This is a genomic window from Streptococcus sp. HCA-5024, from assembly GCF_037890265.1.
GTDB classification, from domain to species: domain Bacteria; phylum Bacillota; class Bacilli; order Lactobacillales; family Streptococcaceae; genus Streptococcus; species Streptococcus lingualis.
Map to the genome: position 1 here is coordinate 1 of NZ_JBBKBR010000002.1, position 230,686 is coordinate 230,686.

217 protein-coding genes, 3 pseudogenes and 1 other annotated feature (1 of these 221 cut by a window edge) are annotated in these 230,686 nt (G+C 42.3%); of the genes and pseudogenes, 188 read left to right on the plus strand and 32 right to left on the minus strand.

Annotated features, from left to right (window positions below):
* Positions 1-94: 94 nt before the first annotated feature.
* Positions 95-628 carry a nucleoside tri-diphosphate phosphatase gene (gene ntdP / locus WKT08_RS03610; RefSeq protein ID WP_118396820.1) on the minus strand — a complete coding sequence of 178 codons (534 nt, stop codon included), beginning with the start codon at positions 626-628 and terminating at the stop codon, positions 95-97.
* Between the two features lie 95 nt (positions 629-723).
* Positions 724-1,506 (minus strand): recombination regulator RecX, encoded by a 783-nt coding sequence (recX, locus tag WKT08_RS03615; RefSeq protein WP_340280119.1) that lies wholly within the window; start codon positions 1,504-1,506, stop codon positions 724-726.
* Between the two features lie 37 nt (positions 1,507-1,543).
* Between recX and rlmD the strand changes: the two genes are divergently transcribed.
* The 10 genes from rlmD (at position 1,544) to WKT08_RS03665 (ending at position 10,339) form a co-directional block, all read left to right on the plus strand.
* Positions 1,544-2,896 (plus strand): 23S rRNA (uracil(1939)-C(5))-methyltransferase RlmD, encoded by a 1,353-nt coding sequence (rlmD, locus tag WKT08_RS03620; RefSeq protein WP_315378432.1) that lies wholly within the window; start codon positions 1,544-1,546, stop codon positions 2,894-2,896.
* Between the two features lie 7 nt (positions 2,897-2,903).
* On the plus strand, positions 2,904-3,347 hold the full coding sequence (locus WKT08_RS03625) for a cytidine deaminase family protein (protein ID WP_021152718.1): 444 nt from the start codon (positions 2,904-2,906) through the stop codon (positions 3,345-3,347).
* 13 nt (positions 3,348-3,360) lie between these two features.
* Positions 3,361-3,597: a DUF1858 domain-containing protein gene (locus tag WKT08_RS03630; RefSeq protein WP_003014300.1), complete on the plus strand. Its 237-nt coding sequence runs from the start codon at positions 3,361-3,363 to the stop codon at positions 3,595-3,597.
* Positions 3,594-4,940, plus strand: a complete 1,347-nt coding sequence (locus WKT08_RS03635; protein WP_340280125.1) for a DUF438 domain-containing protein — start codon at positions 3,594-3,596, stop codon at positions 4,938-4,940. Before WKT08_RS03630 ends, WKT08_RS03635 begins: the two co-directional genes overlap by 4 nt.
* A 2-nt stretch (positions 4,941-4,942) precedes the next feature.
* The gene (locus tag WKT08_RS03640; RefSeq protein WP_013903179.1) at positions 4,943-5,197 is read left to right on the plus strand and encodes a DUF1912 family protein; all 255 of its coding nucleotides are present in this window, start codon (positions 4,943-4,945) and stop codon (positions 5,195-5,197) included.
* A 179-nt stretch (positions 5,198-5,376) separates the two neighbouring features.
* The gene (locus tag WKT08_RS03645) at positions 5,377-5,724 is read left to right on the plus strand and encodes a helix-hairpin-helix domain-containing protein (RefSeq protein WP_003011968.1); all 348 of its coding nucleotides are present in this window, start codon (positions 5,377-5,379) and stop codon (positions 5,722-5,724) included.
* A gap of 267 nt (positions 5,725-5,991) precedes the next feature.
* Complete coding sequence (locus WKT08_RS03650) at positions 5,992-6,570, plus strand: flavin reductase family protein (RefSeq protein ID WP_340280129.1); 579 nt, start codon at positions 5,992-5,994, stop codon at positions 6,568-6,570.
* A complete protein-coding gene (locus tag WKT08_RS03655; protein WP_340280131.1) occupies positions 6,557-7,117 on the plus strand; it encodes a GNAT family N-acetyltransferase in 561 nt (186 codons plus the stop codon). The genes WKT08_RS03650 and WKT08_RS03655 overlap by 14 nt, the downstream gene beginning before the upstream one ends.
* Complete coding sequence (locus tag WKT08_RS03660; RefSeq protein WP_041826242.1) at positions 7,117-7,695, plus strand: AAA family ATPase; 579 nt, start codon at positions 7,117-7,119, stop codon at positions 7,693-7,695. The genes WKT08_RS03655 and WKT08_RS03660 overlap by 1 nt, the downstream gene beginning before the upstream one ends.
* Positions 7,688-10,339, plus strand: a complete 2,652-nt coding sequence (locus WKT08_RS03665) for a valine--tRNA ligase (RefSeq protein WP_340280133.1) — start codon at positions 7,688-7,690, stop codon at positions 10,337-10,339. The genes WKT08_RS03660 and WKT08_RS03665 overlap by 8 nt, the downstream gene beginning before the upstream one ends.
* A 71-nt stretch (positions 10,340-10,410) precedes the next feature.
* Here WKT08_RS03665 and WKT08_RS03670 read toward each other — a convergent pair whose 3' ends face one another.
* Positions 10,411-11,025, minus strand: coding sequence for a TVP38/TMEM64 family protein (locus tag WKT08_RS03670; RefSeq protein WP_340280135.1), 615 nt, complete (start codon positions 11,023-11,025; stop codon positions 10,411-10,413).
* Between the two features lie 182 nt (positions 11,026-11,207).
* Here WKT08_RS03670 and WKT08_RS03675 point away from each other — a divergent pair, with 182 nt between their 5' ends.
* The 10 genes from WKT08_RS03675 to WKT08_RS03720 all read left to right on the plus strand — a co-directional run bounded on the left by WKT08_RS03675 (position 11,208) and on the right by WKT08_RS03720 (position 18,498).
* Positions 11,208-11,735: a YqeG family HAD IIIA-type phosphatase gene (locus WKT08_RS03675; protein ID WP_045759146.1), complete on the plus strand. Its 528-nt coding sequence runs from the start codon at positions 11,208-11,210 to the stop codon at positions 11,733-11,735.
* A 2-nt stretch (positions 11,736-11,737) separates the two neighbouring features.
* A complete protein-coding gene (gene yqeH / locus WKT08_RS03680; RefSeq protein WP_340280137.1) occupies positions 11,738-12,844 on the plus strand; it encodes a ribosome biogenesis GTPase YqeH in 1,107 nt (368 codons plus the stop codon).
* 222 nt (positions 12,845-13,066) lie between these two features.
* The gene (gene yhbY, locus WKT08_RS03685; protein WP_003005853.1) at positions 13,067-13,378 is read left to right on the plus strand and encodes a ribosome assembly RNA-binding protein YhbY; all 312 of its coding nucleotides are present in this window, start codon (positions 13,067-13,069) and stop codon (positions 13,376-13,378) included.
* A 21-nt stretch (positions 13,379-13,399) separates the two neighbouring features.
* The gene (locus tag WKT08_RS03690; protein WP_003012335.1) at positions 13,400-14,032 is read left to right on the plus strand and encodes a nicotinate-nucleotide adenylyltransferase; all 633 of its coding nucleotides are present in this window, start codon (positions 13,400-13,402) and stop codon (positions 14,030-14,032) included.
* Positions 14,029-14,625 carry a bis(5'-nucleosyl)-tetraphosphatase (symmetrical) YqeK gene (gene yqeK / locus WKT08_RS03695; RefSeq protein WP_013903187.1) on the plus strand — a complete coding sequence of 199 codons (597 nt, stop codon included), beginning with the start codon at positions 14,029-14,031 and terminating at the stop codon, positions 14,623-14,625. Before WKT08_RS03690 ends, yqeK begins: the two co-directional genes overlap by 4 nt.
* A complete protein-coding gene (locus tag WKT08_RS03700) occupies positions 14,626-15,126 on the plus strand; it encodes a cysteine hydrolase family protein (RefSeq protein WP_340280141.1) in 501 nt (166 codons plus the stop codon).
* Between the two features lie 14 nt (positions 15,127-15,140).
* Positions 15,141-15,494, plus strand: coding sequence for a ribosome silencing factor (rsfS, locus tag WKT08_RS03705; RefSeq protein WP_021152739.1), 354 nt, complete (start codon positions 15,141-15,143; stop codon positions 15,492-15,494).
* Between the two features lie 322 nt (positions 15,495-15,816).
* Positions 15,817-16,557, plus strand: a complete 741-nt coding sequence (locus WKT08_RS03710) for a class I SAM-dependent DNA methyltransferase (protein WP_340280709.1) — start codon at positions 15,817-15,819, stop codon at positions 16,555-16,557.
* Between the two features lie 6 nt (positions 16,558-16,563).
* Positions 16,564-17,661, plus strand: a complete 1,098-nt coding sequence (locus tag WKT08_RS03715) for a nucleotidyltransferase (protein WP_340280144.1) — start codon at positions 16,564-16,566, stop codon at positions 17,659-17,661.
* Between the two features lie 120 nt (positions 17,662-17,781).
* Positions 17,782-18,498, plus strand: coding sequence for a YebC/PmpR family DNA-binding transcriptional regulator (locus tag WKT08_RS03720; RefSeq protein ID WP_003005873.1), 717 nt, complete (start codon positions 17,782-17,784; stop codon positions 18,496-18,498).
* Between the two features lie 52 nt (positions 18,499-18,550).
* Here the strand turns inward: WKT08_RS03720 and WKT08_RS03725 are convergent, their stop codons facing one another.
* Genes WKT08_RS03725 through WKT08_RS03740 form a run of 4 tightly spaced genes read right to left on the minus strand, consistent with a single transcriptional unit; the run spans position 18,551 to position 21,318 of the window.
* Positions 18,551-18,877: a DUF5960 family protein gene (locus tag WKT08_RS03725; RefSeq protein WP_031575871.1), complete on the minus strand. Its 327-nt coding sequence runs from the start codon at positions 18,875-18,877 to the stop codon at positions 18,551-18,553.
* Positions 18,858-19,229, minus strand: a complete 372-nt coding sequence (locus WKT08_RS03730; RefSeq protein WP_031575874.1) for a hypothetical protein — start codon at positions 19,227-19,229, stop codon at positions 18,858-18,860. Before WKT08_RS03730 ends, WKT08_RS03725 begins: the two co-directional genes overlap by 20 nt.
* Entirely contained in the window at positions 19,226-20,638 is a 1,413-nt protein-coding gene (locus tag WKT08_RS03735; RefSeq protein ID WP_118095823.1) for a Y-family DNA polymerase, read from the minus strand. Before WKT08_RS03735 ends, WKT08_RS03730 begins: the two co-directional genes overlap by 4 nt.
* A 2-nt stretch (positions 20,639-20,640) precedes the next feature.
* The gene (locus tag WKT08_RS03740; RefSeq protein WP_003011690.1) at positions 20,641-21,318 is read right to left on the minus strand and encodes a helix-turn-helix domain-containing protein; all 678 of its coding nucleotides are present in this window, start codon (positions 21,316-21,318) and stop codon (positions 20,641-20,643) included.
* Positions 21,319-21,478: 160 nt separating this feature from the next.
* On the opposite strand from WKT08_RS03740, the gene asnA reads away from it, so the two are divergent.
* From asnA to trpB, 14 genes are all read left to right on the plus strand, one after another.
* Positions 21,479-22,471 (plus strand): aspartate--ammonia ligase, encoded by a 993-nt coding sequence (gene asnA, locus WKT08_RS03745; protein ID WP_003005888.1) that lies wholly within the window; start codon positions 21,479-21,481, stop codon positions 22,469-22,471.
* 247 nt (positions 22,472-22,718) lie between these two features.
* A complete protein-coding gene (rsmD, locus tag WKT08_RS03750; protein ID WP_201090038.1) occupies positions 22,719-23,258 on the plus strand; it encodes a 16S rRNA (guanine(966)-N(2))-methyltransferase RsmD in 540 nt (179 codons plus the stop codon).
* A complete protein-coding gene (coaD, locus tag WKT08_RS03755) occupies positions 23,248-23,736 on the plus strand; it encodes a pantetheine-phosphate adenylyltransferase (RefSeq protein ID WP_340280159.1) in 489 nt (162 codons plus the stop codon). The genes rsmD and coaD overlap by 11 nt, the downstream gene beginning before the upstream one ends.
* Positions 23,720-24,802, plus strand: coding sequence for a SepM family pheromone-processing serine protease (locus WKT08_RS03760; protein ID WP_340280161.1), 1,083 nt, complete (start codon positions 23,720-23,722; stop codon positions 24,800-24,802). Before coaD ends, WKT08_RS03760 begins: the two co-directional genes overlap by 17 nt.
* 162 nt (positions 24,803-24,964) lie before the next feature.
* Positions 24,965-25,675, plus strand: a complete 711-nt coding sequence (gene ccdA2, locus WKT08_RS03765) for a thiol-disulfide oxidoreductase-associated membrane protein CcdA2 (RefSeq protein ID WP_004219721.1) — start codon at positions 24,965-24,967, stop codon at positions 25,673-25,675.
* Positions 25,676-25,701: 26 nt separating this feature from the next.
* Positions 25,702-26,025, plus strand: coding sequence for a hypothetical protein (locus WKT08_RS03770; protein ID WP_049485523.1), 324 nt, complete (start codon positions 25,702-25,704; stop codon positions 26,023-26,025).
* A 56-nt stretch (positions 26,026-26,081) separates the two neighbouring features.
* The gene (locus WKT08_RS03775; RefSeq protein WP_037599416.1) at positions 26,082-26,642 is read left to right on the plus strand and encodes a redoxin family protein; all 561 of its coding nucleotides are present in this window, start codon (positions 26,082-26,084) and stop codon (positions 26,640-26,642) included.
* 11 nt (positions 26,643-26,653) lie between these two features.
* Complete coding sequence (gene msrB, locus WKT08_RS03780) at positions 26,654-27,766, plus strand: peptide-methionine (R)-S-oxide reductase MsrB (protein ID WP_340280164.1); 1,113 nt, start codon at positions 26,654-26,656, stop codon at positions 27,764-27,766.
* Between the two features lie 58 nt (positions 27,767-27,824).
* A complete protein-coding gene (locus WKT08_RS03785; RefSeq protein WP_340280166.1) occupies positions 27,825-28,559 on the plus strand; it encodes a response regulator transcription factor in 735 nt (244 codons plus the stop codon).
* A complete protein-coding gene (locus tag WKT08_RS03790; RefSeq protein ID WP_340280168.1) occupies positions 28,556-30,268 on the plus strand; it encodes a cache domain-containing sensor histidine kinase in 1,713 nt (570 codons plus the stop codon). The genes WKT08_RS03785 and WKT08_RS03790 overlap by 4 nt, the downstream gene beginning before the upstream one ends.
* 284 nt (positions 30,269-30,552) lie before the next feature.
* Complete coding sequence (locus WKT08_RS03795; RefSeq protein WP_049483935.1) at positions 30,553-31,128, plus strand: YutD family protein; 576 nt, start codon at positions 30,553-30,555, stop codon at positions 31,126-31,128.
* Positions 31,129-31,134: 6 nt separating this feature from the next.
* A complete protein-coding gene (gene rlmN / locus WKT08_RS03800; RefSeq protein ID WP_049523092.1) occupies positions 31,135-32,223 on the plus strand; it encodes a 23S rRNA (adenine(2503)-C(2))-methyltransferase RlmN in 1,089 nt (362 codons plus the stop codon).
* On the plus strand, positions 32,210-32,737 hold the full coding sequence (locus WKT08_RS03805; RefSeq protein ID WP_340280712.1) for a VanZ family protein: 528 nt from the start codon (positions 32,210-32,212) through the stop codon (positions 32,735-32,737). Before rlmN ends, WKT08_RS03805 begins: the two co-directional genes overlap by 14 nt.
* Positions 32,738-32,804: 67 nt before the next feature.
* Positions 32,805-33,040 (plus strand) — a binding site (T-box leader).
* Positions 33,041-33,161: 121 nt separating this feature from the next.
* A complete protein-coding gene (trpB, locus tag WKT08_RS03810) occupies positions 33,162-34,349 on the plus strand; it encodes a tryptophan synthase subunit beta (RefSeq protein ID WP_340280172.1) in 1,188 nt (395 codons plus the stop codon).
* 7 nt (positions 34,350-34,356) lie between these two features.
* Here trpB and WKT08_RS03815 read toward each other — a convergent pair whose 3' ends face one another.
* Entirely contained in the window at positions 34,357-35,016 is a 660-nt protein-coding gene (locus WKT08_RS03815; RefSeq protein ID WP_340280174.1) for a prepilin peptidase, read from the minus strand.
* A gap of 87 nt (positions 35,017-35,103) precedes the next feature.
* On the opposite strand from WKT08_RS03815, the gene WKT08_RS03820 reads away from it, so the two are divergent.
* Both WKT08_RS03820 and WKT08_RS03825 read left to right on the plus strand, forming a co-directional pair.
* Positions 35,104-35,322 carry a YqgQ family protein gene (locus WKT08_RS03820; protein ID WP_003017930.1) on the plus strand — a complete coding sequence of 73 codons (219 nt, stop codon included), beginning with the start codon at positions 35,104-35,106 and terminating at the stop codon, positions 35,320-35,322.
* The gene (locus WKT08_RS03825) at positions 35,322-35,705 is read left to right on the plus strand and encodes a rhodanese-like domain-containing protein (protein WP_070666476.1); all 384 of its coding nucleotides are present in this window, start codon (positions 35,322-35,324) and stop codon (positions 35,703-35,705) included. The genes WKT08_RS03820 and WKT08_RS03825 overlap by 1 nt, the downstream gene beginning before the upstream one ends.
* Positions 35,706-35,747: 42 nt before the next feature.
* On the opposite strand, the gene WKT08_RS03830 is transcribed toward WKT08_RS03825, so the two are convergent.
* Positions 35,748-36,473 (minus strand): 16S rRNA pseudouridine(516) synthase, encoded by a 726-nt coding sequence (locus tag WKT08_RS03830; RefSeq protein WP_340280179.1) that lies wholly within the window; start codon positions 36,471-36,473, stop codon positions 35,748-35,750.
* A 178-nt stretch (positions 36,474-36,651) separates the two neighbouring features.
* Here WKT08_RS03830 and typA point away from each other — a divergent pair, with 178 nt between their 5' ends.
* The 13 genes from typA to ileS all read left to right on the plus strand — a co-directional run bounded on the left by typA (position 36,652) and on the right by ileS (position 51,579).
* Entirely contained in the window at positions 36,652-38,499 is a 1,848-nt protein-coding gene (typA, locus tag WKT08_RS03835; protein WP_049474409.1) for a translational GTPase TypA, read from the plus strand.
* Positions 38,500-38,522: 23 nt separating this feature from the next.
* The gene (locus tag WKT08_RS03840; RefSeq protein ID WP_004219693.1) at positions 38,523-38,771 is read left to right on the plus strand and encodes a DUF3165 family protein; all 249 of its coding nucleotides are present in this window, start codon (positions 38,523-38,525) and stop codon (positions 38,769-38,771) included.
* Positions 38,772-38,861: 90 nt separating this feature from the next.
* Positions 38,862-40,211, plus strand: a complete 1,350-nt coding sequence (gene murD, locus WKT08_RS03845; RefSeq protein ID WP_340280182.1) for a UDP-N-acetylmuramoyl-L-alanine--D-glutamate ligase — start codon at positions 38,862-38,864, stop codon at positions 40,209-40,211.
* A 1-nt stretch (position 40,212) separates the two neighbouring features.
* A complete protein-coding gene (locus WKT08_RS03850; RefSeq protein ID WP_150905496.1) occupies positions 40,213-41,295 on the plus strand; it encodes a UDP-N-acetylglucosamine--N-acetylmuramyl-(pentapeptide) pyrophosphoryl-undecaprenol N-acetylglucosamine transferase in 1,083 nt (360 codons plus the stop codon).
* A complete protein-coding gene (locus tag WKT08_RS03855) occupies positions 41,279-42,505 on the plus strand; it encodes a cell division protein FtsQ/DivIB (RefSeq protein ID WP_049523016.1) in 1,227 nt (408 codons plus the stop codon). Before WKT08_RS03850 ends, WKT08_RS03855 begins: the two co-directional genes overlap by 17 nt.
* A gap of 142 nt (positions 42,506-42,647) precedes the next feature.
* On the plus strand, positions 42,648-44,036 hold the full coding sequence (gene ftsA / locus WKT08_RS03860) for a cell division protein FtsA (RefSeq protein WP_049523017.1): 1,389 nt from the start codon (positions 42,648-42,650) through the stop codon (positions 44,034-44,036).
* Positions 44,037-44,051: 15 nt separating this feature from the next.
* Positions 44,052-45,317, plus strand: coding sequence for a cell division protein FtsZ (gene ftsZ / locus WKT08_RS03865; protein WP_003005955.1), 1,266 nt, complete (start codon positions 44,052-44,054; stop codon positions 45,315-45,317).
* A 2-nt stretch (positions 45,318-45,319) separates the two neighbouring features.
* On the plus strand, positions 45,320-45,988 hold the full coding sequence (locus WKT08_RS03870; protein WP_340280189.1) for a YggS family pyridoxal phosphate-dependent enzyme: 669 nt from the start codon (positions 45,320-45,322) through the stop codon (positions 45,986-45,988).
* Between the two features lie 9 nt (positions 45,989-45,997).
* Complete coding sequence (locus WKT08_RS03875) at positions 45,998-46,633, plus strand: cell division protein SepF (protein WP_155168817.1); 636 nt, start codon at positions 45,998-46,000, stop codon at positions 46,631-46,633.
* Between the two features lies 1 nt (position 46,634).
* On the plus strand, positions 46,635-46,898 hold the full coding sequence (locus WKT08_RS03880; protein ID WP_049491323.1) for a YggT family protein: 264 nt from the start codon (positions 46,635-46,637) through the stop codon (positions 46,896-46,898).
* Between the two features lie 6 nt (positions 46,899-46,904).
* Entirely contained in the window at positions 46,905-47,696 is a 792-nt protein-coding gene (locus WKT08_RS03885; RefSeq protein ID WP_155169230.1) for a YlmH family RNA-binding protein, read from the plus strand.
* A 9-nt stretch (positions 47,697-47,705) separates the two neighbouring features.
* Positions 47,706-48,533, plus strand: coding sequence for a DivIVA domain-containing protein (locus tag WKT08_RS03890; protein ID WP_340280196.1), 828 nt, complete (start codon positions 47,706-47,708; stop codon positions 48,531-48,533).
* Between the two features lie 253 nt (positions 48,534-48,786).
* Entirely contained in the window at positions 48,787-51,579 is a 2,793-nt protein-coding gene (ileS, locus tag WKT08_RS03895; protein ID WP_070465424.1) for an isoleucine--tRNA ligase, read from the plus strand.
* Positions 51,580-51,680: 101 nt separating this feature from the next.
* On the opposite strand, the gene WKT08_RS03900 is transcribed toward ileS, so the two are convergent.
* The 3 genes from WKT08_RS03900 to WKT08_RS03910 form a co-directional block, all read right to left on the minus strand.
* On the minus strand, positions 51,681-51,983 hold the full coding sequence (locus WKT08_RS03900; RefSeq protein WP_003012157.1) for a DUF1827 family protein: 303 nt from the start codon (positions 51,981-51,983) through the stop codon (positions 51,681-51,683).
* Positions 51,984-52,050: 67 nt separating this feature from the next.
* Positions 52,051-52,500 (minus strand): NUDIX hydrolase, encoded by a 450-nt coding sequence (locus WKT08_RS03905; protein ID WP_070465426.1) that lies wholly within the window; start codon positions 52,498-52,500, stop codon positions 52,051-52,053.
* Positions 52,501-52,812: 312 nt separating this feature from the next.
* Positions 52,813-55,068, minus strand: a complete 2,256-nt coding sequence (locus WKT08_RS03910) for an ATP-dependent Clp protease ATP-binding subunit (RefSeq protein ID WP_070466677.1) — start codon at positions 55,066-55,068, stop codon at positions 52,813-52,815.
* A gap of 248 nt (positions 55,069-55,316) precedes the next feature.
* Between WKT08_RS03910 and WKT08_RS03915 the strand changes: the two genes are divergently transcribed.
* The 5 genes from WKT08_RS03915 (at position 55,317) to WKT08_RS03935 (ending at position 59,746) form a co-directional block, all read left to right on the plus strand.
* Positions 55,317-55,547 carry a DUF1797 family protein gene (locus WKT08_RS03915; protein WP_003005989.1) on the plus strand — a complete coding sequence of 77 codons (231 nt, stop codon included), beginning with the start codon at positions 55,317-55,319 and terminating at the stop codon, positions 55,545-55,547.
* A 165-nt stretch (positions 55,548-55,712) separates the two neighbouring features.
* Positions 55,713-56,567, plus strand: a complete 855-nt coding sequence (locus WKT08_RS03920; RefSeq protein ID WP_041826248.1) for a bifunctional methylenetetrahydrofolate dehydrogenase/methenyltetrahydrofolate cyclohydrolase — start codon at positions 55,713-55,715, stop codon at positions 56,565-56,567.
* A gap of 13 nt (positions 56,568-56,580) precedes the next feature.
* Positions 56,581-57,354: an HAD-IIB family hydrolase gene (locus WKT08_RS03925; RefSeq protein ID WP_049487481.1), complete on the plus strand. Its 774-nt coding sequence runs from the start codon at positions 56,581-56,583 to the stop codon at positions 57,352-57,354.
* A gap of 52 nt (positions 57,355-57,406) precedes the next feature.
* Positions 57,407-58,282 carry an NAD(P)H-hydrate dehydratase gene (locus WKT08_RS03930; RefSeq protein ID WP_340280210.1) on the plus strand — a complete coding sequence of 292 codons (876 nt, stop codon included), beginning with the start codon at positions 57,407-57,409 and terminating at the stop codon, positions 58,280-58,282.
* Between the two features lie 9 nt (positions 58,283-58,291).
* Positions 58,292-59,746: a glycoside hydrolase family 32 protein gene (locus WKT08_RS03935; RefSeq protein WP_340280213.1), complete on the plus strand. Its 1,455-nt coding sequence runs from the start codon at positions 58,292-58,294 to the stop codon at positions 59,744-59,746.
* Between the two features lie 56 nt (positions 59,747-59,802).
* On the opposite strand, the gene WKT08_RS03940 is transcribed toward WKT08_RS03935, so the two are convergent.
* Positions 59,803-61,077 (minus strand): 2-hydroxycarboxylate transporter family protein, encoded by a 1,275-nt coding sequence (locus WKT08_RS03940; protein ID WP_340280216.1) that lies wholly within the window; start codon positions 61,075-61,077, stop codon positions 59,803-59,805.
* Between the two features lie 21 nt (positions 61,078-61,098).
* Positions 61,099-62,721: a malolactic enzyme gene (locus WKT08_RS03945; protein ID WP_340280219.1), complete on the minus strand. Its 1,623-nt coding sequence runs from the start codon at positions 62,719-62,721 to the stop codon at positions 61,099-61,101.
* Positions 62,722-62,893: 172 nt separating this feature from the next.
* Between WKT08_RS03945 and WKT08_RS03950 the strand changes: the two genes are divergently transcribed.
* The 14 genes from WKT08_RS03950 to WKT08_RS04015 all read left to right on the plus strand — a co-directional run bounded on the left by WKT08_RS03950 (position 62,894) and on the right by WKT08_RS04015 (position 76,562).
* On the plus strand, positions 62,894-63,778 hold the full coding sequence (locus WKT08_RS03950; protein ID WP_049522599.1) for a LysR family transcriptional regulator: 885 nt from the start codon (positions 62,894-62,896) through the stop codon (positions 63,776-63,778).
* Between the two features lie 152 nt (positions 63,779-63,930).
* Positions 63,931-65,271, plus strand: a complete 1,341-nt coding sequence (xseA, locus tag WKT08_RS03955; protein ID WP_340280224.1) for an exodeoxyribonuclease VII large subunit — start codon at positions 63,931-63,933, stop codon at positions 65,269-65,271.
* Positions 65,249-65,461: an exodeoxyribonuclease VII small subunit gene (locus tag WKT08_RS03960; RefSeq protein ID WP_003006013.1), complete on the plus strand. Its 213-nt coding sequence runs from the start codon at positions 65,249-65,251 to the stop codon at positions 65,459-65,461. Before xseA ends, WKT08_RS03960 begins: the two co-directional genes overlap by 23 nt.
* Complete coding sequence (locus WKT08_RS03965) at positions 65,458-66,333, plus strand: polyprenyl synthetase family protein (RefSeq protein WP_340280229.1); 876 nt, start codon at positions 65,458-65,460, stop codon at positions 66,331-66,333. Before WKT08_RS03960 ends, WKT08_RS03965 begins: the two co-directional genes overlap by 4 nt.
* Positions 66,326-67,144 carry a TlyA family RNA methyltransferase gene (locus WKT08_RS03970; RefSeq protein ID WP_013903231.1) on the plus strand — a complete coding sequence of 273 codons (819 nt, stop codon included), beginning with the start codon at positions 66,326-66,328 and terminating at the stop codon, positions 67,142-67,144. Before WKT08_RS03965 ends, WKT08_RS03970 begins: the two co-directional genes overlap by 8 nt.
* A complete protein-coding gene (locus WKT08_RS03975) occupies positions 67,134-67,568 on the plus strand; it encodes an arginine repressor (RefSeq protein WP_003006022.1) in 435 nt (144 codons plus the stop codon). Before WKT08_RS03970 ends, WKT08_RS03975 begins: the two co-directional genes overlap by 11 nt.
* A 6-nt stretch (positions 67,569-67,574) precedes the next feature.
* The gene (gene recN / locus WKT08_RS03980) at positions 67,575-69,233 is read left to right on the plus strand and encodes a DNA repair protein RecN (protein WP_340280233.1); all 1,659 of its coding nucleotides are present in this window, start codon (positions 67,575-67,577) and stop codon (positions 69,231-69,233) included.
* 20 nt (positions 69,234-69,253) lie between these two features.
* Entirely contained in the window at positions 69,254-69,982 is a 729-nt protein-coding gene (locus WKT08_RS03985; RefSeq protein ID WP_340280235.1) for a metallophosphoesterase, read from the plus strand.
* An 89-nt stretch (positions 69,983-70,071) separates the two neighbouring features.
* Positions 70,072-70,905 (plus strand): DegV family protein, encoded by an 834-nt coding sequence (locus WKT08_RS03990; protein WP_045759182.1) that lies wholly within the window; start codon positions 70,072-70,074, stop codon positions 70,903-70,905.
* A 110-nt stretch (positions 70,906-71,015) separates the two neighbouring features.
* Positions 71,016-71,291, plus strand: coding sequence for an HU family DNA-binding protein (locus WKT08_RS03995; RefSeq protein WP_003006038.1), 276 nt, complete (start codon positions 71,016-71,018; stop codon positions 71,289-71,291).
* 603 nt (positions 71,292-71,894) lie between these two features.
* A complete protein-coding gene (locus WKT08_RS04000) occupies positions 71,895-72,341 on the plus strand; it encodes a Fur family transcriptional regulator (RefSeq protein ID WP_003006041.1) in 447 nt (148 codons plus the stop codon).
* A gap of 144 nt (positions 72,342-72,485) precedes the next feature.
* Complete coding sequence (locus WKT08_RS04005; protein WP_003012031.1) at positions 72,486-73,178, plus strand: phosphoglycerate mutase; 693 nt, start codon at positions 72,486-72,488, stop codon at positions 73,176-73,178.
* 160 nt (positions 73,179-73,338) lie between these two features.
* Positions 73,339-75,330: a methionine--tRNA ligase gene (gene metG / locus WKT08_RS04010; protein WP_340280240.1), complete on the plus strand. Its 1,992-nt coding sequence runs from the start codon at positions 73,339-73,341 to the stop codon at positions 75,328-75,330.
* Between the two features lie 470 nt (positions 75,331-75,800).
* A complete protein-coding gene (locus WKT08_RS04015; RefSeq protein WP_037614230.1) occupies positions 75,801-76,562 on the plus strand; it encodes a hypothetical protein in 762 nt (253 codons plus the stop codon).
* A 130-nt stretch (positions 76,563-76,692) separates the two neighbouring features.
* Here the strand turns inward: WKT08_RS04015 and WKT08_RS04020 are convergent, their stop codons facing one another.
* Both WKT08_RS04020 and WKT08_RS04025 read right to left on the minus strand, forming a co-directional pair.
* Entirely contained in the window at positions 76,693-76,899 is a 207-nt protein-coding gene (locus tag WKT08_RS04020) for a helix-turn-helix domain-containing protein (RefSeq protein WP_003006064.1), read from the minus strand.
* A gap of 10 nt (positions 76,900-76,909) precedes the next feature.
* On the minus strand, positions 76,910-77,431 hold the full coding sequence (locus tag WKT08_RS04025; RefSeq protein WP_340280243.1) for a DUF2975 domain-containing protein: 522 nt from the start codon (positions 77,429-77,431) through the stop codon (positions 76,910-76,912).
* 231 nt (positions 77,432-77,662) lie between these two features.
* Here WKT08_RS04025 and WKT08_RS04030 point away from each other — a divergent pair, with 231 nt between their 5' ends.
* From WKT08_RS04030 to WKT08_RS04095, 14 genes are all read left to right on the plus strand, one after another.
* Complete coding sequence (locus WKT08_RS04030; protein WP_070659967.1) at positions 77,663-78,958, plus strand: ABC transporter substrate-binding protein; 1,296 nt, start codon at positions 77,663-77,665, stop codon at positions 78,956-78,958.
* 72 nt (positions 78,959-79,030) lie between these two features.
* Positions 79,031-79,909, plus strand: a complete 879-nt coding sequence (locus tag WKT08_RS04035; protein ID WP_070659970.1) for a carbohydrate ABC transporter permease — start codon at positions 79,031-79,033, stop codon at positions 79,907-79,909.
* Positions 79,910-79,912: 3 nt separating this feature from the next.
* Positions 79,913-80,737 carry a carbohydrate ABC transporter permease gene (locus WKT08_RS04040; RefSeq protein WP_070659973.1) on the plus strand — a complete coding sequence of 275 codons (825 nt, stop codon included), beginning with the start codon at positions 79,913-79,915 and terminating at the stop codon, positions 80,735-80,737.
* A gap of 32 nt (positions 80,738-80,769) precedes the next feature.
* Positions 80,770-81,333, plus strand: a complete 564-nt coding sequence (locus tag WKT08_RS04045; protein WP_070659976.1) for a hypothetical protein — start codon at positions 80,770-80,772, stop codon at positions 81,331-81,333.
* Between the two features lies 1 nt (position 81,334).
* Positions 81,335-83,563: an alpha-galactosidase gene (locus WKT08_RS04050; RefSeq protein WP_070659980.1), complete on the plus strand. Its 2,229-nt coding sequence runs from the start codon at positions 81,335-81,337 to the stop codon at positions 83,561-83,563.
* Between the two features lie 37 nt (positions 83,564-83,600).
* A complete protein-coding gene (locus WKT08_RS04055) occupies positions 83,601-84,311 on the plus strand; it encodes a GntR family transcriptional regulator (RefSeq protein ID WP_195487015.1) in 711 nt (236 codons plus the stop codon).
* 12 nt (positions 84,312-84,323) lie between these two features.
* Complete coding sequence (locus WKT08_RS04060) at positions 84,324-85,190, plus strand: ROK family protein (RefSeq protein WP_340280251.1); 867 nt, start codon at positions 84,324-84,326, stop codon at positions 85,188-85,190.
* 1 nt (position 85,191) lies between these two features.
* Positions 85,192-85,824 carry an SGNH/GDSL hydrolase family protein gene (locus WKT08_RS04065; RefSeq protein WP_070659988.1) on the plus strand — a complete coding sequence of 211 codons (633 nt, stop codon included), beginning with the start codon at positions 85,192-85,194 and terminating at the stop codon, positions 85,822-85,824.
* Positions 85,824-86,780 carry an acetylxylan esterase gene (locus WKT08_RS04070; protein WP_411198126.1) on the plus strand — a complete coding sequence of 319 codons (957 nt, stop codon included), beginning with the start codon at positions 85,824-85,826 and terminating at the stop codon, positions 86,778-86,780. Before WKT08_RS04065 ends, WKT08_RS04070 begins: the two co-directional genes overlap by 1 nt.
* 16 nt (positions 86,781-86,796) lie before the next feature.
* Positions 86,797-88,188, plus strand: coding sequence for a glycoside hydrolase family 1 protein (locus WKT08_RS04075; RefSeq protein ID WP_340280255.1), 1,392 nt, complete (start codon positions 86,797-86,799; stop codon positions 88,186-88,188).
* Positions 88,189-88,280: 92 nt separating this feature from the next.
* Positions 88,281-91,325 (plus strand): glycosyl hydrolase, encoded by a 3,045-nt coding sequence (locus WKT08_RS04080; protein ID WP_195412507.1) that lies wholly within the window; start codon positions 88,281-88,283, stop codon positions 91,323-91,325.
* Between the two features lie 110 nt (positions 91,326-91,435).
* Positions 91,436-92,698: a DUF6287 domain-containing protein gene (locus WKT08_RS04085; protein ID WP_340280259.1), complete on the plus strand. Its 1,263-nt coding sequence runs from the start codon at positions 91,436-91,438 to the stop codon at positions 92,696-92,698.
* Positions 92,699-92,892: 194 nt separating this feature from the next.
* On the plus strand, positions 92,893-93,828 hold the full coding sequence (locus tag WKT08_RS04090) for a metal ABC transporter solute-binding protein, Zn/Mn family (protein WP_148130445.1): 936 nt from the start codon (positions 92,893-92,895) through the stop codon (positions 93,826-93,828).
* Positions 93,829-93,835: 7 nt separating this feature from the next.
* The gene (locus tag WKT08_RS04095) at positions 93,836-97,066 is read left to right on the plus strand and encodes a pneumococcal-type histidine triad protein (protein ID WP_340280264.1); all 3,231 of its coding nucleotides are present in this window, start codon (positions 93,836-93,838) and stop codon (positions 97,064-97,066) included.
* 239 nt (positions 97,067-97,305) lie between these two features.
* On the opposite strand, the gene WKT08_RS04100 is transcribed toward WKT08_RS04095, so the two are convergent.
* Positions 97,306-98,490 (minus strand): DUF2974 domain-containing protein, encoded by a 1,185-nt coding sequence (locus WKT08_RS04100; protein ID WP_340280266.1) that lies wholly within the window; start codon positions 98,488-98,490, stop codon positions 97,306-97,308.
* A 169-nt stretch (positions 98,491-98,659) separates the two neighbouring features.
* Here WKT08_RS04100 and WKT08_RS04105 point away from each other — a divergent pair, with 169 nt between their 5' ends.
* The 5 genes from WKT08_RS04105 to WKT08_RS04125 all read left to right on the plus strand — a co-directional run bounded on the left by WKT08_RS04105 (position 98,660) and on the right by WKT08_RS04125 (position 103,308).
* Positions 98,660-99,337: a response regulator transcription factor gene (locus WKT08_RS04105; RefSeq protein WP_003006080.1), complete on the plus strand. Its 678-nt coding sequence runs from the start codon at positions 98,660-98,662 to the stop codon at positions 99,335-99,337.
* A complete protein-coding gene (locus tag WKT08_RS04110) occupies positions 99,330-100,304 on the plus strand; it encodes a sensor histidine kinase (RefSeq protein ID WP_340280269.1) in 975 nt (324 codons plus the stop codon). Before WKT08_RS04105 ends, WKT08_RS04110 begins: the two co-directional genes overlap by 8 nt.
* 115 nt (positions 100,305-100,419) lie before the next feature.
* Positions 100,420-100,548: a hypothetical protein gene (locus WKT08_RS04115; protein ID WP_023917509.1), complete on the plus strand. Its 129-nt coding sequence runs from the start codon at positions 100,420-100,422 to the stop codon at positions 100,546-100,548.
* 15 nt (positions 100,549-100,563) lie between these two features.
* Positions 100,564-101,322, plus strand: a complete 759-nt coding sequence (locus WKT08_RS04120) for an ABC transporter ATP-binding protein (RefSeq protein ID WP_340280272.1) — start codon at positions 100,564-100,566, stop codon at positions 101,320-101,322.
* The gene (locus WKT08_RS04125) at positions 101,323-103,308 is read left to right on the plus strand and encodes an FtsX-like permease family protein (RefSeq protein WP_340280274.1); all 1,986 of its coding nucleotides are present in this window, start codon (positions 101,323-101,325) and stop codon (positions 103,306-103,308) included.
* A gap of 367 nt (positions 103,309-103,675) precedes the next feature.
* On the opposite strand, the gene WKT08_RS04130 is transcribed toward WKT08_RS04125, so the two are convergent.
* Complete coding sequence (locus WKT08_RS04130) at positions 103,676-103,939, minus strand: SemiSWEET family transporter (protein ID WP_003012241.1); 264 nt, start codon at positions 103,937-103,939, stop codon at positions 103,676-103,678.
* A gap of 286 nt (positions 103,940-104,225) precedes the next feature.
* Here WKT08_RS04130 and WKT08_RS04135 point away from each other — a divergent pair, with 286 nt between their 5' ends.
* The 15 genes and pseudogenes from WKT08_RS04135 to WKT08_RS04205 all read left to right on the plus strand — a co-directional run bounded on the left by WKT08_RS04135 (position 104,226) and on the right by WKT08_RS04205 (position 118,989).
* The gene (locus WKT08_RS04135) at positions 104,226-104,483 is read left to right on the plus strand and encodes a SemiSWEET family transporter (RefSeq protein ID WP_003011864.1); all 258 of its coding nucleotides are present in this window, start codon (positions 104,226-104,228) and stop codon (positions 104,481-104,483) included.
* 258 nt (positions 104,484-104,741) lie between these two features.
* A complete protein-coding gene (locus tag WKT08_RS04140) occupies positions 104,742-105,119 on the plus strand; it encodes a YbgA family protein (RefSeq protein ID WP_024055771.1) in 378 nt (125 codons plus the stop codon).
* A pseudogene (locus WKT08_RS04145) lies at positions 105,120-105,484 on the plus strand (TIGR02328 family protein). It abuts the gene before it with no gap.
* A gap of 126 nt (positions 105,485-105,610) precedes the next feature.
* Complete coding sequence (locus WKT08_RS04150; RefSeq protein WP_340280278.1) at positions 105,611-108,604, plus strand: type I restriction endonuclease subunit R; 2,994 nt, start codon at positions 105,611-105,613, stop codon at positions 108,602-108,604.
* A gap of 395 nt (positions 108,605-108,999) precedes the next feature.
* Entirely contained in the window at positions 109,000-109,896 is an 897-nt protein-coding gene (locus tag WKT08_RS04155; RefSeq protein ID WP_340280280.1) for a hypothetical protein, read from the plus strand.
* 130 nt (positions 109,897-110,026) lie between these two features.
* The gene (locus tag WKT08_RS04160; protein ID WP_445330259.1) at positions 110,027-111,232 is read left to right on the plus strand and encodes a restriction endonuclease subunit S; all 1,206 of its coding nucleotides are present in this window, start codon (positions 110,027-110,029) and stop codon (positions 111,230-111,232) included.
* A 9-nt stretch (positions 111,233-111,241) separates the two neighbouring features.
* Positions 111,242-111,781, plus strand: coding sequence for a hypothetical protein (locus WKT08_RS04165; RefSeq protein ID WP_340280284.1), 540 nt, complete (start codon positions 111,242-111,244; stop codon positions 111,779-111,781).
* 1 nt (position 111,782) lies between these two features.
* Positions 111,783-112,616 carry a hypothetical protein gene (locus WKT08_RS04170; protein ID WP_340280286.1) on the plus strand — a complete coding sequence of 278 codons (834 nt, stop codon included), beginning with the start codon at positions 111,783-111,785 and terminating at the stop codon, positions 112,614-112,616.
* 117 nt (positions 112,617-112,733) lie between these two features.
* Positions 112,734-112,829: pseudogene (locus WKT08_RS04175) on the plus strand (type II toxin-antitoxin system RelE/ParE family toxin); the annotation flags it as partial.
* Positions 112,819-113,112, plus strand: coding sequence for a helix-turn-helix domain-containing protein (locus tag WKT08_RS04180; protein WP_340280288.1), 294 nt, complete (start codon positions 112,819-112,821; stop codon positions 113,110-113,112). The pseudogene WKT08_RS04175 and the gene WKT08_RS04180, both read left to right, overlap by 11 nt.
* Before the next feature lie 21 nt (positions 113,113-113,133).
* Positions 113,134-114,735, plus strand: coding sequence for a type I restriction-modification system subunit M (locus WKT08_RS04185; protein WP_340280290.1), 1,602 nt, complete (start codon positions 113,134-113,136; stop codon positions 114,733-114,735).
* A gap of 115 nt (positions 114,736-114,850) precedes the next feature.
* Complete coding sequence (locus WKT08_RS04190; RefSeq protein ID WP_340280292.1) at positions 114,851-115,726, plus strand: Rpn family recombination-promoting nuclease/putative transposase; 876 nt, start codon at positions 114,851-114,853, stop codon at positions 115,724-115,726.
* Between the two features lie 153 nt (positions 115,727-115,879).
* Positions 115,880-116,803, plus strand: coding sequence for an L-lactate dehydrogenase (locus WKT08_RS04195; RefSeq protein WP_340280294.1), 924 nt, complete (start codon positions 115,880-115,882; stop codon positions 116,801-116,803).
* Positions 116,804-117,052: 249 nt separating this feature from the next.
* Positions 117,053-118,135, plus strand: coding sequence for a PD-(D/E)XK nuclease family transposase (locus WKT08_RS04200; RefSeq protein ID WP_150905648.1), 1,083 nt, complete (start codon positions 117,053-117,055; stop codon positions 118,133-118,135).
* Positions 118,136-118,449: 314 nt separating this feature from the next.
* Positions 118,450-118,989, plus strand: coding sequence for an NADPH-dependent FMN reductase (locus WKT08_RS04205; protein ID WP_003006128.1), 540 nt, complete (start codon positions 118,450-118,452; stop codon positions 118,987-118,989).
* A gap of 28 nt (positions 118,990-119,017) precedes the next feature.
* On the opposite strand, the gene WKT08_RS04210 is transcribed toward WKT08_RS04205, so the two are convergent.
* A complete protein-coding gene (locus tag WKT08_RS04210; protein WP_003006131.1) occupies positions 119,018-119,713 on the minus strand; it encodes a VIT1/CCC1 transporter family protein in 696 nt (231 codons plus the stop codon).
* A 503-nt stretch (positions 119,714-120,216) separates the two neighbouring features.
* Entirely contained in the window at positions 120,217-121,611 is a 1,395-nt protein-coding gene (locus tag WKT08_RS04215; RefSeq protein ID WP_340280299.1) for an MFS transporter, read from the minus strand.
* 320 nt (positions 121,612-121,931) lie between these two features.
* Between WKT08_RS04215 and WKT08_RS04220 the strand changes: the two genes are divergently transcribed.
* The 6 genes from WKT08_RS04220 to WKT08_RS04245 all read left to right on the plus strand — a co-directional run bounded on the left by WKT08_RS04220 (position 121,932) and on the right by WKT08_RS04245 (position 128,995).
* Positions 121,932-123,224 (plus strand): PTS transporter subunit EIIC, encoded by a 1,293-nt coding sequence (locus WKT08_RS04220; protein WP_298617671.1) that lies wholly within the window; start codon positions 121,932-121,934, stop codon positions 123,222-123,224.
* Positions 123,211-124,068, plus strand: a complete 858-nt coding sequence (locus WKT08_RS04225) for an alpha/beta hydrolase (RefSeq protein WP_031576721.1) — start codon at positions 123,211-123,213, stop codon at positions 124,066-124,068. The genes WKT08_RS04220 and WKT08_RS04225 overlap by 14 nt, the downstream gene beginning before the upstream one ends.
* A gap of 83 nt (positions 124,069-124,151) precedes the next feature.
* Positions 124,152-125,270 (plus strand): DUF4767 domain-containing protein, encoded by a 1,119-nt coding sequence (locus WKT08_RS04230; protein ID WP_340280305.1) that lies wholly within the window; start codon positions 124,152-124,154, stop codon positions 125,268-125,270.
* A gap of 214 nt (positions 125,271-125,484) precedes the next feature.
* The gene (locus WKT08_RS04235) at positions 125,485-126,054 is read left to right on the plus strand and encodes a hypothetical protein (protein ID WP_049483418.1); all 570 of its coding nucleotides are present in this window, start codon (positions 125,485-125,487) and stop codon (positions 126,052-126,054) included.
* 177 nt (positions 126,055-126,231) lie between these two features.
* Entirely contained in the window at positions 126,232-126,999 is a 768-nt protein-coding gene (locus WKT08_RS04240; RefSeq protein ID WP_031576714.1) for an ABC transporter ATP-binding protein, read from the plus strand.
* Positions 126,992-128,995, plus strand: a complete 2,004-nt coding sequence (locus WKT08_RS04245; RefSeq protein WP_340280308.1) for an FtsX-like permease family protein — start codon at positions 126,992-126,994, stop codon at positions 128,993-128,995. Before WKT08_RS04240 ends, WKT08_RS04245 begins: the two co-directional genes overlap by 8 nt.
* 99 nt (positions 128,996-129,094) lie before the next feature.
* Here the strand turns inward: WKT08_RS04245 and WKT08_RS04250 are convergent, their stop codons facing one another.
* A complete protein-coding gene (locus WKT08_RS04250) occupies positions 129,095-131,059 on the minus strand; it encodes a peptide ABC transporter substrate-binding protein (protein ID WP_150905657.1) in 1,965 nt (654 codons plus the stop codon).
* 261 nt (positions 131,060-131,320) lie between these two features.
* Here WKT08_RS04250 and WKT08_RS04255 point away from each other — a divergent pair, with 261 nt between their 5' ends.
* The 18 genes from WKT08_RS04255 (at position 131,321) to WKT08_RS04340 (ending at position 146,259) form a co-directional block, all read left to right on the plus strand.
* The gene (locus WKT08_RS04255) at positions 131,321-131,647 is read left to right on the plus strand and encodes a PadR family transcriptional regulator (protein WP_070673795.1); all 327 of its coding nucleotides are present in this window, start codon (positions 131,321-131,323) and stop codon (positions 131,645-131,647) included.
* Positions 131,644-132,474 (plus strand): hypothetical protein, encoded by an 831-nt coding sequence (locus WKT08_RS04260; RefSeq protein ID WP_155125155.1) that lies wholly within the window; start codon positions 131,644-131,646, stop codon positions 132,472-132,474. The genes WKT08_RS04255 and WKT08_RS04260 overlap by 4 nt, the downstream gene beginning before the upstream one ends.
* Positions 132,475-132,551: 77 nt before the next feature.
* Positions 132,552-133,943 carry an APC family permease gene (locus WKT08_RS04265; RefSeq protein WP_070465515.1) on the plus strand — a complete coding sequence of 464 codons (1,392 nt, stop codon included), beginning with the start codon at positions 132,552-132,554 and terminating at the stop codon, positions 133,941-133,943.
* 105 nt (positions 133,944-134,048) lie between these two features.
* A complete protein-coding gene (locus WKT08_RS04270; RefSeq protein WP_000141913.1) occupies positions 134,049-134,285 on the plus strand; it encodes a DUF2829 domain-containing protein in 237 nt (78 codons plus the stop codon).
* On the plus strand, positions 134,278-134,976 hold the full coding sequence (locus WKT08_RS04275) for a 3-oxoacyl-ACP reductase (protein ID WP_049474267.1): 699 nt from the start codon (positions 134,278-134,280) through the stop codon (positions 134,974-134,976). Before WKT08_RS04270 ends, WKT08_RS04275 begins: the two co-directional genes overlap by 8 nt.
* 383 nt (positions 134,977-135,359) lie before the next feature.
* Positions 135,360-136,019 carry an ABC transporter ATP-binding protein gene (locus WKT08_RS04280; RefSeq protein ID WP_340280316.1) on the plus strand — a complete coding sequence of 220 codons (660 nt, stop codon included), beginning with the start codon at positions 135,360-135,362 and terminating at the stop codon, positions 136,017-136,019.
* Positions 136,020-136,023: 4 nt separating this feature from the next.
* A complete protein-coding gene (locus tag WKT08_RS04285; RefSeq protein WP_049486388.1) occupies positions 136,024-137,226 on the plus strand; it encodes an ABC transporter permease in 1,203 nt (400 codons plus the stop codon).
* Between the two features lie 98 nt (positions 137,227-137,324).
* The gene (locus WKT08_RS04290; RefSeq protein WP_070666343.1) at positions 137,325-137,804 is read left to right on the plus strand and encodes an NUDIX hydrolase; all 480 of its coding nucleotides are present in this window, start codon (positions 137,325-137,327) and stop codon (positions 137,802-137,804) included.
* Positions 137,805-137,811: 7 nt separating this feature from the next.
* Complete coding sequence (locus WKT08_RS04295; RefSeq protein ID WP_070666340.1) at positions 137,812-138,540, plus strand: GNAT family N-acetyltransferase; 729 nt, start codon at positions 137,812-137,814, stop codon at positions 138,538-138,540.
* A gap of 41 nt (positions 138,541-138,581) precedes the next feature.
* Positions 138,582-139,484: a putative PEP-binding protein gene (locus tag WKT08_RS04300; RefSeq protein WP_118396971.1), complete on the plus strand. Its 903-nt coding sequence runs from the start codon at positions 138,582-138,584 to the stop codon at positions 139,482-139,484.
* Complete coding sequence (locus tag WKT08_RS04305) at positions 139,426-139,866, plus strand: ASCH domain-containing protein (RefSeq protein WP_118396974.1); 441 nt, start codon at positions 139,426-139,428, stop codon at positions 139,864-139,866. The genes WKT08_RS04300 and WKT08_RS04305 overlap by 59 nt, the downstream gene beginning before the upstream one ends.
* A 103-nt stretch (positions 139,867-139,969) precedes the next feature.
* Positions 139,970-141,349, plus strand: coding sequence for a bifunctional UDP-N-acetylglucosamine diphosphorylase/glucosamine-1-phosphate N-acetyltransferase GlmU (glmU, locus tag WKT08_RS04310; RefSeq protein ID WP_118396977.1), 1,380 nt, complete (start codon positions 139,970-139,972; stop codon positions 141,347-141,349).
* A gap of 9 nt (positions 141,350-141,358) precedes the next feature.
* Positions 141,359-141,904 carry an NUDIX hydrolase gene (locus WKT08_RS04315; protein WP_003006238.1) on the plus strand — a complete coding sequence of 182 codons (546 nt, stop codon included), beginning with the start codon at positions 141,359-141,361 and terminating at the stop codon, positions 141,902-141,904.
* Between the two features lie 11 nt (positions 141,905-141,915).
* On the plus strand, positions 141,916-142,251 hold the full coding sequence (gene macP, locus WKT08_RS04320; RefSeq protein WP_155168893.1) for a cell wall synthase accessory phosphoprotein MacP: 336 nt from the start codon (positions 141,916-141,918) through the stop codon (positions 142,249-142,251).
* 24 nt (positions 142,252-142,275) lie between these two features.
* Positions 142,276-142,968, plus strand: a complete 693-nt coding sequence (locus WKT08_RS04325) for a 5'-methylthioadenosine/adenosylhomocysteine nucleosidase (RefSeq protein ID WP_021152843.1) — start codon at positions 142,276-142,278, stop codon at positions 142,966-142,968.
* 22 nt (positions 142,969-142,990) lie between these two features.
* A complete protein-coding gene (locus tag WKT08_RS04330; protein ID WP_151191351.1) occupies positions 142,991-143,299 on the plus strand; it encodes a DUF898 domain-containing protein in 309 nt (102 codons plus the stop codon).
* 104 nt (positions 143,300-143,403) lie between these two features.
* Positions 143,404-144,027 (plus strand): endonuclease III, encoded by a 624-nt coding sequence (gene nth / locus WKT08_RS04335; protein WP_003006251.1) that lies wholly within the window; start codon positions 143,404-143,406, stop codon positions 144,025-144,027.
* 264 nt (positions 144,028-144,291) lie between these two features.
* Positions 144,292-146,259 (plus strand): peptide ABC transporter substrate-binding protein, encoded by a 1,968-nt coding sequence (locus WKT08_RS04340; protein ID WP_340280327.1) that lies wholly within the window; start codon positions 144,292-144,294, stop codon positions 146,257-146,259.
* 98 nt (positions 146,260-146,357) lie between these two features.
* On the opposite strand, the pseudogene WKT08_RS04345 reads toward WKT08_RS04340, so the two are convergent.
* A pseudogene (locus WKT08_RS04345) lies at positions 146,358-146,450 on the minus strand (bleomycin resistance protein); the annotation flags it as partial.
* Between the two features lie 101 nt (positions 146,451-146,551).
* On the opposite strand from WKT08_RS04345, the gene WKT08_RS04350 reads away from it, so the two are divergent.
* Positions 146,552-147,190, plus strand: coding sequence for a hypothetical protein (locus WKT08_RS04350; protein ID WP_129299565.1), 639 nt, complete (start codon positions 146,552-146,554; stop codon positions 147,188-147,190).
* 234 nt (positions 147,191-147,424) lie between these two features.
* Here the strand turns inward: WKT08_RS04350 and WKT08_RS04355 are convergent, their stop codons facing one another.
* Entirely contained in the window at positions 147,425-147,811 is a 387-nt protein-coding gene (locus WKT08_RS04355) for a bleomycin resistance protein (RefSeq protein WP_003014423.1), read from the minus strand.
* 11 nt (positions 147,812-147,822) lie between these two features.
* Complete coding sequence (locus WKT08_RS04360) at positions 147,823-148,650, minus strand: exodeoxyribonuclease III (protein ID WP_129299564.1); 828 nt, start codon at positions 148,648-148,650, stop codon at positions 147,823-147,825.
* Between the two features lie 135 nt (positions 148,651-148,785).
* Here WKT08_RS04360 and WKT08_RS04365 point away from each other — a divergent pair, with 135 nt between their 5' ends.
* The 16 genes from WKT08_RS04365 to WKT08_RS04440 all read left to right on the plus strand — a co-directional run bounded on the left by WKT08_RS04365 (position 148,786) and on the right by WKT08_RS04440 (position 166,745).
* Positions 148,786-149,238, plus strand: a complete 453-nt coding sequence (locus WKT08_RS04365; protein ID WP_340280332.1) for a DUF3290 family protein — start codon at positions 148,786-148,788, stop codon at positions 149,236-149,238.
* Positions 149,235-149,867: a DUF421 domain-containing protein gene (locus WKT08_RS04370; RefSeq protein WP_070465538.1), complete on the plus strand. Its 633-nt coding sequence runs from the start codon at positions 149,235-149,237 to the stop codon at positions 149,865-149,867. The genes WKT08_RS04365 and WKT08_RS04370 overlap by 4 nt, the downstream gene beginning before the upstream one ends.
* Before the next feature lie 140 nt (positions 149,868-150,007).
* A complete protein-coding gene (gene pbp2b, locus WKT08_RS04375; protein WP_340280334.1) occupies positions 150,008-152,059 on the plus strand; it encodes a penicillin-binding protein PBP2B in 2,052 nt (683 codons plus the stop codon).
* Between the two features lie 10 nt (positions 152,060-152,069).
* A complete protein-coding gene (gene recR, locus WKT08_RS04380; RefSeq protein WP_003002450.1) occupies positions 152,070-152,666 on the plus strand; it encodes a recombination mediator RecR in 597 nt (198 codons plus the stop codon).
* Between the two features lie 76 nt (positions 152,667-152,742).
* Positions 152,743-153,789, plus strand: a complete 1,047-nt coding sequence (locus WKT08_RS04385; protein ID WP_340280337.1) for a D-alanine--D-alanine ligase — start codon at positions 152,743-152,745, stop codon at positions 153,787-153,789.
* A gap of 118 nt (positions 153,790-153,907) precedes the next feature.
* On the plus strand, positions 153,908-155,278 hold the full coding sequence (locus tag WKT08_RS04390; protein WP_340280339.1) for a UDP-N-acetylmuramoyl-tripeptide--D-alanyl-D-alanine ligase: 1,371 nt from the start codon (positions 153,908-153,910) through the stop codon (positions 155,276-155,278).
* The gene (locus tag WKT08_RS04395; RefSeq protein WP_003015213.1) at positions 155,268-155,879 is read left to right on the plus strand and encodes an NUDIX hydrolase; all 612 of its coding nucleotides are present in this window, start codon (positions 155,268-155,270) and stop codon (positions 155,877-155,879) included. Before WKT08_RS04390 ends, WKT08_RS04395 begins: the two co-directional genes overlap by 11 nt.
* 30 nt (positions 155,880-155,909) lie before the next feature.
* Positions 155,910-156,611 (plus strand): YwaF family protein, encoded by a 702-nt coding sequence (locus WKT08_RS04400; RefSeq protein ID WP_049474285.1) that lies wholly within the window; start codon positions 155,910-155,912, stop codon positions 156,609-156,611.
* A gap of 25 nt (positions 156,612-156,636) precedes the next feature.
* Complete coding sequence (locus tag WKT08_RS04405) at positions 156,637-157,323, plus strand: YwaF family protein (RefSeq protein ID WP_340280345.1); 687 nt, start codon at positions 156,637-156,639, stop codon at positions 157,321-157,323.
* Between the two features lie 13 nt (positions 157,324-157,336).
* Positions 157,337-158,017, plus strand: coding sequence for a YwaF family protein (locus tag WKT08_RS04410; protein WP_003006294.1), 681 nt, complete (start codon positions 157,337-157,339; stop codon positions 158,015-158,017).
* 58 nt (positions 158,018-158,075) lie between these two features.
* Positions 158,076-160,001 carry a DUF2207 family protein gene (locus WKT08_RS04415; protein ID WP_340280348.1) on the plus strand — a complete coding sequence of 642 codons (1,926 nt, stop codon included), beginning with the start codon at positions 158,076-158,078 and terminating at the stop codon, positions 159,999-160,001.
* A 184-nt stretch (positions 160,002-160,185) separates the two neighbouring features.
* The gene (locus tag WKT08_RS04420; protein WP_003012237.1) at positions 160,186-161,733 is read left to right on the plus strand and encodes a peptide chain release factor 3; all 1,548 of its coding nucleotides are present in this window, start codon (positions 160,186-160,188) and stop codon (positions 161,731-161,733) included.
* A gap of 78 nt (positions 161,734-161,811) precedes the next feature.
* Complete coding sequence (locus WKT08_RS04425; protein WP_004219989.1) at positions 161,812-162,192, plus strand: PH domain-containing protein; 381 nt, start codon at positions 161,812-161,814, stop codon at positions 162,190-162,192.
* 41 nt (positions 162,193-162,233) lie between these two features.
* A complete protein-coding gene (locus tag WKT08_RS04430; protein ID WP_340280350.1) occupies positions 162,234-163,142 on the plus strand; it encodes a magnesium transporter CorA family protein in 909 nt (302 codons plus the stop codon).
* Between the two features lie 786 nt (positions 163,143-163,928).
* Complete coding sequence (locus tag WKT08_RS04435) at positions 163,929-165,500, plus strand: DEAD/DEAH box helicase (protein ID WP_277838913.1); 1,572 nt, start codon at positions 163,929-163,931, stop codon at positions 165,498-165,500.
* Between the two features lie 351 nt (positions 165,501-165,851).
* Positions 165,852-166,745 (plus strand): aldose 1-epimerase family protein, encoded by an 894-nt coding sequence (locus WKT08_RS04440; protein WP_340280353.1) that lies wholly within the window; start codon positions 165,852-165,854, stop codon positions 166,743-166,745.
* 16 nt (positions 166,746-166,761) lie between these two features.
* Here WKT08_RS04440 and WKT08_RS04445 read toward each other — a convergent pair whose 3' ends face one another.
* Positions 166,762-167,025 (minus strand): GIY-YIG nuclease family protein, encoded by a 264-nt coding sequence (locus tag WKT08_RS04445; RefSeq protein ID WP_049472126.1) that lies wholly within the window; start codon positions 167,023-167,025, stop codon positions 166,762-166,764.
* A complete protein-coding gene (locus WKT08_RS04450; RefSeq protein WP_021152863.1) occupies positions 167,015-167,761 on the minus strand; it encodes a tRNA1(Val) (adenine(37)-N6)-methyltransferase in 747 nt (248 codons plus the stop codon). The genes WKT08_RS04445 and WKT08_RS04450 overlap by 11 nt, the downstream gene beginning before the upstream one ends.
* Positions 167,762-167,900: 139 nt before the next feature.
* Between WKT08_RS04450 and WKT08_RS04455 the strand changes: the two genes are divergently transcribed.
* Positions 167,901-168,431: a DUF4352 domain-containing protein gene (locus tag WKT08_RS04455; RefSeq protein WP_021152864.1), complete on the plus strand. Its 531-nt coding sequence runs from the start codon at positions 167,901-167,903 to the stop codon at positions 168,429-168,431.
* 31 nt (positions 168,432-168,462) lie between these two features.
* Here the strand turns inward: WKT08_RS04455 and WKT08_RS04460 are convergent, their stop codons facing one another.
* Positions 168,463-170,802 carry a cation-translocating P-type ATPase gene (locus WKT08_RS04460; protein ID WP_340280357.1) on the minus strand — a complete coding sequence of 780 codons (2,340 nt, stop codon included), beginning with the start codon at positions 170,800-170,802 and terminating at the stop codon, positions 168,463-168,465.
* 175 nt (positions 170,803-170,977) lie between these two features.
* On the opposite strand from WKT08_RS04460, the gene WKT08_RS04465 reads away from it, so the two are divergent.
* From WKT08_RS04465 to WKT08_RS04530, 14 genes are all read left to right on the plus strand, one after another.
* Positions 170,978-171,724 (plus strand): lysophospholipid acyltransferase family protein, encoded by a 747-nt coding sequence (locus WKT08_RS04465; RefSeq protein ID WP_003006324.1) that lies wholly within the window; start codon positions 170,978-170,980, stop codon positions 171,722-171,724.
* Between the two features lie 66 nt (positions 171,725-171,790).
* The gene (locus tag WKT08_RS04470; RefSeq protein WP_150905697.1) at positions 171,791-172,459 is read left to right on the plus strand and encodes a helix-hairpin-helix domain-containing protein; all 669 of its coding nucleotides are present in this window, start codon (positions 171,791-171,793) and stop codon (positions 172,457-172,459) included.
* The gene (locus tag WKT08_RS04475; protein WP_340280361.1) at positions 172,440-174,686 is read left to right on the plus strand and encodes a DNA internalization-related competence protein ComEC/Rec2; all 2,247 of its coding nucleotides are present in this window, start codon (positions 172,440-172,442) and stop codon (positions 174,684-174,686) included. The genes WKT08_RS04470 and WKT08_RS04475 overlap by 20 nt, the downstream gene beginning before the upstream one ends.
* A 75-nt stretch (positions 174,687-174,761) precedes the next feature.
* Complete coding sequence (locus WKT08_RS04480; protein WP_023917645.1) at positions 174,762-175,364, plus strand: DUF805 domain-containing protein; 603 nt, start codon at positions 174,762-174,764, stop codon at positions 175,362-175,364.
* 23 nt (positions 175,365-175,387) lie between these two features.
* Positions 175,388-176,422: a DNA polymerase III subunit delta gene (gene holA / locus WKT08_RS04485; RefSeq protein ID WP_340280365.1), complete on the plus strand. Its 1,035-nt coding sequence runs from the start codon at positions 175,388-175,390 to the stop codon at positions 176,420-176,422.
* 88 nt (positions 176,423-176,510) lie between these two features.
* Positions 176,511-177,116: a superoxide dismutase SodA gene (sodA, locus tag WKT08_RS04490; RefSeq protein ID WP_003006336.1), complete on the plus strand. Its 606-nt coding sequence runs from the start codon at positions 176,511-176,513 to the stop codon at positions 177,114-177,116.
* Between the two features lie 209 nt (positions 177,117-177,325).
* Complete coding sequence (locus WKT08_RS04495; RefSeq protein WP_340280367.1) at positions 177,326-178,798, plus strand: helicase HerA-like domain-containing protein; 1,473 nt, start codon at positions 177,326-177,328, stop codon at positions 178,796-178,798.
* A 98-nt stretch (positions 178,799-178,896) separates the two neighbouring features.
* A complete protein-coding gene (locus WKT08_RS04500; protein WP_061591110.1) occupies positions 178,897-179,964 on the plus strand; it encodes a serine hydrolase in 1,068 nt (355 codons plus the stop codon).
* A 159-nt stretch (positions 179,965-180,123) separates the two neighbouring features.
* Positions 180,124-180,813, plus strand: coding sequence for a Crp/Fnr family transcriptional regulator (locus tag WKT08_RS04505; RefSeq protein WP_024056304.1), 690 nt, complete (start codon positions 180,124-180,126; stop codon positions 180,811-180,813).
* Between the two features lie 237 nt (positions 180,814-181,050).
* Entirely contained in the window at positions 181,051-182,280 is a 1,230-nt protein-coding gene (gene arcA / locus WKT08_RS04510; protein ID WP_049486411.1) for an arginine deiminase, read from the plus strand.
* 84 nt (positions 182,281-182,364) lie between these two features.
* Entirely contained in the window at positions 182,365-183,381 is a 1,017-nt protein-coding gene (gene argF / locus WKT08_RS04515; RefSeq protein ID WP_049486412.1) for an ornithine carbamoyltransferase, read from the plus strand.
* An 85-nt stretch (positions 183,382-183,466) separates the two neighbouring features.
* Entirely contained in the window at positions 183,467-184,411 is a 945-nt protein-coding gene (arcC, locus tag WKT08_RS04520; RefSeq protein ID WP_061591112.1) for a carbamate kinase, read from the plus strand.
* A gap of 124 nt (positions 184,412-184,535) precedes the next feature.
* The gene (locus WKT08_RS04525) at positions 184,536-186,047 is read left to right on the plus strand and encodes a YfcC family protein (RefSeq protein ID WP_049486413.1); all 1,512 of its coding nucleotides are present in this window, start codon (positions 184,536-184,538) and stop codon (positions 186,045-186,047) included.
* Positions 186,048-186,064: 17 nt separating this feature from the next.
* On the plus strand, positions 186,065-187,399 hold the full coding sequence (locus WKT08_RS04530; protein WP_061591113.1) for a dipeptidase: 1,335 nt from the start codon (positions 186,065-186,067) through the stop codon (positions 187,397-187,399).
* 479 nt (positions 187,400-187,878) lie between these two features.
* Here WKT08_RS04530 and WKT08_RS04535 read toward each other — a convergent pair whose 3' ends face one another.
* Positions 187,879-188,349, minus strand: coding sequence for an arginine repressor (locus WKT08_RS04535; RefSeq protein ID WP_061591114.1), 471 nt, complete (start codon positions 188,347-188,349; stop codon positions 187,879-187,881).
* 11 nt (positions 188,350-188,360) lie between these two features.
* Entirely contained in the window at positions 188,361-189,389 is a 1,029-nt protein-coding gene (queA, locus tag WKT08_RS04540; protein ID WP_003006367.1) for a tRNA preQ1(34) S-adenosylmethionine ribosyltransferase-isomerase QueA, read from the minus strand.
* A 307-nt stretch (positions 189,390-189,696) separates the two neighbouring features.
* On the opposite strand from queA, the gene WKT08_RS04545 reads away from it, so the two are divergent.
* From WKT08_RS04545 to alaS, 10 genes are all read left to right on the plus strand, one after another.
* Entirely contained in the window at positions 189,697-190,404 is a 708-nt protein-coding gene (locus WKT08_RS04545) for a glucosamine-6-phosphate deaminase (RefSeq protein ID WP_045759243.1), read from the plus strand.
* A 188-nt stretch (positions 190,405-190,592) separates the two neighbouring features.
* The gene (locus WKT08_RS04550; RefSeq protein ID WP_049490513.1) at positions 190,593-191,939 is read left to right on the plus strand and encodes a DUF1958 domain-containing protein; all 1,347 of its coding nucleotides are present in this window, start codon (positions 190,593-190,595) and stop codon (positions 191,937-191,939) included.
* Between the two features lie 70 nt (positions 191,940-192,009).
* Positions 192,010-193,182, plus strand: coding sequence for an MFS transporter (locus tag WKT08_RS04555; protein ID WP_061591115.1), 1,173 nt, complete (start codon positions 192,010-192,012; stop codon positions 193,180-193,182).
* Between the two features lie 175 nt (positions 193,183-193,357).
* Complete coding sequence (locus WKT08_RS04560) at positions 193,358-193,930, plus strand: hypothetical protein (protein WP_049523685.1); 573 nt, start codon at positions 193,358-193,360, stop codon at positions 193,928-193,930.
* Between the two features lie 73 nt (positions 193,931-194,003).
* Positions 194,004-194,954, plus strand: a complete 951-nt coding sequence (locus WKT08_RS04565; protein WP_049523684.1) for a competence protein CoiA family protein — start codon at positions 194,004-194,006, stop codon at positions 194,952-194,954.
* A 72-nt stretch (positions 194,955-195,026) separates the two neighbouring features.
* Entirely contained in the window at positions 195,027-196,829 is a 1,803-nt protein-coding gene (pepF, locus tag WKT08_RS04570) for an oligoendopeptidase F (protein ID WP_049496751.1), read from the plus strand.
* Position 196,830: 1 nt separating this feature from the next.
* Positions 196,831-197,550 (plus strand): O-methyltransferase, encoded by a 720-nt coding sequence (locus tag WKT08_RS04575; RefSeq protein ID WP_340280382.1) that lies wholly within the window; start codon positions 196,831-196,833, stop codon positions 197,548-197,550.
* A gap of 72 nt (positions 197,551-197,622) precedes the next feature.
* Positions 197,623-198,567, plus strand: coding sequence for a peptidylprolyl isomerase PrsA (gene prsA / locus WKT08_RS04580; protein WP_340280384.1), 945 nt, complete (start codon positions 197,623-197,625; stop codon positions 198,565-198,567).
* 253 nt (positions 198,568-198,820) lie between these two features.
* Positions 198,821-199,306: an LURP-one-related/scramblase family protein gene (locus WKT08_RS04585; protein WP_070589439.1), complete on the plus strand. Its 486-nt coding sequence runs from the start codon at positions 198,821-198,823 to the stop codon at positions 199,304-199,306.
* Between the two features lie 24 nt (positions 199,307-199,330).
* On the plus strand, positions 199,331-201,949 hold the full coding sequence (gene alaS, locus WKT08_RS04590) for an alanine--tRNA ligase (RefSeq protein ID WP_004219906.1): 2,619 nt from the start codon (positions 199,331-199,333) through the stop codon (positions 201,947-201,949).
* Between the two features lie 374 nt (positions 201,950-202,323).
* Here alaS and nrdF read toward each other — a convergent pair whose 3' ends face one another.
* From nrdF to nrdH, 3 genes are all read right to left on the minus strand, one after another.
* Positions 202,324-203,283, minus strand: coding sequence for a class 1b ribonucleoside-diphosphate reductase subunit beta (nrdF, locus tag WKT08_RS04595; RefSeq protein ID WP_031573445.1), 960 nt, complete (start codon positions 203,281-203,283; stop codon positions 202,324-202,326).
* A 113-nt stretch (positions 203,284-203,396) separates the two neighbouring features.
* Positions 203,397-205,556 carry a class 1b ribonucleoside-diphosphate reductase subunit alpha gene (gene nrdE, locus WKT08_RS04600; protein ID WP_031573442.1) on the minus strand — a complete coding sequence of 720 codons (2,160 nt, stop codon included), beginning with the start codon at positions 205,554-205,556 and terminating at the stop codon, positions 203,397-203,399.
* A gap of 114 nt (positions 205,557-205,670) precedes the next feature.
* The gene (gene nrdH / locus WKT08_RS04605) at positions 205,671-205,889 is read right to left on the minus strand and encodes a glutaredoxin-like protein NrdH (RefSeq protein ID WP_003006408.1); all 219 of its coding nucleotides are present in this window, start codon (positions 205,887-205,889) and stop codon (positions 205,671-205,673) included.
* A gap of 476 nt (positions 205,890-206,365) precedes the next feature.
* Here nrdH and WKT08_RS04610 point away from each other — a divergent pair, with 476 nt between their 5' ends.
* The 20 genes from WKT08_RS04610 to WKT08_RS04705 all read left to right on the plus strand — a co-directional run.
* Positions 206,366-206,629 carry a phosphocarrier protein HPr gene (locus WKT08_RS04610; protein ID WP_003006411.1) on the plus strand — a complete coding sequence of 88 codons (264 nt, stop codon included), beginning with the start codon at positions 206,366-206,368 and terminating at the stop codon, positions 206,627-206,629.
* Positions 206,630-206,633: 4 nt separating this feature from the next.
* A complete protein-coding gene (gene ptsP / locus WKT08_RS04615) occupies positions 206,634-208,367 on the plus strand; it encodes a phosphoenolpyruvate--protein phosphotransferase (protein ID WP_049474827.1) in 1,734 nt (577 codons plus the stop codon).
* Positions 208,368-208,695: 328 nt separating this feature from the next.
* Positions 208,696-210,603: a 1,4-alpha-glucan branching protein GlgB gene (gene glgB / locus WKT08_RS04620; protein ID WP_049506438.1), complete on the plus strand. Its 1,908-nt coding sequence runs from the start codon at positions 208,696-208,698 to the stop codon at positions 210,601-210,603.
* A gap of 50 nt (positions 210,604-210,653) precedes the next feature.
* Positions 210,654-211,796 carry a glucose-1-phosphate adenylyltransferase gene (locus tag WKT08_RS04625; RefSeq protein WP_003012110.1) on the plus strand — a complete coding sequence of 381 codons (1,143 nt, stop codon included), beginning with the start codon at positions 210,654-210,656 and terminating at the stop codon, positions 211,794-211,796.
* Complete coding sequence (gene glgD, locus WKT08_RS04630; RefSeq protein ID WP_340280393.1) at positions 211,786-212,922, plus strand: glucose-1-phosphate adenylyltransferase subunit GlgD; 1,137 nt, start codon at positions 211,786-211,788, stop codon at positions 212,920-212,922. The genes WKT08_RS04625 and glgD overlap by 11 nt, the downstream gene beginning before the upstream one ends.
* The gene (gene glgA, locus WKT08_RS04635; protein WP_003006424.1) at positions 212,922-214,349 is read left to right on the plus strand and encodes a glycogen synthase GlgA; all 1,428 of its coding nucleotides are present in this window, start codon (positions 212,922-212,924) and stop codon (positions 214,347-214,349) included. The genes glgD and glgA overlap by 1 nt, the downstream gene beginning before the upstream one ends.
* A gap of 233 nt (positions 214,350-214,582) precedes the next feature.
* A complete protein-coding gene (locus WKT08_RS04640; protein WP_340280396.1) occupies positions 214,583-220,537 on the plus strand; it encodes a ZmpA/ZmpB/ZmpC family metallo-endopeptidase in 5,955 nt (1,984 codons plus the stop codon).
* A 228-nt stretch (positions 220,538-220,765) separates the two neighbouring features.
* Complete coding sequence (locus tag WKT08_RS04645) at positions 220,766-220,966, plus strand: F0F1 ATP synthase subunit C (RefSeq protein ID WP_003006433.1); 201 nt, start codon at positions 220,766-220,768, stop codon at positions 220,964-220,966.
* 33 nt (positions 220,967-220,999) lie between these two features.
* Positions 221,000-221,713, plus strand: coding sequence for a F0F1 ATP synthase subunit A (atpB, locus tag WKT08_RS04650; RefSeq protein ID WP_118397048.1), 714 nt, complete (start codon positions 221,000-221,002; stop codon positions 221,711-221,713).
* A gap of 19 nt (positions 221,714-221,732) precedes the next feature.
* Entirely contained in the window at positions 221,733-222,227 is a 495-nt protein-coding gene (atpF, locus tag WKT08_RS04655; RefSeq protein WP_118397051.1) for a F0F1 ATP synthase subunit B, read from the plus strand.
* Positions 222,227-222,763 carry a F0F1 ATP synthase subunit delta gene (locus tag WKT08_RS04660; RefSeq protein WP_118397054.1) on the plus strand — a complete coding sequence of 179 codons (537 nt, stop codon included), beginning with the start codon at positions 222,227-222,229 and terminating at the stop codon, positions 222,761-222,763. The genes atpF and WKT08_RS04660 overlap by 1 nt, the downstream gene beginning before the upstream one ends.
* Positions 222,764-222,778: 15 nt before the next feature.
* On the plus strand, positions 222,779-224,284 hold the full coding sequence (atpA, locus tag WKT08_RS04665; RefSeq protein WP_009732555.1) for a F0F1 ATP synthase subunit alpha: 1,506 nt from the start codon (positions 222,779-222,781) through the stop codon (positions 224,282-224,284).
* Positions 224,285-224,299: 15 nt separating this feature from the next.
* Positions 224,300-225,181 carry a F0F1 ATP synthase subunit gamma gene (locus tag WKT08_RS04670; RefSeq protein ID WP_014713090.1) on the plus strand — a complete coding sequence of 294 codons (882 nt, stop codon included), beginning with the start codon at positions 224,300-224,302 and terminating at the stop codon, positions 225,179-225,181.
* An 85-nt stretch (positions 225,182-225,266) separates the two neighbouring features.
* On the plus strand, positions 225,267-226,673 hold the full coding sequence (gene atpD, locus WKT08_RS04675) for a F0F1 ATP synthase subunit beta (protein ID WP_003006453.1): 1,407 nt from the start codon (positions 225,267-225,269) through the stop codon (positions 226,671-226,673).
* 13 nt (positions 226,674-226,686) lie between these two features.
* Positions 226,687-227,106: a F0F1 ATP synthase subunit epsilon gene (locus WKT08_RS04680; RefSeq protein ID WP_003002471.1), complete on the plus strand. Its 420-nt coding sequence runs from the start codon at positions 226,687-226,689 to the stop codon at positions 227,104-227,106.
* 97 nt (positions 227,107-227,203) lie between these two features.
* On the plus strand, positions 227,204-227,434 hold the full coding sequence (locus tag WKT08_RS04685) for a DUF1146 family protein (protein ID WP_340280403.1): 231 nt from the start codon (positions 227,204-227,206) through the stop codon (positions 227,432-227,434).
* Positions 227,435-227,500: 66 nt separating this feature from the next.
* Positions 227,501-228,784: a UDP-N-acetylglucosamine 1-carboxyvinyltransferase gene (murA, locus tag WKT08_RS04690; RefSeq protein ID WP_045759256.1), complete on the plus strand. Its 1,284-nt coding sequence runs from the start codon at positions 227,501-227,503 to the stop codon at positions 228,782-228,784.
* On the plus strand, positions 228,774-228,962 hold the full coding sequence (locus WKT08_RS04695; protein WP_003006464.1) for a DNA-directed RNA polymerase subunit beta: 189 nt from the start codon (positions 228,774-228,776) through the stop codon (positions 228,960-228,962). The genes murA and WKT08_RS04695 overlap by 11 nt, the downstream gene beginning before the upstream one ends.
* A gap of 83 nt (positions 228,963-229,045) precedes the next feature.
* Positions 229,046-229,882 (plus strand): DNA/RNA non-specific endonuclease, encoded by an 837-nt coding sequence (locus WKT08_RS04700; protein ID WP_340280409.1) that lies wholly within the window; start codon positions 229,046-229,048, stop codon positions 229,880-229,882.
* Between the two features lie 84 nt (positions 229,883-229,966).
* Positions 229,967-230,686, plus strand: partial view of a M57 family metalloprotease gene (locus tag WKT08_RS04705; protein WP_009732560.1) — the 5' portion only. 3 nt of this gene lie beyond the right edge of the window; only the first 720 of its 723 coding nucleotides appear in the window; the start codon lies at positions 229,967-229,969; its stop codon lies beyond the right edge, outside the window.

The window sequence follows — 230,686 nt, forward strand, 5'->3', positions numbered from 1 at the left end:
GTGTGTCGAAAAAGTCTAATGGTTGTCATTAGACTTTTTTTGTAGTTATTTTTTATTAATTTACAAGAAAAAAGAGCTTGCGCTCTTTCCAACTTTATTTATTTCGCAGTTCAACATAACGGTTATACCAAATTTTGATATATTCCTCAGAAAAAGGACCTTTGCTTTGGTTTATCCAATCTACTAGAACCTTAACATTTTCCTTTAAAATAAAGTCAATGTCATCTGAATAGTGCATTTTTTCTTTGTGCTGCTCGTATTCTTCAACATCTAACAATTTTTTTTCACCATTGGTAAAGACCTTGACATCGAGATCATAGTCGATATATTTTAAGGCTTCTTGGTCAATGTGAAAAGGACTTGCTAGGTTACAGTAGTAAGACACACCATTGTCACGGATCATGGCGATGATGTTAAACCAATATTTTTTATGGAAATATACGATCGCTGGTTCACGTGTAATCCAACGTCTACCATCACTTTCAGTAACAAGTGTATGATCATTTACTCCAATAATTGCATTTTCGGTTATCTTTAATACCATGGTGTCACGCCATGTTCGGTGTAAACTGCCATCATGTTTATAACTTTGAATTGTAATAAAGTCGCCTTCTTTAGGTAGTTTCATAACTTACCAACTTTCTACAATCTAAGTATATCCTCTATATTGTATCATATTTTTTCAAATTTTTTCTTATTTTTCTATTTAATTTTCAATTTGGTTTATGAATCTAAGTATTCTCTAATGGCTGACGTTATATCACTATAATCGTAGCCTTTTCTGGCTAGTGCCTGAGTCAAGCGTTGTTTGAGGTCATAGCCTTCATATTTTTTACTGTATTTACGGTATTGTTTTTCTAACTCTTTTAGAATGAGCTCATTGGTTGTTTCTTCATCTGTTTCGAGCTCGAGATATTGGAATGCTATCTTTGCTTGATTGTAAGCAAAACCTTTTGAAATGAGTGCTTGGATGATTTTCGTTTCAATGGATTTTAATGGATATTTTCCTTGGTATTTTTTTTGGAGTTTTATTGCGGTACGGTTGATCACTTCTGTAAAATCATAGCCTGCAAGAATCTCTTGAAGGATAGATTTTGGGATTCCTTTTTGTTGAATTTTTTGTTGTAATAAGGCTGGGCCCTTATCGCCAGTGTGGAGGTTGGCCTCTATCAGGTTTCTTGCATATTGACGATCATCTAACCACTTTTCTTCTTTTAGGTGGTGGACCACTTTATCAATAATGCCACTTTCAATCTCATATTTTGTCAGGTAGTCTCGGACTTCTTTTGTTGTTCGAGCTTTAAAAGAAAGATGGTAAAGGGCCAGGTTTTTACCATAGGAGTATTGAGCAAACTCTTGGATTTCTTTTAGTTCCTCTTCACTGATTTCTTTATCTTTGGAAAGGAAATATTTGACGATGGTGTCTTCTGTAATATAAAGTTTTTGATCATTGTCTAATTCCAGGAGGTAGAGTCTTTTTTTCTTTTCTAGTTTTGTAATTTTCATGTTTTTATTATACCGAAAAATGTGTTAAGATAGGGATATGAACGTTAAAGTAAAACAAAAAATTCCTTTGAAAATTAAACGAATGGGAATTAACGGAGAAGGGATTGGCTTTTATAAAAAAACACTTGTCTTTGTGCCAGGTGCTCTGAAGGGGGAAGATATCTTCTGCCAAATTACAAGTGTCAAGAAAAATTTTGCGGAAGCTAAACTCCTATCTGTGAATAAGGCGTCTAAGTTTCGTGTGACGCCCATGTGTGATATCTATGAGACCTGTGGTGGCTGTCAAATCATGCATTTGAAGTATGATAAGCAGCTGGAGTTTAAGACAGATTTATTGCAACAGGCCTTGAAGAAGTTCTCACCTGAAGGATTTGAACAGTATGATATTCGGCCGACAATCGGAATGCAGGAACCTCTTTACTATCGGGCAAAATTGCAATTTCAAACAAGGAAATTCAAGGGCCAGGTGAAGGCAGGACTCTATGCTCAAAATTCACATTATTTAGTTGAATTAAAAGATTGTTTGGTTCAAGATCCGGTTATTCAAGCGATTGCCAATGACCTTGCGGATTTATTGACCTATTATCAGATTCCGATTGCTGATGAGCGTAAAGAACTGGGTGTCAGAACCATGATGGTTCGACGGGCTCGGAAGTCTGGGCAGGTTCAGATCATTGTGGTCACCAGTCGTCAGATTAACCTAAATAATTTGGTGGAAGACTTGGTCACAAAACACCCTGAGATTGTCACAGTTGCTGTTAACAAAAATACGTCTCGTTCCAGTGAGATTTATGGGGAACAAACGCAGATTATTTGGGGAGAAGAGGCAATTTTGGAAGGTGTTTTGGATTATGAATTTTCTCTTTCTCCTCGAGCCTTTTACCAGTTGAATCCGGAACAAACTGAAGTATTGTATAGTGAGGCTGTCAAGGCTCTAGATGTTTCTCCAGAGGATCATTTGATAGATGCCTATTGTGGGGTTGGAACGATTGGGTTTGCTTTTGCTAATAGAGTGAAAAGTGTTCGGGGGATGGATATTATTCCTGAAGCAATTGAAGATGCCAAATACAATGCTAAACGGATGGGATTTGAGAATACCCACTATGAGGCTGGTACAGCAGAAGAGATCATTCCTCGCTGGTACCAAGAAGGCTATCGGGCTAATGCTGTGATTGTGGATCCACCTCGTACGGGCTTGGGGACAAAATTAATCGAGACCTTGTTGCACTATGCACCTGAAAAGATGGTCTATGTCTCTTGTAATGTCTCTACTTTGGCAAGGGATCTAGTGGCTTTGACGAAGGTTTATCAGGTTGAATACATTCAATCAGTGGACATGTTCCCCCATACAGCACGGACAGAAGCAGTTGTGAAATTAGTGAAGAAGTGAAAGAAGAATGGATATTTGGGAAAAACTTTATCTTGAGGCGAAAGCTCTCTATGCGCCTCAAGAGGTTTCAGATTTTGTCTATGCTCGACATGTGGTTGCTGCTGTTGAGGCTGCAGATGGTCAGATTTTTACGGGCTTTTGTATGGAAGGAACCTGTGGCGTCTTTCATTTATGTGCCGAACGAGCGGCCCTCTTCAACATGTATCAACAATCAGGACAGACCAAGGTCAAGCGCATTATTGCTTTTCGAGACAAGCCTCCTTATGGAGAAGGCTCAGGGATGCCTTGTGGGGCCTGTCGTGAATTTCTCCTTGAGCTAGATGCAGAGAATCGTCATCTAGAATTTATGGTGGATTATGAGAGCCGCAAGACCATTACTTTAGGAGAACTGATGCCTCTTTGGTGGGGCGAAGAACGGGCTCGTCAAAGAGAAAATAAAGGGAATGAGTAAAGGAAATAAATAAATGGACAATGTTATTGATGTATCGATTCCAGTTGCTCAAGTTATTGATCAACATCCGGAAGTATTGGATTTGTTGGTGGAGTTGGGCTTTAAACCCTTAGCCAATCCGATCATGCGCAATACAGTTGGGCGCAAGGTTTCCTTGAAACAAGGATCAAAATTAGAAGGTACCCCTATGGAGAAGATTGTGCGAACCCTAGAGGCTAACGGCTATGAAGTAGTGGGGCTAGACCAATGAGTGATGAACGAATTCACGTCTTAAGAGATATCTTATTAGAGCTTCATCATGGAGCCTCTCCTGAGTCGGTTCAGGAACGGTTTGATGCGACCTTTGCAGGGGTTTCTGCGATTGAGATCTCTCTTATGGAGCATGAACTGATGAACTCCGATGCAGGGGTCACTTTTGAAGATGTTATGGAGCTTTGTGATGTCCATGCCAATCTCTTTAAGAATGCGGTTCAAGGGGTCGAAGTTGCAGATACTGACCATCCAGGTCATCCTGTTCAAATCTTTAAACAGGAGAATCTAGCCCTTCGTGCGGCTATGATGCGGGTACGCCGCTTGCTAGACAATTATGAGACAACCGAGGATCCTGAGATGATTCAGGAGATTCATAAGGGCTTGTTACGTCAGCTGGGCTTGGTGGGTCAATTTGACCGGCATTACCGTCGTAAGGAAGAGTTGATGTTTCCGATTATGGAAAAATATGGGCATGATTCCCCGCCAAAAGTGATGTGGGGAGTGGATGACCAGATTCGGGAACTCTTTGCGAAAGTTTTGGATGCGGCCAAGAAATTACCGGATTCTAGTATCTTAGAAGTCAAAGAGCTCTTTGAAGCCTTTGCGCAAGAGTTTGAGGGCATGATCTTCAAGGAAGAGTCGATCCTCTTGATGATTTTGCTGGAGGCCTTTACCCAGGATGACTGGCTCTCCATTGCAGAAGAAAGTGATGCTTATGGTTATGCCATTATTCTCCCAAGTGAGAAATGGGTGCCGAAACGCGTAGACTTCAAGGAGGAAGCGTCTGAAGAGTCAGAAGGTTCAACTGAACCACTTCCTTCTTCAAAAGGAGATGAGCACCGTCAGGTCATTGAGACTCCTGAGGGGCAATTGACCATTACCTTCACGCCTAAGAAAAAAGAAGAGAGCTTCGATCGCAACCAACCTCAACCGTTTGGTAATGGCTATTTGTCAGTGGAGCAAGCGAATTTGATCTTGAATCATCTGCCGATGGAGATCACCTTTGTCAATAAGGATGATATTTTCCAATATTACAATGATGCTGCGCCTTTTGAAGAAATGATTTTTAAGAGGACGCCATCGCAGGTAGGACGCAATGTTGAGCTGTGTCACCCACCGAAATATTTGGAGAAGGTCAAAGCCATCATGCAGGGGCTTCGTGAAGGGAAAAAAGACAAGTATGAAATGTGGTTCAAATCCGAATCGCGTGGGAAATTTGTCCATGTCACCTATGCAGCCGTGCGTGATGAAGCTGGAGACTTTCAAGGCGTCTTGGAATATGTTCAGGACATTCAACCTTATCGGGAGATCGATACGGATTTTTATAGAGGAATGGAGTAAAGATGAGTTACGAAACAGAGTTTATGAAGGAGTTTGAGGAGTGGATCAAGACCCAGGTCATGATCAATGAAATGGCTCTCGAAGAAAGTAAGAAGGTTTTTGATGAAGACCAGGATGAACGAGCTAAAATCGCTATGATTCGCTATGAAAGCCGTTTGGACGCTTATCAGTTCTTGCAAGGGAAGTTTGAAAATTTCCATGCTGGAAAAGGATTTCATGATTTACCAGATGGCCTCTTTGGTGAAAGAAAATATTAAATGGCCTTATTGAAGGCGTTTTACTAGCTAGATTTACCTGAAAATTAAGCAATGACTTGATTTTTTAGGGGATTGTGATACAATAAAAAAGTTGAAATGACATCAACGGATTTTTGAATGGAATGATAGTGATGAAACCTTGTTGCCTTAGGAATTGATCACTGAATTTAGGAGGAAAAATGGCAAAGAAGAACGTAAACCGTGCGAAACAATACAAGCATCAAAATAGACATCTTTTGAAAAAAGCTGTCGCAACTGTAACTGCAGCTGTGAAAGAAGCACCTAAAAAGGTTGAGAAAGCTACAAAAGCAGTGGCGAAAGAAGTGAAACAAGCGGCTTCTTCAGTGGAAGAATTTGCTGCAAGTTTGGAAGGTGTGGCACTTGATCGTGCGCAAACATTCTATGATGAAGGTATTCGCTCTGTTGCGGACTTCGCAAACTGGACAGAAAAAGAGTTGTTGGCCCTTAAAGGAATCGGCCCAGCTACAATCAAGAAATTGAAAGAACTAGGCGTTAAATTTAAATAATTGCTTTTATGATTTCTTGCTATTTCCAGGAAAACTTGCTAAAATGAACCTATTAGAGGTGTTTTGAATTCCACATTTTACAGAAAGTGGCGGTGCTGAGAAGTCCACAAATGTGTCAAAACTGGTTGCTAATGGATGAAAATGAAATAAATAAAGTTGCGGGCATTGCCCGAAATTGGGTGGTACCGCGGATCAACATATTCGTCCCTGTCAGATTGATGACAGGGGCGATTTTTCTTTTTGCAACCCTGGCTGAAGGAGCTTGTCATGAAACAATCTTTTAACACTAGTAAACTCTACTATGGCTTTCCTATCTTCATCTTGGGGTATCAGGACCAGAACTTTGGGAACAATATCACGACCTGCAGTTCCTCTTATAGCTTGGGAGATTGGCTGGTCATCGGAGTTGGTGCTGAGGAAAATGCGGCTGATCAGATTAAGCATTATCAACAGTTCACTGTCAATATCCCTGATGAACATCTCATGCTTGAGATGGAGCAGGCTGGGTTTATCAGCCATCGGGAGAAATTGAAACTCCTAGGGCTAGACTACGAAATTTCTGAACGGACTCAGGCTCCGATTTTGGAGGCCTGTCCAGTCGTATTGGATTGCCAGGTAGATCGGATTATCGAGGAAGATGGCATCTGCCATATCTTTGCTAAGATTCTTGAGCGACTGACTGATCCAGAGCTCTTAGATGATAAGGGGCATTTTAAAAATGACCGTTTTGCACCGACTTACTTTATGGGGGACGGCCATCAGCGCGTTTATCGTTATCTGGACGACCGAGTCGACCCCATGGGAAGCTTTATGAAGAAAGCGAGGAAGAAGAATGACAAGAGCTGAACTGCCAGAACGAATCGAAACGGAGCGTCTAGTCTTACGAGTCCGAACAGTGGCGGATGCTGAGGATATCCATGCCTACGCTAGTCTTCCAGAGGTTTCTTACCCAGCAGGCTTTCCACCCGTTAAGACCTTGGAAGATGAGATTTATTATCTAGAGCATATCCTTCCCGAGCGCAATGAAAAGGACAATCTCCCAGCAGGCTATGGAATTGTGGTCAAAGGAACCGATAAAATCATTGGCTCTGTTGACTTCAACCATCGCCACGAAGACGATGTGCTGGAGATTGGCTATACCTTGCACCCAGACTATTGGGGGAGAAGCTATGTGCCTGAAGCGGCGCGTGCTTTGATTGATCTAGCTTTTAAAGAATTGAACCTTCACAAGATAGAATTGTCTTGCTTTGGTTACAACCTTCAAAGTCAACGAGTCGCTGAGAAACTTGGTTTTACCCTCGAAGCTCGCATAAGAGACCGCAAAGATGCTCAAGGCAACCGCTGTGATGATTTGAGATATGGCTTGCTAAAGAGTGAGTGGGAGGTGGATTGATGCATGTTTTCATCATTGGAGCTCCAGCTGCAGGGAAAATGACCATTGGTCAGGAACTTTCGAAACTCACCGGTGCGACTCTCTTTTTCAACCATCAACCAATTGATTTCGCACTCGAAATCTATCAGGATTTTACGGAAGAAATGTGGGAATTTGTTCGTAGCGTTAACTTTTCTTTTCTTGGAACAAGCGCCAGGCATCATCGGTCGGTGATTTTAACAGGTGTAACTGATTTTTCAAATCAATACCATCTGATGTATTTGAAGAATATTCAAGATTTGTTAAATGAGTATCATCAAGAGATTCTCTTTGTTGAATTAGAAACGTCTCTTGAGGAGCGCTTACGTCGCAATCGAACGGAGAATCGGTTGAAATACAAACCCTTGAAACGGAATTTTGAGGTATCTGAAAGAGAAATTTTAGAGACTGATAAAACAGATCAACTTAATTCTCAAAAGCAACCGAGTGGCCTTCACCACTACCTGAAAATTAATAATACGAATCTGTCTGCAGAAGAAGTCGCAAAGCAGATTCAAGAAAAAATGAAAACAATAGAGAAAGGACACACACATGTCTAAAGAACTTTCACCTAAATACAATCCAGCCGAGGTTGAGGCTGGTCGTTACCAAAAATGGCTTGACGAAGATGTTTTCAAGCCTTCAGGCGATAAAAAGGCGAACCCTTATTCAATCGTTATTCCACCACCAAACGTAACTGGGAAACTTCACCTTGGTCACGCTTGGGATACAACTTTGCAAGATATCATCATCCGTCAAAAACGGATGCAAGGTTTTGATACGCTTTGGCTTCCAGGTATGGACCATGCTGGGATTGCCACTCAAGCTAAAGTAGAAGCGCGTTTGGCTGAAGAGGGCATCTCTCGTTATGACCTTGGTCGTGAAAAATTCCTTGATAAAGTCTGGGAATGGAAAGACGAGTATGCGACGACTATCAAGCAACAATGGGGCAAGATGGGGCTCTCTGTAGACTACTCTCGTGAGCGTTTTACCCTTGATGAAGGGTTGTCAAAAGCGGTTCGTAAGGTCTTTGTAGAGCTTTACAAAAAAGGTTGGATTTACCGTGGTGAATTTATCATCAACTGGGATCCAAAAGCCCGTACAGCCCTTTCTGATATCGAGGTGATTCACAAGGAAGTCGAGGGTGCCTTCTACCACATGAACTACATGTTGGAAGACGGTTCACGTGCCCTTGAAGTAGCAACAACTCGTCCTGAGACTATGTTTGGGGATACTGCCGTAGCGGTTAACCCAAATGATGATCGTTATAAAGACTTGATTGGTCAAAATGTTATCTTGCCAATCTTGAACAAGCCAATCCCAATCGTTGGAGACGAACACGCAGACCCTGAGTTTGGTACTGGTGTGGTGAAGATCACACCTGCCCACGACCCTAATGACTTCTTGGTTGGTCAACGTCATAATCTTCCGCAAGTCAACGTTATGAACGATGATGGTACCATGAATGAATTGGCTGGCGAATTCAACGGCATGGACCGCTTTGAAGCTCGTAAGGCTGTTATCAAGAAGTTAGAAGAAATTGGTGCCCTTGTTAAGATTGAGAAGATGACCCACTCAGTTGGTCACTCAGAGCGTACAGGGGTTATGGTTGAGCCACGTTTGTCTACGCAATGGTTCGTGAAGATGGATCAATTGGCTAAGAATGCCATTGCCAACCAAGACACAGACGATAAGGTAGAATTCTACCCACCTCGTTTCAATGATACCTTCCTCCAATGGATGGAAAATGTCCATGACTGGGTAATCTCACGTCAGCTCTGGTGGGGTCACCAAATCCCTGCTTGGTACAATGCTGAGGGTGAAATGTACGTTGGTGAAGAAGCACCAGAAGGTGACGGATGGAAACAAGACGAAGATGTCTTGGATACGTGGTTTAGTTCAGCCCTTTGGCCATTCTCAACTATGGGCTGGCCGGATGTCGACTCAGAAGACTTCAAACGTTACTTCCCTACATCAACCTTGGTAACAGGATACGACATCATCTTCTTCTGGGTATCTCGTATGATCTTCCAATCATTGGAATTCACAGGCCGTCAGCCATTCCAAAACGTTCTGATTCACGGTCTCATTCGTGACGAGCAAGGACGCAAGATGTCTAAGTCACTCGGTAACGGGATTGACCCAATGGATGTTATCGAGAAATACGGTGCCGATGCCCTTCGTTGGTTCCTTTCAAACGGTTCTGCACCAGGGCAAGACGTGCGTTTCTCTTACGAGAAAATGGATGCGTCATGGAACTTCATTAACAAGATCTGGAACATCTCTCGCTATATCCTTATGAACAATGAAGGGTTGACCTTGGATGTGGCTCGTGAAAATGTGGCTAAAGTGGCTGCTGGTCAAGCAGGTAACGTGACAGACCGCTGGATTCTCCACAACCTCAACGAAACGATCGGTAAGGTCACTGAAAACTTCGATAAGTTTGAGTTTGGTGTGGCTGGTCACATCCTCTACAACTTCATCTGGGACGAGTTTGCGGACTGGTATGTTGAGTTGACTAAGGAAGTGCTTTACAGTGATAACGAGGACGAAAAAGTCATTACTCGTTCAGTTCTTCTTTACACCTTGGATCAAATCTTGCGTCTCCTTCACCCAATCATGCCATTTGTGACTGAAGAAATTTATGGCCAAATCTCTGAAGGAACGATCGTGACTGCGGAATACCCAGTGGTTCGTCCAGAGTTTGAAAATGAAGAAGCAGCAGCTGGTGTAGAAGCTCTTAAAGATGTGATTCGCTCCGTTCGTAACTCACGTGCAGAAGTGAACGTAGCGCCAAGTAAGCCAATCACTATCTTGATCAAGACAAGCGACAGCAAGCTCGATACCTTCTTCAATGATAACGTCAACTACATCAAACGCTTCACAAACCCAGAACACTTGGAAATTGCAGCAGATGTCGAAGTACCTGACTTGGTTATGTCAAGCATTATCACAGGCGCAGAAATCTACTTGCCACTCGCTGATCTTCTCAATGTTGAAGAAGAATTGGCTCGTCTTGAAAAAGAATTAGCCAAATGGCAAAAAGAACTGGATATGGTCGGTAAGAAGCTCTCTAACGAACGCTTCGTAGCCAATGCCAAACCAGAAGTCGTCCAAAAAGAACGCGACAAACAAGAAGATTACCAAGCGAAATACGATGCGACCGTAGCACGGATTGATGAGATGAAGAAACTCGTTAAATAAACACAGAAACACGGTGGAATGCCGTGTTTTTTGTATGATTCTGTAAGAGAAAAAGTTTAAGTAACCTATTTTTAGACCATTTTCCAGAAATAATCGATGATATAGGTGAGACCGTAAGTGTAGATGACGAGGGTGATAGGTTTGCAGAGGATGATGATGGTCATGTAGCGTTTGAAGGTCATCTTCGTCAGACCTGCCAGCATACAGATGAAGTCAGCGGGACTAACCGGCCAGATCATCATGAAGATAAAGAAGCGATCGAACCGCTTGCCTTCATTGAGCCAGCCAATGTACTTGTCGTAGGTCTTCTGACTGACCATAGATTGGACGAACTTAGGCCCGTACATTCTGGCTAGGTGGAAGATAATGGCACAGCCAATCACTATCCCGATGTAGTTGTAGATGGTACCAATGATGTGGCCATAGATAAAGACACCAGCGACAGATGTCAGGGCGCCAGGAATAATAGGGACCACTGTTTGAAGGATCTGAAGAAAGATAAAGAGAGGTGGTCCAAAGATGCCTGCTTGGAGAATAAAAGCTGACAAGGTTTCTTTGGATTGAAGGATGCCAGCAAAGTAGGCCCAGATACAAAAGGCCAAGGTCCCAAGAGCACCAATGATAGACGACCAATTAATGATGCGCTGGAGAAGAGGAGAGACCTCTTTTAAGCTTGTTTGTTTCATAAAAAATTCCGAGTTCTTTTTCTTCTACTATACCATGTTTTTGGAACTTTGTAAGGATTTTGTCTATTTTTTGAGTAGTGAAAGCGACCTGATTGGAGTCTGTCGCTGTTTTAGTCGTGAAGCGGGTGCAAAATGGGCCTTTTTATGCTACAATGAAAGGAGTATAAAAAATGGAGAAAAACGTGTCAATCGAAAATTACAAACCAGATTTTGCGGTGGAAGCAGCCTATGATCTCACCGTTGCAGACTTGAAAAAACAGGGTATCAAGGCGGTCCTTGTGGATTTGGATAATACCTTGATTGCTTGGAATAATCCGGATGGAACTCCTGAGATGCGCCAGTGGTTGCATGACCTTCGTGATGGAGGGATTCGGGTTATTGTGGTGTCTAATAATAGTCCCAAACGGGTCAAGCGCGCTGTTGAGAAATTTGATATTGACTATGAAGCGTGGTCACTCAAGCCCTTTACTTTTGGGATTGATCGTGCCCTCAAACGTTTCCACTATGAGAAAAATGAAGTGGTCATGGTCGGGGATCAACTGATGACGGATATCCGGGCTGCCCATCGTGCAGGCATTCGTTCGATTTTGGTCAAGCCTTTGGTTGAGCATGACTCCATCAAGACGCAGATCAACCGGGCGCGTGAACGCCGTGTCATGAAGCAAATGGCCGAAAAATATGGTCCGATTGTATACAAAAAAGGAATTTAAGAATGGAAGAATTATTCTGTATTGGTTGTGGAGCCCCCATTCAGACAGAAAACAAAGAGGGGCTAGGCTATACTCCCCAATCAGCTCTTGAAAAGGGCCTGGAAACAGGTGAAGTTTATTGCCAACGCTGTTTCCGTCTGCGTCACTACAATGAAATCACAGATGTGCATCTGACAGATGATGATTTCCTAAAACTCCTTCACGAAGTAGGTGATAGTGATGCTCTCGTGGTCAATGTAGTGGATATTTTTGACTTTAATGGATCCGTTATCCCTGGCCTACCACGCTTTGTAGCAGGAAATGATGTCCTCTTGGTCGGAAACAAAAAAGACATATTGCCTAAGTCTGTCAAGGACAGCAAGGTGACCCATTGGTTGATGGAGCGGGCCCACGAAGAAGGCATGCGTCCTGTCGATGTGGTCCTCACCTCTGCTCAAAACAAGAGTGCGATCAAGGACTTGATGGAAAAGATCGAACAGTACCGCAAGGGCCGTGATGTCTATGTGGTGGGGGTGACCAACGTTGGGAAATCGACCCTCATCAATGCAATCATCCAAGAAATCACAGGCGACAAGGATATCATCACGACCTCTCGCTTCCCGGGGACGACACTGGACAAGATCGAAATCCCACTGGACGATGGATCCTACATCTACGATACACCGGGGATTATCCATCGCTACCAGATGGCTCACTACTTGACGGCGAAAAACCTCAAGTATGTCAGCCCTAAAAAGGAAATCAAGCCCAAGACCTATCAGCTCAATCCAGAGCAAACCCTCTTCTTGGGTGGCTTGGGACGTTTTGACTTTATTAAGGGAGAAAAGCAAGGTTTCACCGCCTTCTTTGACAACGAACTCAAGCTTCACCGAACCAAGCTAGAAGGAGCGACGGCCTTTTATGACAAGCATGTCGGTGGCTTACTAACTCCTCCTAACAGCAAGGAAAAAGAAGAGTTCCCACCCTTGGTTTCTCATGAGTTTACCATCAAGGACAAGACAGACCTGGTCATCTCAGGACTGGGCTGGATCCGCGTCAATGGAGAAGCCAAAGTAGCCGTCTGGGCACCAGAAGGCGTCGCCGTCGTTACCCGCAAAGCTATTATTTAAAAAAACAGGAAAAAATATATCTGAAGAGCGAACAAAGTGAGCTCATAAAGAGATCGTTATTGCCGTGGTGTAGTTGCCAATCGTGAGATTGGCAAGGGCAAAATGGAGACCAAGGCTCCATTTTGAGGTGAGGAAATCCATTTTTCAAAGATGAGATCTTTGAAAAATTAGTTCCGGCCGTCCCCACCACTTAAAATAACGATCAAAAAAGGAAGTAAAAATATGACATTAACATCTAAACAACGGGCTTTCCTCAATAGCCAAGCCCACAGCCTCAAACCCATTATCCAAATCGGGAAAAACGGGCTCAATGACCAAATTAAAACCAGTGTGCGCCAAGCACTTGATGCGCGCGAACTGATCAAGGTAACTCTTCTTCAAAATACGGATGAGAATATCCATGAAGTAGCAGAAATCTTGGAAGAGGAAATCGGTGTGGAAACGGTCCAAAAGATTGGTCGGATTCTCATCTTGTTCAAACAATCGAGCAAAAAAGAAAATCGTAAAATTTCAGCGAAGGTAAAAGAAATTTAAGACATCGAGGAGAACAAACCTATGGCAATTGAACTATTGACTCCCTTTACCAAGGTAGAGTTAGAGCCAGAGATCAAAGACAAGAAACGCAAACAAGTTGGTATTTTGGGTGGAAATTTCAATCCGGTCCACAATGCCCATTTGGTCGTTGCGGATCAAGTGCGCCAACAATTAGGGTTAGATAAGGTGCTCTTGATGCCCGAGTATGAGCCGCCGCATGTCGATGCCAAGGGGACGATTGCAGAGCATCATCGCCTTAAGATGCTGGAATTAGCCATTGAAGGCATTGAAGGTCTGGAGATCGAGACGATTGAACTCGAGCGGAAAGGGATTTCCTATACCTACGACACCATGCTCTTGCTCAATGAACGGGATCCAGACACAGATTATTACTTCATCATTGGTGCAGATATGGTGGATTATTTACCAAAATGGCACCGAATCGATGAATTGGTGGAGATTGTGCAATTTGTCGGGGTCCAACGACCACGCTATAAGGCAGGGACTTCTTATCCGGTGATCTGGGTGGATGTTCCTCTAATGGACATCTCCTCTAGTATGGTGCGCGATTTTGTAGCTAAAGGCCGGACGCCGAATTTTATGTTGCCAAAACCAGTCTTAGACTACATCAAGAAAGAAGGATTGTATCAATGACCTATGAAAACTATCTAGGCTTTTCTCGTGAGGTCTTGCTTGAAAAAATGCGTCAAATCCTGCCAGAAAAGCGACTAACCCACTGTTTAGGGGTTGAGAAGGCTGCGCGTGACTTGGCCAAACGCTATGGGGCTGACGAAGAGCAGGCTGGCCTAGCAGGTTTGTTACATGACTACGCTAAGAAATTATCGGATCAGGAATTTCTGGACTTGATCGATCGCTATGAGCTAGATCCAGCGTTAAAAAACTGGGGCAACAATGTCTGGCATGGGATGGTCGGGATTTACAAGATCCAAGAAGACCTCGGACTGACAGATCCAGCCATTCTTCGCAGTATTGAGATTCACACCGTGGGGAGTGGACAGATGTCAACCTTAGACAAGATTGTCTATGTGGCAGATTACATTGAGCACAACCGGGCCTTCCCGGGAGTGGATCAAGCACGTGATATCGCCCAAGTCTCCTTGGATCGTGCCGTGGCCTATGAGACGGCTCGCACAGTCGAACACCTAGCCCACCAAGGATTGCCCATTTATCCCCAAACCCTTGAAACCTATAACGCCTTTGTGAAGTATTTGAAAGAGGAGCAGTGAGTGAAGACAGCTTTTATCATTATTGATGTACAAAATATCTTAGTGGAAACAGGTTTTGAGACAGATAAGCTCCTAGAGAAGATCGCTTATTTGCAAGATCAGGCTAGAAAAGAGCAGATTGAAATCATCTACATGCAGCATATTGAAACGCCAGAGGCTTTAACTTCTGAAGATTGGCAATTATCGCCCCTGTTGAAAAGACAGACGAATGAAAAGGTATTTCAGAAGCGATACAATAGCATGTTTAAGGAGACAGGATTAAAAGAATACTTGGATCAACAAGGGATTGAGCAACTGGTCCTGTGTGGTATGCAGACAGAATATTGTGTCGATACATCCGTCAAAGTGGGGTTTGAATACGGCTACAAGCTGGTCATTCCAGAAGGAGCTGTCACAACCTTTGATGGAGAGGATATTCCGGCAGAAACGCTTAATGAATTTTATGAAAATATTTGGGCAGAACGTTTTGCGGATGTCTTAGATTACAAATCAATTTTTTAAGGAAAGAGGATTACATGAAAGAAAAAGAACTACTTGAACTAGTTGTCAAAGCAGCAGATGAAAAGCGTGCAGAAGACATTGTCGCTTTGGATGTTCAAAGCTTGACCAGCGTGACAGACTACTTTGTCATCGCAAGCTCTATGAACAGCCGTCAGTTGGAAGCTATTGCTGAAAATATTCGCGAGAAGGTCGTTGAAGCTGGTGGCAATGCCAGCCACGTCGAAGGTGATTCAGCTGGAGGTTGGGTCCTTCTTGACTTAGGTAGTGTGGTGGTCCATGTCTTCTCAGAAGAAATGCGTACTCACTATAACCTAGAAAAGCTATGGCATGAAGCAAGTGCTGTCGATCTTTCAGCAGCCCTAGCATAAGCAGGTAAACTCAGTTGGTAGCAACTGAGTTTTGTTGGTTAAATTGAAATTCTATGGAAAGAAAGGATGGGGCCTCGTGTTTGGTTAATTTGATAATTGAACACGAGCTAAAAGCTGTGAGAAAAAGAGTAACTTCCTTTGTATCTGACGATACGGCAGAAAGTTTCCTATTTTCTCTTTGCTTTTAAGGCTCTTTGTATCTTAGAAAGGGTTTGAACCCGTCCTGTAATCCTCGGAAAATAGATAGCTCTCCTTGGAGCTTAGCTCCATCGTCGTGCTCCTAATTTTCTATCGGATTACGGGCGGACTTGGTATCATGAATATGGCGACTTATGAAACGTTTGCGGCGGTCTACGATGCGGTCATGGATGATAGTCTGTATGACTTATGGACGGATTTTTCCCTCCGCCATCTCCCAAAGACAAAAAATAAGAAAAAATTACTGGAATTGGCTTGTGGGACAGGGATTCAGTCTGTTCGCTTTTCCCAAGCTGGTTTTGATGTGACAGGATTAGACCTGAGTGCTGACATGCTGAAAATTGCTGAAAAAAGAGCTGCTTCAGCCAAGCAGAAGATTGATTTTATCGAGGGCAATATGCTGGACCTGTCGCAAGCAGGCACTTATGATTTCGTGACCTGCTACTCGGATTCTATCTGCTATATGCAGGACGAGGTAGAAGTAGGGGATGTCTTCAGAGAAGTCTATAATGCCCTTAATGAAGATGGTGTTTTTATCTTTGATGTCCATTCGACCTATCAGACGGATGAGGTTTTCCCAGGCTATTCCTACCACGAAAATGCCGAAGACTTTGCCATGCTCTGGGATACCTATGAGGATGCGGCACCTCACTCGATCGTCCATGAGCTGACCTTCTTTGTCCAAGAAGAGGATGGCTCCTTTAGTCGGCACGATGAAGTCCATGAAGAGCGTACCTATGAAGTTTTAACCTATGACATCTTATTGGAGCAGGCTGGCTTTAAATCTTTCAAATTGTACGCAGACTTTGAAGACAAAGAGCCAACAAAGACCAGCAAACGTTGGTTTTTTGTAGCGCAGAAGTAGGATAGTATGACAGTTACAGGTATTATTGCAGAATTTAATCCCTTTCATAATGGACACAAGTACCTGCTGGAACAGGCAGAAGGGCTGAAAATCGTCGCTATGTCTGGGAATTTTGTTCAACGTGGCGAACCTGCTATTGTAGACAAGTGGATTCGTGCGCAGATGGCTTTGGATAATGGAGCGGATCTAGTGGTCGAGCTCCCCTTTCTCGTGGCTGTTCAGTCGGCTGACCATTTTGCCAAGGGAGCGGTAGAGATCTTGTCCCGTCTGGGAATTGACCAATTAACCTTTGGGACAGAAGAAGTCTTGGATTACCAAGCGATTGCGACAGTCTACTCGGAGAATGAGGCGGAAATGGAAGCTTTCCTGCGAAGTCTTCCAGACGATTTATCTTATCCACAAAAGACCCAAAAAATGTGGGAAACCTTTGCTGGAGTGGAGTTCACAGGAGATACTCCCAATCATATCCTGGGCTTGGCCTATGCCAAGGCTTGTGCTGGGAAGGGGATTGCGCTCAAGCCCGTCCAACGGCAAGGTGCGGGTTACCATTCAGAAGAAAAAGAAGTGGCCTATGCTTCTGCGACTAGTCTACGCCTGCACAAGGAAGATCAGGACTTTGTAGCTAGATTCATGCCCAATAGCCAACTCTTTCAGTCGGCTCCACAGGTATCTTGGGAGGATTATGACCAACTGCTCCGTTATCAAATCCTAACCCATCCAGATCTGACACAGATTTTTCAGGTCAATGAGGAACTGGCCAATCGGATAAAGGATGCGGTTCGAAGTGCTAGCTCTGTGGAAGACCTGGTGGAGAAAGTCGCAACCAAGCGCTATACCAAGGCGCGCGTGCGCCGCATCTTGACCTACATCTTGGTAGGGGCGATGGATCAAGCTCTTCCCGATGCCATTCATGTCTTAGGATTTTCCGCAAAGGGACAAGCTCACCTCAAAGGCTTGAAAAAATCAGTAGAAATCGTGACTCGAATCGGTAAGGAACCTTGGGATGACTTGACCCAGCAAGCCGATCAGGTGTATCAGCTAGGCCATCCCCAATTGCCAGAACAGATCTGGGGTCGAGTGCCCGTGAGAGTGGAAGATCAATAAAGGGTGAATAGCCGAGCAACTCCAATTGGAAGGATACGCAAAAAACTCTTCCAAGTCTTGTGATTTGTGATATAATATAAAAGATTGAAAATAATTTGAAAAAATTTAAGGAGAATCCTCATGGGACGTAAATGGGCCAATATTGTTGCCAAGAAAACTGCCAAAGATGGTGCCAACTCAAAAGTGTATGCCAAATTTGGTGTGGAGATCTATGTAGCTGCTAAAAAGGGTGAACCAGATCCAGAACTAAATACTGCTTTGAGATTCGTTATTGACCGTGCCAAACAAGCGCAAGTGCCAAAACACGTGATTGATAAAGCGATCGATAAGGCAAAAGGAAACACTGACGAAACCTTTACAGAAGGACGTTACGAAGGATTTGGACCAAATGGTTCGATGTTGATCGTTGATACTTTGACTTCAAACGTTAACCGTACAGCTGCCAATGTCCGTGCTGCTTTTGGTAAAAACGGTGGGAACATGGGAGCTTCAGGTTCTGTATCTTACCTCTTTGACAACAAAGGTGTTATCGTCTTTGCTGGTGATGATGCTGATGCGATCTTTGAACTTTTGCTTGAAGCAGATGTGGATGTAGATGATGTCGAAGCAGAAGAAGGAACGATCACAGTCTACACTGCTCCAACTGATCTTCACAAAGCAATCGTTGCTTTGCGTGAATCAGGTGTCGAAGAATTCCAAGTAACAGAATTGGAAATGATTCCTCAATCAGAAGTTGAGTTGTCAGGTGAAGATTTGGAAACATTTGAAAAACTTTACAGCGTTCTTGAAGACGACGAGGACGTACAAAAAATCTACACAAACGTAGATGGATTCTAATCACTCGTAAGGACTGTAGTGAATCCCATAAATCAAGAAAAAGGATAGCTTCTTAGATCAAGCTATCCTTTTTCTCTGTCTGATGAGGATCTATCTTTTGTAAGTGATGTCCTGTATAAGCGTAAATACGGGTCAGGGGTGATTGGGAGAGTGTGGAAACTTTAAAATAGAAATAATGGTCTCGATGATCCCGACTTTTGGTGTGGTGAAGACGAAAGTAGTTTCGCTGGCCTGCTGCCATAGAGTGGAGAATATCGTCTTCTAAAAAGACGAGCGGCGTAGAAGTAGCGGCCCACTTGTAAAAGTCCATCTCAAATTGGTGGTAATTCTCCGAAAAATAATCAAATTGTAATTCGTGTTTATTCTGAATAGGTTTCATAGGGTGTTTCCTCAGATTCAATAAAAATGATAGAGTCCACGAGGAGACGGTGGTAGTGGCCATCGCTTTTGAGAAGAACCTCAGAAGCAGATAAGGTGTGAATCGAACCTGTGTAGGTAGCAAATTGATTCCCCTCAAGAGTTGTGATCGAGATCGTCGTTTGTTGTTGAAAGGCCTGCTCCAGGAGCTGGATCTGTTCAGTAAGTGGAAGAACCATGAGCTGACTGCGGTCAATTTCTTTTGTCTGCAGGGCGGTTGTGTGCTCGGATAAAAAGAAGCCAGCCCATTTGGCCATGCCACGATCTTGAAATTCTCGGGCGGATTGATAAGGGAGATAAGAACGGTCGATCATGTTAATCCATCTAAGCCTCCTGCGGAATGTCCGCCTGTTAGTTTACTGCGTGCAATGGCGCGTGAGTTTTCTAGTAATGAGGAGCCTTTCTGAAGAGAGGTAAAGCCAAATTGGTCCCGAATGCGGTCGATCGTCTGTTGAAGTTTCTCCTCTTTTTCTAGGGCTACTGGGTCATCGAAGAGAGAAAAGAGTTGAAGAGACTCCTCGACAAGTTCTCCATAAAAAACACCAATCTGCCGAATGGCTCCTCCTTCGTACTTGGAGCGAAAGAGCCGCAGAACCGTATCGGATAAAACCTTAGTGGATTGGGTGGGCTCAATCTTTTGCTGGCAGTGAATGGACGGAAGTCCCTCGATTTTGGAGTAGGAGGCATGAATAGAGACCAGCTGGGTCTTCTTTTTTTTCCGTCGCAAGCGAATAGCCACCTGTTCAGCCATCTCCCGAAACACCAGTTCAATGTCGGCTTGTAGATGGTAGTCATAGGGCAAGATTTGAGAGTTACCAATGCCTCGTGACTTCGGACGATAAGGCTTGTGGACATTGCTTTCATCAATACCATGAGCATGGAACCAAAGTTGCAGACCCATGACTCCGAATTCTTTCTTTAAGAGATCTGGGTGAGCCTGAGCCAGTTCAGCAATCGACGTGATCCCGATCTTTTGCAATCGTTTTTCAGTACGACGTCCAATGCCCCAAAAATCAGTGAGCTGGGGCAGTTTCCAGACCTTACTTTCTACATCTTCATAAGACCAATTGGAGCGCATATTTCGGCAATGCTTGGCTTCATTGTCCAAGGCTAGCTTGGCAAGAAGGGGATTGGCATTGCTGAGGCCGATGGTAGAGTAGATGCCAGTTTCCTGCCAGATCCTTTTTTGGATCCTGGCAGAAAGGAGATCCAGTTTTTCCTTTCGAGAGAGGGAGGGATCTGGAATAAAATAATTTAAGGAAGAGGTCAGATCGATAAAGCCTTCGTCAATCGAGTAAGGGAAAATATCATCTGGTGCCGCAAATTCCTGAAAGACTTTTTGAATCTCCATATTGACCTGAATATAGGCATTCATCCGTGGAGGGACAATCAGGGTCCTCTTGGCCCAGGATTCAATGGATGCAATAAAGGCTGGATCTGTGGGCAATCCTTGTTTTTTGGCGGCGTAGCTATTAAATTTTCTGGTTTTGAGGTCAAAAGGTAGGTCGTAGCTACGGCTGACATTTTTCTTGCCGAAGACTTGTTTGAAAACGGGAGAGCTCGCCAAAATCAGGCCAGCAGAATTGTCGCTTCGACTCATGACGCAAAGGGAAGTCGTCAAGGGGTTGAGCCCCAGACGGACACATTCACAGCTAGCATAAAAACTTTTCATATCCACAAAAGCAATATCAGAATGAGGCTCACGTGAATAATCAAATAGCATATTTAAACCTCGAGTGGGAGAAAATGCCCGACCACAATGCCGACGATTTTGGGCTCGTCTTCATAGGGAGCAAATAAATCATCGTAGTCAGGGTTGATGGATTCTAAGCGCAAGCCTTCAGCCTCCCGATAGACTTTCTTGATATAGGTCTTTCCATTCCAGATGAGGGCGTAGACAGCCCCATCATAGTCAAAGCCAGTCTGCTTCATGAGGGCAACAGAGCCGTTGGGATAGAGAGGTTCCATCGAATCACCTGATACCCAAGAAGCGAAATCGTGCTGGATCTCTTGGTCAAAATAGACAGTTTCATAGTCCGTTTCGTTGTCATAAAAGGTGTGTCCTAAACCGGCTGCCAACTCAATCGAAAGAACCTTATAAGCAGTCAAGGAAACAACTTTTTGCTGCTGTTCAAATAACTGGCTGGCCAACTGGTCGACTTTCTTTTGATGAGGTGGGGTTAATAAAGGGTAGGTGTAGAGTGCGGAGTCTTTGTTAATAAAGTAGTCCTCTTTAACGGAGAGGCGCTTGGCCAACCTCCTGAGATTTTTTTCGTGCGGCTCCGCTAAGCCATTCTCCCAACTGGAGTAAGTCTTGCGAGAAATCTTGAGATCCTCGTAGACATCTGCTTGGGTCAAGCCTTTTTCCAGGCGTCTTTCTTTTAGTTTTTTTGCATCAAACATATCGCTTCTCCTATGTAACGTTTCAAAGGTTACATATAGTTTATCAAAAATGAATCCTTTTTGCAAGAGAAAAATTCAGTTGAAAACGAATGAAAAGGCTTGGATTTTGAATGAAAAAGGAGTATAATCAGTTTTACAACTTCTAACAACGAGGAATTATATGAAAAAAAGTTTTATCCATCAACAAAAAGAAATTTCGTTTGTTAAAACGACGTTTACACAATATTTAAAAGATAAATTGGACATCATTGAAGTCCAAGGACCAATTTTGAGCAAGGTCGGAGACGGGATGCAGGATAACCTTTCTGGGATTGAACATCCGGTATCTGTCAAGGTCCTTCAAATTCCTGATGAGACTTATGAAGTCGTGCATTCACTCGCAAAATGGAAACGCCATACCTTGGCACGTTTTGGTTTTGGCGAAGGAGAAGGTCTCTTTGTCCATATGAAGGCTCTTCGTCCAGATGAAGATTCGCTAGACGCTATCCACTCTGTTTATGTAGACCAATGGGACTGGGAAAAAGTCATCCCCAATGGTCAACGCAACATCGCCTACCTTAAAGAAACGGTTGAAAAAATCTACAAGGCCATTCGTTTGACAGAACTAGCAGTAGAAGCGCGCTATGATATTGAGTCAGTTCTTCCAAAACAAATTACCTTCGTTCACACAGAAGAGTTGGTGGAACGCTATCCAGATTTAACTCCAAAAGAGCGTGAAAATGCCATTGCCAAAGAATTCGGAGCCGTTTTCTTGATCGGTATTGGTGGAGAGCTTGCAGATGGCAAACCACACGATGGACGTGCGCCTGACTACGATGACTGGACAACAGAGTCTGAAAATGGCTACAAGGGCTTGAATGGTGATATCCTCGTCTGGAATGACGTTCTAGGTTCAGCCTTTGAGTTGTCTTCAATGGGGATCCGTGTCGATGAAGATACGCTTCGCCGTCAAGTTGCGATTACAGGGGACGAGGATCGTCTTCAATTAGAGTGGCACAAGGCCTTGTTAAACGGTCTCTTCCCACTCACGATTGGTGGAGGGATCGGACAATCTCGTTTGGCTATGTTCTTACTTCGTAAGAAACATATCGGTGAAGTCCAAACCAGTGTCTGGCCTCAATCTGTCCGCGATGAATATGAAAATATCCTATAAGGAAGAAAGAGAGTGGGACAGAAATCGGTAATTCGTTAGAATTCGATTTCGTCGTCCCACCTCCGCACAGTTGAGTAGGGCTGTAAAAGCTGATGAAATCAGCGTAGTAGAGCCCACTCAACCACTGCGTCTTGCTCGACAATCCAAAAATAATTGAGAGGCTAGGACTTTTGTCCCAGCCTCTTTTAATTGTCGCTTGACCATATCAAATCGCAATTTTCTGATTTTTTTTGGTATAATGGTCCCTATGAAAATAGTATCTGGAACCTATGGGGGACGCCCCCTCAAAACACTTGAAGGAAAAACAACCAGGCCGACTTCTGATAAGGTCAGAGGGGCTATGTTCAATATGATTGGTCCTTACTTTGACGGTGGAAGAGTGCTGGATCTCTATGCAGGAAGCGGTGGGCTCTCTATCGAGGCCGTCTCTCGAGGTATGTCAGAGGCCATTTTAGTGGAAAGAGATCGTAGAGCGCAGGAGATTGTAGCAGCCAATATTGCCATGACCAAGGAAAAGGAACGGTTTCAACTGCTAAAAATGGAGGCCAAGCAGGCATTAGGGCTTTTAACGGGCACCTTTGATTTGGTGTTCTTAGATCCTCCTTATGCTAAGGAAGAGATTGTTCACGATATCGAAATCTTGTGCGAGCGCCATCTCTTGTCAGAGGACATCATGATTGTGTGCGAAACTGATAAACACGTAGAACTTCCTGAGGAAATCGGACAAGTGGGAATCTGGAAAGAAAAAATCTATGGAATTAGTAAGGTAACAGTATATGTCAGATAGAAATGGATTGTTTACAGGATCGTTTGATCCGATTACCATTGGGCATGTGCAATTGATCGAGCGAGCTAGTCGCTTGTTTGACCGTGTCTATGTCGGAATTTTTTATAATCCGGAAAAAGTCGGACTCTTTTCCATTGAGCAGCGCGTGCGCATGGTGAAAGGGGCCTTGGCTCATTTAGAAAATGTTGAAATTGTGACGTCAACTCAAGAGTTAGCTGTGACAGTGGCGCGCAATCTTGGGGCTATCACCTTGATCCGGGGCTTGCGCAATGCACAGGATCTGGTATACGAAGCCAATATGGATTATTTTAATCACCAGTTGGCGCCTGAATTGGAGACGGTTTATCTTTATGCCCAGCCTCCTTACCAGGCCATTAGTTCAACACGTATTCGAGAGTTGCTAGCTTTTCAGCAAGATATCTCACCTTATGTACCAAAGAGTGTAATGGAGGAAATCAAAGATGACACAAGCGAATAAAACAAGCTTGCCTACAAAAAAGAAAAAAGGACGATTGAAAGAATACCGATGGCCGATTGCAGGCGTTCTTTTCTTGCTCCTCTTGCTAGCTGCCTTTGTGATTCGCCTTCCCTATTATATTGAGATGCCAGGAACGGCAGAAGACATTCGATCGGTCATGACAGTCGATGGAAAAGCGGATACCAAGTCAGGGTCTTATGACTTTGTAACCGTAGCAGTGAAAGAAGCGACGCCGGCTGATTTGATCTATGCTTGGGCGACCCCTTTTACAGATATCTACTCTGCCAAGGATATGACAGGTGGTAGTTCGAGCCAAGAATTTACGCGGATTAACCAATTCTATATGGAAACCTCGCAAAATATGGCCATCTACCAAGGGTTAAAGACAGCTGGAAAAGAAACCCAGATGGACTTTCTAGGTGTTTATGTTATGCAAGTGGCAGATGACTCGACCTTTAAGGGAATCTTGAATATTGCGGATACCGTCACCGGTGTGAATGGCAAGACCTTTAAGAGTTCCAAAGAATTGATTGATTATGTTGGTTCTCAAAAAATTGGCGATCCTGTTTCAGTGACCTATATTGAGGATGGACAAACCAAGACCGCAGATGGAAAGATCATCAAATTGTCCAACGGGAAAAACGGAATCGGAATTAGCCTGATCGACCGGACTGAAGCCAAAGGCGATGTTCCTGTCCAATTTGCGACCCAAGGGATTGGTGGACCAAGTGCCGGTATGATGTTTAGCCTAGCCATCTACACCCAAGTGGCTGATCCAGATCTTCGTCAGGGACGCCATATTGCAGGGACAGGAACCATTAACCAAGATGGAACGGTTGGCGATATCGGTGGGATTGACAAGAAAGTCGTCGCAGCCGATAAAGAAGGAGCAGAAATTTTCTTTGCCCCTAATAATCCAGTTTCCAAAGAAGAAAAGAAAGCCAATCCCAAGGCCAAATCAAACTATGAAACAGCTAAAGAAGCAGCGAAACAAATTCATTCGAAGATGAAAATTGTCCCCGTCAAAACCCTTCAAGATGCTATTGATTATTTGAAGAAGAAGTAGAAGTATCTTGTTAGATCAGTCTCGTACTTGAAAGTACGAGATAGAGTTGGCAGATAGGAAGATTCACCTTCTAATCAAATTCAAGTTTTTGCTTATCAATCTCTCTATTTTTAGAGGGATTTTTTCTTTATACTGGTATCAGAAAGAAAGGGAGGTAGTGAAATGATTCAAACCAGTTTGTTTTCCATTTCAGTATTCTTAGCGGGAGTTCTATCCTTTTTCTCCCCATGTATTTTACCACTGATGCCAGTCTATGTAGGGATTCTATTGGATTCTGAACGTGTGAAAACTGTTCGGATTTTTGGAAGAGATATTTCTTGGTACGGCTTGGTGAAGACTCTTTGTTTTATCGCAGGTCTATCAACTGTTTTCCTGATTCTAGGATACGGTGCAGGGGCCCTTGGCCAGGTGCTTTATGCTCCATGGTTTCGCTATCTGCTAGGAGGGATTGTGATCCTATTAGGGATTCACCAAATGGAAGTGATCAATCTGAGACAACTCCAAAAGCAAAAGACTATCCAACTCAAAAAGAATCGGGAGCGCAATGAATTCTTCAATGCTTTTCTGATAGGGGTCACCTTCAGTTTTGGTTGGACCCCTTGTGTCGGACCAGTTTTGAGTTCGGTTCTAGCCATTGCCGCTTCTGGAGGAGATGGTGCTTTACAAGGTGCTCTCCTGATGCTGGTCTATACATTAGGTTTGGCTCTGCCTTTCTTGCTTTTGGCCTTGGCTTCTAGCTGGGTTCTACAACATTTTGCTAAACTCAAGCCCCATATGGGAACCTTGAAAAAAATTGGTGGTGCCCTCATCATCTTGATGGGCATCTTGCTGATGCTAGGAAATCTTAATAGCCTCGCATCCCTGTTTCACTAATCTTGAATGATTAAAGGAGAAAAATCATGAAAAAAATTCTTGCACTTTCTATTGCTACACTTAGCATCGTCACTTTAGCAGCTTGTTCTGGACAGAAATCAGATTCAGATATGAAAAAAACGGACGATAGTAGTATGATGAAGAAGGACGATATGAAGAAGGATGACATGAAGGATTCATCCATGTCCGATGATAAAATGAAAAAAGAAGACATGAAAGATTCATCTATGATGTCTGACAGCAGTTCGGAAATGAAGGACGATATGAAAAAAGATGAGATGAAATCTAGCGATTCAGAAATGAAAAATGAAAAGAGTGAATCATCTGATATGAAATCAGACAAGGAATGAAAGAAGGGAGAGGTCATCTGAGGATGACTTTCTCCTTGTTTAAAGAGGTAATAATGATGAAGAAATTAGCTTTAGTAGCTGCAGGATTTTTGTGTACTGGACTTTTGGGGGCTTGTTCGAGTCAAGGAATGGCTACTTCCAATAAGGACATGAGCCAACAAACAGCCAAAGCTGGGGCTAGGCAACCATCTGGCAAGAAAGTGAAGGATTTTAGCTTGCAAGGAGTGGATGGCAAGACCTACCGCTTATCTGATTACAAAGGGAAGAAAGTTTACCTCAAATTTTGGGCTTCCTGGTGCTCTATTTGCCTGTCGACATTAGAGGATACCAATGAGTTGGCAAAAGAAGAGGCAGGTAAGGATTACGTGGTTTTATCTGTTGTAGCTCCAACCTTTAATGGCGAAAAATCAGCAGCAGATTTCAAAAACTGGTACCAGTCTTTGGATTACAAGGATTTCCCAGTCTTGCTAGATAGTAAAGGGGAACTGCTCAAAGAATATGGGATTCGTTCTTATCCATCGGCACTTTTTATCAATAGTGATGGGACTTTATCGAAGAGTCATATTGGCTATATGAATAAAGAGGATATCCTCAAGACCTTAGAGAACATGCAGTAAGGAGATAGACAATGGAAACAAAATGGAAAGTTTTTGCTATCCTTCTCATTGGCTTGCTATCGATTGGTTTCTTTTTCTTTAGTAAGGGAGCAAACGGAATGGATCAATCAGAAACAAGCACTGAGATGATTAAAAAAGCATCGATGAGTCAGACTCCAGTAGCTAAAAAGGAAACGGTTGATCCAAAGGATCAGCGTGAAATTTATTTGGCTGGTGGTTGCTTCTGGGGCGTAGAGGAATATTTCTCACGTGTTCCAGGTGTGATTGATGCCGTATCAGGCTATGCCAATGGAAAGGGAGAAACGACCAAGTATGAATTGGTCCCTCAAACAGGCCATGCTGAAACAGTTCATATCACTTACAATGTCAAGAAGGTGTCTCTGAAAGAATTGCTCCTGCATTATTTCCGGATTATCGACCCAACGTCGAAGAATCGTCAAGGAAATGATCAAGGGACTCAATACCGAACAGGTGTCTATTATGTCTCTCAAGAAGATCTTCCAACCATTAATCAAGTTTTTGAAGAAGAAGCAAAAAAATACGACAAACCGTTAGCAGTGGAAAAAGAGCCACTAACCAATTTCATCAAGGCTGAAGACTACCACCAGGATTATCTAAAGAAACATCCAAATGGGTACTGCCATATTGATGTCAATCAGGCATCTTATCCTGTTATAGATGCTAGTCGCTACTCTAAGCCAAGCGATGAGGAGATCAAAAAGAAGTTATCTCCTGAAGAGTATGCGGTGACACAAAAAAATGATACTGAACGAGCCTTCTCCAATCGTTACTGGGATCAGTTTGATGCCGGTATTTATGTAGATGTCGTGACCGGTGAGCCACTCTTCTCCTCTAAGGATAAATTTGATTCGGGTTGTGGTTGGCCAAGTTTCAGTCGGCCTATTAGTCCTGATGTGGCCATCTATAAGGAGGATAAGAGTTTCAATATGACCCGGACAGAAGTTCGGAGCCGTGTAGGAAATTCTCATCTGGGCCATGTTTTTACCGATGGTCCCAAGGAAAAAGGCGGTCTTCGCTATTGCATCAATAGTTTGTCTATTACCTTCATTCCCAAAGCAGAAATGAAAGAAAAGGGCTACGGTTATTTATTGGACTATGTCTGAGACAATTCAGTCTATAATTTGCTATAATAAGTATAGCAAAAACAAGTAGGTGAAAGACATGTATGCGATCATGATTGTGGAAGATGAAGAGCTTATCCGGCAGGGACTGACTTCCTTAGTGGATTATGAACAGTTTGGAATGACCGTTATCAACCAGGCAGAAAATGGCCGTGAGGCCTGGGAGAAGTTTCAAGAGCAACCAGCCGATATCCTTCTAACCGATATCAATATGCCACAAATGAATGGCTTGGATCTGGCCCATCTCGTCAAAGAGCAGTCTCCGTCTTGTCATATCATTTTTTTAACAGGTTATGATGACTTTGAGTTTGCGAGAAAAGCCATCAAGTTAGGTGCAGATGATTATTTGCTGAAGCCTTTTTCAAAAGATGATATTGAAGAGATGTTAGCCAAGGTGAAAGGAAAACTTGATCAAGAGCGAAAAAAGGCGCAAGTCGAAGATTTGGTCAGTCATGGTTATTCGACAGACTTGGAAGAAGCTATTCATGCTCGTTTAGCAGATTCCCAGTTAACCCTGAAGGATCTGGCCTATCAACTTGGTTTCAGTCCCTCTTATCTAAGCGTATTGATCAAGAAAAAATTGGGACTCCCCTTCCAAGACTACCTCATTCAAGAGCGAATGAAGAAGGCTCAACTCTTGCTTCTCACGACAGATCTAAAGATTTATGAGATCGCCGATCAGGTGGGTTTTGAAGATATGAACTATTTTTCTCAACGCTTTAAGCAGGTTGTTGGGGTGACACCAAGGCAGTACAAAAAAGGAGAGCATGAATGAAACGATATCCCTTGCTGATCCAGCTGATCCTCTACTTTTTTCTCTTCATTCTCTTGCTGTTTGGTCTTATCGGTAGCCTCTATTATCAAACGAGTTCAGGGACGATCCGGCAGCTAACGGAGCGGACGACAAGAAATAGTATCGATCAAAGCAGTCAGTTTATCACCTCCTATCTAAAAAAATTAAAGCAGACCACAACGGTTCTTAGCAAGGAACAGGCTGTTCGCCAATTTGCCCAAGACAAGAGTGCGAATCAAGAAACGGTTCAACACCTGATGCGAACGATGATTGAAACAGATCCGGACCTGGTCTCAGCAGTCCTGGTGACTAAGGACGGACGTCTGGTAGCGACAGATACCAAAATCAGCATGCAGACTTCTTCAGATATGATGAATGAAAGTTGGTATCAAGAGGCGATTAAGGAAAGAGCCATGCCAGTCTTGACGCCAGCTCGAAAGGAATCCTTGACCTCGGAAAAAGAAAAATGGGTGGTTTCTATTACCCAAGAAGTGGTCGATCAGACTGGCCAAAATCTCGGAGTAGTACGCTTGGATATTGGCTACGATAGCCTTCAGGCTTACTTGGATCACCTTCAACTAGGGAAACAAGGCTTTAGTTTTATCATTAATCAAAAGCATGAGTTTGTCTACCATCCCAAAAAAGCGGTCTATTCTTCCAGTCAAGAAATGCAGGCTATGCAGCCCTATATTGCTGTGAAAGATGGCTATGCTAAAGGAGGACAGAATTTTATCTATCAGGTTCCGATTCCAGATAGCGATTGGACCTTGATTGGAGTGGCTTCACTTGAAGGACTTCAGATGCTGCAGTCGCAGCTCCTGTACTCTTTCATTGGTCTTGGATTACTAGCTTTGATCATGTGTTTGATAGGGATCGGCTTTGTTCTGCGTTTGTGGATCAAACCCTTACGAGACCTTCAAACTATCATTTTGAGGATTGGAGCAGGAGATGCTCACGTGAGAGCTGCAACCAAAGGATCTCCAGAATTGGTGGACCTCGCTCAAGCTTTTAATGCCATGTTGGACCAAATCGATCACCTTATGCAACAGGTCAAGGAAGAGGAGCAGAACGCACGGCGTTACGAGTTGCGGGCACTTTCGGCTCAGATTAATCCGCATTTCCTCTACAATACCTTGGATACGATTGTCTGGATGGCGGAGTTTAATGATAGTCGGCGCGTGGTCAACATCACTAAGTCTCTGGCTCAATATTTTCGACTAGCTCTCAACCAAGGCCAGGAACAAATCCTACTGAGAGATGAAATTGACCATGTCCGCCAGTATCTTTTCATTCAAAAGCAACGTTATGGTGAAAAGCTCAACTATGAAATTCTAGAAGATGAACGGTTAAGCGACTATCAGCTCCCCAAATTAGTGCTTCAACCCTTAGTGGAAAATGCGATTTACCATGGCATTAAAGAGATCGATCGGCCAGGTCTCATTCGAGTGACAACTGAAGTCAGTGGAGACTACGCCTGCGTATCGATTTTTGACAATGGACGAGGCTTTGACCGATCAGGATCAACAGACCAAACCCTTCTTCGTTTAGGAGGTGTTGGCTTGAAAAATGTGGACCAACGATTGCATCTTCAATTTGGCGAAGCCTATCATATGGAGATTGATTCTAAGGCAAATAGCTATACAAAAATCACTCTTTATTTGCCCCTTTCATCCGGCAATGAATATTCATAGAGGCTGGGACAAAAGTCCTAGCCTCTCAATTATTTTTGGATTGTCGAGCAAGACGCAGTGGCTGAGTGGGCTCTACTACGCTGATTTCATCAGCTTTTACAGCCCTACTCAACTGTGCGGAGGTGGGACGACGAAATCGAATTCTAACGAATTACCGATTTCTGTCCCACTCTCTTTTTGTTCTCAAAGGAATTTCAACTCTTTTCTAGTCAAATCTGACGCAAGTCATCAAATTTGTGATAAAATAAAGTGTTACAGTAAATAGATTTTGATGAAGGAACACTATGCGAAAAGAGATTGACCCTGAATTATATAATTACAATAAATTTCCTGGACCTGTGTTTCGTCAGGTAGGAGACCAGATCCTTTCAGAAAACCTCTCCTTTGAACTGTTGAAAAATGAGAAGGAAGCATTTGATGCGACCGTTTTTGGTCAGCGATTTTCTGAGATTTTAACCAAGTTTGATTACATTGTTGGTGATTGGAGCAATGAGCAGTTGCGCTTGCGTGGCTTTTATAAGGAAGAGCGCGATGTTGCAACGATGGATAAACTAAGTCGCTTAGACGATTATTTGTTAGAATATTGTAGCTATGGTTGTGCTTATTTTGTCCTTGAAAATAAGGAGCCTCATCGTGCTTCTTTTGATAAGAAATCACCGGTCAAAAAAGCTCAATCAGAAGAAAGAGAACCTAAAAAGCGTTCGCGTAATCGCAAACAAAAAGATCGTTTCCAAAAACGAGAACGCGACAAGGGACAACCAGCCAAAAACTCGAAAAAAACAAGACCGTCTGCTGAGACTAAAAAGACAACGAAGACAGACAACAAACGTCATTTTGTGATTCGACAAAAAGAGGAGTAAGAAAGAATGAAACCATCCATTTATAGTTTAACACGCCAGGATATGATTGATTGGGCGGAAGAAAACGGCGAAAAGAAATTCCGTGCAGCACAAATCTGGGAATGGCTCTATCGCAAACGCGTCCAGTCTTTCGAAGAAATGACCAACCTTTCTAAGGACTTGATTGCGAAGTTAAATGATCAATTCGTCGTCAACCCACTCAAGCAACGGATTGTGCAAGAGTCAGCAGATGGAACGGTCAAGTATCTTTTTGAATTGCCAGACGGCATGTTGATTGAAACCGTCTTGATGCGTCAGCACTATGGATTATCTGTCTGTGTAACGACTCAAGTAGGATGCAATATCGGTTGTACCTTCTGTGCTTCTGGTTTGATCAAAAAACAACGCGATTTGAACAATGGTGAAATCGTGTCTCAAATCATGTTGGTCCAAAAATACTTTGACGAACGTGGCCAAGATGAACGGGTCAGCCATATCGTTGTCATGGGGATCGGAGAACCATTTGACAACTATAACAATGTCTTGAAATTTATCCGGACGGTCAACGATGAGAAGGGATTAGCGATTGGTGCTCGCCATATTACAGTGTCAACTTCTGGTTTGGCTCATAAAATTCGTGACTTTGCAAATGAAGGTGTGCAGGTCAATTTGGCAGTGTCTCTTCATGCTCCAAACAATGATTTGCGCTCTAGCATCATGAAGATCAACCGCGCTTTCCCAATTGAAAAATTGTTTGCGGCGATTGAATACTATATTGAGACTACGAACCGTCGGGTGACCTTTGAGTACATCATGCTCAATGAAGTCAATGACGGGGTCGAGCAAGCCTTAGAGTTGGCAGAATTGCTCAAGAATATCAAGAAATTGTCTTATGTTAACTTGATTCCTTATAATCCTGTCAGTGAGCATGACCAATATAGCCGGAGTCCAAAAGAACGGGTCATGGCCTTCTATGATACCTTGAAAAAACAAGGTGTTAACTGTGTAGTGCGTCAAGAGCACGGTACAGATATTGATGCAGCCTGTGGCCAATTGCGTTCAAATACCATGAAACGGGATCGGGAGAAAGCGATTGTTGAACATGCGCAACCTTAAACAAGGGCTGATCGATCATACAGAACTAACAAAAAGAGGAAGAAGGCTGTTACGGAGTGGCAGCTTCTTCTATTTTATCCTTTTGTGTCTGATGTGTTTTTTGCCCCAACAGCCAGAGCCGGGTATGGAAACACCGGGTATTCAACATTTCGGTCGCATCGTCGTCCTGCTGGTTCCTCTTAATTCGGTGATGAATCTTGGCCAGATCACCAGTGTCCTCCAACTTATGAAGGTCATTCTCCAAAACATAGCCAATATCTTTTTGTTAAGCCCGCTGGTCTTTCAGCTCCTCTGGCTATGGCCCTGGTTGAGGAGTCGCAAACGGGTCTTGTGCTTCGGCTTTGCGATGAGCTTGTGGATTGAATGCAGCCAAGTTCTGTTAGATCTCTTGTTTGATGCCAATCGTGTCTTTGAGCTAGATGATTTGTGGACCAATACCTTAGGGGCTTACTTGGCTTATCTAGTATTTCAGTATCTCCGAGCACGATTGCTAGCAGAAGATGGAAAAATATAAAATCCGAACATTTTAGCGCCTTTTTAAAATTTTTGTTGACAAAATCAGAAGCGGGAGCTATAATAGCTTCAAGACATCAGAAAAGTAGAGATTTTTCTCACTTCCAGGGAGCTTGTGGTGATTGCGAACAAGCAGTGGTAAATCTTGAAATGGGCTGATGCGTTTATGATGATGAATTTGAAACAATAAAAATTCGGTGAGCACACCTTATCGTGCACCCTGTTGTTAGACAGGTCAGAGATGTAGGAGAAAGACTATCTTCCTACAATGGAGGTGGCACCGCGGTATCGAATCGTCCTCACACAGATTTTTCTGTGTGAGGTTTTTTGTATCTCAAAGGAACCCAGTGAGACTGCAGCTCAAAGGGCCAGCGAGAGAAAAGGATCATAAACAGGATTGAAGATATAGAAAAGAGGACACAATCATGACAGAAACAAAAGGCTATTTCGGACAATTTGGTGGATCTTTCGTACCAGAACCCATTCAAAACTTGCTCAATCAATTAGAGGAAACCTTTGAACAGTATAAAAATGACCCAGAATTTATTGCAGAATACAAACATTATTTGAAAGACTATTCTGGACGCGAAACACCACTCTACTTTGCAGAAAGTTTAACAGAGCATTTAGGTGGGGCAAAAATTTATTTGAAGCGCGAAGACTTGAATCACCTAGGTTCGCACAAATTGAATAACGTCTTGGGGCAAATTCTCTTGGCTAAGCGCATGGGCAAAACACGCGTGATTGCTGAAACAGGAGCTGGTCAACACGGTGTAGCTACAGCAGCTGCGGCAGCTAAATTTGGTATGGCCTGTGATGTCTACATGGGGGCAGAAGACGTGGAGCGTCAACGTCTCAATGTCTTCCGCATGGAAATGATGGGGGCAACCGTTCATGCGGTTGAAACAGGAACCAAGACCTTGAAAGACGCCGTTGATGCTGCGTTTGGAGCATGGATGGCAGACCTCGATGCCTTTTACGTTTTGGGTTCTGCTGTTGGACCTCACCCTTACCCAACCATTGTGCATGAATTCCAAAAAGTGATCAGCGAAGAGTCTAAACGTCAAATCTTGGAAAAAGAAGGTCGTTTGCCAGACTATGTGATTGCCTGTGTTGGTGGTGGCTCCAATGCCATCGGTGCCTTTTCTGAATATGTCGCAGAAGAGGAAGTCGGTTTGGTTGGGGTAGAAGCTGCTGGTCATGGCTTGGATACCGATCAGCACGCCGCTACCATGACCAAAGGGACTATCGGTGTGGTTGATGGCATGAAGACTTATGCTGTCTTTGGCGAAGATGGAAAAGTAGCGCCAGTTTACTCGATTTCTGCTGGTTTGGATTACCCAGGGGTTGGTCCAGAGCATGCTTTCTTTAAAGATTCTGGTCGTGTAGAATATGTAGCAGCGACAGATGATGAAGCGGTTCAAGCTCTTCTTCTTCTCAGTAAGACAGAAGGGATCCTTCCAGCCATTGAAAGCTCACACGCGATTGCAGAAGCGGTCAAACGTGCTCCAAAACTGGATAAAGACAAGATCATCATCATCAATGTTTCCGGACGTGGGGATAAGGATGTGGCTGCCATCGCCGATTATCTAGAAGCGAAGGCTGCAAAATAAAAAGAATTTATCTGCAAAACATCGTATAAAGCAGTAAAGCGTGATAACTGAGAAAGAGACAGGGAACAAAGGGAATCCGGTCTCTCTCTTTTTTGATAGCAAAGACGAGGATGCCTAAGATGGATGCGATCTGAATGAGAATGAGGATCTTGGTAGAGGAAAAGGTCAGCGAGAAGGTGGCGAGTAAGAGGAAATCTCCTGCTCCCATTCCGATAAAGAAAAAGTGAGCTCCTGTCGCAAGGAGTAAAAAGACTAGCATGAGGAGATTACTACCGGATAAAAAGAGGAGCAAGGCATGGAGACAGCACCAGATGAATAAAGGGTATTCCATAAAGCGAAGGTCATAGATGGCTAAAACGGCAGCTCCCAGTAGTGTTAGAAGTTGAGGCAGGGAAAGGTAACCATTGGCGCAGGCTAAAAAGAGCAGGCCACTCCAGACCTCAAAAAGGCAGTACCAAAATGGGTAGGGCTGATGACAATAGCGACAGCGAAAGCGATGCAGTAGTTGCGAGATAATGGGGATGAGGTCCCAAACTCCAAGGATGTGCTGGCAGTGATCACAATGACTGCGAGGAGCGAGAATGGATTGGTTTGGGAAACGGTCGACAACTAGTCCCAAAAAAGAGGCGATACAAGTACCGATGGTAAAAAAATAAAAGTTGATCATACTTATTTATTCGTAAAGCAAGCGGAAAATTTCATCATTTGCTTGAAAATCTTGTAAAGCCTTTCTAAATTTGATACAATAATGAACATGAAAAACCTGTATGATGTTCAACAATTTTTAAAACGTTTTGGAATCATCATTTACGTAGGGAAGCGCCTCTATGACATCGAATTGATGAAAATTGAGCTTCAACGTCTTTATGATGCAGGCCTGATGGAGCGGCTCGATTATTTAGAAGCCGATACCGTTTTAAGAAGAGAACACAAGCAAGAATTAGAATTTTTGAAAAAGAGTGAGGTAGAGTAATGGGAAATATCATTGTTTGGTTGGCTATTTTAGGAGTATTTGGATGGATGGCATTTAATTATTTCCGCATCCGTAAAGCTGCTAAATTTGTGGACAATGCTACTTTTGAAGAGCTGATTCGTCAAGGGCAGTTGATTGACTTGCGAGAGCCAGCTGAGTTTCATGCCAAGCATATTTTAGGAGCTCGTAACATTCCTTCTACTCAGTTGAAGTTGAGTCTTGCAGCCTTGCGCAAAGACAAACCAATTTTGCTCTATGAAAATAGCCGTAGTTCGCGTGTAACCAATGCGGCTCTCTATCTTAAGAAACAGGGCTATACAGACATTTATGTCTTGTCTTATGGTCTTGATTCTTGGAATGGGAAAGTGAAAAAAGACGCCTAATAAAAAGAGCTCTAACTGCACAATGTGTGTGGTTAGAGCTTTTTATCTCGTTTTTTCAAGGAAATCTTTGACCCATGTGAGCTCTACCTCATTTAAAGGTCGGCTTTCGCCAGGTGCTAACTGAGGATCCAAGGTGAAGGGACCAAAAGACAAGCGTTTTAAGGATATTACTTTGACCCCAATGGCTAAAAACATCTTTTTCACTTGGTGGTATTTTCCTTCCGAGATTCGGACCTGGGCCTTGCTGTAGCTGGGGGTACTTTCTAGAATGGTCAAGGAGGCAGGCTTACAGATAGGACCGTCTGTGAATGAAATCCCATTCTGAAATTGCTCGATGTGGGCTGTATAGAGCGGACCATTGACTTCTACCTCATAGACCTTTTCCACATGGTATTGAGGATGGAGCAGTTGAAAGCCTAAGGGACCATTATCTGTGATGAGGAGCAGACCACTGGTGTCGCGATCAAGGCGACCAAGAGGATAGAGGTCTGGGTACTCTTGCTGGGGATCCACTAGCTCGATCACCGTTGGATGGTGGGCGTCTCTTTTGGCGGTCACGGCCCCGATTGGTTTATGGAGCATGTAGTAGTGGTGACGTGGTTCTTGAATGATTCGTTCCCCGATTTGAATCTGTTGGAGTCCAGGGTCGATGTTTTGGAATAGCTTTTGAGCTGGTAGGTGATCGACCAAGATTTGCCTTCGGGCCAGAAGTTGTTTGATGTCTTTGCGAGCGTACTGATGGTTTGCCATCAATTGATCTAATCTCATGGAAGCCTCTTTTTCTGAAATTCTTATCATCAGTGTATCATGAAAAGAAAAGGAAATCGAGTCGGAGAAAAGAAATGAAGATGAAAACATTTACAACTAGCTGAACTGTGTTTTTTAGATAGGACTGTGGTATAATTGTTCAGTTAGAAATATTATTTAAAATTTTATAGAGGAAATCATGACAAAATTAAGAGAAGATATTCGTAACGTTGCGATCATTGCCCACGTTGACCATGGGAAAACAACCTTGGTAGACGAATTGTTGAAACAATCGCACACCTTGGATGAACGTAAAGAATTGCAAGAACGTGCAATGGACTCAAACGATCTTGAAAAAGAACGTGGGATCACGATCCTTGCTAAAAATACAGCCGTTGCTTATAACGGAACTCGAATCAATATCATGGACACACCAGGACACGCAGACTTCGGTGGAGAAGTGGAACGGATCATGAAAATGGTTGATGGGGTTGTATTGGTCGTAGATGCCTACGAAGGAACCATGCCTCAGACTCGTTTCGTATTGAAAAAAGCCTTGGAACAAGATCTTGTTCCGATCGTTGTAGTCAACAAAATCGATAAACCATCTGCTCGTCCAGAAGAAGTTGTAGATGAAGTTCTTGAACTCTTCATCGAATTGGGTGCGGATGATGACCAATTGGAATTCCCAGTTGTATATGCATCAGCGATCAACGGAACCTCTTCACTTTCAGATGATCCAGCTGATCAAGAGCACACAATGGCACCGATTTTTGATACCATCATTGATCACATCCCAGCTCCAGTTGATAACTCAGATGAACCCCTTCAATTCCAAGTATCCCTGCTTGATTATAACGACTTCGTTGGACGTATCGGTATCGGACGTGTCTTCCGTGGTACTGTAAAAGTTGGGGACCAAGTAACCCTTTCTAAATTGGATGGAACGACTAAGAACTTCCGTGTTACCAAACTCTTTGGTTTCTTTGGTTTGGAACGTCGTGAAATTCAAGAAGCCAAAGCTGGAGACTTGATCGCTATTTCTGGTATGGAAGATATCTTCGTTGGAGAAACCATCACACCGACAGACGCAGTTGAAGCTCTTCCAATCCTTCACATCGATGAACCAACGCTTCAAATGACCTTCTTGGTTAACAACTCACCATTTGCTGGTCGCGAAGGAAAATGGGTAACCTCTCGTAAAGTCGAAGAACGCTTGCAAGCGGAATTACAAACAGACGTCTCTCTTCGTGTTGACCCAACTGATTCACCTGATAAATGGACAGTTTCAGGTCGTGGGGAATTGCACTTGTCTATCTTGATCGAAACCATGCGTCGTGAAGGATACGAGCTTCAAGTATCTCGTCCAGAAGTTATTATCAAGGAAATTGATGGTGTCCAATGTGAACCATTTGAGCGCGTACAAATCGACACACCAGAAGAATACCAAGGATCTGTTATTCAAAGCCTTTCTGAGCGTAAGGGTGAAATGTTGGATATGGTTGCAACAGGTAACGGTCAAACTCGTTTGGTCTTCCTTGTTCCAGCGCGTGGGTTGATTGGATACTCAACAGAGTTCTTGTCAATGACACGTGGTTACGGAATCATGAACCACACCTTTGATCAATACTTGCCAGTGATTCCAGGAGAAATCGGTGGACGTCACCGTGGTGCTCTTGTTTCAATCGATAACGGAAAAGCCACCACTTACTCTATCATGTCTATCGAAGAACGTGGTACGATCTTTGTCAATCCAGGTACAGAAGTTTACGAAGGAATGATCATCGGGGAAAACTCTCGTGAGAACGACTTGACCGTAAACATTACGAAAGCAAAACAAATGACCAACGTTCGTTCAGCTACTAAGGACCAAACAGCGGTTATCAAGACTCCTCGTATCTTGACCTTGGAAGAATCTCTTGAGTTCTTGAACGACGATGAGTACATGGAAGTAACGCCTGAATCTATCCGTCTACGTAAACAAATCTTGAACAAAGCAGAACGCGAAAAAGCAAATAAAAAGAAAAAATCAGCAGCTGCTGAATAATACGGAAAGAAAGGAGAAACAAAATGGTCTATTTTATCTTAGGGATTTTGATTCTCCTTTTTTACCTTTTTATGACCCCAAAAAGTATTCGTGGTACCTTAAACAGTGTCACAATGGTGGTCTTAATTGTCTCCATTATCGTACTGACTTGTCTCGCCATTTTTCAGATATTCCAACTACCGTCTGAGTTTTTTGTCGGTGCCTTTCTCGCCTTTGTTGGCTACCTGGCTTTGGTGGATATTTCCAAAATGACGACCAAACAGAAAAAATAAACGCTGACGTGATTTTTAAAGCCCTTTGGGCTTTTTAATTTTGTTAAAAAAAGGTAAAATAGAGAGTGATAAAAATGGAGCGAAGAAATCATGAAATTTGTGAAACAATTTGAAAATAAAAAGGTTCTTGTATTAGGTTTGGCGAAGTCAGGCGAGTCAGCTGCCCGTTTGTTGGATCGCTTAGGAGCGATTGTGACCGTCAATGATGGCAAACCTTTTGAAGAAAATCCAGCAGCACAAAGTTTACTGGAAGAAGGGATTAAAGTTGTGACAGGAGGTCACCCTTTGGAATTGTTGGATGAAGACTTTGCGGTCATGGTCAAAAATCCAGGAATCCCTTATTCCAATCCAATGGTTGAAAAAGCGCTTGAAAAGGGCATTCCCGTCCTCACTGAGGTGGAATTGGCCTATCTGATTTCGGATGCGCCAATTATTGGGATTACAGGATCAAACGGAAAAACGACAACGACAACCATGATCGGGGAAGTCTTGACGGCTGCCGGCCAAGGTGGTCTATTGTCTGGGAATATCGGTTTTCCAGCTAGTCAAGTTGCACAAACAGCAACAGAAAAGGATGTTCTGGTCATGGAATTGTCTTCTTTCCAATTGATGGGAATTGAAGCCTTCCATCCAGAGATTGCAGTGATTACCAACCTCATGCCAACCCATATCGACTATCATGGTTCTTTTGAAAATTATGTAGCTGCCAAATGGAATCTTCAAAAGAATATGACAGAAAAAGATGTCATTGTCTTGAACTTCAATCAAGACTTGGCCAAGGAACTCGCTACAAAAACCAAGGCAAGGGTCCTTCCATTTTCAACGGTTGAAAAAGTGGACGGGGCTTATTTGGAAGATGGACTTCTCAAGTTTAAGGGAGAAGTTGTTATGCGTGCAGATGAACTGGGCGTTCCAGGTAGTCACAATGTAGAGAATGCCTTGGCAACGATTGCGGTTGCAATAGTCCGGGGTGTGGAGAATGAGGTCATTAAAGAAACCTTGTCAGCCTTTGGAGGTGTCAAACACCGCCTTCAATATGTGGATGAAATTCAAGGTGTCAAATTCTATAATGATAGTAAATCGACTAATATTTTAGCAACACAAAAAGCCCTTTCTGGTTTTGATAACAACAAGGTGATCTTGATTGCAGGGGGGCTCGATCGTGGCAATGAATTTGATGAATTGGTGCCTCACATTACTGGCTTAAAGGAAATGGTGATTCTAGGGGAATCAGCTCCTCGAGTGAAACGCGCAGCCGATAAAGCAGGCGTCTCTTATGTTGATGCGGCAGATGTAGCAGATGCTACAAAGAAAGCCTTCGACTTGGCTAGCCCTGGCGATGTTGTACTACTAAGTCCTGCCAATGCCAGCTGGGATATGTATCCGAATTTTGAAGTGCGTGGGGATGAATTCCTTGCTACAGTAAAAGGGTTGAAATAAGATGAAAAAAATAATGTTTACTGGTGGGGGAACCGTGGGACATGTGACCCTTAATCTCCTCTTGATTCCAAAATTTATCGAAGATGGATGGGAAGTCCATTATATTGGAGACAAAAAAGGAATCGAATACCAAGAGATCAAAAAGTCTGGCTTAGACGTACGCTTCCATTCAATTGCAACGGGGAAATTGCGCCGCTATTTCTCTTTCCAAAATATGATGGATGTGTTCAAGGTAGCTTGGGGAACGCTCCAGTCCATTGCAATCCTGCTTCGTGTGCGCCCACAAGTTCTCTTCTCAAAAGGGGGATTTGTCTCTGTGCCACCAGTGATTGCGGCCCGACTCACGCGTGTTCCTGTCTATATCCATGAGTCCGATCTCTCGATGGGATTGGCCAATAAAATTGCTTATAAATTTGCTACCAAGATGTACACGACTTTTGAGCAAGCACATGGTTTGACAAAGAGTGAGCATATCGGTGCGGTAACCAAGGTCACAGATCATATACCGCCAACTTCAGAAGTTTTAGAAGAAAAAACAAAAGGTTTCCGAAAAGACTTGCCGACCCTTCTCTTTGTCGGAGGATCAGCCGGTGCGCGTGTCTTTAATGAATTTGTGACAGAGCACAAAGCAGAGCTCTTGCAGCACTACAATATCATCAATTTGACGGGCGATTCAACATTGAATCAGGCTGAGGGTGGCTTGTATCGAGTGGATTATGTAACCGATCAGTATTTACCAATGCTCCAAAAGGCTGATTTAGTGGTGACTAGGGGTGGAGCCAATACCTTATTTGAGCTCTTAGCTATGAACAAACTCCATTTGATTGTACCGCTAGGAAAAGAAGCCAGCCGTGGCGATCAGATTGAAAATGCCCAATATTTTGTGGATAAAGGTTATGCAGAGCAATTGCAGGAAGATCAATTGACGCTCGAAACCTTTAATGAAACCATTCAAGAAATGTTGAAGCAAAGCCAAGTCTACCACCAAGCAATGGAAAAATCGACAGAACTCCTTTCACTAGACGATTTTTATGGCCTGCTTCAAAAAGATATCAGTAAGGGAAAAGATGACGGACGACAATAAAAAAACGCCAACGGATGACAAAATTACAGAATTGTCAGCCTGGCAAAAAAGAAACAAAGAATATTTAGAAAAAAAAGCGCTTGAAAAAGCGGAAGAAGCTGAAACAGAGGAAACTGAAAGCGAAGAAGCAAAAGAAGACGAAGACCTTTCAGAAAAAGAAACAGCTTCCGTCTCAGAGGAAGAATCTGAAGAAGAAATAGAAGAGTCTGAAGAGGAAAATGAATCTGAGGTCGAAGAGGATCCAGAAGCAGATGGAGAAAGTTCAGAAGGAGAAAAGGATGATCCGGCTATAGAGGAGCTAGATCCTTCAGAGAAGCAAGAGAAAAAGCCTTCATTTTTTAAAGGCTTAAAGACGAAAAAACCAAAGAAGGAACCGACAGTGGCAAAACGCCATATCTATCGTGCCCTTCCGGTTATCGGAATCAGCTCGATTGTCGCCCTTCTCTCAATCTACTTTTTAAGCCCCTTGTCCACACAGAAAGTGATTGAATTTTCAGGGAATAAAGCGGTTGATCAGCAACTTTTGTATGAAAAAAGTCGCATCAAAGAAGAAGATTATACTCTGACGACCTTCCTTCATAAATCGGTCTATGAACAAAATATGAAAACGGCTAGTCCATGGATCAAAGAGGTTCACATGCATTATCAATTCCCGGTGACCTTTAAAGTCAATATCGTGGAACACAAAGTGGTTGCCTATTATGTGACCGGAGAAGACCACTATCCAGTATTGGAAAATGGAGAAGTCGTTGAGACAGTAACTCCAGCTTCGGAATTGCCGTCCTCCTATATTAGCTTAAAATTCTCAGATCGAGAATTGGTTAGACAATTTGTCCAAGAAATGAAGTCTATATCTTCTTCCATTACGGATAAAATTGTTTCGGTAGATCTGACTCCTAGCAAGGTCACCAAGGATCTGGTGACCATCACTATGAAAAACGATAATAAAATCTTGGTGCCTGTTTCCCAAATTACCCGCAAGCTTCCTTATTATAAAGCCATTAGTAAGCAATTAGACGATGATTCCACCATTGATATGGAGGCTGGAGTTTTCAGCTATAGTGAACAATCCATCGCAGATGCCAAAGAGCAAGCTGAAAAAGAAAAGGCTGAAAGTACAGAAAAGCAAGAAGAACATTCTGAGGAAGCAAGCCAAGAACAGAATCAAGAACAGAATCCGGAAGGAGAAAATTCTTCTGGGAATGAGTAAAGCCCATAAATTATCTCAAATAATTGAAGAAAAAATGTCCATTTTAGGCTTCTTTGTGATATAATGAAGTTTGGATAGTTCCAACTAAAAGGGCTATAAATAGATGTAAAGTGAAAACAAATAAAGAGAGAGGACTGGTGTAATGGCTAGAGACGGCTTTTTTACAGGTTTAGATATCGGTACTAGTTCAATAAAAGTATTGGTGGCAGAACATGTCAATGGAGAAATGAATGTAATTGGAGTCAGCAATGCAAAAAGTGCTGGCGTCAAAGATGGAATTATAGTAGATATCGAAGCTGCTTCAAATGCAATTAAAAATGCAATCAGCCAAGCTGAAGAAAAAGCAGGGATTTCAATCAATCTAGTCAATGTTGGGTTGCCTGCAAATTTACTACAAATCGAAGCAACTCAAGGAATGATTCCAGTCACAAGTGATTCGAAAGAAATCACAGATGCAGATGTTGAAAATGTTGTCAAATCTGCACTCACAAAAAGTATGACACCGGATCGTGAAGTAATCACCTTCATTCCTGAAGAATTCACAGTAGATGGTTTCCAAGGAATCCGCGATCCACGCGGAATGATGGGGATCCGACTTGAAATGCGTGGCCTTCTTTATACAGGACCTCGTACAATCTTGCACAATTTGCGTAAAACCGTTGAACGTGCAGGCTTACAAGTTGAAAACATCATCATTTCACCGCTTGCGATGATCAAAACAGTCTTGAATGAAGGCGAACGTGAATTCGGAGCAACGGTGATCGATATGGGTGGTGGCCAAACAACGGTGGCATCTGTTCGTAGCCAAGAACTTCAATTTACAAATATCTACCAAGAAGGTGGCGATTATGTTACCAAAGATATTTCTAAAGTATTGAAAACTTCTCAAAAATTGGCAGAAGGCTTGAAGTTCAACTATGGTGAAGCCTATGTGCCGTCTGCTGGAAACGAAGTCTTCCATGTAGAAGTCATCGGTGAAGTAGAGCCAGTTGAAGTGACTGAGAAGTACTTAGCTGAAATCATTTCAGCACGTATCAAACACATCTTTGAGCAAATCAAACAAGACCTTGAGAGAAGACATTTGTTGGATCTTCCTGGTGGTATTGTGATCATCGGTGGAGGTGCGATCCTTCCTGGTGTTGAAGAATTGGCTCAAGAAGTCTTTGGTGTAAATGTGAAATTGTTTGTTCCAAATCAAATTGGAATTCGCAATCCAGCTTTTGCCCATGTGATTAGCTTGTCTGAATATGCAGGCAATTTGACAGATGTGGATATTATTGCTCAAACTGCGGTTCATGGAGACGAAGTCTTGCGTCAACAACCGATTCAATTTGATCGTCCAGTGCAATCACAAGTACAACCACAACCTGCTGCTCCAGCACAACCGGTAGTACCTGCATACAATGCTGAGAAGATTGAATCTCCAGTGGATGCTCAAGAAATTCCAGCAGCAAGCAATGATAGCAAACAAGAACCAAAAACTACATTCACAGACCGAATGAAAAATTTGATCGGTAATATGTTTGATTAAGGAGTGTAAGTATTTATGACATTTTCATTTGACACAGCAGCGGCACAAGGTGCAGTAATTAAAGTAATCGGTGTCGGTGGCGGTGGCGGAAACGCCATCAATCGTATGATTGACGAAGGCGTTGCCGGTGTAGAATTCATCGCAGCTAATACAGATGTTCAAGCACTTTCAAGTGCAAAAGCTGAAACAGTTATCCAATTGGGTCCAAAATTGACTCGTGGATTGGGTGCTGGAGGTCAACCTGAAGTTGGTCGTAAGGCAGCTGAAGAAAGCGAAGAAGTGTTAACAGAAGCTTTGCAAGGTGCAGACATGGTCTTCATCACTGCAGGGATGGGTGGAGGATCTGGTACAGGTGCTGCACCAGTCATCGCTCGTATTGCTAAAGCTGTAGGTGCTTTGACAGTAGCCGTTGTGACTCGTCCATTCGGGTTTGAAGGTTCAAAACGTGGCAACTTCGCTATTGAAGGGATCAACGAACTTCGCGAACATGTAGATACATTGTTGATTATTTCTAATAACAACTTGCTTGAAATTGTAGACAAGAAGACACCGCTTCTTGAAGCCTTGAGTGAAGCAGATAACGTTCTTCGTCAAGGTGTTCAAGGGATCACTGACTTGATCACAAGTCCTGGATTGATCAACCTTGACTTTGCAGACGTGAAGACTGTTATGGAAAACAAAGGAAATGCCCTCATGGGTATTGGTGTTGGTAGTGGTGAAGAACGCGTTATCGAAGCGGCTCGTAAAGCCATTTACTCTCCACTTCTTGAAACTACAATTGATGGTGCAGAAGACGTGATCGTCAACGTAACAGGTGGTTTGGATATGACATTGATCGAAGCTGAAGAAGCTTCAGAAATTGTAAACCAAGCTGCAGGTCACGGAGTGAACATCTGGTTGGGTACATCTATTGATGAATCTCTTAAAGATGAAATCCGCGTGACGGTTGTTGCAACTGGTGTCCGTCAAGACAAGGTAGAACGCGTTAGCGGAATTGCTTCCTCACAACGTCCTTATAAAACAGGACCACGTGAACAACGCCCACAAGCTGCACCATTTGACCGTGAATTTGATTTGAAACAAGATGTTGAATTGCCAACAACTCCAAGTCGTCCAGCGGTAGAACCAAACCGTGGCTCAGCCTTTGGTGATTGGGATATTCGTCGTGAGAATATCGTTCGCCAAACTGAACCAACATCAACACATCAAGTTGATCGTTACGTAGATTCATCTTCAGATGATGATGAATTGGAAACACCACCATTCTTCCGGAATCGTTAATCATGAATCTGGTAGGGAATGCGGATCTTGTTCGGCAACAAGTAGAAACAGCAAGAAACAAAGCTAACCGTCAAGATCAAGTTAATGTGATAGCTGTCACCAAGTATGTGGATGTTGTTACAACAGAAGCAATGGTGAAAACAGGTATCCAACATATCGGTGAAAATCGTGTCGATAAATTCCTAGAAAAGTATCAAGCTCTAAAAGGGTATGATCTCACTTGGCACTTGATTGGGAGCCTCCAACGGCGGAAAGTAAAAGACGTGATTAATCTCGTCGATTACTTTCATGCCTTGGATTCGGTGAAACTGGCTCAAGAAATTCAAAAGCGAGCAGAACACCCGATCAAGTGTTTCCTCCAAGTGAACATTTCTGGTGAAGAAAGTAAGCACGGATTTGCACCCGATGAACTGGATGATGTTTTAGCGGAAATCGCACAGCTGGACAAAATTGAAATTGTTGGTTTAATGACGATGGCTCCCTTTGAGGCTAGTCAAGAAGAGTTGCAGGATATTTTTTCAAAAACTCACCAACTTCAGAAACAACTAGAAAAGAAACAATTAAAAAATATGCCTTTTTCAGAACTAAGTATGGGTATGAGTCGTGACTTTGAAGTAGCCGTTGCGAACGGAGCGACTTATGTTAGAATTGGGACATCATTTTTTAAATAGGAAAGAACTATGTCATTAAAAGATAAATTTAACAACTTTATTGACTACTTCACAGAAGACGGTGAAGAAGTAGAAGTTAGCGAGGCAAAAGCAGCTGGTGCGGAAACACAACCAGTTCCACAGCCACAGCCAACTCCTCAAGTGACTTCTCCACGTCCACAGATTAGTCAAAAAGAACCGGTAAAACCAAAACCAAAACCGACTCCTGTCGCACCTGTTACAACTCCTGTATCTACAGCAGCTGTGAAGGAATCTGTGCCTACAACGAAAAATACATCTGAAAATATCACTCGCTTGCATGAACGTCAACGTGAATTGGCTGCTAATCGTGCAAATACAGATGAAAAGATTACCATTGATGTACGCTATCCCCGTAAATACGAGGAAGCGACTGAAATTGTCGATCTATTACTATCTAATGAGAGTATCTTGATTGATTTCCAATATATGACAGAGGTACAAGCCCGTCGTTGTTTGGATTATTTGGATGGAGCTCGTTATGTTTTGGCAGGAAATCTTCGTCGTGTGGCAAGTACCATGTACTTGTTGACTCCAATTAATGTAGTCGTTAATGTGGAAGATATTCGCCTTCCAAATGATGTGGAAGTAACAGAATTTGACTACGATATGAAACGTAATCGTTAAAATGATTATTTTTCAATATCTATCAAATATCATTCAAATCTATTCCATCATTCTAGTCATCTATGCCTTGCTTGCTTGGTTCCCTGGGGCGCCTCAGAGTACTCTCGGACAAATGGTTCACCGCCTAGTTGAACCATTTTTGAGCCTTTTTAGAAAGTTACCCTTGCAGGTGGGAGGTTTAGATTTCACAGTTTGGATAGCACTTTTGGTTTTGAACCTGATGAATCAGTTATTAGCCCGCTTGTTCCTACTTTTGATTGGATAGAATATGATGGGACAGAAAGAGATTTACCAACATTTCAATCGCGAAGATCACGAATTTATTGATCGTTGTATTGAATTGTCTGAAAGAGTGGTGGAACGCTATTCTGTTGAGGTGACGGGTTTTTTAAACCCTCATCAGGTCACTATTTTACGAAATGTCGCGGCAAGCTACCAATTACAGGTCTTTGCTTCCAGTGATGAGCAGAAAATGGAGTATGCCAAGGTCATTGTGGCTCCGGATTATTATCAATTGGATCCAAGTGACTTTGATCTGGCATTAATAGAGATGGTCTATGCTTCCAAATTTCATCACTTGACCCATTCCCAGGTTCTGGGGACCATTGTTCACCAATTAGGAGTGGAGCGCAAGTCCTTTGGAGATATTCTGACAAGTGATGGAAAGATCCAAGTATTTGTTGAACAGCGTTTTGTTCCCTATTTCATGGATCACATCCAGAAAATTTCTCGGGTACCTGTTAAGCTTAGGGAAGTTTCTCTATCTGAACAGATTGTTGTAGAGGAAGAAAGCCAACAGCGAGATATTCTCGTGTCGAGTTTTCGGTTAGACAAGGTGATTGCTGGGACTTTCAAGCTTTCACGCTCACAAGCCAGTCAGTTGATTAGTTCTGGCTTGGTGAAAGTTAATTATGCGACAACTTCCAATGTTAGCTATACTGTAGGTTTGAATGATTTAGTCAGTGTTCGACGCTTTGGGCGTCTTAAAATTGTTTCTGAAAATGGTATTTCAAAGAGTGGAAAATATAAAGTAACTGTTGAAGTACTCTTAAGTAAAAAATGAGGAGGAGTTATGGCTCTTACTGCTTTAGAAATTAAAGATAAAACTTTTGGCGTTAAATTTAGAGGGTATGATGCGAACGAAGTAGAAGAATTTCTAGATATCGTTGTTCGCGATTATGAAGATCTTGTTCGTTTAAATCATGATCAAGAAGCAAAAATTCAAGCTCTTGAAGAACGCTTAAACTATTTTGATGAAATGAAAGATTCATTGAGTCAATCTGTTTTGATTGCACAAGATACTGCGGAACGTGTCAAACAAGCCGCTAACGAACGTTCTGAAAATATTGTTCGTCAAGCTGAACAAGATGCACAGCACTTAGTGGATGAAGCAAAACAAAAAGCAAATGAAATCCTTCGTCATGCAACGGATAATGCCAAGAAGGTTGCCGTTGAAACAGAGGAATTGAAGAACAAGACACGCGTCTTCCATCAACGTTTGAAATCAACCATCGAAAGCCAATTGAGCATTATCGATACACCTGAATGGGATGAAATTCTTCGTCCAACAGCTATGTACATTCAAACAAGTGATGAAGCTTTCCGTGAAATTGTGGAGAAAGCTTTGGGTGAATCTGTTCACCATCATCATGCAGAAGATGAGAACATTGATTTGACTCGTCAATTCTCTCCAGCTGAAATCGAAGAATTGCAAAAACGCATCGAAGCTGCTAATTTAGAATTGGGTGCAACACAAGCATTTGAAGGTTTGAATGAAAAAGTTCAATCCGCTTTAGAAGAAGCAGAGCACGCTCGTCATGAAAATGAAGAAGTTGTTGAGGTTGAAGAAACTATTCAACCTGAAGATGATGCAAATCGTGAATCTGTCAATATTTTATAATTTTGTAAAAACAGGTCCATTAATGATAGGTCTAGCGAGCAGATGATGGTGGAAGATCTGCACTCCCTCTTAATGGATGATCCTTTTACAGTATTCGTTCTGAACCATTGAGTAAGAACGGACGTTTCCCTCGTTACGGGATGAGAGGAGAAAGTCGTTTGCGACTTCTCGAACAAAGGTGGTACCACGAGCAATCGTCCTTTTTAGGATGCTCGTGTTTTTTTATAGCTTTTTAAATCAATAAGGAGACACAATGAAACTTAAAGAAACATTGAATCTTGGGAAAACAGCTTTTCCAATGCGGGCTGGGCTTCCAACGAAAGAACCAGTTTGGCAAAAAGAATGGGAAGATGCAAAATTGTATCAACGCCGTCAAGAGTTGAATGAAGGAAAACCGCATTTTACCCTTCATGATGGCCCTCCCTATGCCAACGGAAATATTCACGTAGGGCATGCCATGAACAAGATCTCAAAAGATATCATTGTTCGTTCTAAGTCTATGTCAGGATTTTACGCCCCTTATATTCCAGGTTGGGATACTCATGGTTTGCCAATTGAGCAAGTCTTGGCCAAACAAGGCGTGAAACGTAAAGAAATGGACTTGGTTGAGTATTTGAAACTCTGCCGTGAATATGCGCTTTCTCAAGTAGATAAACAACGCGAAGACTTCAAACGCTTAGGTGTTTCAGGTGATTGGGATCATCCTTATGTAACCTTGACGCCTGACTATGAAGCAGCACAGATCCGAGTCTTTGGTGAAATGGCCAATAAAGGCTATATCTACCGTGGGGCTAAGCCAGTTTACTGGTCTTGGTCTTCTGAATCAGCCCTCGCTGAAGCAGAGATTGAATACCATGATTTGGTATCAACGTCTCTTTACTATGCGAACAAAGTTAAAGATGGTAAGGGTGTCCTAGATACAGACACTTACATCGTTGTCTGGACAACAACTCCATTTACGGTTACAGCTTCTCGTGGATTGACGGTGGGTGCAGAGTTTGATTATGTCGTAGTGAAGCCTGCTGGATCTGACCGCAAGTATGTCGTAGCATCTGAGCTCTTGCCAAGCCTTTCTGAAAAATTCGGTTGGGAAAATGCTGAAGTCCTTGCGACTTACCAAGGGAAAGAATTGAACCATATCGTGACAGAACATCCATGGGATCCGGAAGTGGATGAATTGGTGATCCTTGGTGAGCATGTAACCCTTGATTCAGGTACTGGTATCGTCCATACTGCTCCTGGTTTTGGTGAGGATGACTACAATGTAGGGATTGCCAATGGCCTCGAAGTTGCTGTTACTGTTAATGAACGCGGAATCATGATGGAGAATGCTGGTCCTGACTTTGCAGGTCAGTTCTATGACAAGGTTGTTCCAACGGTTATCGAAAAACTTGGAGATTTGCTCCTTGCTCAAGAAGAAATCTCTCACTCTTACCCATTTGACTGGCGTACGAAAAAACCAATCATCTGGCGTGCCGTGCCACAGTGGTTCGCTTCTGTATCAAAATTCCGTCAAGATATCTTGGACGAAATTGAAAAAGTGAAATTCCACTCAGAATGGGGGAAAGTGCGTCTTTATAACATGATTCGTGACCGTGGTGACTGGGTCATCTCTCGTCAGCGTGCCTGGGGTGTGCCCCTTCCAATCTTCTATGCAGAAGACGGAACACCAATCATGACAGCTGAAACCATCGAACATGTAGCGCAACTCTTTGAAGAACATGGTTCCATCATCTGGTGGCAACGTGAAGCGAAAGACCTCTTGCCAGAAGGATTTACGCATCCTGGTTCACCAAATGGGGAATTTACAAAAGAAACAGATATCATGGACGTCTGGTTTGACTCGGGTTCATCATGGAATGGGGTTGTAGTTAACCGTCCAGAACTCAAATATCCAGCTGATCTTTACCTGGAAGGTTCAGACCAATACCGTGGTTGGTTCAACTCATCTCTTATCACTTCTGTGGCGAACCATGGTGTAGCGCCTTATAAACAAATCTTGTCTCAAGGTTTCGCCTTGGATGGTAAAGGTGAGAAGATGTCTAAATCTCTTGGAAATACCATCGCTCCAAGTGATGTTGAAAAGCAATTTGGTGCTGAAATCTTGCGTCTCTGGGTAACCAGTGTAGACTCAAGCAATGACGTGCGTATCTCAATGGATATCTTGAGCCAAGTGTCTGAGACTTACCGTAAGATCCGGAATACCCTTCGTTTCTTGATTGCCAATACTTCTGACTTTAACCCAGCTGAGGATGCAGTCGCTTACGAAGAACTTCGTTCTGTTGATAAGTACATGACCATTCGCTTTAACCAACTTGTTAAGACGATTCGTGATGCTTATACCAACTTCGAATTCTTGACGATCTACAAAGCGCTAGTCAACTTTATCAACGTTGATTTGTCTGCCTTCTACCTGGATTTTGCCAAAGATGTTGTCTATATTGAAGGTGCAAAATCCCTTGAACGTCGTCAAATGCAAACAGTCTTCTATGATATCCTTGTGAAAATCACGAAACTCTTAACTCCAATTCTTCCTCACACTGCTGAAGAAATCTGGTCTTATCTTGAGTTTGAAGCAGAAGACTTCGTTCAATTGTCAGAATTGCCAGAAGCAGAAACGTTTGCCAACCAAGAAGAAATCTTGGATACATGGTCAGCCTTCATGGACTTCCGTGGTCAAGCGCAAAAGGCCTTGGAAGAAGCACGGAATGAAAAAGTGATTGGTAAATCACTTGAAGCTCACTTGACAGTTTATCCAAACGAAGTCGTGAAAACACTTCTTGGAGCTGTTGATAGCAATGTTGCTCAACTCTTGATTGTTTCTGAATTGACGATCGCAGAAGGACCAGCTCCAGAAGATGCAGTGACCTTTGAAGATGTAGCCTTCACAGTTGAACGTGCCGCTGGTGAAGTTTGTGACCGTTGCCGTCGCATCGATCCAACAACGGCTGAACGTCACTACCACGCAACCATCTGTGATCACTGTGCAAGCATCGTCGAAGAGAACTTTGCGGATGCAGTCGCAGAAGGATTTGAAGCTAAATAAAAGCCATTAAAAGAAGTTCCATAAAGGAACTTCTTTTTTAATGGCTAGAATAGTGTAGAGATTCATGCATTAAGGAAAGAAAAAAGTAAGGCAAATTGGCCTTACTTAGTAATTGGAAAGGAAATTTCAATTAGTTTATCGGAGTAGAGGGTTTTAATAGCGGATTGGTCAATGATTTGAAGATCAATCTTACGTTTTAAAAAGAACTCACGAATTTTTTCTACTTCAGTTTCACGAATAGCTCGGTGTTTGTTACTGATCAATAATTCATAGTGTGTTGGGGCCTGTGTAAAAACGACATCGGTATTGCCCGCGGAATAAACCTCGACAAGCAAGGCATCAGTGCTGGCAAGTTGGCTTTTGACCAGTGCAGCATGACTATTTGTGGTATTAATGAGCTTCATATGAGTTCCTCCTAACCTCTATCTTCATTTATTATAGCACTTTTTTATTATTTGTGAAAGAATTCCTTTATTTTTTGTGGGTATTTTTCCACTGTTCAATGCCCCATTTGTGACTGCCACGTTTGAGTTTTTTAATAGCTTCATCTACAGGAAACCAAGCAAGATTGTTAAAATCTTCCAGTGGTTTTTGAGCTTCTGTATAGTCTAGCACTTCATAAATATAGGCAGGATTGTAGTAGTAGGTGTCGCGATGACTGGAATAGAAATACTCATCTGCTTGGCCATAGTATTGCCCTAAAACAGCGGTAAAGCCTAATTCTTCGATCAGTTCCCGTTTCAGAGCTTGTAAGTGATCTTCACCTGCCTCAATTTCCCCGCCTGGTAAGAACCAAGCCCCATTTGGAGCTTGAACGAGGATGATCTGATCCTTGTCCTTATTGGGAATAACAGCGTAGACACCATAGCGATTGACGTAGGTCACATCTTGTTTCTTTTCACCAAAACTTGGAATGGTCATGGTTTTCTCTTTTCTTATTTTTTCATCATTATATCATATTTTTTAGCAAAAATCTGGAGGGAAAAAAGAAAGAGACTGGGACAAAAGTCCTAGCCTCTCAATTGTTTTTGGATTGTCGAGCAAGACGCAGTGGTTGAGTGGGCTCTACTACGCTGATTTCATCATCTTTTACAGCCCTACTCAACTGTGCGGAGGTGGGACGACGAAATCGAATTCTAACGAATTACCGATTTCTGTCCCACTCTCTGAATGTACATTTACTGATTATGATTCTGACTTCTTTTCAGCCTCATTCTTTCATAATTTGGATGATTATTCTTTTGTCTTTTCAACTGTCTTAGAAACCGATTTAATACTAATATTTCCATTGCTGGTCAAGACGGCTTTGAGTTGTTTTTCACTTGGATGTTCCAGGTAATAATCGGTAATAGCATCTTCGATATAGTCTTGGATGGTACGACGGAGTGGGCGGGCCCCCATTTTTGGATCGTATCCCAGATCGACCAATTTTTCTTTCACCTTCTCTGTCACGTCCAGATGAATCTCATTTTGTGCGAGACGTTGATTGACTTCATCGAGCATGAGGGTAACGATTTGAAGCAGGTTTTCTTTTGATAGAGGTTGGAATTCAATGATGCCATCAAAACGGTTCATGAATTCGGGGCTAAAGAAGTTACCGAGTTCTCCAAGTACAGAGTTGGTGCGTCCTTCTCGAGCTGCTCCAAAACCAACATTGGCCTCAGCTTTGCCAGTTCCAGCATTAGAGGTCATGATGATAATGGTATCTTTAAAGCTGACAGTGCGGCCTTGACCATCTGTCAGACGGCCATCATCCAAGACTTGCAAGAACATGTGCATGACGTCTGGATGGGCTTTTTCAACTTCATCCAGCAAAACGAGAGAGTATGGATTGCGGCGGACCTTTTCAGTTAGTTGTCCAGCTTCATCGTAGCCCACATAGCCCGGAGGAGCTCCGACTAGTTTCGCTACGCTGTGTTTTTCCATGTATTCGCTCATATCAAAGCGGATCATATTGTCTGCAGAACCAAAGAGTTCAATCGCCAATTGTTTAGACAATTCGGTCTTCCCGACACCGGTTGGTCCGACAAAAAGGAAGCTTCCGATTGGACGATTTGGCGATCCTAGGCCGACACGATTGCGTCGAATGGCTTTCGCGATTTTATCTACTGCATCATCTTGACCGATCACATGAGCTTTCAAATCAGAAGCCAGATTGATCAATTGAGACTGTTCTTTTTCTTTCAAATCACCAACAGGAATATTGGTCTTTTGTTCAACTATGTGTTCAATAGTTTTTTCACTGATGACAGGGGTTTCCTGATCGGTGACATGTTGACCTTGCATTTCCTTGTATTTCGCGATTTGGTCGCGGAAGTAGGCTGCTTTTTCAAAGTCTTCTTCGCGTGTCGCTTGAGCTTTGAGGTTTTCCGCTTCAATCAAGCGCTGGTCGATCACTTTTGGATCCACAAAGTTTAGGGTCAGGTTCATCTTAGATCCCGCTTCATCCAACAAATCAATGGCCTTGTCTGGCAGGAAGCGATCTTGGATGTAGCGGTTTGAAAGAATAGCTGCCGCTTCGATGGCCCCGTCTGTATAGTGGACGTGGTGGTAGTCTTCGTATTTTTTCTGGATGCCCTTGAGGATGGTAATGGTTTCTTCAACCGTTGGCTCATCGACCTTAACGGGCTGCATCCGACGTTCCAAGGCTGCATCTTTTTCAATAATACGGTATTCATTGAGGGTAGTAGCACCGACTAATTGGAGTTCTCCACGCGCCAAGGCTGGTTTGAGGATATTTCCAGCGTCCATATTGCCCTCACCAGCTGATCCTGCGCCAACAATTTCATGGATTTCGTCGATGAACAGAATCACATCTTCACGTTGACGAATTTCATCCATTAATTTTTGCATGCGTTCTTCGAATTGACCACGGATGCCTGTGCCCTGAACGAGGCTGACGACGTCTAGGCGGATGACTTCTTTTCCTTGCAATTTATGTGGAACGTCGCCATCGACGATTTTTTGAGCCAGGCCTTCCACTACGGCAGTTTTTCCGACCCCAGGCTCTCCAATCAGAACCGGATTGTTCTTGGTTCGACGGTTGAGGATTTCGATGACACGGATAATCTCCTCGTCACGGCCAATGACAGGGTCAATATCCCCTTTGCGGGCAATTTCTGTGACATTGATGCCGAACTCTTCTAACAGTCCTTTTGGCTTTTGAGGGCGTGCTTGACGAGGGTCTTGACCACCACCACGGTTATTGTTTTGGCCGTAGCCGCCACCTCCATAACTGCCTCCGGATTGAGTTGGAGGGGTTTGAGGTTCTTGCGGACTTTGGAAGTTTCCAAGGTTATTGAAGAAATCTTCAAAAGGATCTCCAGTGAGTTGGCTCCGTTGGGTCATGCCTTTCAAGAAGCTGTTATTAGGGTCTGTTTTCATAATTTTATAGCAATTTTGACAGAGGTCTACTTGCTGCTGACGTCCATTTACATTTGTATATAAATGGATGGTTGATTCATTTATTTTACAATTTTGACAAAGCATATACATACCTCACAGTAGGTTTTTGATGGTTTTCCATCAAGAGACGAGCCTATTTTTGAAAGGTCAAAAATAGTCAAAGATTTATAGTTTCATTATATCAGTATTCTAGAAGTTTGCAAGAATTTGCTACGGAATGTCGCTAAGGAGTGAAGAAGAGAGCAAATCAATGGAAAAATGTGAATTTTTATTGGAAGAGCTTTCTCTTTTATGATAAAATAGGAGAGTAGAAAGTAAAGAGGAGAAATAAAATGGAATCACATTTAGTACGGATTATTAACCGTTTGGAGACGATGACAAAAGACGGTGGAAACTTAAAACGTAATTTTGAACGTGACGGTGTTGTTGTCGCTGAAGTAGCCTACAACCACAATGAAGAAGAAGGTTCAACCTTTACACTTCGTGATGTTGAAGCGCGTGAAACCTATACATTTGATAGCATTGATTTAATTGCAATGGAAATTTATGAATTGCTTTACTAAGCAGCTGTGTGGATGAGTTTGGGGTGGTCTCAAGCTCATTTTTTGTCCATCTGGCTATAGTTTTCGTCTATAAGAAATTCTAAATAGGAACAGTTAGGTTTGAGAGTTGAAATCTGCTATAATAGAGAGGACTATTTTCATTACTTGACTAGAAAGAGAATTGATATGACGACACTCATTGATGGGAAGGCGCTCGCTACAAAATTACAGGGTGAGATTGCAGAGAAAACAGCACGATTAAAAGAAGAGACAGGAGTTGTGCCTGGCCTCGTTGTCATCGTGGTAGGAGATAATCCAGCTAGCAAAATCTATGTAAGAAATAAAGAGCGTTCTGCTATTGCGGCAGGCTTTCGGAGTGAAGTGAGACGACTTCCTGAAAGCATCAGCCAAGCTGAATTATTAGAAGTGATCGAACACTACAATCAGGATCCCCTTTGGCATGGGATTTTGGTGCAGTTGCCACTGCCTAAGCATATCGATGCGGATGCAGTCCTTTTAGCGATTGACCCGGCAAAAGATGTGGATGGCTTTCATCCATTGAATATGGGACGCTTGTGGGCTGGAAATCCTATTATGGTGCCATCGACGCCTGCTGGGATCATGGAGATGTTCAAAGAGTACGGGATTGATCTAGAAGGGAAGCGAGCAGTCGTGATTGGTCGTTCCAATATCGTTGGAAAACCAATGGCGCAGTTGCTCCTCGCCAAAAATGCGACGGTAACCTTGACCCATTCCCGGACCCATCATCTGCCTAAAATTGCTAGAAGAGCAGATATCTTGGTTGTTGCGATCGGTCGTGCGAAATTTGTAACAGCAGACTTCGTGAAAGAAGGCGCCGTCGTTATTGACGTCGGAATGAATCGAGATGAGAATGGCAAATTGTGTGGGGATGTCGATTTTGACTCCGTTGCCCCTTTGGCCAGTCATATTACCCCGGTACCAGGAGGGGTTGGGCCTATGACCGTCACCATGCTGATGGAGCAGACCTACGAAGCAGCTGTTCGTGCCTTAAAAAAATGAAAGTGTGAACAAGATGAAGTTTGTATTTGATTTAGATGGAACCCTGTCATTCGATGGTGTCACAATCGATGATGAAATCAAACAGGTCTTATTGAGAGCAGAAGAATTTGGTCATGAAGTCGCCTTTGCTTCTGCACGTTCTTACCGGGACTGCTTGGGTCTTTTAGGGGACCCATTGAGTCAGCAACTCGTGATAGGCTTAAATGGTGGATTGGCCTATCGCCAGGGGCAATTGGTATATGAGGAACAATTGGACAAGGATGTGTATCGGGAAGTCCTTGGCTTTTGCCGCCATTACAATCTACCATTTTTTGTGGATGATACCTTTGATTATAGCGGACAGATTTTGGAAAAAATTCCTTTTGTTGCTAATGTAGATCCCCTCAAGAAAGCCCAGTATCGTTCGTTAGAGGAGCTGACAGATCCGATTAAGGTTGTGATCTATATGGGTGGCCATGAGGAGCTCGTGGATGAGATCATCGAGCGAATCGAAAAGACAGACAAGGCCCATATCCGCTATCATGCGCATGAAAAATGCATCTATCTCAATCCAGCAGATACGCATAAAGCAACAACCGTAGAAGAACTCTGTGGAGAGAATTTCGTGGCTTTTGGCAATGATCAAAATGATATCGAGCTCTTTGAAAAAGCTCTTTATGCAGTTCAGATTGGTGATTTTCCAGCCCTTCAGCCTTATGCGGATGATCAATTGGTAGCCAAACAAAATCAACCACAAGCTGTAGCTGCTAAGATCTTGCAAGTCTTTGCAGAATTCAGAGGAAAATAAAAGAAGGAGGGGGAGTCGTGGCTTCTCCTTTTTCGCTAGAAATGAGGAAGGTATGAGAATAGTTCAGAAAGAAGAGATTCAGCGTGTCATTGCAAAGCGAGAGGCGAATTCTTATAAGGGCGATTTTGGTCGCCTGCTCTTGATTGGAGGGACTTACCCTTATGGGGGAGCCATCATTATGGCGGCGCTTGCTGCGGTTCACAGTGGAGCAGGGCTGGTTACTGTCGCAACAGATCCTGATAATCTTACAGCCCTTCATAGCCATCTTCCTGAAGCCATGGGCTTTGATTTGGCAGATCACGAACTCCTTTGTGAGCAGCTCCAAAAAGCTAGCGTGATTCTCGTAGGACCGGGCTTAAATGAAGCAAGAGAAAACCAAGCAATCTTGCACATGATTTTTGAACAAGTCTCTAGCCAGCAGGTCTTGATCTTAGATGGAGGAGCTATTAGTCTTTTTGCAGCCTCTCAGTTTGAATTGCCAAAGGCTCTGTTGGTCTTTACCCCCCATCAAAAAGAATGGGAAAAACTGTCAGGGCTTGATCTAGCAAGCCAGACAGAAGGCAAGAGTCGAAGAGCAGTGCAGAACTTTCCTCAAGGGACTGTCATTGTAGAAAAAGGGCCACACACCCGCATTTGGACAAGTGGGCAAGATGAGGGCTATCAGCTAGATGTTGGTGGTCCCTATCAAGCAACAGGGGGTATGGGAGATACCTTGGCAGGGATGATCGCAGGATTTGCGGGTCAATTCCCACAGGTCAGTCTCTATGAGCGTGTGGTGGTTGCGACCTATCTCCATTCAGCCATTGCAGAAGACTTGAGCAAGGAGGTTTATGTGGTTCTACCGACGACCATTAGCCAGGAAATCCCAAAATGGATGAAGAAGTGGAGTGACCAAGACCAGGTTGCCAGCACTGAAAATAGAAAATAGGTAAAAAAGATGAAGGAAAGCATTCGGAAAGCAAATCAGTATATCGATGAAAACAGGGAGAAGGTCAACCAGCAATATCGAGGAGCATTTCATTTGTTACCTCCAATCGGCTGGATGAACGATCCAAATGGCTTTGTTTATTTCCGTGGGGAATACCATTTGTTTTACCAATTCTATCCCTATGATAGTGTTTGGGGTCCCATGCATTGGGGGCATGCCAAATCAAAAGATCTTCTCCATTGGGAAGAACTGCCAGTAGCTTTAGCACCAAGTGAAAGCTATGATAAGGATGGTTGTTTCTCGGGTAGTGCTATCGTGAAAGATGACAAGCTCTATTTGCTGTATACGGGTCATGTAGACGATGAGGAAAAGCGCGAGGAGACTCAGTGTCTTGCGGTGTCGACAGACGGCATTACCTTTGAAAAATTGCCTACTAATCCAGTGATCCATGCTCAACATATTGAGGGGATCGCAGATATTGCAGATTTTCGTGATCCTAAAGTATTTGAATACCAAGGAAGCTATTACGCTGTCGTTGCTTCTAAGACACCGGATGACAGAGGTCAAATTCTCCTATTTGCATCAAGTAATCTAGTAGATTGGACTTTTACATCAGTTCTTTTAAAAGGTGAAAAAGGGCAAGGAATTATGTGGGAGTGTCCTGATTTCTTCCCTTTAGATGGCAAATGGGTCTTGATCCTGTCTCCCATTGAAATGGAAAGGCAGCAAGAAAAATACTGGAACTTAAATTCGACGGTTTCCTTTATCGGTGACATGAATTGGGAAACGGGGCACTTTCGTGTTGATTCCTATGATGAAATGGATGGTGGTATGGATTTCTATGCCCCTCAAACTTGTCAAGGACCAAATGGCGAACGATACATGGTTGCCTGGATGCAAATGTGGCACCGTTCCATCCCTAGTCATGATTTAGCTCATAGGTGGGCAGGTAGTATGACTCTTCCAAGAAAATTGTCCTTGAAAGACGGACGATTGGTTCAGGAGTTACCTGAGTCAGTGAAAGAACACTTTCTTGTAAAGCATTTTCCAGAAACCATTGTTAAGGGAAATCAGATCACGATCCCAGCTAGAGAGAAACAAACCTTGTTTGAACTAGATGCCAAACCGGGTCGCTCCTTTATCCTTGGATATGGTGATGAAACTGATCCTGATTGTGTCTTGCAATTGATTTACGACGCCTCTCAAAAACGCTTTAGCTTGAGTCGAGACCAATTTGGGCACCCCATTTCTGGAAAAGAAGATCCAGCATTTCAATCGAGATGGATTCAGTTGGATGCTGAAAAGGATCATCATTTTTCAATCATTCGCGATACCAACTCCATCGAAGTATTCGTGGATGGTAAAACTCTCTCGATGACTTTTTATGAAACGAGTCAAAATCCCGTCTATACCCTCACGGCAGATGAAGGGGTTGATTGGGTCGTGAAAACCTATCAAAAATAGGATACAAAAGCCTCCTAAAGAAAAAAAGACAAGTTCTATGACTTGTCTTTTTTTCTTTACGAGAGGACAGAAGCGAGGAGTCCTCCCAGAATGAGGATGATAGCCCCGCTCAGTCGGTTGGCCATTTGGGCGAAGGCGATCATTTCCATACGATCAGATGCGGAGAGAACAGCGATATTTCCGGTTCCTCCCATCGAGTTATTGATCATACCAGATCCGATAGCAGTCTCCACTGGATACAATCCAACCAGTTTTCCGATCACAGCAGATGCAAGCCCCATAGCTAGAACAGATGTCAAGCTTAGGAGAATGAATTGCCAGGTCATCGCCTTAGCGAGAGTTGAAAGGTCAATCAAGGAAAGACCGATCCCAGCTAGGACTGCATGGGTGAGGTTGGTCATAATGACTTGGTTGAACATGACCACACAGTTTTCCAAAGGTTTTGGGACAGCATTGAAAGCTTTCAGGATAAAGACGATGATAATCATGAAGGCATAACTGTGGATTTTTGGAACAAAGGCATTGCAGATGACCCCGAGAAGAAAAATACTAAAGGCAAACATCATTCCAACTCCGATTTGGGTCGGATCAAGGGTGAGTTTTTCTTTTTTCAATTCATCTTTATTGACGGGAATCAAGACACCGTGACCATTGTAAGGACTGTCTGCAAAGATTTTGACGATCAAAACAGCTCCAATGATGGCAAGGATATTACCAAGTGTAGTAGCGGGTGCCAATTGAGAGAAGATGGCTGCTTGGCTTCCGTGGAGATTGGCAGCGTAGATCTTTGAAAGAGGCAGGATTCCAGCTCCCATTCCTCCGACCATTTGTGGGAAGGAAACATAGAGAATCGAATGTCCAAATCCTTGTCCCAAAAGGGTTCCAACGATCCCAACAGAGAGAGCACCAATGACCATGGTGACCAAGGAAACAGGAATAAAGCGAGCGGAAGCTTTTACCAAGAGATTGCGATTCATCCCTAGAATAGCCCCACAAATCAAGGCTGCGATATAAAAATCCAGAAAGCCAAAGGAATCTCCCAAAAAGCCCTTGGTAGCTGTGATGATGTTTGCCGGAATAACATGGAAGGTCGCTAGAAGAGTAGCTCCTAGTAAGGTGAAGACGGATCCTCCACCTAGGTAAGAATTCATAATTGGCAGTTTCTCACCGATAAAGTAGAGAAGATGTCCCATGACGACCAAAAGGAGGGTTAGTCCAAGCATATTGAGTGGGAGTTTCCCCATAGCAATCGTCACCGAAAGAACGATGACGATGAATGCATATAGAGGAAGACTGACACCGGAAATTTTGATTTCATTCAATTTTTTCATGGTTGTTCAGTCAGCTCCTTATTAGTATTTAGGATACCATTTAAGGTCACGTACAGCTTTGGCCATATCTGTTTCTTTAGCTTGTGCAAGCCCTTGTTCTTGAGCTTTCTTGGCAACAGCTTCAGCCACCTTGATAGACACGTCAGCTACATATTGGAATGGTGGAAGGACTGGCGCACCTGGTTGACCTGGATTGACAATACCTGACAATGAGTGAGCAGCTGCCCCGATCATTTCATCTGTCAACAATTTAGCTTCAGAGGCCAACATACCAAGACCAAGACCTGGGTAGATCAAAGCGTTATTGGCTTGACCGATTTCGTAGTCCACACCTTTGTAGCTGATGGTTCCTGAAGGGACACCGGTAGCGACAAAGGCTTTACCGTCTGACCATTCGATAACTTGTTGGGCTGTTGCTTCCAATTTCTTGGTTGGGTTAGAAATTGGGAAGATAACTGGGCGTTCAGTGTTTTCACACATGGCTTCAACCACTTCTTTAGTGAAGGCACCTGGGTTTGTAGAAGTTCCGACCAAGATTGTTGGTTTCACTGTTTTGATCACTTCAAGAAGATTGGTCATATCGTCTTTACCTTCGAAGTCAGCACGTTTTTTAGCAAATGGTTTTTGAGCTGGCGTCAAATCTTCCATATCGTCAAACAAAAGACCTTGTTTATCGATCATGAAGAAACGTTTGTAAGCTTCTTCTGGAGAAAGTCCTTCAGCAACCATTTCAGCGTGAACACGGTCTGCGATACCAGCACCAGCAGAACCACCACCATAGCAAAGGTAAACTTGGTCTGTCAATTTTTCACCAGTGATATCCATCGCTCCAAAGATACCACCCAAGACAACGATCCCAGTTCCTTGAATATCATCGTTGAAAGTTGGAATTTCTTTCTTGTAACGGTTCAAGATATCAGCCGCATTTGAACGACCAAAGTCTTCCCAGTGAAGGTACAATTTAGGGAAAAGTTTTCCAGCTGTTTGAACGAATTGATCGATAAAGGCATCGTATTTTTCACCACGAACACGTTCATGACGGTTCCCCAGATACATTGGATTGTTTAACAATTCTTCACGGTTGGTACCAGCATCGATGACAAGAGGCATAACGCAAGCTGGATCAATTCCGGCTGCAGCCGTGTAGACCATGAGTTTTCCGACAGAGATGTCAACCCCTTGGACACCCCAGTCACCAATACCGAGGATTCCTTCTGCGTCAGTTGCAACGATCAAGCGGATATCGCGATCGCCAGCCGCATTTTTCAACGTTTCTTCGATATTTTCTGGGTGGTTAATATCAAGGTAAGCGGCATATTGTGGGTCTACAAATAGTTCAGAATATTGTTCAATGGTGTCTGCGATCACTGGATCATAGACGATTGGGTTGAACTCAACGATGTGATGGTTAAAGAGGTAGTAGAAAAGAGTACGGTTTGTATTGAAAATTTCCATCAAGAAAAGACGTTTTTCAAGGTCTGATGGTTTGCGCAAGAAATGTTGATAAGCTTGTTCAGCTTGTTCTTCGATGCTTTGAACATAGGGAGGAAGAAGACCGATCAGGCCAAGTTCTTTACGTTCTTCCATTGTGAAAGCAGTTCCTTTATTTAAGAAAGGATTGTTTAAAATTTCATGTGATTTCATTGCGAAATACTCCTCATAAATAATTTATCTGTAAGATTTTTTCTCACGCAAGCCATTATAGTCTTCGGTAATTCTTATAGTCAACTTCCCTTGTCCTTATAAAAAAATTTTATAAGTAAGAGTTTTGTGTTAGAATGAAGGAAATGGAAATTGTAGAAATAGAGGGATAGAGATGAATATCCGAGACTTGGAATATTTTTATCAACTGTCGAAATTAAAGTCTTATACAGATGTGGCGCATTATTTTCAAGTGAGTCAACCGACTGTGACTTATGCCATCAAGCGTTTAGAGGATCACTATGCTTGCCAGTTGGTAGAAAAATCGTCTTCAAATCGTGTCTTGCACCTAACTCAGCCGGGGAAGGTTTTAGCCAATCACGCGCGAGAAGTTTTAATCGAAATCGAAAAGACAGAAAAAGCTGTTGAACGCAGTAAAAAGAATCTGTTGCGCATTGGACTACCGCCATTGATCACTAGCGATATCATGAAAAAATTTGGGACACATGATGAAGAGCTTGAGATTTTTCGTCAATCGCAATTGGTGCAATTAGGTTCCAGGGATTTGATGCGATTGTTGGTGCGTGGTGATTTAGATTTTAGTCTATTGGGAAGCTTAGAGCCTATCTCGCACGCGCATTTGACCAGTCAGCTTCTGTATAAAAAAGAATTTTTTGTGATTGTTTCAAAGGATCATCCACTAGCAAATCGCAAGGAAATTTCTTTTAAAGAGGTGTTAGAGGAGACCTTCATTCTGTTAGATGAGCATCATGTCCACATGACGGCTTTTAAACGCTTAAATGCTCGCTTTGATGATTTGGCCCAGTCTACTGTTGTCTTGACCGATTCCAACTTGGTCTTGAGTTTCATCGAAGAAAATTTGGGAATTGGCCTCATGACCGATCTGACTCTCTTTCCAGAATATCCAAATCTTGTCAAAATTCCGCTGGTTGAAGAGGAAAAAACAGTCTTCTATATTAGTTATGCCTATCCAAATGAAGGGGAACCCCAAGCGCTTCTTAGCTCCTTTATTGAACGGTTGGAGAAGTGTGAAAAATAAGGAAGCGGGTGTCAAACAGACAAATAGAAAGTGTCTTGAATAAAATGAGGCTTGTAGAGAAAGGAAATTCATGATTTCGCTTTGTCTGCCAGCCTTTTTTGGTGTTTTTTGGTATAATTAAACTTGATCATATTCTGCAGAAAGGAGTTCCTATGTCCAACTATTTATCCGTATCAAGTTTGACCAAATATTTGAAATTAAAATTTGATAAGGATCCCTATTTGGAAAGGGTTTATCTGACAGGGCAGGTCTCCAATTTCCGAAAACGTCCCAACCACCAGTATTTTTCATTAAAGGATGAAAAAGCGGTTATTCAGGCGACGGTCTGGGCTGGGGTTTATCGAAGCTTTGGTTTTGAGCTAGAAGAAGGCATGAAGATCAACGTCATCGGTCGTATTCAGCTCTATGAGCCAAGTGGGAGTTATTCCATTGTCATTGAAAAGGCTGAACCAGATGGGGTAGGGGCCTTGGCCATCCAATTTGAGCAACTCAAGAAAAAGTTGACCGAAGAAGGTCTCTTTCAGGATCGGTGGAAGCAAGCTCTGCCACAATTTTCAAGAAAGATCGGGGTCATCACCAGTCAAAGTGGGGCCGTGATTCGCGATATTATCACAACGGTGAGCCGACGCTTCCCTGGTGTAGAGATTGTGCTCTACCCGACCAAGGTTCAGGGTGAAGGCGCATCTAGTGAGGTGGTTGCTAATATTCAAAGGGCCAACCAACGGGATGATTTGGATGTCTTGATTATCGGTCGTGGGGGTGGTTCGATTGAAGACCTCTGGGCCTTTAATGAAGAAGCAGTGGTGCGAGCCATTTTTGAATCGCGGATTCCGATTATCTCCAGTGTTGGACATGAGACAGATACGACTCTAGCCGATTTTGTAGCAGACCGACGAGCTGCTACTCCGACAGCCGCTGCTGAATTGGCCACTCCAGTAACCAAATTGGATCTCTTGTCTCATTTACAAAAGCAGGAGAACCGCATGGCAACAGCTATGTCCAATCGCTTGGCCTATAATCGTGAACGCTTGGCCAAATTAAGCCAATCGGTTATTTTTAGACAGCCTGAAAGACTCTATGATGGCTATCTGCAAAAGATTGACCAGTTGCAATTGCGATTGAAACAAAGCATGCGGGATTCTTATGGACAAGGGGCCAATCAACTGCAAGGTCTGCGTCATCGCCTAGAAGCCATGTCTCCTTTGCATCGCATCGAGCGCTACCAAGACCGCCTGCTCCAAGATAAGAGAATCTTAACCAACCGAATGGAACAAGTCCTAAAAGAGCAAAAGAACAAGGTACAAGGCTTATCAGAAGCCCTCTTGATGCTCGATACTAGTAGGATTATTGCGCGTGGCTATGCCATGGTTAAGCAAGACGATCAGGTTCTAGACTCGGTTGCGAAAGTAAAAGAAGGGGACCCGCTGTCACTCATCATGAGAGATGGCCAGTTAGAAGTAGAGGTAAAACATGTCGAAAGAAAAGAAATTTGAAGAAAACTTAGCAGATTTGGAAGCCATTGTCCAAAAATTGGAAAGTGGTGATGTGGCTTTAGAAGAAGCTATTACAGAATTCCAAAAAGGAATGAAGTTGTCAAAAGAATTGCAAGATACCTTGGATCAAGCAGAGAAAACCTTGGTCAAGGTCATGCAAGCAGATGGTACTGAAGCGGATCTAGCATGAGACAAGAAGAAAAACGAAATAGAGTAGAGCAAGCGGTTCGCTCTTTTTATGAGGAGAAAGCCGTTGCCCCCCATTTAGTGGAGTCGGTCCTGTATTCGATCCAGGCAGGTGGAAAACGCCTGCGCCCATTGCTCCTTCTAGAATTATTAGAGGCCTTTGGACAGGAATTGACGGAGGCTCACTTTCAAGTGGCAGGAGCTTTGGAGATGATCCATACAGGAAGCCTTATTCACGATGATCTGCCTGCCATGGACAATGATGATTACCGTCGGGGACAATTGACCAATCATAAGAAATTCGGAGAAGACCTGGCGATTTTAGCAGGGGATGCGCTTTTTCTCGATCCCTTTGGGATGATAGCTGCGAGTGCCCTTCCTGATGCGGTCAAGGTCTCTTTGATCCTTGAATTGTCGGATGCATCCGGAAGTCGTGGAATGGTAGCTGGCCAAGTCCTTGATATGGAAGGGGAGCACAAACAGCTAACTCTAGCAGAGTTGCAGACTATCCATGCCAATAAGACAGGACGCCTCCTTGCCTATCCTTTCATCGCAGCCGGTTTGATTTTAGAGTTGCAAGCAGACATTGGTCGGCTCTTAGAAAAAATCGGGAAAAAATTAGGCCTGGCTTTTCAAGTGCGGGATGATATTTTGGATTTGGTCGCTGATTTTGAAGCTTTGGGGAAGACCCCTCAAAAGGACTTGGTAGCTGAAAAATCGACCTATCCAGCCCTGTTGGGATTGGAAGAATCAAAAGCTTTGCTGACAAGTGAATTAGACGCTTGCGAGGACTTGTTGGATCAGATTACAGCTGCTTGCGACTTTGATCCGCGAGCGATCAAGAAATTAATAGAAGGATTACGAATAGATGGCTAAGGAAAGAGTGGATGTATTAGCCTATAAACAGGGCCTATTTGATACCCGCGAACAAGCCAAAAGAGGGGTGATGGCCGGTCTTGTCGTTGCCGTTATCAATGGTGAGCGCTTCGATAAACCGGGTGAAAAAATTGATGAAGCAACCGAGTTGAAATTAAAGGGTGAAAAGCTCAAATATGTCAGCCGGGGCGGTCTTAAATTAGAAAAAGCACTGAACCAATTTGGTTTATCTGTAGAGGGTAAAATTGCCATTGATATCGGAGCTTCTACAGGTGGCTTTACAGATGTCATGCTGCAAAACGGAGCCAGCCAGGTCTTTTCGGTGGATGTCGGGACCAATCAGTTGGCCTGGAAATTGCGCAATGATCCTCGAGTGGTCTCGATGGAACAGTTCAATTTCCGCTATGCCGAGCCAGATGATTTTGAAGCGACACCGAGCTTTGCGAGTATCGATGTCAGCTTTATTTCCTTGGACTTGATTCTGCCAGCCCTTCACCGGATTTTGGCAGAAAATGGACAAGTCGTGGCCTTGGTCAAACCTCAGTTTGAGGCAGGACGCGAACAGATCGGGAAAAATGGGATTATTAAGGATCCTAAGATTCATTTAGCCGTTCTTGAAAAGGTCGCTGCTTTTGCAGGGACACATGGCTTTGCGGTAATGGGAGTGGATTATTCCCCTATCCAAGGAGGCCATGGCAACATCGAATTTTTGATGTATCTAGAAAAAAAAGAAGAGAAAACAAAGCCAACTACAGAGCAGCTGGAGGCTGTTGTGGAGCTGGCACACAAGGAATTTAAACATGAAGAGTAAGAATATCAGATTAGAAAAAATTCGTCGTTTCATTCGCGATCATGAAGTGGGGACCCAAGAAGAGATCGTCGAACATTTGAAAGAAGAAGGCATCTCAGCAACCCAAGCGACGGTGTCACGGGATATCAAAGAATTGGGCATCGTAAAACGCCCTCTGAAAGACATGACCTATGTCTATGAATTGCCACGTAAGCACCACCAAGGGATCGGGATGATCGAAAGCAATATTTTATCTCATCGTCGCATGGGAGAATATGTCAATTTTACCATGGTTCCAGGGACTGCTCCTTTAGTCAAACGTCGCTTGCGGGAGATTTATAAGGAGCATATCTTTAGTATTGTTGCAGATGATGATACGATCTTGTTGATTGCTTATTCCGCACCAGAAGCAGAGAATATCCTCAAATCAATCTTTGGGTGGTAAGAGCCTATGCTATTAGAAATTTCGATTAAGAACTTTGCCATTATCGAAGAGATTTCCTTAAATTTTGAAAAGGGAATGACGGTACTGACAGGGGAAACAGGTGCAGGGAAATCCATCATTATCGATGCCATGAACATGATGCTGGGAAGCCGCGCAACGACCGATGTCATTCGACACGGAGCCCCAAAAGCAGAAATCGAAGGGCTCTTCACCGTTGAGAGCAATCGCCACTTGACGACTCTCTTTGAAGAGCAAGGACTAGAGTGGACCGATGAATTGATCATTCGCCGAGAGATCTTGCAAAATGGACGAAGTGTCAGCCGGATCAATGGTCAGATGGTGAATTTGTCTGTTTTAAAGGCGGTCGGGCAACATTTGGTGGATATCCATGGCCAGCATGATCAGGAAGAGCTGATGCGGCCCCAATTGCATATCGCTATGCTAGATGAATTTGGAGATGCAGCCTTTTTCCAAACCAAAGACGCTTATCGTCAGACCTTTGAAGATTACAAACGCCTGCGCAAACAAGTGGTGGAACTCCAGCGCAATCAGCAGGAAAACAAGGCCCGCATTGAGATGTTGGAGTTTCAAATTGCAGAGATTGAGGCAGCTGCCTTGGAAGTGGATGAGGACCTGCGTCTGGAGCAAGAACGCCAACGCCTGCTCAATCACAAGATGATTGCAGATACCCTAACCAATGCCTATACCATGCTGGATGCAGAAGAATTTTCGAGCCTCTCCAATGTGCGCTCAGCCATGAATGATCTGGAAAGCATTGAAGAATATGATCCCAGCTACAAAGAGCTCTCAGGCCAGTTATCGGAAACCTTCTATGCCCTTGAGGATATTACCAAGCGCTTAGAAGATGTGGTCGATGGTCTGGAGTTTGATGGCAATCGCCTCATGCAGGTGGAATCACGACTGGATTTGATCCACTCGATCACGCGCAAGTATGGTGGCCAAGTCAAGGATGTCTTGGAATACCTGGCGCAAATCACCAAAGAATATAGCCTCCTCACCGGAAGTGACCTCTCGTCTGAGGACTTGGAAAAAGAACTCAAACGTCTAGAAAAGAGCTTGGTCACCTTGGCTCAAGACTTGAGTGATCAGCGGCATGCCCTAGCCCAAGCCTTGGAAAATGAAATCCAGCAAGAATTGGCAGATCTCTACATGGACAAGGCGCGCTTCCAAGTGCGTTTTAGCAAGGCTAAGTTTAATCGTGAGGGAAATGAAGCTGTCGAATTTTACATTTCGACCAACCCAGGTGAGGACTTTAAACCCCTTGTCAAGGTAGCATCCGGCGGAGAATTGTCACGCTTGATGTTGGCTATTAAGTCGGCTTTTTCTCGAAAAGAAGGAAAAACTAGTATCGTCTTTGACGAGGTGGATACAGGGGTCTCTGGTCGCGTGGCTCAAGCCATCGCAGCGAAAATTCATAAGATTGGTCAAAATGGCCAAGTGCTTGCCATTTCTCACCTGCCTCAAGTCATCGCTGCAGCAGATTATCAATTCTATATTGAGAAAATCAGTGATGAACACTCAACTGTCTCTACTGTGCGTTTGCTCAATAGAGAAGAACGAATCGAAGAAATTGCCAAGATGCTGGCAGGAGAGGATCTAACGGAAGCTGCCCGTCAACAAGCAGAGCAACTTCTCAAGCGTTAAGAGAAAGAAGGTTTGAAACAATGTCAAGATACTTTGTAGTCGGAGATATTCACGGAAAAGCACAAATGCTAGAAGAGCTCATGACAGAGTGGGATGGAAAAGCTCAATTGGTCTTTTTAGGGGATTTGATAGATCGAGGCGAAAATGGCAAACGATCAATTGAAATCGTAAAGGACTACGTAGACCATCACGGAGCGGTTTGCCTTTCCGGGAATCACGAGTACATGTTTTTAGCCTGGTTGGACAATCCAGAAGAGCGTTATGACCACTACCGAAGAAATGGTGGCGATACGACCATCAACTCTCTGTTAGGCCGGCCACTCGATGCTCCTGTAGATGGCATTGCGGATGCGCAAGCAGTAGAAAATGCCGTTCCTGACTTGGTGGCCTTCATCCGTAGTTTGCCTTTTGACTACGAGACAGAGACCTATTATTTTGTCCACGCTGGTGTGGATCTAACCCTTGAAAATTGGCGAGAAACCAGTGATTACCAAAAGGTCTGGATCCGAAAACCATTCCATGAAGCGGAGAATCATACAGACAAATGGATCGTCTTTGGCCATACACCAGTCTATGGACTGCTCAATGAGCCAGTCGGCACCGAAAATCTTTGGATTTCAGATCAGAAGATGGGTGTCGATGGGGGCGCTGTCTTTGGTGGAGTCCTCCATGGATTGCTCTTGGATGATCAAGGCATTGTCCATGACCATGTCCTTCATAATACAGGTTTTTCTGCCGCAGACGACTGAGGAAGCAGGAATGGATATCTTTCACTGCAAAACCCCGTGTTTTTTGATATAATGAAAGCAGAACATTCTTAGGAAGAGTATAGAAATATATGGCAAATATTAAAATAGTTACAGACTCATCTATTACAATTGAGCCTGAAGTGGTTGAAGAATATGGCATCACCATTGTGCCACTTTCTGTTATGGTGGATGGAGTCCTTTATTCCGACAGTGAGTTGGGTGAGGGTGACTTCTTGCGCTTAATGCAGTCTAGCAAAAATCTTCCAAAGACCAGCCAACCACCCGTTGGAGTCTTTGCGGAAATTTATGAAAAACTAGCAGCAGACGGAGCTCATATCGTTTCAATTCATATGTCTCATGCCTTGTCAGGAACCGTAGAGGCGGCTCGCCAAGGGGCAACCTTGTCAGGGGCAGATGTGACCGTGATTGATAGTGGCTTTACAGACCAAGCTATGAAGTTCCAAGTGGTTGAGGCAGCTAAGTTGGCTAAAGAAGGAGCAGATCTAGACACCGTTTTAGCTCGTATTGAAGAAGTCAAAGAAAAGACAGAGTTGTATATCGGCGTATCTACCTTGGAAAATCTAGTTAAAGGTGGTCGGATTGGCCGTGTTACCGGACTTTTGAGCTCGCTTCTTAACATCCGTGTGGTGATGGAAATGAAGGACCATCAGTTGGAACCAATCGTCAAGGGCCGTGGAAACAAGACCTTTAAGAAATGGTTGGATGAATTGGTAGAGAAACTTTCCCATAGTAAGGTGGCTGAGATCGGGATTTCTTACGCAGGGACACCAGAGTGGGCCAATGAAATGAAGGCTCAGTTGCAATCTCTCGTTGAAAAAGCAATCCCTGTTCTCGAAACTGGATCGATTATTCAAACTCATACAGGTGAGAATGCATTTGCAGTTTTGGTGCGCTACGAATAAGCTGAATAAATGTTTGAAAAAACAGGTTTAGTACTTGACCTAAAGGCTTTTTTTAGATATTATAGTACTGTTAAGGCGTAAAGCCTAAAAAAATTTGGAGGATTTGTTAAATGGCTAACAAACAAGATTTGATCGCAAAAGTGGCAGAAGCTACAGAATTGACTAAAAAAGATTCAGCAGCAGCTGTTGACGCTGTATTCGCAGCAGTTTCAGAATACCTTTCAAAAGGTGAAAAAGTTCAATTGATCGGTTTCGGTAACTTCGAAGTTCGTGAACGTGCAGCTCGTAAAGGTCGCAACCCACAAACTGGTAAAGAAATCAAAATCGCAGCTTCTAAAGTTCCAGCATTCAAAGCTGGTAAAGCTCTTAAAGAAGCAGTTAAATAATTGCATTTTGAAAAGCCATCCTAGATTTCTAGGATGGTTTTTTTGTTGGACAGCTCTATAGGATAAGGGTATAATAGGAAAAAAGAAAGAGAGAAAAGACCATGCGATTCATTTTAGGCCTCTTTGCCTTGTTGTTTATCCGACCTATTTTGTATCTATTGAAAGGGCTGTGGTTCGTACTGGAATTTTGCTTTATGATCCTCGTGGTAAAAATGATCCTAGGAACCGTGCGCTGGATGACCAGTTGGATCGGTTGAGAGTAGATGAATCTATTTCAGGCTCGTGAATCAATGTCCCCTGGACATAAACTCGCTTTTCGGTTTTCAGGCTCATGAATCAATGTCCCCCGGACAAAAACTCGCTTTTCGGTTTTCAGGCTCATGAAAAAAATGTCCACCGGACATAAACTCGCTTTTCCATTTTCAGGCTCATGAAAAAAATGTCCACTGGACATAAACTCGCTCTTCCATTTTCAGGCTCATGAAAAAAATGTCCACTGGACATTTTTTTTAATTAAAAGCATTCTAAATAGTGATTTGTTTTGAAACATGATATAATAAGGGTAACGAATCGATTAAATCATATTGGAAAGGGGGGATCATAGTGAACGCATTGCATCGTCATGAAGAAGAGCGTGTGGAAGAAGTCTTGCAAAATTTGCGTGCTAAGGGCATTCGGATTACCGATACCCGCAGAGCAGTTCTTTCCTATTTAGTGGCGAGTCATGAACATCCAAGCGCTGAGAAGATCTATCGTGATTTATTGCCTCAGTTTCCAAGCATGAGTCTAGCAACTGTCTACAACAATATCAAGGTTTTAATTGATGAGGGTGTTGTTTCTGAGATCAAGGTTCGCAATGATACCACGACCTATTTTGATTTCATGGGGCATGACCATTTGAATGTGGTATGTGAAAAATGTGGTCGTATCGCAGATGTGGACATTGAAGTCCCAGATCTTCGCGAAGAAGCAGCCAGTCAAAGTGGTTACCAGATCACCAAGACTCAGATGACCGTCTATGGCATTTGCCCCGACTGTCAGAAAAATTAATGTGAGAGAAAGCAGAGCCGTCAGGCTCTTTTTTGTGAGAAATTGCACTTTTCTATGGTCGCCACTAGATTTTTTACTGAAAATCTAGTAGAATAAAATAGATAAACGGGGGAAACCTCGGAGAATAAAAAGGAGATCCATCTAATGGTAAAATTGGTTTTTGCTCGCCACGGTGAGTCTGAATGGAACAAAGCTAACCTTTTCACTGGTTGGGCTGATGTTGATTTGTCTGAAAAAGGTACACAACAAGCGATCGACGCTGGTAAATTGATCAAAGAAGCTGGTATCGAATTTGACCAAGCTTACACTTCAGTATTGAAACGTGCGATCAAAACTACTAACTTGGCTCTTGAAGCTTCTGACCAATTGTGGGTTCCAGTTGAAAAATCATGGCGCTTGAACGAACGTCACTACGGTGGTTTGACTGGTAAAAACAAAGCAGAAGCTGCTGAACAATTTGGTGATGAACAAGTTCACATCTGGCGTCGTTCTTACGATGTATTGCCTCCTGCAATGGACCGTGATGATGAACACTCAGCACACACTGACCGTCGTTATGCTTCACTTGACGATTCAGTGATTCCAGATGCTGAAAACTTGAAAGTTACTTTGGAACGTGCTCTTCCATTCTGGGAAGATAAAATCGCTCCAGCTCTTAAAGACGGTAAAAACGTATTCGTAGGAGCACACGGTAACTCAATCCGTGCTCTTGTTAAACACATCAAACAATTGTCAGACGACGAAATCATGGACGTGGAAATCCCTAACTTCCCACCATTGGTATTCGAATTTGACGAAAAATTGAACGTTGTAAAAGAATACTATCTTGGTAAGTAAGATAGCAGGATTCGTTATCAATCATAGAAAGCTGACTTCGGTCAGCTTTTTTGCTTGTCTTCCTTAGATCCTAGCTGGTTTTGGGTTTTCAGGGTCTCCTAAAAATGTTATAATAGAGTGTTACTAAATTGGGTTCCATTAGCCCTGAAAGGAAAAGAAAATGACAAAATCATTCTACATCACAACCCCTATCTATTACCCGTCAGGTAAATTGCATATTGGTTCAGCTTATACAACGATCGCCTGTGACGTCTTGGCACGTTACAAACGCATGATGAACTACGATGTCTTCTACCTAACTGGTCTCGATGAGCACGGTCAAAAGATCCAGCAGAAAGCAGAAGAAGCTGGGATTACGCCACAAGCTTATGTAGATGGGATGGCCGTTGGAGTGAAAGAACTCTGGCAATTACTCGATATCTCATATGATAAATTCATCCGTACGACAGACGACTACCATGAAAAAGTGGTGGCACAAGTCTTTGAACGCTTGCTTGCGCAAGACGACATTTACCTTGGTGAATACTCTGGTTGGTATTCAGTCTCTGATGAAGAGTTCTTTACAGAAAGCCAATTGGCTGAGGTTTTCCGTGATGAGAATGGCAAGGTCATCGGTGGGGTAGCCCCATCAGGCCACGAAGTAGAATGGGTTTCTGAAGAATCTTATTTCCTTCGTCTCAGCAAATACCAAGACCGCTTGGTTGAATTTTTCAAATCCCAACCAGACTTCATCACGCCAGATGTTCGTCTCAATGAAATGTTGAAAAACTTCATCGAGCCAGGCTTGGAAGATTTGGCAGTATCTCGGACTACCTTTACTTGGGGAGTCCCAGTTCCATCTAATCCAAAACACGTGGTCTATGTATGGATTGATGCCCTTCTCAACTATGTGACGGCTCTTGGTTACGGTCAAGAAGATCATGAAAACTTTGATAAATTCTGGAACGGAACCGTCTTCCACATGGTTGGAAAAGACATCCTTCGTTTCCACTCGATCTACTGGCCAATCCTTCTAATGATGTTGGATATCAAATTGCCAGAACGCTTGATTGCCCATGGTTGGTTTGTCATGAAAGACGGCAAGATGTCGAAGTCTAAAGGGAATGTCATCTATCCAGAAATGTTGGTGGAACGCTTCGGCTTGGATCCACTCCGTTACTACCTCATGCGTAGCCTTCCAGTTGGTTCTGATGGGACCTTCACACCAGAAGACTACGTGGCTCGTATCAACTATGAATTGGCCAATGACCTTGGAAACCTCCTTAACCGGACGGTAGCCATGATTAACAAATACTTTGGTGGTCAAGTTCCAGCTTATGTGGAAAATGTCACTGCATTTGATGCAGATTTGGCTAAGGTAGTTGAAGAAAACATCGCAGAATACCACAAGCAAATGAACGCGGTTGATTACCCACGCGCTTTGGAAGCCGTATGGAACATCATCTCTCGGACCAATAAGTACATCGATGAGACTGCTCCTTGGGTCCTCGCTAAAGAAGATGGGGACAAGGAACAATTGGCAGCGGTCATGGCTCACTTAGCGGCTAGCCTTCGTGTTGTGGCTCACTTGATCCAACCATTCATGATGAACACCTCAAATGCCATCATGGAACAACTTGGCTTGGGCTTGGACTTCGATCTTGAAAACTTGACCCTAGCAGGTTTCCCTGAAAATGTCACAGTGGTTGCCAAAGGAACTCCAATCTTCCCACGTCTCGACATGGAAGAAGAAATTGCCTACATCCAATCTCAAATGACTGCTGGAAAACCAAAAGAAAAAGAATGGATTCCAGAAGAAGTGGAACTCAAGTCTGAAAAAGACGAGATCAAATTTGAAGACTTTGACAAGGTTGAAATCCGTGTAGCAGAAGTCAAAGAAGTGGAACGCGTCGAAGGATCAGACAAACTGCTTCGCTTCCGCCTAGACGCAGGAGATGGCGAAGACCGTCAAATCCTCTCTGGTATCGCGAAATTCTATCCAAATGAACAAGAATTGGTCGGTAAAAAACTTCAAATCGTGGCCAACCTTAAACCACGTAAGATGATGAAGAAATATGTCAGCCAAGGCATGATTCTTTCCGCAGAACACGGAGATCAATTAACAGTCTTAACAGTTGATCCATCTGTTCCAAATGGAAGCATCATCGGCTAAACGAAAGATATATGAAAAGCACTCCGGTGGGAGTGCTTTTGTTGTATATGAGACAGCCATTCAAGGCTGTTTCCACTATTGTTTTAGCTAGTAAATACTACTTATCTAGAATTTAAAATATTTATATATCCATTGACAAAATTATCTCCATGTAGGATAATTTAGATATAGATTTTGTTTTATCTATAGAATTATTTGAAGAAAAATTTAGGAGATTTGTTATGGCTTTTTGGGATGATATTGTCAAGGGAGCTGGCGATATTGCAAATGGGACTTTAAAAGTTGTTGGAGATGGAGTGAATGCTACAACGAAAATTGTTGGGGACGGAGTGAATGCTACAACGAAAATTATTGGAGATGGATTTAACACAACAACTAAAGTTGTAGGTGATATCGCAAATAGTACTTCAAAAGAAATCGGTAAAGCATTTAATGGTGCAAAAGAGAAAATTAACGATAGACCAGAAGATATGGCTATTAAGGTATTAGAGCAAGTTGCTAAAATACCAGTTGTTAAAGTTGATCGAAATCAATTTCTTATGGATAAGTTTGGAAAAGGATTGAGTAGAGATCAGGTGAATCAACTACTATTAGACGGTCCAGTAAACATGGTTGACAAAGAACGATTGGATAAAGTTGCGAAAACATGTATTATGGATAATGTATTGATGGCAAGCGGAGCATCTGTATTAGCGGGATTACCAGGAGGAGTTGCTATGGCAATTACAATTCCTGCTGATGTTGCACAATATTATGCGATGTCTTTAAAATTAGCTCAAGAGCTGGGTTATATTTATGGTTTCCAATATTTATGGTCTGAAAAAGATAAGCTAACAGAAGAGGCACAAGATACATTGTTACTATACTTGGGAATTATGTTGGGTGTATCAGGAGCTGCTGCAATTTTACGTGCAGGTGGAGTAGCGATTGGAAAACAGGCTTTAAAATCAATTCCTCAAAAAGCTTTAACTAAAACGATGTATTATCCAATTTTGAAAAAAGTTCTAAAAATCTTTGGAATTAGTCTTACTAAAGGGACTTTTGCAAAAGGGGTTTCTAAAGTATTACCAGTTGTTTCAGGTGTGATCTCAGGCGGAATGACATTTGCTACTATGAAACCTATGGGAGAGAACTTGCAAAAAGAACTTTCTAAGATGATTAATTATGATACAAAACAATATGAACAAGATCTTGAATCGATTCGTAAAGAAGCTGAAGTTATAGAAGAGTAAATTTATAAAACTGGTTAAGTGCGAATGAATATGATAACTTAAATAATCGATAAGATTTAGTGTTATTAAACAGACCACTATAGAACAAAAGCACTCCCACGGGAGTGCTTTTGTTGTGTCGATACTTATCCTATTCATCTGGCCGGTATTCTAGGATATCTCCTGGCTGGCAGTCGAGTTCTTTGCAGATGGCTTCAAGGGTGGTGAAGCGGATGGCTTTGGCCTTGCCGGTTTTGAGGATGGAGAGGTTGGCTGTGGTGATGCCGATTTTGTCAGCTAGCTCATTGGATTTCATCTTTCGCTTGGCCAGCATGACATCTAGATTGACGATAATCATGGTCCCCTCCTTAAATGGTCAGCTCATTTTCTTCTGCGATCTCAATCCCTCTCTCTAAAATTTTGCCAAGGACCCATACAATTGGAACGGCAAGGAGAAGCCCTGTGTTAAAGGTAAATTGGAAAGTGAAGGGAAGGAGATAAGCATTTCCACTGGTTTCAAGTGTGCCAGACATAAAGGATAAGACCAAGAGAATCTTCCAAGCTCGGTTGCAAAGAGCAATGTTGGAGTGAGAAAAGATCTTTTCTTGGTAGAGATTTTGGAGGAAGCTGCGAATGGTGATGAGAAGGTAAATATAGATAGCGCTTGAGGCTAGTGGGAAGAGCAGCTGCCAGAGAGGTTGTGGATGTTTGGGGAAGAGCTGGATGCCATTCACATCAAAGGACAAGCGACCTGATTGAATGAGATCTTTAAAAAGCCCCATGCGGGAAAGCAGGTGGACGACCAGTGCGGCCACGGTTATAAAGCCACAGAAGTAAATGAAAGCCGTTAAGACTTCAATGATATCTTTTAAGGTTTTTGAGTTTTTCATCGCAAGCCTCCTTGAAGTTTATTTATTTTTCACTTATAGTATACTCCTTATAAAAAATAAGTCAATAAAAAAGTATCGAAAAACAATAAAAAAATTCTTTTTTACGATGATTTTAAAAATATTTTACAAAAAGTATATATTTTTAAATAAAAAGTATATACTTTTTAAAATTTCTGTGTTATAATGAATTCATAAAAGAAAACAATTAATTCATTCAAGGAGGCAAATCTAATGAAAAAAGGTTTGTTAGGATTAGGAGCTGCAACTCTTGCAACTCTATTATTAGTGGGATGCTCAAATGGAGAGTCTAAGGATAGCGGGAAAGAAACCATTACTTTCATCAACCATCGGACAGACTGGGAAACAAATGGAAAATGGGATGAATACATTAAACAATTTAATGAAAAAAATCCTGATATCAAAATTGAGGTCCAAACGATCACAGACTATGCGGGTCAAGTTAAAACTCGTATGAATAGTGATGATTATGGGGATATCCTAATGATTCCATCTGACATTAAACCTCAAGATTATAAGAACTTCTTTGAACCACTTGGTAAAAAAGATGAACTTTCTAAAAAATACCTTGGGATGAATGATCGCTCCTATGACGGTATCAGTTATGGTATTCCAAGTCAAATGAATGCGACTGGTTTGGTCGTAAACATGAAAGTCTTCAAAGATGCAGGTGTAAAAGAATTTCCAAAAACTCCTGAAGACTTTGTAAAAGCACTGAAAAAAGTTAAAGAGCATAATTCAGAAGTAACACCATTGTATACCAACTATGCAGCTGGATGGACATTAACCAACTGGGACTTTGTAAAAGCTGGTGCTGCAGGTGATGCAGACTTCACAAACAAATTGACGACAGACAAAGCTCCGTTTGAAGATGGTAAAGTCATGAACACCATCTATAACACCTTGTATACTGTCAGCAAAGAAAAATTGATTGAAGCTGATCCGACAACTTCAGATTGGGAACAATCAAAAGTTGATCTTGCAAACGGTAAGATTGGGGTTATGGTTTTAGGTAGCTGGGCAATTCCACAGGTACAGCAAGCCAATCCTGATAATGCAAAAGATATCCAATATATGGCCTTCCCTATGACGGCTCCTGATGGCAAACAATACATGACAGTTACAGGAGATTACAACTATGGTATTAATAAGCATAGTAAACACAAAGAAGCAGCTCGTAAATTCTTGGATTGGTTGGTGAATGAATCTGACTACGCTAAGGACAATGGTGGTCTCCCAACTGTGAAAGGTGCGGATTATCCAGCATCATTGAAAGCAAGTCAAAAAGCTGGTGTTCAATTGCTTGAAGAAAATCCAGCTCCAGCAGGAAAAGAATCCTTGTTTAGTGATATCAATGATGAATCACAATTAGGTATTGGTTCTACAGATAAAGAAAAACAACGTATCATCGATGCTGCTATTGGAAACTCAAAAGAAAGCTTTGATGATATTATGAAAGACTTTAACAAACGCTGGTCAGAAGCGATTGAAAAGGTTTCACAAAAATAGGATGATCACCAGCTGGCAGAGAAAGACGAAATAAGAGTTTGACCCTGTCAGCTTTTGATTTGGAGGAAGAATATGTTTAAAAGTACATCAAAAAGAGATCGAGAAAAACGGTTGATTATCTTTGCCTTTACGATTATTCCAGTCGCATTGATTTTGACGTTTTCTTACTACCCTCTCTTCAAAATGTTCCAATATAGCTTGCAAGATTGGAACGGCTATAGCACAAATGCTAAGTATGTTGGTTTTGAAAACTATAAAACGGTTTTAACCAATCCAAATTACTTTACTGTATTTAAAACCAGTTTGTATTACTTCATTGCAACCTTTTTCCAATTAGCAGTAGCTCTATTGTTCGCGACCATTCTTTCTTTCAAAGTGAAATTTGCGAATTTGTGGAAAGGAATTCTTTTCTTCCCTTATCTACTAAATGGGGTAGCTATTGGTTTCATTTTCCTTTATTTCTTTAAAGGAAACGGAACCTTGGATACAGTGTTGAAAGCTATCGGATTGGGAGATCAAATCCATCTCTGGCTTGGTGATCGTTCGATCAACAATATTTCTCTAGCCTTTACCTCTGTATGGCGCTATACTGGATTTAACTTCTTGGTCTTCTTAGGAGCGATTCAATCTATCAATCCAGAAGTTTATGAGGCGGCAGAGATTGATGGTGCAAACCGTTGGGATCAGTTCCGTTATATCATTGTCCCTAGTATCCGCAATATCATTTTCTTAAATATTATTTTGGGTGTCAGCGGATCATTAAGCGTATTTGATATCCCTTATATCATGACTGGTGGATCAAATGGAACAACGACCTTTGTGATTCAAACCATTGATACGGCCTTCAAATACAATAAAGTGGGACTGGCATCTGCAATGGCAATTATTCTCCTTGTGATTGTGATTGTTGTCTCGCTCGTTCAAAAAATGGCAACGAATGAAAGGAAGTAAGGAATGAAACAGAAAGTCTCGATAGGGAAGGTCCTTCAATATGTGATTTTGGTGGCAGGAGCCATTGTGGCCCTTCTTCCAATCCTAGTGGTCTTTATTGGATCTTTTAAAACAAACAAAGAATTCCTAAGCAGTGGAGTTTTGGATTTGCCAAAATCATTTGATTTTTCAAATTACAAAACAGCCTTTGTGAATGGCCAAATGCTCTTAGGATTTAAAAACACCTTGTTTATCTTTGTGGTGAGTATGGTTGGGAAATTGACCCTCGCTTCTATGTTTGCTTATGCGATGAGTCGATTTGAGTTCAAGTTGAAAAAACCCATTTTGATGCTCTTTGTTTTGGCTATGTTGATTCCAGGGATCACCAGCCAGGTAGCAACCTTCCAAATCATTAATGGTCTTGGACTATTTAACAAAATCTGGTCAGTTATCCTCTTGAACTTGGGAACAGATGTCATTTCTGTTTATGTATTCTTACAATACTTGGATGAGATTCCTGTTTCCCTTGATGAATCGGCATTTTTAGATGGTGCTAGCTACTTTGGAATCTTCTGGAGAATTATTCTTCCAAACTTAAAAGCACCAATCGTAACCATGTTAATTATCAGTGGAGTCGGTGTCTACAATGACTTCTATAGCCCCTTCTTGTACATGCCAGACCGCAAATTAAAAGTTATTTCAACAGCCTTGTTTGCCTTCAAGGGGCCTTATGGGACAAACTGGCCAGTCATCTTGGCAGGGGTTGTGATTGTCATCCTTCCAATTTTAATCGTCTTCTTATCCCTTCAGAAATATATTTACAATGGGGTTTCTGGGGCTGTTAAGTAGGAGAAACTTCATCTTAGAAAAGGAAATCAAGTATGGTGGAAAAAAGATCCAAACTAAAACAATTGATTGAAAAAATCTATTATGTTGGTAAATTATCTGTTTTGTTTTGGGTTAGTCTCTTTCGAAAGGGATTGGTCTATGCGTGGGTTGCTACCATTCAAAACTGTTTAGAATGCGCCCAAGAACGGTACATAGAAGACGAATCTATCTGGAAATGGTCAGGGAAAAAAAGAGAACAAACCCTTATTACCTATATGATTTCCTTTCTAATGACCCTGACATTTTTCGGAATTTTTGCATCGTGGATGTCCATGATGCGACAAGTAAGCGAGCTTGCGATTACGGCCTTTGTCTTCTCGAGCATCCTTTGGTGTATTCTCTTCTTATTTGCGACTGCTTTGGCCTTAGGCAAGGGAGGAAAAGAAGAGACTAACTTCTCGCTCTTTCGAAAAGATCCCTTGTTTGCTATTACCTTGTTTCTAGGCTTGTGTGCAGGCATTTGGTTTTCACTCACAAAAAATATTATTGGTTGGTTTTTATTTCCAGGTTTGTATTTTTACCTTGTCATCTTGGTGAAAAAGATGAAGGTGCAGTAAGATGATTTTTATTCAGGAAGAACAACAGGTTTTTCATCTTCAAAATAAGTATTTTAGCTATATCTTTCGTGTGATGGAAGAAACAGGGATTTTAGAACAACTCTATGTTGGAAGTCCCATTCCAGAATTGGAAGATTACGAACTCTTTATTGAGCGGGAGATTCGTCCGGGCAATAATTTAGTCGAAGGTAGTCTCTTGACCTCTCTTGAAACCATTAAGCAGGAAATGCCTGTTTTTGGAACAACTGATTTTCGCTATCCAGCGATCGATTTGGAAAGTGAAGCGGGTGACCATGTTTTCCAATTCACCTATCAAGGCTATAGCATAAGGGATGGAAAAGAAGTGTTAGAGGGGCTTCCAGGAAGCTTTGCAGATGCGCCGGATGCCCAGGTATTAACCATCCATCTCAAGGATCGTTATGAAGAACTTTATCTAGACCTTCGCTATACCGTCTTCCAAGATTTGGCTGTCTTGACGCGGCAACAACAAATCAGAAATCAGAGTGGACAAAACTTTAACCTTCATCAATTGGCCTCATTGAGCCTCGATCTTTCAAATGAAAACTATGAATGGCTTCATTTAGACGGAGCATGGGCAAAAGAAGCCCACTTGAAACGGGATAAGATTCACACAGGCGTTCAACAGATCTCAAGTACTCGAGGAGCAAGTAGTCACATGCACAATCCGTTTTTAGCGGTCTGTGAGCCGACGACAACAGAAACACGCGGTCAAGCTTTTGGTTTCTGTCTCCTGTATAGTGGGAATTTCCTTGCTCAAATCGAACGAGATAATTTTGATGTTTTACGGATTCAACTGGGGATCAATCCCTTCCAATTCAAATGGAAGTTGGAGGATGGTGAAAGCTTTGACAGCCCAGAAGCAGTGATGGTCTATCGTCAAGACGGACTAAATGCAATGAGTCAGACCTTCCATCAGTTCTTCCAGAAACACCTTGTTCGTAGTAGCTGGCGAGATACAAAACGCCCAGTTTTATTGAATAATTGGGAAGCAACTTATTTTGACTTTGATGAAGAAAAGTTGCTAGAAATTGCGAGGGAAGCAAAAAATTTAGGGGTGGAACTCTTAGTACTGGATGATGGCTGGTTCGGTGACCGAAATCGAGACGAAGGTTCATTGGGGAACTGGGTGGTCAACCGTAAAAAACTTCCTGGAGGGCTCGAGAAACTTTCGAAAACCCTGCATGATGAAGGACTCTTATTTGGACTGTGGTTTGAGCCAGAAATGGTTTCAAAAGATACTCCATTGTATCAAGAACACCCGGAATGGATCATTGGGCAAGGTCAGAAAAATATTTCGCATGGACGCAATCAGTATATCCTCGACTTTGGGAATCCTCAAGTAGTGGAAGAAATCTTTGGACAAATGGATCAGATTCTTTCTCAAGTGGAAATTGATTACATAAAGTTGGATATGAATCGCTATATTTCAGAAGCCTTCTCCAATCATTTACCAGCTGATCGACAAGGTGAGGTCTGTCACCGTTATATTTTAGGGGTCTATCGCTTGTATGAAAAGCTGATTCAAAAATACCCTCACATCTTAATTGAATCCTGTGCGGGGGGAGGGGCTCGTTTCGATGGAGGTATGTTGTATTATAGTCCACAAATTTGGGCTAGTGATGATACGGATGCTATCGAACGTATTCAAATCCAATCGGGTCTGTCGATGATTTATCCAATTGCCTCTATGGGATCACATGTTTCAGCTGTACCGAATCACCAAGTGGCTCGGATTACGAGTTTGGAGATGCGTAAGAATGTAGCACTGTTTGGTAGCTTTGGCTATGAATTGGACCCAACCAAGCTGGAACCTGAAGAAAAAGAACAAATCAAACTAGATATTAAAGAATACCAATCTTATCAAAACTTAATCTATACAGGAAACTTCTACCGTTTAGAAACAGGAGATTCTAATCGTAAGGCCTGGATGGTGGTTAGTCAAGACCAAAAAGAAGCCCTGGTTGCCCATTATCAAATTTTGGCAGAACCAAATCCCAATTACAAACGTTTGAAATTGCAAGGTTTGCTTGCGGATGGAAAATATCATGTCAGTGAGAAGAGAGTGGATCAAGTACGGACAGGCGCTGATTTAGAAGCGATTGGACTATTGTTGAACCAAAATTATATTGGACGTCAAAATGACTTCTGGTCGCGAGAAATGCCTGGTGATTTTCATTCACGTTTATTTTATCTAAAGATGATAGAATAAGGAAGATCTAGAATAATAAAGAGAGTTGAGTGAGACAATGGAAAAATATAAAGTCATTGCAAATGCAGTTCGAAAGAAAATTATTGAAGGGGAGTATTTGCCTGATCAAAAACTCCCTTCAGAAAAAGAAATGGGTGAGACCTTTCAAGCGAGTAAACTGACCATAAAAAAAGCAATTGATATCCTTGTCTCAGAAGGTTTAATTGTCAAACGTCGTGGATCGGGGACTTTTGTTAAATCACTCTCCATTGAAGAAATGGAACGCTTGATTGTAGATAACCAAATGCGTGGAACCTCTGCCTTTCATCCGGATAAGGAGGTTACCAGTAAAATTCTTCAATATGAAATTGTTCCGGCTACAGAAAAGGTGGCTAGTAAGTTGAATATTCCTATGGACACGCAAGTGTATGAAATTTATCGTGTCCGTTTGGTGAATAAGCAACCAACCGTTATTGAAAAAACCTTTATGCCAGTGTCTATTATTCCTGGATTGAGGAAAACAGATTTGGAAGGCTCCATTTATACGTATATCGAAGATAAATTAGGGTTGTACATTGAAAGTGGGCACCGAACGATTTCTGTACGAAAAGCAAATGACATTGAAGTAGAAGAATTGCAACTGGAGACAGGGGATCCTGTTGGAGTAGCAGAACAGATCGGCTTTTTAAGTAATGGTGCTCCGTTTGAGTATTCAATCAGTGTACACCGCTACGATCAGTTCTCTGTAGAAATGATGGTCAAGCATTAAGAGGAGTGAATCATGGGAATTTTAGCATTTGATATTGGAGGGACAGCTGTCAAATATGCTCTCTATGAGGAGCAGGGGTTAAAAGAAACTTCTTCTTTTCAAACTCCATCAAGCTGGGAAGAAATGAAGGCTAATCTCTATCGGGTCTTTGAAAGCTATGCTGCTAACTCAATTGAAGGAGTTGCATTTTCAAGTCCCGGAACAGTGGATGCTGTTCTTGGAGAAATCCGAGGGAAAAGCGCTGTTCCTTATCTTCATAATTTTCCTATTCTCAAGGAATTAGAGGACTTGTTTTCTCTTCCCGTATCGATTGAGAATGATGCCAACTGTGCAGCCCTAGCAGAAGTAGAATTTGGCGTGGCAAAAGAGAGTACCAATGCAGCCTTCTTCATCATTGGGTCTGGGATTGGTGGGGCTATCGTGATCAATCGTGAGCTCTATAAAGGAAGCTCCCTCTTCGCAGGGGAATTTGGTTATATGCTTCAAACCGCCAAGGATTCCTTGAGCATGCTAGCTAGCCCAGTGAATGTAGCTGGAACCTATTCAAAAGCAACAGGCCTTTCAACTTCTATATCAGGAAAAGAACTATTTGAAAGAGCGGAAAAAGGAGAAACGGGAGCGATCGAAGCGGTCTCCCACTTGTATGATGAGTTAGCTCGTGGTATCTACAACATTTTGTTTGTTCTCAATCCAGATGTGGTAGTCATTGGAGGAGGTATCTCTGTGAGGGCAGATCTTTTGGAGAAAGTGGATTCACGTGTGAAGGGACTATTAGAAGAAAATGGTATAACGGATCTCCCTTATGAGATCAAGATATGTCGGTTCCATAACGATGCTAATCTCTTAGGAGCTGTTGCGAATTTTAAAAAGAGGGCCTAAAATGAAGATCTTAGAAACAGATCGCCTCGTTTTTTTCGGTGATAGTATCACAGAATGGGGACGAGACCGGAGTCAAGCCTCTGATTTGGGAACAGGATTTGTCCACTATGTGGGAGAAGTATTGAAAAAGAAAGTTCCTCACTTGGCTATTTATAATCGGGGCATTGGTGGAGACCATCTTCAAGACTTGCTAAATCGATTGGAGGACTGTACTAGCCTTCAGCCCACCAAGGTGGTTTTGTTGATTGGCATCAATGATGTTTGGCATCAGGTAGGGCAGCCAGATTTTGGAAGTCGCGAAATCAATGCAGTATTCGAGTCGAACTACCGGATTTTGTTACAAAAATTGCAGGAGGCGGGTGTCGAAGACATTCTATTGTTGGAACCGTTTGTATTACCATTTCCAGAGGATCGGCTTACTTGGAGAGTTGATTTGGATCAAAAAAGGCAGGTTGTAAAAAAGATGGCCCAGGAATTTCAGCTTGAATGGGTGACATTGGATCATCTGCTAAATGAAGAGGCAAAATTTATTGGAGCCCAAGCGTTGACAGGAGAGGATGGCGTGCATCCAACACTCCTAGGAGCTCGCATCATCGCCAATCAAGTACTTTCCTATCTTGAGGTGATGGTATGATTAATCAAGAAATGGCCTATGAGCAATGGGGTTCTTATCGGAGTCCCCATCAAAAACCAGCAGACTTTGATGCATTTTGGCAAAAGGCCAAGCAAGAAGTTGAAAATCTTAGTTTAGCCTTTCAATTAACTCCCTATCCCTTGCCTTCTAAACTAGTGGAAGCCTTCGAATTGCGCTTTCAGGGAGTTGGAGAAGCTGAGATTTATTGTCAATATCTGCGTCCTAAAAATAGTGAGGATAAAAAACTTCCGGCTCTTCTTCAGTTTCATGGTTACCATGTGAGTAGTGGTGATTGGAGTGACAAGGTAGCATTAGCTGCTGAAGGAATCGCAGTAATTGCGTTAGATGTCAGAGGCCAAGGTGGAAAGTCAGAGGACCGCTTGGTTACAACTGGTGGGACTGTTAAAGGACATGTGATCCGTGGTGTAGAAGATGGAGCAAACAATCTGTATTATAAAAAGGTGTATCAGGATCTTTACCAGCTGACGCGCATCTTGCAGCAGATGGAGGAGATTGATCCTCAAGAGATGATGACCTATGGGGTTTCCCAAGGAGGAGCCCTAGCATTAGTGGCTGCTGCTTTAAGCCCGTCCATCAAGAAAGCCTTTGTTCAGTATCCGTTTTTAAGTGACTTTCGAGAAGCCTATCACTTGGACCAAGGGCAATCGGCCTATGAAGAATTAGCTTATTGGTTTCGATTCCGGGATCCATTGCACAAAAATGAGAAAAAATTTTTTGAAACATTAGACTATATTGATATAAAGAATTTTGCACCTTGGATTCAGGCCGACATCTTTTGGGGAATGGGATTGGAAGATCGCATTTGCCACCCAAAATTACAATTTGCAGTATGGAACGAGTTGCAAACACAGAAAGAATTAAGCTGTTACCCCGAGTATGGTCACGAATACCTACCAGGATTCAGCGATGAAATGAGAAAGAGAATCATAGAATAATAAGGAGATAATGGTGATGAAACAATTTCCAGAAAATTTTTGGTGGGGGGCTGCTACATCAGGACCTCAAAGTGAAGGACGATTTGATAAAAAACATAGCAATATGTTTGACCATTGGTATGACATTGAACCCGAAGCCTTTTATAACTACGTAGGACCGGATACAGCATCCAACTTTTATAATAGCTACGAAGATGACATTGCTAAAATGAAAGAAGTTGGTTTAAACAGTTTACGAACTTCGATTCAATGGACACGACTCATTGATGATTTGGAAACCAATACGGTTGATCCTAAAGGAGTGGACTATTACAATCGCGTGATCGATACCTTCCTTGCAAATGGAATCCGCCCAATCTTTAATCTCCATCATTTTGATTTACCAGTAGATCTCTACCATAAATATGGCGGTTGGGAATCTCGTCACGTTGTCGATCTTTTTGTTGGTTTTGCAGAACAATGCTTCAAGCATTTCGGAGATCGTGTTAAAGACTGGGTTGTCCACAATGAACCAATGGTGGTAGTGGACGGTGAATACCTTTATCAATTCCACTATCCAAAATTAGTGGACGGCAAAAAAGCTGTTCAAGTAGCCTATCACCTTAATTTGGCAACGGCTAAAACGATTGAACGCTACCGTGAAAAAGGATATGATAAAGATGGCGGTCGTATTGGAACAGTTTTAAACTTAACTCCAACTTATGCTGCTTCAGAGGAAAAAGAAGACCAAGATGCTGCTCACTTTGCTGAACTTTGGAACAATAAGATGTTTTTAGAGCCTGCTGTACACGGGCATTTCCCAGAAGAATTGGTTGCTGTTCTGAAGAAGGACGGGGTATTATGGCAAACAGAAGAAGGCGATGAAGAATTGTTCCGAAACAATACGGTCGATTTTCTGGGTGTGAATTTCTATCATCCAAATCGGGTTAAGAGACCAGATATTTCTCCTGATTCTGTTGGAGACTGGATGCCAGGCCGTTACTTTGATAACTATGATATGCCAGGCCGTCGCATGAATATCGACAAGGGCTGGGAAATCTATCCTAAAGCGATCTATGATATTGCTTTGAATGTTCGAGACAATTATATAAATATTCCATGGTTTGTTTCTGAAAATGGGATGGGAGTCTCACGTGAAGAACGATTTATGGATGAACATGGACAAATTCAGGATGACTACCGGATTAACTTTATCCAAGAACACTTAGAATGGTTACACAAGGGGATTGAAGAAGGTTCTAATTGCTTTGGCTATCACCTTTGGACGCCAATTGATTGCTGGTCTTGGACCAATGCCTACAGAAATCGCTATGGCTTGATTTCGAACAATATTCACACACAAGTGAAGACGATCAAGAAATCAGGTTACTGGCTCAAAGAAGTGATTGAAAAAAATGCGATAAATTAAAAAGAAATAAGAAAAAATAACTTATCTTGCAGATGCTGTTGAGCCTAGCAAGGGCGTTGTTTTCTCTTTTTTAAAAAAATGAGGAAAATCAAATGAAACAAGGGATGAAAAAGCAATTAGTATTAAGTGCAACAGTGGGAGGAATTTTTTTATTTGCTCCAGTTGTATTGGCAGCAGAAGAGCAGAATGCTCCTACCGTTGAGGAGGTTACTGGAAGCAATCAAGTGAGTTCAGAAACGTCTACATTATCAGAAGTAGCTACTTCGCAGGGAACACCAACTGTTACAGCTTCATCATCAGAAAATACAGCGACTGGTCAAACTAGTGAAACTAGGCTACTCGCAATGACAGATGATCAAGCTAGTCAAGAAACCAAAGAATTGTATGCCTACTTAAAAGACCTAAACAAGAAGAAGGATATTTTGTTTGGACAGCAACATGCGCTTGATGAGGGAGTAACTTTGACTTCAGAGGGATCCCGAGTTGGCTCTACGGACTCTGATGTAAAAAATGCTGTAGGAGACTACCCAGCTGTTTTTGGATGGGATACCTTGAGTCTTGACGGCTATGAAAAACCAGGTGTTTCTGGTGATCCTAAACAAAGTATCGCAAATTTGACTCATTCAATGAAGACAGCTCATCAATTGGGTGGGATTATCACCATGAGTACCCATCCTCATAACTTTGTGACAGGAGGAGATTTTAACGATACTTCAGGAAATGTGGTCCAAGAGATTTTACCAGGAGGATCGAAAAACAATCAATTTAATCAATGGTTAGACCGCATTGCAGAGTTAGCTCACAATCTTAAAACAGACGAAGGTAAAACGATTCCAGTTATTTTTAGACCATTTCATGAACAGACCGGAAGTTGGTTCTGGTGGGGGGAAAGTACGACCAATCCAGAACAATATAAAGCCTTGTATCGCTATACAGTTGAATACCTACGAGATCAAAAAGGGGTTCACAACTTCTTATATGCCTACTCACCAGGAGCTGGAAATGACCGTTATTTTAAGACTTATCCAGGTGATGCCTATGTTGATGTGTTAGGAATCGATAGTTACGATGATAAAAACCAACCTGGTTCAGACAGTTATATCCAAGCTTTAAAAAAGGATACAACCATGTTGGTAAAAGAAGCGGAGGCACGAAATAAAATAGCAGCTCTGACAGAGTTTGGTTATAGCGCACAAGGATTGAAGAATACTGGTAATACCTTAGATTGGTATACTCGGATTTTCAATGCTTTACAAAAGGATCCAGCAGCTTCAAAGATTGCCTATATGATGACCTGGGCGAATTTTGGCATGGGAAATAATCTCTATACCCCTTATCGAGATGTCAATGGAAATCTTGGGGGAGACCATGAGTTATTGGCTGATTTCCAAAAATTCTATCAAGATCCTCATTCTGTCTTTTTAAAAGAAGTGGGAACGATCTATGGTACTGGAAAACAATTGGTCACAGTACCACATGACTCTACACGCTATGTGATACAACCGGGTAGTGATAGTATTATCAAGGATCAAATCTTGTCTATTGTTGCTAAAGCTAAGGCAGAAGATACAAAGGTTACTGCTCGCTTCAATGACCAAGCTCCTCTATCCTTATCTTTAGTCAATGGTTTTTATACTGGAACCATCACACTACCGGAAAATGCGAAAAAAGAAGTTGCTCATCTGGTATTGGATTATTACCAAGGAGACAGGATTGTTGAGAGTCAGAATTATCGCTTGTTTGTCAAACGGAATAGTCAAGCTCAAGATCCACTAGTAGTGGATGATTTTGAAGATTATTTAGGGGAGCGGGATCTTTTGGAGCGAGCTTACGCATCGAATGGAGATCCAATTATGATGTCTCTAGAAAAAAGGCAGGATCAGGATGGCTATCGTCTCGTCTACGATTATCAGTTGGATCAAAATGGCTACGCTGGTCGTCAGTTATCCTTTGATAAAAATTGGTCAGAAGCTAACGCGATTCAGTTTGAACTGGATGCAACTCAACAAGGGAATCGTCATTTGACAGTTCAGATTCAAATTGGTGGCGTAAGTTTTGAAAAAGACATTGACCTCTCTAATGGAGTTCATGGGCTTGTGACCATCCCTTTGTCAGAGTTTAAGCCAGCTCACTGGGAAAGTCATCAATCTGCTCAAATCACCAAGGAACGATTGAAAAAAGTAACGCAATTTGCTCTTTATTTAGGTGGAGATAAAGGAAAAGGGCAATTGAAGATAGATACAATCAAAGCAATCACGGATCCAACTCTTGCCACATTGCCTGAAAAAGAAGCAGACAAAACATATGAAGCTAAACTTTATCCATTTGATAAAGAAAGTGCAGATTGGCAAGGAGAAGGACGAACAGTATCGGGTGGAACCATGCGAGTTTCCTTGCCACTTAAGAAAGATGATAAGGTAGAAGTTAAGACGAGCCAAATTTCAGATCTTTCCTCCTATGATTGGTATGTAGTGCGAGTCAAGTCGAGTCAACCTCTTTCGGCTAAGCTTTTTATCAAAGTTGGGGATAGTTGGCAGTGGGTTGACAGTGGTTCTCAAGAGCTGTCGGAAGATTACAAAGAACTTCGTTTTGATTTATCTGCTGTTGAACATCGGGATGCAACGCGAGAAGTCGGAATTGAGTTTTATAAATCCACTGATGAAGCGGGAGATAGTGAGGTTACAATCGATTCTATTGCTTTTGTAAAGAGCCTGGATGAATTGGTGGCCATGAAGCCTAAAGAACTGCCAGAAGCACAGCCATCGCCTCTTCCAGAAAAAGAAGAGCATACGGAGCCTAACAACCCTGAAGAAGATCATCCACAACCACAAGCGAAGCCAACTGATGAGGAGGGACAATTTGCTTTTAAAGGAGCAATTCAAAGTCCGATCTCTTCTAAAAAAGAGGAGACAAATGGCCGAAGCAAAGTCTCTAAAGAAGCAGTGGCAGATGATAATAGTACTGTTTCTAAAGTGATGGTAGCAGAAGGATCCAAGTTTGATTCACAAAAACAAGGTCATTCGAAATTGTTACCAAATACAGGTTCTAATCCTTCTATCTTGGCAATTCTTTCTGGAATGGTCTTCACAATGCTAGCTGGGTTCATTAAAGTGTTCTATAAAAACGATAAATTCTAGTTTCTAGCTGATTTGATGGAGAGGTAAAACCACTACATAGAGGGGAATTTTACTATACTTTCGATTTAGGGTATACTAGTGTAAAGATCTTATTCCATGGAGGTAGTAAAATGAATCTTAAGTGGAAGAAAAAATACCTGGGGCCGATTTTGGGGCTTGTCGGAGCAGTTGTTCTGATCGGAGGAGTTTATCTCTACTCTAGCTCCAACATCCAACCAGACCATCAAAAGGAATTTAACCAGACTAGCAAGAAGGTCACTAAGCCAAAGGAAAAAGCCATTGACTTGAGTGGTGACTATGTCTCTAATGAACGGGATGAAGCCAAAATCGAGAAAAAGGGCAAGGCCTGGAAGATCGATTACCAAACGGCTGATGGCAAGGTATCTGCTGAATTTAGTACGGATTGGAAGGTCGAAGGGTCTAATAAAGTTTCGACAGGCAAGATGAAAAAGTCCGATGGCAATACAGACTTTACAGTCACTGTTCGTGTCTTCAAATACAAGACAGACAAGAAGCCTTTGATCACGGTCACCATGTCTGACAAAAATCCCGACCACGAGATGGTCTTTGCCAATCGGGAGGATTTTTTCAAATCGACAGATCCAAATGATGTCGTCCTTGATGGCAATCTCTCACCGTTTGAAGGTGCTTATTCCAATGATACTTATGAAAAGGAAATCGCAGCTTCCGGTTTTAAACTTTATGGCTATACTCCAGAAGAATATTACCAAAACAAGACCAATGCCTTTCCAAGTATTGTAAATGGGGAGACTGGCTGGACTTTCTGGAGTGGAGGCACTCGGGCAAGTTACTTGTTCAATAAAGAAAAAGAGCCCAAGAAGCGAAAAGGCTATTATGAAGTTTATTTCACAGGGGCAAATGCGACTGCGATCCAAGGGCAGGAGCAAACCTTGTACTTGATCCCAGCGGGTGTGACAGGTCCTGACGGAGTAGCTTCCCAAGAACGTCGGATTCTCTTTGGTGACGTGGCCTACCGTGATTACCATCTAGAGTGGTGGAAAGCCTACCCACAACCGAAAAAAGAGAAAGACTTGGATATTGCGGCCATTAACGGAGGAGACTTCTCAAGCTTAGCTGGAACCTGGCGCAATGGCAAGGGAGCTGAAATCGTCATCCAAGCAGACGGAAAAGTCAAGGGCCAAGGTAGCCTCAAGGCTGTTGCAGACTCGGATAAGAAGAGCAAGATCCCTTATGTTGAGATGAAGATGGGTGAAACTGGTGCAGCGATTGGACTTCTGAAAATCGGTTTCCAAAATCCAGATGGAGACCAGTCTGATACCAGCAAGCCACGTCTAGTGGTCACTCAATCTGCAGGAAACTATCCAGCTGATCAATATTTCTACCGTCAATAAAAAGTTTGAGACAAAGATGTCTCAAACTTTTTTACTGTCTAAAAGGCAGCTATCTATTTGCAGAATGCTAGTTCCTAACATTAAATGGAAAAAAATGTAAAAAAGACTTGACAAAGCAAATGATTAGCAGTATTATTAACTAGTTAATTAACCGATTAATAAACTAGTTAATAAAAATGAAAAAGAGGTGAAGGATGAATAGGAGAAGAATGAAGGTTCTGGGACTCTTGTTTCTCGGTTTCTTTCTGCTGACAGCTTGTGGAAGTCAAGGAAATGCGGGCAAGCCCCCTTCTAAAAAAGGTCTTAAAATTGTCACGAGTTTTTATCCTATCTATGCCCTGGTCAAGGAAATCTCTGGCGATCAAAATGACATCTGGATGGTTCAGTCAGGTGCAGGGATCCATGATTATGAACCCTCCACCAAGGAAGTGGCCCAGATCTATGATGCGGATGTATTTGTCTATCATTCTCAGACCCTGGAATCTTGGGCCGGTCGCTTAGATCCCAATCTTCAAGGTTCCAAGTTGCGAGTGATCGAAGGTAGCCAAGGAATGACCCTTGATAAGGTGGCTGGATTAGAGGATGTTGAGGCTGGTCAGGGAAAAGAGGCCAAGCACTTGTATGATCCGCATACTTGGTTGGATCCTGTAAAAATTGCAGAGGAAGGAAAGATTATCGCCCAGCGCTTGGGAGAGATCGATCCAAAGAACAAGGAGCGCTATCAGGCCAATGCTCAAAAGCTTGAAAAGCGCTGTGAGGAATTGGTAGCCCACTACCAGCCTCTCTTTGACAAGGCCAAGCAAAAGACTTTTGTGACCCAGCATACGGCCTTTTCTTATCTGGCAAAACGCTTTGGTCTCAAGCAGTTAGGGATTGCAGGGATATCCCCAGAGCAAGAACCGACCGCTCGGCAATTGGCCGAGATCCAGCAGTTTGTCAAAGATTACAAGGTGAAAACGATTTTTGTGGAAAAGCACACGTCATCAAAAGTGGCAGATAGTATTGCCAAGGCAACAGGGGCGCGTGTCAAGGTCTTGGATCCACTGGAAGCCGATCCACAAAACGATAAGGATCTATTAGAAAATTTAGAAGAAAATATGGCGACTTTAGCCAAGGAATTAGAGGAGTAAATCAAGAATGAAGAAAAAGGGAACGATTGGAATTGTAGCGACCTTGGGGCTAGGACTCTGTACCTACGCGCTCAGTCAGCAACCACAAGTCAAGGAAGAGAAAAAGAATCAGATTCAGTACCTGCAGGCAGAAAAGAAATCGTCAGCGACTGCCTCAAGTAAAAAGGAAGACAGCATCGAAGCGGTCAATGCCAAGGAAAAGACCCAGGCAGAGCAGATTGTCATCAAGATTACAGATGAAGGCTTTGTCACTTCTCATGGGGATCATTTTCATTACTACAGCGGCAAGGTTCCATTTGATGCCATCTTTAGTGAAGAGTTGATTTTGCGGGATCCAACTTATCAGCTGAAAGAAGCAGATATCGTGAGCAAGGTCAAGGATGGCTATATCATCAAACGCGCTGGGAAATACTATCTCTACTTAAAGGATGCCCAACATACGGTTAATGTGCGCTCGATCGAGGAGATCGCCCAACAACAAAAGGGAGGCACCAAAGAAGAAGGAGAGACGGGATCGGTGCAAGCGAGCTCCTCGCATAAGGCAGGCAAGACCCGTGACTTCCGTCAACCTAGTCAAGCGCTGAAAGAAGGTAAGACTCTTGAGATGCTGACGGCTAAGAACCATACAGGTGGTGGCTACCGTACGGACGATGGTTATGTCTTTAGCCCTGGAGATGTCATTTCAGATACAGGGGACGGCTTTATTGTGCCCCATGGCGGCCATTTCCATTTTATTCCAAAGAGTGCCTTATCTGCTGGAGAGTTAGCAGCAGCTCTCTCTGTCTTAGGTGGTCAAGCTGGCCATCAGGCAGGAAGTTCACACCTAGCTGGAGCAAGTACAGAGCAAGGAACTCCGGATCAAGCCTCTCCAAGCCTTGGGAAGCAAGCGAGCAACCAGCCGTCATCCAGTCCAACCAATACACCGACGACACCGACGACGTCTAAACCGGCTACCTCTAAACCGAGTCCAACCTTGACAAACTTGATCGAAGAATTGCAGAAAGCCCCATTGTCTTCTCGTCATGTGGAGTCTGACGGTTCTGTCTTTGATCCAAGTAAGATTACCAAGTGGACCGATCAAGGGATTGTCTACCCTCATGGGGATCATTTCCACTTTATCCCTTACAGCTCCCTATCTCCTTTAGAGCGTGAGTTGGCACGGCAATTCCAATTGCTTCGTGCTCAAGGAACTAGTAGTCCAACAGAAGTAAGTCCAAGCTTACCTTCAAATCCAAGCACAAGACCAGTTGAACATGAGCATGAACATGAGCATGGCGACAGTCACGAGCACGAAGAGGAGCACGATCACGGCTTCCACGCAGACAAGGTCATCAGCAAGGACGAGGAAGGCTATATGGTCGCTCATGGCAACCACGCCCATTATTTCTATAAAAAGGACCTCTCTCCTCAAGAGATTGCGGCAGCAGAGGCAACTCTAGCTGGCAAAAAAGAAGAGGACAAGGGGCAGCCCCTGACAGATGATGTTGCGACCTATTCTCGTGATGCATCAGATGAGGAAAAGATCCAGTACATCAGCAAGACCTACGGTGTCCCTCGTGAGGCCATTAAGATTTCCAATGGTTTCTTTGTCTTTAACAATCCAGACCAAGAATACGATCCGACCCACATCCATCCTTATGCTGTTCGTAAGGAACATGTCCGGATCCCACTTGAAACTGGCAATCCTGAACTAGACTTTATCAATGAACTCTATGCAACAGCGCTTCGTTCAGGGATTTCTCCTTATAGCCTTCAGATTGAAAATGGTCAGTTTGTCATCCCGCATGGCGATCACAACCACTACATCAAGGTGCGCTCAGCAGGTCTAGCAGACTACTTAGCCCACCGTCTTCCAACCATTCAATCTCCTTATAAAAAAGGAGACTTGGACAAAAAAGCAGTAGAGGACAAGGTCAACCAGCTCTTAGCAGAAAGTCGCAGTCTATATGCTTCTGATCCATTGCAGCAAAGACGGATTGAGCTGATCTTGGGCCACTTCTTGGAAAACGTCAAGAGTTTCCCAAGCAACTCGACGGAAGGCTACCTAGCCAGTCTCAAACAGGTTGATGAGCAGTACATTCATGCGACCCAAGCGGTCAAACCAAAAGAAGAGACAGCCTTGGATCGTCGTTACCAAGAATTGTTGGAACAAGTGCGCTTGCTAGATACAGAGGCCTTCCAATTGAAGAAGGAAGAGTTGGTCTCTCAACTGCAGGAAGCCTATGCTGCCAAGGACAGCAAGCGTCTAGAGCAGGAAGGAAAGCTATTAGAAGCTGTTCAAGAGATGCAAGATCGGACGGGTGTGACATCGGTCGACTATCTCAAGTATTTCTATCAAAGCTTGAGCGATGCGCGCTTGACACCAGAACTGCGCACCAAGGCGGCAGATCTAGCTTTGAAACTTTATCGGGCCCAAGCCTTTGAAGAAGCCTGGGATTCTAAGGCTCACTTTATGGAACTCTACCAAACCAAACAGGCGATTGACCAGCTTTTCTCTCAAGACAAAGGCCAAACCTATCCTGTTGAAAAAACAGTTTTGGATCAAAAAGGAAGTCAAGCACCCTCTTATAACTTAGCGGTCTACGATTTCCTCAAGGGCTTGTATGGAGAGTTGGACAAGGCGACAGAAGCCCGTCAACGAACTAGCATCCTGACAGCCCTCTCAGAGCAAATCCAGTCGCTCTTGCCACAAGTCGAAGACCAAGGCAAACGAACTGCTTTTGAAGCAGGCTTGGCTCAACTTGGAAAAGAATCTGATCCAGAAAAGGCTATTACAAGTGGGGAAGCACTTCTACGCGAAATCAGTGATAGCATTGAAAAGCAAAAACAAAAGCAAACCGAAGAGCCTCAAATTGGGGATGTCGCTCTTTATCAACAGCTCTATAACCAGTTGATGGCCTTGCACCAACAATTGCAGGACAAGGGAGCTAGTGATGCTGTATTTGATCGCTTAGAAGCTCTCTTTGACCAATTGGCTAATCCAAAGAGTGATAAAGCAGCCTTACTACAGGCCATCCAAGCCTTCCAGGCAGAATTAGCTGCAGCCCCATCTGCAAGCGAAGCGGGCAAACCAGCTTCCACAGCTGAAACGCCTGTCGCTACAGAGACTCCAGCAGCAACAGAAGCAGCAGCTTCAGAAGGAAGCAAGCCTGCCACCACTGAGACAGAAACAGAGCCTGCAAGCGCAGCTGTAACAGAAGCAAGCACGCCAGATACTCCATCTCCTCAGGACCAATAGAAAATAGAAAAGAGAGTGGGACAGAAATCGGTAATTCGTTAGAATTCGATTTCGTCGTCCCACCTCCGCACAGTTGAGTAGGGCTGTAAAAGCTGATGAAATCAGCGTAGTAGAGCCTACTCAACCACTGCGTCTTGCTTGACAATCCAAAAATAATTGAGAGGCTAGGACTTTTGTCCCAGCCTCTTTTTGCGTTTTAGTGAATAGAAGAAGTTGTCTCTTTTTTCAGTTGTTGAGTCTCATTCCTTGTGCTCAAGGAGCAGTGGCGAGACGGAATCGACTGCTTTTTTTCGCTTGAAAAATGCGGCCATTTGAACTAGGATGCGGGGCACCGTCTGCCATTTTTTCCAAGCTTGAAAGCGGGTGTCGATGAGCTGCTTGGCCAAGCGTTCTAGCATCTCCCGCTCGGTTGGATCCAAATCCTGGGCATTTTGGAGGATTTCTTTGGCCTTAGCTAGCTGTTTGAGATCGGTTAGATCATTGATGGAAGTGATGCCGGCATCCAGAAAAATACCAAAAAAGGTATCAAAGAACTTCTTGCGCTCGTCTGCCGATGTTTCGCGAACCCATTGTTTTAAGGTCAGATCGGTCTGCTGGCTATCTGGACTGGTTTCAGAAACGGTCACAAAGCTGTAGTCCTTGATTTCCCAAGTAAAGGCATCATGCTGGGTAAAGCCACCAAATGCGCGACTTTTGACAATGGTCGTCGGTTCTGGCACTTCCAACATCATGCCGACGATGGATCCTTGTGGGACAAAGCGAAGAATGTTTGGGGACGTCCGCTGGTAGCCTTCGGTCTCGATAATGGCTCTGTTGAGGCCAGGAGCATCGTAGCTGTAGATGGCATCGACCCGTTCAAACAGATGATTTGGAAGGTAAGTGCAGGCATAGGTTGCGAGATTGCCCCCTTTGGAGTGACCGGCTACTAAGAAGCGCCCTTTAGGAAATTCCTTCATGACGTTTTGCAGGTAGCTGGCTGCGCGCCTCTGAGCTGGGACATGGTCCATATAGGTCATGTGGAAGTCTTCCTTCCAGCCGATCAAGGTGTCATCAGTCCCTCTGAAAACGACCAAATACGCATCTAGACTAAGCCGATAGGTCATGGCCGCGAACTGTTTTTGCACATCGGGATCGTACTCATCGACATAGTTGAGGAGTTTGATGTTCTTATAGCGCTTTGAAGTAGCCAAGTCATCGACTAATTGCAGGTGCTGGTTACTCACGATGAAATCGGTTGTCCGATCGATCAGTTCCATCGCATCAGACAGGCGCACTTGGATCCCTGTTGTATCTCCTTGAGGCACAATGTGTCCAAAGGGCAGATAGGTCAGCTCTGTCAATGCGAGAACATCCAGTTCATTGAAAGGACGGTCATATATGGAATCATAAGTCACTTCTTTTAGGTAATCAAAAATAGTCGACATCTGTGCCTCCCGTGTCTTCTTTCTTTCAGTATAGCACAAAAATGGATGTAGAAAAAGGGACTCCCATCAAGAAAGTAGGGACCAGATCTTCTTTCCCTCTGAAACAGCCTTTTTCTCTGCTGTTTAATCTGTTATAATAGGAAGAAGAAAAAAAGAAGGAAAGAAAGCCATGCATAAAATTCTCTTAGTAGAAGACGATGAAATTATCCGCCAACAAGTCAAACAATTATTGGAACAATGGGGCTATGAAGTGGTCGCAGTAGAGGATTTTATGGATGTCCTCGGGATCTTTGTCGAAAGTGACCCCCACTTGATTCTCATGGATATTGGCCTGCCTCTCTACAATGGTTACCACTGGTGCCAGGAGATTCGCAAGGTTTCAAAGGTTCCGATCATGTTTCTTTCTTCACGGGATCAAGCTATGGATATTGTCATGGCCATCAATATGGGTGGAGACGACTTTGTCACCAAGCCTTTTGACCAAAATGTCCTCCTTGCCAAGGTCCAAGGGCTCTTGCGCCGTTCCTACGAATTTGGGACAGATCAAAATCTGCTGGAGCACCGGGGAGCCATCCTCAATCTCAAGTCCACGGACTTGGTGTATGAAGGGGAAGTCATCAAGCTGACCAAGAATGAATTTCAGATCCTGCGTGTCCTCTTTGAACATGCAGGCAGTATCGTGGCACGCGATGACATGATGAAGGAGCTCTGGAATAGTGACTTCTTTATTGATGACAATACCTTGTCTGTCAATGTGGCCCGCCTTCGTAAGAAATTAGAAGAGGCTGGCTTGTCAAACTTCATCGAAACCAAGAAAGGCATCGGTTACGGGTTGACCCATGAATAAATTTGGAACGATCTTCTGGCAGTATGTGGTATCCCGCAGGCGCCTACTCTATCTATTGGTCATCTTTTTGATCGTCGATTTGGTCTTTGCCTATCTCTTTCCAGAGACAGGGACGGTTTTCCTCTATGCGACCTTGGTGCTAGGCTTTTTTGCCCTCTGTGTCTTGATCTGGGATTTCGTTATGACCTTTCAAGACTACCGCAAAGCCTTGCTGTATGAGGAAATAGAAGTTGCCTCACCTCTGGAACATTTTCTTTTTGAAAAATACACGGAGGAACAGCAGGCTCGTCTGGAGGAAGGGAAGACAGCCCAGGCCAAGTTCAATGACCTGATGGATTACTATACCCTCTGGGTTCACCAGATCAAGACGCCCATTGCGGCTAGTCAGCTCTTGGTCCAAGATGTCGAGACGCCCATTGTCAAGCAGCAGATGGAGCAGGAGCTCTTTAAGATTGACTCCTATGCCAATCTGGTTCTGCAGTACCTGCGACTGGAGAGTTTTCATGATGATCTGGTCTTAAAGCGCGTGTCGCTAGAGGACTTGGTCAAAGAAGTGGTCCGCAAATATGCCCTCTTTTTTATCCAAAAGAACTTGACAGTGAACCTGCATGATTTGGATGTCGCCGTCATTACTGATCGCAAGTGGCTTTTGGTCATCATCGAGCAGCTCTTGTCCAATAGCCTCAAGTATACCAGTACAGGTGGAATTGAGGTCTATTTCAAAGACCAGACCCTCTATATAAAAGACAGCGGGATTGGGATCAAAAATAGCGACGTCCTCCGTGTCTTTGAGCGGGGCTTCTCCGGTTACAATGGCCACATGACCCAGCAGTCGTCAGGTCTCGGGCTCTATCTTTCTAAGAAAATTGCAGAGCAATTGGGCCACAAGATTAGCCTCCACTCAGAGGTTGGCCAAGGCACAACCGTCGCTATTCGCTTTGAAGAGAAGAAGCTGGTCATGGATTAGTTTTTCTCCATCTTACAAAAATGTAAGAAATAAACGGTAAAATGAAAGGTTAGGTTATGGTAGCCGCCTTTTATTTTTTATACAATAGTCTCATCAAATGAAGGAGGTCAAGAAAATGAAACTCTTGAAATGGATGAAACAACTCAAAAAGACTGAGAAACCAAGTAACCAAACCGATCTGGAAAAGGTAGAATTTGGTCGCCAAGTATTACACCAAACTCAAGAATTTTTCTTGATCTACTAGTAAAAGGAGAAAATCATGTCATTACTAGATGTTCAACATATCAAAAAGATCTACAAAACCCGCTTTCAAGGAACGCAGGTTGAAGCCTTAAAGGATATTCATTTTACCGTTGAGAAGGGCGAATACGTCGCCATCATGGGGGAATCAGGATCCGGGAAATCGACCCTCCTCAATATCCTAGCCATGCTGGATCAGCCGACCGAAGGGCGGGTCTACCTCAATGGCACCGATACCTCCACCATCAAGAACAAGGATGCTTCGAGCTTCCGTCGGGAAAAACTAGGTTTTGTCTTTCAAGATTTCAACCTACTTGATACCTTGTCTGTCAAGGACAATATTCTTCTCCCTCTAGTCCTCTCTCGCAGACCGTTCAAGGAAATGATGAGCAAGGTGGATAGCGTGAGTCGGGAGTTGGGCATCCACCAACTGCTTGAAAAATACCCTTACGAAATCTCTGGTGGGCAAAAACAACGGGTAGCCGTAGCACGGGCTATCATCACCTCGCCAGAAATTCTCCTTGCTGATGAGCCAACAGGGGCGCTGGATTCTAAGTCTTCAGCTGCTTTGCTGGACGTCTTTGAGGATATCAACACTATGGGCCAAACCATTCTTATGGTGACCCACTCAACCGCAGCGGCAGCACGTGCCAAGCGCGTGCTCTTTATCAAGGATGGGATCCTTTACAACCAGATTTTCCGTGGGGAAAAGACGGAGCGTCAGATGTTTCAAGAAATCTCAGATACTCTGACAGTCATGGCAAGTGAGGTGGAGTAGATGTTTCGATTAACCACTAAACTAGCTTGCTCCAATCTGATCAAGAACCGCAAGCTCTATTATCCCTTTGCGATTGCGGTCATTCTCGCAGTGACCATCGCTTACCTCTTTGACTCCCTGACCTTTAATCCCCGCATTTCCGAGCTTCGAGGGGGCTCTTCTATAGTGTTCACTCTCAGCTTGGGATTCTTCGTGGTCAATGCGGCGGGAGCTATCATCGTGCTCTATGCCAATAGCTTCGTCATGAAAAATCGCTCCAAGGAGCTGGGAATCTACAGCATGCTGGGTCTTGAGAAACGCCATCTCATCAGCATGATCTTCAAGGAACTCTTGATGTTTGGCTTTCTAACCATCTCAGCCGGAGTCTTGATTGGAGCCCTCTTTGACAAGCTGATCTTTGCCTTTCTCTTGAAACTCATGAAGATGAAGGTCCAGCTAGTATCTACCTTCCAACCTGGGATTGTCATCTTGGTCTTTGTCACCTTTGGTCTCATCTTTGGACTTTTGATTCTTCTCAATGCTTGGCGCATTCTTCGTTTGAATGCCTTGCAGTTGACGCGTGAGAAATCTAGTGGCGAAAAGAAAGCCCGCTTTTTGTGGCCTCAAACCATCCTGGGCTTAGCAGCTCTTGCTTTTGGCTACTACCTAGCTGTGTCTGTCAAAGACCCCATTATTGCGCTTGTGACCTTCTTTCTAGCCGTTATCCTGGTCATGATCGGAACCTACCTGCTCTTTAATGCTGGGATCACCGTCTTCTTGCATCTGCTTAAGAAAAAGAAGAGCTACTATTACCAGCCCAACAATATGATCTCGGTCTCTAACCTCATCTATCGCATGAAGAAAAATGCAGTGGGGCTTGCGACCATTGCCATCCTCTCGACCATGGTGCTGGTAACCATCTCTGCAGCAACCAACATCTATGTCGGTAGCGAAATGGTCAAGAAAATCATGGCGCCTCATGATTTCTCTGTCCAAGGAAAAGGGGTTGAGCTGGAGCAGATCAATCAGAAATTTGATGAATTTGCCTCTGAGCACCATCTCGAGATCAAGAATCGGGACCTGATGATCTATGCCAACTTTGGGGTTAAATCACAAAAGGGCACAGACTTGACCGTCTATCCAGCTGATGAACGCAGCGTCACTCCTAAAACCGTCTTTATGGTCTTTGATGTAGCTAGTTATGAACACATGACAGGAGAAAAGATCAATCTGACAGGCAACCAAGTCATCCTCTTTGCCCATAACAAGGATCTTAAAGGGCAAAAGCAGTTCACTATCAACGGGCAAGACTTCCAAGTCAAAGAAGAGGTGAGCAAGGATTTTATCACCGATCATGTGCCCAATCAGTTTAACATGCTGACGGAGGATTTCAATTACTTGATCGTGCCAGACCTTTCAGCATTTGTCGCCCAGTTTCCAAATCTTGCCATTAATACCAATATCTACGGTGGCTTCAATGTCAATGTTGATGAAGACCAGCAGCTCAAGCTAGCAGCCAGCTATGACAAGATGATCGATGAATTGAGTAGCCAACAGGCCCAAGGAACATTTATCTATGGAGGTAACCGAGCCAATGATGTGGTAGAGTTGAATAGCCTCTTTGGTGGCATCTTCTTTATCGGGATTTTCTTGTCATTGATCTTTATGGTCGGAACCGTCATCGTCATTTACTACAAGCAAATCTCAGAAGGCTATGAAGACCGTGACCGCTTCGTCATCCTCCAACATGTAGGGCTCGATGAACACGAGGTCAAACGGACCATCAACCGTCAAGTGCGGACTGTCTTCTTCCTCCCTCTCATCTTTGCCTTTATCCACCTGGCCTTTGCCTATCATATGATCCGACTCATTCTCAAAGTCCTCGGTGTCATCAATAGTAGCCAAGTCCTCATCGTCACCCTTAGCGTCTGCGCCGTCTTTCTCATCACCTACCTGATCGTCTTTTGGATCACCTCTCGGAGCTATCGTAAGATTGTGCAGATATAAGGAAAAAGAAGCTCGAATCAAATTAGAAACTTTCCTTAGGTGAGTACGGACGTCAGCGAACTTCGAAGAAGTTCCATGACTAATTATTGAGCCTAAGGTCTCAATAATTCCGAGTGCCTGAAACATGATTATTTCAGGCACTTTTCTCACAGCGGAAAGTTTCAATATACTCTAAATAATAATGAGAAATCATTTGGATATTTTTGCACAATAGTCCAGATTAGGTTATTCAAAGTAAAAATTGTCAACTTTTTAAGCTCGCTCATGGCGGGCTTTTTTGCGAAAACCGACTGCGATTGTTTTTGTTTTTCAAAGGGATACACAAAAAAGACTGAACCCGTAGAGTTCAGTCTTTGTTCACTTTCTATTAAAGTGATGTAAGGAAAGTCAATCCCCCTAGGATGACACCTGCCGAATTCGGAATGATCAAAATCCAGTCTTTTTTAGGTTCCTTTGTCCAACCATAAATGACCCAGATCAAGCAAGAAATAGCAGCTGACAAGGGTTGGAAAGGTTGGGCCTTATTTCCCTGTAAATTAGCAATAATTTGTGGGATGTAGGCAATGAAAACGATAATCCCAATAAAGGCACCGATCGAGCCAACGATTTGGTTGATTTTTTGTTTATTCATAAAATTTTACCTCTGTGTATCAAAATAGCATAAGTAGGAAGAAAATGCAATTAATTTGCATGCTATTCAAGATGAAAATGATTACATTTGCAAAAAAATTAGACAAAGTGTCTAAAATAATTACTAGAGAGAAGACTCTCTCGAAGAGAAATCCATCTTCCTGCAAAATCACAAGATTGTGACACTTTACAGTTCGGTAACATTTGAAAAAAAGACTTGAATTTGTAAAGGACAAAAGGTAGAATAGTGCATACTTAAAAAAAGAAAAGGAAATGGTAGTTTCAAAATGAATGAAAAACAAATGAAAATTCTTGGTTGGGTTGCGACCTTTATGTCTGTTATGATGTATGTGTCTTACTTCCCACAAATCATGGACAACCTCGCTGGTCACAAAGGGAACTTTATTCAACCCCTTGTCGCAGCCATCAACTGTAGCCTTTGGGTTTATTACGGACTCTTCAAAAAAGAACGCGATATTCCACTTGCTGCAGCCAATGCACCAGGGATCATCTTTGGTTTGATCACAGCCATCACAGCCTTGTAATCAATAAAAGAGAGAGTGGGACAGAAATTGGTCATTCGTTAGAATTCGATTTCGTTGTCCCACCTCCGCACAGTTGAGTAGGGATGTAAAAGCTGATGAAATCAGCGTAGTAGAGCCCACTCAACCACTGCGTCTTGCTCGACAATCTAAAGAAATTGAGAGGCCAGGACTTTTGTCCCAGCCTCTTTTTTATAACTTCACTCATTTCCATGGTATAATGGGAGGACTATTGATAGAGAGAATCAAAAGGAGACACGAGTGGATCAAAAACATCACTGCCAAGTCCTATGGGCGAAAAATAAATACCTGGTGCTCAGTCATTCCAGTAATATCTACAAGGAAATCCGGGAATACCTCAAGCAAGACCAGGTGGAGGTCAGCCACGTCGAGGACCTGATCCAGCAAGCGCTGGCCTTGCCGGAAAATCGTGGCCAGGTCTCCAATGCCTTCCAGCATATCTGGGGCTATTTCAAAAAGCAGGCGACTCCTGAGGAAAAGGCGGATTTCATGCTGCTACTTGAGAAATACCAGCATAGCCAAGCTAGCCAAGAGGATCTCATCAAGGGGATCCAGACGCTCCTAGAGCGCTACCCAAATCGCTACTTACAAGACTCGACGCTACTAGGAGGTCAATAGATGAGACTCTGGCACCAAGACTTGATTCCCCAACTCCCTCGTCCCCAGCTCCTGGGCCAACACCGGGAATGCTGCGCCCTTCGAGGCAATGGCTGGGGCAAGAAGCACGCAACGGTCAACTATGTCTTTGACTACTCGCCCTATCGCCTCTATGCCTATCACCGCCTGATCATGGAGGAGATGACAGCTCGTGGCTAAAGGTCAGCCCAGAGTGGTGGGAGCCGACCTACCGAGGCAAAACCTGCCCAGCCTACTCAGAGCTGAAAGAGGAAGCCTTGAGCACCCCTATCTATCCCGAGCATCAGGACACTTACCTCCAAGAATGCTTGGATAACCTAGCAGAAAAAGGGATTCAATTAGACTAAGAAAAAACGAACCAAACCAGGTTCGTTTTTTTGCGCCAAATCCCAACAAAATGCTTTGAAAGCGTTAATTTCTTTCCCAAACATGCTATAATAATAGGAGATTATGTACAGGAAAAGGATAAACGGATGAAGGCAGTAGCAACTCCAGAACTTGAGATTGAAAGACAGTTGATCCAGCAGTTGACATCAGGGGAGAGTCAGTGGACCTACCGAGAGGATCTCAAGAATGAAGACCAGTTATGGGACAATTTCTTTGATAAGCTGGCGCAAAACAATGTCGCTGTGCTAGCGGACCATCCCTTGACCGATCAGGAAAAGCGCCAGATCAAGAACCAGCTCAACTTTGTCAGCTATTATGAAGCAGCCAAGTGGCTAGCAGGTGAAAATGGCATCGCCAAGGTTGAAGTCCAGCGTGAAGATGCCAGCCTAGGGACGATCCGCTTAGCAGTCATCTGGCGGGACAATATCGCTGCTGGTAAGTCAAGCTATGAAGTGGTCAATCAAGTCGAACGCGACAAGGCCTATCCACTAGACCAGGATCGACGGCTCGATACGACCCTTCTGATTAATGGCTTGCCCCTCATCCATATCGAACTCAAGAGTCCACGAGTGGCTTTTCTAGATGCCTTTCATCAGATCAAAAAGTACGACCGTGAAGGCAAGTTCCGGGGGATTTACTCCAGCTTGCAGATGTTTGTCGTGACCAATAAAGTCGACACACGCTACATCGCTGCAGCGCGTGAAAGCAAGCTAAATAAGCAATTCCTGACCAAGTGGGTGGACAAGGATAACCAGCCCATGATCGATCTCAACAGCTTTGCCCATGAGGTCCTCTCCATCCCTCGGGCCCACCAGATGGTCATGCAGTACTCAGTCATCGACGATAGCAAGAAAGCCCTCATCCTCCTGCGTCCCTACCAGATCCATGCCATCGAGGCAGTGCAGGAAGCCTCCCGCCGTCAAGAGTCAGGCTATATCTGGCATACGACCGGATCAGGCAAGACCCTGACCTCTTACAAGGTAGCGCGCAATCTCTTGCAGATCCCAGCGATCCAAAAGACCATCTTTGTCGTCGACCGCAGAGACCTGGACCAGCAGACGACTTCGTCCTTTCTCTCTTATGCGGCCAATGATGTCATCGACATCGACGAGACGGACAATACCCATGAGCTGGTCAAGCGCCTAGGGGGCAATGACAAGCGCGTGGTGGTCACGACCATCCAGAAAATCACGACCATGATGCGCAAGTTTGAAGAAGGAAAGTACCAGCGGGATGCTGGGAAGATCAAGGACCTGCGCGTGGCCTTTGTCGTGGATGAGTGCCATCGGGCGGTCACGCCACAGACGCAAAAGGAGATCAAGGCCTACTTCAAGAACTCTCTCTGGTATGGCTTTACAGGGACTCCGATCTTTAAAGAAAACAAACGCAAGCAAGTGGGAGACCTGGCTCAGACCACCCACCAACAGTATGGTGAACGCCTACATGAATACACGGTCAAGGAAGCCATCCATGATGGAGCAGTTCTAGGCTTTAAGGTAGACTACCGCAATACCATCATCTCGGATCTGCTAGAAGAAGAGATTCCGGACCAGGCCTATGAGGACAAGGAGCACATGCTAGAGGTCCTAGATGCTATCCTCAATAAGAGCCAGCAACAGCTCAATATCCCTAAAGGGGTCGGAAAGAGCTATGAGGCTATCTTGACGGTCAAGTCCATCCCACGAGCACAGGCTTATTATAATCTGCTCAAGAGCATTCTCGCTGGTAAGGAGCGGGTCAAAGTTTCCGAGCGGGTCAAACAATACCTACCAGATTTTCCAAAGTTTACCATCACCTACTCAGTATCTGAAAATGAGGAGGAGTCCATCGGCTACCAAGACCACATGAAGCAGGTCATGGAGGACTACAACCAAGAGTTTGGTACGCATTTTAGCCTAGCGGATCTGCGGGGCTTTAACACCGATGTCAACAATCGCCTGGCTAGAAAGCAGGATAAGTACCTTTACCGCAATGAGCAGTTGGATCTGGTCATCGTGGTCGATCGTCTCTTGACTGGTTTTGATGCACCTTGTCTTTCTACGCTCTTTATCGATCGCAAGCCTATGCGCCCACAGGACTTGATCCAGGCCTTTAGCCGGACCAATCGTATCTTTGATGACAAGAAGCACTTCGGCCATATCATCACCTTCCAGCGCCCTCAAGCCTTTAAGGAAGCTGTCGACAATGCCCTCAAGCTCTACTCCAATGGAGGAGAAAATGAGGTCCTGGCACCAAGCTGGGAAGAAGAGAAGCGCAACTTCTTAAAAGCCTGGGCAGAGTTTAAAGGCCAAGTCACAGACTTCGAAGAAGAAGGAGTCGCCCTCGAGCAGGCTCCAACAGCCCAGCTCCGCAAGGTCGCCAAAGCCTATCAGGTCTTTGACAAGTACCAAGCCTCGATCCGCGTCTACTCAGAGTATGATAAGGAAGAGATCTATCGGGAAACAGGCCTCAGCGACAGTCAGCTCGAAGCCTATCTGGGCCTCTATCAAAATATCCTGGCGGAGATCAAGAGCAGGGACCCAGAAGTGGGCAGGGAAGATGAGCTGGATATCCACTATGAGCTGGAGTCTGTCCAAGTCGATGAGATCAACTATGCCTATATCCTGATGCTGATCCAGAGTATGATCCAGCAGGAGGAAAATGACGAGCAGACCTTGAGTGACAAGGATATCGCAACTGTGGATAGCTATATCGAAAGTCTGAACCGGACCAATCCAAGCCTAGCGGAGATCATCCAAAACCTCTGGACCCAAGTCCAAGAAGAGCCCGAACGCTACCGAGGACAATCTATCACCGGAGTCTTGGACCAGATGATCGAATCCGTCATTGATAGCCATATCGTAAGCTTTGCCAAACGCTGGTATATCGGAGCCGACGAACTCCGCTACTATATTCAACACTATCGCAAAGGCGCCAAAAAACAAGCCGGCGAAAGCCAGCTGACCAAGAGCCAACGCTACAAAGACTACAAGGCAGAAGTAGCCGATGCCCTCAACCCACTCAGCTACAAAAAACAAATCAAAGAAGCCTATACCCAACTGATCGAAGAGGTGATTGAACCACTGAGAGTGGGGAGGTAGGATATGAAGAAAGTATCAATATAAAACCCAAAATCTCCCCTAGAACAGTCATTCTAGGGGAGATTTTGAATTTTGCATTAAGGAATTAAATACACTACATATAGATTATGATAGGAATATGAACTTAAAAGGGCAATAAATAACTATATATTGTGTTCGTTAAATTTATTTTCAAAAAATACCACAAGATATTGATTTTTTGTTTTTGTATGCTATAATTTTAAATGTAGAAAAAAAGACGTCAGTTGCCGCTGACGACTTGATAGAATTAGGATTTTTCGCTAGTTCAGGAAAGCACTATTCAAAAACTCCACATCTAGTGTATCATTTATTTGATAGATTGTAAATCTAAGTGAAAATCCTAACCTACATTCTACAAATTTTATTGAGAGTAGGTGATCGGTATTCGATTATCAAAGTATCTAAATAGAGAACACATACAAATAGGATTAGACTTTTTAGATGTTGATACAAATGAAGATGTTATGTTATTTGTAGATCCGTTGTTATTACCAGACAATTTTAAAAAAATTGTTGATGATTTTATTAAGCAGTCTTATGAAATTTATTGTGAAGGGAATAAGAAAGATTCATTTAATTTGTTTTCACATTCGAAAGAATGCAATGCAACGCATTTAGGATATTCTTCAAATAACTCAAAAGGGAAAGGTGTCTCAATGCAGATGCTTGACCAATTTTTTAGTTATGTAAAATCATCTATTATAGCTGTCCAAGAGAAAGCATTAACTTCAGTAGCTATGCCTTTATTTATTAAGAGATTTTCTGAAGATAGAATGTCAGATTTGATTGTCAGTTTGTTGAAGAAAGAACTTATTGTTTTTTCATTAGAACAAGCTAGATTACACGGGCTTCAAATTAGTAGTGATACAAAAACTTTTGAATATTGGGATCACAAGAATCATGAATGGGCAAAGTTTGAGAGTCCTTATGTGTTGGATCCAGAGGAAAATAAAAAAGATAGATTATTGATTTTGGTTCCCAAAACAATGGTTAGTAAGAGATATATTATATCTCCAGCAAGATATGTTTCTAATATCTTTAGTCGATTACAGCTATTACCGATGTATCAGGATGCAAAAGGGAAACCATACTCTAAAAAAACTCTGAGAGAACTTGAAATCAATAAACCGTACAATGAAGATAAACAGAAGAACTATATTCTAGATTCAACAACTTCTTCTCCAGAGTATTTTATAGATTACATGGAGCATTCAGAAAAATATAAAGACAATAAATCATTGCTTGATGATGAGTTAATTAGTCTTTTATAACTTCCTAAAAAAATGAGTAGTGCTAATTAGAGAAGAGGTATTTTCTTCTCTTTTTATTTTGTTATTAGCATTCATATATATTTTTCATGATATAATATTAAAAAATGATGAATGAGGTAAGGTGAAGAGTTTGAAAGCTATACTACCTAAAATAAAATTCAATAATTTTTATGAAAAATGGAATAGAAAAACATTACAAAGTATTGCTCCTTTACGTGGAGGACTTGCTTTTAAAAGTGAAAAATTTCAAAATGTTGGAATTCCAATTGTTAGAATCTCAAATATTGGATTTGATGGGACTGTTGGAGGTGAATTTGAATATTATTCAAAACTAAGTCCGGATGAGAAATTTGTACTTAAAGGACGTTCACTTCTATTAGCTATGTCAGGTGCTACAACAGGGAAAATAGCTATGTTAGATTCTGAGGAAGAATATTATCAAAATCAACGGGTAGGTTATTTCCAAAATAATGGGACAGTAGACTATGATTTTCTCTCTTCTGTTCTGCAGACGAAAGCATTTACTAACCAATTAAATGCTGTATTAGTAGCAGGTGCACAACCAAATATATCTTCTAAAGAAATTGATTCTTTTGTTTTTTGTATTCCAGAATCATTGGATGAACAATCCACCATCGGCTCCCTTTTCCGCACTCTCGACGACCTTTTGGCTAGCTACAAGGATAACCTTGCTAACTACCAATCTTTCAAGGCGACCATGCTCTCCAAGATGTTTCCCAAAGCAGGACAGACCGTTCCTGAGATTCGTTTGGATGGATTTGATGGTGAGTGGGAAATAAAACGTGCAGATGAGATTTTTAAGTCAGTATCTGAGAAGAATAGAGCATTATTACCTGTGCTGTCTGCTTCTCAAATTGATGGTATGGTTTTGAGAGATGAAATAGGTATTGATATTAAGTATGATGAAGCTACTCTCAATAATTATAAGGTTGTCAAACCAGGTCAGTTTGTAATTCATTTACGTTCTTTTCAAGGAGGTTTTGCTTTATCTAAATTAGAAGGAATAACTTCACCTGCATATACAATTATAGATTTTATTGATAAAGAAAATCACTTACCAGGTTTTTGGAACTCGATTTTAACTTCGAAAGAGTTTATAAAACGGTTAGAGACAGTTACCTATGGAATTCGAGATGGGAAAAGTATCAGTTTTAAAGACTTTTCTAGCTTGAAATTTGTATTTCCAAAACTCGAAGAACAACAAGCCATCGGCTCATACTTCTCTAATCTCGATGACCTCATCGTTGCTCACCAAGAAAAAATTTCTCAACTCGAAACACTCAAAAAGAAACTCTTACAAGATATGTTTATATAGAATTTTGTTATGAAAAAATTTAAAAGATTTTGTTTATCATTTTGTTTATCATTTTGCTCTTTTTCACCAGGTTTAGTTTTGTATCTATTTACAATAGATATTTTTCCATCACATGATACTTATGCATGTAGTTTTCTAAAAATAGGACTGCTGATTTTCCTGATGCTTTCTTTTTCTTTTGGAATATTAAAGCTAGTAATAAGATATAAAAAAGCGAATGAAACTGCTCAAGCTGAAAGTATACAACCAGTGGAAAATGAAATCATTCCAACCTATCTGGGGCTTTTTGTAATTATGTTAGGTTTAGGTGAGTTAGCATTTTTATATCAAGTCGTAGTGGTGATTCTACTTTTTCTAATATGGTGGATTCTTATGGAGAGATCGTATTATTTTAATTTGATATGGTTACTCTCATATCGATATTACAGAGTCACTGATAATGCTGGTAATGTCTTTATTATTTATAGCAAGAAAAAAGATGTCAAAGAGACTGGGACTATAGAAGGTCTAGTTAGAATAAATAATTTTACATTTTTGGAGAAGGAATAGAATGTTTTTAGTAAAAGTAGGTCGAACGTATAGAAAATTGGATAATTCAGATGATATTTCAGAATTAATCGCCCCAACGATTACTTCTGAAAATAGTAGAGAGTTTGATCCAGAAGCAAAATTAGAACACGAGGATTGGTTCTATATTGAAATTGATGATGATCATATGCCTATGGTCAAAGAATATGGGGACAAGTTTTTAAGTACTGTAAGTTTAAATGATGTGACTGAAGAAGAGTTCTCGAAAATTGATTTAATTTTTCGAAAAGTTGGAAATGATGAACTAGTGTTTCAAAAAATCACACAATCAAAGAGAATGGTTGATAAATCTATTTTAAAATGGTTACCAAACATTGGAAAACCGGAAAGAACAATAATCGATAATGGGATAGAATTAAAATCTGAAATTGATGCTTACTTTGATGGAAATGATAAATTGTACTTCAAAAATTTTAGAACGATTCATAGCCTATTTAAGGGAATTGATGATTACTACCGTATAGCTAGTCAGGCAGAAGTTAATGAGTTAAAAAGAATTGATTTAGTTAGTTTCTCAGATTTTGAAATTAAATCTAACAATTTAAAGATGGTGGCAATTCTAAAAGATGATGAAATTGATTTATCTAATACATCAATAATTAGCACCTTATTAACATCATATGAACAATACCCCGAGCAGGATTTTAAGGTCTCAGAAGGAAAATTTATAATTGATACTAACAAACGATTAACAAGTTTTTTAAAATTGGCGTTAGGGAGATTATATACTAATCCAATAACTAGTTATCAGATGGAAGCTAGCTCAGCTAGGCGATTAGTTAAGAAGAATGACTGAGATAATAATCTTTAATAATGTATCTGTAACACAACGTATAAAAAAATTAACCAACCTCGGGGGATATGCACCTCAAGTTATTTTCAGTAGAGAGTGTAAGGACCACAGAGTCCTAATGTCAAAAAGACGCAAAAGACACCTAGACGAGAGATCGAGAAAGCTAAGCGAGAGTTGCAAGATTTGAAGGAAAGAGGGCAAAGAGATGAAGAATAGTGCCATCGGCAGCAATTGGAAAGATGTGAGAGCAGAGCTTTTTACCAAGGAAGAAATCCTGGAAAGTGATCTGCGGGTCGCGATTATGACAGAGCTGATCGAGGCTCGTCATGAAAAGGGCATTAGCCAAAAGAAACTAGAAGAACTCAGTGGGGTCAGTCAACCGGTCATCGCTCGGATGGAGACGGGAAAGACCAGTCCTCAATTGGACACGGTCTTGAAAGTCTTAGCCAGTCTGGACAAGACCCTCGCCGTCGTCCCACTGGAGCAAGAAAAGGTCTAAAAGAAATCAGAAAGAATTACTATGGAAACAACACAAACCTCCCAGTCGCTCTACCAAGCCCTGTGGAACTCAGCGGATGTGCTCCGCTCTAAGATGGATGCCAATGACTATAAGTCTTACCTTTTAGGGATGATCTTTTACAAGTACCTCTCAGATAAGTTGCTCTTCTTTGTAGCGGAGACTATGGAGGAGGAGACAGAAAGTCTGGATGAAGCCTTGGTGCTTTACCGATCCTACTATGAGGATCCAGCCTCTCAAGAGGACTTGATCGCTGTCATCACCGATGAGCTCAACTATGTTATCAAGCCAGACTTGACTTTTACGGCCTTGGTAGACCGGGTCAATGAAGGGACCTTCCAGTTGGAAGATCTTGCTCAAGGCTTCCGAGACATCGAGCAAAGTGATGACCTCTATGAAAACCTCTTTGAGGATATTGATCTCTATTCCAAGAAGCTAGGGGCCACTCCTCAAAAGCAAAACCAGCTAGTGGCTGCCGTTATGAAAGAGCTAGCAGTGCTGGATGTGGCAGGTCATGCAGGAGACATGCTTGGGGATGCCTACGAGTACTTGATTGGTCAGTTTGCGACTGACTCGGGTAAGAAAGCTGGAGAGTTCTATACACCCCAGCCTGTAGCCAAGCTCATGACCCAGATTGCCTTTTTAGGGCGTGAAGATGAGCAGGGCTTTACCATCTACGATGCCACCATGGGATCGGGCTCCCTCTTGCTCAATGCCAAGAAGTATTCTCACCAGCCTGAAACCGTCCAGTACTTTGGTCAGGAGCTCAATACCTCTACCTACAACCTAGCTCGGATGAACATGATCCTACACGGGGTTCCGGTGGAAAACCAGTTCTTGCACAATGCCGATACGCTGGACGAAGACTGGCCGACCCAAGAGCCGACCAACTTTGATGGGGTCCTCATGAACCCCCCATACTCAGCTAAGTGGTCCGCCAGCTCCGGCTTCCTCCATGATCCTCGCTTCTCCCCATTTGGCAAGCTCGCCCCTCAGTCCAAGGCAGACTTTGCCTTCCTCTTGCACGGTTATTACCACCTCAAGCAGGACAAGGGAGTCATGGCCATCGTCCTTCCTCACGGAGTCCTTTTCCGTGGCAATGCTGAAGGAACCATTCGTAAGGCCTTGCTGGAAGAAGGGGCCATTGATACGGTGATTGGTCTTCCTGCCAATATCTTCTTCAATACCAGCATCCCAACGACGGTCATCATTCTTAAGAAAAACCGGACCAATCGGAACGTCTACTTTATCGATGCTTCTAAGGAATTTGACAAGGGCAAGAACCAGAACATCATGACGGATGCCCATATCGAGAAGATCCTCAAGGCCTATAAGAGCAGAGAGGACATGGATAAGTTTGCCCATCTGGCTAGCTTTGAGGAGATTGTCGAGAATGACTACAACCTCAATATCCCACGCTATGTGGATACCTTTGAGGAAGAAGAAGTGGAGCCACTGACAGAGATCGTGGCTAAGATCAACCAATCAAACAAGACGATTGAGACCCAGACAGCTTCTCTTCTAGATATGCTCAGCCAGCTTCATGGAACGACACCAGAATCCGACGCCGAACTCAAGAAATTTGTTCAAGAGTTTAAGGGCTAGGGTGTGAGGAGATAGGGATTAGGTAAAGGGTATTCTATTTCCTGTTTCCCAAATTTTTTTCGAATGATAGAAGTAGAGGGAACTTCCCTCTATTTTTTATCGAAAAGGAGCAGGGATGCAGAAAAGACACGCGCATGTATCGCCGACCTTGGATATCATGGCCAAGAAGATTTTTAGTTTACCGGAGGTGACGGCAGCATTTATTCGGGACATTTTAGAGCTGGATGTGGCAGATGCTCAGATTGTGGAGGGAAGCCAGCCCCACAGCATGGCCTATGAGGAGGATGACTTGTTCTCCACTGCGGTGGATGTGAGAGCCAAGCTCCATGACGGGACCGAGGTGATCATCGAGATCCAGATTCGCAAGCAGCAGTATTTCTTGAATCGGTTCCATTACTATTTGGCCAATCAGCTGGTGGAGAATGTTCAAAAACTGCGCCAGCAAGGTCAGACACATAAGATGTACGAGCAGATGGAGGCAGTCTATGGGATTGCGATTTTGGAGAAGTCGCTCTTGCTAGACGAAGAGGCTGCCATCAATAAATACTGGCTGACCAATAGCCGGTCCAGCAAGCAACTCAAGGCTTATTATAAAAATGGCAAGCACCAAAATCTTCTGCAGGTTGCCTTTTTAGAGCTAGACAAGTATAATAAAGATGAGAACCTGACAGATGCAGGCAGACAGTGGCTGGAATTTTTTGGGAATCTTCCCTTTACAAAAGCTCCCAGTCAGGCTGTAGCCCACGCAGATTCATTACTGGATTCATCTAGCTGGACCAAGGAGGAGAAGACCATGATAGACGAGCGGATTCGTATTCAAGAAAATTATGATATGACCCTGGAGACGGCTATAGACGAAGCGCGCGAAGAAGGTCTAGTACAAGGTCGTAAACAGTTGGTATGCGAGATGATCTCACGAGGAATGACACCTGATCTGATATCAGAGATGACAGGTTTGTCGCTTGAAGAGATTGAGACTCTTCTTTCCTGAGTCGTTAAAAGAGGCAGTGCCTCTTTTCTTTTTTGAAAAAACTTGAAAATTTTCCCATTTTTTCAATCCGCCTTTCTAGAATTGTGGTAGAATAGAGTCAACAAAGAGTTATCCTCACCAACAGTGTGATCGATACTAGAAAAGAGGATTCTGATGACAAGAAAAATTGGTATTATTGGTTTGGGGCATGTGGGTGCAACCTTGGCCCACAGCATGATTTTGAAACACACCTGTGATCACTTGGTTTTGATTGATACCAATGAGAAAAAGGTCAAGGCAGATGCCTTGGATTTCTGTGATACCGTTGCCAATACGGGGTATCCGGTTCATATCACGGTCAATGACTATGCGGCTTTAAAAGATGCGGATGTCGTGGTGTCGACTCTGGGAAATATCGAGCTTCAGGCCAATAACACGAATGATCGTTTTGCGGAGCTTCCCTTTACCAGTAAGCAAGTGGTGCAAGTAGCGCGTGATTTGAAGGCTTCTGGCTTTAGCGGGGTCTTATTGGTAGTGACCAATCCGGTCGATGCTGTCACTCAACTCTATCAACAATATACTGGCCTTCCAAAAGAGCAGGTGATTGGGACAGGGACCTTGCTGGATACAGCTCGGATGAAGCGTGCAGTCGCTGATCGTTTGCAGGTTTCACCTGCCAGTGTATCAGGCTACAATCTTGGTGAGCATGGAAATTCTCAATTTGTCGCTTGGAGTCAGGTCCGTGTCAAAGGACATGCTATTACCGATCTCTTCTCTCAAGAAGAGCTTGACGCCATCAACTACGAGTCCTTACGCGGTGGTCACACAGTCTTCTTTGGCAAATTCTATACCAATTTTGGGATTGCAGCAGCAGCCCAACGCTTGGCAGAAGCTGTGATCAATGATAGCCACGAGGAAATGCCAGTGTCTAACTATCGTCCAGAATATGGAACTTATCTTGGCTACCCAGCGATCGTGGGTCGAAAAGGAATTCTTGAACGATTGGATTTGCATTTGACAGAAGAAGAAAAAGAAAAATTGCTCCATTCAGCCGAAACTATCAAAGAAAATACACGAAAAGGATTGGAGCATGCATAAAAGCAAAGAGAGTGGGACAGAAATCGGTAATTCGTTAGAATTCGATTTCGTCGTCCCACCTCCGCACAGTTGAGTAGGGCTGTAAAAGCTGATGAAATCAGCGTAGTAGAGCCCACTCAACCACTGCGTCTTGCTCGACAATCCAAAAATAATTGAGAGGCTAGGACTTTTGTCCCAGCCTCTTTTTCTGCAATTTTTTCGAATGGTATAAGTGAGGGGATTCCCTACACGAAATCATTGGAGGTTGCTATGAAGAAACGACACGAGTATGTATCGCCCACCTTGGATTTAATGGCAAAAAAGATTTTTAGTCTGCCGGATGTGACAGCCAAATTCATCCGCGAAGTATTGGATCTGCCAGTAGAGTCCGTTGAGATCTTAGAAGGAGACCAGATCCATGAGCAGGGGTTTTTAGGAGATCTTCCTTTTGAAACATCCGTTGATGTGAGAGCAAGACTAGATAGTGGGCTTGAAGTGATCATTGAGATTCAAGTTTTGAAGCAAGAGTATTTCTTGAATCGTTTTCACTATTATTTAGCCAATCAACTGGTAGAAAATGTCCAACGCAAGCGAAAGAAAGGGGCGACCCATTCTATGTACCAGGAGCTGGAGCCGGTCTATGGGATCGCTATCCTGGAGCGAAGTATTTTTCCTCATTTAGATTCACCTGTCAATGTCTATGAAATGCGCCATACAGTAGATGGGACACCTCTTTATAGCTCTCGAAAGGATGGAGTAGCGCACAATATGTTAAAGGTTGCCTTTTTAGAGTTGGATAAGTATAATGAAAGTAGAGATACGGAGTTGAATGCTCACTGGAGACAATGGCTTGAATTCTTTGGCAATCGCCCATTCAGTCATCAACCAGATCAAGTGATCGAGCAGGCAGAATCACTCCTGATCCCATCAAATTGGACAAGGGAGGAAAAAGAAATGATTGATGAACGGATTCGTATCAGAGAAAATTGGGAAATGAGCATGGATACCTTTCGGAAAGAACAACTGGAAGCCGGTTTTCAGAAAGGGTTGAAACAAGGTCTCGAACAAGGACTCGAACAAGGTCTCGAACAAGGTCTTGAACAGGGACTCGAACAAGGTCTCGAACAGGGACTCGAGTGTGGTCTTGAACAAGGTCTCGAGCGTGGTCTTGAACAGGGATTGGAACAAGGCAGACAAGAAGGCATGGAGTTGGGAGTTCAAGCTGGTCAGCAGTCTCTGATTCAAAAACTATCTTTGAAGGGGATGAGTATCGAGATGATTGCTGAAATGACGGATTTATCCAGCGAATCCATCAAAAAAATGTTGGCTACGGATTCGTCTGACGAGGAGTAGTAGCGTGAACAGAATTTTGGGAACAATGAAACTTCGAGAATTACCTTGCTGAGAAAAAAGTAGTTCTAAAATGGATTGTAAAGATCGTCAGGAGTTCGTTATTTTTGGATCTTGATCCTCTACAGATTTATACGGTTATGATTTATTGAAGGTTGGAAACTTTTATCCAACCTTTTTTCTCACTCCTCTTGCCCCTCACCTAGTGAACTGGAATAGAAGTTTAAAAATACGAGTTGTAATCCTTGACATTACATTGTGATCCTGTATAATAACTATTGTAATGAATAATCTTACAACAGAAAGAGGAAACAACTATGAAAAACATTTTATTTATCGTCGGATCTCTTCGTCAAGGATCATTCAACCACCAAATGGCCCAGAAAGCAGAAAGCCTTCTTGAAGGAAAAGCAACGGTGACTTACTTGGACTACAAGGACATCCCAATGATGAACCAAGATTTAGAAACACCAACCTTGCCAGCTGTGCAAGCAGCGCGTGATGCGGTCCTTGCTGCGGATGCCATCTGGATCTTCTCACCAGTCTACAACTTTGCCATTCCAGGTGTAGTGAAAAACCTGATCGACTGGCTTAGCCGTGCCCTTGACCTGTCAGAAACTCGTGGTCCATCTGCCCTTCAAGACAAGATCGTAACCGTCTCTTCAGTCGCTAATGCAGGACACGAGCCAATGTTTGCGGCTTACCAAGCGCTCTTACCATTCGTTCGGACTCAAGTGGTTGGAGAGTTTACTGGAACAACCGTTAACCCAGAAGCTTGGGAAACAGGTGAATTGGTCTTGACAGATGAAGCGGTCGCAGGACTGGAAAAACAAGCACAAGCCTTATTAGAAGCATAAGAAAAGCTGAGACAGAAGTCTCAGCTTTTTAGATACTAAAGAGTTGTCCGAAGAAGTAAGTCACACCCATGGTGAGAAGTCCAATGATGAGGTTGCGAAGCATCGCTGGCTTGGTTGGTGCTTTTCCTAGTTTTGCACTGGTATAGCCAGTGAAGATCAAGGATAGTCCAACAACGAAGACTGTCACCGGAATGCGATAGGCAGCTGGAAAGAGAATGATAGAGAGCATTGGAGGAAGGGAACCAACTGAAAAAGCAAGGAAGCTAGATGCAGCAGCATGCCAAGGATTGGTAAACTCCTCATATTCGATACCATATTTCTCTTCGACCAGGGCTTTGAGTGGATGTTTCAGAAAGGCCCGTTCTGTCAAAATCTTTGCGGAAGTTTCGCATTCTCCATTTTGAAGATAAGCGTGGTAGAGAGATTCTCTCGCTAACTTTGGATCGCGATCCAACAAGGCTTGTTCGCGGTTCACAGCGGCTTCTTCCGTGTCTTTTTGTGTGGAAACAGAGACATACTCACCGCCCGCCATCGAGAAAGCACCTGCCAGAATCGCCGATAAGCCAGAAAGGAAAATGATCCAGATGTTTGACGTGGCACTGGCTACCCCGATCACCACCCCAGCTATAGAAATAATCCCATCATTGGCCCCGAGAACAGCGGCTCTCAAGATATTCAAGCGGTCGTTAAATGATTCATCTACTCCATGTTTCATTTCAGTCATACAATATCTCCTTCATCTTATTTAGAATGATTATAAATAAAATACAAAAAGAAAGCAAGGATTTTAACTCAAATGATAAAAGTTCGACAATTTAATGAAATTTAAGTTATAATCTTTGGTATTGCAAGCAAAAAGAAAGAATAGGACATACGCCTATTCTAGCAAGATTTATTTAGCAGAAGTGACTTTACCTTTGAGGATCCTGATGGCATTGTCACACGGGTTAGAAAAGGATAATAAAAAGGGAGTGGGAAAGAACTCCGTAAAATAAAAAAATTGAAAAGGTTCCCCGAACCTTTTCAATTTTCCCACCCCCGCAAAGTTGATTAGGTCTTCTTTGGAGCTTAATCAAGCGAACAAATACTTAGGAAACTTGCTTCGCAAGTCCTATCTACCACCTCAAAGCAGTGCTTTGAGCAATCAACCACTGCGTCATACAGTTATTTCTATCAAAGATCGAAGGTTGGACAGTTTTTTGCCCAACCCTTTTTTAATGAGATAAATTAGTTCGTTTCATTTTCTTTTCCCACAACCCAAAATAAGAGAAGGAGTTGGAAAATACCCAAGGCAAATAGGACCATAAAACCGTTGCGGCTTCCTTTAGCAGTGGCTTGGGTGAAGTCCATCTTTTGATTGGCTTGGCTCATGGCAACGATCAGTGAAGCCAGGGTTGTTCCGACAGCGCCTGCAAATTGTTGCAGGGTGTTAAAGATCGCGTTCGCATCAGGTTGCTCCTCCAGCGCCAGTTGTTTCTGTCCGTTTGTCATGATATTGCCAAAGGCAAGTCCCATACCGGTCATGAAGATCATGTAAAAGATAAGAATCAAGCCATTTGTCAGCTTCAGGGCAAAAAGGGTGAAGTGGAAATGGGCCAGAAGGATTAAAGCAGCTCCAAGGAGAATCGGTTTGCGAGCGCCCAACTTATCTAGAATGAGACCAGAGAAGGGAGCAAAACCTGCTCCAATGATGGCTCCTGGAAGCAACATCAAGGCTGCAAGTGTGGTACTCGAGTGGTTGACCAATTGGACATAATTGGGCAAGAGAAAACTCATGGCAAGAGAGCCTAATTGGAAGGTGAAAAAGGCAAGAACATGGCCAGTGAGGAGATGGTTCTTTAAGATGGCAAGGTTGATAATGGGAGTCTCCAACGGATTGGACCGCCAGACCAAGAGAACGAGTCCCAAGAACCCGATCACCAGCCAACCAAGGACAGAAAAACTAAAGAAAGCATGATCAGAAAGACCGTGAATCCCTAAAATCAAGCCTAAAAATGAAGCAATAATGGCGAGAAGGCTCATGATATCAAGCGTTTCTCGCTTGACTGTACTGATTTGTTCAATGGAGCGAAGTCCTGCAACTAGCGAAGCTAGAAGGATCGGGAATTGAACCAAAAAGATGGACCGCCAACCGAAGTTGGCCGTCAAGAGACCACCGACAGTAGGCCCAATGGCGGGAGCGATAGCTGTAATCAGGGTCCCCACTCCCATCATGAGACCAATCTTGCATTTTGGTACCTGCTCTAAAATGATATTAAACATCAGAGGAAGGGCAAAACCAACCCCCATTCCTTGGACCAATCGACCCAAAACCACAAAGCCAAAACTTGGAGCTAGGAAGTCAATGAGAACACCTAAAACAGATAGGAGATTTCCAACTAAAAAGATTGACTTCATTTTAAAAGAGCGCTTGAGGTAGGCTGATAAGGGGACTACACAGGCAACCACTAGAAGATAGATGGTGGTGACCCACTGGACGGTTGCGGTATTGATCTCAAATTCCTTCATCAATATTGGGAAGGTGATATTCATGGCAGTTTCTCCAGCCACCCCGCAAAAGGAAAGGATCCCTGTTGCAAAGATTGCAAATAAGACCTTGGCTGAAATTTTTTCTTGTGACATCGGTGTCTGATTCCTCCTAAATCTTCCTAAAGATATGGACTATGGTATAAAAATCATGGTTACGATCTGATTTTCCGTCAGCTCCAATCGCTATGAGCATAGCAAGACCAACGGTAACCTGATCCATCGTTTTGTTAGCTAACAAATAGTATAGAGGAAATGAAGACCCCTGTCAAAGAGTTTTTGAAAAGTTTTGAAAATATTAACAGCATTCTCAACTGATGACATCTCTCCAAACGAAAGGATGCGGTCGCGAGTATGGTATAATAAGAAGAAAGTAAGCAACGTGAATAAGTCAATCAACTCGAACAGGAGGCCCCATGACCAAGTATTTAGTCCAGAAGTTTTTCTGGTTACGAGAAAAAAGTTTGATTCAAATTTCCCAGAAAACCCTGGTTTCCTTATTTCCTTTTTTCCTATTTTCTGGAATCATTCGGGTGATCGCTCTATCGGTCTTCTCCGATCGAGGCTATATCCATCAGCTCTTTTCGATGGATAGCTGGTTGCCATGGGATCAGGCCATCAGCCAGGTCCTCGGTAATTTTTCCAACTTTCTAGGAGGGCTAGCTGGGCCTTTAGTGACCTACTTCGCTGGAAAATATACAGCTGGGCACTATGGTAGAAGTACAGGGACAGCTGGAGTGACAGCTCTTTTGGTCAGTCTAATAGTAGGCTCTCAGGAATTGTTGGTGGGCCCCCTCCATGACGGGCAACTGACGCGTATCAACTTACCTGCGACGACCAATATCGTCTTAGCGATTTTTTTAGGCTATCTAATCGGGCAAATCTTTCGTCTATCCAAGGCTAGTGACGACCAGATTGTAGACAAGGATTTCATCTATCAACCCAAGACGGTGCGTCCCATTTTCTTATCCTTAGTTCTAGGGGTCAGCCTCAATCTTCTTTTGGTTCTTGGAAATCAATTTAATATTTTTCAGACTATCCGACAGTTCTTGGCTTCTCTAATGGTAAGCAGTCATCATCTGCTGTCCACCTTTGTCATGGGACTATTTAGTGGGCTATCTGCTTGGTTTGGTAATAGTCAATCCTTTGCCTTGAACTCAATTGCGGATGATAACTTTGCTTTGGAAAATCTCACCTACGCTGTGACGCATCATACAACGACAGGCATTCCTCATCTCTATACCTTGACCAATTTGTACCGCAGTTTTGGTCTGGTGGCTGGTGTCGGCGCTGTCCTAGCGCTTTTGGTTGCAATCTTATTGGTTTCACGAAGTCAAAAGGACAAGAAAGTCAGTTTTCTCAGTCTGTTTCCAAGTCTCTTTAACAACGGGGCGTCTTTCATGGTAGGGATACCGGTCCTTCTCAACCTCCTATATGTGATTCCCTTTTTATTGATCCCTTTGGTGAATATGGCGATAGCAGCTCTAGCTTTGTGCCTCAAACTGATGCCAGCAGCCGTCTATCCGGTGCCAGATGGGACTCCTAGCCTTCTCTATGCTTTTATTGGAACAGGAGGTAGTCTGAGAGCCTTAGCTGTAAGTATATTTTGTTTTGCCGTCGATGTGCTCCTTTATCTACCATTTGTCCGCATGGGAAATCGTATCCGAAAAGATTTAAAAGTGAAAGGAGAAAGCGATGAAGCCATCTAAAAAAACAGCAATCGTCCTTACTTTGGTCAGTCTTTTCTTGATCGCTTTAGCCATTCCTTCTTATAGCTGGACTCGGACCAATGTTTCAAGAATCGAGAAATTTTATAATTCAAAATTGTCTCCCATCATCATGATCCCGGGAAGCTCAGCGACAGAGAACCGCTTTGATGGCTTGGTGACCAAGCTCAACCAAGACCGCCAAGGAACCAAACACAGCCTGCTCAAGGTCAAAGTTTGGAATGATGGGCATATCACCTATAGTGGAAGTATTGATGCCAAGGACAATGAGCCAGTAATTGTGGTTGGTTTTGAAAACAACAAAGATGGCTATAGCAACATTAAAAAGCAAGCCAAACTATTTAATCAAGCCTTCGAAGCCCTTCAAGAAAAATATAATTTTAATAATTTTAAGGGCTTGGGTCATTCCAACGGTGGCTTGATTTATACAGCCTTTATTGAAAATTACCTGGGGGATTACGATATAGATCTCAAGACCCTCATGACCATCGGGACTCCTTACAATTTCACGGAGACCAATATCAAAAATAAATCTGAGATGTTGGCCGATTTTATCAAGGGAAAAGAAGCCATCCCGACAACCCTTCATATGTATTCAGTAGCAGGGACCATCACCTATGATTCAGATGAGTTGGTCCCAGATGCCAGTGTTTCTGCTGGGAAATATATCTACCAAAACCAAGCAGCTAGCTATACGGAGATTACGGTGACGGGGGAAGATGCCCAGCACTCGGACCTTCCAACCAATGATGAGGTGGTTGCCTTGGTGAAAGAGCATATTGAAAGTCAAACGGATCGTCGAGCCAAACCGAATAAAATAAACTAAGTGTGAAGAAGGGATTCCTTCCTCACCTTTTTTTTAGTATAATAAAGTTTAGTATGAAAATAAGGGAGATTATAGGAAATAAGATGAAAAGAAAAAAATGGGTGCAGTTAGGAATAGTGGCTTCGAGTATGGTCATGTTAACAGGATGTTACCAAAGATACCAACGTCAGTCCAGTCCCAAAAAAGAGGCTGCAACAAGCCAGACTTCAGCAAAGAAACAAGCCAAAAAAGCAGATAACAAACAATTATACCAGTCTGTTTTTTCAGACTACCAAAAGATTTTTGCCGCTTCAAAAGATTTAGATGCCATTTCCAAATTGAATGATGCATTAGCTAAAGAAGATCGGATGATCAATAGCTGGGTGATCGAGACCGTAATCAATCAGCCAGAAGCCGTTCGCTATGCCTTTAAGGACTTAAATAACGATGGGGTAGATGAGATGATCATCGCCAATCAGCAGACCGATGGAAGCTACTTTGTGACAGGAGTCTATTACCTCAAGGAGCAAAAACCGACTCTGCTAGCTGAAGGTTTCGTCGCTGGACACGGTGGAGCGCGCAATGCGACGACCCTCTATCAGGGAGGAGAAGTCTTAGAAGTCAGCTGGATGTCAGGAAATGGCCGTGGGGTAGCTGTGCTCTCACGAATAGAAAAGACGCCTCAAGCTGCGACCAAAGTCCAGGAAGAAGAAGTCCAAGTACCTGGTTCAGATCTGAATAGCCTCTTTGGAAAATCGGATGAGAATAAACTGGATCTCAAGGCTTTTGACTGGCAAACTTTTGACAGTGCACCATCAGCGGGAAATAGCCAAAGCCAGGAAAAAACGCCTTGGAATGCTGAAAAATCAGCAAAATTAGCAGAATTTATGAAGACCTGGGGCGAAAAGATGGGCCAACCCAACTATCAAAAAGGGATCGCTGGCGGTGATGTAGGACCAGACAACCTCTATACTCTAGGGGAAAATAGTAAGATGGATGCCATTTATACAGATACCGGTCAAGGAAATGCAAAATACCGCATCGTGGAACGCTATAGCAATTGGGACAAGTATCCAGATGTGCATAGTTATTTCTTTGCCATTAAAGATACAGGAGAGGGCATTGTCTTTCATTCTCCAACGACCAATGGTGGAAAGATGTATCTAAAACCAACGGACAACAAGGAACTTCAAGAAGAATTTACACAATTGCTTCATCAATAAAAAGAAGAATAAACCAGAAAAAGGACTGTTTTTCTGGTTTTGTTTATTCAAATAATGAATAAAAATACAATAAAAGAAATAATTTTTAGGATATAAAATATGTTAAAAACTAGTGATAATTAGCGGTGCATAAGTATTTGAAAACAGAAAATGTTTGACAATTAAAGGAAAATCATTTAAAATATATTCATTCTTTATTTATAGGAGAAAAAATATGAAAAAACTTCTTACAGCCGGTGTGGCTCTCTTGTCAGTTGCAACGTTAGCAGCTTGTTCTGGTAAAACTGCTTCAGAATCATCAAGTAAAGATGCAAAAGCTTCTTCTAGCAAAGTAGAAAAATCATCTACTTCAGAAAGCAAATCAAGCAGTTCATCAAAATCATCTAAATCAGCAACCTCTTCTGTTAAAATTCCAGAAATTGTCTTGTTGACCGATGAAGAAATCGATAACGCCAAAACAATTGGTGATATGAAAACTCTTTATAGTAAATTAGTGGATAACTATAAAAAATATGCTCAAGATCTTGGCGATCAAATTCCAGAATCACATAGATCTATATATACTCAACAAGTAGAGCCAGCTCTCAAGACATTGGACGAATCAAAAACTCAATTTGATACGGCGCTTTCAACTGGTGGTTCAGATGATACAGTTGTTCCTGAACAAGGACGTACTGCTTTTGCACAACAATTGAAATCTGGACGTGACACTATGAAACAAGCTCTTGAAAGTGCATATAAGATGATTTCACCTTATATCTCTTCATCTAAATCAGCTGAATAATTCATTAATGAAAATAGGTTAGGACCTCAAGTCCTAGCCTATTTTTGCTTTCTTACAAAAATGTAAGAAATAAAGGGTAAAATGTAAGGTTATGTTATGGTGAAAGCGTTTCAGTTTTAGTACAATAGATTTGTAAAAAACGATTGAAGCTTTTATCGAGCTAGAAAGGAATGGACCATGACCCTACTAGACGTTCAACATATCAAAAAAATTTACAAAACCCGCTTTCAAGGAACGCAGGTTGAAGCCTTAAAGGATATTCACTTCACCGTGGAAAAGGGTGAGTACGTGGCTATCATGGGGGAATCAGGATCCGGGAAATCCACCCTCCTCAATATCCTAGCCATGCTGGATCAGCCGACGGAAGGGCGGGTCTACCTCAATGGCACCGATACCTCAACCATCAAAAACAAGGACGCCTCCAGCTTCCGCCGGGAAAAACTAGGCTTTGTCTTTCAAGATTTCAACCTGCTCGACACCTTATCTGTCAAGGACAATATCCTCCTGCCCTTGGTCCTTTCCCGCAGACCAATCAAGGAAATGATGAGTAAGGTCGATAGCGTGAGTCGGGAGTTGGGCATTCACCAGCTCTTAGAAAAATACCCTTACGAAATCTCTGGTGGACAAAAACAACGGGTAGCCGTAGCACGGGCCATCATCACCTCACCTGAAATCCTTCTTGCGGATGAGCCAACAGGGGCGCTGGATTCCAAGTCTTCGGCAGCTTTGCTAGATGTCTTTGAAGATATCAATACCATGGGGCAAACCATTCTCATGGTGACCCACTCAACCGCAGCAGCAGCTCGGGCCAAGCGCGTGCTCTTTATCAAGGACGGGATTCTTTACAACCAGATCTTTCGTGGGGAAAAGACAGAGCGTCAGATGTTCCAAGAAATCTCAGATACTCTGACGGTCATGGCGGGAAAGGAGGATCCTGATGTTTAAATTAACAAGTAAATTAGCACTTTCCAACCTCAAACAAAATCGCAAGTTGTATTATCCTTTCGCTATAGCTGTCATTTTAACGACCATGATCCTTTATAGTTTTATCGCCTTGTCATTGACCCCTCATTTAGAGGATTCTTACGGAGGGGGATCGGCGAGAACTGTTCTTGGTTTTGGCAGTTTCGTCGTCCAGCTGGTCGTCATCATTTTGGTGGCTTATGCCAATGGCTATGTCATGAAAAATCGTTCCAAAGAACTGGGACTCTACAGTGTTCTGGGAATGGAGAAGAAGCATCTCCTCATCATGACCTTATGGGAATTGCTCTTCTTCTATGTTCTCACAGTTGGAGTAGGACTGGGTTTGGGACTCTTGTTTGATCGCTTGATTTTCGCCTTGCTTCTAAAATGTATGGGTTTACCAGTCGTCATTCAATCAACCTTCCAGATAGAGGCTGTTCTTAACACTTTACTTGGGTTAGCCTTAGCTTTTGGCCTCATTCTCTTGTTGAATTCTTTCCGCCTCTTGCGCTACAGTTCCCTCCACCTCATGCAACAGAAAAAGGCAGGAGAGAAGAAGGGACGCTTCTTGCTGGTTCAAACTCTGTTAGGACTAGGGCTCTTAGGAATTGCTTTTTATATAGCGCTAACCGTTGAGCGGCCAGTTGCGGCTGTCCAAGGATTCTTTATTGCCGTCATCTTAGTCATTCTAGCGACTTATCTCTTATTCAACGCAGGATCCATTACCTTCTTAAGATTTCTCAAAGGTCGGAAATCCTATTATTACAAGCCAGAGAATTTTATATCTGTCTCTAACTTAATAGCTCGGATGCGAAAAAATGCAGCGGGCCTTGCGACCATTAGTATTCTATCCACCATGGTCTTGGTCACCTTAACCGGGTCGCTCAATATCTTTATTGGAGGGCAGAATTACCTAGATACTGTTTACCCTTCGGATTATATGATTAGTGTGGGGCATATGACTTCAGATGCTGAAACAGAAACGGTTATTGAAGATGTTCAAGCTCAAATTAAGAAAACAGCCGATGCGACACATCTATCAGATTATCAGGTGGCACAGACAACATACTGGTCGGCTGAAATTCGAAAGATTGATGGAAGGAGCTTAGAGGTGAATGACCAGTCCACTCCATCAACTGGTCAGGAGTTGAAGTCAGAAGGAACAGTCTACTTTTTTGATCAGGCGACTTATGAGCAACTGACCGGGCAAAAAGTTGAGCTTGGGGAAAATGAAATCCTAGCCTATGGATATCAGTATCCTGGAAGATTAGACGCACAATTAGAAATCAATGGGAAGACCTTCACGATTAAAGAAAAACTAAACTCCAATTTTATCCAAGGGAAACTCCCTCAATCCGACCTGTTTCAACACCAAATGGGCTTGTACTTGGTCCTCCCTGACTTGAACCAACTGGGACTAAAAGTTGATAAAAATTTGGAATTCTCTATTACTGCTAAAAATAAAGATAACCAAGATTTTATTTCTGGCTTGATCAAAGAGCTGTATTCGACAGACAAAATCAGTCAATATGATGCGACTTATTTTGGTGGATTTGATCGATACAGTATAGAGAAAGATTGGCGTGAAACAGCAGGGACTCTTCTATTTATCGGGATTTTTCTATCGGTGATCTTTCTATTAGCTACAGTTCTTGTCATTTACTACAAACAGATTTCAGAGGGCTATGAGGACCGGGAAAATTTTGTGATCTTGCAACAAGTAGGATTGGACCAAAAGCAAACCGGCACCACCATTCGCAAACAGATACTCACCGTCTTTTTCCTTCCATTATTCTTCTCCTTCCTCTACCTAGGAGTAGCCTACAAGATGATCGCAAAAATCGTTGCTATCTTAGGAGCAACCAATGCGGGCTTGGTCCTTCAAACAACTCTTTACATCTGCGCTGTCTTCTTCATCTCCTATGTCCTTGTCTTTCTTCTGACTTCTAGAAGTTATCGGAAGATTGTCGTGAGGTAGCGTTCGAGTCTATAAAAGATTAGAAATAAGATGAAACATACAACATTTTGTTAGCACAAAAAACACCGAGGATCAAATCCCCGGTGTTTTCTATCACGATTATTTCACGTGTTTTGCAAGTTCTTCTTGCGCTTTTTTGTTTGATTCTTCTTTTTCTTTCAACCAATTCTTATAAGCTTTTTCGTAATCAGCAGTTGTAACTGTCTTATCTTGAACTTTTTGGTATTTGAAGAAGCTTGATTCACCTTTAATACCAATTGCAGAATTTGCTGCTGAGAATGGCGTTACCTTCGTGATAGATGGAACTCCACCCTTAGAGTAGATTGGAAGTACCATTGCGTTTTCAGTCAACCAAGCTTGGGCAGCAGCGTATTTTTCATAACGCGCATTGGTATCCAATTTTTCAGCATTAGCAGCATCCAACAATTCTTTGTATTGGTTCAAACCAATTTTTTCGATGAGAGCTTGGTCTTTCTTAGGATCAAGTCCCATACCAGTCAAGGTTGAACCATCTGTTGGGTTCAAGATATCCAAGTAAGTAGATGGATCTTGGAAGTCAGGTCCCCAACCTGTGATATCCATATCAAAGTCTTTTTGATCTGGTGATTGGGCGAAGTAAGTAGCGTTGTCTGCATCGTCTGTAGACAATTTTTGTACATCGATCACGACATTGTCTTTACCAAGAGCTGTTTCAATAGAACTCTTCATAGAGTCTGCTTGTTGGACAAGAGCATTAGAAGATTGGTCTACGACATAGTCGATATGGATTGGGAATTGAACACCTTGTGATTGCAATTCAGATTTCGCTTTTTCAAGTTCCGCTTTGGCTTTATCCGCATTATGCAAGCTATCTTGCGCGTCAGCAAAGCTAACACCTTTCCACTCATCTCCTGTTGCGGCAAGTTTTTCTTCAACGAGCGTACCGAAGTCTTTTCCGTTGGCTTGCACAAATGTTGGTGGAACTAGAAGGGTACGTAGAGTTTTTGATGCTCCGTCTTTCCCGTTAACTTGAGCGCTGTAGGAAGTTCTGTCTAAAGCAAAGTTCAAGGCTTGACGGAAATTCTTGTTTTGAAGAGCTGTCTTAGTACTGTTCTTTTGCTCATCAGACGTCTTCTTCGTATGACCGTAGTTTTGACGGTTAACGTTGAAGTAAGCGTAGTAAACAGTAGAATCTTGAGGTGTATAAACGATGTTATCCTTGAATTTCTTCTCAATTGTGCTGTAAGTTGAGCTTGTTGGGAAGAGACGAGCAGTAGATAGGTTCCCATCTGAGAAGTTACGAGCAAGATAGTCTTGGTCAGATCCATCGAAGTAAGTCAATTTAACCGTATCGATGTGAACATTTTTCTTGTCGTAGTAATCAGGGTTTTTATCCAACTCGATTTGTGATTTTGAAGTGAAGGATTTCAAAATGTATGGACCATTGTAGAGGATACCATTTGGTTTCACGCTACCAAAGTCTTTCCCAGCTGATTCCAAGAATTTTTCATTAACTGGCATCATGGTAGCAGTCGTCAATTTAGAATTCCAGAAAGATTCTGGTTGGTTCAAAGTGTATTGAAGAGTGTGATCATCAACAGCTTTTACCCCAACAGTTGAGAAGTCTTTGGTTTTCCCGTTTACATAGTCATCCAAGCCTTTGACCGAGTTTTGAACCAAGTAAAGAGCATCCGATTTTTTATCTGCTACGTATTTTAGAGATGTCACGAAATCTTGTGCAGTGACGTCAGCGTATTCATTTCCTTCTGAATCATACCACTTCGCATCTTTTCGAAGCTTGTAAGTATAAGTCAGACCATCTTTTGAAACGGACCAGTCCTCAGCAAGAGCAGGCACTAAGTTACCGTATTGATCGTTTTCAAACAAACCATCGACCAAGTTGGTTGTAATGTCGCTTGTAGTTGAACGATTTGAAGTCAAATAGTTCAAGGAATCAGGGTCTGTACCATACACGTAGTTGTAAGTAGTCCCTTTTGACGCATTAGAAGATGAGCCACATGCTGCAAGGAAAAGCGTTGAAGCCGCGGCGACACCTGCTAAAAGAGCAAGCTTCGATTTTTTCATATTCGTGTCTCCTTTTGAATAATTTAAATTATTATACTCCAATCAATCTACAAAATAAAGTGTTTTTTGAACTTTTTTTGTATATTTACACACCCGTATACACTGAAAGTCTTGATTTTAAGGGATTTTTAAGGAATAAAAATTTTTTTGAAAAAAGTTACTATTATGCTTTACATACTAGTCGAGAAAGAGTATACTGATAGTGAAACAGCTAGTATGTAAAACAAACTAGTAAAAAATGTGAAGAAAGAGGTGAGAAGGATGAAAGAGTCCCAATTACTAAAGGGAGTCTTGGAGGGCTGTGTACTTGAGATTATTTCTAAAAAGGCTATCTATGGCTATGAATTGATCCAAAGTCTCAAAGAGATGGGATTTGATAAGATTGTCGCCGGGACCATTTATCCCCTGCTTCAAAAATTAGAAAAACAAGGAATTATTCATGGGGAAATGAGGCCGTCTCCAGATGGTCCCGATCGTAAGTATTTTTCACTCAGTGATGCTGGAAGAGAGCGCTTAGAGGAATTTTGGGACCAGTGGCAGGAGCTAGTCACAAAAGTAGAACGTATCAAGAAGGAGGGAGAAGAATGACATCAGCTATTTATTTTGAAGAAACGCAGGCCTTGATGCAAACCTTTAGCCAGGAGGACCAAGCCTATTTCCAAGATCTCTGGGATTATTTCAATCTTGCAGGTTTCTTATATGAGGAGAAAGCCTTAAGAGAGCAGGTCTATAATCTAGCGCTAGATTTTTCGCAAGCAAGCGGTGATGGATTGACGGCAAAGGATTATTTTGGCCTTGATCCAAGGGGAATGGCAGACCAAATCATCGAAAATATGCCTAAAGAATCGACGCGGTCTGTTCTAAAATATGGGGCTATCTTTTCAGGTATTGTGATTTTTTATCGCCTCCTAAGTGATTTTGCTTCTCAAGCGGTCCTTGTGCTCAAGCCACTAGTCTATTTAACCGACATCATTTTGGGACTCCTAGCTGTTGGGATCATCTTCTATCTCCTTCGTCGCCTCATTTTTGCGGAAGAAAAAGCGAAAAAAGCAATTTATGTAGCATTTATTCTAGTTCTAGGATTCTATTTTGTTGGTGAAATAGTGGGGGTCCGTTTCTTGCCAGATCTTGCATGGTTTGTAGTCCCTAGTCCTTGGGATGCTCTTCTCATGACAGGGTCTAGCGGAGCTCTCATTCTTTGGCAATGGAAAGAAGAGTTTGGACGAGCTTTCATCTTTCCTATCGTCGCCTTTTTAGTGGTTGGATTCTTACATCGCTGGACCTTGGCACAAGGAGTTCAGAATTTTAGTATGACGGTTCTTCTGCCCACAGTGATCATCGTCTTTGGGCTCGTTATTTATTATTGGTTTACGATTCGCGCTTTGAAAAAGAATAGGACGGAAAGTGATAAATAGAAAGGAAAGGGGGAAAAAGAGTCTCCCTTTTCATGTCCAAGTATGGTAGAATAAACTCATTAGATGGGAGAATATACATGAATCTATTTCGAAAAAAGGGACTTGGGCAAGTACACCCGGGTCTAAATCGCCATTTACGATTGTGGGATTTGATTATTTTAGGAATTGGTGCCATGGTGGGGACAGGGATCTTCACGATTACGGGAACTGCAGCAGCGAATTTAGCTGGTCCAGCCCTCATTATTTCGATTGTGATTGCGGCTTTTTGCGTTGGCTTATCTGCCCTCTTCTTTGCTGAATTTGCGTCTCGCATCCCTTCAACTGGTGGAGCCTATAGTTACCTCTATGCTATCTTTGGAGAGTTTCCCGCCTGGATTGCCGGTTGGTTGACCGTGATGGAATTTATGACAGCCGTATCAGGGGTGGCTTCAGGTTGGGCTGCTTATTTCAAGGGCTTGTTGGCCAATCTTGGCTGGAGTCTGCCGACGGCTTTAAACGGGACTTTTGATCCAGCTAAGGGAACTTATGTGGATCTCTTGCCTATTTTGGTCATGGTTCTCGTCACAGCCTTAGTTCTTATGAATGCAAAAGCAGTCTTACGCTTTAATTCCTTGCTGGTCTTACTCAAGTTCTCCGCTCTTGCCTTGTTTATCCTTGTCGGGATTTTTCACCTAAATCCTGGTAACTGGGCAAACTTTGCTCCGTATGGATTTGGAGAAATCTATGGTGGTCAAACAGGGATTATGGCTGGCGCTTCGCTCATGTTCTTTGCCTTTCTTGGTTTTGAGTCCATTTCAATGGCGGTCGATGAAATCAAGGAACCACAAAAGAACGTCCCTCGCGGGATTGTCCTCAGTCTCTTGATCACAACGGTTCTTTATATCTTGGTCACCCTGGTTTTGACTGGTATGGTTCCTTTTAAGAACTTAAATGTAGAAGACGCGGTTGCCTTTGCCCTTCGTCAAGTCGGAGCCGGCTGGGCTGGAAATTATGTATCGCTGGTAGCGATTTTGACCCTAATTACCGTCTGCATTTCCATGACCTTTGCCCTCTCACGGATGATTTACAGTTTGGCGCGGGATGGTCTCCTGCCAAAAGCTATGAAACAACTTGATCCAAAAACTAGAATTCCCAAAAATGCAACACTAGTAGCTGGATCGATGGCTGCTATTGCTGGTGGAGTCTTTCCACTAGCCAGTATCGCTTCCTTCTTAAATATTTGTACCTTGGCTTACCTAGTTATGTTGGCCTTTGCCCTCTTGAAATTGCGCAAGGAACACGGGGCTCCTGGACCTGGTGAATTTAAAACGCCATTGGTTCCAGTCTTGCCAATCCTGTCGATTGTGGTCTGTCTGTCCTTTATGACCCAGTATTCCCTATCGACCTGGCTGGCCTTCGGAGTTGCTCTCTTGATCGGGGTCGGAATTTATTTCGGTTATGGGTATCGCCATTCAGAAGAAAATCAATAAAAGATGAAAGCTAGAGTAGAAGAACTCTGGCTTTTTACATAGAGAAAGCTCTTTTTTTGGTATAATAAAGGGAGAAAGTTAACTAGATAACAAAGGAGAAAAAACATGACATTTGAAGAGATTTTACCAGGCTTAAAGGCTAAGAAAAAATATGTGCGAACAGGATGGGGTGGAGCAGAAAACTACGTCCAACTCTTTGATACCATTGAGCAAAATGGGGTGGCTCTGGAAGTGACCCCTTATTTCCTCATCAACGTGTCTGGTGAGGGTGAAGGTTTCTCCATGTGGAGTCCAACACCTTGTGATGTTTTAGCGACAGATTGGGTGGAAGTCCATGACTAAAAGAGTCTTGATTACAGGTGTTAGCTCAGGGATTGGCCTAGCTCAAGCTCGACTCTTTCTAGAAAAGGGCTACCAGGTCTATGGAGTGGACCAGGGAGCGGATCCCCAGTTAGCAGGTGATTTTCACTTCTTACAGAGGGACTTAACTCTTGATTTGACGCCGATTTTTGATTGGTGTCCTGAGGTAGAAGTCTTGTGCAATACAGCCGGAGTTTTGGATGATTACAAACCGCTTCTGGAGCAAAGCGCTCAGGAGATTCAGGAGATCTTTGAGATCAACTATGTGACCCCGGTGGAGCTGACGCGGCATTATCTGACTCAAATGTTGGAGAAGAAGCAAGGTATCATCATCAATATGTGCTCCATTGCTTCTAGCCTGGCAGGAGGCGGCGGTCACGCTTATACCTCGTCCAAGCATGCCTTAGCAGGATTTACCAAACAGTTGGCCCTGGATTATGCAGAAGCTGGTATTCAGGTCTTTGGGATTGCTCCTGGGGCTGTCAAAACAGGCATGACCGCAGCGGATTTTGAACCAGGTGGATTGGCTGACTGGGTAGCCAGTGAGACGCCGATCAAGCGCTGGATTAATCCAGAAGAAGTAGCAGAAGTCAGCCTCTTTTTGGCTAGCGGGAAGGCATCTGCCATGCAAGGACAAATCCTTACCATTGATGGTGGTTGGAGTTTGAAGTAGGAGGATGAAAAAGCAAGAGTTGAAATCTTGCTAAGAAATGTAATTGTTTTTTCCTTACTGAAAGAGGATCAAACCTAGGTGAACAATTAAGTTAGGACAGTGGTGAGACAGGTATTTACCTCTATGCTAAAGAAGATCTTACTGAACGAAATTAAACCTACCAGAGTGATCAGGATGAATCAGATTTCTTTATGATTGGTCACGATGGAGATCTAGCCTTTTTCACCAAAAAAAGACAGGGATAATAACAATTATGAAGATAACTGAGGGTAAGTTCAGAAGAACTTTTTGAATGGGCTCTACCTGAAACCTTAAGAGATTGTTTTAGAAGAAACGAATAGTATAACTGATTTGCTAAGTTATTGTGGAATGAAGGTGAAGTCATGATTAAATTAGTGAATGTTACTAAATGTTTTAGTGATGGATCGAATGTCAGATATATTTTCAAAAATTGTAATTTTGAATTTAAAAAAGGTAGCACGACTGCAATAGTTGGCCGTTCTGGATTAGGAAAAACTACTCTTGTTAAATTAATATTAGGGATTACCAGTTTAAATGAGGGGGATATCTTAGTCTGTGGTAGTTCCATTTTAGATATGAAAAATTTGAGTAAGGTAAGGCGTAGGAATATTGGCTGTGTCTTCCAAAACTTTAATTTGATTTCAGGTTTCACGGTGAAAGAGAATATTCTACTTCCAAGATATTTTTTTGAAATTGGAGAGAATAACATTAACGAAATTTGTAACACTCTAGGTCTTTCAAAGGAAATGTTAAGCAAGAGTATTGATAAGATTAGTGGAGGTGAAAAACAAAGAGTTGCCTTGGCAAGAGCTCTTATTAATAATCCAGAAATATTGATAGCAGATGAACCTACTGGTAATTTAGACGCTGCTAACGAACAAAATATAATAGAATTGTTGAAGCGGATCAATGAGGAGTTAGGTATCACGATTATAATAGTAACTCATAGTGATAAGGTGGCGAATAGTATGCAGTCTATTTGCACAGTTGTTGATGGCAAAATTGAGTACGTAAGGAGATGATAAAATGAATCATTCCATATTATTCATTGCTAAAAGAGATTTAGAAGTTAACAAACGAAGATATAGATTAGTTCGACTGTCAATAGCGATCTCTGTTTTGCTAATTGTTTTAGTGATGCTCATTTCTAATTCTTTCTATAATAAAATGATTAAAGAAATGACTGTAGCAAATAAAAATGTTGTTACTGTTGCCTTTGGTAATAAAGAAAATTCTCTGAATTATAAAGCTTTACCTTTATTTTCTAGTGATGATATTGATCGAGTTAAAAAAATTGATGAAGTAAAAAATATTACAGGTGTGAAACTACTATTTACGGATGATATCAAATTCCAAAATGGCAAAACATCGGTTTCCAATACCATCCATTGTTTAGAAGAAAAGTATTTAAAAAACCTGAATATTAGAATTGCTGAAGGGAAATTTCCAGAGAAGGACAATGAAATATTAATCGGAGATTCCGTACACAAGGCTACATCAATGAATGTCGGAGATACGGTGACTATTAAGATTGATAATCATTATGAAAAGTTTGTAATTTCTGGCATTATAGACAAGCAAGAAGCGCAGTTATTTTCTACCTTGCCAACAGAAATAAATCAAATGATGGCAATCAATGTAAAAAGTAGTAGCGTTTCATCAAATAAGTATTACTATCTGAATGCTACTGTAAAAAATGGAACCGATTTAAATGAAGTAGCAAACAAGATAGAAAAGACTGTTTTAAAAAATGAAAATTTAAAACAATCTTTATCAGGAACAGGATTAGATGTTGTTGTAGCAACACAACAGGATGTTATCAATATGCTATCCAGATGGTTTTCCTACATCGACCTTTTTATCCTCTTAATCATAGTTCTTATCTCTATTGTAGCGATTATTAATATCATCAATATTCTAGCTATTACCATTCAGGAGAATCATAAACAGATCGCAACTTTTAAAATCATCGGTGCATCTGATCGACAGATAAAAAGAATATATTTATTTGAAAGCTTTATGATGGGAGTACGAGGTACAAGCGCGGGATTGGTGATAGGAATTGCTATTTCTTATTTGATCATCTTTTTGAGTGGATTACCACTAGATATTGAACTTACCAGATTGTTGTTCCCGGTATTAATAGGGATACTCACTTCAGTTTTTGCAGGATTATTGGTATCTAGAAAAATTACTAAAATTGATATTGAAAAGGTATTAAATCAATAGAGAAGAAATGATTAGGGTCAATAAGAGATGGTGTTGCAAAAAGAATAGCTATACTGGTTTCACTATCGACTGAGCTTTGAATGAAAGTAGAGGATTTGATGGAAATCAAAAAACACTTTGGTGTATACGGAATCTGTCTTCAAGACGGGAAATTACTTTGCATTGAAAAAACAAGAGGCCCCTATCAACAGCGTTTTGATCTACCGGGTGGTAGCCAGGAACTAGGGGAAGGGCTGACTGAAACACTCAAGCGAGAAGTTCTGGAAGAGACGGGCTATACGATTAGCAGATACGCTAATCCTAGGATGTATGACGTGATGGTTCAAGAAGAGGGCAAAGATTTCGCTGTACACCATATCATGGCCTTTTATGATATCGTACTCGATTTCGAAGGCCCTCAACAATCCCTTCCTCAGGAGGTTCTTGATGGAAGCAATGATTCAGCAAATGCAGTTTGGTTGAATGTGGAAGAAATTACTGAAGACAATGCTTCTCCTTTAGTATTGAAGGTGAAGGCAGAGTTAGGAGGATTTCCAGAATTAGAACTGACAAGCTATAGAAATTGGAAGGTAAAATAGAGGGAGAATGGAACTATTTAAAACATGGAAGAAATATATGGTTCTCTATGGTCTTAAATCTCAAATTGGAACTGTTTATCGAAACAGTGATTGGACAACGAGCTTTTATGATATTGGGAATTTTCTATACCTAGCAGGGGAGTTGGATCCCAGATTTTGGGAAGACTTTGTTAGGCAATATGGTTTAGATTATAAGATTATTATTTCAGAAGACACTAAATGGCAAGATTTTCTGCATCGGCAAGTGGGGTTAATTTCTTTTACTCGCTATTCTTTTAAGGATAAGGCAAATTTTCAAGTTGAATTTCTAAATGATCTAGTTACTCATTTAGAGGAAGGTTACAATATTGTACCTATTGACAATCGTATTTATAACTATCTTTCTGAGGAAGAATGGTCACAAGATTTACAGGGGGATTTTGAGTCCTACCAGGATTTTGCTTTAAAAGGTGGATTTGGCTTTGTTATTCTTAAAAATAATGAACTGATTGCTGGGATTTCCTCAGGGTTAGTTTACCACGGAGCAGTTGAAGTGGAAGTTGCAACTAGACCAGACAAACAAGGAAATGGATTTGCTAAAAAACTTGGTGCTGCAATGATTCTAGAGGCTTTAAATAGAGAAATGTTCCCACTTTGGGATGCTCATAACGAGGCTTCTAAAAAAGTAGCAGAATTTTTAGGATACGAATTAGTTGAACCTTATGAAGCTTTTGAACTAGAGGAAAGTATCATATAATGATATCTGATATTGTATCTTTTAAGACGAGGTGAATGAACATGCAAAATCAACTAGGTCTTAGTGGCGAAAAAATTGTTGAAAAAGTTTATCCCCATTTATTGCACCACGTCGGCTTGATTCGTGGGGAATACTTGTTGAGAGAACTAAACCAAAACATACTATTACCAAATTGTCAGCAATTTGTGAAAGATTATCTAGACACTATTTGTCATTTGTACTCAGATGAAGAAGTCTGGTATCGCTTTTCAGAGTTAACAAATGCAGAAGCAAATATTCTAGACGGGACTAAAGAGTATTTTGACGAACGCCACCCCTTATTTGGATACAGAGGTATCAGGCGTTTGTTGGCGTGTCCAGATGAATTTCAGGCTGAGACAAATGTTGTTACCGAAGTTTTTCAAACCAATCCCAATCTGTCTGTTATTTTTCCTTTTGTCAATGATGCCGAACAATTAAAACAAGCTATTACAGTATTGCGCCAGCATGGTTTTACTGGAAAAGTTGGAACAATGATTGAATTACCATCAGCTTATTTTGACTTGGACAGGATACTGGAAACTGGTATTTCAAAGATTGTAGTGGGAATGAATGATTTGACTTCTTTTGTTTTTGCGACTGTGAGAAATAGTCAATGGCATGATATAGAAAGTCCAATTATGTTAGATATGTTGAGACAGATGCAGGATAAAGCAAGGAAGAACAAGATTGATTTTGCTGTAGCAGGCTATCTGAATACTTCTTTCATACAAAAAATGAATCAGATGGGTATCGAATGTATTCTCCATTACAGCTCTATTCCAGAGATTTTTGATTTAGAAATTGACCATCCAGACCATCTTAAACATATAAAAGAAGAAAGTAAAAAATTACAAAGGAGAACCCATGACACCTCAAGAAATGTGGAATGCCTACAAGCAAATCAACCCCTCTATCGGAGATGAGATAGACGCCTGGGCTTTTGGAGCGGAACCAGACCTTTTAGCGGAACTGGTCTTTAAAGGCGAAAAAACAGCAACAGCCTCAGCTTACGACCTCTACGCATTAGAGGACGAACCCCTTCCCCAAGAAGGGACTTTTGATGTCATTTTAGACAGTCAAGATCAGGCTGTCTGCATTGTTGAAGTTACAAAGGTTTCTGTTCAGCCTTTCAAACAGGTTTCAGCTGACCATGCCTACAAGGAAGGTGAGGGAGACAAATCTCTAGCTTATTGGCGTCAGGTTCATGAAGACTTTTTCACAGACTGTTTAGGAGAAGTGGGACTAACTTTTACACCTGATAGCAAGGTGGTTTTAGAAGAATTTCGCAAGATTTATCCATTATAGATACGCTCTCCTTTTTGGAGAGCTTTTTGGTTTGGGTCTTATTTTCCAAAAGGGGTGAAAAATGGTATAATAAGTACGATATTGTACAGAAAAGAGAAATGTTATGCCAAATTATGCCATTATTTTAGCGGCGGGGAAAGGTACCCGTATGAAGTCAGATTTGCCTAAGGTTCTTCACAAGGTTGCTGGGATCTCTATGTTGGAGCATGTCTTCCGTAGTGTTGGAGCCATCTCACCTGAGAAGACTGTAACGGTTGTGGGCCACAAGGCGGAATTGGTGGAGCAAGTCTTAGCGGGACAAACAGAGTTTGTTAAGCAAACAGAGCAATTAGGAACTGGTCATGCGGTCATGATGGCAGAGCCAGTCTTGGAAGGTCTTGAAGGCCATACTCTTGTCATTGCAGGGGATACTCCTTTGATTACGGGTGAAAGCCTCAAACACTTGATTGACTTTCATATCAACCACAAGAATGTGGCAACGATTCTGACAGCAGAAGCAGCCAATCCATTTGGCTATGGTCGGATTGTCCGCAATGATAATGCGGAAGTGCTTCGAATTGTTGAGCAAAAAGATGCGACAGATTTTGAAAAACAAATTAAAGAAATCAATACAGGGACTTATATCTTTGACAATGCGCGCCTCTTTGAAGCATTGAAAAATATCAATACCAACAATGCCCAAGGTGAATACTATATCACGGATGTCATCGGTATTTTCCGTGAAGCTGGTGAAAAAGTTGGGGCCTATACGCTCAAAGATTTTGATGAAAGTCTCGGGGTTAACGACCGCGTGGCCCTTGCAACAGCAGAAGGCATCATGCGTCGTCGCATTAACCAAGCCCACATGGTCAATGGAGTGAGCTTTGTTAATCCAGATGCGGCCTATATCGATGTCGATGTTGAGATCGCACCAGAAGTGCAAATCGAAGCCAATGTTACCCTAAAAGGGCACACAAAAATTGGGGCTGAGACCGTTTTAACCAATGGCACCTATATCGTGGACAGTGAAATTGGTGCAGGTGCTGTCATCACCAACTCTATGATTGAAGAGAGCACGGTAGCCGATGGCGTAACGGTAGGACCATTTGCTCATATTCGTCCAGGTTCTAGCCTCGCCAAAGATGTCCATATTGGAAACTTTGTCGAAGTCAAAGGTTCGTCTATTGGCGAAAATACCAAAGCTGGTCATTTGACTTACATTGGCAACTGCCAAGTTGGCAGCAACGTCAACTTTGGTGCAGGAACCATCACAGTGAATTATGATGGCCAACACAAGTTTAAAACAACGATTGGAAACAATGTCTTTGTCGGATCTAATTCGACGATCATTGCGCCAGTTGAATTAGGCGACAATTCCTTAGTCGGTGCTGGATCAACCATTACCAAGGATGTACCAGCTGATGCAATTGCGATTGGTCGTGGCCGTCAAGTGAATAAAGAAGAGTATGCCCTTCGCTTGCCACACCATCCTAAAAATAAATAGGAGATTCTCATGCAATTTGAAGAAAAAACCATTGAGCGCAAGGAGATTTATCAGGGGCCGATTTTCCAAGTGGTCACTGATCAAGTAGAACTACCCGCTGGAAAAGGCCAAGCGCAGCGTGATTTAATCTTCCATAACGGAGCAGTAGCGGTTTTGCCGATCACAGAAGATGGAAAGACGATCTTGGTCAAGCAGTACCGCAAGGCGATTGAAAGGACCTCAGTGGAGATTCCAGCAGGGAAGTTAGAAAAGGGAGAAAATGCAGATCCTAAAGCAGCTGCTCTGCGCGAATTGGAAGAAGAAATTGGCTACACGGCGGATCTAGAGTTGTTGTATGATTTTTATTCTGCCATTGGCTTTTGTAATGAGCGAATCAAACTTTATGGTGCGACCAACTTGAAAAAGGTGGAAAATCCACGTCCACAAGATGCGGATGAGACCTTAGAGTTATTAGAAGTGACCTTGAAGGAAGCCAAAGATTTGATCCAAACTGGCGAAATCTGTGATGCCAAGACCATCATGGCGATCCAATATTGGGACTTAATCAATAAATAGAGGAGGATCCGATGGGAAAACCTTTATTAACCGATGAAATGATTGAACGAGCAAGGCGAGGTGAGGACATCACCGGTCCTAAAATGGTCGATGCGGAAGAGACGAAAATTATTCGGACAGACCACAGAGGATTTGGCTATGAACGTCCTATGAGAGAGAGTCGTATGGAGCGTCCACAAGAGCGTTATTCTCAGGATACTGTGCAGATCCAAGTGGAGCCCACAGTGACCAAGAGTCGTCGCATTGAAGAACGCAAACAAAGTGTGGTCCAATCCAAACTCAATAAGATTTTGTTCTGGATCATTGTGCTCCTCATTGTTTTAATTATTGCTATTTGGCGTCTATAAGGTCGTTACAAGGAGAGAAATGACATGAAAATTGGAATTATCGCAGCCATGCCCCAGGAGTTGAAGATCTTGGTTGAAGCCCTTGAAAATGGGGAAAAGCATCTGCGTCTTGGAAAAGTCTACTATACAGGATCGATTGGTCGCCATGAGGTCGTTTTGGTGGAAAGTGGTATCGGAAAAGTCATGTCTGCTATGAGTGTGGCAGTCTTGGCCAATGATTTCAAAGTGGAAGCCATTATCAATACAGGTTCTGCAGGTGCGGTTGCACCGGGAATGGCTGTTGGGGATATCGTACTTGCAGACAAATTGGCTTATCATGATGTGGATGTGACAGCCTTTGGCTACAAGTATGGTCAAATGGCAGGTCAACCACTTTACTTTGAATCCAGTCGCTATTTTGTTTCAGAGATGAAAAAAGTTCTGGAAGAAGAAGCTGCAACCACACATGTGGGCTTGATTACAACAGGAGATAGCTTTATCGCGAGTGAAGAAAAAGTCGCAGCAATTCGGGAGCATTTCCCAGAAGTCTTGGCAGTTGAGATGGAGGGGGCAGCTATTGCCCAAGCCGCTCATGCAGCTGGACGTCCATTTATGGTTATTCGAGCTATGAGTGATACGGCAGATCACGCAGCCAATATCTCTTTTGATGAATTTATCGTAGAGGCTGGCGAACGCTCTGCTCAAACCCTGATTACCTTCTTGAAGAGATTGGTGTAGAAAAAATATAGGGAGATTGAACATGTACCGTGAATCGTATTTTGATGGAGGCCTATTTTCATATATTTGCCATGTTTTATTAGCAACCTTCATTACAGTATTTACTTTTGGGATTTGTGCTCCTTGGGGCGTGTGCATTATGTATAACTGGAAGGTCAAGCATACCGTGATTGATGGTCGTCGTCAGTACTTTGACGGCACGGCTATGCAGTTATTTGGAAATTGGATCAAATGGTGGTTCTTTACCATCATTACATTTGGGATCTATGTGTTCTGGTTAAATATCAAGGTCACACAATGGATTACCAAGCATACTCATTTTATAGACTGATCGAAAAAGGCTTGTCCAAGGACGAGTCCTTTTCTGAAGCCGAATCTTTCAGAAATAGGGGACTTTCATGCTATAATAAAGACTAGTAATGTAAAGGAGAGAATATGGTTTTATCAAAGAAACGGGCACGCCATGTGATTGAAGAAATTATCGCCCTCTTTCCAGATGCCAAGCCAAGTCTGGATTTTCGTAATCATTTTGAATTACTAGTAGCAGTCATGCTCTCAGCTCAGACGACAGACGCGGCTGTTAACAAAGCGACACCAGGTTTGTTTGCGGCTTTTCCAACCCCGCAAGCTATGGCAGCAGCCAGTGAAGCCGATATCGCCAAGCATATTTCTAAATTAGGCCTCTATCGAAATAAGGCCAAATTTCTTAAAAAATGTGCCCAACAATTGCTAGATAACTTTGATGGGCAAGTGCCTCAGACTCGTGAAGAGTTAGAAAGTCTAGCAGGAGTAGGACGAAAGACAGCCAATGTGGTCATGAGTGTAGGCTTTGGGATTCCAGCCTTTGCTGTCGATACCCATGTGGAGCGGATCTGCAAGCACCATGATATTGTCAAGAAATCAGCGACGCCATTGGAAGTTGAAAAGCGGGTCATGGATGTTCTGCCAAAGAGCGAATGGCTGGCGGCTCACCAAGCTATGATTTACTTTGGACGGGCCATCTGCCATCCTAAAAATCCTGAATGTGACCAGTATCCACAACTCTATCATTTTGATTAGGAATCAGTTCCTCTGCTCGAAAGAGCAGAGGTTCTTTTTTAGTTGAACGTATATTTATTAAAAGAATTGAATGATTCGGTTTTGCAAATCTGTGGTGGTAGGTGCCTAGACTCCTCTATCCGGCTTCTTTGAGATCGATTTCAAGATGCTTTTTCTTTATATCTTATTATATTCATTCAGAAATAACGAACTTTTTTAAAATATATTTGGTTTTTTTTTAGGAATAGTGTATAATGGTAGAAAATCTAACATAAGGAGATAGTGATGAAAGCAAAAAAACTGTTAGCTCTTGCAGGAGTTTCTGTTGCAGGTGCCTTTCTCTTAGCAGCGTGTAGCGGAGGTAGTAGCAACCAAGCAACTTACTCATTCGTTTATTCAGCAGATCCAAATACCTTGGATTACATCGCTGCAACTCGTACAACGACTTCAGATGTCACAAGTAACCTTGTAGATGGTCTTCTTGAAAACGACCAATACGGAAACTTTGTGCCAAGTCTAGCAGAAGATTGGACTGTCTCTGAAGATGGATTAACCTATACTTACAAACTTCGTAAGGATGCCAAATGGTATACGAGTGAGGGTGAGGAATATGGTGATGTGACGGCTCAAGACTTTATTACAGGGATTAAACACGCGGTTGAGTCAAAATCAGAAGGTCTCTTCTTGATTCAAAATTCGATCAAAGGTTTGGATGCCTACGTAAAAGGGGAAACCAAAGACTTTAACACGGTTGGAGTCAAAGCTTTAGATGACCACACCATCCAATATACCTTGGTCCGTCCAGAAAGTTTCTGGAACTCAAAAACAACCTCAGGTGTTCTTTTCCCAGTCAATGCGGATTTCTTGAAATCTCAAGGAAAAGATTTTGGTTCTTTGAAACCTAGCAGCATCTTATACAATGGTCCATATTACTTGAAATCACTGACTTCAAAATCTGAAATTCAATTGGTCAAGAACAAAGACTATTACGATGCGAAAAATGTCCATATCGATAATGTCAAATTGACCTTTAACGATGGATCAAATCCAGATGCAATCATTAAGAACTTTGAAAAAGGTCAATATTCCTTTGCATCTGTTATGCCAAACAGTTCGACGTATAAGAGTGTTAAGAAAAACTTTGGCGACAACATTGTCTACGGTTTGCAATTGGGAACATCCTACTATCTTGGATTCAACTTGGACCGTCAAAAGTACGACCACACAGCCAAAACAACGGATGAACAAAAAGCTTCTACCAAGAAAGCAATCCTGAACAAGGACTTCCGTCAAGCGGTGAACTTTGGCTTTGACCGCAAATCATATGCGGCACAAGTATCTGGATCTGATGCAGCTGAAAATACGCTTCGTAGTACCTTGGTGCCACCAACTTATGTCCAAGTCAATGGAGAAGACTTTGGTAAAGTGGTTGAAAAACAATTGGTTACCTATGGAGACCAATGGAAGGGTGTAAGCCTGGACGATGGTCAAACTAGTCTTTACAACCCAGAAAAAGCCAAAGCTTCATTTGCGAAAGCTAAAGCTGAATTGCAAAAACAAGGGGTTCAATTCCCAATTCATTTGGACTACATTGTCAGCCAAGTGGACAACAGTATGGTTCAACAAGCGAGCTCCTTCAAACAATCTGTAGAGTCAGCTCTTGGTGCAGATAATGTCGTTGTCGACCTTCAAAAGGTATCGGATGATGATTTCCAAAACATCACTTACTTCAGTAATACAGCTGCTGCAAGAGACTATGATATCTCAGGCGGTGGTTGGGCTCCGGACTATCAAGACCCATCGACTTACCTTGAAAGTATCAGCCCAGTAAATGGTTCTGTCTTCTACTATCTTGGTATTGATGCAGGTTCAAACAACCCAGCCATTGCAACAGTTGGTTTGGATCAATACGCTAACATGTTGAAAGATGCCGATGCTGAATTGTTGGATCAAGCAAAACGCTATGAAAAATATGCTGCAGCGCAAGCTTGGTTGACAGATAGCTCGATTACGCTTCCAACTGTTTCAAATGGTGGTGCTCCAATGCTTCAACGGACCGTACCATACAGCCGTGCTGCTTCATGGGTTGGTACAAAAGGAACAGGAACATTCTACAAATACCTTGAAATGTCTAAAGATGTTGTCACAACAAAAGACTTTAACAAGGCCAAAGAAGAATGGTTGAAGAAAAAGGCAGAATCCAATAAAAAAGCTCAAGAAGATCTCAAAGATCACATTGAGAAGAAAAAATAAAAAAATCAATCATTGGTCTATCAATGAAGATAAAAAAGTCGGAGCCGTCATGTAAGGGCTCCGGTTTTTTTATGTCTTGAAAGTCAGTCTGTCTCATTCTATTCACTAAATCTTAAAAAATAGCCCTCTGGATCTAGAACTGCAAATTCATGAGGATAGATATACTGTTCACCAACACGAAATTTTCTTTTGTTATACCCTATGCTTTTTATCGAAAGCGTTTCCTATTTAAATAAACTATAAAAAATGATATTATATTTGTGAGTCAACCACTTTAAGGAGAACAATCCTGATGAAAAACAAAATAATATTAAGCTCTGTAACGCTTCTATCTGCATTTATACTAGCAGCATGCGGAAACGGAGAGAAGAAAGCAACAGAAACTACGACTGCATCAACGACAAAAGCTCAAACAACAACTCCTGGGTCTTCTTCTAGGGCAAAAGAAATATCCCTTGCAGATACTCAACGTATCGGAAATGAAAATTTTGGTTATATCAATATCCCTAAAGATTGGGTCGTATATAATTTCAAAGCTCAAAGTAGCAAAACTCAAAGTAGCAAAACGCTCAAATATTCATCACCAGACAAACACAATATGTTGTTAATGGAATCAAACACTAAAGATACTGTTGAACTTGGCCCCAACGAAACCTTTGACGCACAGTTACTTGCGGACCGTTTATATAGCTTCTGGGGAAAAGCCAAAAATCAAACTAGTTTAGAAGGTGTAAAAGCTATTTTTGCCAGTGAGGACGCTTTCTTAATAAAAGTAACATTTAAAAATGGGAACATTTTGTACGAATGGGTATTCCAAAAAGGCGATAAAGTATACAATATCACAATCGTAGGTTCAGAAGATATGATTAAAGCCTTAAGACCTGTTCTCGAGCAATCTTGGGGCTTAGATCCAAATATTCCTGGGAAATAATCCCCAAAAGACTAAAAGAGAGTGGGACAGAAATTGGTAATTCGTTAGAATTCGATTTCGTTGTCCCACCTCCGCACAGTTGAGTAGGGCTGTAAAAGCTGATGAAATCAGCGTAGTAGAGCCCACTCAACCACTGCGTCTTGCTCGACAATCCAAAAATAATTGAGAGGCTAGGACTTTTGTCCAAGTCTCTTTCTTTTTTTGTTTCTTTTTCTACTCTAGTGATCTATTCTCTTATTCGCTAAATCTTAAAAAATAGCCATCTGGATCTAAAACTGCAAATTCATGAGGATAGATATAATGGTCGTCAACACGAAATTTTCTTTTGGTCAATGGGCGATGAATAGGATAGTTGGCTTCTAACAATTTCTGATAGAGCCTAGGGACATCCTCTATACCAAAGGAGATATTGACTCCACGACCAAATGGGTAGGTTAGTTCAGCTAATTCATCCTTTGTTCCCTCCTCTAGCATGAGCTGGCAATCTTCAAGAGACAGGAAGAGAAATTTTTCTTCTAGACGCTGGTATTCAATGGTGAAACCCAGTAAATCACAGTAGAAGGAACGGGACTGTTCTATATTCGATACCATAAACTCGGGAATTACTGCATTGTAGTTCATAAAGAAAATCCTTATAATTCAATCTCCAAGACAATCGGTGTGTGGTCTTGGCGAGCGCCTGAGTCAATCATATCTGATTTAGTAACCTTGTCTGCAATGCGGTTTGAGGTTAACCAATAGTCGATTCTCCAGCCTGTATTGTTGATTTTTGAGGTTTTACTGCGTTGTGCCCACCAAGTGTAACGCTCCGGCACATCACCGTGGAGGTGGCGGAAGGTATCTGTAAAGCCTGCTGCTAGAAGGTTGGTAAAGCCTGCACGTTCTTCGTCTGTGAAACCTGGTGAACGACGGTTGCTGGCTGGATTAGCAAGGTCGATTTCCTTGTGGGCCACGTTGTAGTCACCTGTAGCAAGGACAGGTTTTTGCTTATCAAGTTCAGCCAAGTACTCCGCATATTTGACATCCCAGACTTGACGTTCTGCTAAACGTTTGAGGCCATCACCGGCATTAGGAGTATAGACTTGTGTTACAAAGAAGCCACCAAATTCCAGAGTAATGATCCGACCTTCCAAGTCCATGGTCGAAGGAGCACCGATCTCTGGGAAAGTCACAACGGGAGTAAGCTCTTTTTTATAGAGGAACATGGTTCCAGCATAGCCTTTGCGAGCTGGTTCTTGAGAAGAGCGCCAGGTATTTTCGTAGCCAGGGAAGAGTTCCTCAAGAATTTCGAGGTGTTTTTTAGTAGGTCCTTTGGAGGATAACTTGGTTTCTTGAATGGCGATGATATCTGCATCCTCAGCGACCAAGGTTTGAAGGACTTCTTGAGAGAGTTTGGCGCGTGCTGAGTCGCTAGTCAATGCAGCGTTTAGCGAGTCGATATTCCATGAAATGAGTTTCATTGTGTTTCCTTTTCTTGACATAATTGATAGTTTTATTATAACAAAATTTTAATGATTTCCTGATCACAATGCCTTGAAAATTCTTATAAAATCCATTATAATAGCTTGAATTCATTTGGAGAAAGGGAGTTGTTTATGAAATTTTACTCTTATGACTATGTATTGAGTCAGATCAGCCAGCAAAACTGGGTGACCATTGGGATATCTGGCTTGCTCATTCTTCTGACTGGTTTTTTTGCGGCGAAAGCCTATCGGAATAAGCACGATAGCAAATTCCGCGAATTGTCTATTATCTCCATTTTAACTCTGGTGGTAGTGGTCTTGATCAGTATCAGCAATTTTCAAAATAGCCAAAGTAATAATGACCAGTTCCAACGCTCACTCCATTTTATTGAAGTCATCTCAAAGGAGTTGGATGTCAAAAAAGAAGATGTCTATGTCAATACTTCAGCGGCCACAGATGGGGCGATTATGAAAGTTGGAGAGGTTTATTACCGAGCTATCGCAGGCTCTGACCCGGATCGCTATCTATTAGAAAAGATGGATCTATATAAAACAGACGTAGAACTTGTGGAGGTGAACAAATGACAGTAAATTTTATAACCATTTTGATTAAATTAGCTCTTGGCTTGATTTCCTTGGTATTTGTGATCAATGTGACCGGGAAAGGAAACTTAGCACCAAGTTCTGCAGTAGACCAGATACAGAACTTTGTTCTGGGGGGAATTATTGGTGGGGTGATTTACAATAGCTCCATTACCATTCTTCAATACATAGTGATTCTCTTGATGTGGACTATTTTGATCTTGCTCTTAAAATGGCTCAATACCAATGTCCGTTTTATGAAGCACTTGATCGATGGCAAACCAACTGTCATTATCAAAAATGGGAAGCTTGATCCGGAAGCTTGTCGATCCAAGGGACTTTCTGCTTCAGACGTTGCCTTGAAATTGCGTTCACAAGGAATTTTCCAATTAAAGGGAGTGAAACGAGCTGTCATTGAACAAAACGGTCAAATAATCGTTGTCCGTGCGGGGGATGAAAATCCTAAATACCCGATCATTACTGATGGTGTGGTTCAGCTTGAAATTTTGGAAACAATTGGGAAAAGTGAAGAGTGGTTGCGGGCTGAATTGGAAAAAGAAGGCTATGATAACGTGTTGGATATTTTCATTGCTGAGTATGACAAAGGAAAAATCAATGTTGTGACTTATTAGAAAAAGAGATTGGGCGAGCATGTCCAATCTTTTTTCTTCATAAAATTCCAGGAAAGGTCCCTTCCTTTTCTTGAGATACTCTTGGAAAAATAGTAAAATGGAAAGTAAGTGTTGATTAGAAAAGAAGGATAGAACATTTCATGAAGAAAAAAATACGGAAGTTTGAGAATCATTCGATCACACGCAGACTCTATCTGCTGTTTAGTTTGATTTGCCTTCTTTTTTTGGTTCTGATTACCCGACTTGGCTATATGCAGATCTCTCACCAAGCCTACTATACGGATAAATTGGCAAAAGCTACCAAAAAGACGGTCAAACAAGGGAGTGTGCGAGGGCAAATTTATGATGCTTCTGGTAAGCCCTTGGTGGAAAATGTGGGAAAACAAGTCTTGACCTTTACTCGGGATCGTAAAATGACGGCCCAAGAAATGCGAGAGACAGCTGGAAAACTCTTGCAGTATGTCGATGTAGAAAATCCTCAAGTAACCGAACGGCAAGAAGTGGATTACTATCTAGCCAATACCAAGGTCTACCAAGAGGTCGTGGAACACCTGCCTGAGAAAAAGAAATTTGATACCGATGGCAACCGCCTGCCGGAAGCCAAGATTTATCAAGCGGCAGTGGATAGTATCGACCCTTCAAAACTCGGCTATACGGATGATGAGAAAAAGATTATTTATCTCTATAGCCAGATGAATGCTGTGGAGAATTTTGCGACGGGGATTATTTCGACGCAAGCACTAGGAGCTGAGCAGATTGCGACCATCGCGGCTGACAGTCAGGACCTTCCTGGAATTGCGATCACGACCAGCTGGGACCGCAAGGTTTTGGATACTCCTTTAGCTTCTATCATCGGAACGGTTTCGACTGAGCAGGCAGGACTTCCAGCAGAAGAAGTCGAGGACTATGTCAAAAAAGGTTATGCCCTCAATGACCGGGTTGGAACCTCTTATCTCGAAAAGGAATACGAAAACGTCCTTCAAGGAAAACGCAGTGAAAAAGAAATTCTCCTGGATAAAAATGGCAATATGGATAAAGTGGTAGACATTTCAAAAGGAGCTAAGGGGGAAAACCTCAAGCTCTCGATTGACTTGGATTTCCAAAAAGGGGTGGAAGATATTCTCCGCTCTGCCTTTAGCGCAGAGTTGCAAGCTGGAAATGCGACCTACTCCGAAGGTGTCTATGCTGTAGCCCTTGAGCCTGATACAGGGAAAGTCCTTGCCATGGCAGGGATCAAACACCAGGCTGGTAGTCAAGATTTATCAACCGATGCTTTGGGAACAGTCACCAATGTTTTCGTCCCAGGATCGGTCGTTAAAGGAGCAACCTTGACTTCAGGATGGGAAAATGGTGCCATTTCCGGCAATCAAGTACTGACCGATCAGCCCATTGTTTTTGCAGGATCAACGCCGATTAACTCTTGGTTTACCCAATATGGCAGTCGCTCCATCAATGCAGTGGAAGCATTGGAATACTCTTCCAATACCTATATGGTCCAAATTGCCCTTAAGATGATGGGGCAACCTTACACTCCAAATATGACCTTACAAGTGGATCAGGTTGAACCGGCTATGAAAAAACTGCGCTCTACTTTTGCAGAGTATGGTCTTGGGGCATCAACGGGGATTGACCTTCCCAATGAATCGACCGGTTTTATTCCAAAAGACTACACAGTCGGTAATTATTTGACCAATGCCTTTGGTCAGTTTGACAACTATACGCCTATGCAATTGGCTCAGTATGCGGCAACCGTAGCGAATGATGGGAAGCGAGTGAGTCCTCATGTCGTCGAAGGCATCTATGACAATAATGATCAAGGGGGCCTTGGTCAGTTGAAAAAAGCGATCGAAACCAAGGAGCTCAATCAGGTCCATATCTCAGCGGAGGACATGGCTTTGATCAAGCAAGGGTTCTATCAGGTTGCGAATGGTACGAGTGGTTTGACGACAGGGAAAACTGTCGGTCAAGGTGCTAGTGTCTCCATTAGTGCCAAGACCGGTACAGCTGAAACCACAGTCGATGGAGGCAAACAAGCCATTAATACCAATGTGGTGGCTTATGCACCGTCAAACAATCCAAAGATTGCGGTAGCAGTGGTTTTTCCACATAATACCAATCTACAAGCGACGGTCAGTCATTCGATTACGCGTGACATTATTAACTTATACAATCAGAAACACCCCATGAATTAGAAAGGAAACTATGCTTTATCCAGCACCTATTGCAAAATTAATTGACAGCTATTCGAAGTTGCCAGGAATTGGGATCAAAACAGCGACTCGTCTGGCTTTTTACACCATTGGTATGTCAGATGATGATGTCAATGAATTTGCCAAGAACTTACTGAATGCCAAGCGTGAGCTGGGGTATTGCAGTATTTGTGGCAATTTAACCGATGAAGAAACCTGCGAGATTTGTCGAGATGAAACGCGGGATCCATCCCTCATTCTGGTTGTAGAAGATAGCCGGGATGTATCTGCTATGGAAAATATCCAGGAATACCACGGTCGCTATCATGTCTTACATGGCTTGATCTCGCCCATGAATGGCGTGGGACCTGATGACATCAATCTCAAGAGTTTAATTAGTCGCTTGATGGATGGAACAGTCACAGAGGTCATTGTTGCGACCAATGCGACGGCAGACGGGGAAGCGACATCTATGTATATCTCGCGTGTGCTCAAACCAGCAGGGATCAAAGTGACCCGTTTGGCACGAGGACTGGCAGTTGGAGCCGATATCGAGTATGCGGACGAAGTGACCTTGCTTCGCGCGATTGAAAATCGGACAGAATTATAAGAGAAGTTCTTTCGAAAGGGCTATCATTGTGGTATACTATCAAGTAAGAAATCAAGGGAACAATTAGGGAGAAACTATGAGTAAACAAGACTTAATCCTGTTGTATGGTGGACGTAGTGCAGAACGTGAAGTATCTGTTCTTTCAGCAGAAAGCGTGATGCGCGCGATTGATTACCAAGCATTTTCGGTTCAAACCTACTTTATTACGCAGTCAGGAGATTTCATCCAGACGCAAGCTTTTGAAGAGAAACCAGAGGATGATGAGAAATTGATGACCAACGATACAGTGGACTGGTCTAAGAAAGTCGCACCATCTGCAATTTACAAGGAAGGAGCAGTGGTCTTTCCAGTTCTTCATGGACCAATGGGAGAAGATGGTTCCATTCAAGGCTTCTTAGAAGTCTTGAAAATGCCTTATGTTGGCTGTGGCATCCTAGCTTCCAGTGTGGCCATGGACAAGATCACGACCAAACGGGTCTTGGAGTCGGCGGGGATTCCACAAGTTCCTTATGTAGCTCTAGTGGAAGGCGATGACGTGGATGAAAAAATTACTGCAATTGAAGCGACTCTCTCTTATCCAGTCTTTACTAAACCATCCAATATGGGTTCTAGCGTAGGGATTTCAAAATCTGAAAACCAAACAGAACTTCGGACTGCTCTCGAATTGGCCTTCAAATACGATAGCCGTGTCTTGGTAGAACAAGGGGTCAATGCGCGTGAGATCGAAGTTGGGCTCCTTGGAAACTATGATGTGAAAAGTACCTTGCCAGGTGAAGTTGTCAAAGATGTTGCCTTCTATGATTATGATGCCAAATACATCGATAACAAAATTACCATGGCTATTCCAGCTCAATTGGACCCTGAGGTTGTGAAAATCATGCGAACCAACGCAGAAAAAGCCTTTCGTGCGATCGGTGGTCTAGGCTTAGCTCGTTGTGATTTCTTCTATACCGATAAAGGAGAGATCTTCTTAAATGAGCTCAATACTATGCCAGGCTTTACCCAATGGTCTATGTATCCCTTGCTTTGGGACAATATGGGTCTCAACTATACAGATTTGATCACCAAGTTAGTAGAGCTCGGAAAAGAAGTCTTCCAAAAACACGAAGCGCATTTGTTGTAAGAAAGATGCCACCGCTTGGTGGCTTTTTTTGTGATCTAGAATATGGTATAATGAGAAGAATTTGAAACGAGCGTCTAGACCTTTGGGGACGACGCTACGGAGAACTGAGGAGTCGGATATGAATCTCACATTACATGAAGTTGCTCATCTAGTACATGCAAAAAATGATATCAGCCAATATGAAGATGTGGCCCTCATCAAGCCTGAATTTGACAGCCGTTTGATTGGGCCTGGAGACATTTTTGTTCCGTTAAAGGGAGCGCGTGATGGTCATGATTTCATCGAGACCGCTTTTGAAAATGGAGCCGTAGCCACTTTTTCAGAGAAAGTGATCGAAGGCCATCCTTATATTTTGGTGGAAGATGTATTGAGCGCATTTCAAACATTGGCTGCAGCCTATCTTCAAAAGACAAAAGTGGATGTTTTTGCGGTGACAGGGTCAAATGGTAAAACAACCACAAAAGATATGTTGGCACAGCTTTTGTCCACCACCTACCTGACCTATAAAACACAAGGAAACTATAATAACGAAATTGGTCTTCCTTATACGGTTTTGCATATGCCAGAAGGGACGGACAAACTGGTCCTTGAAATGGGGCAAGACCATCTAGGAGATATCCATCTCTTGTCAGAATTGGCGCATCCAAAAGCTGCTATTGTCACCTTGATTGGGGAAGCCCATTTGGAATTCTTCAAAGATCGAAGTGAGATCGCAAAAGGAAAACTCCAGATTGCGGACGGGATGCCAGAAGGTGGTCTTCTGGTAGTTCCAGCTGATCCGATCGTCGATGCCTACCTTCCTGAAAAACAAACAGTCGTACGCTTTGGCCCAGACGAGGAGATTTTTATTACTGAGTTAATCGAGCGAAAGGATAGCTTAACTTTCCGAGCGAATTTCTTAGAAGAAGCGATTGATCTTCCGGTAACAGGAAAATACAATGCGACCAATGCTATGATTGCAGCTTATGTTGCCCTGCAAGAAGGAGTGAGTGAAGCTGCGATTCGTGATAGTTTTGAAACCTTGCAATTGACGCGCAACCGGACAGAATGGAAGAAGGCCAGTAACGGAGCGGATATCCTATCCGATGTCTACAATGCCAATCCAACGGCTATGCGCCTAATCTTAGAAACTTTCTCTACCATTCCTGCTAATCCAAATGGTCGAAAATTAGCCGTTCTGGCAGATATGAAAGAACTAGGGGAGCAATCTGTAGATCTGCACAACCAAATGATTCTTAGCCTCTCGCCGGATGTTTTGGATACGGTTATTTTCTATGGCCAAGACATTGCAGGATTGGCTCAGTTAGCGAGTCAGATGTTCCCACTTGGACATGTCTATTATTTCAAAAAAACAGCTGAGGAAGACCAGTTTGGGGACATGGTCAAACAAGTCAAGGAAAGCTTAAAAGAGCAGGACCAAATCCTCATCAAGGGAAGCAATTCTATGAATCTAGCCAAATTGGTAGAGGAGTTGGAGAATGGTAAGTAATAATGTACTGAAGGACATTCAGCGCTTGATTTCAATCACCAATACAGGCTTAGCCTTCTCAAAAGATCCATTTGATCAAGAGCGCTACCAGGATATTCGTGAAATTTTACAGGATCTTGTGAGAGAAACGACTGATCTGAATTCACAAGAATTATCGGATTTGTTTCGACCGACAAACTATTATGACACCCCCTTAATTGATGTTAGGGCTTGGATTGTCAAAGATAGAAAACTTTGTCTGGTGAAAGGTCAGGGAGAAGAGACCTGGGCTTTGCCGGGTGGTTTTGGTGAGGTTGGCTATTCTCCTAAAGAAAATATTTTAAAGGAAATCCAAGAAGAAACGGGCTATGTAGCACGTGTCAATCGGTTGTTGGCAGTATTTGATACCAATCGCTACCAATTGCAAAGTCGCCAATATGTGAAATTGGTATTTGAATGTGAATTGCTGGATGGAAGTTTTCAACAGAATCAGGAAATTTCCGATCTTGCATTTTTTGAGAGAGAGAAAATGCCTGCTCTTTCTACCAAGCGCAATACAGAAGAACAATTGAATTTCCTTTGGGAGGTTTATGATGGGAAACGAGATTTGTATTGTGATTAAAAACGATCTATAAATTAAAGGGATATAAAAATGACACTTTGGGATTTATTGTTTACGAACCAAAAATCAGCCCCGCCTGAGTTTGGGCTATGGTATTTCATTCTGCCAGCTTCTTTGTTGGTGGTTGGCTACTTTTCCATCAAATATGCGCAGTCAAAAAGCTACCAACGCTTTTGGTACTGGGCACAATTGATTCAAGTCTTGACCATCAATGCTTGGTATATTCTAGCCCACATGCCTCTGACTGATAATTTACCATTTTATCATTGTCGCCTGGCCATGCTTGCGATCCTTTTTGCTCCGAGAGGGACCTATATCAAGCAATATTTTGCCTTGTTGGGAGTTCTAGGATCCATTGCGGCCTTGGTTTATCCAGCCTTTGATCCCTTCCCATTCCCCCATATCACTGTACTCAATCTGATTTTTAGTCACTGGGCCTTGTTTGCCAATAGTTTGATTTACCTACAGGATCATTATCAATCTGAAAAACAAGACAGCCTACGAATTGTTAAGATCACCTTTGGCATGAATGCCTTGATTTTCTTGGTCAACCTTTTGACGAAAGGAGATTACGGCTTCTTACGACGTCCACCAATCATTGGAGACCACGGTGCTCTCTTGAACTACCTCTTGGTCAGCATCGTGATGGTAGCTGGTATTTGCTTGGTCAATCAACGCTATAAATACAAATACAAGATGGTCGAAGAGAGTATAGTTTCGCGTTCAGAATAAAAAGAGCAGATAAGGGAAAGAAATCATGACACTTTGGGACTTATTTTTCACCAGTCAACCAACGGCCCCTCCTCAATTGGGGGCTTGGTATTTCTTGTTGCCGACCTCATTGGTAGTGGTGGGGCTTCTGTCTATTCGATTTGCTTCTTCCAAAGGCTATCAAAACTTTTGGTATTGGGGGCAGTTGATCCAGTTGCTGATTATCAACGCTTGGTATCTAGCTGCTCGCTTGCCTCTTTCAGAGAGTCTTCCCTTCTATCATAGTCGGATGGCCATGTGGATCATTCTTTTGGCTCCCAAGGGCAGCTTCAAACAATATTTTGCTCTCGTGGGAGTCTTTGGCTCCATTATGGCCTTGGTTCATCCCGTTTTTTATCCCTACCCTTTTCCTCACGTTTCCTCGATCAACAATGTCTTTGGTCACTGGGCTCTCTTGGCCAATTGTTTGATCTATCTGGTTCAATCCTACCAGGTGGAAGAAGGGGCTGTTTGGAAAATCTGTCAGATGACTGTTGGGGTCAATGCCATTATTCAGCTTGCGAATCTCGCAACGGGCGGAAACTACGGCTTTATGCGTCGCCCTCCTGTGATCGGTGACCATGGCCTTGTGCTCAACTATTTGATTGTGACAGTTCTCATGACGGGGACACTGATTTTCATCAATACGATTGTTCAGTACAGTAAGAAAAGAAGAATACCTAAATCTGTTTAAATAAGGAGATTTTATGCATCATTTTTTCACTACAGAATCAACAGCACCACCAGCAATCTCAGCACTTTGGTATAGTGTGATGGTCTTGTTCGTTGTGACAGCGATTATGATGTCACTTCGCTATTATCAGAATGAGCAATTTCGTAAATGCTTTCAATACTTACAAGGCTTCCAGTTAATTTGCTTGTATCTGTGGTATTTTGCCTACCACATTCCTTGGTCCAATAGCTTACCATTTTATCATTGCCGCTTGGCCATGTTTGCGGTCTTGTTTTTACCAGACCGATGGAAAAGCAAACAGTTCTTTGCCTTGATGGGAGTGAGTGGAGCCATCTTTGCTTTGGGCTATCCAGTCTTTGATCCCTACACTTTCCCTCATATTACGAGTTTTTCTTTCCTCCTCGGACATTACTGTCTCCTCATCAATTCCTTGATTTATCTCTTGAGATGGTATGATCGAAACCTCTTAAAAAATAGTCAGATTGTTCTCTATACCTTTGCCTTAGATTTATTCCTGGTTGGAGTCAATCAATTGACGGGAGGAAATTACGGCTTGATGGCCCGCCCTCCGATTATGAGAGGGGATAAGGTGTGGCTCAACTATCTGGTTGTATCCAGTATTTTAGCCCTTGCTTTATTACTCTTTAATCAGTTCTTCAGTCGCAGAAGTGAGCGGGTGAAAGTGAGAAAATAACAAGTAGGAAGGTTGGGGCATCTCTGTCTCAACCCTGTTTTATATCAAAGGAGAATATATGAAGCGTTTCTTGCTAATGATCTCCCTCGTTTGGAGTTTGTTTTGTACAATAACGACAGCACATGCGGATGAAGAAGTTCGCTATTCGATTGAATCCTATGTAGGACACCTCCAATTGCAGGAAGATAGCCAGGCAACATTTACACAAGAGATCACCTATCAGTTTCAGACAGGCTATCATGGTCAATATGTGACTCTAGGAAGCGCAGATCCTCTTCCAAAAGGGTTTAAGATTCATCGTAATCCTGAGGTGGAAGCCTATGTGGATGGGGAAAAACGAGAGATTCGTGTAGAGGAAACAGACCTGCAAGATGGCCGTCAATTAAAAATATACAATGCCCGTATCGTCGGTGGCACGGTCAAGATCATAGTGAAATGGAAGATTGATCATCTCTTGACTTTCTACAAGGATAGTGCAGAATTGAACTGGTTTCCTATTTCAGATGGAGATGAGAAAGTCGCGAAATTAGACTTTTATGTGGATGGCTTGGATGCTAAGCAGGGAAAACTGTATGCCCATACTGGTTACTTTAATCCACCAGCCCAAGTCGAACGGACTGAAACTGGTTATCATATTTGGACAAAGGATTTTCCAAAAAATGGAAAGCTCGAACTGCATGCCTATTGGCCAATGACAGAAGCCCTGCGTCAAGACCAAGCAAATGAGATTAACAAGGGAAATGGAAAAGAGAAATTTCTCAAAAAAGAGAAATCCATTGAACAAAAAACGTTCCTCTATCGGACCCTTCTACTTAAGGTTGTACCAATTGTATCGATTCTTTTATTTATCCTCGCTTTCATTCCATGGATCCGGTATTTTATCAGTACCAGAACTCGTCGGATTGCAAAAGGAGTACGATTATACGAACCACCACAGAATTTACCTCCTCTTGTCCTAGCTAAGTCACTGTATCAACTTGATTTTGAACGGATGGTGATATCTAGAGAGAAAGGACCATTAACATTCAATCATCTCATCCAAGCAACTATATTGGATCTCATTGATCGAGGAAATCTTCGTTTGACTAGGAATGAAAATGGGGAAACCTTGACCTGTCTCCATTATGAAGGCTTGGCTGATTTTGAATTGAAGTTTATTGAAATGATCTTTGATCAAGAATCTGAAATCAGTATCAGTGAAGTATTTTCAAGGTATAAAATCGACAAAGCAGCCTTAAAAAAAGATTTTCGAGCTGCTAAATCAGACACACAACGAGACCGTATTCGAAAAGTCGGAAGTGCCGTTCAATCCCTTTTAAAAAAGGATGCCCAGCAATTGTCAAAAGGGGTAGAAAAGGAAATTGCAAAATTAGGATTGCCTTCTTATTTTAGAGACTTATCTGAAAAAGAAGAAGCTTTTTCTAAAACAGGCTGCGCCTTACATTTTTGGCTCTTACTGATCTTATTTGTGAGCATGTGTTTCTTATCTCTTGGATTTGGATCACACCTATCTTCATTCTATTTTTGGATTATTTTACTTTTGGTTTTGTTATTCATTCCATTTTATATTGTTGTGAAAATCCGTGAAGATCATCTACAATCCTTAGAGAACTTGGATGCACAATTCCAATGGATGGCCTTTCGAAATATGATCGAAAGTATTCCAAATTTCAACCAAGCAGAACTTGAGAGTGTCATCCTATGGAATCGCATCTTAGTCTATGCAACCCTGTATGGCCAAGCAAAAAAAGTGAGCCAGGTACTCCAAAATCATCAGATTTCCTTACCATATGAAGACTGGGACACTGTTCTTTGGCTAACAACCTCCCCAAATACTTTCCTAGACGGCTCTACCTTGATGAACTATGCAGATGATTCCTATAGTGTTTCAAGCTTCTCTATTAACTCTTCAGATGGCAGTGGCGGCTTTGACGGCGGTGGCTTCTCTGATGGTGGCGGTGGCGGAGGATTTGGTGCCTTTTGATAGCCGTGAAAAGAAGACTAGAATCTACGGATTTCGGTCTTTCTTTGCGTCCCCAAAAAGATCCATCGTTGAAAAAAGTGCCTCTTTTCGCTATAATAGAAAAGATAGAGAAATTGAGGAGAGATCCGATGTAAAGATGAATTTGTAAATTTATCAGAAAATAAAAAGAGAAAGAATTAGGAATATGAACGTACAAGAAGAAATTAAAAAACGCCGTACCTTTGCCATTATCTCCCACCCGGATGCTGGTAAAACGACGATTACAGAGCAGTTGCTCTACTTTGGAGGAGAGATTCGGGAAGCCGGTACCGTCAAAGGGAAGAAAACAGGAAACTTTGCTAAGTCAGACTGGATGGATATCGAGAAACAACGTGGGATTTCGGTAACCTCATCTGTCATGCAGTTTGACTACGATGGGAAACGGGTAAACATCCTAGACACTCCAGGACACGAGGACTTTTCAGAAGATACCTATCGGACCTTGATGGCGGTGGATGCTGCGGTCATGGTAGTGGACTCTGCCAAGGGTATCGAGGCCCAAACCAAGAAATTGTTTGAGGTTGTCAAACACCGCGGGATTCCAGTCTTTACCTTTATGAACAAGCTGGACCGTGATGGTCGTGAACCACTAGATCTCTTGCAAGAATTGGAAGAAGTCTTGGGTATTGCAAGTTATCCAATGAACTGGCCGATCGGGATGGGGAAAGCCTTTGAGGGACTCTACGACCTCTATAATCAACGCTTGGAACTCTACAAAGGGGATGAACGCTTTGCTAGTCTAGAAGATGGAGACAAGCTCTTTGCCAACAACCCCTTCTATGAGCAAGTAAAAGATGATATCGAACTCTTGCAAGAAGCCGGAAATGAATTTTCAGAAGAAGCTATCCTTGCGGGTGAATTAACACCAGTCTTCTTTGGATCCGCTTTGACGAACTTTGGTGTACAGACTTTCTTGGAAACCTTCCTCAAGTTTGCTCCAGAACCACATGGCCACAAGAAGACCGATGGAGAAATGGTCGATCCTTACGATAAGGATTTCTCAGGCTTTGTCTTTAAAATCCAAGCCAATATGGACCCTCGTCACCGCGACCGGATCGCCTTTGTGCGGATCGTATCGGGTGAATTTGAGCGTGGGATGAGCGTCAACCTGCCTCGTACTGGTAAGGGTGCTAAGTTATCTAACGTGACTCAATTTATGGCCGAAAGCCGTGAAAATGTCAGCAATGCTGTAGCAGGAGACATCATCGGGGTCTATGATACTGGTACTTATCAGGTTGGAGATACGCTGACAGTTGGTAAAAACAAGTTCGAATTTGAACCACTGCCAACCTTTACGCCTGAAATCTTCATGAAAGTGTCAGCCAAGAACGTCATGAAGCAAAAATCCTTCCACAAAGGGATTGAGCAATTGGTGCAAGAAGGAGCTATTCAGCTCTATACCAACTACCAAACAGGTGAATACATGCTTGGTGCCGTTGGTCAATTGCAGTTTGAAGTCTTTAAGCACCGGATGGAAAATGAATACAATGCCGAAGTGGTCATGAGCCCAATGGGTAAAAAGACAGTTCGCTGGATCAAACCAGAAGACTTAGATGAGCGCATGTCTTCAAGCCGAAATATCTTGGCCAAGGACCGCTTTGACCAACCTGTCTTCCTCTTTGAAAACGACTTTGCCCTCCGCTGGTTTGCGGATAAGTATCCAGACGTTGAGCTGGAAGAAAAGATGGGGTAAGGAATTTTTCAAAACTGATCCATAACAAAAAAATAAGAAAACGAAAATCTATCCGTTTTCGCTTATAAAGGAGAAATGATGGGATTATTAAGTGGTTTGATGGGCAATGCCTCTCAAAAAAATGTTGATAAAGTAGAAAGAGATCTGGAAGATATCTTGGTGCCGGGAGAGCAAGTCACACTTGCTTTTAGCTTGATTCGTGATTTAATCGTCTTTACAGAGTTTCGTTTGATCTTGGTGGATAAGCAAGGAGTAACAGGAAAGAAAACGTCCTACAAATCCCTTCCTTATCGCTCGATCTCTCGTTTTTCAGTGGAAACTTCTGGTCATTTTGATTTGGATGCCGAATTAAAAATCTGGGTCTCTTCTGCAGTCGAGCCTTCAGAAGTTTTACAATTCAAGAGTGACAGCAGCGTCATTGAAATCCAGCAAGCATTAGCCAGTGCAGTTTTTAAATAAAAATATCATTTTGATAGAGAACAGTTGAGAAAGGAGACGGAATGTTTATCGAAAAACAATTGGGTCAAGATCGGAAATGGATCAATATCGACTCGGATATGGTTGCTGAAAACTCATATCTTTATAAAAAATACGAGATTGACAAAGAAACCATTGAGTACGCGATGGATAAGAACGAACGTGCCCATATGGATTACAATCGAGAAAACGGTACGATCACATTTATCTACAATGTATTGGATTTAGAAAAGGACAAGGAATACTACGAAACCATCCCTATGACCTTTATCGTTCAAGATACGCGACTCGTGACCATCAGTAACCAGGACAATGCCTATATCATTGAACAAATGGTTCGCTATTTGGAAAGCCATGGGGAGTTGTCGATCTATAAGTTGCTTTTTGCAGGTCTTGAAATGATCAGTAATGCTTATTATCCGATTATTGATCGCTTAGATAAGCACAAGGATGAACTCAATCGTTTGCTTCGAAAGACAACGACGACCAAGAATCTTTATGCCCTGTCTGACCTTGAGACCGGTATGGTCTATCTGGTCGCAGCAGCCAAGCAAAATCGGATGTTGCTAGAACATATTAAAGCGCATGCCATTTATCGCAGGATGAATGATGTTGAAAAAGAGCAGTTTGATGATGCCATGATCGAAGCGCGTCAGTTGGCTTCGATGACTGAGTTGATTTCCAATGTCTTGCAACAGTTGTCAGGATCTTACAACAATATCCTAAACAACAACTTGAATGACAACTTGACCACCCTAACCATCTTTGAAGCCTTGTTGGCGGTTTTAGCCGTTATCACCGGTTTCTTTGGAATGAATATCCCTCTTCCTATGACAAAGGATCCCAATGCTTGGATTTATGTATCCGTATGTAGCTTTATATTATGGCTCATTTTGGGAAAGGTTATGCGGTGGATTGTGAAACAAAGATAAAAAAGAGGCTTGGAGAAATCCGAGCCTCTTCGTATCTAGAATAATCTGAGAAATAGGAACCATCTAGACACCTGCCCTCCTCTCCAAAGAAGGGGCAGTGTGAATAGTTCATCGACTGTACAAAATCTTCTTGGAAATAGTAGGAGTAGATTTAATAGTACTGAGTGGTTCTAAATAAATCAGAACTTAGAATAAATCGTTGAATCAGATAAAATGATCCTATTTCTTTATACAGAAATATTTTAGATACTAACTGTATTATACATATTTATTTGTAAAAACGCAAGAACTACCAAAAAAAGTTTTTCCGAAGTTTTTATACTCCTATGATGAAGTATATGAAATGGTTACAAGAAGAAAACCAGTCCTGGCAAGGTTTAGGGGCGTTTTTATAATCTTAAGCTATCTAAAATTTTTTCCTAAAAAATAAAATTAGTCTCCTGTGACTATCATTTACCTCTTCATTGTGTTATACTAGATAAGTTGCAAACTTGTATGAGAGAAATGCTGGGGAGATGGAACATTTAGAAAAGGAATGTTGGTCAATCTCCCACAAGGAGGATCTTGGTGTCTTTTCGTTTGGAAAACGACTTTAATCAACCATATCCGCTAGTGCGAAAACATTTTTCGCAGAAGGGAATTCCATAAAAAAACGATTGGGTTTTTCTTTAGATGAGTCTTGCGACAGGTAACCGGGAAGGAGACTTCCTATGCAATCAGTGCGTTTTCGCATTGAAAGAAGTGTGATAAAGTGGCTTCGCACCACTTTTTAGAAAGAAGAAAGAATTGAAATTCAATGAATTTAACTTATCTGCTGAATTATTAGCAGAAATCGAAAAAGCTGGCTTTGTAGAAGCAAGCCCCATCCAAGAACAAACCATTCCTTTGGCCCTTGAAGGAAAAGATGTCATTGGTCAAGCGCAAACAGGGACCGGTAAAACGGCTGCTTTTGGTCTTCCAACTTTGGAGAAGATTGATGTCGATAACACAGTTATCCAAGCCCTTGTTATTGCCCCGACGCGTGAGTTGGCGGTTCAAAGTCAGGAAGAACTCTTCCGTTTTGGACGCAGCAAGGGTGTTAAAGTCCGCTCTGTCTATGGTGGATCAAGCATTGAAAAGCAAATCAAAGCCTTGAAGTCAGGTGCTCATATCGTAGTGGGAACCCCTGGACGCTTGCTAGATTTGATCAAGCGCAAGGCCTTGAAACTCGATCATATTGAAACCTTGATCTTGGATGAAGCAGATGAAATGCTCAACATGGGCTTTTTGGAAGATATCGAAGCAATCATTAGCCGTGTTCCAGAAACACGTCAAACCTTGCTCTTTTCAGCAACGATGCCAGAAGCCATCAAGCGTATCGGTGTTCAGTTTATGAAAGAGCCCGAACACGTTAAGATCGCAGCCAAAGAATTGACCACCGACTTGGTCGATCAATACTATATCCGTGTCAAAGAAGGCGAAAAGTTTGATACCATGACTCGATTGATGGATGTCGAGCAGCCTGAACTTGCCATCGTCTTTGGTCGGACAAAACGTCGGGTCGATGAATTGACGCGTGGCTTGAAGATCCGTGGTTTCCGAGCAGAAGGGATTCACGGAGATTTGGATCAAAACAAACGTCTTCGTGTACTTCGTGACTTTAAAAATGGGAACTTGGACGTCTTGGTGGCAACGGACGTTGCGGCACGTGGTTTGGATATTTCAGGTGTGACTCATGTCTACAACTACGATATTCCACAAGATCCAGAAAGCTATGTTCACCGTATCGGACGGACAGGTCGTGCTGGGAAAACAGGGCAATCCATTACCTTTGTTTCGCCAAATGAAATGGGCTATTTGCAAATCATTGAGAACTTGACCAAAAAGCGGATGAAGGGAATGAAACCTGCAACAGCAGAAGAAGCCTTCCAAGCGAAAAAACAAGTAGCGCTGAAGAAAATTGAGCGAGACTTTGAAGATGAAAAAATCCGGACCAACTTTGAGAAGTTTGGCAAGGATGCTCGCAAATTGGCTGCAGAATTCACTCCTGAAGAATTGGCTATGTATATTTTGAGCTTGACCGTTCAAGATCCAGACAGTCTTCCAGAAGTTGAAATTGCGCGTGAAAAACCATTGCCATTCAAACCATCTGGTGGTGGCTTTGGTGGAAAAGGCAAAGGTGGCCGTGGAAATAGCCGTCGTGGAGACCAACGTCGTGACCGAAATCGCAGAGATGACCGTGAAGGTGGACGCCGTGATTTCAAACGCAAGTCCAATAAAAATAGCCGAGACTTTGAAGGCAAAGGCAACAAACGTCCCCATCGTACTTCCAATGAAAAGAAAAATGGATTTGTCATCCGCAATAAAGGGGATAAATAAGTCCGAAGGAACGGTCTAGCAATAGGCCGTTTTTTATAAGAAAAATAAAAAATACAAGGGTTAACCAGCTGTTAACCCTTGTATATTTATAAGGAGACCTAAATGATAACTGACTCTTTTAGAAAAAATGTATCATGATAAGGAGCATCCAAAAAAGTCAGACAACAGAAAGAATGAATTCCTAAAATGGAATATTTCTGTTAACATATTAAGTCTACAATTATTTCTAAGCCTTGTCAAGAATTTTTTCTTATTTTTTTAAAAATATTCACCAAAAATAAAAATTGACAATCTTTGCTAAAAGTTTATAATGAATATAGTGACTATAACAACTATAAAGAGGTGGCGTCCATGGTGATTGCATTAAAAAATGATGATCTAGAAGTACACTTTAAGACATTTGGAGGGGAATTGAGCTCCATTCGAAGTAAAGAAGGCATAGAATATCTCTGGCAAGGGGATCCAGAGTATTGGTCAGGACAGGCGCCGGTTCTGTTTCCGATTTGCGGGAGCGTTCGTAATGGCCAAGTACAGTATCATCTAAAAGATGGAGTGAAGACAGGTCAGCTACCAAGACACGGCCTCATTCGCAAGAGAGAGTTTGAACTTAAAGAACAAACAGACCATCGTCTTGTCTTTGAAATCACCTCTAACGAAGAGAGCCTGCAAAATTATCCCTACCATTTTCGAGTTGAAATCGTTTATGAACTACAAGGGAAAGAAATCACCATCACCTATCGTGTACAAAATCTAGAGTCTGATCAAGTCATGCCTTATTTCATTGGAGGGCATCCAGCCTTTTATTGTCCCCTTTTAGCAGATGAAGACTATGAAGACTACGAGTTGATTTTTGAAAAAGAAGAAACCTGTAGCGTCCCTCTCTTGTTCACAGAAACTGGATTGGTCGATCGCCTGCAGCGGACGCCATTTTTAGATCATACATCTAGCTTACAGTTGAAACATGATCTTTTTGAGAAAGACGCCATTATTTTAGATCAGTTAGCCTCTAAATCTGTGAAGCTTATCTCGAAAAAATCCAGGAAAGGTTTGGAATTTGCCTTTGCAGATTTTGAGAATCTCGTCCTTTGGTCTACTAATAACAAGGGCCCCTTCATTGCCTTAGAGCCTTGGACAGGTATTTCCACATCTGCAGAAGAGGGCGATTTCTTCGAAGACAAAAAAGGTGTGATCCAGTTGGACCCTCAAGAGACACGGAGTCACCAGTACCGTATCACCATTTTGTAAATGAAAAACCGTTGGACTATGGAGTCCGACGGTTCTTTTTGATATAGTTTAGTTTTGCTTGGCGCGATTTCTTTTTAAAGAGAGCTTCGGCAGACATCGCAGAGGGTTTATCTGGATAGGATTCTTTGTAAAGAAGTTTAACGGGGAGGCGAGCCCGTGTGTATTTGGCTCCTTTTCCAGCATTGTGAGTCTTCAGGCGTTTTTCGACATCAGTGGTATAGCCAGTGTAGAGAGAGCCATCCGCACACTCTAAAACATACATGTAAGCCTTAGTTTCCATAGTAGATCTCATGAATCTCGTCTGTATAGCTGCCATCTTCATTGTGAATAAAGAGAGGCGGCAGAATTTTTAAACCATCCAGTGAGCCATCCTTGATCGCCTCAATCAATAACATATTCGCCTCTTTGGTCACTTTTGGATAGACAAACTGGATCCGCTTAGGTGCAAGATTGTAACGCTTCATGGTTTCGATGATATCTAAAAAGCGATCTGGACGATGGACCATCGCTAAGCGACCATTTGATTTGAGAACCCGCTGGGCCACATGGCAAATCTCATCTAAATTAGTGGTAATTTCATGCCGGGCTAAGAGGTAGTGTTCACTCTCATTGAGATTGGAATGCTCATCAACCTTGAAATAAGGAGGATTGCAGAGGATGATATCCACCTTACTGCCCTTTATATGTTGGGGTAAATGCTTGAGGTCATCTGTGATCATGGACATTTGCTGGTTCAAGCCATTGAGAGCAATGGAGCGGGTTGCCATATCCGCTAGACGTTCCTGTATTTCGACACCAATGATCTGGGCCTCTGTCCGAGTGCTTGCAAAGAGTCCCACAGCTCCATTTCCAGCGCAGAGATCTACGATCAAGCCTCGCTTGGGCAATTTTGGAAAGCGCGAGAGCAGGACGCTATCCACGGAGTAACTAAAGACTTCCCGATTTTGTATAATTTTCACATCACTTGAAAAGAGTTGATTGACGCGCTCGCCGTCTTTTAATTCGATATCTGTCATGGCTCTATTATAGCATGAAAAGAGGCTTGGGGAAAGATGATAATTTTTAATATATTAAAATGATATATTTTTGTAAAAACGCTTTCTTTTCTTGTTTAAATATGTTACTATATATTAAAAAAAGTGGGAGGTTTTGTAAATGAACAAAACGAAAAAATGGTTTGGCTTGGGGGTAACATTGCTTTCAGCAAGTATACTAGTAGCCTGTGGAAATTCTAGTAGTAAGTCTGATGATACTTCAAAAGAAGCTAAAACAGAGAAAAAGGCATCTACTGAGAAGAGTAGTGAAAAGAAATCAACCTATGCAATTGGTGATAAGATTGTTTTTGATAAACAAGCTGAGTACACTATTACAAATGTTGAATGGACTGATGAACGGAATGATTTTGATAAAACAAATCCCGATAAAGTATTAAAAGTGACCTATAATGTGAAAAATCTATCAGATAGTGATCTAGCAGTTGGGGTTGACATTGATCTATTTGTTGGTGGAAATAAAATGGAGACTTATCCTAATACAAATACAATGGGGTCAATTTCACCGGGTCGATCAATGGAAGGTGCTGTACAACATTTTGGTGTAAAAGGGGATGGCAAATTAGAACTGGAAATAAAACCATTTGCTGCATTTAATGAAAAACCTGCGATTGTTGCTTTTGATGCACCGTAAAAAAAGTTGAGAGTAAAACTCTCAACTTTTTTTAATCAAATTCATATTTTTGGAGAATCGTAGTGAGGATAAAGACTCCTGTAAAGATAGCCATCAATGCCAGATAAACTGGGAAAGTAGTGGCTGTAAGGAGGGAAATCTCGATCAAGTTTTTCAACACGACCGCAGATGCGTAGAATCCTACTACAGAGAAGAGGATGAGGAGGGCCCTCCAGATATTTAGTGGCAGGCAAGCACGGATAACGGATAGGAAACCGATGGAGCCAAGTAAGTAGTAGGATACAGTAGACATATCGGCTGCAGACCAACCATGGCTTGCTCCCCAAAGGCGAATAAACAAGACACTAAAGACGACCATCAAGGCGCTTGGTAAGGCTAACAGAAGGGAACGTCTCAAGAAGTGTTTTTCAACCGGTTTGATATTACGTTCAAAGGTCAAAACAAATGGTGGGAATCCTTCGACGAATTGGTCAATCAGGGTGATTTGAATAGGGATGAAAGGGAAAATCAGCAAATAGTTGACGTTAAAGAAGAGAGCACTGGCAATACAGATGATAGCCAAGAGGAAGGAATAGATCGTTTTGATAAAGAAGATTGGAGCGATTCGTCCAATGTTATTCACCACACGACGGCCTTCAAAAAGAATTTCTGGAACGTCATTAAAGTCAGAGTTCAAAAGAACAATATTGGCAATTTGACGGGTTGCTGGATCTCCCTCTGCCATCACGATGGAGCAGTCTGCCTCGCGAAGAGCAAGGATATCATTGACCCCATCTCCTGTCATAGCAGTTGTCCGACCAGCTGCTTTCAAGGTTTGGATGAGCAGTTTTTTCTGGTGAGGAGACACGCGCCCAAAGATAGCTGTTTCTTCTGCTTGATCCACTAATTGGTCATCAGAAATTTTTGAACAATCGATGTAGTTCTCATAATTTTTGAAGCCAGCTTGTTGAGCGATATAAGAGACTGTCACAGGGTTGTCACCGGAGATGATTTTGAGATCCACTCCTTGAGAGCGCAAATACTCAAGAGTATCTGAAGCCCCTTCACGAATGGGGTCTGTAATCTCAATAACTGCAATCCCTTCAAGATTTTCAGGCAGTTTCAATTCCTGCATGCTGATCAGTTCTGAACTGTGAGCCAAGACGAGCACGCGCGATCCACGAGCTTGTGCTTCGACGACAGCAGCTGGATTTTCTTTCAGGAGCATTTCAGGAGCACCGAGAAAGACAGTTCCAAGGTTAGATAGGTGCATGGCTCCCCATTTCCGATCACTTGAGAAAGGAATAATGTTTTCCGCAGTATAAGCATGCTCCAACTCCCCATAAGCCTTGCGAATAGCTTGAGCAGTAGGATTGGTGTCCTCGCTATATTGCATGTAAGCAGAGAGAATGACCTGGATCGTCTGTTCCGAAAAATGATCCGATAAGCTATGGAGAGATTCGACTGTCATCTTCCCTTGAGTGATGGTACCGGTCTTATCTAGACACAAGGTATCCACACGCGCCAGGGTTTCTACTGAGTACATTTCTTGGACAAGAACCTTGCGCATACCGAGCTTAATAACCGCTGTCAAAAGAGACGTAACCGTCAGTAGGGCAATTCCTTTTGGCAACATTCCCAAGAGAGCTGTGGAAGAATTCACGACAGAATCTTTGATTGGCAGCATCTTGATCAACAATGCTTCAAAGAAGAGGGCAAGGCCAAATGGGATGATAATTTTACCAGTGAAGCTTGAAATTTTCGCTAAGTTATAAAGAATACGCGAATTGATAGGTTTCAAGGTCTTGGCTTCCATCATCAGTTTGTTGGCATAGTTGTTTGCTCCAACTCGCTTGACACGGGCATAGACTTGACCACTGGCAATATAACTACCAGAAAGCAGTTCATCACCAACTTCTTTTAAGACCAGATCACTCTCACCAGTCAGCATAGCTTCATTGGCTTCAGCGATACCAGACATGACTTCGGCATCACTAGGGATCTGCTCACCCGAAGATAAAAGCATTAAATCACCTAGAACAAGCTTTTCTGGTGGAATCGCATCTTTTTCCCCGTCACGAATGACAGTCACTAGCTCACGACTCATGAGGTTGAGCTTATCAATCATCCGCTTGGCGCGCATCTCAGTCATGATCCCTGTAATGGCATTGAAGCAGATGACTGCGAAAAAGATCATATTGCTCCAAGCCTGTACAGCAGCCAAGGCCACAGCAATCACAAAGTTTAAGGTATTAAACAAGGTGAAGACGTTGCGCTTGATAATTTGCCAGGTGCTGGTACTGGTATTCGTTGTAAAATCATTGGTTTGTCCGCGATCCATTTTCTTGCGGACTTCACTGAGGGACAAGCCCTTTAAATCAATAGTTTCCATAGACAATATGATATCATTTTTTTGAGAAAAAGACTATCTAGAATCGGTCCGCTGAGACAATTTTTATCTAAAAAAGGTTTGCGGTCAAAATCAGGATACGGTATAATAAGAAAGAACCTTTTACAGGATGGAATATCTTGTAGAGAGACGAATGAAATGGATTTGAGGAACAACTATGTTTTATACCTATTTACGTGGCCTTGTTGCCTTTATTCTGTGGGTTTTAAATGGGAATGCCCATTACCATCATAAGGACAATATTCCAGATCGGGAAGAGAACTACATCTTGGTATCCCCTCACCGGACTTGGTGGGATCCGGTCTATATGGCCTTTGCAACCAAGCCAAAGCAGTTTATCTTTATGGCGAAAAAAGAACTCTTCACCAATCGTATTTTTGGCTGGTGGATTCGCATGTGTGGGGCATTTCCGATCGACCGTGAAAATCCGGGAGCAGAAGCCATTAAGTATCCTGTCAATATGCTGAAAAAGAGCAACCGTTCCTTGATTATGTTTCCAAGTGGAAGCCGTCATTCTCAAGACGTAAAAGGCGGTGTTGCCATCATTGCCAAAATGGCGAAGGTCCGTATCATGCCAGTGACTTATACTGGTCCAAGAGACTTGAAAGGGTTGGCAACGGGTGAACGCATTGATATGAACTTTGGACATCCCATTGATATTTCGGATATTAAAAAGATGAATGACGAAGGAGTGGCAGAAGTTGCCCGCCGTATCCAAGAGGAGTTTGACCGTTTGGATGCGGAAGCGCAAGCGATCAACACCCCAACAAAACCTTTTATCTTGATTCGTTTGTTAAAAATCCTTTTGATTCCCCTTGTCTTAGTCGTTGGCATCTTGACCTTGCTCTTTAGTTACCTAGCAAGCTTTGTATGGGATCCAGACAAACATCGGAAAAACAAGTAAAAAAACTGAGAGTTTTTCTCAGTTTTTTTTATTTTTACGAATAATAAAAGTGAGAGGAGGTTTCTTATGGAGGATATCATCGAAAAAATCAAAGAATATAAGCTATTTTTAGCTCTTACTGCTATCGGACTCTTACTTGGAGGGTATTTTCTTTTTCATCGACCTCAGTCAAGTGCATCCACCATACCGGATCTTTATCAGGCTTCTAGTTCAACTTCGAGCAAAGAAAAGGTGCAGACCACTAGTTCCAAAGAAGAAAAGACGGCGACTTCTGTGTCTGATGCACCCGAGATCATTACGGTCGATGTCAAAGGAGCCGTCAAACAACCAGGTGTCTATGAGTTGCGCTCCAATAGCAGAGTCCACGATGCTATTTATAAGGCAGGCGGGATGACAGCAGATGCCAATAGTCAATCGGTCAACTTGGCGCAAAAACTCTCCGATGAAGCAGTGATCTATGTTGCTAAAGAAGGAGAGGATGTTCCAGAACTTGGAAGTTCAGAAAGTCCTGCAACTTCGTCAGCACCAGCAGAAAAAACAGGCAAGGTCCATTTAAATCGAGCAACCGAATCAGATCTCCAGACAGTATCAGGCATTGGCCAGAAACGTGCCCAGGACATTATCGCCTATCGCGAAGCAAATGGTCCTTTTCGATCAGTGGATGATCTGAAGAATGTTTCAGGAATCGGAGAGAAAACACTGGAGAAACTAAGAGATGCTTTCACGGTGGATTAAAGACCTTCCTTTTTCGCTTGTCCATCTCGCCTTTGTGCTCCTATGGCTGTATTTTAGTATCTATCAACCATCTTGGCTTTCGATCAGCGGTCTAGTAGTAGTGGGAGTTTTAGCGGTTCATCACTATAAAGGGGAGCGCTCAAGTTTGCTAGGGCTTGCTTTAGCAACCCTTTGTTTTGCGGCCTTCTTTGTCTTTCAGCGACTACAGGATCATCCAGTACAAGCAGAAAGTCAGCCCCCATCCCACTTACGTCTGATTCCAGATACCATCAAGATCAATGGGGACGCCCTGTCTTTTCGTGCTAAAAATCAGGGAAGGACCTACCAAGTCTTCTACACTTTAAAATCAGAAAAAGAAAAACAGCAGTGGCAAAGTCAAACTCATTTGTTGGAGTTGACGTATAAAGGTGCTATAGAAGAGCCAGAAGGGCAGCGAAATTTTAGAGGATTTGACTATCGGTCTTATTTGGAAACACAGGGGATTCACTATCAAATAAAAATTGAAGCGATCCAATCCGCACTTCCTATACAGACTTGGAATGTTTTCGATTGCCTATCTCAATGGAGGCGCCAAGCCATTGTTTGGAGCAAGGAGCACTTTCCGCAACCGATGAACCAGTATATGACCGGCCTTCTTTTTGGCTATTTAGATACGGATTTTGAAGAGATGGACCAGCTTTACACGAGTTTAGGAATCATCCATTTATTCGCCTTATCTGGGATGCAGGTTGGCTTTTTCATCAATGGGATCCGGAAAGCTCTCTTACGTCTAGGAATCTTGCAAGAGACAGTCGATATCTGGATGCTTCCAATTTCTTTGGTCTATGCTGGCTTGACAGGTTTTTCTGTTTCAGTGGTTCGTAGCCTCTTGCAGAAGATCCTCTCTCAAAAGGGGGTCCGAGGGATGGAGAATATGGCGATGACCTTGATGATCTTAATGTTGCTCATGCCCAAGTTTCTCCTGACAGCTGGAGGGGTCTTGAGTTGTGCCTACGCCTTTATTTTGACCTTGGTAGATACCAGTTCTTATTCCGGACTGAAAAAGCTACTAGTGGAAAGTTTCTGGATTAGCCTGGGGATTTTGCCCCTTTTGACCTATTACTTTAGTGTCTTTCAACCGTGGTCACTCCCTTTAACCTTCCTCTTTTCTTTCTTATTTGATCTTGTCCTTCTTCCAGGTTTAACGGTGCTATTTATCTTATCGATTCTAAAGCCCCTTACAATTTTTAACAGTTTCTTTCTTCTCATAGAGGAGTGTATTCGTTGGATTTCAAAGCTCACGTCGCTACCTTTGGTATTTGGTCAGCCGACGGGACCAGCTCTGATTGCTCTCTTCCTTCTTTTTGGGATCTTGTATGATCTTCGAAAGCAAAAGAAACGTCGTTTTCTGTTAATAGGCATGATTCTACTCATCTTTTGTTGGACCAAGCATCCTTTAGAAAATGAGATTACCATGGTGGATATCGGTCAGGGAGACAGTATCTTTTTACGCGATTGGAAAGGAAGAACCATATTGATTGATGTCGGAGGACGCGTCACTTTTAAAAGTGGAGAAAAGTGGCAAGAGCGCAGTCAGTCTGCCAATGCGGATCAAACCCTGATTCCTTATCTCAAGAGTCGAGGTGTTGGAAAACTCGATGCGCTGGTCTTGACTCATACAGACCAGGATCATATGGGCGATATGGTGGAGGTTGCCAAACAAATCCCGGTTAAAAAAGTGTATGTCAGTCCAGGCAGTCTCACCAATTCTCAATTTCGAGAGAAATTGAAACTGCTTCATAGTCCGATTAAAGTAGTCCAGAGAGGGGATCAACTTCCTATTTTTGATGATCATCTAGAAGTCTTATCCCCTGATGAAGTGGGGGATGGTAAAAATGATGATTCGATTGTCCTTTATGGACAGTTCTTTCAGAAACGATTTTTGTTCACGGGTGATTTGGAAGAAGCTGGAGAGAAAAAACTATTGAAAAACGATCCACAATTACAAGTAGATGTCTTGAAAGTAGGCCACCACGGTTCTAAAGGTTCCTCTAGTGATGTGTTTTTAGATCAGTTACATCCTCAGTTGGCCTTGATCTCTGTTGGAAAGAAAAATCGCTACCAACATCCCCATAAAGAATTGCTCGATCGTCTAGAGGAACGCTCTATTTCTTATCTTCGTACCGATGAAAGGGGAGCAATTCGCTTGATTGGGTGGGACCATTGGAGGGTAGAAACGGTCCGCTAGAGACGAGGAGAGGTTTGCTTTCTATGCTGAAAATTGCTATTATAGAAAGTGAAATCAATGTAAAGGTAGAATCGTATGAACGCATTTAAGCAATTTTGGATACAGTATGCAGATTTTTCAAGTAAGACCAGTCGGGCCCATTTTTGGCTAGCTTTTTTCTGGAATTCCCTGATTTCTTTGCCTCTTTGGGTTTTTTACATCGTGACCTCTTTATCCCATCAAAATGCTCAAGAAACGCTCAATTTTTCAACTGTTCATTCTAAGACAGGTTTATGGGCGCTCGCTTTCTTAGCGTTCTTTTACTTCCTCATTTTGGTACCCAGTCAAGCCATTTGTGTGCGTCGCTTGCGGGATGCTGGGATTCATTGGTCTTGGATTTTTTTGAACCTTGGTCCGGTTCTGCTCTATTTGTTGACGGGTCTAGATATTTTCCTATTTCTCTGGGTAATTACAGTTATTTCCCTCTTGATTCTCATGATGCTTCCAGGGAAAAACACCTTCCCACAACCAGTAGAAACTCCTATGGGAGTGGCTTCTGAACCACAGGTCACAGCGACAGGGGGGAGCTTTGGAGGAAACTCGTTTGAGCAAATTCCTAATTTTGTAGCAGCACCTGATTTGTCTGATGAAAAACCACCATTGGAACAAAAAATGGCTGCTGAACACGAAATCCACTAAACTGATAGAGATAAGAGAGTTTCATGCAAGCAATTACCGACACTAAACATCTGACGGTTCAAACTCTGCCTCCTATTCTTGTCTTGACGGGTGAGGATGTAGGTCAATTTGAATGGTTAAAAAAAGACATTTTAAAAAAAATAGGCTATGATCCTTCAGATTTGAATTATTCTTATTTTGATATGAAGGAAGCCTCCTATGCTGAGGTCGAGCTGGATTTGGTTAGTCTTCCCTTTTTTGCAGATGAAAAAATCGTGATTTTAGATCACTTATTGGATCTGACCACTGCCAAGAAACGCAATTTAACCGATGAAGATCTGAAACAATTTGAAAACTATCTGGAAAATCCTTCTGAATCGACCCGTTTGGTGATATTTGCAGAAGGAAAATTAGATAGTAAGCGCCGCTTGGTCAAACTCCTAAAACGGGATGCCCAAATCATTGAAGCGACCACTCCTAAAGAGCAAGATTTAAAGCGTTATTTTTCTGGTCAGGCGCAAGAATTGGGCTTACACTTTGTGGGCGATTCCTTGGACCAGCTGCTCTTAAAATCTGACTATGATTTTGGAGAGTTACAGAAGAATCTCGCTCTATTGCAGGCTTATAAAGAAGATGGTCAGATTACCCTCCAAGATATCGAGGAGGTTGTTCCAAAGTCCTTGCAAGATAATATTTTTGATCTGACACAGATGATTCTCAAAGGCCAAATCGATCAAGCCCGGAATTTGGTTAAGGATCTTCGCCTACAAGGTGAAGATGAGATAAAATTGATCGCTATTTTGTTGGGGCAATTCCGAATGTTTTCTCAGGTTAAAATTTTCTCAGAAGAAGGCCAAACTGAAAGCCAAATTGTAGCGAACTTGTCGGACTTGTCAGGACGCAAGGTCAATCCTTACCAGGTGAAGTTCGCCCTACGGGATAGCCGTAGGCTTTCCCTATCCTTTTTGAAGCAAGCTATGATGACCTTCATCGAGACGGATTATGCGATTAAAAGTGGAACATATGAAAAAGACTACTTATTTGATTTGGCCCTGTTGAAAGTAGCGAATAGCGTCTAACGATGAATGAAATCGCAAGCAGATTAGTTGAATAATTTAGCTGTTTGCGTTATCATCAAGTCAGTAATAAAGAAAAGAGGACCATAAAATGGCTATCATTTTACCAGAATTACCATATGCTTATGATGCATTGGAACCTTATATCGATGAAGAAACCATGCATTTGCACCATGATAAACACCATCAAACATATGTAAACAATGTGAATGCAGCTCTTGAAAAACATCCTGAAATTGGAGAAGACCTTGAAAGCTTGTTAGCTGATGTTGAATCCATTCCAGCTGACATTCGCCAAGCTGTGATCAACAATGGTGGTGGTCATTTGAACCACGCTCTTTTCTGGGAATTGATGACTCCAGAACAAACAGCTCCTTCAGCAGAACTTGCTGCAGCGATTGATGCTACATTTGGTTCATTTGAAGACTTCAAAGCAGCCTTCACAGCAGCAGCAACGACACGTTTTGGTTCTGGCTGGGCATGGTTGGTTGTTAACAAAGAAGGCAAACTCGAAGTGACTTCAACAGCAAACCAAGATACACCAATCTCTGAAGGTAAAACACCAATCCTTGGTTTGGATGTTTGGGAACATGCCTACTACGTGAAATACCGTAACGTACGTCCTGACTACATCAAAGCTTTCTTCTCAGTGATCAACTGGAATAAAGTTAATGAATTGTTTGCAGCAGCAAAATAATAAAATGAAGGAATCTATAAGAGCAAGTATTGGCACTTATAGATTTTTTGTTTGCATCCGGAAAATCGGAGTATAATTTCTTGCGTTTGGTCAGGAAAATGATACACTAGTAGGAGTGTGTCTTACTTGTCTGAAGCCTGGTTTGAAGGGCCTAGGCAAGGAAAAGATAAACCTTAAAATGAAAACTGAAACATTCAGGGAGAAATGAAATGACTAGTATTACCATTACCAAAGGAGCCGTTGAGACGCCTATCTATTTGCGGATGTTGAATCGTCATGGCTTGATTGCAGGTGCAACAGGAACAGGGAAAACAGTTACCCTCAAGGTCCTCACAGAAAAATTAAGCAAAGAGGGCATTCCGGTCTTTCTAGCTGATATCAAGGGAGATTTATCTGGTTTAGCCAAAGCGGGGCAATGGACTCCAAAACTGGAAGAACGCTACAAACTGCTTGGTCTCACAGATCCGTTTGAGCCGCAAGCCTTCCCTGTTCGATTGTGGGATGTCTTTGGCCAAGCTGGTCATCCTGTTCGTGCGACTGTCGAAGGAATGGGGTCATTGCTTCTTTCTCGTCTACTTGATTTGAATGAAACTCAATCAGGAATTCTTGCAATTGTCTTTAAAGTGGCTCAAGAGAAAGATTGGCCCTTGCTTGATTTGAAGGACCTGCAAAGCCTTTTAAAGGAAGTCTATGAACACAGCTCAGACTATTCTGCCCAATATGGTAATATCACCAAACAATCTGTCGGTGCGATCCAAAGAAGCCTCTTGGTTCTTGAAGAAGAAGGAGCGGATCAGTTTTTCGGAGAGCCTGCACTTGATTTAAATGACTTTATGCAACTCGATGCATCAGGGCGTGGGTATATCAATATTCTTTCGGCTACAAAGCTCTTTCATTCACCAAAATTGTATTCAACCTTTTTAATTTGGATGTTGTCTCGTCTCTTTGAAACACTTCCCGAGGTTGGGGATCCCGAAAAGCCAAAACTGGTTTTCTTCTTTGATGAAGCCCATCTCCTCTTTAAGGATGCAAGCAAGCTCTTTCTTGAGAAGGTCGAGCAAGTCGTGCGCCTGATTCGTTCTAAGGGTGTAGGGATTTACTTTATTACCCAAAATCCTCAAGATCTACCAGAATCTGTTTTGGCACAGCTTGGAAATCGTGTACAACATGCTCTTCGAGCTTATACACCAAAAGAAATGAAGGCCATCAAGGTGGCTGCCCAAAGTTTTCGTCCGAATCCAGACTTTGATACAGAAACAGTGATCACAGAATTAGGGACAGGGGAAGCCTTGGTTTCTTTCCTGAATGAGAAGGGGCAACCTAGTGTGGTTGAGCGTGCTTATATTCTCTCTCCTCAATCGAGTTTTGACCTCTTAAATGAAAGTGAACAATTGGCCTTAATCACGACATCGCCTTTCCATCAAAAGTATGCGACGACGATTGATCGGGAATCTGCCTATGAAAAATTAGCAGCTAAAGCAAGCAAGGAAGCACAAGAAGAGGAGCAAAAAGAAGCAGAAAAAGAACGTGCTACGGCGGAAAAAGCAGAGCAAAAGCGCAGTCCAGGTCGCCCAAGAAAATCCAGTCTTGAAAAAGCTAAGGATTCCTTCTTGAGTTCCTTATTCCGGACGATTGCGCGTGAGATCGCTAAGCTAATTATGGGCTCCTTTAAACGAAAATAAGCCTTTGATGAAAAGAAATAAACTTTTTAAAAAGAAATCGTTTTCTATTTCTGATAATTCTTGTTATTTTCAGTAGAATCTTTTATAATTAATCTCGTATGAAAAAATATTTTAATCTACGCTCGATCATGATTGCGATCAGTATTCTATTGTGCTTAGTGGGAACAAGCGCACTGGGCTACTTGCATATTACGCAACCAACAGCATCAGCAATTGAAAAAAAAGCAAAGAAAACAAAAGAAGCAAAAGAACAAGATATCGAAAAGTCTACCCCTGAGACGAAAAAACCGCGTGTCAAATCTCCTGAAGCTAAGCAAGCAGTAGTAGATGCAGACATGGAAACGATGAGCGCTTATGGTCTTGTCTATGATTATGCTAATAAAGGTTTGGTAGAGGTTGTCCAGGATTTCCTAGCAGAAAGTGGAATTGATCCGTCACAAGTTGCCTTCACGTATCGCAATGCCATTACAGGAGAGCAATTTGCCATGAATGATCTTCAACCAATGACGGCAGGTAGTACCTATAAGCTACCGTTGAACATGTTGGTGGTGGATGAAGTCGCAAAGGGCAAACTCAATTTAACAGACCGGTTTGACATTACCAATACTTACTATGAATATGTAGGAGAGCATGACAATTACGTTGCTGCCTTTGATGGAGCCATGTCTATTCCTGATATGCAGCGCTATTCATTGGTTTACTCTGAAAACACCCCAGCCTATGCTTTGGCAGATCGTTTAGGGGGGATGGAGCAAGCGCGTAAGTTGTTCAGTCGCTATGGTCAATCTCGTTCACCAGAGGTTAAAACCTTTAGCGAAGATAATAAAACGACAACGGATTATTACATCCATGTCTTGGAATATCTTTGGAATCATCAAGAAAAATATGCGGATTTACTAGAACTGATCGGGGAGTCTTTCCCAGGTGAGTACTATAAAAAATTCTTGCCAGATTTGGTGATTCAACAAAAACCAGGATATGTTGCTGAAGCACTTAATGTGGATGCGATTGTCCGTGAATCGACTCCTTATTTGGTTGCTATCTACACTGCAGGACTTGGAGGGACGACTCCAGAAAGTTCTGAAATCAGTGGCGTTGGTCTTTATCAATTGGGACAATTGGCTTATGTTATCAATGAATGGCATCGTGTCAATATGAATGAATAATCGACAGAAGGTCTGAGGGTTGCTCAGGCCTTTTATTCTATCAAAGTAGGATGAAATTCACTTGGTGTTTCGAATTACTTTTCTGTTCTAAAGAGACTTCTTTCCCTTTTCTATAAAAAGTATGTTATACTACTAATAGTAATAAGAGGAAGTATAGACATGATTACAAAGGAAGATTACCAGTTGCTCCGCTCGCATCCAGCCTTTTCTGCGCTACCAGTGGAGCTATTTGATAAATTAGCTGTTGAAATTCATGCCAGGGATATCCCTAAAGGACAAATTTTATTTTATGCAGGAGATAGGCGGGAGCGCATTTTTCTTCTGACAAAAGGCTTTGCTCGTATTGAGCAATTTGATTCGTCTGACCAATTCTCCTATATGGATTATATTAAGAAGGGGGCTCTGTTCCCTTATGGTGGGATGTTCCAGGATGAGCGTTACCACTATACAGCTAGTGCGGTGACGGATTTGCGTTGTTTCGTGATTCCCGTCAACCTCTATGAATTATATGCCCAAGAGAGTAAGGAGCAGTTGCTCTTTATTATGAGAAAGCTCTCCTCCATCCTAGAATTTCAAGAGTTGCGCTTGCGCAATGTCGTGACAGCTAGTGCCAGTGAGCGCGTGATTCAATCCTTAGCCATTCTGTGCAAGGACTATGAAGGTCTAGGAAATCAGCTTCCATTTCCAATTAGTATGAAGGAAATGGCCAAATTAGCAGCCACAACCCGAGAAACCGTCAATCAAGTTTTAAAGAAACTCATTGATTCTCATAAGATCCAGTATGAGAGAAAACAACTAACTTTTCTAGATACAGCCTACTTTTTAAAGAGTTTTGAAGAGATCAACTAATTTGTTGATCTTTTTATATTTTTTACAAAAAAATATATATTCATAAAAATAATATAAAAGACAAAATATGCAAAGAAAACGCTTCATATTGAATAAAATATAGACAACATTCAAAAAAACACAAAATTCTTTGCATTCGAAAAGTAGAATCCTTCGTGAAAGCGGTACCAATAAAGGATATAATAACAATTGTAATAAAGCTTGTGAACAGGCTCAAAGAAAAAAGGAGGATGACAGATGTCAACTAAACCAATTCATGTTTTCTCTGAAATTGGAAAACTGAAAAAAGTAATGTTGCACCGTCCAGGTAAAGAGTTGGAAAACTTGATGCCTGACTATCTAGAGCGTCTTCTTTTTGATGATATTCCATTCTTGGAAGATGCACAAAAAGAACACGACAATTTTGCTCAAGCGCTTCGTAACGAAGGAATCGAAGTACTTTATCTTGAAAAATTGGCAGCTGAGTCATTGACTACTCCAGAAATTCGCGAACAATTCATCGAAGAATATCTTGATGAAGCAAACATTCGTGGACGCCAAACTAAAAACGCTATTCGCGAAATCCTTCGTGGTATTGAAGACAACCAAGAATTGGTTGAAAAAACAATGGCTGGTTTCCAAAAAGCTGAGCTTCCAGAAATTCCAGAAGCTGACAAAGGCTTGACAGACCTTGTTGAATCTGACTACCCATTTGCGATTGATCCAATGCCAAACTTGTACTTCACACGTGACCCATTTGCTACAATTGGGAATGCAGTATCATTGAACCACATGTATGCTGATACACGTAACCGTGAAACTTTGTATGGTAAATACATCTTCAAATACCACCCAGTATATGGTGGTAATGTAGATTTGGTATACAACCGTGAAGAAGATACTCGTATCGAAGGTGGGGACGAATTGGTCCTTTCTAAAGATGTCTTGGCAGTTGGTATCTCACAACGTACAGATGCTGCATCAATCGAAAAATTGTTGGTAAACATCTTCAAGAAGAACGTTGGCTTCAAGAAAGTATTGGCCTTCGAATTTGCAAACAGCCGTAAATTCATGCACTTGGATACAGTATTCACAATGGTGGACTACGATAAATTCACCATCCACCCAGAAATTCAAGGCAACCTTCGCGTCTTCTCTGTAACATATGAAAATGAAGCATTGAAGATTGTTGAAGAAAAAGGTGATTTGGCTGAATTACTTGCTGAAAACCTTGGTGTAGAAAAAGTTACATTGATCCCTTGTGGTGATGGCAATGTGGTTGCAGCTGCTCGTGAACAATGGAACGACGGATCAAATACTCTTACAATCGCACCTGGTGTGGTAGTTGTATACGATCGTAACACAGTCACAAACAAGAAATTAGAAGAATACGGACTTCGTTTGATTAAGATCCGCGGAAGTGAATTGGTTCGCGGTCGTGGTGGACCTCGTTGTATGTCAATGCCATTTGAACGTGAAGAAATCTAATAGAGAAGACCGAGAGCTGGTCGTTGAGGATCAGCTCTTTCTTCTTACTGATCAATACTAGAAAGAAAATAGGAGACAAATAGAATGACAAATTCAGTGTTCCAAGGACGTAGCTTCTTGGCAGAAAAAGACTTTACACGTGCTGAGTTAGAATACCTTATCGGACTTTCAGCTCACTTGAAAGACCTTAAAAAACGCAACATTGAACACCACTATCTTGCTGGTAAAAACATTGCGCTTTTGTTTGAAAAAACTTCAACTCGTACTCGTGCAGCCTTCACTACTGCAGCCATCGACCTTGGTGCTCACCCAGAATACCTTGGTGCAAACGACATCCAACTTGGTAAAAAAGAATCTACAGAAGATACTGCTAAAGTTCTTGGACGTATGTTTGACGGTATTGAATTCCGTGGTTTCAGCCAACGTATGGTTGAAGAATTGGCTGAATTCTCAGGTGTTCCAGTATGGAATGGTTTGACTGACGAATGGCACCCAACTCAAATGCTTGCAGACTACTTGACAGTTCAAGAAAACTTTGGACGTTTGGAAGGTTTGACACTTGTATACTGTGGTGATGGACGTAACAACGTTGCAAACAGCCTTCTTGTAACAGGTGCTATCCTTGGTGTGAACGTACACATCTTCTCACCAAAAGAACTCTTCCCAGAAAAAGAAATCGTTGAATTGGCAGAAGGATTTGCAAAAGAAAGTGGCGCTCATATCTTGATCACTGAAGATGCCGACGAAGCAGTGAAAGGTGCAGACGTACTTTATACTGACGTTTGGGTATCAATGGGTGAAGAAGACAAATTTGCAGAACGTGTTGCCCTTTTGAAACCTTACCAAGTAAACATGGATTTGATTAAGAAAGCTGATAACGAAGACTTGATCTTCTTGCACTGCTTACCAGCCTTCCACGATACAAATACTGTTTACGGTAAAGATGTTGCTGAAAAATTCGGCGTAGAAGAAATGGAAGTTACTGACGAAGTGTTCCGTAGCAAATATGCTCGTCAATTTGACCAAGCTGAAAACCGTATGCACACCATCAAAGCGGTTATGGCAGCTACTCTTGGTAACTTGTACATTCCAAAAGTTTAAGACTTTATAACCGTATACCAACAGCTATAGGGGCTGGACTGCTAGCTTTAGTCCTGCCCCTATTTTTTATAGAAAGGGAAAACTTATGTCAAGAAAAATCGTCGTTGCTTTGGGAGGAAATGCTATTCTCTCATCTGATCCTTCTGCACAAGCTCAACAAGAAGCACTTGTAGAAACAGCAAAACACTTAGTCAAATTAATCAAAAACGGGGATGACTTGATCATCACTCACGGAAATGGTCCTCAAGTAGGGAACCTCTTGCTTCAACACTTAGCTGCAAATTCTGAAAAGAACCCAGCTTTCCCACTTGATTCTTTAGTTGCTATGACCGAAGGAAGCATTGGCTACTGGCTTCAAAATGCTCTTCAAAATGCTCTTCATGAAGAAGGAATCGAAAAAGATGTGGCTTCTGTTGTGACACAAGTCGTTGTTGATAAGAACGACCCAGCTTTCGTTAACCTCAGCAAACCAATCGGTCCTTTCTACTCAGAAGAAGAAGCAAAAGCAGAAGCTGAAAAATCTGGAGCAACCTTCAAAGAAGATGCTGGTCGTGGCTGGCGTAAAGTTGTTGCTTCACCAAAACCAGTGGATATCAAAGAAATCAATACCATTCGTACTTTGTTGAACGACGGTCAAGTCGTTGTGGCAGCCGGTGGTGGCGGTATCCCAGTTGTGAAAGAAGCAGATGGTAGCTTATCTGGTGTTGAAGCGGTCATCGATAAAGACTTCGCCTCTCAACGTTTGGCTGAATTAGTAGAAGCAGACCTCTTCATCGTCTTGACTGGTGTCGATTATGTCTTTGTGAACTACAACAAACCAGACCAAGCAAAATTGGAACATGTTAATGTGGCTCAATTGGAAGAATATATCAAGCAAGACCAATTTGCACCAGGAAGCATGCTTCCTAAAGTAGAAGCTGCCATTGCCTTCGTCAATGGTCGTCCAGAAGGAAAAGCAGTTATTACGTCACTTGAAAACCTTGGCGCTTTGATTGAGTCTGAAAGTGGAACAATTATTCAAAAAGACTAATGAAAGATTAGGAAAAAACTAGTATTTTAAAGCTTATTGTGATAGAATAAATCTATAGGTAAGCGTTTTACAAGATGCTCTTGTAAAACATCACTCACACTTTGTTGCGTTAGGAGGAAGACAAATGAGTGAAAAAACGAAAAAAGGATTTAAGATGCCTTCATCTTTTTCCGTATTGTTAATTATCATTGCTATTATGGCAGTGTTAACTTGGATTATTCCAGCTGGTCAATACAAGGTTGACGATGCAGGTGCTATCATTGCAGGTAGTTATGAATCTGTAAAAGCACATCCTCAAGGAATTTGGGATGTTTTGATGGCCCCAATCAATGCCATGCTTGGTAAAGCACCAACTAGTGCAGCGATTGACGTAGCCTTCTTTATCTTGATGGTCGGTGGTTTCCTTGGAGTTGTGAACGAAACAGGTACCCTTGATGTAGGGATTGCTTCTATCGTTCGTAAATACAAAGGCCGCGAAAAAATGTTGATTTTGATCTTGATGCCATTGTTTGCCCTTGGTGGTACAACTTATGGTATGGGTGAAGAAACCATGGCCTTCTATCCACTTCTTGTACCTGTTATGATGTCCGTTGGTTTTGACAGCTTGACAGGGGTAGCTATTATCCTTTTAGGATCACAAATCGGATGTTTGGCGTCAACATTGAACCCATTTGCGACAGTTATCGCATCTGATACTGCAGGTATCTCAAGTGCTTCAGGTCTCTTACTTCGTGTGATCTTCTGGATCGTATTGACAGGACTTAGCACATACTATGTATACCGTTATGCAGATAAGGTTCAAAAAGACCCAACCAAATCTCTCACCTATGCAACTCGTGAAGAAGATTTGAAACACTTTAATGTTGATAGTGGCGAAGAAATTCCTTCACAAATGAACAAGAAACAAAAACGTGTCTTGGTCGTCTTCATCTCAACATTCGTTATCATGGTTGCTGGATTTATCCCATTCAAAGATTTGGGTATTACATTCTTTAACAACTTTAACGAATCTCTCCATAAAATTCCAGTACTTGGTCAATTGATCGGTAACACAGATGCTCTTGGTACATGGTACTTCCCTCAAACAGCTATGCTCTTTGCCTTCATGGGAATCCTTGTTGGTATCATTTATGGCTTGAAAGAAGATAAAATTATTTCATCCTTCATGAATGGTGCAGCTGACCTCTTGAGTGTTGCTCTTATCGTAGCAGTAGCACGTGGTATCCAAGTCATCATGAACGACGGTATGATCACTGCGACAATTCTTCACTGGGGTGAAGAAGGACTGAAAGGTCTTTCATCTCAATTGTTCATTGTCTTGACTTACATTTTCTACTTGCCAATGTCATTCTTGATCCCATCATCATCTGGTCTTGCCAGCGCAACAATGGGTATCATGGCACCTCTTGGTAAATTCGTCAATGTACCAGGTAGCTTGATTGTCACAGCTTACCAATCTGCATCTGGTGTCTTGAACTTGATCGCACCAACTTCAGGTATCGTAATGGGAGCTCTTGCTCTTGGACGTGTTGACTTGAGTGCATGGTGGAAATTCATGGGTAAATTGGTCGTAGCGATTGTTGTAATCACCATTGCCCTTCTTCTACTAGGAACTGTGGTTCCATTCTTGCAATAGAATAAAGTAGGTGTTTCATGAAAAATAGAATAAAGAACGATGTAAAAGAGCAGTATTTAAACTCGCTTCAAACCATCATTTCTTACCCCTCAGTATTAAACGAAGGGGAAAATGGAACACCGTTTGGACAAGCTATCCAAGATGTCCTAGAAAAAACCTTAGAGCTTGCTCGAGAATTAGGTTTTCAAACATATATAGATCCTGAAGGATACTATGGATATGCAGAGATCGGTCAGGGGGAAGAACTCCTGGCCGTTCTTTGTCACTTGGATGTTGTTCCAGCCGGTGATCTAAAAGATTGGCAAACGCCACCTTTTGAAGCGACCATTGTCGGTGATTATTTAGTAGGTCGTGGTGTGCAGGATGATAAGGGGCCGTCCCTCGCTGCTCTCTATGCAGTTAAGAGTTTGCTGGATGATGGCATCCAGTTTACCAAACGAATCCGCTTTATCTTTGGGACGGATGAAGAAACCTTGTGGCGCTGTATGAACCGCTACAACCAAATCGAAGAACAAGCAGATCTTGGATTTGCACCGGATTCCTCTTTCCCATTAACCTATGCTGAAAAAGGCTTATTACAAGTGAAATTGCATGGTCCAGGTTGGGATGATCTTCCCTTACAGGCTGGACAGGCCCTCAATGTTGTTCCAGACAAGGCGACCTATGCTGGTCATCGTTTGGAGGAGTTGCTTCCTGTTTTGGATCAAAGTGGGGTTCAGTATAGCCAAACAGAAGATTCTGTAACTGTTTTGGGTGTTTCCAAGCACTCTAAAGATGCAGCTGAAGGAGTGAATGCTATTGTCGGTTTAGCGGAAAGTTTATCCCTCATCCAACCCCATCCAGCTTTGCTCTTTATCGCAGATGCTGTTGGTGAGGATGCAACGGGAGAAGCACTATTTGGCCCTATTTCAGATGAACCAAGTGGGGATCTTTCCTTCAATCTTGCGACCCTTGTGATCGATCAAGAACAATCGGAAATCGGGATTGATATCCGGATCCCCGTCTTAGCAGACAAGGATGCCTTGGTAGCTCGTTTGCAAGAAATTGCAGCCAGCTATCAGTTGGAATATGAAGAGTTTGATTATTTAGCTCCTTTATATGTTCCTTTGGATAGTCCTTTAGTCAGCTCTTTGATGGCCGTCTATCAGGAAGAAACTGGTGATAAGACACCAGCTATGTCTTCTGGTGGTGCGACATTTGCGCGGACCATGGAAAATTGTGTTGCCTTTGGGGCTCTTTTCCCAGGTGCAGAACAGACCGAGCACCAAGCCAATGAACGTGCAAAAATTGACGATCTCTACGCTGCGATGGAAATCTATCGAGAAGCCATTCAACGCTTAGCCACCATATAAAAAAGTTTGGAAACTTGGTTTCCAAACTTTCAGATTGAAGACAAACTTATACTAAAAACTTTCCTTAGGTGAGTACGGACGTCAGCGAACTTCTACGAAGTTCCAAGACTAAATCAAGATACTAAGGGCGTCTGCGGATAAAGTCAAAATAGGAAGTTTGACGCGGAATCTTTCGATTCTAGGAGAACTTATCTTTTTGACACAATCCGCAGCCCGTGTTCAATTTGTATTGAGCCCCCTCGCTCTTTAATTTCTGGGCTCAGGCTAAAACAGTTTCCCAAACTGTTTTACTCTCAATAATTCCGAGTGCCTGAAACAATTTTATTTCAGGCACTTTTCTCACGGCGGAAAGTTTCAGTGTTTTTTTCATTCATTCAAAAAATAAGAACACATTTTAATTTTTTTGCAGAATCGCTCACCTTATTTTAAGATAGTTTGTCTACATTTTAAAAAGTTTGGAAACTTGGTTTCCAAACTTTTTATTTACTAAAGAAGAAGGGTGGGGTGAATTCTTTTAATTTTTCAAAGCAATCCAAAGCTCCTTGATTGTCTTCGCAGATAACCAAACAGACATCGTCTCCACAGATGGTGGCTACAATTTCTTGGAGTTCCAATGCATCTAAGATCGCTCCAAAGGATTGGGCAAGACCTGGAAGAGTTTTTATAACGACCTGGTTTTGAACGGGCCGCAACATGACTAAGGCATCTTCCATATACATACGCAGGCGCTTCTCCCAACGGGAAGGAGCGATGGTATTCATGGCATAGTAGGAACTATCCCCCTCGTTAATTTTTACTAGATTCAAGGATTTGACATCCCGTGAAAGGGTGGACTGGGTAACGAGAACGCCATTGGCTTCAAGGGCCTCTTGGAGTTCTTGTTGGGTATGAATCCTACGCTCAGAAATGATAGAGCGGATCAAGCGGTGGCGGCTTTCAACTTTATTCATGAGAGACTCCTTTACTTGATGAACATAGCATCCCCAAAACTGAAGAACCGGTAGCGTTCTTGAATAGCATGGTGGTATGCTTCGAGGGTTAATTCACGGCCTGCAAAGGCAGAAACCAACATGACCAAAGTTGATTTTGGAAGGTGGAAGTTGGTTGAAAAGGCATCGACGACTTTCCATTCATAACCTGGTTTGATAAAAATATTGGTCCAACCTGAATCGGCCTGGATGTCTCCATCAAATTTGTTACCAATCGTTTCAAGGGTCCGAATAGAAGTCGTTCCGACGGCTACGATACGTTTCCCTGCAGCTTTTACCTGACGAAGGGTAGCAGCAGCTTCTTCAGAAAGTTGGTAAAATTCAGAGTGCATCTCATGGTCTTCAAGATTGTCCACGGATACTGGACGGAAGGTTCCTAGGCCCACATGAAGGGTCAAATAGACCAGGTGAACCCCTTTTGCTTCAATTTTTTGGAGCAATTCTTGGGTGAAATGAAGACCTGCCGTCGGAGCTGCAGCAGAACCATTTTCTTTGGCGTAAACGGTTTGGTAACGCTCGCGGTCAGCCAGTTTTTCATGGATATAGGGAGGAAGTGGCATTTCACCAAGGCTTTCCAAAACTTCTAAAAAGATCCCTTGGTAGTGGAAGCGAACGATACGGCCTCCGTGCTCTAATTCTTCCTCAACGGTTGCGGTCAACCGACCATCTCCGAAGCTGACTGTGGCCCCTACCTTTAAGCGTTTTGCAGGTTTTGCCAAGACTTCCCAACAGTCATCTTGCGTATTTTTAAGGAGAAGGAATTCGACGTGACCACCTGTTTCTGGTTTGACTCCATGAAGGCGGGCTGGTAGAACGCGCGTATTGTTCATGACAAGAGCATCTCCTGGCTCCAATTCATCCAAAATTGCATCAAAATGACGGTCTTGGAATTGCCCTGTTTTTCGATCGAGGATCAAGAGTTTAGAGGCATCTCGTTTTTCAAGAGGGGTTTGAGCAATCAGTTCTTCAGGCAAATCAAAGTCAAAGTCGTTGGTATTCATTAGCGCTCCTTTTATAATAAATTTGTGAGTAGATAGATGGTAGTCCCGACAGCTAAGAGCATCAGGCTGATTCCCATCAAAAAGATCAGGACCTTGAGAATCTTTCTTTGATGAATCAAGAAAGATAATAGAAAGACAAGGAGTCCGATCAAAAAAATGATGAATAATAGTGATACAATCATACCTTTCATTATATCACGAATCGACTTGAAAATGAAAAAAATGCCAGAAAAAGATAGCGGTTTCACTTGACAAAAATTGGTCTATACCATATAATAAAAGCATAGAGAAATAGGAGGTCTATCCAATGAAAATTATTGAAGTAAAGGACCAAATTGAGGGTGGAAAAGTTGCCTTTGATATATTGAAAGAAACTTTAAAGGAAGGTGCTCAAACCTTAGGTCTTGCGACTGGAAGCAGTCCCCTTGAGTTTTATAAACAAATTCGTGAAAGTGATCTGGATCTGTCTAATCTAATCAGTGTGAACTTAGATGAATACGTAGGATTGACGGGAGATGATCCTCAATCTTATCGGTACTTCATGGAGAAAAATCTCTTTGATGCCAAACCGTTCAAAGAAAGCTATCTCCCATCCGGTGTTGAAGAATCTGCCGATCAAGAAGTGATCCGTTATAACAAAATACTCGAAGACCATCCAGTGGACCTTCAAATCTTGGGAATCGGACGCAATGGGCATATCGGTTTTAATGAGCCAGGGACATCCTTTAATAGTCAGACCCACTTAGTTCAGTTGGATGACTCTACCATTGAGGCCAATTCTCGTTTCTTTGATAAGATCGAAGACGTACCAACTCAAGCTATTTCTATGGGGATTGCCAATATCTTAGCTGCGAAATCAATTGTCTTGTTTGCTTATGGGGAATCAAAAGCCCAAGCAATCAAAGGTACAGTAGAGGGTGAAAGGACAGAAAAAGTGCCAGCTAGTGCCCTTCAAGGACATCCAAATGTGACCATTATTGCGGATAAGGAAGCCTTGAGCTTGTTAAGTCGATAAAAAACAGGACCTATCGCCGATTTATTCGGGCCAGATAGGTTTTTTTCTGCTTCAAAATATGGTACAATACAAGTAATTATCTGCTGTGATTAGCTCTTTTCATCTACTGGGAGACAAGAGGAAAGGGCATGAGGGCTAGAAGCTTATTTTAGCCTCCAGCTGATTAGTCTGTTATAAAGGAAAAGTCTATGATAAAAAAATATTTGATCCATATTTGCCTCCTTCTGAGTCTCTTATGCCAGCCAATTCTAGCGAGTGCGGATGAATTGGTGGATATGGCGCAAAAGATGTATCCAAATGACAATGTCCAAGCCATTAACCGTCCACATTCTTCGCTTATTATTGACGGAAATACGGGCAATGTTCTTTGGAAAGACAATATCGATGAAGTCAGAGATCCTGCCAGCATGAGTAAGCTCATGACGCTCTATCTCTTGTTTGAAGATATGGCAAATGGCAAGATCAGTAAGGATACAGTGATCAAGGCGACCGCTTCAGACCAAGCGATCGGAAAGATCTATGAGATCTCCAATAATAATATTGTTGCTGGAGTAGACTACACCATTCCTGAGTTGATTACCATGACAGTGGTTCCATCCTCAAATGTATCAACCCTTATGTTGGCCAATCTCATGTCCAACAATGATCCAGATGCCTTTATCGAGCGCATGAATGCCAAGGCTAAGGAATTAGGGATGACCAATACGGTCTGGAATAACCCGAGTGGAGCGGCCATCTCAACCTTGCAAGGTTACTATCAGGTAAACAATTATCCAAATGATGCGGCTAACCAGACAACTGCGCGTGATTTGGGAATTTTGGTCTATCATTTTATCAATCAATACCCGGATATTTTAAACTATACCAATCAAGCACAAGTCACGGTCAAAAAAGGAACTCCGTATGAGGAAACCTTTGATACCTACAATTATTCATTGCCAGGAGCTAAGTATGCTTTGAAAGGTGTGGATGGTTTAAAAACTGGATCAAGTCCTCGTGGAGCTTTCAACTATATCGCGACCATCAAACGGGGCAATCAGCGCTTAATTGCTGTCATTATGGGCGTAGGAGATTGGGCAGACCAAGATGGGGAATATTACCGTCACCCGTTTGGCAATGCCTTGATCGAAAAAGCTTATAAAGATTTTGGCTATAAAAAATTGTTAGATGCAGGTGTCCAGAAGATTGATGGCAAGACCTATACACTCGAAAAACCCTTCTATGCAACGGTCAAAAAAGGTGCTAAAGAACCGACCCTTGCGGTAAAAGATGGCTATCTGACAGTAGATAATGATCTCTACACCTTGTCTGAAGGTATCCGAGATGATATGAAGGTGGAAGAAGGAGCCAAGCCAGAGCTTGTCAAAGAAACAGCAAGTGGGAAAAAGACAACGGCTAAGCACAGTAAATGGCTTTCGCTGGATCACTTCCTGATTTTGATTCCGATTCTCATTCTTGTCATCATTCTCTCGATTGAAAAACAAAGTCGTGAGAGACGCAAAAAAGAGGCTCAAAAGCGCTATAATAAAGAATAAAATAAAACCTAACTGATTGTCAGTTGGGTTTTGTCATTGTCCCATTCCGATATTTTTAGAAAGGATTTATATGAAAAAATTCCGAAATTCTTATGTGGCTTATATGCTACTCTATAGTTTTTATTTTATGTCCACATCTCTCTTTACGACCCTCATTTCCGTCTATTTGATGGGAAAGCACTATAGTGCAACTCAAGTGTCGACTTTGGTATCGGTTGCCTTTTTCTTATCCATGGTAGCCCAACCCTTCTTTGGGTATATCAATGAGCGATTTGGAATCGTAAAAATGACGACCCTCAGTCTGAGTGTGATCATTGGTGGTGTCTTCGGTTTTCTTTGGGCCCCCAATCTCTTTTGGCTGACTGTTTTTTACGGAATTGTTCTAGTCTGTTTGAATGGGACAGCTCCCATGATGGAAGTTTTTGCAACGCAAAGTCCATACGCTTTTGGGAAGATTCGCGTTTGGGGAACCATTGGCTACTCGGTCGGTGTCCAAATAGCTGGCTGGGTCTATCATCAGTTTAGCCCCCAAGCAGTCTATTATACGGTTTTGATCACCATTGTATTTAGTCTCTTCTGCCTAAGTGCGGTTCGAATGAAGAAAAAAGAGACAGTCGTAGAAAAGGAAAAACACCCTGTCTCTATTCGTCCTCTTCTTCACAATGGACCTTATCTCTTCTTTATTGTGTTGATTGGGTTGGCTTCAGGGGTTGGAAATATTGGTCATACCTATATTCCTGAGTTGCTCATGGATAGTGGTCTACCAGTCCATATTGCCTCTACGGTTGTAGCTGTCTCCGTCGTAGTGGAAGCTCCCTTGATCTTTTTCTCTGATCGATTCATGGACCACTGGCCTTTACGGGTTTTGATTGCTCTTCCAATCGGAATTATTTTCGCTCAATATGCCGTCTACGCTCTTCCAAGTCCTGTCTTCTTAAAAGTGCTTTTGACTCTTATAGCCAAGCATACAACAGGGATGGTTTTGATTATGGTCTCCTTACGGTTTATTGCCCAAAAGGTGAATGGCAAAGACTTGGTTCTTGCCATGGCCATTGTCCAAGGAGCTCGTTATTTAGGAACCATTCTTTTACAACCCCTCGCAGCCCTCTGTATTGAAAGAGGCGGTTACCAAGTCATGAGTTTCTTTTTAGCAGGGGTTGTAGGGATCGTCTTTTTGCTGAGCTTTGCCTTAAAAATGCCCCAAGGGAAGGCTCACGGCCTTTTTGGTGGCAAAGTAGACTAATGAAATTGTTACAATTGTATGACTAATCATCGAGGAGTTGGACAGAAACACTGATTTCACAGTGTTTTGTCCAACTTATTTGCTATTATTAAGAACTAGCGATTAATTTGACAATCAAAGTATTCGGTGGTAGAATGAGGTAAAATTAATATGAAGGAGACCATTTTATGAAAAAATGATCTTATCGACAGCTGCTCTTTTGACGATTGTTTCCCTAGCTGCTTGTTCAAACAAACAAGACACAAAGAAGGAAACTTCAAATAGTCAATCAACTACTAAAGTGACGAGCAAATCTGCCAACACTTTAAAAAGCAAGGATACTTCAACAGATTCAGAAGAGACTTCATCTTCTAGCCTCTTAACAGACGCTGAAATCAGCAAGGCTAAAACAGTTGGAGACTTTAAAAAGTTGTTTGCAAAATTAATGGATCAATCTGTTTCACTTACTGAAGAAGCAGGTACTTCTGTGACAGGTCCTGCAAAAGAACAATACGATGCAATGATTAGTACCTTAAAGCAAGGCTTAGAAAACCAAAAAGATATCTTTAATGAAGGCTTGGAAAGCATCGGTTCAGATAGCACAGTCGTTCCTAAAGAAGACCGTGAAGCTTTGATCGAAATCTTGAAAGATGCTCGTGAAGAGTTGGAAAGTACTCGTAAAGAAATGAAAGATATGCAGAAAGAATTGAGTAAATCTCCTGTTGCAGATGACGACAGTGATGATTCAGATTCAGATTCTGAAGAATAAAAAGAAGAAAAGGTTGGAATTTCCAGCCTTTTTCTTATTTTTTTTCGAATGATATAGATGAGGAGGTGGGCCTATGTTTATTGCCATGGATAACAATCAAAAGCGGTGGAACTGTTTGGAAGAGATCCCAGCTGTGACAGAAGGGCCCTTCTATTGTCTAGCATGTCATAGTCCAGTGCGTCTAAAAAATGGCTCGGTTCTACGGGCTCATTTTGCTCATGTAGAATTACAGCATTGTCCCTATCATCACGAAGCTGAGAGTTTTGAACATCTGGAATTGAAAGCCAGTCTTTATAACTGGGCCTCTAAGGAGTCTAAAACAGAGGTAGAAAGTTATTTAGCAGACTTTCAACAAATTGCCGATCTTTTGGTAGTAGACAAGAACTTAGCTTTGGAAGTGCAGTGCAGCTCTCTATCTTTAGAACGCTTGAAGGAGAGAAGCGATGATTATCGATCCCACGGTTACCAGGTCTATTGGTTACTTGGTAAAAAGTTGTGGCTCAAGAAAAGACTAACAAAGCTGCAGGCTGGCTTTCTTTATTTTAGTCAGAATCGCGGGTTCCATCTTTGGGAATTGGATCTGACAAAGAAAGAGCTACGTCTGCAATACCTCATCCATGAGGATTTACGAGGGCGATTGCATTATCAAACAGAAATTTTCCCTTTTGGCCAAAGGTCTTTACTGGAAGTCTTACGGACCCCTTATCTTTCGCAACCCATGCAGCAAATGGCAGTCGAGCTCGATCGTACATTTTTAACGTATATACAGCAGCAACTCTTTTATCGTCATCCAAAGTGGCTGAAGCTTCAGGAAGAACTCTATATGCAGGGACACCATCTGATGGAACTGGGGCTAGATTTCTTTTATCCTCTTTGTCGTCCGATCCTTTCACAGAACTTGCTCCAAATTAAAGAGGATGTAGAAGGTTACTACCAGCAATTTATGACCTATTATCAGTCGCAAGGAATCCAACCCGTTCAGATCCTTTATCCCCCACGTTTTTATGCTCAACAGAAAAGCTAACTTTCTAAGATAGAAATCCTCCCGAAATGTTCATTTTTATGCTAAAATAGTACCATTGGAGGATTAATCGAAATGGTAAAACAACGTAATGAAATTGATGAAAAATACCAATGGGATTTGTCGACAATTTTTGCGACAGATCAAGCTTGGGAAGAAGAAGCAGCAAGCTTAGCTACAGATATTAAAGCAGCAAGCCACTATGCTGGCCATTTGTTGGATTCAGCGCAAACACTGTTGGATACAACCAATGCATATTTGGAATTGAGTCGTCGTTTAGAAAAGGTCTACGTCTATGCCCATATGAAAAATGACCAAGACACACGAGTGGCTAAATACCAAGAGTACCAATCAAAAGGGATGTCTCTTTATAGCTTGTTAGGTGAAACCTTTGCCTTCTATGAGCCTGAATTCATGGCCATTACGGATGAGCAATACAAAGCCTTTGTGAGTGAAGTTCCAGCCTTGGAACAATATGGTCATTATTTTGATCGTCTGCTAGAGAAAAAAGAACATGTCTTGTCTCAAAAAGAAGAGGAATTACTTGCAGGTGCTGGTGAGATCTTTGCGGCTGGTGGTGAAACTTTTGAAATTTTGGACAATGCAGATATTGTTTTCCCAACTGTGCATGATGACAAGGGCGAAGAAGTTCAATTAACCCATGGAAACTATATTTCTTTGGTAGAATCAAAAGATCGTGCCGTTCGTAAAGAAGCTTACGAAGGCCTCTACAAGGTTTATGAACAGTACCAACATACCTATGCTAAAACCTTACAAACCAATGTGAAAGTTCACAACTTCAATGCCAAAGTTCGCAAATTCTCATCTGCCCGTGAAGCGGCCCTTTCTGAAAACTTTGTACCAGAAAGTGTTTATGATAGCTTGGTAGCAGCGGTGAACAAACATTTGCCACTCTTGCAACGCTATGTGCAATTGCGTTCAAAAATTCTAGGAATCTCAGACTTGAAGATGTACGATATGTATACGCCATTATCCGATACAGACTACAAGTTTACCTATGAAGAATCATTGGCCAAAGCAGAAGAAGTCTTGGCTGTTTTGGGTGAGGACTACCTTTCTCGTGTGAAACGTGCCTTCAGCGAACGGTGGATTGATGTGCATGTCAACCAAGGAAAACGCTCGGGTGCTTATTCAGGTGGTTCTTATGATACCAATGCCTTCATGTTGTTGAACTGGCAAGATACATTGGACAATCTCTTCACCTTGGTGCATGAAACTGGTCACAGTATGCATTCTAGTTATACCCGTGAAACCCAACCTTATGTCTATGGGGACTATTCCATCTTCCTTGCTGAAATCGCATCTACAACCAATGAAAATATCTTGACCGAACGTCTGTTAGAAGAAGTAGAAGACGATGCAACTCGCTTTGCGATTTTGAATCACTTCTTGGATGGCTTCCGTGGAACTGTCTTCCGTCAAACGCAGTTTGCTGAATTTGAGCATGCTATCCATAAAGCAGACCAAGAAGGTACTGTTTTGACTAGTGAGTTCTTAAACAACCTCTATGCAGAGCTCAATGAAAAATACTATGGTCTTTCAAAAGAAGACAACCCTGAGATCCAATATGAATGGGCTCGAATTCCTCACTTCTACTATAACTACTACGTTTTCCAATATTCAACTGGTTTTGCAGCAGCTTCGGCCTTAGCTGAAAAGATTGTTCATGGAACACAAGAAGATCGTGATAAATATATCGACTACTTGAAGGCTGGAAATTCTGACTATCCACTCAATGTCATCCGTAAAGCAGGTGTGGATATGGAAAAAGAAGACTACTTGGACGCAGCCTTTGCGGTCTTTGAACGTCGTTTGAATGAATTTGAAGCCCTAGTAGAAAAATTAGGACTCGCATAAAATGGTAGAGTCTTATAGTAAAAACGCCAACCACAATATGCGTCGGCCAGTCGTTAAAGACGAGATCGTTGACTTTATGCGGACCCGTCAAAGGCCGGTAGCTGGTGCCCTGAAGGAATTAGAAGCATTCGCCCGCAAGGAAAATATTCCGATCATCCCGCATGAAACGGTAGCATACTTTAGACTACTCTTGCAAGCTTTACAACCAAAGAAAATCCTTGAAATTGGGACAGCAATTGGATTTTCAGCTCTCTTAATGGCTGAATATGCTCCCCATGCACAAATTACCACTATTGATCGGAATGAAGAAATGATTGGCTTTGCCAAGGAAAATCTGGCTAAATACGATCAAAGAAAACAAATCACCTTGCTTGAAGGAGATGCAGTAGATGTCTTGCAGGATTTAACAGAGACTTATGACTTTGTCTTTATGGACTCTGCTAAGTCTAAATACATCGTCTTTTTGCCACGAATTCTCGAACTCTTAGAGGTTGGGGGAATCGTGGTACTGGATGATATTTTCCAAGGAGGAGATGTTGCCAAGGACATCATGGAAGTGCGTCGTGGGCAACGAACCATTTACCGGGGGCTTCAGAATCTCTTTCATGCGACTCTCAATCATCCAGATTTGACCGCTAGTTTGGTGCCACTTGGAGATGGTATTTTGATGATTCGGAAAAATGCAGAGACGGTAACCTTGCCAGATCCTAGCTCTTTTTAGGTAAATTTAAGGTATTCTCTCTAATTTGTGGTAAAATAGAAGAAGTTTAAAAAGGAACGGAGAATAATTTTCATGAAGAAAAAACTTGTAGCGGGTGCTGTGACCTTGCTATCAGTCGTAACACTAGCAGCGTGTGCCAATGGCACAAACAAAGATATCGTGACCATGAAAGGGGACACGATCACAGTTTCTGATTTCTATAATGAAATCAAAACCAACCAAGGTGCTCAACAAGTTCTTTTCCAAATGACCATCAATAAAGTCTTTGAAAAAGAATATGGATCAAAAGTTTCTGATAAAGAAGTCGATAAAGAATTGGCTAAACAAAAGAAACAATTAGGCAACCAATTCGATGCATACTTGGCGCAACAAGGCTTGACGGAAGAAACAGCGAAGAAACAAATCCGTAGCAATATGTTGTTGGAATATGCAGTCAACCAAGCGGCTAAGAAAGATATCAAAGAGTCTGACTACAAGGCAGCTTTTGAATCTTACACACCAGAAGTAACAGCACAAATTATCAAGTTAGATTCAGAAGATAAAGCAAAAGAAGTGTTGGAAGCTGCTAAAGCGGAAGGTGCAGACTTTGCCCAAATCGCCAAAGACAATTCAACAGATACTGCTACAAAAGACAAAGGTGGCGAAGTCAAGTTCGATTCAGGAACAGCAGGTATCCCATCTCAAGTCAAAGAAGCTGCCTTTAAATTGGATGAAAACGGCATTTCAGATGTGATCACAGTTTCAGCAGGTCAAAACTATTCTGCTAGCTACTATATTGTCAAATTGAATAAGAAGACAGAAAAAGGCTCTGACTGGAAGAAATACGAAAAACGTTTGAAAGAGATCATTGTTGACGGTCGTAAGCAAGATACCAATTTCATCCGTAGCGTTATTGCAAAAGCGATGACCAATGCCAATATCAAGGTCAAAGATGATGCTTTCAAATCAACATTTAACCAATATTTGCAAAATATCGGTGTTCAAACGAGCGATAGCAGCTCATCATCTAAAAAATAGTTGACGGTTCCTTTTGGAACTTGTATAATGAAATAGTTGAGAATAAATCATTGTTACTCGGAATCAGAGAAGTGGCGGGGGTGCGAGCCATGGAAGAGAAATGATTTTGCTACTCGGCTGAGACAATTGCATATAAAATGAAGAATGACAAGTTCATTGAATGAAGGTGGTACCGCGGTTTTTCGCCCTTCGTTTAGTGGCTTGTTTTTTGTTTATGGGCAGTTGTCTGGAGCTTTTTAAAGGAGATCAAAAGATGCGAACCTATCAAGTGAAACAAAAATTTCGATTGGGTGGCGAGCGGTTCGATATCAAAGATGAGTTGGGAAATGTTGAGTACCAGGTTGAGGGATCTTTTCTTAAGATTCCCAAGACTTTTACCATCTACGATAAGAATGGACAAGAAGTGAGCCACATCGTTAAAAAAACAATCAGCCTTCTTCCTAAGTTTGTGGTTGAGTTGAAGGATGGGGACCGCTTTTTTATCCATAAAAAACTGACGCTCTTCAGGGATAAATACGATATCGAAGATTTGGGACTTCGGGTACAAGGAAATATCTGGGACCTAGAATTCAAATTATTCGATGATCGGGATCAAATCGTCGCTGAGATTAGCAAGGAACTCTTTCATCTAACCTCTACCTACCAAGTATCGGTCTATGAGGATGAATACGCTGATTTAGTCATCTCACTTTGTGTCGCCATCGATTATGTCGAAATGTTAGAAGCTGGCGCAAATTAAGCTTAAAAAAATTAGGAGAAAAATATGAAACAATTATCTAGTGCACAAGTCCGTCAAATGTGGCTTGATTTCTGGGCAAGCAAAGGTCACTCTGTAGAACCATCTGTTAGCTTGGTTCCAGTAAACGACCCAACGCTTTTGTGGATTAACTCAGGGGTTGCCACTCTTAAGAAATACTTCGACGGAACCATCAAACCTGAAAATCCACGGATTACCAATGCTCAAAAAGCCATCCGTACCAACGATATCGAAAACGTAGGGAAGACTGCCCGTCACCATACCATGTTTGAAATGTTGGGGAACTTCTCTATTGGAGATTACTTCCGTGATGAAGCCATTACGTGGGCTTATGAGCTTTTGACAAGTCCGGAATGGTTTGATTTCCCTAAAGACAAACTTTACATGACCTATTACCCTGACGACAAGGATTCATACAACCGTTGGATCGCTGTTGGTGTAGATCCAAGTCACTTGATCCCAATCGAAGACAATTTCTGGGAGATCGGTGCGGGACCTTCTGGACCAGATACAGAAATCTTCTTTGACCGTGGAGAAGCCTTTGACCCTGAAAACATCGGTCTTCGTCTGCTTGCGGAAGATATCGAAAACGACCGTTACATCGAAATCTGGAACATTGTCTTGTCACAATTTAACGCTGACCCAGCAGTTCCTCGTAGCGAATACAAGGAATTACCACACAAGAACATTGATACGGGCGCAGGTTTGGAACGTTTGGTAGCCGTTATCCAAGGGGCGAAGACTAACTTTGAAACAGACCTCTTCATGCCGATCATCCGTGAAGTGGAAAAGATGTCTGGTAAAACCTATGATCCAGATGGCGATAATATGAGCTTCAAGGTGATTGCTGACCACATCCGTTCGCTTTCATTTGCGATTGGAGATGGGGCTCTTCCAGGTAATGAAGGACGCGGTTACGTTCTTCGTCGTCTCCTCCGTCGTGCTTCCATGCATGGTCAAAAATTGGGGATTGAAGGAACCTTCTTGTATAAATTGGTTCCAACCGTTGGGAAGATCATGGAAAGCTACTACCCAGAAGTACTTGAAAAACAAGACTTTATCGAAAAAATTATCAAGAGTGAAGAAGAATCATTTGCTCGTACCTTGAACTCTGGTCAACACTTTGCCCAAACCATCGTTGAAGACTTGAAAGCCAAAGGTCAAACAGTGATTGCTGGTCAAGATGTCTTCAAACTCTATGATACATACGGATTCCCAGTGGAATTGACAGAAGAAATCGCAGAAGAAGCAGGTATGACAGTCGACCGTGAAGGTTTTGAAGCAGCCATGAAGGAACAACAAGAACGTGCGCGTGCATCAGCTGTTAAAGGCGGATCCATGGGGATGCAAAATGAAACCCTTCAAAACATTACAGTTGAAAGTAGCTTCAACTACAATGCTAGCCAATTGCCTTCTAAGTTGGTGGCTATTGTAGCGGACAATGCAGAAGTAGAAGCTGTATCTGAAGGGACTGCATCACTGATCTTTGCAGAAACTCCATTCTATGCTGAAATGGGTGGACAAGTTGCGGACCATGGTCAAATCTTGGATGCTGCAGGAAACGTCGTAGCGACAGTGACAGATGTTCAAAAAGCACCAAATGGACAACCACTTCATACTGTTGAAGTTCTTGCTCCTCTTGCCTTGAACCAAGAATACACCTTGGCGATCGATACCAATCGTCGTCATCGTGTCATGAAGAACCACACTGCGACTCACTTGCTCCATGCGGCTCTTCACAATATCCTTGGTAACCATGCAACCCAAGCAGGATCTCTCAACGAAGTAGAATTCCTTCGCTTTGACTTTACCCACTTCCAAGCCGTAACTCCTGAAGAATTGCGAGCTATTGAACAACAAGTCAATGAAAAGATTTGGGAAGCGATCGCAGTCGAAACAATTGAAACAGATATCGATACTGCTAAAGAAATGGGAGCCATGGCCCTCTTTGGTGAGAAATACGGTAAGGAAGTCCGTGTTGTCACTATTGGTGATTACTCTGTTGAGCTCTGTGGTGGTACTCACGTAGGTAACACTTCTGAAATTGGTCTCTTCAAGATTGTCAAAGAAGAAGGGATCGGATCAGGAACTCGTCGTATCTTGGCAGTGACTGGTAAGGAAGCCTTTGAAGCTTATCGTGAACAAGAAGATGCTCTGAAAGCAGTCGCAGCAACTTTGAAAGCTCCTCAACTCAAAGAAGTCCCTCACAAGGTGGAAGGTCTTCAAGAACAACTCCGTCAATTGCAAAAAGAAAATGCAGAATTGAAGGAAAAAGCAGCAGCAGCGGCAGCAGGTGATGTCTTCAAGAATGTTCAAGAAGCAAACGGACACCGTTACATTGCCAGCCAAGTTTCTGTATCAGATGCAGGTGCCCTTCGTACCTTTGCGGATAACTGGAAACAAAAAGATTACTCTGATGTGCTTGTTCTTGTCGCAGCCATCGGTGACAAGGTCAATGTCCTTGTAGCCAGCAAGACAAAAGATGTGCATGCAGGTAATGTGATCAAAGAATTGGCTCCAATCGTCGATGGACGTGGTGGTGGTAAACCAGACATGGCCATGGCAGGAGGAAGCAACCAAGCCAAGATCCAAGAATTGTTGGATGCTGTAGCAGGTAAATTGTAATTATCGAAGAGGTTGGATGTTTGTTCAACCTCTTTTTTCAAAAAAGAAGCAGATCCAATTAGAAAAAGATTGCAACAAAAAAACCTTTCCGTCTGGAAAGGTTTCAGATTGAAGATAAAGTCTTCTGAAAAACTTTCCTTAGGTGAGTACGGACGTCAGCGAACTTCTACGAAGTTCCATGACTAATTCTTGAGACTAAGGTCTCAAGAATTCCGAGTGTCTGAGACTACTATGTCTCAGACACTTTTCTCACGGCGGAAAGTTTTTAATCTTTAAAAAATAAAAGTCATTTTTTGAAAATCATCTATCTGTTTTATGTAAAACAATAGGTTGTCTACATTTAAAAACCTTTCCAAACGGAAAGGTTTTTCTTCTTATAGTCCGTAATTGTAATCGTCATCCTGCATGGCTTCTACTTCACCGAGAAGGTAACCATTTCCGACTTGAGAGAAGAAGTCGTGGTTAGATGTACCGGTTGAGATTCCGTTCATAACGATTGGGTTGACGTCATCCGCTGAGTCTGGGAAGAGTGGATCTTGTCCCAAGTTCATGAGGGCTTTATTAGCATTGTAGCGAAGGAAGGTCTTGACTTCCTCTGTCCAGCCCACACCGTCATAGAGGCTCTCTGTATAGCCTTCTTCATTTTCATAGAGGGTATAGAGCAGGTCATACATCCATTCTTTGAGTTTTTCTTGTTCTTCTTCTGGTAATTCGTTAAATCCAAGTTGGAACTTGTAGCCGATATAGGTTCCGTGAACTGATTCGTCCCGAATGATCAACTTGATGATCTCAGCTACGTTGGCCAATTTGTTGTTTCCAAGATAGTAGAGAGGTGTGAAGAAACCAGAGTAGAAGAGGAAGGTCTCAAGGAAAACGCTGGCGACTTTCTTTTCAAGGGGAGTCCCATTGAGATAGATTTCGTTGATGATTTCTGCCTTCCTTTGAAGGAAAGGATTGGTGTTGGTCCATTCGAAAATCTCTTCGATTTCTGACTTGGTATTCAAAGTAGAAAAGATAGAAGAGTATGACTTAGCATGGACAGATTCCATAAATTGGATGTTGTTAAAGACAGCTTCTTCATGGGGAGTACGAATATCCGCACGAAGGGCTTGAACACCTGTTTCAGATTGCATGGTATCTAGAAGAGTTAATCCCCCAAAGACTTTACCAACTAGGTCTTTTTCTTTATTAGATAACTTTCTCCAGTCATCCAAGTCGTTTGACAAAGGGATACGTGTATCCAACCAGAATTGCTCTGTCAGTTTTTCCCAGGTCGATTTATCGATGACATCTTCGATCGCATTCCAGTTAATGGCTTTGTAGTATGTTTCCATTTGCATCACTTTCTTTTTCTATTCATTCAATCGTTACTATTCTACCATAAATTGATAGAATACCGCACAAAAAGTCGGCGAACCGACTTTTGATAGCTATCTAGGATAGCGGATTAGATGACACAGCTTTCACATTGGTTGGCGCCAACTTCTCCACCATCATCTGTAAAGGTACGGACGTAGTAGATAGACTTGATACCCTTGTTAAAGGCGTAGTTCCGAAGGATAGACAAGTCACGAGTGGTTTGTTTGTTTTCAGTTTTCCATTCGTAAAGACCCTTTGGAATATCGCTGCGCATAAAGAGAGTCAGTGAAAGACCTTGGTCTACATGCTCAGTTGCAGCAGCATAGACATCGATGACTTTTCGCATATCCATGTCGTAGGCAGAAGTGTAGTAAGGAATCGTTTCCGTTGACAATCCTGCTGCAGGGTAGTAGATCTTACCGATTTTCTTCTCTTGGCGTTCTTCAATCCGTTGTGTAATTGGGTGGATAGAAGCAGATACGTCATTGATGTAGCTGATAGATCCATTTGGTGCGACAGCTAGGCGGTTTTGGTGGTAAAGACCATCTGCTTGAACTTTAGCACGCAGTTCTGCCCAATCCTCAGCACTTGGGATAAAGATATCTTTAAAGAGTTCTTTGACGCGATCAGATTTTGGTACAAATTCTCCAGTCGTGTACTTATCAAAGTAAGTACCATTGGCATAATCAGATTTTTCGAAGTTGTGGAAGGTAACACCACGTTCGCGCGCAATGTTGTTTGATTCTACGAGAGTCCAGTAGTTCATGAGCATGAAGTAGATGCTCGTAAACTCAATAGACTCCGGTGATCCGTATTCGATCAATTGTTGGGCAAGGTAGCTATGAAGTCCCATGGCTCCAAGACCAAAGGTATGCGCCAGTTTATTTCCGTGGTCAATAGTTGGAACGGCTACGATATGAGAGCTATCTGTAACGAAGGTCAAAGCACGAACCATGGCACGAATCGAACGACCAAAATCAGGTGAAGTCATCATGTTAACTACGTTGGTTGAACCAAGGTTACAGGAGACGTCTGTTCCCATTTGAACAAATTCTTGGGCATCGTTGATCAAGCTTGGTTCTTGAACTTGAAGGATCTCTGAACACAAGTTACTCATGATGATTTTTCCATCAACAGGGTTTGCCCGGTTAGCAGTATCAATGTTGACTACATATGGATAGCCAGATTCTTGTTGCAATTTAGAAATTTCAGTTTCCAAATCACGTGCCTTAATTTTAGTCTTGCGGATATTTGGATTAGCAACCAACTCATCGTATTTTTCAGTGATGTCGATGTAGTTAAATGGTACTCCGTATTCACGTTCCACAGAGTATGGGCTGAAGAGGTACATTTCTTCATTCTTACGCGCCAACTCGTAGAACTTGTCTGGCACGACGACCCCAAGTGAGAGAGTCTTCACCCGAACTTTTTCATCAGCATTTTCTTTCTTAGTTGAAAGGAAGGCGATGATGTCTGGGTGGAAGACGTTGAGGTAAACCACCCCAGCCCCTTGGCGTTGTCCCAATTGGTTAGAGTAAGAGAAGCTATCTTCGAAGAGTTTCATAACTGGAACCACTCCAGAAGCGGCTCCTTCATACCCTTTGATTGGTGCTCCAGCTTCACGAAGGTTGCTGAGAGAAATCCCAACCCCACCACCGATACGAGACAGTTGAAGGGCAGAGTTGATGGAACGTCCGATCGCATTCATATCATCGGTTACTTGGATCAAGAAACATGATACCAATTCCCCACGGCGGGCACGTCCAGCGTTTAAGAAAGAAGGAGTAGCTGGTTGGTAGCGTTGGTGGATAATTTCGTTTGCGATGTCTCGCGCGATAGCTTCATTTCCATCAGCAAAATAGAGAGCATTGAAAAAGACACGGTCTTCCATGCTTTCAAGATAGTATTCTCCATCATTTGTTTTCAAAGCGTATTGGTTATAGAATTTGTAGGCCGCCATGAAGGACTTGAATTGGAAGTTTTGATCTTTGATAAATTGGGCCAATTCCTCTAAAAATTCAGGACGGTATTTCTCGATAAAAGCTCTCTCAATGTAATTGTGCTCGAGAAGGTACTGAATCTTGTCTGTAATCGAGTCAAAGGTTTTAGTATTTGGTACAACATTTTCTTTAAAGAACGCATCCAAAGCTTCTTTATCTTTATGAAGCATGATTTGGCCGTTTACTGGACGGTTGATTTCATTGTTAAGACGAAAATACGTCACATCTTCAAGAGATTTTAATCCCATAATAATCCTTTTCTAGTTCAAAAAAATGAAGAGGAGAAGTCCTCTCTTTCCAAGTAAAAAGTCTAGTGTTAGGTTGCTAACGCTAGACCCTATTTAAGCAAAATACTGTGTTTATTAAGAAAGTTTCTTCAACTTAGCTGGTTGAAAACCAGAAAATACTTCATCCGGTGTTTGAATAACTGGAGCAGCATTGAAGCCAAGGTTCTTAACATGCTCTACAAATTCTGGCTGTTCATCTAAGTTAATTTCGCGGTATTCCACATGATTGCTATCGAGGAATCGCTTGGTCATTTTGCATTGAACACAATTATTTTTTGAATAAATGGTTACCATTTCTTTTTCGTTCTCCTATCGAAATATAAATCTGTAAACAGTATAAACAAAATCCAGCAACTTGTCAACAAAATAAAACTAAATATTGTGCAAAGATATGAAATGGGGTTTTTAAAACACAATATATTGTGGTGAACGGAAATTGAGAAATTCCAAGAAATGGGATAGGAATAGGCTTTAAAGCATCTTTAATTAGTTATAATTTTTTTGTGAATCAATATCCTGTGGTACACTTGCTTCTTTTTATTTGAAAGCGGAGGAAAATGTTACTTATAATATAGTAGAAAATTGAAAAGATTTGTTCTCCATTCTTCAGGTACTTCTTAGAATGTATCTAAATTGGGATTTTTCGCAGTCTTTTTCTGTAAGTCAGTGATAAAAATCTTGAAAAAAATTTCAAAAGATGATATAATACCAAATTGTAAGGGTTATCAAAAGGTAACTCAAAAACTATTTTTTAAAAGGAGAGTCCAATTATGGCTTCTAAAGATTTCCACATCGTGGCAGAAACAGGTATCCACGCACGTCCAGCAACTTTGTTGGTTCAAACTGCTAGCAAATTTGCATCAGACATCACTCTTGAATACAAAGGTAAATCAGTTAACTTGAAATCAATCATGGGTGTTATGAGCCTTGGTGTTGGTCAAGGTGCTGACGTTGTAATTTCTGCTGAAGGTGCTGACGCTGATGATGCAATCGCAGCTATTTCAGAAACAATGACTAAAGAAGGATTGGCTTAAAAATATGACAAAAATGCTAAAAGGAATTGCAGCATCTGACGGTGTTGCCGTTGCTAAGGCATATTTGCTCATTCAACCAGACTTATCATTTGAGACTGTTTCAGTCGAAGATACAAGTGCAGAAGAAGCTCGTTTGGATGCAGCTCTTGAAGCTTCACAAAACGAGCTTTCTCTTATTCGGGAGAATGCAGTAGCAAGCCTTGGTGAAGAAGCAGCGCAAGTTTTTGATGCGCATATGATGGTTCTCGCTGACCCTGAAATGATTGGTCAGATCAAAGAAACGATTCGTACGAAAAAAATCAATGCAGAGGCTGGCTTGAAAGAAGTCACTGACATGTTCATTGCAATCTTTGAAGGAATGGAAGACAATCCTTACATGCAAGAACGTGCAGCAGACATTCGCGACGTTACCAAACGTGTCCTTGCCAACTTGCTTGGTAAGAAATTGCCAAACCCTGCTTCTATCAATGAAGAAGCAATCGTGGTAGCGCATGACTTGACACCATCTGATACAGCTCAGTTGAACAAAAAGTACGTAAAAGCCTTTGTTACTAACATCGGTGGACGTACCAGTCACTCAGCTATCATGGCGCGTACACTTGAAATCGCAGCTGTTTTGGGTACAAATAACATTACAGAACTTGTCAAAGATGGTGATGTTTTGGCTGTTTCAGGGATCACTGGTGAAGTGGTGATCAACCCTACTGAAGAACAAATCGCAGCCTTCAAAGCAGCTGGTGAAGCTTATGCCAAACAAAAAGCTGAATGGGCTCTCCTTAAAGATGCTCAAACAGTGACTGCTGATGGAAAACACTTCGAGTTGGCTGCCAACATCGGTACCCCTAAAGACGTTGAAGGTGTAAACGATAATGGTGCAGAGGCAGTTGGTCTCTATCGTACAGAATTCTTGTACATGGATTCTCAAGACTTCCCAACAGAAGATGACCAATACGAAGCCTACAAAGCTGTTCTTGAAGGTATGAACGGTAAACCTGTTGTCGTTCGTACAATGGATATTGGTGGGGATAAAGAACTTCCTTACTTCGATCTTCCTAAAGAAATGAACCCATTCTTGGGTTACCGTGCTTTGCGTATTTCTATCTCTGAAACTGGTAATCAAATGTTCCGTACACAATTGCGTGCCTTGCTTCGGGCATCTGTCCACGGTAAATTGCGGATCATGTTCCCAATGGTTGCTTTGTTGACTGAGTTCCGTACAGCTAAAGGTATTCTTGAAGAAGAAAAAGCGAAATTGCTTGCTGAAGGTGTTGCTGTGGCAGATGATATCCAAGTAGGGATCATGATTGAAATCCCAGCTGCTGCGATGCTTGCGGACCAATTTGCTAAGGAAGTTGATTTCTTCTCAATTGGTACAAACGACTTGATCCAATACACAATGGCTGCTGACCGTATGAACGAACAAGTTTCATACCTTTACCAACCATATAACCCATCTATCCTTCGTTTGATCAACAACGTGATCAAGGCGGCTCACGCTGAAGGCAAATGGGCTGGTATGTGTGGTGAAATGGCCGGTGACCAAACTGCTGTTCCACTTCTTGTCGGAATGGGCTTGGATGAGTTCTCTATGTCAGCTACATCTGTCCTTCGTACACGTAGCTTGATGAAGAAACTCGACACAGCTAAAATGCAAGAATACGCTAACCGTGCTCTGACTGAATGTTCAACAATGGAAGAAGTTCTTGAACTTTCAAAAGAATACGTGAACGTAGACTAAGAATTCAACAAGACTAAGACAAATCTGTCTTAGTCTTTTTTTACATTGTTCATAAAAATGTTCATTTTATTCGTAATAAACTAGTTAGTAATAAAAATAGTGATTTAAATGTTCGGTTTTTGTTTGATTTTCCTCGTATATATAGTATAATCGTAAGTAAGATAAGGAGGATGACCAAGGAAGGATCGAAAAGGTTCGGGAAAGAAAATGGAAAAACTTTTCCTGATAATTTTACATGATTTTACAGGAATCAACTTGAAAATTAAGTGATTTTATAGTAGAATAATACCAAATAGAAAACGCTTTCAAAAAGCAAAGAGGTGAGTATATGGATAGAAGCACAGACTTATGGACATTTGGAAGAGGGGATAATTTCCATCTTCAAGAGTACTTAGGAGCTCACAAGGAAACAAGGGGAGAACAAGAAGGCTTTACCTTCCGTGTTTGGGCTCCCAATGCTCAGGCGGTGGATCTGATTGGTGATTTCACTGATTGGGAAGCTCGTAAAATTCCAATGGTTCGTAATGAAGGAGGCGTCTGGGAAGTCTTCTGTTCCGATGCAAAAGAGGGAGATATATACAAGTATTTGGTGACTCGACAAAATGGTCATCAGGTGCAAAAAATCGATCCTCTAGCATTATGGATGGAAAAGAGACCCAATACAGGATCTATTATTAAGACCATTCCAGAGAAAAACTGGAAAGATGGTCTCTGGAGAGCACGCCGCAAAAAACTTGGTTTTAAGGAACGACCTGTTAATATTTATGAGGTTCACGCAGGATCGTGGAAACGTAATGAGGATCACAGTTCCTATACCTTCAAACAACTAAAAGAAGAATTGATTCCATATTTGGTGGAGATGAACTACACCCACGTGGAATTTATGCCAGTGATGGCCCATCCATTGGGCTTGAGTTGGGGCTATCAGCTCATGGGATATTTTGCACTCGAGCAGACTTATGGTAGCCCAGAAGAGTTTCAAGACTTCGTGGAAGAATGCCACCTCAACAATATCGGAGTGATCGTGGATTGGGTACCAGGACATTTCATTATCAATGATGATGCCTTGGCTTATTATGATGGAACACCAACCTTTGAATACCAGGATGAACATCGTGCTCATAACTACGGATGGGGAGCCTTGAACTTCGATTTAGGGAAGAATCAAGTCCAGTCATTCTTGATTTCTAGTTTGAAGTTTTGGATTGATACCTATCATTTAGATGGGATTCGGGTCGATGCTGTGAGCAATATGCTCTATCTTGACTACGATAGCGGTCCATGGACACCAAATATTGATGGTGGAAACCTCAACTACGAAGGCGTTCATTTCCTTAGACGGTTGAATGCGATTATCAAGAACGAACACCCAGATGTCATGATGATTGCAGAAGAAAGTTCTGCTGGTCAAAAGATCACGGGTCCTGAAGAAGAAGGTGGACTTGGCTTTGACTATAAATGGAATATGGGGTGGATGAATGATATCCTTCGATTCTACGAAGAAGATCCCATCTACCGGAAATTTGACTTTAACCTGGTAACCTTTAGTTTCATGTATGCATTTTCTGAAAACTTCTTACTACCATTTTCACATGATGAAGTGGTGCATGGTAAGAAGAGTTTGATGCATAAGATGTGGGGAGATCGTTACAATCAATTTGCTGGACTCCGTAACCTCTTGACCTATCAGATTTGCCATCCAGGTAAGAAATTACTCTTTATGGGTTCAGAATTTGGTCAATTTTTGGAATGGAAGTCAGAAGAGCAATTGGAATGGGGCAATCTAGAGGATGAAATGAATGCTAAGATGCGTCGTTTCACTTCTCAGCTCAATCATTTCTACAAAGAACACAAGGAATTGTGGGAGATTGATGATAGCTTTGATGGCTTAGAGATTATTGATGCAGATAACCGGGATCAGAGCGTCTTGTCTATGATCCGGAAAAATCGTAAGGGTGATCTTTTGGTGTGCGTCTTTAATATGGCACCAGTAGAACGCAAGGACTTTACGATTGGTGTGCCTATATCAGCGGTCTATGAAGAAATTTGGAATACAGAATTAGAAGAATGGGGAGGTGTCTGGAAAGAGCACAATCCGACAGTCCAGTCTCAAGATGGACTGTGGAAGGATTATGAACAAACCTTGACCTTTACTTTGCCGGCTTTAGGGGCTAGCATTTGGAAGGTGAAACGGAAGGTTCGCAAAACGAAATCTAAAACATCAGATAAAAAATGATGATCGGTTGACTCTAAGGGAGTCCAAGCTTTAAAAAGAGGAAGTAGTCAATGAAGAATGAAATGCTCGCTTTAATTCTTGCCGGAGGGCAAGGAACACGTCTTGGAAAATTAACCAAAAACATCGCGAAACCTGCGGTTCAATTTGGTGGGCGCTATCGGATTATCGATTTTGCTCTCTCAAACTGTGCCAACTCAGGAATTCACAATGTTGGTGTGATTACACAGTATCAACCACTTGCCCTTAACAGCCATATTGGGAATGGTTCCAGCTGGGGCTTGGATGGAATCAATACGGGTGTGTCTATTCTCCAACCTTATTCAGCTAGTGAAGGAAATCGGTGGTTCGAAGGAACTAGTCATGCCATTCTCCAAAACATCGACTATATCGATAGCATCAATCCGGAATATGTCTTGATTCTATCTGGGGACCACATCTACAAGATGGATTACGATGACATGCTTCAAGCACACAAGGATAATAACGCAAGCTTGACTGTTGCAGTCCTAGATGTACCTTTGAAGGAAGCAAGCCGTTTTGGAATCATGAATACAGATGCCAATAATCGGATTGTCGAATTTGAAGAAAAACCAGCTGAACCAAAATCAACTAAGGCTTCAATGGGGATTTACATCTTTGACTGGGCTCGTCTGCGCAATATGTTGGTTGCTGCTGAAAAGAGTGATATCGATATGTCAGACTTCGGTAAAAATGTCATTCCAACGTATCTAGAATCAGGCGAAAGTGTTTATGCTTATGAATTCAATGGTTATTGGAAAGACGTTGGTACGATTGAGTCTCTTTGGGAAGCCAATATGGAATATATCGATCCAAATAATGCCTTGGATAGTCGCGATCGTCACTGGAAAATCTATTCACGCAACCTTATTTCACCACCAAACTTCTTTGGAGAACATGGTCACATCGAAGATTCTCTTGTAGTCGATGGTTGTTTGGTAGACGGTACAGTCAAACACTCCATCTTATCAACAGAAGCTCAAGTTCGTGAAGGAGCTGTTGTTGAAGATGCTGTCGTGATGAGCAATGCCATTATCGGTAAAGGAGCTGTCGTAAAACGCGCGATCATCGGAGAAGGCGCAGTCATTGCAGAAGGTGTCGTGATTGATGGAACAGAGGAAGTACAAGTTGTCGGTTACAATGAAAAAGTGGGGGTAGCAACAGATGAAGATTGATAAATATTCAGCCATTTTAGGAAATACAGTTGGGTATCATGATATGTCCACTTTGACTAGCCATCGTCCGGTAGCATCCCTACCGTTTGATGGGAAATACCGCTTAATCGACTTCCCATTGTCTAGTCTTGCAAATGCTGGTATTCGTAGTGTTTTTGGGATTTTCCAACAAGAAAATATTAGTTCGGTCTTTGACCATATTCGTTCAGGTCGTGAGTGGGGCTTGTCTACTTTATTGAGCCACTATTACCTCGGAATCTATAATACTCCAGTTGAAAATACAACGGTAGGGCCAGAATACTACCAACAATTATTGACCTATTTGAAACGGTCTGGTTCTAATCAAACAGTTGCTTTGAACTGTGATGTATTAATGAATATTGACCTCAATCAGATTTTCCACCTTCATAATACCATTGATCGTCCGATTACAGTGGTTTATAAAAAGTTGCATCCGCAAGACATCTCAGAAGTCAATGCTGTCTTGAAAATTGATGAAACAGACCATGTTACAGAGCAAAAACTTTTTGATGGCAAGGATCCTGATGAAGTATACAACATGTCAACAGATGTCTTTATTGTGGATACTCCTTGGTTGATTGAAAAAATAGAAGAAGAAGCTAAGAAAGAATACCCACAAAAATTGCGCTATATCTTGCGTGATTTGGCGGTGGAATACAATGCTTTTGCTTTTGAATATACAGGCTACCTAGCAAATATTCACTCAGTTGAATCCTATTATCAAGCAAACTTGGATATGTTGGAAAACCAAAAATTCATGAAGCTCTTTTCACCAAATCAAAAGGTGTATACAAAAGTGAAGAATGAAGAGCCGACTTATTATTCCAAGACTTCAAATATCAAATCGTCCCAATTTGCTTCGGGTAGTATTGTAGAAGGAACCGTTGAACGCTCTGTTGTTTCACGCCGGGTACACCTTCATCAAGGTTCAGAAGTCCGTAGTAGTCTTCTTTTCCCTGGTGTTGTCATTCATGAAAATGCAATCGTCGAACATGCCATCCTGGATAAGGGGGCCGAAGTGGCTGCTGGTGTGACGATTCGTGGGACAGAAGAAGCACCTGTCGTGGTTAAAAAAGGAACGATTGTTACAGAGGATATTGTCTAATGAAACTATTATTTGTTGCAGCTGAAGGAGCACCGTTTTCTAAAACAGGTGGTTTGGGAGACGTTATTGGCGCTCTTCCTAAATCCTTAGCGAAAAGTGGTCATGATGTGCGCGTGATCCTCCCTTACTATGATATGGTAGAGGCTAAGTTTGGAGATCAAATTGAAGATGTCTTGCATTTTGAGACCAAGGTTGGCTGGAGAAGTCAATATGTTGGTGTGAAACGCATTGTGCGCGATGGCGTCACCTTTTACTTTATTGATAATCAACACTATTTCTTTAGAGGACATGTGTATGGTGACTTCGATGATGGCGAACGCTTTGCCTTCTTCCAGCTCGCGGCCTTAGAAACGATGGAACGAGTTGACTTCATTCCAGATGTTCTTCATGCCCATGATTACCATACGGCGATGATTCCTTTCTTGCTGAAGGAAAAATACCGTTGGATTCAAGCTTATCATGGAATTAAAACAGTATTGACCATCCATAATTTGGAATTCCAAGGTCAGTTCGACCCAGGAATGTTGTGGGATCTTTTCGGAGTTGGATTTGAACGCTATGCAGATGGAACGCTTCGGTGGAATGATTGCCTGAACTGGATGAAAGCTGGTATTCTATATGCTGACCGTGTAACAACCGTTTCTCCTAGCTATGCGCATGAGATTATGACTGCTGAATATGGTTGTGGCTTGGATCAGATCCTTCGAATGGAGTCTGGCAAGGTGACCGGAATTGTTAACGGGATTGATGCGGATCTGTATAATCCTGAAACGGATCCACTCTTGACGTATCACTTCAGTCTCTCAGATCTTTCAGGTAAAGCAGCTAGCAAACGAGCTCTTCAAGAACGTGTCGGTCTACCTGTTCGCGATGATGTTCCTTTGTTTGGGATCGTCTCTCGTTTGACACGTCAAAAAGGTTTTGATGTGGTGGTAGAAGAGTTGCATCAACTTTTGCAAAAGGATATTCAGATTGTCTTGCTCGGTACAGGAGATCCTGGATTTGAAAATGCCTTTGCTTGGTTTGGTCAAGCCTACCCAGATAAACTTTCAGCGAATATCACATTTGATGTCCAATTGGCTCAAGAAATCTATGCAGCATCAGATGTCTTCTTGATGCCAAGTCGCTTTGAACCGTGTGGCCTTTCTCAAATGATGGCCATGCGTTATGGAACCCTTCCTTTGGTGCATGAAGTCGGTGGACTTCGTGATACCGTTCAACCGTATAATGCTGTTGATGGAAGTGGAACAGGCTTTAGTTTCAATAATTTGTCTGGTTATTGGTTTAACTGGGCGGTTGATGAAGCCTTGGCTGTCTACTACAATGACAAACAGGCTTGGTATGGTCTCCAAGAGCAAGCTATGACGCGTGACTTCTCATGGGATACGGCTAGTCAACGATACAATGATTTGTACCAATCCTTATAAATAGATCTATAATACAAACGCCTTTCGAGGCGTTTTTTGTGTTGCTTTCTTCCTATAAAGAAAACGGTTTATTTTTTTGAGTTTTAGAGCTTGCTAAAATAGAAGAAAAAAGATAAGATAGGTAAAGGTAAAAAATCCCGGGAAGGTTCTTATTTCTAGAAAGGATCCCAGCCTCTCTAAAAACAATCAGGTCCTTGCTTGAGGGTTAAATATTACTATATAGGAATTTTAGGATGAAAAAAGCGAAACAAACGTTTGAAAAAATGACCAAATATTCGATTCGAAAATTATCTGTCGGTGTTGGTCCGGTAGCCATTGGAGTCTTTTTATTAGGAGGAAGCTTGTTAGGAGCTCGTCCTGTCAAAGCAGATCAGGTGACTCTACCTGCTCATGTGCACTTAGGATATGTGACAGAAGAAGAGCTGACTGCTGAAGAAAAAGCACAGGTGATTCATGCAATCCCTGAAGCATATCAAAATGAAGATACTTTCTATCTCGTCTATAAGAAGAAGGAAGCAACTCAGTCGGTTCTTCCTCAAACAGGAAGTCAGGAAGTCGCCCTATTTGGCCTAAGTCTAGCCACAGCTTCCTTTGCGGTCCTCTTACTTTCTAAAAAGCACCGAAAGAAGGTTATGGGCGTCCTTTTGATTGGAGCCATGGGACAAAGTCTTCTACTTCCAGTTGAAGTCGCAGCCCTACAAAATCAAGTTTTGCGCGCTTATAACCAGGATCTTGCGATCGCATCGAGCGAAGATCTTGCAGATGGTGTGATTCAAATTGATGGCTATGACTATGTGGGCTATCTGCGCTACCCGTCAGTCCAAAAGACGAGCTTACGAGAGCCAAAGGCTATGCAGGAAACGAAACCTTCTGTAGAAGGAACGATCAAAACAAGTACAGGTATTCCACAAGTGGAAGCACAAGCGCGTGTGACGCCAGAAGTCGCTCCAGCCTTTCCTCAAGTTGAAAAACCAAGCCTGGAAGTCTCTACTGAGCCTGTGCCATTTGAAACCGTCAAGCAAGCTGATCCTACATTAGCCAAAGGGCAAACCAAGGTGCTGACTGCTGGCCAAAATGGGGAGCGTACCATATTGACGGAAGTGAGTGTGGTAGATGGACAAGAAGTTCGCAGAGTAGTCGAAAGCAAGGTCACCAAAGAACCAGTTTCACAAATTCTTGCTGTTGGGACAAAAGAAGATGCCCAATCAACCCCTCAACCCAGCCCTTCTCCAGTTGTAACGGCTAAGGGGACACAAGAAGAAGGCCATGTCGGCGAAGCTCCTGTTCAACCAGAGAATCAAGCCTATACAGGTGTGGTGGAAGCCAAGGGGACACAAGAAGAAGGCCATGTCGGCGAAGCTCCTGTTCAACCAGAGACTCCAGCCTATACAGGTGTGATGGAAGCTAAGGGAACACAGGAAGAAGGCCATGTCGGCGAAGCTCCTGTTCAACCAGAGAACCCAGCCTATACAGGTGTAGTAGAAGCCAAGGGAACACAGGAAGAAGGTCATGTCGGTGAAGCTCCTGTTCAACCAGAGACTCCAGCCTATACAGGTGTGGTGGAAGCTAAGGGAACGCAGGAAGAAGGCCATGTCGGCGAAGCTCCCGTTCAACCGGAGAATCCAACCTATCAAGTTACGGAAGGGACGGTAACAGAGACAGAAACGGTAATCCTTCCATATGAAACAGAGTATGTAACGGATGCCAATCGTTACACCGATGAAGAAAGCCTTCTTCAGAAAGGCGAGGCTGGTAGTCAGGAGATTCGTCGTGTTTATAAGACGGTCAATGGTGAGAAGATTGGCGAGCCCGTGAGCACGACAACTGAAACGGTAAAAGCTCCTGTGACAGAAAAAATTAGTCGTGGGACTAAGGCGATTGAAGGCCAAACAGAGGATGTTTCGTATGAGGAAATTCCATTTAAGACGGTAACCGAACAAGATGCCACCTTGCTAAAAGGATCAGAAAGGGTTTCTCAAGCCGGTAAAAATGGGAAGAAGAAAATCACCAAGGTTTACAAGACCATCAAGGGGGGTAAAACGGCGGATGCTCCTACGATTTCTGAAGAAGTAGTTGAACAGGCGCAAGATCAGATCATTCAACAAGGGGCCAAAGAACTTGACAAGCCAACCTTGACCTTGACCCAGGTCGATAAGGAAGAATTGAAGCGCAGTGCTAAAGCTACTTATCGTTTGGACAAACCAGACGGTGTGACCATCAAGTCCATCCAGGCTGTATTGAAGAAGGGTGATCAAGTGGTGAAAACCCTGACCCTTTCAGAGACGGACTTGGCAGCTGCTTTAGCGGACTTGGACTACTACAAGGATTATACGCTCGCAACGACCATGGTGTATGACCGTGGAAATGGGGACGAAGAAGAAGTTCTTAAGGAAGAACCACTGAGAATCGACCTTAAAAAAGTCGAAGTCAAAAATATTAAGGAAACAAGCTTAATCAGTGTGGATGACCAAGGAAATGAGACCGATAGTAGTCTCTTGTCTGAAAAACCATCGAATGTTAAGCCTTACTACTTAAAGGTCACCACCCATGATAATAAGGTTACAAAACTAGCCGTTGATAAAATTGAAGAAGTAACGGTAGATGGCGTGACCCTATACAAAGTAACAGCCAAAGCTCCTGATCTCATTCAACGGACTGCGGACAACCAGTTCAGTGAGGACTATGTCCACTATATTGCGAAACCCAAAGCACATGAAGGTGATGTCTACTACAATTTCAACGAACTTGTAAAAGCTATGCAAGCCAATCCGACTGGCACCTTTAAACTGGGTAGCAATATGAATGCGACTAATGTCCAGCCAGCAGGAAAATCCTATGTAACCAATGCCTTCAAGGGAATTTTGGAAAGTACGGATGGAAATACATTTGCCATCCATAACATTACAAGACCATTATTTGGTAACATCGAAGGTGGCTCGGTTAAGAATCTCTTGCTTGAAAATGTCAATATTGACCTACCTGGGACAGATCGAGTAGCACCAATCGCAGGTGTCATCAAAAACAATGCAACTGTTGAGAACGTTAAAGTAATAGGAAGTGTTGTCGGGAACAATGACGTAGCAGGAATTGTCAATAAAATTGATGGTAGCGGGAAGGTCAGCAATGTTGCCTTTATCGGGAAACTGCATGCTGCTGGCAACAAAGGTGGCTATCTAGCGGGTGTTGTTGGTGAGAACTGGAAAGGTATTGTCGAAAAGGCTTACGTTGATGCTGAAATTACTGGTAACAAAGCAAAAGCTGCAGGTTTAGTTTATTCTTCTCAAAATGGTGGGAATAACAATACGCTAGGTAGAGAAGGAGTTCTCAGAAATTCAGTTGCTAAAGGTTCGATTGAACTGAAAGAAGCGGTCCAATCTGGTGGATTACTAGGGACCAACTGGGCCTTGGGGGCTATTGAAGACAACATCACCATGATGAAAGTCAAAACAGGTGAGATGGTCTTCGGGCATTCGGATATTGATGCAGATGATTACTTCACCTATTCAAGAACCAAACGCAATTACAGTGTGGAGGGCGTGAGTGAAGGTAAGAAAACCTATAACAACTCTCGTAAAATCCCTAGCATTTCCCTTGCAGAAGCTGAGCAGAAAATTGAAGCAATGGGGATTACTGCTGATAAATTTGAAAGTACGAAACCTGTTGAAGATAAACTCAATAACCTTGTTAACAAAGACGATCAATACAAGGCAATTGATGGCTACGACGCCGCTCGCGAACTTGCTTACCGCAATATAGCAAAATTACAGCCTTTCTATAATAAAGAATGGATTGTCGACCAAGGAAACAAATTGGCTGCGGCTAGTCCTCTCTTGACCAAGGAAGTCTTGTCTGTGACGGCCATGAAGGGCAATGATTTTGTCACTGAATTGGGGGATGCTGATCATATCCTGATCCACTACTCGGATAAGACAAAAGATATCTTTAGCATTTCATCGAAAGATTCTAAAGTCAAACAAGTGAAAGAGTACAGTGTAGCAGAACTTGGTGAAGTGGTCTACACGCCAAATATGGTTGACAAAGACCGGACTGAGCTAATTAGTGCTATTGTTGAAAAATTAAGTCCTGTAGAATTACAATCGGATCCAATCTACACGCACCTTGGTAGAACTGGTCCAAATAAAGTCAATGCCATTAAGAACCTCTATCTTGAAGAAACCTTCAAAGAGGTGAAGGACAATTTGACCCACTTTGTGAAACAGTTGGTTGAAAATGAGGACCATCAATTAAACACAGATGAGGCTGCCAAACGGGCTTTGATCAAGAAAATTGATGACAACAAGGCAGCAGTTCTCCTTGGTCTAACTTACCTCAATCGTTATTACGGAGTGAAGTTTGATAACTTCAATATCAAGCAACTCATGTTGTTCAAACCAGATTTCTACGGGAAGAATGTTGATGTCTTAGACCGCTTGATTGAAATTGGTTCAAAAGAAGACTATATCAAAGGGACTCGTACCCACGATGCTTTCCGTGAAGTAGTTGCTAAGCATACTCGCTCTGGAAATCTCAATGATTTCTTGCAATACAATATGGAACTCTTTACAAGTGATACAGACTTGAATGATTGGTTTATCAAAGCAACCAAAGATAATGTCTATATTGTAGAGCCAAAAACAAGGACTCCTGAATTTGCCGATAAGAAACATCGAGCTTACGAAGGATTAAATAATGACGTGCACGGTAAAATGATCTTGCCACTCTTGAATCTTAAAGATGCCCATATGTTCTTGATTTCAACCTACAATACCATGGCCTATAGTTCCTTTGAAAAATATGGTAAAAATACAGAAGCAGATCGGAAGGCTTTCAAAGCTGAGATTGATAAGGTTGCTAAAGAACAGCAGAATTATTTGGACTTCTGGTCCCGTCTATCTTTAGATAAGGTTCGTAATCAACTGTTGAAGAGCAATAATATGGTTCCAACACCTGTCCTTGATAATCAAAACTATAAAGACATTAGTACAGACCGTTATGGGCATACTAATAGTGGCAAAGATGTAGCACCAATTCGCGAATTGTATGGACCAACCGATCGTTACCATGCGACTGATTGGCGCATGGGAGCAACTGCTCGCGTCTATGGAAATCCTTATAAAGATGATTCTGTCTTCTTCATGGTGACGGATATGATTAGTGATTTTGGAGTATCTGCCTTTACGCACGAAACGACGCACGTCAATGACCGAATGGTTTATTTAGGAGGTTGGAGACACCGTGAAGGAACAGATCTTGAGGCATTTGCTCAAGGAATGCTCCAAACACCATCAGTATCGAATCCAAATGGTGAATACAAAGCCTTAGGTCTCAACATGGCCTATGAACGTCCTAACGATGGCAACCAATGGTACAATACCAATCCAAACGATCTTCAATCACGTGATGAGATTGATCGCTACATGAAAGGGTATAACGATACGCTCATGCTTCTAGATTACCTAGAAGGAGAAGCTGTATTGGACAAACATAGTAAGGACTTAAACAATGCTTGGTTCAAGAAGGTTGATAAACAATACCGAGGAGCTAATACCAAGAATCAATTCGATAAGGTACGTCCTTTGAGTGATGAGGAAAAAGCCATCGCCTTGCATACGGTAGATGACCTCATTACTAACAACTTTATGACCAACCGTGGTCCAGGAAATGGAGTCTATAATCCATCAGACTTTGGTTCAGCCTATGTGACCGTGCCGATGATGTCAGGTATTTATGGTGGGAACACCAGTGAAGGGGCTCCTGGAGCTATGTCCTTCAAACACAACACCTTCAGAATTTGGGGTTACTATGGCTATGAAAAAGGCTTCCTAGGCTATGCTTCAAACAAGTATAAACAAGAATCCAAACAAGCAGGCCATGCGACTCTAGGGGATGATTACATCATTCAAAAGATTTCTGATGGAAGATTCAGTACCCTTGAAGATTGGAAGAAAGCTTACTTCAATGAAGTTGTGACCAGTGCCAAGAATGGAATTCAGGCTATTGACATCGATGGTAAAACCTACACTAGCTATGAAGACCTGAAACGTGCATTTGCTGAAGCGGTTGATAAAGATAAGGCTACTCTAAGTAACGGTTCTGTCAAATTTGACAATACGGTTGCACTGAAAGAAAAAATCTTTAAGAAATTGCTGCAACAAACTGATAGTTTTAAAACGTCTATCTTTAAATAATTGAATTCTCTCATCTGCTGAGCAGGTGAGAGTTTTTTAGAAGAAAAAATGAATAGAGGTGTACAAAGTGTCTAAAAATTAAAAGGAATCAATCGTAGATCGGAAAATTTATCATATTAAAAAAATAACGTAATTTAACAAAAACGCTTTCTTTTCTAGGAAATATTTGACTATTATATCTTTTAGGAGTAAACTAAGGAGGTAAAATATATAAAAGGAGAATTCATCATGAATTTAACATTTTTAGGTCTTTGTTTAGCCTGCTTTGGTGTATCACTGGCAGAAGGTTTGATGATGAGCAGTTTATTGAAATCTGCGTCTCGTCAACCAGAAATTATCGGTCAATTGCGTAGCCTCTTGATTCTTGGTGTTGCCTTTGTCGAAGGTACTTTCTTCGTTACTTTGGTTATGGCCTTTATTATCAAATAGACGCTTCTGTTTTAGAAAAGGAGGTGTCAAACCTTGGAAGAAAGTATCAATCCAACGATCACTCTTGGACCTGTAACTTTTAATTTGACCCTACTTGCTATGACCTTGATTGCTGTTTTGGTGGTTTTTGGCTTTATTTATTGGGCCAGCCGTAAAATGACGATCCGACCAAAGGGCAAACAAAATGTGCTGGAATACGCATATGACTTTGTCGTAGGTTTCACCAAAGGAAATATTGGGGAACATTATATAAAGGACTATTCCTTGTTCTTGTTTGTTCTTTTCCTATTCCTTTTAGTGGCCAATAACATTGGATTGATGGCTAAAATCGAAACGACCAATGGTTACAATTTGTGGACATCACCAACCGCTAACCTGGGTTATGACTTTGCCTTTTCATTTTTGATCACCTTAATCGCCCATGTAGAAGGAATTCGCCGACGTGGTGTGAAGGAATATTTGAAGGCTTTTGTGACACCTGGATTTATGACCCCCATGAATATTTTGGAAGAATTAACGAACTTTGCCTCCTTGGCCCTTCGGATCTTCGGAAATATCTTTGCGGGTGAGGTACTAGCAAGCTTGCTTGTGACTTTGTCGCATCAAGCTGTTTATTGGTATCCATTTGCCTTTATTGGAAGCATGGCGTGGACAGCGTTTTCGATTTTCATTTCATGTATCCAAGCCTATGTGTTTACCATGTTGTCATCAATCTATATTGGTAAGAAAATTAATGGCGAAGAGTAAGTAGAGGAGGAGTAGAAGAATGCATGTATCAATGAGTGAAATTATTGGTAACTTTATTCTCATTGCTGGTTCCTTCCTATTATTAATCTTTTTAATAAAGAAATTTGCATGGAACAATATCAATGGAATTTTAGAAGCGCGTGCCAAAAAGATTACAGATGATATTGATGGAGCAGAATCAGCTCGTCAAAAAGCTGAGGAACTAGCAAATAAACGTGAAGAAGAGTTGGCAGGTAGCCGCAAAGAAGCAGCGTCTATCGTCGAAAATGCAAAGGAAACTGCAGAAAAGAACAAATCTCAGATCCTTTCAGAAGCCACTCAAGAAGCAGTACGTTTGAAAGAAAAAGCGCAACAAGAAATTGCGCATAACAAAGAAGAAGCATTGAACAGTATCAAAGGCGATGTGGCAGATCTCACTGTCAATCTTGCCAGCAAATTGTTGAGCCAACAGCTGGATGCTGAAGGTCAACGCCAACTGATCGATCGCTATCTTGATGAATTAGGAGAAGCCTAATGGACAAAAAGCAACTGATGGTGATTGAGAAATATACCCAGCCTTTTGTTCAATTGGTCTTTGAAAAAGGAGAACAAGACCTTGTCTTTGAAAAATTGACCCAAATCAAGGGTATTTTTGAGGAAACGGGACTTGCTAACTTCTTAGCTCATATCGGTGTAGAGGATGAAGAGAAAGCAAAAAGTCTACGACTTTTTCAACCCTCAGATTCACAATTACTCGACCATTTGATTGAAGTGGTTATTCTCAATCATCGTGAAGCCTTATTTTATGACATTGTAACGATTTGTTTAGATCAGATCCAACGACTGAGTAATGCTTTTGTCGTGACGGTTACGACAGCTACAGCCTTGGATCCAGCTCAAGAGCAAAAATTGGTACCCATTATCGAAAGAAAATTTGGCATCCAGGTTCGCTCAATCCAACAAAAGATCGATCCAGATCTAATTGGTGGTTTTGTCGTGACAGCCAATCATAAAACATTGGATACCAGTCTCAAACACCAATTGCAAGTCATAAAATCTAAATTGAAATAGAAAGTGGTGTGAATTTTGGCGATTAACGCACAAGAAATCAGCGCTTTAATTAAGCAACAAATTGAAAATTTCAAGCCAAACTTTGACGTCACTGAGACAGGTGTTGTAACCTACATTGGTGACGGGATTGCCCGCGCTCATGGGCTTGAAAATGCCATGAGTGGTGAGTTGTTGATCTTTGAAAATGGCTCATACGGGATGGCCCAAAACTTAGAAACAACGGATGTCGGGATCATCATCTTGGGTGATTTCACGGATATTCGTGAAGGAGACTCTGTCCGTCGTACAGGTAAAATCATGGAAGTCCCTGCAGGAGATGCCTTGATTGGTCGTGTTGTCAACCCACTTGGACAACCAGTGGATGGTTTGGGTGAGATTGTGACAGATAAATTCCGTCCAGTTGAAACGCCAGCTCCTGGTGTTATGCAACGGAAATCTGTCTCAGAACCCCTACAAACTGGTTTGAAAGCCATTGATGCCCTTGTTCCAATCGGACGTGGTCAACGGGAATTGATTATCGGGGACCGTCAAACAGGGAAAACTTCGATTGCCATTGATACCATCTTGAACCAAAAGGGTCAAGATATGATCTGTATCTATGTGGCGATTGGTCAAAAAGAATCAACAGTTCGTACGCAAGTAGAAACTCTCCGTAAATACGGAGCTATGGATTATACGATTGTGGTAACTGCTTCGGCTTCTCAACCGTCTCCATTACTTTATTTGGCACCTTATGCTGGGGTTGCTATGGCAGAAGAGTTCATGTATAACGGTAAACATGTTTTGATCGTCTATGATGATTTGTCAAAACAAGCCGTAGCCTACCGTGAATTGTCCCTTCTTCTCCGTCGTCCACCAGGACGTGAAGCCTTCCCAGGGGATGTCTTCTATCTTCACAGCCGTTTGTTGGAACGTTCAGCTAAAGTTTCAGATGAATTGGGTGGGGGTTCTATTACAGCTCTTCCAATCATTGAAACCCAAGCAGGAGATATTTCCGCTTATATCGCAACTAACGTGATTTCGATCACAGACGGACAAATCTTCTTGCAAGATAGTTTGTTCAATGCCGGTATTCGTCCAGCCATTGATGCAGGTTCTTCTGTATCTCGGGTAGGTGGATCTGCTCAAATCAAGGCCATGAAGAAGGTTGCTGGTACCCTTCGTATCGACCTCGCTTCATACCGTGAGTTAGAAGCCTTCACGAAATTTGGTAGTGATTTGGATGCGGCCACTCAAGCTAAATTGAACCGTGGTCGCCGAACGGTTGAAGTATTGAAACAACCTGTTCATGAACCACTGACGGTTGAAAAACAAGTCGTGATCTTGTATGCCTTGACTCATGGTTTCTTAGATAGTGTTCCGGTAGATGACATTCTTCGTTTCCAAGAAGAGTTGTTTGATTACTTTGAAGCACATTATCATCAAATCTTTGAGACGATTCGTTCAACACATGATCTTCCAGCAGAAGAAGAACTGGATGCAGCCCTTACAGAATTTGTCAACCAGTCAAATTTCAAATAGAAATAGGAGTGGAAGATGGCAGTTTCATTAAATGATATAAAGAATAAAATTGCATCCACTAAAAATACCAGTCAAATTACCAATGCCATGCAGATGGTGTCTGCTGCTAAACTCGGGAAATCTGAGCAAGCAGCCAAGGATTTTCAGGTTTATGCTGCCAAGGTACGTAAGTTATTAACAGACTTGCTCCATGGACATGAAACAGAAAATGCCAAGTCCCATCCCATGTTGGTAAGTCGCCCGGTTAAAAAGACAGCTTATATTGTCATTACATCCGATCGTGGTTTGGTCGGGGGCTACAATGCCTCCATCCTTAAAACCATGATGGAAATGAAGGCAGAATACCATCCAACTGGAGATGACTTTGAAGTGATCTGTATTGGAAGCGTCGGTGCGGATTTCTTCCGCGCCCGTGGGATTCAGCCGGTTTATGAATTGCGTGGTTTGCCTGATCAGCCTAGCTTTAAGGAAGTTCGCAAGATCATTTCGAAAACAGTCCAAATGTATCAAGAAGGTTTGTTTGATGAGTTGTATGTCTGTTACAACCACCACGTCAACAGTTTGACGAGTCAAATGCGGGTGGAACAAATGCTTCCAATTATTGATTTGGACCCCAATGAAGCGGATGAGGACTATGCATTGAATCTAGAATTGGAATCTAGTCGAGATGCCATTTTGGATCAATTGCTCCCTCAATTTGCTGAAAGCATGATCTATGGTGCCATTATTGATGCTAAAACAGCTGAAAATGCTGCTGGGATGATGGCTATGCAAACTGCAACAGACAATGCCAAGAAAGTCATTGATGAATTAACGATTCAATACAACCGTGCTCGTCAAGCAGCGATTACACAAGAAATTACAGAAATCGTTGCGGGTGCTAGCGCCCTTGAATAGTTGTCGGATACAATTTTAAATACAAAAACAGATGCTCGAAAGAGAACTTTTGAGCAGTAGAAATTACTTAGAATAGGAGAATGACATGAGTTTAGGCAAAATTTCTCAGGTCGTAGGTCCCGTCGTAGACGTTGCCTTTTCTGTTGGAGATAAACTTCCTGAGATCAATAATGCGCTTGTAGTCTATAAAAATGACCAACAAAAATCAAAAGTCGTTCTTGAAGTAGCTTTGGAACTTGGTGATGGGGTCGTTCGAACCATCGCCATGGAATCAACCGATGGTTTAACACGTGGAATGGAAGTCTTGGACACAGGTCGTCCAATCTCTGTTCCTGTCGGAAAAGAAACCTTGGGACGTGTCTTCAATGTTCTTGGAGATACCATTGACTTGGATCAACCTTTTGCTGAGGATGCTCCTCGTGACTCCATCCACAAAAAAGCTCCATCCTTTGACGAGCTCTCTACTTCAGAAGAAATTCTTGAAACAGGGATCAAGGTCATTGACCTCTTGGCCCCTTATTTGAAAGGTGGGAAGGTCGGACTCTTCGGTGGTGCCGGAGTTGGGAAGACCGTCTTGATTCAAGAATTAATCCATAATATTGCCCAAGAACATGGTGGTATTTCTGTATTTACCGGTGTTGGGGAACGGACACGTGAAGGAAATGACCTTTACTGGGAAATGAAAGAATCTGGCGTTATTGAAAAAACAGCCATGGTCTTTGGACAAATGAATGAGCCACCTGGAGCACGGATGCGTGTTGCTTTGACTGGTTTGACCATTGCGGAATACTTCCGTGATGTCGAAGGTCAGGACGTTCTCTTGTTTATCGACAATATCTTCCGTTTCACTCAAGCCGGATCTGAAGTATCAGCCCTTTTGGGACGGATGCCTTCAGCCGTTGGTTACCAACCTACTTTGGCAACTGAAATGGGGCAATTGCAAGAACGGATTACGTCAACCAAGAAAGGTTCTGTTACATCCATCCAAGCCATCTATGTGCCAGCCGATGACTATACAGACCCAGCGCCAGCAACCGCTTTTGCTCACTTGGATTCAACCACCAACTTGGAACGTAAATTGGTACAATTGGGGATCTACCCTGCGGTGGATCCATTGGCATCAAGCTCACGTGCCCTTTCTCCAGAAATCGTAGGAGAAGAACACTATGCAGTAGCTTCTGAAGTCAAACGCGTCCTTCAACGTTACCATGAATTGCAAGATATCATTGCGATCTTGGGGATGGATGAATTGTCTGACGAAGAAAAGACCTTGGTTGCTCGTGCTCGCCGGATCCAATTCTTCTTGTCACAAAACTTCAACGTTGCGGAACAATTTACAGGTCAACCTGGTTCTTATGTACCAGTTGGAGAAACTGTTCGTGGCTTTAAAGAAATTTTGGATGGGAAATATGACCATCTTCCTGAAGATGCCTTCCGTGGTGTTGGATCGATCGAAGATGTGATCGCCAAAGCTGAAAAAATGGGATTCTAAGAAGAGGTGAAAGATGAGTCAAATGAACGTCCAAATCGTTACACCGGATGGACTGGTTTATGATCATCATGCCGCATTTGTATCTGTCAAGACAATTGATGGTGAATTAGGGATTTTACCTCATCATATCAATACCATTGCGGTTTTGGCTGTAGACCAAGTAAAGGTTCGTCGTGTCGACGATGACAAACATATTGATTGGATTGCAGTCAATGGTGGGATTATCGAAGTAGCTGATAATGTCATTACCATTGTTGCCGATTCTGCCGAACGTGCTCGAGATATCGACATTAGTCGTGCAGAACGTGCCAAACTGCGAGCTGAAAAAGCGATTGAAGAAGCCAAAGATCAGCATTCGGTTGATATGGAACGTCGTGCTAAAATTGCTCTTCAACGCGCCATTAACCGGATTAATGTCGGAAATCGTTTATAAGATATTCAAAATAAGGTGGAGGTTTTGTCCTCACCTTATTTTTGTTGGGAGAGAATCAAAAGAAGAAAGTACGGACCAAATATGGTATAATAGCTGTATGATTCAAATGATTTTTAATCTTTCAAGCCATCTATTGTTTATCTTTTTTGCCTATTACCTATTGATGAACCTGGTTCAATGGGAAAAGTTTTTAAAAGTAAGTGCTGAAAATGTAGTTAAAATCCGTTTTTTGATCTTGATGATCAGTGTCGGAATAGGCTATCTAGCCAGCTCATTTTTTATCAGTATCTATGAGATGAGTCGGCAGATTTTTATTGGCCAATTCTAGCCACATTTTATAAAAAATATGGTATGATAGAAAGCGTGACTTTAAGAAATTGGAGAACAATCCCGTATGGAAAAAATAATCGTTAATGGTGGTCATAATCGACTGGTTGGAACCGTCAAAATCGAAGGAGCAAAAAATGCTGTCCTTCCTCTTCTTGCTGCAACAGTTCTAGCAAGCGAGGGTGTGACAACCTTGAAAAATGTACCTGTGTTATCAGATGTCTTTACAATGAACAATGTTGTTCGTGGGTTGAATGCACAAGTAACCTTCAATGAAGAAGACAATACGGTTGTCGTAGATGCACGAGAGAAATTGTCTGAGGAAGCGCCTTATAAATATGTGAGTAAGATGCGGGCTTCTATCGTTGTCTTGGGTCCTGTCTTGGCACGCAATGGCCATGCCAAAGTTTCCATGCCTGGAGGCTGTACGATTGGGAGTCGTCCGATTGACCTCCACCTGAAAGGTCTGGAAGCTATGGGGGCTGAAATTACCCAAACGGCCGGCTATATTGAAGCAAAAGCAGATCGTCTCAAGGGTGCACACATCTATATGGACTTCCCATCAGTAGGTGCGACACAAAATATTATGATGGCCGCAACCTTGGCAGATGGAGTCACTGTGATTGAAAATGCAGCTCGAGAACCTGAAATTGTTGACCTAGCTCTCTTGCTGAATAAAATGGGAGCTAATGTCAAGGGGGCAGGAACTGAGACCTTGACCATTGTTGGTGTGGAGAGCTTGCATGGTGCAAACCACAATGTTGTGCAAGACCGCATCGAAGCTGGAACCTTTATGATTGGGGCAGCCATGACTGGTGGAGATGTCTTGATCGAAGATGCCATTTGGGAACACAACCGTCCGCTTCTATCTAAGATGCAGGAGATGGGTGTAACGGTAACCGAAGAAGAAAATGGAATTCGGATTCAATCGGATATCAGTAAGCTCCGTCCAGTGACGGTTAAAACCCTTCCCTATCCAGGATTCCCAACCGATATGCAGGCTCAATTCACAGCCTTGATGGCCATGGCTAAAGGTGAGTCTACCATGATTGAAACGGTTTTTGAGAATCGCTTCCAGCATTTGGAAGAAATGCGTCGGATGGGCGTTCACTCAGACATTATGCGGGATACAGCTCGTATCGTTGGAGGGGAAAGCTTCCAAGGTGCAGAGGTCATGTCGACCGATTTACGAGCAAGTGCAACCTTGGTCTTGATGGGCTTGGTAGCAGAAGGAGAAACGAAAGTCAGCAAATTAAGTCACTTAGACCGTGGTTATTATCAATTCCATGAGAAATTGGTGGCACTAGGTGCAGACGTGAAACGTGTAGAGGAAGAAGACGATGAAAACTAATCTTCGCTATGTTGGAAAACAGCTAGGAATTGTCCTCCTGTTGGCTGTGATTGGAATCATCATTTTTGCAGTTGGTTTGGTCATTGGCTATGGAGTGATTGGAGATGGAAAAAATCCATGGTCCATTCTCTCTCCGGACACTTGGTCAGAGATCATTGGAAAGCTAACAGGCAAATAATCTTTTAACTAAAATTGAGTAAAAAGGAGAGCAGCGAATCGAGTCAATGACCCATCTAGCGCTGCTCTTTTTTGGAGAGAGGCATGACAAAACAAGTATTCACAAAACGAACCAAACAAACCCTAGCCGGTTTTGTGGTGGCAACGGCCCTAGCTATTGGGGGCTATTATTTCAATCAACCGACGGTAAAAGAAGCGACAGATCAGGTTGTTTCGGTGGTGACTAGTAGCCAACAAGAAACACCTAGTAAAGAGTTAGCTAGCTCGGTACTAACGAAATCTGCCCGTTCACAATTAGGAAATGACTTGGAATGGAATGGCGCTGGAGCTTTTGTAGTTAAGGGAAATCGTACAGATCTGGATGCCAGCGTGGCTAGTCAACCTTATGCCGATAACAAGACAAAAGAAGTCAATGGAAGGACTGTGCCGACGGTTGCCAATGCCATCATGACCAAAGCGACTCGCCAGTACAGAGATCGAGATGCAACAGGTAGTGGCCTAACCGATTGGAAACCAGCAGGTTGGCATCAGGTACATCATCTGTCAGGCGAGTATGACCATGCTGTGGATCGGGGCCACCTATTGGGCTACGCCTTGATCGGCAATCTCAAAGGTTTCGATGCTTCGACTAGCAATCCAAAAAATATCGCTGTACAAACGGCTTGGTCCAATCAAGCCAATGATCCTCATTCCACCGGTCAAAACTATTATGAGACCTTGGTCCGAAAAGCACTGGATAAGAACAAGCGGATCCGCTATCGGGTGACCTTGATCTACAACCATCCAGAAGATCTGATTCCATTAGGATCACAGATCGAAGCCAAATCGAGTGATGGGACCCTTGAGTTCAATGTCTTTGTTCCCAATGTTCAAAGTGGTATTAGCCTGGATTACCAGACAGGAAAAGTAACCGTTCATTAATAAGCCAGAAAGCATGGCTATTTAAGTTATTTTTAAGAATGGGGTGTTACAATTGCATACCTTCTTTAAGAGAAAGGAGAATGTATGAGAACCATTTTTCGATTTTTCAGAGGAATCCTTCGCATGGCTTGGAGTCTTTTTTGGGGATTTTTCTGGACCATTGCCATCAGTTTTCTCGTCCTAGTGGGGATCATCTATTTCACAGATTCTCCTAGTTCTGGTATGGATGGATTTGGACGAGCTGCCCAAAAGGTTGTCTATCAGGTTGGCAATTTATTTGGTGATCAGGGCTTTGCATCGCGGTTTGGAATGACACCTAGCTCACAGACCACGCAGACGGACAATCATGAGCATAGTGGCGCTCGCTGGGAAAAAGCGGAAGCTACGGTCTACCTGGATCCCAATATCAGTCAAACTTTTGTAAAAGCTTATCGGGATGCTATTGAGGCTTGGAACCAAACAGGCGCCTTTACCTTCAAGCTGGTTACAAATGAAAAAGAGGCTAATGTGGTCTTGACGGAAATGGATAACGCATCGGTTTCTGCTGCTGGAGAGACTGCCTCTCAGACCAACCTCTTAACCAACCGCTTCACCCACATCACAGTGCGTCTCAATCGCCATTATCTTTTAAATTATGTCTATAACTATAGTTATGATCGAATTGTCAATACAGCTGAGCATGAGCTAGGCCATGCGATTGGGCTGGACCACACTGATGGAGAATCGGTCATGCAACCGGCTGGCTCCTTCTACAGTATCCAGGATACAGATGTGGAAGCAGTCCGACAATTGTACAAGGAAGAA

What these genes read in the sequence shown, in the direction of transcription:
- ntdP (WP_118396820.1), bottom strand. Translation starts at nt 628, where the DNA reads ATGAAACTACCTAAAGAAGGCGACTTTATTACAATTCAAAGTTATAAA.
- recX (WP_340280119.1), bottom strand. Translation starts at nt 1,506, where the DNA reads ATGAAAATTACAAAACTAGAAAAGAAAAAAAGACTCTACCTCCTGGAA.
- rlmD (WP_315378432.1), top strand. Translation starts at nt 1,544, where the DNA reads ATGAACGTTAAAGTAAAACAAAAAATTCCTTTGAAAATTAAACGAATG.
- WKT08_RS03625 (WP_021152718.1), top strand. Translation starts at nt 2,904, where the DNA reads ATGGATATTTGGGAAAAACTTTATCTTGAGGCGAAAGCTCTCTATGCG.
- WKT08_RS03630 (WP_003014300.1), top strand. Translation starts at nt 3,361, where the DNA reads ATGGACAATGTTATTGATGTATCGATTCCAGTTGCTCAAGTTATTGAT.
- WKT08_RS03635 (WP_340280125.1), top strand. Translation starts at nt 3,594, where the DNA reads ATGAGTGATGAACGAATTCACGTCTTAAGAGATATCTTATTAGAGCTT.
- WKT08_RS03640 (WP_013903179.1), top strand. Translation starts at nt 4,943, where the DNA reads ATGAGTTACGAAACAGAGTTTATGAAGGAGTTTGAGGAGTGGATCAAG.
- WKT08_RS03645 (WP_003011968.1), top strand. Translation starts at nt 5,377, where the DNA reads ATGGCAAAGAAGAACGTAAACCGTGCGAAACAATACAAGCATCAAAAT.
- WKT08_RS03650 (WP_340280129.1), top strand. Translation starts at nt 5,992, where the DNA reads ATGAAACAATCTTTTAACACTAGTAAACTCTACTATGGCTTTCCTATC.
- WKT08_RS03655 (WP_340280131.1), top strand. Translation starts at nt 6,557, where the DNA reads ATGACAAGAGCTGAACTGCCAGAACGAATCGAAACGGAGCGTCTAGTC.
- WKT08_RS03660 (WP_041826242.1), top strand. Translation starts at nt 7,117, where the DNA reads ATGCATGTTTTCATCATTGGAGCTCCAGCTGCAGGGAAAATGACCATT.
- WKT08_RS03665 (WP_340280133.1), top strand. Translation starts at nt 7,688, where the DNA reads ATGTCTAAAGAACTTTCACCTAAATACAATCCAGCCGAGGTTGAGGCT.
- WKT08_RS03670 (WP_340280135.1), bottom strand. Translation starts at nt 11,025, where the DNA reads ATGAAACAAACAAGCTTAAAAGAGGTCTCTCCTCTTCTCCAGCGCATC.
- yqeH (WP_340280137.1), top strand. Translation starts at nt 11,738, where the DNA reads ATGGAAGAATTATTCTGTATTGGTTGTGGAGCCCCCATTCAGACAGAA.
- yhbY (WP_003005853.1), top strand. Translation starts at nt 13,067, where the DNA reads ATGACATTAACATCTAAACAACGGGCTTTCCTCAATAGCCAAGCCCAC.
- WKT08_RS03690 (WP_003012335.1), top strand. Translation starts at nt 13,400, where the DNA reads ATGGCAATTGAACTATTGACTCCCTTTACCAAGGTAGAGTTAGAGCCA.
- yqeK (WP_013903187.1), top strand. Translation starts at nt 14,029, where the DNA reads ATGACCTATGAAAACTATCTAGGCTTTTCTCGTGAGGTCTTGCTTGAA.
- rsfS (WP_021152739.1), top strand. Translation starts at nt 15,141, where the DNA reads ATGAAAGAAAAAGAACTACTTGAACTAGTTGTCAAAGCAGCAGATGAA.
- WKT08_RS03710 (WP_340280709.1), top strand. Translation starts at nt 15,817, where the DNA reads ATGGCGACTTATGAAACGTTTGCGGCGGTCTACGATGCGGTCATGGAT.
- WKT08_RS03715 (WP_340280144.1), top strand. Translation starts at nt 16,564, where the DNA reads ATGACAGTTACAGGTATTATTGCAGAATTTAATCCCTTTCATAATGGA.
- WKT08_RS03720 (WP_003005873.1), top strand. Translation starts at nt 17,782, where the DNA reads ATGGGACGTAAATGGGCCAATATTGTTGCCAAGAAAACTGCCAAAGAT.
- WKT08_RS03725 (WP_031575871.1), bottom strand. Translation starts at nt 18,877, where the DNA reads ATGAAACCTATTCAGAATAAACACGAATTACAATTTGATTATTTTTCG.
- WKT08_RS03730 (WP_031575874.1), bottom strand. Translation starts at nt 19,229, where the DNA reads ATGATCGACCGTTCTTATCTCCCTTATCAATCCGCCCGAGAATTTCAA.
- WKT08_RS03735 (WP_118095823.1), bottom strand. Translation starts at nt 20,638, where the DNA reads ATGCTATTTGATTATTCACGTGAGCCTCATTCTGATATTGCTTTTGTG.
- WKT08_RS03740 (WP_003011690.1), bottom strand. Translation starts at nt 21,318, where the DNA reads ATGTTTGATGCAAAAAAACTAAAAGAAAGACGCCTGGAAAAAGGCTTG.
- asnA (WP_003005888.1), top strand. Translation starts at nt 21,479, where the DNA reads ATGAAAAAAAGTTTTATCCATCAACAAAAAGAAATTTCGTTTGTTAAA.
- rsmD (WP_201090038.1), top strand. Translation starts at nt 22,719, where the DNA reads ATGAAAATAGTATCTGGAACCTATGGGGGACGCCCCCTCAAAACACTT.
- coaD (WP_340280159.1), top strand. Translation starts at nt 23,248, where the DNA reads ATGTCAGATAGAAATGGATTGTTTACAGGATCGTTTGATCCGATTACC.
- WKT08_RS03760 (WP_340280161.1), top strand. Translation starts at nt 23,720, where the DNA reads ATGACACAAGCGAATAAAACAAGCTTGCCTACAAAAAAGAAAAAAGGA.
- ccdA2 (WP_004219721.1), top strand. Translation starts at nt 24,965, where the DNA reads ATGATTCAAACCAGTTTGTTTTCCATTTCAGTATTCTTAGCGGGAGTT.
- WKT08_RS03770 (WP_049485523.1), top strand. Translation starts at nt 25,702, where the DNA reads ATGAAAAAAATTCTTGCACTTTCTATTGCTACACTTAGCATCGTCACT.
- WKT08_RS03775 (WP_037599416.1), top strand. Translation starts at nt 26,082, where the DNA reads ATGAAGAAATTAGCTTTAGTAGCTGCAGGATTTTTGTGTACTGGACTT.
- msrB (WP_340280164.1), top strand. Translation starts at nt 26,654, where the DNA reads ATGGAAACAAAATGGAAAGTTTTTGCTATCCTTCTCATTGGCTTGCTA.
- WKT08_RS03785 (WP_340280166.1), top strand. Translation starts at nt 27,825, where the DNA reads ATGTATGCGATCATGATTGTGGAAGATGAAGAGCTTATCCGGCAGGGA.
- WKT08_RS03790 (WP_340280168.1), top strand. Translation starts at nt 28,556, where the DNA reads ATGAAACGATATCCCTTGCTGATCCAGCTGATCCTCTACTTTTTTCTC.
- WKT08_RS03795 (WP_049483935.1), top strand. Translation starts at nt 30,553, where the DNA reads ATGCGAAAAGAGATTGACCCTGAATTATATAATTACAATAAATTTCCT.
- rlmN (WP_049523092.1), top strand. Translation starts at nt 31,135, where the DNA reads ATGAAACCATCCATTTATAGTTTAACACGCCAGGATATGATTGATTGG.
- WKT08_RS03805 (WP_340280712.1), top strand. Translation starts at nt 32,210, where the DNA reads ATGCGCAACCTTAAACAAGGGCTGATCGATCATACAGAACTAACAAAA.
- trpB (WP_340280172.1), top strand. Translation starts at nt 33,162, where the DNA reads ATGACAGAAACAAAAGGCTATTTCGGACAATTTGGTGGATCTTTCGTA.
- WKT08_RS03815 (WP_340280174.1), bottom strand. Translation starts at nt 35,016, where the DNA reads ATGATCAACTTTTATTTTTTTACCATCGGTACTTGTATCGCCTCTTTT.
- WKT08_RS03820 (WP_003017930.1), top strand. Translation starts at nt 35,104, where the DNA reads ATGAAAAACCTGTATGATGTTCAACAATTTTTAAAACGTTTTGGAATC.
- WKT08_RS03825 (WP_070666476.1), top strand. Translation starts at nt 35,322, where the DNA reads ATGGGAAATATCATTGTTTGGTTGGCTATTTTAGGAGTATTTGGATGG.
- WKT08_RS03830 (WP_340280179.1), bottom strand. Translation starts at nt 36,473, where the DNA reads ATGAGATTAGATCAATTGATGGCAAACCATCAGTACGCTCGCAAAGAC.
- typA (WP_049474409.1), top strand. Translation starts at nt 36,652, where the DNA reads ATGACAAAATTAAGAGAAGATATTCGTAACGTTGCGATCATTGCCCAC.
- WKT08_RS03840 (WP_004219693.1), top strand. Translation starts at nt 38,523, where the DNA reads ATGGTCTATTTTATCTTAGGGATTTTGATTCTCCTTTTTTACCTTTTT.
- murD (WP_340280182.1), top strand. Translation starts at nt 38,862, where the DNA reads ATGAAATTTGTGAAACAATTTGAAAATAAAAAGGTTCTTGTATTAGGT.
- WKT08_RS03850 (WP_150905496.1), top strand. Translation starts at nt 40,213, where the DNA reads ATGAAAAAAATAATGTTTACTGGTGGGGGAACCGTGGGACATGTGACC.
- WKT08_RS03855 (WP_049523016.1), top strand. Translation starts at nt 41,279, where the DNA reads ATGACGGACGACAATAAAAAAACGCCAACGGATGACAAAATTACAGAA.
- ftsA (WP_049523017.1), top strand. Translation starts at nt 42,648, where the DNA reads ATGGCTAGAGACGGCTTTTTTACAGGTTTAGATATCGGTACTAGTTCA.
- ftsZ (WP_003005955.1), top strand. Translation starts at nt 44,052, where the DNA reads ATGACATTTTCATTTGACACAGCAGCGGCACAAGGTGCAGTAATTAAA.
- WKT08_RS03870 (WP_340280189.1), top strand. Translation starts at nt 45,320, where the DNA reads ATGAATCTGGTAGGGAATGCGGATCTTGTTCGGCAACAAGTAGAAACA.
- WKT08_RS03875 (WP_155168817.1), top strand. Translation starts at nt 45,998, where the DNA reads ATGTCATTAAAAGATAAATTTAACAACTTTATTGACTACTTCACAGAA.
- WKT08_RS03880 (WP_049491323.1), top strand. Translation starts at nt 46,635, where the DNA reads ATGATTATTTTTCAATATCTATCAAATATCATTCAAATCTATTCCATC.
- WKT08_RS03885 (WP_155169230.1), top strand. Translation starts at nt 46,905, where the DNA reads ATGGGACAGAAAGAGATTTACCAACATTTCAATCGCGAAGATCACGAA.
- WKT08_RS03890 (WP_340280196.1), top strand. Translation starts at nt 47,706, where the DNA reads ATGGCTCTTACTGCTTTAGAAATTAAAGATAAAACTTTTGGCGTTAAA.
- ileS (WP_070465424.1), top strand. Translation starts at nt 48,787, where the DNA reads ATGAAACTTAAAGAAACATTGAATCTTGGGAAAACAGCTTTTCCAATG.
- WKT08_RS03900 (WP_003012157.1), bottom strand. Translation starts at nt 51,983, where the DNA reads ATGAAGCTCATTAATACCACAAATAGTCATGCTGCACTGGTCAAAAGC.
- WKT08_RS03905 (WP_070465426.1), bottom strand. Translation starts at nt 52,500, where the DNA reads ATGACCATTCCAAGTTTTGGTGAAAAGAAACAAGATGTGACCTACGTC.
- WKT08_RS03910 (WP_070466677.1), bottom strand. Translation starts at nt 55,068, where the DNA reads ATGCTTTGTCAAAATTGTAAAATAAATGAATCAACCATCCATTTATAT.
- WKT08_RS03915 (WP_003005989.1), top strand. Translation starts at nt 55,317, where the DNA reads ATGGAATCACATTTAGTACGGATTATTAACCGTTTGGAGACGATGACA.
- WKT08_RS03920 (WP_041826248.1), top strand. Translation starts at nt 55,713, where the DNA reads ATGACGACACTCATTGATGGGAAGGCGCTCGCTACAAAATTACAGGGT.
- WKT08_RS03925 (WP_049487481.1), top strand. Translation starts at nt 56,581, where the DNA reads ATGAAGTTTGTATTTGATTTAGATGGAACCCTGTCATTCGATGGTGTC.
- WKT08_RS03930 (WP_340280210.1), top strand. Translation starts at nt 57,407, where the DNA reads ATGAGAATAGTTCAGAAAGAAGAGATTCAGCGTGTCATTGCAAAGCGA.
- WKT08_RS03935 (WP_340280213.1), top strand. Translation starts at nt 58,292, where the DNA reads ATGAAGGAAAGCATTCGGAAAGCAAATCAGTATATCGATGAAAACAGG.
- WKT08_RS03940 (WP_340280216.1), bottom strand. Translation starts at nt 61,077, where the DNA reads ATGAAAAAATTGAATGAAATCAAAATTTCCGGTGTCAGTCTTCCTCTA.
- WKT08_RS03945 (WP_340280219.1), bottom strand. Translation starts at nt 62,721, where the DNA reads ATGAAATCACATGAAATTTTAAACAATCCTTTCTTAAATAAAGGAACT.
- WKT08_RS03950 (WP_049522599.1), top strand. Translation starts at nt 62,894, where the DNA reads ATGAATATCCGAGACTTGGAATATTTTTATCAACTGTCGAAATTAAAG.
- xseA (WP_340280224.1), top strand. Translation starts at nt 63,931, where the DNA reads ATGTCCAACTATTTATCCGTATCAAGTTTGACCAAATATTTGAAATTA.
- WKT08_RS03960 (WP_003006013.1), top strand. Translation starts at nt 65,249, where the DNA reads ATGTCGAAAGAAAAGAAATTTGAAGAAAACTTAGCAGATTTGGAAGCC.
- WKT08_RS03965 (WP_340280229.1), top strand. Translation starts at nt 65,458, where the DNA reads ATGAGACAAGAAGAAAAACGAAATAGAGTAGAGCAAGCGGTTCGCTCT.
- WKT08_RS03970 (WP_013903231.1), top strand. Translation starts at nt 66,326, where the DNA reads ATGGCTAAGGAAAGAGTGGATGTATTAGCCTATAAACAGGGCCTATTT.
- WKT08_RS03975 (WP_003006022.1), top strand. Translation starts at nt 67,134, where the DNA reads ATGAAGAGTAAGAATATCAGATTAGAAAAAATTCGTCGTTTCATTCGC.
- recN (WP_340280233.1), top strand. Translation starts at nt 67,575, where the DNA reads ATGCTATTAGAAATTTCGATTAAGAACTTTGCCATTATCGAAGAGATT.
- WKT08_RS03985 (WP_340280235.1), top strand. Translation starts at nt 69,254, where the DNA reads ATGTCAAGATACTTTGTAGTCGGAGATATTCACGGAAAAGCACAAATG.
- WKT08_RS03990 (WP_045759182.1), top strand. Translation starts at nt 70,072, where the DNA reads ATGGCAAATATTAAAATAGTTACAGACTCATCTATTACAATTGAGCCT.
- WKT08_RS03995 (WP_003006038.1), top strand. Translation starts at nt 71,016, where the DNA reads ATGGCTAACAAACAAGATTTGATCGCAAAAGTGGCAGAAGCTACAGAA.
- WKT08_RS04005 (WP_003012031.1), top strand. Translation starts at nt 72,486, where the DNA reads ATGGTAAAATTGGTTTTTGCTCGCCACGGTGAGTCTGAATGGAACAAA.
- metG (WP_340280240.1), top strand. Translation starts at nt 73,339, where the DNA reads ATGACAAAATCATTCTACATCACAACCCCTATCTATTACCCGTCAGGT.
- WKT08_RS04015 (WP_037614230.1), top strand. Translation starts at nt 75,801, where the DNA reads ATGGCTATTAAGGTATTAGAGCAAGTTGCTAAAATACCAGTTGTTAAA.
- WKT08_RS04020 (WP_003006064.1), bottom strand. Translation starts at nt 76,899, where the DNA reads ATGATTATCGTCAATCTAGATGTCATGCTGGCCAAGCGAAAGATGAAA.
- WKT08_RS04025 (WP_340280243.1), bottom strand. Translation starts at nt 77,431, where the DNA reads ATGAAAAACTCAAAAACCTTAAAAGATATCATTGAAGTCTTAACGGCT.
- WKT08_RS04030 (WP_070659967.1), top strand. Translation starts at nt 77,663, where the DNA reads ATGAAAAAAGGTTTGTTAGGATTAGGAGCTGCAACTCTTGCAACTCTA.
- WKT08_RS04035 (WP_070659970.1), top strand. Translation starts at nt 79,031, where the DNA reads ATGTTTAAAAGTACATCAAAAAGAGATCGAGAAAAACGGTTGATTATC.
- WKT08_RS04040 (WP_070659973.1), top strand. Translation starts at nt 79,913, where the DNA reads ATGAAACAGAAAGTCTCGATAGGGAAGGTCCTTCAATATGTGATTTTG.
- WKT08_RS04045 (WP_070659976.1), top strand. Translation starts at nt 80,770, where the DNA reads ATGGTGGAAAAAAGATCCAAACTAAAACAATTGATTGAAAAAATCTAT.
- WKT08_RS04050 (WP_070659980.1), top strand. Translation starts at nt 81,335, where the DNA reads ATGATTTTTATTCAGGAAGAACAACAGGTTTTTCATCTTCAAAATAAG.
- WKT08_RS04055 (WP_195487015.1), top strand. Translation starts at nt 83,601, where the DNA reads ATGGAAAAATATAAAGTCATTGCAAATGCAGTTCGAAAGAAAATTATT.
- WKT08_RS04060 (WP_340280251.1), top strand. Translation starts at nt 84,324, where the DNA reads ATGGGAATTTTAGCATTTGATATTGGAGGGACAGCTGTCAAATATGCT.
- WKT08_RS04065 (WP_070659988.1), top strand. Translation starts at nt 85,192, where the DNA reads ATGAAGATCTTAGAAACAGATCGCCTCGTTTTTTTCGGTGATAGTATC.
- WKT08_RS04075 (WP_340280255.1), top strand. Translation starts at nt 86,797, where the DNA reads ATGAAACAATTTCCAGAAAATTTTTGGTGGGGGGCTGCTACATCAGGA.
- WKT08_RS04080 (WP_195412507.1), top strand. Translation starts at nt 88,281, where the DNA reads ATGAAACAAGGGATGAAAAAGCAATTAGTATTAAGTGCAACAGTGGGA.
- WKT08_RS04085 (WP_340280259.1), top strand. Translation starts at nt 91,436, where the DNA reads ATGAATCTTAAGTGGAAGAAAAAATACCTGGGGCCGATTTTGGGGCTT.
- WKT08_RS04090 (WP_148130445.1), top strand. Translation starts at nt 92,893, where the DNA reads ATGAATAGGAGAAGAATGAAGGTTCTGGGACTCTTGTTTCTCGGTTTC.
- WKT08_RS04095 (WP_340280264.1), top strand. Translation starts at nt 93,836, where the DNA reads ATGAAGAAAAAGGGAACGATTGGAATTGTAGCGACCTTGGGGCTAGGA.
- WKT08_RS04100 (WP_340280266.1), bottom strand. Translation starts at nt 98,490, where the DNA reads ATGTCGACTATTTTTGATTACCTAAAAGAAGTGACTTATGATTCCATA.
- WKT08_RS04105 (WP_003006080.1), top strand. Translation starts at nt 98,660, where the DNA reads ATGCATAAAATTCTCTTAGTAGAAGACGATGAAATTATCCGCCAACAA.
- WKT08_RS04110 (WP_340280269.1), top strand. Translation starts at nt 99,330, where the DNA reads ATGAATAAATTTGGAACGATCTTCTGGCAGTATGTGGTATCCCGCAGG.
- WKT08_RS04115 (WP_023917509.1), top strand. Translation starts at nt 100,420, where the DNA reads ATGAAACTCTTGAAATGGATGAAACAACTCAAAAAGACTGAGAAACCA.
- WKT08_RS04120 (WP_340280272.1), top strand. Translation starts at nt 100,564, where the DNA reads ATGTCATTACTAGATGTTCAACATATCAAAAAGATCTACAAAACCCGC.
- WKT08_RS04125 (WP_340280274.1), top strand. Translation starts at nt 101,323, where the DNA reads ATGTTTCGATTAACCACTAAACTAGCTTGCTCCAATCTGATCAAGAAC.
- WKT08_RS04130 (WP_003012241.1), bottom strand. Translation starts at nt 103,939, where the DNA reads ATGAATAAACAAAAAATCAACCAAATCGTTGGCTCGATCGGTGCCTTT.
- WKT08_RS04135 (WP_003011864.1), top strand. Translation starts at nt 104,226, where the DNA reads ATGAATGAAAAACAAATGAAAATTCTTGGTTGGGTTGCGACCTTTATG.
- WKT08_RS04150 (WP_340280278.1), top strand. Translation starts at nt 105,611, where the DNA reads ATGAAGGCAGTAGCAACTCCAGAACTTGAGATTGAAAGACAGTTGATC.
- WKT08_RS04165 (WP_340280284.1), top strand. Translation starts at nt 111,242, where the DNA reads ATGAAAAAATTTAAAAGATTTTGTTTATCATTTTGTTTATCATTTTGC.
- WKT08_RS04170 (WP_340280286.1), top strand. Translation starts at nt 111,783, where the DNA reads ATGTTTTTAGTAAAAGTAGGTCGAACGTATAGAAAATTGGATAATTCA.
- WKT08_RS04180 (WP_340280288.1), top strand. Translation starts at nt 112,819, where the DNA reads ATGAAGAATAGTGCCATCGGCAGCAATTGGAAAGATGTGAGAGCAGAG.
- WKT08_RS04185 (WP_340280290.1), top strand. Translation starts at nt 113,134, where the DNA reads ATGGAAACAACACAAACCTCCCAGTCGCTCTACCAAGCCCTGTGGAAC.
- WKT08_RS04190 (WP_340280292.1), top strand. Translation starts at nt 114,851, where the DNA reads ATGCAGAAAAGACACGCGCATGTATCGCCGACCTTGGATATCATGGCC.
- WKT08_RS04195 (WP_340280294.1), top strand. Translation starts at nt 115,880, where the DNA reads ATGACAAGAAAAATTGGTATTATTGGTTTGGGGCATGTGGGTGCAACC.
- WKT08_RS04200 (WP_150905648.1), top strand. Translation starts at nt 117,053, where the DNA reads ATGAAGAAACGACACGAGTATGTATCGCCCACCTTGGATTTAATGGCA.
- WKT08_RS04205 (WP_003006128.1), top strand. Translation starts at nt 118,450, where the DNA reads ATGAAAAACATTTTATTTATCGTCGGATCTCTTCGTCAAGGATCATTC.
- WKT08_RS04210 (WP_003006131.1), bottom strand. Translation starts at nt 119,713, where the DNA reads ATGACTGAAATGAAACATGGAGTAGATGAATCATTTAACGACCGCTTG.
- WKT08_RS04215 (WP_340280299.1), bottom strand. Translation starts at nt 121,611, where the DNA reads ATGTCACAAGAAAAAATTTCAGCCAAGGTCTTATTTGCAATCTTTGCA.
- WKT08_RS04220 (WP_298617671.1), top strand. Translation starts at nt 121,932, where the DNA reads ATGACCAAGTATTTAGTCCAGAAGTTTTTCTGGTTACGAGAAAAAAGT.
- WKT08_RS04225 (WP_031576721.1), top strand. Translation starts at nt 123,211, where the DNA reads ATGAAGCCATCTAAAAAAACAGCAATCGTCCTTACTTTGGTCAGTCTT.
- WKT08_RS04230 (WP_340280305.1), top strand. Translation starts at nt 124,152, where the DNA reads ATGAAAAGAAAAAAATGGGTGCAGTTAGGAATAGTGGCTTCGAGTATG.
- WKT08_RS04235 (WP_049483418.1), top strand. Translation starts at nt 125,485, where the DNA reads ATGAAAAAACTTCTTACAGCCGGTGTGGCTCTCTTGTCAGTTGCAACG.
- WKT08_RS04240 (WP_031576714.1), top strand. Translation starts at nt 126,232, where the DNA reads ATGACCCTACTAGACGTTCAACATATCAAAAAAATTTACAAAACCCGC.
- WKT08_RS04245 (WP_340280308.1), top strand. Translation starts at nt 126,992, where the DNA reads ATGTTTAAATTAACAAGTAAATTAGCACTTTCCAACCTCAAACAAAAT.
- WKT08_RS04250 (WP_150905657.1), bottom strand. Translation starts at nt 131,059, where the DNA reads ATGAAAAAATCGAAGCTTGCTCTTTTAGCAGGTGTCGCCGCGGCTTCA.
- WKT08_RS04255 (WP_070673795.1), top strand. Translation starts at nt 131,321, where the DNA reads ATGAAAGAGTCCCAATTACTAAAGGGAGTCTTGGAGGGCTGTGTACTT.
- WKT08_RS04260 (WP_155125155.1), top strand. Translation starts at nt 131,644, where the DNA reads ATGACATCAGCTATTTATTTTGAAGAAACGCAGGCCTTGATGCAAACC.
- WKT08_RS04265 (WP_070465515.1), top strand. Translation starts at nt 132,552, where the DNA reads ATGAATCTATTTCGAAAAAAGGGACTTGGGCAAGTACACCCGGGTCTA.
- WKT08_RS04270 (WP_000141913.1), top strand. Translation starts at nt 134,049, where the DNA reads ATGACATTTGAAGAGATTTTACCAGGCTTAAAGGCTAAGAAAAAATAT.
- WKT08_RS04275 (WP_049474267.1), top strand. Translation starts at nt 134,278, where the DNA reads ATGACTAAAAGAGTCTTGATTACAGGTGTTAGCTCAGGGATTGGCCTA.
- WKT08_RS04280 (WP_340280316.1), top strand. Translation starts at nt 135,360, where the DNA reads ATGATTAAATTAGTGAATGTTACTAAATGTTTTAGTGATGGATCGAAT.
- WKT08_RS04285 (WP_049486388.1), top strand. Translation starts at nt 136,024, where the DNA reads ATGAATCATTCCATATTATTCATTGCTAAAAGAGATTTAGAAGTTAAC.
- WKT08_RS04290 (WP_070666343.1), top strand. Translation starts at nt 137,325, where the DNA reads ATGGAAATCAAAAAACACTTTGGTGTATACGGAATCTGTCTTCAAGAC.
- WKT08_RS04295 (WP_070666340.1), top strand. Translation starts at nt 137,812, where the DNA reads ATGGAACTATTTAAAACATGGAAGAAATATATGGTTCTCTATGGTCTT.
- WKT08_RS04300 (WP_118396971.1), top strand. Translation starts at nt 138,582, where the DNA reads ATGCAAAATCAACTAGGTCTTAGTGGCGAAAAAATTGTTGAAAAAGTT.
- WKT08_RS04305 (WP_118396974.1), top strand. Translation starts at nt 139,426, where the DNA reads ATGACACCTCAAGAAATGTGGAATGCCTACAAGCAAATCAACCCCTCT.
- glmU (WP_118396977.1), top strand. Translation starts at nt 139,970, where the DNA reads ATGCCAAATTATGCCATTATTTTAGCGGCGGGGAAAGGTACCCGTATG.
- WKT08_RS04315 (WP_003006238.1), top strand. Translation starts at nt 141,359, where the DNA reads ATGCAATTTGAAGAAAAAACCATTGAGCGCAAGGAGATTTATCAGGGG.
- macP (WP_155168893.1), top strand. Translation starts at nt 141,916, where the DNA reads ATGGGAAAACCTTTATTAACCGATGAAATGATTGAACGAGCAAGGCGA.
- WKT08_RS04325 (WP_021152843.1), top strand. Translation starts at nt 142,276, where the DNA reads ATGAAAATTGGAATTATCGCAGCCATGCCCCAGGAGTTGAAGATCTTG.
- WKT08_RS04330 (WP_151191351.1), top strand. Translation starts at nt 142,991, where the DNA reads ATGTACCGTGAATCGTATTTTGATGGAGGCCTATTTTCATATATTTGC.
- nth (WP_003006251.1), top strand. Translation starts at nt 143,404, where the DNA reads ATGGTTTTATCAAAGAAACGGGCACGCCATGTGATTGAAGAAATTATC.
- WKT08_RS04340 (WP_340280327.1), top strand. Translation starts at nt 144,292, where the DNA reads ATGAAAGCAAAAAAACTGTTAGCTCTTGCAGGAGTTTCTGTTGCAGGT.
- WKT08_RS04350 (WP_129299565.1), top strand. Translation starts at nt 146,552, where the DNA reads ATGAAAAACAAAATAATATTAAGCTCTGTAACGCTTCTATCTGCATTT.
- WKT08_RS04355 (WP_003014423.1), bottom strand. Translation starts at nt 147,811, where the DNA reads ATGAACTACAATGCAGTAATTCCCGAGTTTATGGTATCGAATATAGAA.
- WKT08_RS04360 (WP_129299564.1), bottom strand. Translation starts at nt 148,650, where the DNA reads ATGAAACTCATTTCATGGAATATCGACTCGCTAAACGCTGCATTGACT.
- WKT08_RS04365 (WP_340280332.1), top strand. Translation starts at nt 148,786, where the DNA reads ATGAAATTTTACTCTTATGACTATGTATTGAGTCAGATCAGCCAGCAA.
- WKT08_RS04370 (WP_070465538.1), top strand. Translation starts at nt 149,235, where the DNA reads ATGACAGTAAATTTTATAACCATTTTGATTAAATTAGCTCTTGGCTTG.
- pbp2b (WP_340280334.1), top strand. Translation starts at nt 150,008, where the DNA reads ATGAAGAAAAAAATACGGAAGTTTGAGAATCATTCGATCACACGCAGA.
- recR (WP_003002450.1), top strand. Translation starts at nt 152,070, where the DNA reads ATGCTTTATCCAGCACCTATTGCAAAATTAATTGACAGCTATTCGAAG.
- WKT08_RS04385 (WP_340280337.1), top strand. Translation starts at nt 152,743, where the DNA reads ATGAGTAAACAAGACTTAATCCTGTTGTATGGTGGACGTAGTGCAGAA.
- WKT08_RS04390 (WP_340280339.1), top strand. Translation starts at nt 153,908, where the DNA reads ATGAATCTCACATTACATGAAGTTGCTCATCTAGTACATGCAAAAAAT.
- WKT08_RS04395 (WP_003015213.1), top strand. Translation starts at nt 155,268, where the DNA reads ATGGTAAGTAATAATGTACTGAAGGACATTCAGCGCTTGATTTCAATC.
- WKT08_RS04400 (WP_049474285.1), top strand. Translation starts at nt 155,910, where the DNA reads ATGACACTTTGGGATTTATTGTTTACGAACCAAAAATCAGCCCCGCCT.
- WKT08_RS04405 (WP_340280345.1), top strand. Translation starts at nt 156,637, where the DNA reads ATGACACTTTGGGACTTATTTTTCACCAGTCAACCAACGGCCCCTCCT.
- WKT08_RS04410 (WP_003006294.1), top strand. Translation starts at nt 157,337, where the DNA reads ATGCATCATTTTTTCACTACAGAATCAACAGCACCACCAGCAATCTCA.
- WKT08_RS04415 (WP_340280348.1), top strand. Translation starts at nt 158,076, where the DNA reads ATGAAGCGTTTCTTGCTAATGATCTCCCTCGTTTGGAGTTTGTTTTGT.
- WKT08_RS04420 (WP_003012237.1), top strand. Translation starts at nt 160,186, where the DNA reads ATGAACGTACAAGAAGAAATTAAAAAACGCCGTACCTTTGCCATTATC.
- WKT08_RS04425 (WP_004219989.1), top strand. Translation starts at nt 161,812, where the DNA reads ATGGGATTATTAAGTGGTTTGATGGGCAATGCCTCTCAAAAAAATGTT.
- WKT08_RS04430 (WP_340280350.1), top strand. Translation starts at nt 162,234, where the DNA reads ATGTTTATCGAAAAACAATTGGGTCAAGATCGGAAATGGATCAATATC.
- WKT08_RS04440 (WP_340280353.1), top strand. Translation starts at nt 165,852, where the DNA reads ATGGTGATTGCATTAAAAAATGATGATCTAGAAGTACACTTTAAGACA.
- WKT08_RS04445 (WP_049472126.1), bottom strand. Translation starts at nt 167,025, where the DNA reads ATGGAAACTAAGGCTTACATGTATGTTTTAGAGTGTGCGGATGGCTCT.
- WKT08_RS04450 (WP_021152863.1), bottom strand. Translation starts at nt 167,761, where the DNA reads ATGACAGATATCGAATTAAAAGACGGCGAGCGCGTCAATCAACTCTTT.
- WKT08_RS04455 (WP_021152864.1), top strand. Translation starts at nt 167,901, where the DNA reads ATGAACAAAACGAAAAAATGGTTTGGCTTGGGGGTAACATTGCTTTCA.
- WKT08_RS04460 (WP_340280357.1), bottom strand. Translation starts at nt 170,802, where the DNA reads ATGGAAACTATTGATTTAAAGGGCTTGTCCCTCAGTGAAGTCCGCAAG.
- WKT08_RS04465 (WP_003006324.1), top strand. Translation starts at nt 170,978, where the DNA reads ATGTTTTATACCTATTTACGTGGCCTTGTTGCCTTTATTCTGTGGGTT.
- WKT08_RS04470 (WP_150905697.1), top strand. Translation starts at nt 171,791, where the DNA reads ATGGAGGATATCATCGAAAAAATCAAAGAATATAAGCTATTTTTAGCT.
- WKT08_RS04475 (WP_340280361.1), top strand. Translation starts at nt 172,440, where the DNA reads ATGCTTTCACGGTGGATTAAAGACCTTCCTTTTTCGCTTGTCCATCTC.
- WKT08_RS04480 (WP_023917645.1), top strand. Translation starts at nt 174,762, where the DNA reads ATGAACGCATTTAAGCAATTTTGGATACAGTATGCAGATTTTTCAAGT.
- holA (WP_340280365.1), top strand. Translation starts at nt 175,388, where the DNA reads ATGCAAGCAATTACCGACACTAAACATCTGACGGTTCAAACTCTGCCT.
- sodA (WP_003006336.1), top strand. Translation starts at nt 176,511, where the DNA reads ATGGCTATCATTTTACCAGAATTACCATATGCTTATGATGCATTGGAA.
- WKT08_RS04495 (WP_340280367.1), top strand. Translation starts at nt 177,326, where the DNA reads ATGACTAGTATTACCATTACCAAAGGAGCCGTTGAGACGCCTATCTAT.
- WKT08_RS04500 (WP_061591110.1), top strand. Translation starts at nt 178,897, where the DNA reads ATGAAAAAATATTTTAATCTACGCTCGATCATGATTGCGATCAGTATT.
- WKT08_RS04505 (WP_024056304.1), top strand. Translation starts at nt 180,124, where the DNA reads ATGATTACAAAGGAAGATTACCAGTTGCTCCGCTCGCATCCAGCCTTT.
- arcA (WP_049486411.1), top strand. Translation starts at nt 181,051, where the DNA reads ATGTCAACTAAACCAATTCATGTTTTCTCTGAAATTGGAAAACTGAAA.
- argF (WP_049486412.1), top strand. Translation starts at nt 182,365, where the DNA reads ATGACAAATTCAGTGTTCCAAGGACGTAGCTTCTTGGCAGAAAAAGAC.
- arcC (WP_061591112.1), top strand. Translation starts at nt 183,467, where the DNA reads ATGTCAAGAAAAATCGTCGTTGCTTTGGGAGGAAATGCTATTCTCTCA.
- WKT08_RS04525 (WP_049486413.1), top strand. Translation starts at nt 184,536, where the DNA reads ATGAGTGAAAAAACGAAAAAAGGATTTAAGATGCCTTCATCTTTTTCC.
- WKT08_RS04530 (WP_061591113.1), top strand. Translation starts at nt 186,065, where the DNA reads ATGAAAAATAGAATAAAGAACGATGTAAAAGAGCAGTATTTAAACTCG.
- WKT08_RS04535 (WP_061591114.1), bottom strand. Translation starts at nt 188,349, where the DNA reads ATGAATAAAGTTGAAAGCCGCCACCGCTTGATCCGCTCTATCATTTCT.
- queA (WP_003006367.1), bottom strand. Translation starts at nt 189,389, where the DNA reads ATGAATACCAACGACTTTGACTTTGATTTGCCTGAAGAACTGATTGCT.
- WKT08_RS04545 (WP_045759243.1), top strand. Translation starts at nt 189,697, where the DNA reads ATGAAAATTATTGAAGTAAAGGACCAAATTGAGGGTGGAAAAGTTGCC.
- WKT08_RS04550 (WP_049490513.1), top strand. Translation starts at nt 190,593, where the DNA reads ATGATAAAAAAATATTTGATCCATATTTGCCTCCTTCTGAGTCTCTTA.
- WKT08_RS04555 (WP_061591115.1), top strand. Translation starts at nt 192,010, where the DNA reads ATGAAAAAATTCCGAAATTCTTATGTGGCTTATATGCTACTCTATAGT.
- WKT08_RS04560 (WP_049523685.1), top strand. Translation starts at nt 193,358, where the DNA reads ATGATCTTATCGACAGCTGCTCTTTTGACGATTGTTTCCCTAGCTGCT.
- WKT08_RS04565 (WP_049523684.1), top strand. Translation starts at nt 194,004, where the DNA reads ATGTTTATTGCCATGGATAACAATCAAAAGCGGTGGAACTGTTTGGAA.
- pepF (WP_049496751.1), top strand. Translation starts at nt 195,027, where the DNA reads ATGGTAAAACAACGTAATGAAATTGATGAAAAATACCAATGGGATTTG.
- WKT08_RS04575 (WP_340280382.1), top strand. Translation starts at nt 196,831, where the DNA reads ATGGTAGAGTCTTATAGTAAAAACGCCAACCACAATATGCGTCGGCCA.
- prsA (WP_340280384.1), top strand. Translation starts at nt 197,623, where the DNA reads ATGAAGAAAAAACTTGTAGCGGGTGCTGTGACCTTGCTATCAGTCGTA.
- WKT08_RS04585 (WP_070589439.1), top strand. Translation starts at nt 198,821, where the DNA reads ATGCGAACCTATCAAGTGAAACAAAAATTTCGATTGGGTGGCGAGCGG.
- alaS (WP_004219906.1), top strand. Translation starts at nt 199,331, where the DNA reads ATGAAACAATTATCTAGTGCACAAGTCCGTCAAATGTGGCTTGATTTC.
- nrdF (WP_031573445.1), bottom strand. Translation starts at nt 203,283, where the DNA reads ATGGAAACATACTACAAAGCCATTAACTGGAATGCGATCGAAGATGTC.
- nrdE (WP_031573442.1), bottom strand. Translation starts at nt 205,556, where the DNA reads ATGGGATTAAAATCTCTTGAAGATGTGACGTATTTTCGTCTTAACAAT.
- nrdH (WP_003006408.1), bottom strand. Translation starts at nt 205,889, where the DNA reads ATGGTAACCATTTATTCAAAAAATAATTGTGTTCAATGCAAAATGACC.
- WKT08_RS04610 (WP_003006411.1), top strand. Translation starts at nt 206,366, where the DNA reads ATGGCTTCTAAAGATTTCCACATCGTGGCAGAAACAGGTATCCACGCA.
- ptsP (WP_049474827.1), top strand. Translation starts at nt 206,634, where the DNA reads ATGACAAAAATGCTAAAAGGAATTGCAGCATCTGACGGTGTTGCCGTT.
- glgB (WP_049506438.1), top strand. Translation starts at nt 208,696, where the DNA reads ATGGATAGAAGCACAGACTTATGGACATTTGGAAGAGGGGATAATTTC.
- WKT08_RS04625 (WP_003012110.1), top strand. Translation starts at nt 210,654, where the DNA reads ATGAAGAATGAAATGCTCGCTTTAATTCTTGCCGGAGGGCAAGGAACA.
- glgD (WP_340280393.1), top strand. Translation starts at nt 211,786, where the DNA reads ATGAAGATTGATAAATATTCAGCCATTTTAGGAAATACAGTTGGGTAT.
- glgA (WP_003006424.1), top strand. Translation starts at nt 212,922, where the DNA reads ATGAAACTATTATTTGTTGCAGCTGAAGGAGCACCGTTTTCTAAAACA.
- WKT08_RS04640 (WP_340280396.1), top strand. Translation starts at nt 214,583, where the DNA reads ATGAAAAAAGCGAAACAAACGTTTGAAAAAATGACCAAATATTCGATT.
- WKT08_RS04645 (WP_003006433.1), top strand. Translation starts at nt 220,766, where the DNA reads ATGAATTTAACATTTTTAGGTCTTTGTTTAGCCTGCTTTGGTGTATCA.
- atpF (WP_118397051.1), top strand. Translation starts at nt 221,733, where the DNA reads ATGCATGTATCAATGAGTGAAATTATTGGTAACTTTATTCTCATTGCT.
- WKT08_RS04660 (WP_118397054.1), top strand. Translation starts at nt 222,227, where the DNA reads ATGGACAAAAAGCAACTGATGGTGATTGAGAAATATACCCAGCCTTTT.
- WKT08_RS04670 (WP_014713090.1), top strand. Translation starts at nt 224,300, where the DNA reads ATGGCAGTTTCATTAAATGATATAAAGAATAAAATTGCATCCACTAAA.
- atpD (WP_003006453.1), top strand. Translation starts at nt 225,267, where the DNA reads ATGAGTTTAGGCAAAATTTCTCAGGTCGTAGGTCCCGTCGTAGACGTT.
- WKT08_RS04680 (WP_003002471.1), top strand. Translation starts at nt 226,687, where the DNA reads ATGAGTCAAATGAACGTCCAAATCGTTACACCGGATGGACTGGTTTAT.
- WKT08_RS04685 (WP_340280403.1), top strand. Translation starts at nt 227,204, where the DNA reads ATGATTCAAATGATTTTTAATCTTTCAAGCCATCTATTGTTTATCTTT.
- murA (WP_045759256.1), top strand. Translation starts at nt 227,501, where the DNA reads ATGGAAAAAATAATCGTTAATGGTGGTCATAATCGACTGGTTGGAACC.
- WKT08_RS04695 (WP_003006464.1), top strand. Translation starts at nt 228,774, where the DNA reads ATGAAAACTAATCTTCGCTATGTTGGAAAACAGCTAGGAATTGTCCTC.
- WKT08_RS04700 (WP_340280409.1), top strand. Translation starts at nt 229,046, where the DNA reads ATGACAAAACAAGTATTCACAAAACGAACCAAACAAACCCTAGCCGGT.